We start from the raw sequence: 185,382 nt of genomic DNA on the forward strand, positions 1-185,382 counted from the left end.
CGACAGAAACCTCATCTGCACATGCCCCCCCATGTCAGAATACGAAGAAGCCGCAGAATAATACAACAAAACCCCGCCAAAATCGGCGGGGTTTTTCGCCAATCGGAAACCGATGTTCTGATTTGAACCCCTTTTGCGTGTCGTTTTTACCCAGCGAAGCGTCTTTTTCGCTTGCTGCAGGTGCGAGCGCCCCATACGCCTGTGCGTGGGACACCCCTCCCCAACGAGGGGCGTGTATCTGGAAGGGTAATACAGATGACTATCGAACAACCGGCGACGCGGCCGGCAAATCCGCGTTTTTCCTCGGGCCCCTGTGCCAAACCCCCCACATTTGATCTGTCGAAACTGGCCGATGCTGCATTGGGTCGTTCGCACCGCGCGGCTGTAGGCAAGGACAAGCTGAAAGCGGCCATCGAAGGCACGCGTGAGGTTCTGGGCATTCCGGCGGACTACAAGGTCGGCATCGTTCCCGCCTCGGACACTGGCGCGGTTGAGATGGCCCTGTGGTCGCTTCTGGGCGAACGCAAGGTTGAGATGCTGGCTTGGGAGAGTTTCGGATCCGGATGGGTCACTGACGTAGTCAAACAGTTGAAGATCGATGCCGAGGTGAAAACCGCAGATTACGGTCAGATCGTCGATCTGGCTTCGGTCGATTTCGCCAATGATGTGGTGTTTACGTGGAACGGCACGACCTCGGGCGTGCGGGTTCCCAATGGCGATTGGATCGCTGATGACCGTCAGGGGCTGACCATCTGCGATGCAACTTCGGCGGCCTTTGCGATGGATTTGCCTTGGGACAAGCTGGATGTGACAACTTTCAGCTGGCAGAAGGTGCTGGGTGGCGAAGCGGCCCACGGGATGCTGATCCTGAGCCCCCGCGCGGTTGAACGGCTTGAGAACTATACGCCCGCTTGGCCGCTGCCGAAGATCTTCCGCCTGACCAAAGGCGGCAAGTTGATTGATGGTATTTTCACCGGCGCGACGATCAACACGCCCTCGATGCTGGCAGTTGAGGACTACCTGTTCGCGCTGGACTGGGCGCGTTCGGTTGGTGGGCTGCAAGGGCTGATCGCGCGTGCTGATGCCAATGCCGGTGCGGTGCACGCGTTCTGCGACCAAAACGACTGGATTGCCAATCTGGCTGAAGATGCGGCGACTCAGTCGAATACTTCGGTCTGTCTGAAATTCACGGACGCACGCATTCAAGACGGTGCTGTATTCGCAAAAGCTGTGGCGAAACGACTGGAAACCGAGAACATCGCGCTGGATATCGGCGCCTATCGCGACGCGCCTGCGGGCCTGCGTATCTGGTGCGGTGGTACGGTTGAAACCTCGGATATCGAGGCGATGCTGCCCTGGTTGGCCTGGGCTTTTGAGGCCGAGATCGCAGCGCAGTCGGCAGCTGCCTGACAAGAATTTTCGACGAAAATTCTGGGCCCGCCTGTGGCCCGGACCTTCCATATAATTCAAGGACCAGAGAAATGGCCCCCAAAGTACTCGTATCTGACAAGCTCAGCGAAACGGCTGTGCAAATCTTCCGTGATCGCGGCATTGACGTGGATTTCATGCCCGATCTGGGCAAGGACAAGGATAAATTGGCCGAGGTGATCGGTCAGTATGACGGCCTTGCCATCCGTTCGGCTACCAAGGTTACACCAACCATTCTGGAGCAGGCCGAAAAACTGAAAGTCATCGGCCGTGCCGGGATCGGTACTGACAATATCGATAAAGAGGCTGCGTCGAAAAAAGGTGTGATCGTGATGAACACACCTTTCGGCAACATGATCACCACCGCCGAGCATGCGATTGCGATGATGTTTGCAGTGGCACGGCAAATCCCCGAGGCCAGCACTTCGACCCATGCTGGCAAGTGGGAGAAGTCTAAGTTCATGGGCATCGAGCTGACCAACAAGACTCTCGGTGTAATTGGAGCGGGCAATATTGGCGGAATCGTTTGCGAACGCGCCTTGGGTCTGAAGATGAAGGTCATCGCCTATGACCCCTATCTGGGCGAAGAGAAAGCCGCACAGATGGGCGTGGAGAAGGTCGATCTGGACGAGTTGCTGGCTCGGGCCGATTTCATCACCCTGCACGTGCCGCTGACCGATCAGACTCGCAACATCCTGAGCCGTGAGAACCTCGCAAAGACCAAGAAAGGTGTGCGCATCATCAACTGTGCGCGTGGTGGTCTGGTCGATGAGGATGCGCTGGCCGAGGCGTTGCAATCCGGTCATGTCGCCGGTGCGGCCTTTGACGTGTTCAGCGAAGAACCCGCGAAAGAAAACGCGTTGTTCAACTTGCCCAACGTGGTCTGCACACCGCATCTGGGTGCTGCGACGACCGAAGCGCAGGAGAACGTGGCGCTGCAGGTGGCCGAGCAGATTTCGAACTATCTGCTGACCGGTGCGGTGGAAAACGCGCTCAACATGCCCAGCGTGACGGCCGAAGAGGCCAAAGTCATGGGCCCCTGGATCAAGCTTGCCGGGCATCTGGGTAGTTTCATCGGTCAGATGACAGACGAACCGATCAAGGCGATCAACATACTCTACGACGGTGTGGCCGCCGAGATGAATCTGGCCGCGCTGAACTGCGCGGTCGTCGCGGGGATCATGAAAAAGTTCAACCCCGAGGTGAACATGGTTTCTGCCCCAGTCGTCGCAAAAGAGCGGGGTATCCAGATTTCGACCACAAATCAGGACAAATCCGGCGCGTTCGAGGGTTATATCAAGGTGACGGTCGTCACCGAGAAGCGAGAGCGCTCGATCGGCGGCACCGTGTTCAGTGATGGCAAGCCACGCTTCATCCAGATCAAGGGCATCAATATCGATGCCGAGATCGGGGCGCATATGCTGTACACCACTAACGAGGACGTGCCGGGTATCATCGGTGCGCTGGGTCAGACGATGGGCGAGAACGACGTGAACATTGCCAACTTTACTCTTGGCCGGTCCGAGGCTGGGGGCGAGGCCATTGCGCTCCTGTATGTGGATGAGCCCGTTCCGGCAGAGGCGCGTGCAAAATTGGCTGAGACCGGCCTGTTCACTCAGATCAAACCGTTGGAATTTGACGTCGTTTGATACCGGCGGCTCGTTTATGATAACTATGGACGCCCGTGCCGGTTCCGGCGCGGGCATCCTCTTTTCAACGCGCTGATTTTGCGGCAGAACGGCTGCAGCTGCACCGGCCTAAGGGGAAAGAGATGACCAACCCAATTTATGCTATCGGTGATCTTCACGGGCGTGTCGACGAATTCGAACGTGCGGTGTCTCTGATCGAGAGCGATGGTGGCCCGGAGGCGGAGGTTGTTTTTCTGGGCGATTATGTAGATCGGGGGCCGGACAGCCGGGGCGTTCTGGATCGGTTGATTGCAGGGCGTGATGCGGGCAAGCGCTGGATCACACTGCTTGGAAATCATGACCGGATGTTTGCCTGGTTCCTTGAGGATATCCCGCGCCACGATCCACATTTGCTGGTCGGCTACCACTGGCTCCATGATCGTTTGGGGGGGATTGAGACTCTGCGCAGCTACGACGTGGTCTTTGAGCTGCAAACGCGGCTAGAGGATGTGCACGCGATGGCGATGGGTGTCGTGCCGGACGCTCATCGACTTTTTCTGCGCGGTTTGGTGATGATGCACCAGACACCGGATCTGGCCTTCGTGCATGCCGGAATTCGGCCCGGTGTGCCGCTGAATGCCCAGCAAGAAAGCGATTTGGTCTGGATCAGGCAGGCATTCCATGCACATCCCGGACCGCATCCGAAACTGATCGTGCATGGACATACCCCGGTAGATCGGGTGACGCATTATGGCCATCGGATCAATCTGGACAGTGGTGCGGGCTATGGCCGCCCGGTTGGCGTCACTGTGTTTGAAGGCGACATGTGCTGGGAACTGACGGATAAGGGGCGTGTATTGCTGAAGCCTTAGGTGCCAGCTCTTCGCGCTTCCTGAGGCAGATATGACACGGCTTGGGGTCAGAATTGCGTGGTCATTCGATACCCGGCAGAAAAATACATCTTGGCAAAGGTGACGGGGTGACCCTGCAGCCATGTGATGCGCTCGGCGGTAAAGACCGGCTCTCCTTCCGGCACGTCGAGGAAACCGGCGATCGTAGGATCGGCGCGGCTGGCCAGAAAGGTCAGTTCGACATTTGTGAAGGGCACGGTTTGCACCAACCAGTCATTGGGTCCGATTTTGCTGAAATCGGCTTGTTCCACCTTCGGGACACTCTCGATCACGATCCAGCGGTCCTCGAACTGAAACGGGGTATTGCCGGAGTAATGCATGCAGCGGACATGCATCACGCTTTGTTTGGGTTGCAGCGCCAACCGGGCGCTCAGCCAATCGGGGGCCATTTGTGCCCCCGATGAGACCAGTGCATAGCGATAGGTGCCGCCCATCGCTTCGACCTCATCCCGGATCAGCGGAATGGTAAAGCGCGCCTGCCTCTGCGGTGCGCTCAGGACTCGGGTTCCAGCTTTGCGGCGACGTTCCAGATAGCCTTCGTCTGCCAGCTCGCGCAGCGCGCGGTTTACGGTCGTGCGAGTGCACGAAAATTCGATCGCAAGCGCCTGTTCATTGGGCAGCAACGTGTCCGGCTGCCATTCGCCCGAACGAATGCGGCGCAGGACGGTTTCCTTGATGTCCTTATAGCTGGTGGTGTCGCTGCTTTGAGTCATGTCTAATCTGGTTATCGGGATATGAATCAAATGTCAGCCAACAGATCGGTCATCGCGCTGTGATAGGCGCCCAGGATGGCGTCACGGGCGATATGTCGACCGGCGCGCACCTGATGACGCCCTGCAGACCACAGATCAGTTACGGTGCCATCGGGTGCCGCGAAACACAAGCCATCGAACAACTGGTCATCGCGCAAGGTACACAAGGTCGGGTGGGCCCGGTCGATCGCCACTATGTCGGCCAGCTTACCGACAGCGATCTCGCCTGCCTGGCGGCCAAGGGCCTGCGCACCACCGCGTGCCGCGCCAGTATAGAGCCCATGTCCCACTGAGCCTTCGCCTGGGACAAGCACAGTACGCGCCTTGTCGCGCAGCCGCTGAGAGTATTCCAATGTCCGAAGCTCCTCGGGGAGCGAAATGCGCACATTAGAGTCTGATCCGACACCAAACGCGCCGCCATTTTCGATATAGACCGCGCCGTTGAAAATGCCGTCACCCAGATTGGCCTCGGTAATCGGGCACAACCCGGCGACCGCCCCCGAGCGTGCGAGCGCGCTCGTCTCAGCATCAGTCATGTGGGTGGCGTGAATGAGGCACCAGCGTGCGTTGACCTCGACATTGTCCAACAACCATGCAACCGGGCGCTGGCCGAGCGCGGCCTCGACATCGGTAACCTCTTGCACCTGTTCCGAGATATGGATGTGAACCGGGCCCTGAGGTGTCTGTGCCAGCACATTTTTCAGATCATCCGGCGTTGTTGCCCGCAGGGAATGCGGCGCGATGCCAATGTGGCTGTCCATATGGGGCAGGGTGGATCGGCATTCATCCACCAGACGTAGAAACTGATTAACATCATTACCAAACCGCAGCTGGCCTCCGACCAATGCCTCCTGCCGGACCCCGCCATAGGTGTAGAGGACGGGCAGATGCGTCAGACCGATCCCGGTCTGGTCGGCGGCTGCGAATATACGCTGGCTCAGCTCGGTCAGCTGCGCATAGGGCGCGCCGCCCGGTTGATGATGGACATAGTGGAACTCTCCGACCGAGGCATAACCGGCCTCCTGCATCTCCATGAAGACGAGCGCAGCGATGGCTTCGATCTGCTTAGGCGTCAGACGATCCAGAAAGCGATACATCAGGGTGCGCCATGTCCAGAAGCTTTCACGCCCGGCAGCGCGTACTTCGGTCATTCCGGCCATGGCACGCTGAAATGCGTGGCTGTGCAGGTTTCCCAGCGCAGGCAGCAGAACGTCGACACGGGTGTCGTTGGGTTGTGCCACGCTCTGCGGTTCAAGCGAGGTTATCCGCCCGTCGGTGATTTCGACCCGCAGATCGCGCACCCAATCCGAGCCTAACAAGGCGGTCTTAGCATGAACCGTCATGGCATTTCCAGTTTGTGTAGACTTTACATTAATACACGTATACGAAAAAACCAAGCGCAGGGGGAGCCCAAAAGAATCGCCATGACGAAAAAAACCATTCTTCGCAGCAAGCACATTGCCACCATGCAAGCCGGGCATCCTTATGGATTGATCGAAGATGGTGCGGCGGTCGTTGAAGGGGATCGTATTGTCTGGGTTGGGTCGTGGTCCGAGCTCCCGCAATCTTACGCTGACCTGTCCTGCACCGATTTTGGTGACCGCCTGATCACACCGGCTTTGATCGATGCCCACACACACGTGGTCTTTGGTGGCAATCGCGCCGCTGAGTTCGAGATGCGTTTGAACGGTGCAACCTACGAAGAAGTCGCGCGTGCAGGGGGCGGTATTCTATCGACGGTCAACGCCACCCGCGCTGCGTCGGAAGGGGCCTTGCTCGCAGGCGCTCTGCCGCGTGTGGACGCCCTGCTGGCCGAGGGCGTGTCTTGTATCGAGGTCAAGTCCGGCTATGGGCTTGATACCGACACTGAACTGCGCATGCTGCGCGCTGCGCGAGGGATTGCGCAGGAACGGCCTGTTCGCGTTCAGACCAGCTTTCTCGGGGCGCATGCGATCCCGCCCGAATATGCCGGGCGTGGTGATGCCTATATCGAAGAGATCTGTATTCCGACCCTGCGCGCGGCCCATGCCGAAGGTTTGGTAGATGCGGTCGATGGGTTCTGTGAGGGCATTGCCTTTAACCCGGCACAGATCGAGCGCGTTTTCCAGGTCGCGAGAGAGCTGGGCTTGCCGGTCAAGCTGCATGCCGAGCAGTTGTCCAACCTGGGTGGTGCCAAGCTGGCGGCCTCATACGGTGCCATGTCTGCCGATCACATCGAATACCTCGATGCCGAAGGGGTTGCGGCCATGGCGCAGGCGGGCACGGCTGCGGTTCTGCTGCCCGGGGCCTTCTATACGCTGCATGAAACCCAACTGCCCCCGATCGAGGCGTTGCGCGAACAGGGTGTTCCGATGGTGCTGGCCACCGATTGCAACCCTGGCTCATCGCCGCTGACATCGCTGCTGTTGACGATGAACATGGGATGCACCCTGTTCCGCCTTACGCCACAAGAGGCACTTGCAGGCGTGACTTGCAACGCTGCGCGCGCCCTGGGTCTGAACGATACCGGTGTGATCACCGCCGGGCTGCGCCCCGATCTGGCGGTCTGGGATGTTACGCATCCTGCTGAACTGTCCTATCGTATCGGCTTCAATCCTCTGCACACTCGCATATTCGGAGGTCTGCAATGACGCCCTTATCCCTCGTTCCGGGTCAGGTTTCGCTGGCTCAGCTTGAGGAAATTTATTGGTCCGAGGTTCCGATCTTGCTGGATGCCTCATGCCGACCCAAAGCCGAGGCCGCAGCGGCGCGCATCGCGCAGGCGGCGCAAGGGTCTGACCCGGTTTACGGAGTGAACACCGGGTTCGGCAAGCTGGCCAGCCACAAGATCGCGGCCGAGGATACCTCGACCCTGCAGCGTAATCTGATCCTCAGCCATTGCTGCGGTGTTGGTCCGTCCGTACCGCGCCGGCTGGCGCGGCTCATGATGTCGCTCAAACTGCTCTCGTTTGGGCGCGGCGCATCTGGCGTACGCTGGGACTTGATCGAGCTGCTGCAGCAGATGCTGGCGCGCGGCGTCACGCCTGTGATTCCGGCACAGGGTTCGGTCGGGGCATCCGGCGATCTGGCCCCATTGGCGCACATGACGGCGGTCGTGATCGGTGAAGGTGAGGCCGAGGTGAACGGCGTGGTTCTGCAGGGGGCCGAAGCGCTCAAATCCGTTGGGTTAGAGTCGATTCAGTTAGGACCCAAGGAAGGGTTGGCCTTTATCAACGGCACCCAGTTTTCGACCGCTTATGCGCTGGCTGGCCTGTTCGAAGGCTGGCGCGCGGCGCAGAATGCTTTGGTGGTATCAGCGGCCTCAACCGATGCGATCATGGGGTCGACTGCGCCTTTGCAGCCGGAAATCCACGCCCTGCGCGGTCATCGGGGCCAGATTGAGGCCGCCGCTGCCATGCGCGCGGCGCTAGACGGGTCGGAAATCCGCGAAAGCCATCGTGACGGCGATACACGCGTGCAGGACCCATACTGCATCCGCTGCCAGCCGCAGGTGACGGGTGCGGCCATGGATGTGATCCGGCAGGCCGCGTCGACGCTGGTGATCGAGGCGAATGCGGCCACAGACAACCCATTGGTATTGACTGACCCCGAGGCGATTGTCTCGGGCGGGAATTTCCATGCCGAGCCGGTAGGGTTCGCCGCCGACATGATCGCGCTGGCCCTGTCCGAGATCGGAGCGATTGCCCAGCGTCGCATTGCCCTGATGGTAGACCCGGCGCTCAGCTTCGATCTGCCGCCGTTCCTTACCCCGCAACCGGGCCTGAACTCGGGCCTGATGATTGCCGAAGTCACCGCCGCCGCACTGATGAGCGAGAACAAACATCTGGCCAATCCGTGCGTGACCGACAGTACGCCCACCTCGGCCAATCAGGAGGACCACGTCTCGATGGCCGCCCATGGCGCGCGGCGATTGGCGCGGATGGTCGAGAACCTGAACTATATTCTTGGGATCGAGCTGCTCTGCGCTGCACAAGGCGTTGAATTCCGCGCACCTCTGCAAACCAGCGCGCCGCTGCAGCGTGTGATCAGCCGTTTGCGGGCCGATATCCCGTCGCTGGCCGAGGATCGCTATCTCGCGCCTGAACTGGAGCAGGTGCGTACCCTGATCGCCGATGGGGCCGTTCTGCAGGCGTCCGAAGTGTCGATGCCGGGATTGGTCTGATGCAGGTGTTTGAGGTTCAAAGGGGGGATGGCCCCATTGTTCTGGGCCAACCACATGGCGGAACCTATGTGCCACCAGAAGTTGCTGAGCGGCTGAATGCAAACGGGCTGTCCCTGAAAGATACGGATTGGCACATAAACAGGCTCTATGATGGGCTATTGCAGAATGCGACCGTGGTGCAATCGCATGTTCATCGCTATGTGATCGACTGCAACCGCGACCCGTTGGGCGTGTCCCTGTATCCCGGTCAAAATACAACAACTCTGGTGCCTTTGACCGACTTTGACGGGCAGCCGATCTGGAAAGATGGGCAAGAGCCATCTGCGGATGAGATCGAAGCGCGCCGCCAAGCCTATCATGCGCCATATCACGCGGCGTTGGAGGAAGAGTTGCAGCGGGTCAAAGCCAAGCATGGTTTTGCGATCCTGTTCGACTGCCATTCGATCCGCAGCCGAATTCCCTTTCTGTTCGAAGGCACCTTGCCCGATCTGAATATCGGCACGGATGGCGGCGTAACCTGCGCGCCTGAAATCGAGTCTATTACGAACGAATTTGCTGCGTCTTCACCCTTTAGCACGGTCTTGAATGGCCGCTTCCGAGGGGGGTGGACCACCCGCCATTATGGCCGCCCTGCCGAAGGGATGCATGCGATTCAGATGGAACTTGCCCAATCGACCTATCTGACCTCGGAAGCTGCACCTTGGGCCTTTGACGACAATAAGGCGACACGTCTGCGCCGCTGGCTATACGACATTCTGGACGCCATCCAAGACACTGCATTGGAGCTAACGCCATGACCGACCCTCGCAAGAACACCCGTGATGTTTTCCCCCCGACCGGCCCTGAGCTGAACGCCAAAAGCTGGGTGACCGAGGCACCGTTGCGGATGTTGATGAACAACCTGCACCCCGATGTAGCCGAAAACCCGCATGAGCTGGTGGTCTATGGCGGCATCGGACGCGCGGCGCGGACATGGAAGGATTTCGATACTATTGTGGCCGGTTTGAAGGATCTGGAGGAGGACGAAACCCTGATCGTTCAGTCCGGTAAGCCCATCGCCATCATCCGTACACATAAGGACGCGCCGCGTGTGCTGATTGCGAATTCCAACCTCGTGCCGCATTGGGCAACCTGGGATCATTTCAACGAGCTCGATAAGAAGGGCCTGATGATGTACGGCCAGATGACCGCTGGTTCGTGGATTTACATCGGCACGCAGGGCATCGTTCAGGGCACTTATGAAACCTTTGCCGAAGCTGGCCGTCAGCACTACGACGGCGATCTGACCGGTAAGTGGATTCTAACCGGGGGGCTCGGCGGCATGGGTGGCGCGCAGCCGCTGGCTGCAGTGTTTGCGGGGGCGTGCTGTCTGGCGGTCGAGTGCAACCCGGACAGTATCGATTTCCGTTTGCGCACCAAGTACCTCGACGAAAAAGCCGAAACGCTGGACGAAGCGCTTGAGATGATCGACCGCTGGACCAAGGCGGGTGAGGCGAAATCTGTTGGCCTGTTGGGGAATGCCGCTGAGGTCTTCCCTGAAATCTACCGTCGTATGTCCGAGGGCGGCATGCGCCCGGATATCGTCACCGATCAGACCAGCGCCCATGACCCGATCAACGGCTATCTGCCTTTAGGGTGGTCTATGGCGCAGTGGCGCGAGAAGCGCGAAACAAACCCTAAATCGGTGGAAAAAGCCGCGCGCGCTTCGATGAAGCAGCATGTGGCGGCGATGGTCGATTTCTGGAACGCGGGCGTTCCGACGCTGGATTACGGCAACAACATTCGCCAGGTGGCGCAGGACGAGGGGCTTGAGAATGCCTTCGCCTTCCCCGGTTTTGTCCCCGCCTATATCCGCCCGCTCTTTTGTAAAGGCATTGGCCCGTTCCGCTGGTGTGCGCTGTCAGGCGACCCCGAGGATATCTATAAAACCGACGCCAAGATGAAGGAGCTGTTTCCCGAAAATGAGCATCTGCATCGCTGGCTGGACATGGCGCAGGAACGCATCGCGTTTCAGGGTCTACCTGCGCGTATTTGCTGGATCGGGCTGGGGGATCGGCATCGTGCTGGGCTCGCTTTCAACGAAATGGTCGCCAATGGAGAGTTGAAAGCACCGGTTGTCATTGGGCGCGATCATCTGGATTCGGGTTCGGTCGCCAGCCCCAACCGTGAAACTGAGGCCATGCTTGATGGCTCGGATGCGGTGTCGGATTGGCCGTTGCTGAATGCTCTGATCAATACTGCCAGTGGCGCGACATGGGTGTCGCTGCACCATGGCGGCGGTGTGGGAATGGGCTTCAGCCAGCACGCCGGTGTGGTGATCTGCGCCGATGGTACTGACGATGCCGCGCGGCGGCTGGAGCGGGTACTGTGGAACGACCCCGCCTCAGGCGTGTGGCGGCACGCGGATGCAGGGTACGAGATCGCGAAAGATTGCGCACGGGAACATGGGCTGCGTCTGCCGGGTATTCTGGGTTAGGTCAAACTGTCTCTGGCGAAACATCGACCCCTGCGATATCTCGCAGGGGAACTTGCCGGAGATCGAATATGTACGTAGCCACCCTGCTGACCAATCCGAATGCGCCGACGCTCGAACAGGCTTTGGTCGAGTCTCTGCGCAATGCCTGGGGCGGGGGCGATGCTATCTGGCTGAGCCCCGATGAGGCGGCCGAGTTTTCCATGCCCGAGATGCCGGATAACCGATGGGATGTCTGGGCGGATCTTCAGCAGGTCGGCGTAGATCTGGTGGTTCAGCCATCAGAAGGGCGCCGCAAGAAAATGTTGCTGGCCGATATGGACAGCACGATGATCCAGCAAGAGTGCATCGACGAATTGGCCGATGAAGCAGGCGTCGGTGAACGGGTCAAGGACATCACGGCGCGCGCGATGAATGGTGAGCTGGACTTCGAAGGCGCGCTGACCGAGCGTGTGGGCTTGCTGAAAGGGCTGGACGAAAGCGTTATCTCCAAGGTGCTGAACGAACGGATCACGCTGATGCCCGGCGGCAAAGTGCTGTTGGCGACGATGCGGGTGAACGGGGCCTATGCCGCATTGGTATCGGGCGGATTTACGGCTTTCACCGCACGCGTTGCTGCGCAGTTGGGCTTTGATGAGAATCGGGCCAACACTTTGCTGGCCGAAGACGGCAAGCTGACCGGTGATGTACAACGACCCATTTTGGGACGGCAAGCCAAGATTGAGGCGTTAGAGCAGATCTCGACCCGTTTGGGCATTGCTGAAAGCGATGTGATTGCCGTGGGTGACGGGGCCAACGATTTGGGCATGCTGGGCCGGGCAGGGACCGGTGTGGCGCTGCATGCCAAGCCCTCGGTTGCGGCCGAATGCGATGTCAGGGTCAATCACGGCGATCTGACGGCGCTGCTTTATCTGCAAGGATACGGCCGTTCCGATTTCGCCGCAGCATAACAGGGTTTTCATTATTTAACATTTGTGTTAAATAATAGTCATGAGCACGCTTCTGACCAGTTTCTCCGCATTGTCTGATGCCACCCGGTTCTCGATTGTCGAGCAACTGATGGATCAGGGAGAGTTGCCTGCCGGTGATCTGATTGAGGGGCGCGGCATCTCCGGTGCCGCGATATCACGCCATCTGAAGGTACTGCGCGAAGCCGGGCTGGTGCAGCAGCGTGTGCAGGGCACGCAACGGATGTATTCCATCCGCCCCGAAGGCCTGCGGGCCATTGCTGACTGGACGATCTCAAAACGGCAATTCTGGGAGAGCAGCCTCGATCGCCTCGGTGAAATTATCGAAAGGGAGAATTCATGGCCGACCTGAAACTGGAACGGGAATTTCCCGTCAGCCCCGATGACCTGTTTGCATGGGTCAGCGATGGTGCAAAACTGTTGCAATGGTGGGGCCCTGAAGGGATCCACGTGACCGAGCACAATCTGGATTTTTCCCGCATCGGGCCGTGGTTTTCGGTCATGGAGAACAGCGAGGGTCGGACATATAAGGTTTCTGGTCATGTAACCCATGTTGATCCGCCAAAATCGGTTGGACTCACCTGGGCTTGGCATGACGATCAGGATCAACGCGGAGCTGAAAGCCACGTCACCTTTTCCGTGGCGGCCACGGAATCCGGGTCTCGATTGACTCTGGATCACCGGGAACTGGCGGATGCCGAAGCAGCTTCAAACCACAATCAGGGTTGGACATCGTCGCTGCGTAAGCTGGAAGCGCAAGCGAAGTAGGTTTTCATCAGGGAGGAGAGATATGCCCCAATATTTGTTTGTCTATCACGGGGGACATACCCCAACTGACCCCGCCGAGGTCGAAACCACCATGGCCGCATGGGGCGCGTGGTTTCAGAATATGGGTGAAGCGTTGGAAATTCCGGGCAACCCGGTGGGTCAGTCTTACACCGTGAGCAGCAGCGGCGTTGTCGACAATGGCGGCGCGAACCCGGCTTCGGGATTTACGGTCATCAAGGCCGACAGCATTGATGCCGCGACCGAGATGGCCAAGGGCTGTCCAATGGTGGTGAATGGTTCGGGCTCGGTCGAGGTGGCCGAGGTGCACGAGATCGAGATGTGAGCCTTAGCCGGGGAAACCCGGCGCTGGTTTGATCACACCACATTCCAGCCCGCGGCGGCTGTATTGCGCGGCGTTCATGAATTTGCAGGTGGCCGGGTGATCGGCCTCCAGCACGCCAAGGCTGACCAGAATGGCGGCAATGGCGCATTCGCTGGCGCGGGTAGTGCCATCGGTGATCTTAAGCGCGACGCCCATGCGTTTTTCGGGGATGATGGCTACAAAGACGGCCTCAGCCCCGGTTTTGATTGCGGCACGACCATTCATGGCGCGCATAAGCTCAGTGCAGGCGCGGTTTTCGCCTGCGACCAGTTCAGGGTGCTGCATCATAGCGGCCGTTAACTGCTGAGCGGCATCACTTGCCCGGTCCGACCGGTCGGCTGCGGATGCAAACCAGGCCATCGAGCGGGCCAGTCCCACCAGAGAGGTGGCGAAGTTCGGGGCCGAGCATCCGTCGATTCCATAACAAGGGCTGGTCTCGCTAGTGGTTTCTTCAAAAGCAGAGAGGCAGGCTTGCTGAACCGGATGGTCGATCTCAAGATATTCGGGGCCGGCCCCCATATGCTGCGCAACGGTCAGGAAGCCGCAGTGTTTGCCCGAGCAATTGTTATGAATCTGGCACGGCGTGTCATCGGCCAAAATCAGCCCGTCCCGCGCGGCCATGTCTTGCGGCTCTTGCGGACCGCAACGCAGGTCGGGCTCAGCCAGACCAAGATGATTCAACCATGCCGAGACGCGGTCCGTATGGATATGCGCACCACTATGTGAGGCACAGGACAGCGCCAGATGTTCGGAAGTCAGGCCGTATTTCGCTGCGGCACCCGAGGTGATCAGAGGCATTGCCTGTATCATCTTGGCTGAAGATCGGGGATAGATTACCGCCTGCGGATCGCCCCAGCTTTGCACGATCTGACCGGCATCGTTACAGATCACCGCGTGGCCCAGGTGCAGGCTTTCCAACAACGGTCCGCGCCATAGTTCTGTCATCGTTACCGGTTGTGTCATCGTGGTCTCCGATCCATGCGCAAAAAACTGCCAATCGCCCTTTCGCCTGTGGCGAAACCTGCGTTAGTGTGTGTATGTCGACAATCATCGGGATACGCAACTTATCAAGGACGAGCCGGGCAGAGCTCGCGAGCCGATTCCGATGGGTATGAGGTATAGGTCGGGCTAGGAGGCTGAAGAGATGGGATCAAAGCTCGTTCGCGTGATCGCGGGCCTGTGCATGGCAGGAATGGCGACAACGACGTTTGCGCAGCAGGCAACAAGCACAAATCGCGTTGCAGCAAAAACTGATTGGAGCGTATTCGTCGAAGAAGATCCAACCGAATGCTGGAGCGTTTCGGCGCCGAAGGAAACGGTGAACACGCGCGGTGGTCGTGTCGTGTCGGTACGGCGCAGCGATATCCTGCTGTTCGTCTTCTACCGCCCGAACGCTGAGGTTAAGGGCCAGGTTACCTTTACAGGCGGCTATCCATTTGCATCTGGTTCGACCGTCAATCTGGTTGTGGATGGCAGCGAGTTTGAACTTTTTACCGATGGCGAATGGGCATGGCCTGCAACGGCCTCGGACGATGCCAAGATCGTCACGGCGATGAAACGGGGCAGTGAAGCGGTATTGACCGCCCGCTCGGAACGCGGAACGCAGACCAAGGATACATTCTCGCTGCTGGGCTTCACCGCCGCCATCGAGGATGCCGAAAAGCGCTGCACGAACTAAGCGACTTACATGTCCAAGCTGTAAACCCCGCCACTCGGCGGGGTTTTTTGATTTTACCCTCTTTTCGTCAAAGGTTTACGCGACGTCCCCTCACATAAATTGATCCCGATCAAAGCCTGACGGCCCGGCTTCTGAACTAATTGGTTCAGACAGAACAGTGGGAGACACCAATGACTTTGAAACCCTACCTTGCCGCGCTCTTGATGGTATCCGCAGCGTTTCTGACGGCCTGTGAGAAGCAATCGGACACATATCCGATTACGGGTGAGCAATGCGCGCCGGAAGACCCGGTGCAAACTCTGGATGCCGGGGATTGTTACATCCCGCCGGCAGTGAACTGACCTGAAAGGGCCGCAGGCGAACCGTTCCTCTGCGGCTCTTTTGTTCTAATCCGCGCTCTGTGTTAGGCATTGGTGGAATATAGTCACCACCAGAGAGGTCGACCGATGCGTTGGATTCTGATCCTGTTTCCCTTTGCTGCGCTGGCAGATCCGACGATGGAATGTTCGGAAGCCGGTTCTCAGGTTGAAATCGGGGCTTGCGTCTCGGAAATGGAAGAGCGTGTGGAGGCCGCGATCGAGGCCAGCTATTCCCTCGCAATGCAGGCAGCGACGGAGTTGGATGACGTCACCGGTCGCGTTGTCGCCCAGCCAGCGCTGGAAGCGGCACAGGATGCATGGACCGACTACCGGGATACGCAGTGCGATGCGGTTGGCGCTTCGTTTGGTGGCGGGTCGGGTACGGGCATCGCCATTACCGCTTGTCGTGTTGATCTTGGCCGCGCCCGTGTAGATGAATTGCTGCAGTTTGCGAACTGAAGCACGATTCCTTTTGATCTTTGCGCGCGTTCCTATATAGAGGCGCATCCCAAGCCAGAATCCATTGAGATAGCCACATGTCGCCCAAAGCGCCGATCACTCAAGACGTCATGACCATCCCCCGCAAATTGCCTGAGGGGAAGGTGAACCTTGTTGGCCTGACCCGTGATCAGTTGCGCGAGGTGCTGATTGAACATGGCACGCCTGAGAAGCAGGCAAAGATGCGCACCGGTCAGATCTGGCAATGGATCTATCAATGGGGTGTGCGCGATTTTAGCGAGATGACCAACCTCGCCAAAGCCTACCGTGCGCAACTGGCCGAGAATTTCGTGATCGAAATTCCCGAAGTGGTGACCCGTCAGGTGTCTGAGGACGGTACCCGAAAGTATCTGTGCCGCATCGCGGGTGGGCACGAGGTCGAGGTGGTGTATATCCCCGAAGAGGATCGCGGCACGCTGTGTATCTCGTCTCAGGTAGGCTGCACGCTGACCTGTTCCTTTTGCCACACCGGCACGCAGAAACTGGTGCGCAATCTGACAGCGGCTGAAATCGTTGGTCAGGTGATGATGGCCCGTGATGATCTTGAAGAATGGCCGACCCCGGGCGCGCCCAAGGATGAAACCCGCCTTCTGTCGAACATCGTTCTGATGGGCATGGGTGAGCCGCTGTACAATTTCGAAAATGTCCGCGACGCCATGAAGATCGCGATGGACCCCGAAGGGATATCCCTGTCGCGCCGCCGGATCACGCTTTCGACTTCGGGCGTTGTGCCGGAAATCGCGCGCACCGCCGAGGAAATCGGTTGTCTGCTGGCGATCTCGTTCCACGCCACCACGGATGAGACCCGCGACGTGCTGGTCCCGATCAACAAGCGTTGGAACATCGAGGAGCTGTTGCAGGCGCTGGCCAGCTATCCCAATGTCTCGAATTCGGAACGGATCACGTTTGAATATGTGATGCTGGACGGTGTGAATGACAGCGACGAGGACGCGCACCGGCTGATCGCGCATATCAAGCGCCACAACATCCCGGCCAAGATCAATCTGATCCCGTTCAACGAATGGCCCGGCGCGCCGTACAAACGCAGCTCGAACAATCGTATTCGGGCTTTTGCGAACATCATTTATCAGGCGGGCTATGCCTCACCTATCCGCAAGACGCGGGGCGAGGATATCATGGCTGCCTGTGGTCAGCTGAAATCAGCGACCGAGCGCGCCCGGAAATCGCGTAAGCAAATTGAATCCGAGGCCGGATTGGGCTGAATTGTCAGAATTAATGTGAACATTGTGCTTTAATTTGATATGATTGTTCACGTATTGGCGGGGATGGAAGCTCACCACTACACACAAGGCGGTGAGTCTGCGATCCGGCTCATGGCAAGTTATTGTAAGCGCGCTATCCTCTATTTTGAGGCTTAACGCGGCGTTCAGGCAAAACCGTTTATCGGATGGGCCAGGTAAAATGTTTGAAAACCAAAGGTATCTTGTCGGCACGACATTATTATTATCTGTGCTGACAACCGGCGCATTAGCGCAGAGTACGGATCAAGAAGCGCATTTGGCGATCGAGAATCCGGCTGATTTGTCGAAAGATGAAGCACGAGATCACTATCGTTCTCTCACAAAGCGCATGTCGCGTGGCTATGCGGCGGCGCAGCTTGGTCTGATCCTAAACTATCAAAGCTGGCCTCTGTTCAACGATGCGCCCTATATCTCGGCCACCCATGGGCAGCGCTATGTGAACAGCTATGCCAACCGGATGGCGCATAACTACGGGACCTTGACCGAGGGCGAGGTGCTGCCCGTCGGCTCCGTACTGGCCAAGGACAGCATGACCGTGACAGATGAGGGCAATGTTCATCCCGGTGCTTTGTTCGTGATGGAGAAGCTGGCTGCAGGAGCAAACCCTGAAACTGCCGATTGGCGCTATATCATGGTGATGCCGGACGGATCGTTGTTCGGCGATACGATGGGATTTCGCGCAGCGTCGGTGGCCTATTGCCATGACTGCCACGAAGCCGTTGCGGACCGCGACTATACATTCTACGTCCCCGAAGAGTACCGCACCGAATAACCTTCAGATCGCCCGGTCTTGTAACTTCAGGTCGCTCGCTTCCTGACGGCTGAGCTGTTCGCCCTGCTTGCGTTTGGACAGAACCTCGCGGGCCAGTGCATATTTCTCATCCTGCCAGAAGATCAGGCAGCCATTGCAGCCCTTACCGCAGCAGCCCTCGGTCCCGATGCGGTTGGTCTTGAAGCGGCGTTCATTGCCGTCCTCGCCGATCTTCTCGACCAGTTCATCGCGGCGGCGCGCATAGGCGGTGGGATTGTCGCGCCCGGATGTTTCCAGCCCCTGTACCAGCTTGTCAAAGCGGATGCGGCTCCAGTGTTCGTCGGTCAGTGCGCGCTCTTTTCGCAGGACGGAATAGACCGGGAATCGTGCGCGCAGGTCGTCGATGTCTTCGTGATCGAACAGGGCGAAGGGTATGCGGATGATGGTTTTCGAGCTGCCATGCACCACGTCCAGCCGTGTGCCATCCGATGCGCGTTCAAAGTCATAGACCCGCAGCAGCACCGTCTCGCGTGAGATGGGCGAGACGAAATCCAGCACATCGCCCGGTTCCAGCTTGTTTTTAACCTCGACCAGAAAGGCATCCTCGGTCACGTCGGTGACGATCCCGGCATATTCCCATTGCGCGATCGAGGCCGTGTGTTCGTAGTCATGCGAGTAGTTGGTCAGGCGGCCTTCGTGGAAAGCCAGCGTATAGCCGCGGTTTCCGACAGTTTCGAGCTCGCGCATATAGGGCTTCGGGTCCCAGTTCTCGGGATTCGCGTGATAATCGTCGACGGCCATGCGATAAGCCCGCGCGACGATGGCAGCGTAATATTCAGACTTGCCGCGCCCTTCGACCTTGAGGCTGTCGACCCCGATCTTCAGGTACTCATCCAGCTTCGGCATGATGCAGAGATCGCGGGAGTTGAGGATGTATGAGCCGCGATCATCCTCTTCGATAGGCATCAGATCACCGGGGCGGCAGCCTTCTTCCAGCAGAAACTCGAACAGGTCGGCGTTTTCCTCGGTGATGCGCAGCTCCTGATGCGTGCCATCCTTGAGGCGCAGTTTCAGCCCATAGTTCCAGCGGCAGGAATTGGCGCAATTGCCCTGATTGGCCCCGCGTTCGGCCATGAAGTTCGACAGCAGGCAGCGGCCCGAATAGGTCATGCACATCGCGCCATGAACAAAGGCCTCAAGCTTGATATCGGGGCATTTCTCGCGGATTTCCACCAGTTCGGGGTAGGAAACCTCGCGCGCCAGAACCACCAACTCAGCCCCCTGATCCTGCCAGAACTTCACTGACAGCCACGAGCAGATATTGGCTTGAGTCGAAATATGCAGCGGCAATTCGGGAGCCCGTTCGCGGACGTATTGGAACACGCCCGGATCGGCGATGATCAGCCCGTCAGGTTTCACCTTGCGCACCGTGTCGATATATTCGTCCAGCTTCGGGATGTCTTTGTTGTGCGAAAACAGGTTCAGCGTCAGATAGGCGCGCCGTCCATGGCTATGACAGAACTCTACGCCCTCAATCACCTCTTCCAGCGAGAACTCGGACTTGGTGCGCAGCGACATATCCGGCGTGCCCAGATAGACAGCATCCGCGCCGTAGAGAATGGCGAGTTTCAGTTTGCGCAGATTGCCCGCAGGCATCAGCAATTCGGATCTGGACTGGGTCATGGGACTACCGGGCAAGAGGTCAAGGCGGCCTTCTACGCCATATCCTGTGCCACCAAAACCCCGTTACCTGCGACGGAACCGCGCTGTGCCTATGACCTCGATCAGCTGTTGGCGCACGGGTTCGGGCTGTGTCTCGACGGCATTCAGAACCTCGCGCAGTTCAGCCCGCAGCCCGTGCATCTGGTCGATCAGAGAGATCATCATCGACAGCGCGTCGGCCTCCATGTCGTATTGCTCGTGCAATTCGCAGGCCAGTTCCAGACGAGCAACATCGATACTGTGATACACCATGCCCTGGTCCGATTGCTCAGGGATCACGATCTCGGCCGCCAGATACTCTGTCAAACGGTCCGAGGTCAGGCGGGTGACGGTTTCGATCAGTTCCTTCTCAGTCAGGGTCATGACGGCATTCCTTTCCGCGGATCATAGCTGTGCGTCTCACGCCATGTCTCCATGAACTGCTTCAACTCATCATCGATCTTGTCCGGCATGGTGACGGTCAATTCGATCAGCTGATCCCCACGGTCCGAAGACCCACGTTTCTTGACCCCCTTGCCCCGCAGCCGCAGGGTTTTGCCGCTGCTGGTGCCCGCCGGGACGCTGACACTTACGCCGCCATCGATCGTGGGCGCAGGGACTTTGCCGCCCAGAATGGCTTCGTCGACCGTGATGGGCAGCGTGATGTGGATGTCGTCGCCCTGACGGTCAAACACCGGGTGCCCGGCGACAGACACTGTCACCAAAGCATCACCCGGCGGGCCTTCACCATACCCCGGTGCCCCTTTGCCCTTCAGCCGGATGGTCTGGCCATCGGTGATGCCGACGGGGATCTTAACTTCGATCCGGTCGCCATCCGGCAAGGTCAGTTTCTGGCTGGCCCCAAACACCGCATCCAGAAAACTGATCTGCAGTGAGTAGTTCAGATTGTGACCTGGCGCATGAAACTCTTGCGTGCGCTGACCTCCAAACCCGCCGCGCCCGCGCATGAATTCGGCGAAGATATCGGACATATCGTCGGGGTGCGCCTGACGGCCGCGATAAGGGTTGCCAGCAGCCTCGGCATAATCGCGATAATACTGTTGCTGGGGCCGCTCCTGCCCCGCAGCATCAATCTCGCCATTATCGTACTTAGCGCGCGTCTCGGGGTCTTTCAGCAGATCGTACGCGGCTGCGGCGGCTTTGAACTTTGCCTCTGCCTCGGCATCGCCGGGTTTCAGGTCCGGGTGGCACTCCTTCGCAATGCGCCGATAGGCTTTCTTGATCTCGGCAGCACTGGCATCTTTGGCGACACCGAGAACGGAATAGGGATCGTCGCTCATCTCACCTCTCGTGGGTTTGGGTGGGGCTGATCTTGATGAAGGTATTTTATCATGTGATTTCAACAGGTCAAAATGACAGAGGCTCTGAATTACCTCGCAAAATCCAATTGCCCTGCTAATATCTGCATGTTTCGAACTGTCATTTGCCGGAGGTCGCCCCATGTCGCGCAGAATAAAGTCCGCCCTCGCCTTGTTGGCCGGGAATGCCATCGGGTTGTTGCTGGCCTCGCTGCTGCTGGCGGGCTTTGCGGTCAAGCCGATCTCGTTCATCGTGGTGGTGATTGTGTTCACGCTGGTTCAGGTGGTGGCCGAGCCGCTGATCCTGAAGCTGGGCGAAAAGAAAGCCCCGGCGCTGAAAGGCGGGATCGCGCTGATCGTCACCTTTGTGGGATTGCTGGTAACCGATCTGATCACCGCTGGGCTGACAGTCGGCGGCATTTCCAACCTGCTGGCCGCGACTTTGCTGGTCTGGCTGGGAGCTTTGATCGCCAGCATCGTGCTGCCGATCTATGTGTTTACCGAGCTGCGTGAGCCCAAGAAGAAATCATAGCGCGTTCAGACTGGTCTCGATCGCCTGCCACAGCTCTTCCACTGGTTCGCATCCGACCGACAGCCGGACGAAAGCGGGGTCGACATCGTCACCCCAGCGCGCGCGACGTTCGGCCGAGCTGTGGACGCCGCCGAAAGAGGTCGCGGGGCGCAGCAGAGGGCAGCCATTGATAAAGGCCTCGGCCTTGTCTTCGCTGTCCAATGTCAGGGAGAGCAGAAAGCCGAACCGTGTGGTTTGGGCGTGCGCCAGCGTGTGCGAGGGATCATCAGTCAGACCGGGATAGCGTACTTGCTTCACCGACGGATGCTTGGCCAACCGCTTCGCCAACATCTGAGCCGAGGTACACATGCGGTCGAACCGTACATCCAACGTCTCCAAACCGCGATGCAGCAACCACGCCTCATGTGGTCCGGGGATCGCCCCGGAGACTTTGCGCCATTCCTCGACCCGTTCCATGATCTGATCGTTGCGGCTGGCCACATGGCCCATCAGCATGTCAGAATGACCACCCATCGCCTTGGTATCCGACGAGACGACAACGTCGATGCCAAGGTCCAACGGGCGCTGGCCCAGCGGTGTCATCGTTGTGTTGTCGGCAATCGTGATGCCGCCCGCAGAGCGTACCTGTTCTGACACCGCCCTAAGGTCGATCATGTCCAAACCGGGGTTCGAGGGGCTTTCGACGAACACCACGTCGAAGACGTCAAAACCACCTTCGGCAAACGCAGTGGTGGGGCGTTCCTCGACCACGACGCCGAGGCGTGACAAGAATCGATCTGCCAGAAGGCGGGTAACGTAGTAACCGTCTGACGGGATCAACAGGCGTGAACCAGCTTGTACGGTGGCAAAAAGCGCCGCCGAGATCGCCGCCATGCCCGACGGGAAGCTGAGGCAGGGTGCCGCTTCCAGATGCGACAGCACGTGCTCCAACTGCACCCATGTCGGGTTGTCGACTCGGCCATAGGTCGCGTGCCCATCAGGGGCGCCCGGCAGATGGTACATGCTGCTTTGCGTTAAAGGCAAAGCCACAGGCTCACCCTTGTTCAGAGCGTTTCCGCGCAAGTGCAACATCTCTCCGGTCTTGGGTGCCATAGTTCAGCGCCCCGGAATTTCGTCGCGGGGTGGGGCGGGCTTCCAGTTCTCGATGATGTCGACCGCCTCTTGCGCGGTGTCGACAAAGCGGAACAGGTCGAGGTCTTCATCCGAAATGGTGCCTGCGTCTGCGAGGGCTTCCCAGTTGATGACCTTCTCCCAGAACGCGCGCCCGAACAGCAGGAAGGGAACGCGGTCCATCCGGCCGGTCTGGATCAGGGTGAGGGATTCGAACAGCTCATCCATCGTGCCGAAGCCGCCCGGGAAGATTGTGATGGCGCGGGCGCGCATCAGGAAATGCATCTTGCGGATGGCGAAATAGTGGAAATTGAAGCTGAGGTCCGGCGTCACAAATTCGTTCGGCGCCTGTTCATGCGGCAACACGATGTTCAGTCCGATGGAACAGCCACCCGCATCCTGTGCGCCACGGTTTCCTGCCTCCATCACGCCGGGGCCGCCGCCCGTGACGATCACGTTCTCACGGCAGCCGGTCTGGTTCGACTTCTCCGTCATCAATCGGGCGAACTCGCGCGCTTCGTCATAATACTGCGACAGCCCCGCTAATGTTTCTGTCCGTGCAGTGTGCTTTTGCGATGGCTCGGGAATCCGCGCGCCACCAAACATGACGATGGTCGAGGTGATCTCGCGTTCGCTCATGATCATCTCGGGTTTCAGCAACTCCAGCTGCAGGCGTACGGGGCGCAGCTCGTCGCGACACAGGAATTCGTCATCGGCGAAGGCAAGGCGATAGGCCGGGGACCGCGTCTGGGGCGTGTCCGGAACCTCGCTCGCGGTTGAGCGGTCGGTTTGCGCGTCACGGAACGGGTTGTGGCGGTCTTCTCTCATCGGTGATCGATCCCTGCTTGCGTGTTCATGAAACAGCTATAGGGTTCGCGGGCAGAGTGCCAGTCACGGAAAGACAAGTAATGGATTGGAAGAGTGAAATATCCGCCGCGCGGGATCGCATCGCCGGTTACGCGCAGATTACGCCGGTGATGGAAAGCAACATGCTGGGCTATCCGGTCGAGATGAAGCTTGAGCATTTGCAGCACACCGGCAGCTTCAAGGCGCGCGGGGCGTTCAATACGTTGCTGAGTATGGATGTGCCAGACGCGGGCGTCGTTGCAGCCTCTGGCGGCAACCACGGTGCGGCAGCGGCTTATGCCGCGCAAACGCTGGGATATCCGGCCAAGATTTTCGTGCCCGAGTTGGCAGGGCCGTCAAAGATTGCGTTGATCGAACAGACAGGCGCGGACCTGAGCGTTGTGTTCGGTGAATACGCAAACGCGTTGATGGGTGCGCAGGCGCACGAGGCCGAATCCGGCGCGATGCAGATCCATGCTTATGATGCGCCCGCAACTGTGGCCGGGCAGGGCACTTGTTTTGCTGAGTGGGAAGCACAGGGACTGCAGGCTGACACCGTTCTGATCGCAGTAGGCGGCGGCGGTTTGATCGCGGGCGCACTTGCGTGGTTGCAGGGCGCACGCAAAGTTGTGGCGGTGGAGCCAGAAACCTCTTGCGCCTTGAACGCTGCGTTGCAGGCGGGTGAACCCGTGGATGTCTCGGTTTCGGGCATTGCTGCGAATGCGCTGGGCGCACGGCGGATCGGATCGATCTGTTTCGAACTGGCGCAGGGGATGGCTTCGGTTCTGGTCACGGACGAGGCCATCGCAGAGGCGCAGAAGCGGTTGTGGCAGGCACATCGTATTCTTGTCGAACCCGCGGGCGCGACGGCGTTGGCTGCACTAATGTCCGGCGCTTACAGGCCCGCACCGGATGAAAGTGTTGCCGTACTTATCTGCGGTGGCAACATTTCTCCGGACCCGTTGGGCGCCTAAGGGGGCAAGTCAGCCGCAAACCGCGCGTTCTGCGTCGCATTGCGGCCAGTTCCGCGCGCGCTTATACGCAAGACCAACGTGAATAGATTCTGCAGGGAGCCCTCACATGTCCAATGCGCAACTGGAAGCCGCCATCGAAACCGCCTGGGAGGCGCGCGACACCATCACCCCCGCCACCACAGGCGAAACGCGCGAAGCGATCGAGGATACGCTGAACGCGCTGGACAGCGGCTCTCTGCGTGTGGCTGAGAAGCGCGACAGCGGAGACTGGCACGTAAACCAATGGGCTAAGAAAGCGGTTCTGCTGGGCTTCCGCATCAAGGATATGGAAATTCAGGCCGGTGGTCCGCAAGCCGGTGGCTGGTGGGACAAGGTGGACAGCAAGTTCGCTGGATGGGGTGAAAACCAGTGGCGCTCGGCCGGGTTCCGCGCCGTGCCGAACTGTGTGGTCCGCAAATCGGCCTATGTTGCGCCGGGCGTGGTGTTGATGCCGTCGTTCGTGAACTTGGGCGCATACGTTGATGAAGGCACAATGGTTGATACCTGGGCCACCGTTGGTTCATGTGCGCAGATCGGCAAGAACGTGCACCTGTCGGGCGGCGTCGGCATCGGTGGCGTGCTAGAGCCGATGCAGGCTGGCCCGACCATCATCGAAGACAACTGCTTTATCGGCGCGCGCTCGGAAGTGGTCGAGGGTTGCATCGTCCGCGAAGGCTCGGTTCTGGGCATGGGCGTGTTCATCGGCAAATCGACCAAGATCGTCGACCGCGAAACCGGAGAGGTCATGTATGGCGAAGTGCCGCCCTACTCGGTTGTCGTAGCGGGCTCAATGCCGTCGAAGAACAACGTCAGCCTGTACTGCGCGGTTATCGTGAAGCGCGTCGACGAAAAGACCCGTTCGAAAACCGGGATTAACGAGCTGCTGCGCGACTGATCCCATAGATTCGGTTTGAGAAGGCCGCAGAGCGCACGCTCTGCGGCCTTTCTTATTTCGGCATGAATTCCAGAACTGTTTGCTGAAAGAAATCAATCGCCGCTTCACCTCCGGCCCCTTTGGCCAAAGGACCAACTTGATATCGTGGTGATTGAAGGGCGCGCTGCATCTTTTCGCAAACCCAAACATCCTCGGTCTGGAAATCTCCGGTTTCCAGCGGGTGTTGCGTCCAATGAGAGGATTTGATCCGGCCGGTTTCCTGGTCATATCCAGGTATGTCCGCCGCACGATGACTGTAGCTAAACCAGCCTCTGGGCGACCAGTTTCTGACCCGCAGCAGTGTTGTGTTGGCATCCACCGACTCCATCACCGAGATCGAAAATCCCCAGGGGTTTGGCGTCAGGATTGTGGTTGGAAACAGCATATAGACCCCGCCATAGCCGGGGGTGTCTGCATTCCGAACCGTTTTCAAACCTGACCCTTTCGCCGAGTTTTCCACAAATTGAGGAATACGATGTTTGACGCCTTCACGCTCGGTCGACCACCAGACCATGTTGTGTCCAAAGACTTCCCAGAGGTTCTTGTCGTGGGTCGGGCCGCCCAGCGTGTCCTTGTGCAGATAAGCCAGATGGTAGCCGTCGATTGCATTTTCAAAGAAGACCTTCCAGTTGCAGCTGATCTCATAGATCACATCGTCCGGATTCTCCTGCATCTCGGTTGACGCCAGATCATGAGGCCACGGGACCTGATCCAGATCGCCGAGCCATGTGTCAAAGCTCTGATCCGGTTCAGGATGAACAAATACAAGGTTGCGAAACACGCCGACCGAAGCGCCGAATAGCCCAGTAGCTTTCTTATCCAGATCCGGGAAGCATTCGCGCTGGGCCGGGACGCCACGCAAAGCGCCATCCAGGTTGTAGACCCAGTTGTGATAGGGGCAGACGATGGTTTTACCTGCGTTGCCGCAGCCTTCCAGCAATTCGGTTCCGCGATGACGGCACTGGTTATGGAAGGCGCGTAAGTCCCCGGCTGCATCCCGTATGACGATCAGAGCATAGTCTCCGGCCTGAATCGTTCTGAAATCGCCGGGTTCGGAAAAATCCATGGTCACCCCGGCGAAGGTCCAGCAATTGCTGAACAGAGCTTTCTGCTCGGCCTCAAACCACGTGTCTGAGATGTATGCCTCGCGCGGCAGGCGTTGTTGGGGTTGCTCTGGAAGTGCGGCAAGCAGCGGCATCGGTGAGTCCATTGATTGTCAAATATGATAATTATCAATATTGACAATCAATGACCGAATGTCCAGATTTGATCTGAAGATTTTTTTACGGCTGACATGGAGGCAGGATGAACTTCGCTCACACCCTGAAGCATCAGAAATGGATGACTGTATTGATACTGGCAGTGCTTCTTGTTTCTACTGTCGCTGGCTTCTATGGCCTGTGGGGGCTGTTATTCATCTTCTGGGGGGTGCTGTCGGTACGCTCGGGGCAGGCTTTTCTGATTGAGCCGATTGACCGGGCAAAGGATCCTGCCTTGTTCTGGTTGCTCACGGTTCTGTGGATTTCACTGGGGCTTCTCTACATTCTCACAGATGTCTTCCAGCTCTCTGCGAACGGGTTCTGATGCCACGCCCCAGCCTGAAAGACGCCAGATCCGAACAGATTCTGAACGCCTTTATGCGCTGCGTCGCGCGATATGGGTTGGACGGTTCGACCCTGGCTCGCATATCGGAGGAAGCGGGTGTCGGACGACCATTGCTGCGCCACTATCTGGGCAATCGGGATGAGATGGTGCGCAAACTACTGGAGCACGTCCTGAAGGTATTTGCAGATCAGACAGAGGCGCTTTTTGGTTCTCTGCCGCATTCAGGTCGGGTAGAGGCGATGATAGAGACGTTGTTTGGTCGCAGCGCCTATTCCTCAGAAAGCGCCGCAGTCTTCGCGGCATTGGTCGCTGCATCTGAGCGGCATGAGGATCTTCGAGAGCCCTTGCTTGGGTTCATCTATGATTTCGAAGCGAGGATTGCCGCTGAAATCACGCGCGAACACCCGGGTGCAGATGCGCGGGACGTTCAAGTCGTGGCTGCGGGGATGTCCGCAATCTATTTCAATACGGATGCGGTGATGCCGTTGAGCCCTCGGGGCGATTGGCGCGATACGCAGCGCGCAGCCGCAGAGATGTTGCTGGCCCACTTGGCAAGCGCTGCCAGCGATTGAGTTGACCGTTTTGCCAGGTCGGCGTATTGCGGGCGATATGGAAAAGCAGAAAAAACCTTCGCGCCAGCAGGTCTATACGTTGTTGGTTCAGATTGGCCGCAAGGATGGCGACGGCCTGCCCGAAGGGGCCACCGGCGCGGCACTGATGTGTTTTGCCAGCGGTGTGGATGAGGCCGAGGCCGTGCGCGAGACGGTTGCGATCCTGAAACAGGCTGATACTGCGCCGCTGGATGTCACGGGATATGGCACCTTGGCCGAGCGTGAGGCGCAGGGGCACGATATTGAACCGGATGAGCGGGCATTGATGCAGCGGGCTCTGGATGAAAACGCCGTTATCGTGGCGCAGATGACGCCGTTTTTCGGAGACGAGGAAACCGCTTAGTTCGGCGATCCGAACCACTTGCGGTAGATTTCATCATATGTGCCATCTTCGCGTAGTGACAGCAGCGCCTGGTTGACGTCTTCGACCAAAGGTGAACCCGTCGGGAATGCAATCCCATAGTTTTCGCGCAGGAAGACGCCGCCAGTCATCGTAGCGATGCGCCGCCCTTCGTGCGACGCGTAATAGGACAGGATCGGTGCGTCGAACACCACCGCGTTCAATTCGTCATTTTCGAATGCGGCCAGCATCTCTTGCAGGCCGGGATAGCCGGCAAACTCGATCTCGCGTCGGTTCAGGAAACTGGCCGCTGTCGATCCGTTGATGGTGCCGACCTCTTTGCCATAGAGGTCATTTACCGAATTCACGCTGCCCGTAATGGCATCTATGGTCATGACCGAGGTGATACGCGCGGTGAAGACTGACACGATGAACAGCGATGACACCACCAGAATCACACCCAAAAGACGACCAAACGGGGTGCGCGGCATCCGTTCTTCAAACCCGCCATTGACGACGAGGTTGAGGGCCCACCAGAACGAGGGAAACCAGGCTTCATTCAGTTCGCGGTCAAAGTAAGGTTGCGCGCGGCGTTCAAAACCCCACATCAGCATCCCGCCGCCCAGCAGGATCGCAAAGGCCAATCCTATAGCGATGAACAGTTCGCGCGATAGCAACGCCTGCAGCAGTGATGGCCTGCGTGTAGCTTCGGACGGCACCATGATCTGCAGGCCAGCCTCAAAGATCGGCTGGCTGAAGTCCATCTGCGTCTCGCGCATTGCCGTGATCGAGATGTTTGCAATCGCCAGATCGGCCGAACCGTCCTGAACCGCGCCTAGCATTTCGCTGAACCCTTCGACCCGGTTTACGGAATACTCCCAGTCCAGCGACTCGGCCAAAGCCGCCAGAAGATCCATCGAGAATCCGGTCTGGGCGCCATCCTCGACAAATGAGAAAGGGGCGCGGGTCACTGTTGTAACCGTAAGGGTCTGGGCCTGGCTCTGCTGCGCGAAGACGGCGAAAGTCAGGCAGATCAATACGAAGAGGGCACGCTTCATGGTCAATTCACCTGTTTCGCGGCCCTCTACCTCAAATTGTTGCAGCGCGGCAAGGTCGCCGCTAGGTCAAGGCCCATGTTTTGTTGGGGTATCAAACCGAGAGTGCCTGCGGATCAATCGGGAATTTTAGCTCTTCAGGGTTGGCATTCCGGTCAATTCGTTGAATCTGTGCAGGAACACAGGCACCCGCAGCGATGAAAGGCCCATTATGACCGACCCCGTTCAGCTGACCGCAGATTTAATCCGTTGCCCATCGGTCACACCCGAGGAAGGCGGAGCGTTGGTTTTGTTGGAACAGGTCCTGTCGAAAGCTGGCTTTGACTGCATCCGCGTGGACCGGGGTGGCGTCAGTAACCTGTTTGCGCGGTGGGGAAGCAAAGCGCATGCGAGTAGCTTTGGCTTCAACGGTCACACGGATGTTGTTCCGGTGGGCGATGAAGCGGCATGGACCAAACCTCCGTTCGGGGCTGAAGTACATGATGGGGTGATATTTGGCCGCGGGGCAACCGATATGAAATCGGGTGTGGCGGCCTTTGCTGCAGCGGCAGTGGATTTCGTCCGTGATACGCCTCCGGACGGGGCAATCATTCTGGCCATCACCGGCGATGAAGAGGGGGACGCGCTGGATGGCACCACCGCGCTGCTCGATCATATGGATGCGACTGGTGAGCAAATGTCGGTGTGCCTAGTGGGCGAGCCCACTTGCCCGAACCGGATGGGCGAGATGATCAAGATCGGTCGGCGCGGATCGATGACGGCTTGGTTCACAGCGACCGGCGTTCAGGGCCATTCAGCTTATCCACACCGGGCCAAAAACCCCTTGCCCGCGATGGCGCGTCTGATGGATCGGCTGGCCAGTCATGAACTGGATCAAGGCAGCGACCATTTCGACGCCTCGACGCTGGCCATTGTCACCATCGATACCGGGAATCCAGCGACCAATGTGATCCCGGCCCAGTGTCGTGCGGCCGTCAACATTCGGTTCAATGATCTGCATTCGGGGTCCAGCCTCAGCGATTGGCTACTCGAAGCGGCGGATCAAGTGGCCCGGGAGTATGGCGTACAGATTGATACGAAAATCAAGATCTCGGGCGAAAGCTTCCTGACCCCACCCGGCGCATTGTCGGATCTGGTGTCTCGGGCGGTAGCGGCAGAGACGGGCCTCACACCCGAACTGTCGACAACCGGTGGTACTTCGGATGCGCGGTTTATCAAGAACCACTGCCCGGTGGTCGAATTTGGCCTCGTTGGCCGGACGATGCATCAGGTGGATGAATGCGTCGAGGTCGCCCAAATCGAACAGCTTAAGGCGATCTATACCCGAATCCTGGCGGACTATTTCGCCTGATCCATGCAGCGCACTTTGGTGATCATGGTAAAGGAACCCCGCCCGGGGCGCGTCAAAACGCGGCTGGGTCGCGACATCGGCATGGTCGGTGCGGCGTGGTGGTTTCGTCATCAGACCCGGTCTTTGATCCGGCGTTTGCGCGATTCGCGCTGGCAGATCGTGCTGGCCGTCGCTCCGGATCAGGAGGGGCTGATCAGTCGAATCTGGCCCGCTGACCTGCCCCGCGCAGCGCAGGGGTGGGGTGATCTGGGCGACCGAATGGGCCGGATGCTGCGCGGGATGCCCAAAGGCCCGGTCTGCCTGATCGGTGCGGATATTCCGGGGGTCACGCGCAGGCATATCGCGCAGGCGTTTGATGCATTGGGGCGCACGCAGATGGTGTTTGGCCCCGCGCCAGACGGGGGATACTGGTTGGTCGGTGCTCAGCGCTATGCGGCCTTGCCCCGCAGTCTGTTTCGCAATGTACGCTGGTCGACCGAGCACGCCTTGGCCGACACTCTGGCTTCAATCCCCGGCTCTCGTGTTGCATTGCTCGACCAGCTCCGTGATGTGGATACTGTGACTGATCTGAAACCCTAGGTTTTTTGGTCATGACGCGGTCGCAAACGCATGATAGGCCGAAAGTATGACTCGCATTCCCTCCAAGCAGGAGGTCCTGGACTGGATCTCGGCGAACCCTACCCTGACCTCGAAGCGCGATATCGCCAAGGCTTTTGGCATCAAGGGCGCAGATCGGATTGATCTGAAGCGTATCCTCAAGGAACTTGAGGCCGAGGGGCACCTGGAAAAGCGCAAGCGCAGCTACCGTGACCCGGATCGTTTGCCACCCGTGAGTGTCCTGCAGGTCAAGGCCTCGAACGCCGACGGGGACTTGTTTGCCCGTCCGCTGGAATGGCATGGCGAGGGAGTCGAACCCATCGTGCTGATCATCGCCCGCGCCAGTGACCCGGCGCTGGGTGAGGGCGACCGGATTCTGGCCCGCCTGACGGTGGTGCATGAGGAAGACCACAATTATGAGGCGCGCCTGATACGTCGCATCGGAACCAACCCGCGCAAGATCGTCGGTATCTTTCGCAAGGGGGCCGAAGGCGGTCGGATCGTGCCCATCGACAAGGCTGGTCAGACCGAATGGCTGGTTGCAGACGGTGCCGTTCTGGGGGCCAAGGACGGAGAGCTGGTCGAGGCCGAACAGGCCGGGCCGAAGAACCGCATGGGGCTGCCCCGCGCACGGATCGTGGAACGGCTGGGGGACCCCACTGCTCCCAAGGCAGTCTCGCTGATCGCCATTCACCAACACGGCATTCCAGACGATTTCCCTGACAAGGTGATTGAGGAAGCCGACAAGGCCAAACCTGTCGGCCTTAAGGCGCGTGAGGACCTGCGGGATATGCCGCTGCTGACCATCGACCCCTCGGATGCGCGCGATCATGACGACGCTTGCTATGCCCATGCGGACGATGATCCCAAGAACCCCGGCGGCCATGTGATCTGGGTCGCCATCGCCGATGTCGCCGCCTATGTGCAGCCCGGTACTGCGCTGGATCGCGAGGCGCGTAAACGAGGCAACTCCAGTTATTTCCCCGACCGCGTGGTGCCGATGCTGCCGGATCGTCTGTCGGGTGATCTGTGCTCGCTACACGAAGGTGTACCGCGCGCCTGTATCGCCGTGCGCATGCAGATCGACGCGGACGGCAACAAGATCGGGCACCGGTTCGTGCGGGGTCTGATGCGTTCTGCTGCCTCGCTGAACTACGCCGAAGTGCAGGAGGCCATTGACGGCACTCCCAATGACCGCACCGGACCTCTGTTAGAGACGGTTCTGAAGCCGCTCTATGCCGCTTATACGGCGCTAAAGAAGGCACGTGCTGCACGGCAGCCATTGGAATTGGACCTGCCCGAACGCAAGATTGTGCTGAGCGACACAGGCGAGGTGACCAGCGTAGCGTTCCGCGACCGTCTGGATGCGCATAAGCTGATCGAGGAATTCATGATCCTCGCCAATGTCGCCGCTGCCGAGACCTTGATCGCCAAACGCCGCCCGCTGCTGTTTCGCGTGCACGAAGAACCTGCGCCCGAGAAGCTGGAAAGCCTCAGGGAAACCGCTCAGGCGGCAGGTTTGAACCTTGCCAAAGGTCAGGTGCTGCAGACCAGACACTTGAACGCGTTGCTAAACGCCGCCGCCGGGACTGAGGACGCGGAACTGATCAACCTGACGACCCTGCGGTCGATGGCACAGGCCTATTACAATCCTGAGAATTTCGGCCATTTCGGGCTGGCGCTGCGGAACTATGCGCATTTCACCTCGCCCATCCGGCGCTATGCTGATCTGATCGTGCACCGCGCGCTGATCTCGGCCCATGGCTGGGGCAAGGACGGGCTGACCGAGGACGAAATTGCGCGGCTGGACGAAACGGCCACCCATATCTCGGACACCGAGCGCCGCTCGATGATGGCCGAGCGGGATACGACCGATCGCTATCTGGCGGCCTATCTCAGTGAACGGGTGGGCAACGAGTTCACCGGTCGCATCAGCGGCATCGCCCGGTTCGGGGCCTTCGTGAAGATGGATGAAACCGGTGCGGATGGGCTGGTGCCCGTGCGCTCGCTGGGGCGTGAGTTCTTCCACTTTGACCGAGAGGCCGGAACCTTGATGGGTTCGGATACCGGTCTGATCATCGCCATCGGCCAGCGTGTCACAGTGCGGCTGACCGAAGCGACCCCGGTGACGGGCGGGCTGGAGCTGGAGTTGCTGTCGATCGACGACCAGGCTCTTCCGCGCGGGCGTGGTCCGGCCAAACGCGGCGCGCGGCGCAAGGCAGTCAGCACCAAGCGCAAGAAGGACAAGATTAAGCGCAAGGTCGAACGCAAACGCCGTCAGAGGTGATAAGTCAGCGCCCGTGCAATCAGCCAGCCATGGCGTGTCGGGTCGATTTGGTCCGGGTTGTCGAACAAGATGGCCCGGTTGCCGTCGATCCGATCCTCGCCCGGAAAGGCTGACGTAAAATCGCCCATCAACCTGCTCTGGCAATGTACGAACAAGGCAAACGATGCCGATTTGTGCCCGCCCAGCCGGATCGTTGATCCTTTTGGTGCCAGATAGGCGGGCTGGCCCCAGCGCAGTGCCTCTTGCAGCGGCTGGGCGCCCGATAGGGACGCGGCAGTTTCGAAGATAAGCGTGCGCAGAGCCAACGCACCCGCGCGGGTGTCCTCTGGTAGCGCATCAAAAGCGGCGGCCACTTTGGGGTCTTCAAACGGCGTCATAAGGGGATCGCCTGTTCCATCCGGTCCACATAACTGTTCAGCAGCTTATCCTGTTTGATCCTGCGGGTCAGCGGTGTATCGGCAGGCGTGGCCCGCATTGCCGCGAGCATGGGGCCGAGGCTCATGTCCGCCGAGGTCGGCGTGTCGCTCACCAGATAAGGTGACTGCCACAGATAGGTCGAGATCGCCTCGAGATCACGCTCCAGCCTGTCTTGCTGCTCAGCCGGTGAAAAGCGGGACACGCCTTGAAAGGACAACCCCTTGAGGACCGACTTGCGGATCGAATTTGACACGGGCTTGCGGATCAGTGCCGGGATCGTGGCAAAAAACGTATTGCGCAGGATCGGCCAGACCTGATCGTTGGCCCAGCGATCCTGTACGATGTGAAAATACAGATGCTCTTCCGCCAGCCGGATCAATGCGCGGGACTGAGCCTTTTGCATGCCGCTAAGGCCGGTGTCGAAATCGGCCCCCTGTGCCTCAAGCCAGTCACGGATCAGATCGCTGTCGGGCACCAGACGCTCGGGCGTGCGCAGTACCGGCAGTTTCTGATGCGGCATCTTGCGGGGGTCCAGCATGTCGGACCGCCTCCAGCGCAGGCCCGAGCGTTGCAACATCAGCGCGGTTTTCACGCAGAACGGACTGGCGCTAAACTGGCCAAAGGCAGAGGGGAAGGTAAGCAGGGTCAGCATCGTGATCTCCATCTTGCGGGTTGAGTGATGGATACGCTGCCCTAATGACAGATATTGTCATTAGGGTTAGATTAACTTTCAACATGTCTCGTACCGCTCGCCTGTTCCAATTGATGCAAGCCTTACGTTCTGGCCCATCGCCCAGAACATCCGTCCAGTTGGCGCAGGATCTGGGCGTCTCCGCGCGCACTATCCATCGCGATATCGACGCTTTGCGCGCCTTGGGCGCGGTGATTGACGGAGAGGCCGGGTTCGGATTCACCCTGATCGAAGATGCCACTCTACCACCGCTGGGGTTCACCAATGATGAGCTTGAAGCGCTTGTTCTGGGACTGCGCGAGGTACAGTTGATCGGTGACCCGGCGCTGTCGGATGCGGCCAGCGAGGCGCTGCGCAAGTTACAGGGGCGCCTGCCACCGCGGCAGTCGCATCGGTTAAGCCATGCCGTTCTGACCGCCACGCGGTTTGACCGGCCTGCAGCGCCCACGATCGAAGTTGCCGCCCTGCGTCAGGCCGCATGGGATGAGCGCGCGGTCGAATTTGCCTATACCGATGCCAAGGGTGATGACACCCGTCGCCGGGTCAATCCGCTGAGCATCGTGTACATGGATCGCGCCAGTGTTCTGCTCAGCTGGTGCCATTTGCGGCAGGATTTTCGGGTCTTTCGGTTGGACCGGATGCAAGAGATGACCGTGACCGAAGAAAGCTTTCGGCCCAATCGTGTGCCTCTGTTGCGCGAGGCTATTGCGCGCATCCGCGCCCAACACGAGGCACAAGAGCGCGAGCCAGGGTCCTGAGCGCTTTGTGAAACGCCTCTTTTGCGCTATCATCTTCCGCGAGCAGTAATCAGGAAAAACGGAATGCATAAATGCATAGGTGGCGTCATGACCGCCGCATTATGGGCATCCATCGTGCAGGCGGATATATCAGACAAATCAATACGGCCTTTGGCCCGACCTCAGGTCGAAAACGTGCAGCTGGCCTCGGCGGATGTGACGATTTCCATCCGTCCCGTGGTGCGGCCAGAGGCGAAGGCATATCCCGTGTCGGCTGAAGGCAACGCGCGGTTTCAGGCATGGTTGGGTGCGTTTCGCGAACGAGCGATGGCGCAAGGTATTTCAGCCGCAACGCTGGATCGGGCGTTGGCAGGGCTCAGCTATGACAAGGATGTCATACGGCGCGATCGCAATCAGGCCGAGTTTTCCAAGCCGATCTGGGAATATCTGGATACTGCCGTCTCGGACACGCGAGTTGCGAATGGTCGCGCAGGGCTGGAACGGCACCGGGACGCTCTGACCCGGATTGAGGCACGATATGGCGTTGAAAAAGAGGTCGTGACCGCAATCTGGGGTCTGGAAACCTCGTTCGGGTCCTATCGCGGCAGCAATCAGACCATCCAGTCACTGGCGACACTGGCTTTCGATGCGCGGCGCGCGAAGTTCTTTGAAACACAGCTGATCGCGGCCCTGCAGATCGTACAAGCTGGAGATGTTCATCCGAGAATTATGGTTGGCAGCTGGGCCGGGGCGATGGGGCATACGCAGTTCATGCCGACATCATTTTTGGACTATGCGGTTGATTTCGACGCAGATGGTCGACGCGACATCTGGTCGGATGATCCGACCGATGCGCTGGCCTCGACCGCTGCCTATCTTGCGCGGCATGGTTGGATCAAGGGGCAGCCCTGGGGCGTCGAGGTTCGGCTGCCGGAGGGTTTCGACTACCAGCTTGCCCGACGCGATCATAAATTGATGCCATCAGAATGGGCCGAATTGGGTGTCTTGTCCCGGAACGGCAGCGCTGTGCCGGATCATGGCCCAGCATCAATCCTACTGCCTGCTGGGGGGCGTGGGGTCGCCTTGATGATCTTCGACAATTTCAAAGTGATCGAGGCCTACAATGGGGCCGACGCCTATGTGATCGGCATAGGCCATCTGTCCGACAGGCTGGCGGGCAGCACGCCGTTTCAAGCCGGTTGGCCACGCGGTGACAGGGTGCTGAGCTTTACCGAGCGCAAAGAGCTGCAACAGCGCCTGACTCAGGCCGGGTTTGACACGAAGGGCGTTGACGGTCGCACGGGGCCGAACACGATCAATGCCGTCCGCGCCTTCCAACTGGCGCAGGGATTGGTGCCGGATGGCTATCCGTCGCTCAGTTTGTTGGAACGGATGCGTTGAAGGATCGGGTGGCCTGTCCGGGGCCGCCCGATCGCTCAGGATACGATAGTCAGACGGGGCTAGTTTTGCGACGCTACAGAAGCGCGACTTCCAAATCATATCCTGCTTGGTAGTCCGGGGCTCCATTCTCAACCCGCCAAAGGCAGTAGGTTGCCATGCGCCAAGCATACCATGGTCGCAGTGCCTCGTAGCGTTGAGTGATATCCGGATCTCCGTATGCAATAAGAAAGCGGTTTGTTTCAGCTTCTGTCAAAGTTTGTCCACGATAAATCTGCTGCATCGCGGGGGACAGAAACATTGCCAGATCCTCGCTAGGGTCACCCAACGCGGGACACTGCCAGTCGATCAGGGTCAACCCGTTTTTGGTCTGCAAGATGTTACCAGCGACCGGATCGCCGTGAATCAGGCATCTGCTTGATAGCGGTGGGACTTGGCGCTGAGGTCGCCGATGAAGCAAACGGTTTGCATTCTCAGTCTTGCACAGAGCCAATATCGCTTGCGTGTGCTTGTCCAGATCATCACTGCCATTGCAGCCCAAGGGAACATCCAGCTCGACGGGCCGTAAATGCACCTGCCGCAATAACTGCGCGACGTTTTCGACCCCGTCAGACCACGGCGCGCCCGGGGCATGGTCATAGTAGACCCAGTTTGATCGCCCAAACGAGCCGGTTGCGCGCAGTTTTGGCACGAAGCCGGTGTCACTTAGCGCTTGCAGACAGGCCGCTTCGAGCTTCGCGTCATTGCGAAACAGCGGGTTCTTTTCGTTTGCCCGGTAGAGCTTCAAGACCGTGCCACCGTCATCGGTTCGCACTTTCCAAACCTGATTGGTTCGGCCACCATAAAGGACCTCGTACCGGACATCCGGTTCGACCAGTTTCCGGGCGTGTAGCTGTTCCACAAGATCGGGCGGTGGTTGAATGTGATTGGACAGGAGCTTTACCAGTTCTTCGGGCGAGTCGTACTTCGCCAAGCTTTGGCGCGCTCTGATGATCAGATCAAGCGCCTGTGCGGATTTGTCGGACCGTTTCAACCGCTACTTTGGCCCCACTATTCAGAGTCAGCATGATGGCCCCATCGCCAATCTGCGCCTCAACCACGCGGCTGAATACCGAGGCGGACACGCTGCTCAATCTCTTGCCATCCTTGAAGCTTTCGAGCGTGGCCGAGTACGCACCAGCGGGCAGGGGGCTGCCGGTGTCATCGACACCAGACCAGTCGAATTCTGTCGCGTCGATTGGCACCGTGATGCGGTCGACAATCTCGCCCTGATCGTTCCGTATGACCAGCTCGGCAGCGTCGGCCGTGGCTTCGGCCTGCGCGAATATGGTGATCGGCTGGTTCTCAAACCGAAATGGGGCGGGGACCTGAACATCCATCCCGACCCAACTGCCAAGCTGTTCGAGATTGACGACCCCCAGCGCTTGGGTCAATGCCGACAAAAGTTCATTGGCTTTGACCTGCTGTTCAACCATGGAAAACTGTGCCAGTTGCGATGCGTATTCCGAGGAATCCAGAGGTTCCAGCGGGTCCTGATTGCGCGCCTGCACTGTCAGCAAGCGAAGAAATGTCTCAAAGTCTGAGGTCAACGCCGAGCTTTGCGCGCTATTGGTCGTAACTGAAGTTGGTGTGGTCGCTGAGTTTGTGGGATTGATCATGGTCAGAGTCTCATATCAAGGCCCCGATCGGGGTCGATCCGTATAGGGCGTACCGTGGTTTCTACACCGCCGGTCGCTTCACTGGTGTTTGAAGTCTGCTCAAATTCTGGTCGTGCACGCTCAGGCGGTGCGTCGCCGGAGGTTCCGAGATCCAGCGACAGGCCACCATATCCCAACCTTTCGAATTCAGCAGATAAAATCGCGACGTGGCGGCGCATGAGATCGAGCGTCTCGGGCCTTTCGGCCAGAATTACCAGATGCATTCCGTCATCACGTCCGTTGAGCGTGATTGATACACGTCCAAGTTCTTCGGGGTTGAGAGCGATTTCTACTGCGCCTGAGCCGGGTTTCGCGGAAATGACAGCCGCCATCTGACCAGCAATCAACCGTGCCGTTTCGGGCCGTGCAGGCAAAGATGACAAGTAAGAAATGCCGTCACGCTGGATTTGTCCTGCTGCGGTTTCTCTCAAGGCGGACAAATCCTGCGGTTCGGTTTCAATCTCAGGACCAGTCTTATCCGTGACACCGATCAACGTGGGGATGGCGATCTGGGGCGCAGCAATCGTAGCGGATTTAGAAGCCTGCGCCAGCTGCCTGTCGACCAGATCCGGAGCCGCGAGGTTATGCGCCCCGTGCAGAGGATCATGCTTAAGATTTCTGGCAAGCGCCTCCATGACCGATACGACGTTTTTGGGTTGCGGCGCGGTACTTTGTTCGACTTTCACCTCAATTTCGTTGGTAGGCATCAAACGCGGCTCAACGGCCTGTACGCTGACGACAGGCGATGTCTCTGTTGCTGGTTTGGATTGTAATGCTGTGACTTCATTTACTGAATTTGGAGCAACTGAGGTTAACTCAACCTGTGTCTGGTCGCTGATCGCATCAGTTTCGACCTTTGGTTCTATCGATGTCACGTCACTCTCAACGGGCAATGTATACGATTGGGCCAATTCTTCTATCGAGTGATCCTCTGAGGGCGCATTTCCGACCTGAGGCTCTAATACGGGTGCCGAATATTCGGTTTCCGGAAGTTCAGCTGGCGTAGTCTGATCATCTGTTGCGGCGACCATCGCCTCTTGATCTGCAACCGGGTGCTCGGCCTCTTCATTCATCGCGGCTTCAAAGTCGAGGCCGCTTTTGGGATCTCGATCGCTACTTTGCGAGGTGTCCGGTCCGGTTCCACCACGGGGTGTCACTGTCATCAGTGTCAGCGGGTTGGGCATATTGCTGCGACTCCGTTTGTCTGCGCTGCAGCTTGCCTTCAGGAAGTTACGTTTATTTTAACTGCTTTCGCTTCTGATTGCGAAAGTTCGAAGCAATTTTCGGAGAAACCGATGGCGAATCCAATAGCTGCGCCCGGCGCGGGAAATTTAGCTCTGCCGCAAAAGCTCAAGGCGGCGTCTGTCGAGCTTGAGGCCGCTTTCCTGGCTGAGATGCTGAAATCGGCGGGCCTGGGCGAGGCGCGGAGAAGCTTTGGTGGCGGTGCTGGCGAGGACCAGTTCGCCTCGTTCCTCGTGCAACAACAAGCGCAACAGATGGCACGAGCCGGAGGCATCGGCCTGTCTGAAATCCTGTTCAATGCAATGAGGGAGAAATCAGATGGATAATAATCCGATCAGAGCACTTGAAGAGTTGTTGGATACCGAGCGTGCAGCGCTTGTTCAGGGCAATTTGGAGGCTCTGGACCAGTTGACAACTCAAAAAGAAGACCTGATTGGCGCGATCAACGATCTGCGGGTTTTTGAAACCGAAGATCTGGTCCGTATCCAGAATAAGGTTGAGCGGAATCAAGCTCTGCTGAACAGCGCGGCCGAAGGGATTCGTGCGGTGGCCGACCGGATGTCGGAACTGCGTCGGGTACGACAGGAGTTCAGCACTTATGATGCCTCGGGTCAGCGCAATGGCTATGCCGTTCGCGCATGCGCGAAGCTTGAGAAACGGGCTTAGAAGCTGTTTGATTCAAATCCTTGGTTTTGCAAATGCACATCTTAGCACTCCGTTAGTGGATAGCGGTCAAAGGTTGCGGTGCACCTGATCAGCAGGTGGCGCGCAAGCCACAGGGCACGACGCACAGGTCAGAACGACAGAATGCCTACCGCTTGAGGTGGGAAAGCAGCGGCGCGAAACGCGCCCGAACGTAAAGAGGATGACAAACATGTCCAGCATTCTGACGAACAATGGCGCGATGGTCGCGCTGCAAACCCTGAAATCAGTCAACAAGAACCTGGAAATGACCCAGAACGCGATCTCGACCGGTAAGGATGTCGCGACCGCCAAGGACAATTCGGCCGTCTGGGCGATTTCTAAGGTCATGGAGTCGGATGTAAAGGGTTTCAAGGCGATTAAAGACAGCCTTGCTTTGGGTGAATCGACGGTCGCGGTTGCGCGAAACGCGTCGGAAACCGTGACCGACCTGCTGACGCAAATGAAAGAAAAAATCGTCGCGGCGCAGGAAGACAACGTTGATCGTTCCAAGATCAATGATGATGTTGCCGCACTTCGTGGTCAAATCGCATCTGTTGTGGGGGCCGCGCAGTTCAATGGCCTGAACTTGGTTGACGGCACTGCCGGTACCGTCTCCGTCCTGTCGTCGCTGGATCGTGATAACAGCGGCGCGGTGAATGCGTCTTCGATCTCGGTTGCCAGCCAGGACTTGTCTATCGGTGGCTATACCGCGAAGGGTGTCCTTGCCGGTTCGGACAACGCCACGACAGACAATGACGTCGCCGGTTTCACGCTGAACCGCGCAACGGGCACTGGTGACATCGTCATCGACAGTTCCACTGACAACTTTGAAGTTGGCGACAGCGTATCGATCCGGGTCGGTGATCAAGAGGTGTCTTACACCATTCAAACCAGTGATCTGGATCCGTCCGGTACATATGACGAAAACTATACCGATGCGCTGGTTGCTGTTGGCCTCAAGAACCAGATTGATGCGCTTGGCATCACAGGTCTCGCGGCGGATTATGATTCTTCCGGTGCGCCGAACACCATTTCCTTTGCAACCGGTGCTGCTGCTGCGGGTGCTGACGCCGATCAGGATATTTCCATCTCGGCACAATTTACCAACGCGGGTTCGGGCGGGCTCGGCGCGCTGAGCTCGATCGACGTGTCCACGGATGCGGGTGCAGCCTCTGCGCTGGGCACCATTGAATCGCTGATCGATACCTCGATTGACGCGGCCGCAGCATTTGGTTCTGTGCAAGGTCGTATCGAAACTCAGCAGGATTTTGTGTCCAAGCTGACCGACTCGTTTAAATCGGGCATCGGTTCGTTGGTCGACGCTGATATGGAAGAGACTTCGGCCCGTTTGCAAGCGCTGCAGGTTCAGCAACAGCTGGCGACACAGTCGCTGTCGATCGCGAACCAGGCACCACAGTCCATTCTGTCGCTGTTCCGTTAAACCAGAGCTAACCCGGGGCGCGTATGACGCGCCCCGGATCTGATCGCCCCCGAAGGACAATTGGAAGGATTTCAAGTGACCCCGCAAACGCTGGCCCAACGCGCTTATGGACAATCGACTGCACCAACGCGCACCCCTCGGGATACGGAATACGAGGCGATTTCAAGAATTACTCACCGTCTGAAGGCGGCAGCATCCCGCAAGGCAACAGATTTTGGCGGCTTTGTGCATGCCCTACATGAAAACCGACGGTTGTGGAGCGTACTGGCAACGGAAGTTTCGGATACCGATAATGCGTTGCCGAATGAACTCCGCGCCAGGATATTCTATCTGGCCGAGTTTACGGAACACCACAGCAGCCAAGTTCTGGGCAACAAGGCCGAGGTTGAACCCTTGCTTGAGATCAACATGGCCGTCCTGCGCGGGCTGCGTCAAATGAGGGGCAACTGATGGGCGGGCTGGTTCTGAAACTCGCCCCAAAGGAACGTGTTCTAATCAATGGGGTCGTGATCGAAAACGGGGATCGTCGCAGCCGGTTCTCGATCGTGACGCCAGAAGCCAACGTCTTGCGCTTGCGTGACGCGATTCACCCGGAAGAAGCCAATACTCCGGTGCGTCGGGTCTGCTATGCCGCGCAGCTTGTTCTGTCCGGCGACAGCGAACCGGATCAGGCGCGCCAGCAATTGCTGCGTAGAGTCGAAGAGCTGAGTCAGGTCTTTACCGACGCTGATAGCCGGCGCGTGCTGACGGACGCAACCGAGGCCTTGGTGGCCGAGCAATACTACAGATGTCTCAAGTCGCTCCGGTCTTTGCTGCCACGCGAAGAACGTTTGATGGCCTATCAGCAATGACGTTCCAGCCGGTCATACCGACGGGTGGGCTGGTAGGCTGGCGTTTCCTGCAGCGGACCTATGACGCGCAGTTTCAAAGCTATTCGGCGTCCACCGTGAATGAGAGGGAAACGAATTACTTCCTCGACAATGTTAGCAAGGCGCGTTCAGCCGAAGATCTGGTTTCAGATCGACGGTTGTTACAAGTGGCGCTTGGAGCCTTTGGGCTGGAGCAGGATCTGAACAATCGGTTCTTCATTCAGAAAGTCCTGTCTGATGGTACGCAGGCGGATGATGCGCTTTCCAACCGGTTGGCGGACAACCGGTACCGTGAGCTTGCCAACGCGTTCGGTTTCGGTCCGGGGGATGTGCCAAAGACCAATCTGGTCAATGCAATGCGAAAGGTTGCTGACGATAATCTGATAACTCGTTTCGAGGTCTCGGTTGGTGAGCAGGACGAGACCATGCGCATTGCGTTGTATACTCAGCACGCCTTATCTGACATCGCGGAACGAAGCGGAAGTGAAGATAGAAAGTGGTTTGACCTGATGGGTTTGCCACCATTGCGCAAGATGATGGAGACAGCCCTTGGGTTGCCTTCTGCCTTTGCGCAGCTTGATATCGACAAGCAGCTTGAGGTTTTCAAAGACCGATTGCAGCGCATCACAGGCTCTTCTGATTTGTCTCAATTCACTGATGTGCAGGCAGTTGAAAAGTTGACGGATACCTATCTGGCCCGCAGCCAGATTGCCCAGTTACAGAACACGATCTCGCCCGCGCAGACAGCGTTGATATTGCTGGATGGAGGATGATCAGGCGAAGTTGACCTTTATGCATCCAATATGTCGTCTGCAGGGGTACGCATCGCAAAGGACTTGACGGGTTTGGATACATTATGCAATTTCACGGCCCCCAAAGTGACGGCGTGCTGACAACTCGGTTCTATATCTTGTGACACAACGATTCTGTGGCCGATGGATTTCCCATATTCGCCAAGGCGCGCGGCCACATTGGCGGCTTGCCCGATCACCGTGAAATCCAACCGCTCACGTGACCCAACATTGCCATAGGTCACGCGCCCGTAGGCAACGCCGATCGAACAATCGCAGTAATGATCGCTCTCTTCTTTGCGCAGCTCGGCCAGTTTCTCGACGATTTCGACCGCCGATTGCTGTGCATTTGAACGGGCTTGGGCCGGCTTGTCCCCGGCAGGGAACACGGCCAACACAGCATCGCCGATGAATTTCAGAACTTCTCCGTCATGATCGTGCACGATGCCCGACACGGTTTCGAAAAACGAGTTCAGGATCGTAATATAGTCGCTCCGGCCCAGCGTTTCCTCCAGTGTGGTGGAGTTGCGAAGGTCACAGAACATGATCGCGGCATCGATGTCATCACCGTCACCGCGGCGGATTTCGCCACCCAGCACGCGCGCACCCGTGCGCTTGCCCACATAAGTCTCAAGTAGAACCTGTGCGTTTTCGCGTTGCATGAAGACCTCGTAAAAGCGAGCGATAACTGACGAACATTCGAAAACCAGCCCAAGGTTTTCAGTTGTGAATCCGTTGGGGTGATCGCAGGTCATGGTCAGGACATTCGTCCGCCCATCCGAAAAGGGCAGCGGCATGGCAACGTAATCGGTCGCACCTTTGGCGCGCAAATCTTCGATGATCGGAAAGCTGTTATGCGGATTGTCATCATTCAAGCGCTGACGCACCCCGCCCAGCCCATTCGAGACATGGCGCAAGGGGCTGTTGGTAAAGGCCGGGTGGTCGTGGATCTCATAGCTTGGGGTATGCGTCGAAATTTCGGCCGCGTCTTTTTCCCAGATATAGTGTTTGCCCGCGATCAGCGGGTGCAGCGACCAGACCAGAATGCTGAGGCGCTGAATAGCGATGCCGTGTTCCAGCATCTTCTCGGCCAGCGCTTTGGTAAAGCCGTCGGGGGTGTCGACCTCGGACGCACCGCGCATTAGCCAGTCGATCAAAGGCCCGCTGATATTGCCGTCATCGGGTTGCCGCAGCGTATTGTCGCCAAGGTCGATCCGCGTTGCGGTGTTGGGCATGAAACCGATATGGCCCTGAATAGCCTTGCTTTCGGGCAGGGCGTCCTCATAGGCCCAGATTGAGTTGGTCAGCCGTTCTTCGGGCAGGCTGATGTCGTGATAGGTCGCGGTGCCCTTGAAGGGGCAGAAGGTCTGCAGCTCGGTTTCGGGGCCCAGCTCCACACACAGATCTTCGCGTGGCACATAGATTGCCGGCGGCAGCCGCGTTTCATACATGACCTTGGCGTTGCGGCTTTCGGCCAGAAGGGTTTCACCGCGATAGATTGCAATCCGCCCGCGCAGGGGTTCGACGGAAATCCCATAGCCTTTGGTATTCGGAGTGGCGTGGACGTTCATCTGTAACCTCCCTTGACCAGCCCTTATAGGATGGGTCCTAACAGGCACATTGCCAAGGGGAGGGCGAGAGTTTTTCCGGAGGGTCGCGGCCTAGACCATCTGAATGACGTCTTTTTCAATCGACAGCATGTAGCCTTTCTTGGCGATATTTTTCACCAGAAGCTCACTTACCATTTGATTGCCCAGGGCATCCCGCAGGCGTTTGATCCTGGTGGCGCCTGCCGCTTCATCGCAATCGGAGGCATCCTTGCCCGAGATCATCGCCTCGATCTGCACACCGGACAGAACCTCGTCATCCAACCGGGATTCGGCCAGCACCGACAGGGTTTCCATCGCGGCTGGCGTCAGTTTGAAATCCATGTTGTTGAGGTAGACCGTATTTTCCTCGCGGCTGATCAGGAGTGAGGTCACCTGAATCCCGGTACGCTCGATCTGCGCCATGCGGCGATTGAACAGGACCAGCATTACCAAAAAGACCAATGCCGCGATCAGCATGGCGCTGGCAAAGACCAGCAGTACGAAGATCACCATGCGATAACTGGACAGCGTGTCCGCAAAAGCAGTGCCGGACTGTGCCAGAATTTCAAGCAGTCGGATTTCTGATTGCGAGGTAAGGTCGGCCTCGACAAACAAACGCTCAACCCTTGCGTTGAAGGCATTCGCGTCGGGCAGCGTCCAGAACAGGAATACCGCAGCCGTTACGAGGATCGCAACGATCGCTGCAATCCCCAGCCCAACCAACCGAACCCCCGAACGACGCGCTTCAGTAACGGAGATAGAATTTTCCGGCATTGGCCTTCCTTTGATCCAACCCATCCGCCTCGAACACGGACATGACGTTTAGCAGGGTCCAGCCATTCGACTTCAGCCGTTTTGCGACTTCTTTCTGGGCCGATCCCTTTTTGCAGCTTGAGACCTGCATAACGCCATAGTGCAGCCGCAAGGGATCATCCTGCTTGGCTTTGTAATCGGCATAACAATCTGCCGCTGTGGCCTGCGACCCAACCGATATCAGAGCCGTCAGAACCAAAGAAGAGAGGATCTGTTTCATGGGCTGCATCCTGCGCACGAGTTGTGCGGATATTCAATAACTCAAGGGGTTTGGAGGCCTGATATTGGATAACAACTTGCCGTTATTGCTTGTCTGGACGGGGCGGTCGCAGTGTCGATGCATCAAATACGCGGTCCGATATGGGCCTGCCCCAATATCCGAAAGGACATGAAACATGCACCGGAAGTTTATCGCTCTGATTATTGCCACAGCCATCGCCATTACAGGAGTCTCTGTTTCACAGGCGCGCGCTGCTGATACTCGGGATATCCTCGGCGGGTTGGCGGCGCTCGCCATTCTGGGTGCGGCAGTGAATTACTATCAGGATGAAAAGCGCGAGGAAGAAGAGCGCCGCAAGAAACATAAGCGCAAGAAGGCTTCCAAGAAGAAAAAGCCCCATGTGCGCCCGCTGCCTGATCGTGTCGCGCGCTATAATCTGCCACAGCGCTGCCTGCGCACGTTCAATGCCTATTCGAAAAAACATCCGTTGCTTGGGCCGAACTGCCTCAAGAAACACTACAAATATGCAGATAGCCTGCCCCACCAGTGCAAGGTTGGTTTCTGGAATGGTAAAAAGGTAAAACGGGCATACGAACCCGCTTGCCTGCGCCAGAAAGGATACCGCGTCTTTTACTAGTAACCGGTTTCGAGCAGGAGTGGCGCCAAAGAAGCGTCACGCTGGGAGAGGGTGGCGCAAGCTGCCCTCTTCTTTTTTCTTGCGTCTGCCTTTGAAACGCGATTTGCCACAGGCATGTCGACACCTGATTTTGCACTTGAACAAGCCTTGCTGGCACACGGCTATCTCAGAATTGCCGGTGTGGACGAGGTTGGACGCGGGCCATTAGCTGGCCCTGTCGTTGCCGCTGCGGTGGTTTTGAACCCGGAGGATATTCCCGCAGGGCTGAACGACTCTAAAAAGCTGACTGCCAAGCGCCGCGGCGCACTTGAGGTTGTGCTGCGCGAACGGGCGGATGTGGCCATTGCCGAAGCCTCAGTCGCTGAGATCGACGCGCACAACATCCTACGCGCCTCGCATCTGGCGATGGAGCGCGCGGTGGCGCAGCTGGATCCGGCGCCGGATTTCCTGCTGATTGATGGAAATCTGATTCCGCTCGGATTGGAAATTCCGTCTGAGGCGGTGGTGAAGGGGGATGCACGGTCGGTGTCGATTGCGGCGGCCTCGATCCTTGCCAAGAACTGGCGCGATCGGTTGATGGTGGATTTGGCGCAACAGCACCCGGGCTATGGCTGGGAGGCAAATGCCGGATATCCGACAAAACAGCACCGCGAGGCGCTGCGAAATCTCGGCGTGACCCCACACCATAGACGTTCCTTCAAACCTGTCCACAATATCTTGTATCAAGAGTAAATCGTAAGTCGCTGATTCAAAAAAGAAATTGACGGCGAATCATCTTTGACTCATCCTTGTCTCAACCAAATGAGCGCAAAAGCGCCGTGGAACTGAGGCAGTGATATGACCACAATCAAGACGAAGGGCGCAACCGCGCTCCCTTTAAACACGATCCTATCCGGGGACTGCATCGAGATGATGAACAGTCTGCCCGAGGCGTCGGTTGACCTGATTTTTGCGGACCCGCCGTATAATCTGCAGCTGAAAGGTCAGCTGCATCGGCCCGATAACTCTCAGGTGGATGCGGTCGATGATCACTGGGATCAATTCTCCAGTTTTGGAGCCTATGACCAGTTCACGCGCGAATGGTTGAAGGCAGCGCATCGTCTGCTGAAACCCAACGGTGCGATCTGGGTGATCGGGTCTTATCACAACATCTTCCGCGTCGGATCGGCTTTGCAGGATGCCGGGTACTGGATTCTGAACGACGTGGTGTGGCGCAAGTCGAATCCGATGCCGAACTTCCGCGGCAAGCGATTCACCAACGCGCATGAGACGATGATCTGGGCCTCCAAGCGGGAAGGCGCGAAATACACCTTCAACTATGAGGCGCTGAAAGCGCTGAACGAAGGCGTGCAGATGCGCAGTGACTGGGTTCTGCCGATCTGCACCGGGCATGAACGCCTGAAGGACGAAAACGGAGACAAGGCACATCCGACGCAGAAACCGGAATCCCTGCTGCATCGCGTGCTGATTGGTTCGACCAATCCGGGTGACGTGGTGCTGGACCCATTCTTCGGCACTGGTACCACCGGAGCTGTCGCCAAGATGCTGGGACGTGAATTCATCGGAATAGAGCGTGAGGAAAGCTATCGCAAGGTGGCCGAGAAGCGTATCGCCAAGGTCCGTAAATTTGACCGCGAGGCGTTGGAGGTCAGCGCCAGCAAACGCGCCGAGCCGCGCGTGCCCTTCGGCCAGTTGGTTGAACGCGGCATGCTGCGCCCGGGTGAAGAGCTCTATTCCATGAACCAGCGACATAAGGCCAAGGTTCGGGCTGACGGTACGCTGGTGGGCGACAACGTCAAAGGTTCGATCCACCAGGTCGGGGCGCATCTGGAAAATGCGCCGTCTTGCAACGGCTGGACCTATTGGTGTTTCAAACGTGATGGCAAGACGGTTCCGATTGATGTTCTGCGTCAGCAGATCCGGGCCGAGATGCACAACTGATATTGCAAATACCGCCGGTGCCTGTGGCCTGACACAAGGCACTAAGCCTTGCCCCGCCGAAGCTACGGCGGGGTCTTTTGTTTTCTCATAAACAGTGGTTGCATGGGGCAGCCTCTATACGTCGCAAGAAAGATCACGGCCATGACCGAGACCACCGTGCGCAGACCTCGCAGCCTGTTTTTCACGCAACCCGACACGTTCGATCTGAACAACAAATACACCGAAGCCACCCTCGAACGACACAAGCGCGAGGGACTGGAACTGGCCGTGCGTGCCCGCTGGGTGGCGATGGGGCTTACGGGGCTGCTGCTGATCTACCTCAATCCGCAATGGGAGGTGATGTGGTATCATTTCATCCTGCTGCTGATCTGCGCCAATGGCTGGCTGATCCAGCGCGCAGGTCGGGTCGGGCAATCCCGGACCGAGTTGCTTTTGATCTTCGTGGACCTGCTGATCATGACGCTGGGCATGATCATTCCCAACCCGTTCAGCGATGATGTGCGGCCTTTGGCGATGCAGTACCGGTTCGATAATTTTCAGTATTTCTTCATCATCCTGGCCGCAGGCACGTTGGCCTATTCCTGGCGCACGGTGATCGCCATTGGAACCTGGACCGCGGGAATGTGGACGGCGGGCTGGATCATCGCCTGGTGGGTGGCAACGCCAATTCCGGGAATCAGCGAGAGGGTGGCAGAAGCGTTGTCGGGCTATCCGGATGTGGCCGAGTTCATGGACCCGAACAGTTTCATGCCGACCATGCGCATCCAGCAGGTAATCGTGTTCGTCATGGTTGCCGTCACGCTCGGTATCTCGATGCGTCGCCTCAATCGCTTATTGATGAGCAATGCCGGGTTAGAGCGTGAGCGGGCCAATCTGTCGCGTTATTTCTCGCCCAATGTTGTGGATGAGCTGAGCCAGAACGATGAGCCTTTGAAACAGATCCGCAAGGAAGATGTGGCGGTTCTGTTCATCGATATCGTCGGATTTACCAAATACGCGGCGGGGCGTGATCCTTACGAGGTGATCGAGGTCTTGCGCGGCTTTCACGCACGGATGGAGACTGAGGTGTTCCGCCATCACGGAACGCTGGACAAGTATCTGGGGGACGGGTTGATGGCGACTTTTGGCACGCCGGTGCCAACGCCCTTGGATGCGAGCAACGCGCTGGGCTGTGCGCGTGCGATGGTTGGGGTGATCGACCGCTGGAACATGGATCGCCGTCGGGCCGGAGAACCGGAAATCCATGTTGGGATCGGAGTGCACTTTGGCTCTGTGGTTTTAGGGGACATTGGCGCAAACCGTCTGGAATTTGCGGTGATCGGAGATGCGGTGAATGTCGCCGCCAAGCTTGAGGCGCTGACCCGCGATTTCCATGCCCGTATCATTGTGAGTGATGCCGTGCGGGCACGGGTTGCGGAAGAAAATCCCTCCGCTCTGGACGCCATGGCCGGCTTTGAAGCCAAGCCACGGCAAGCCGTACGCGGGGTTGAGGCGCCGATGGATATCTGGGTGATGGCAGACTGAGGTCCTCCCGCCCATCAGCGCAGCATCGCAGATGCAGCTCTGACGGTTGGGTCGGGCAGCGCGCGGGCGCGCGCTGTGGTCACGCCCCGGGTCTGGGGTTTTGAGCTTTGTTGTAGGGCAGCCAGTTGGTGATCTCGGGATAGTATTGCCGTCGCCATGCTCGCACGCGGGGGTTCATAACCCGACGCCAGAGGGGCGGGATCATCGCGGTCACGGTCATTACCGGATAGCCATAGGGCAATTGTGGTGCGGTATCCTGTGAATGGTGCTGCAGCAGCGGGAACCGACGATTGGGCTTGTAGTGGTGATCCGAGTGGCGCTGCAGATTGATCAGCAGCCAGTTCGATGCCTTCTGCGAGGCATTCCAGGAATGGCAGGGCCGGACGTGTTCGTATTTACCATCGCCGAGGTATTTGCGGGTCAGGCCGTAGTGCTCGACATAGTTGACCAGTTCGAGTTGCCAGATTGCGGTTCCGGCCTGCAGCAGGAACAAGGCCACGCCGGACCAGCCTCCGACCAACAGGGCCAGAAACAGCATCGCGCCCTGCAACACCCAGTAGCGCCAGAACGGGTTGGCGCGATCACTCCACGGGCGGTCCTTGCGGGCCAGCTTTTCGCGCTCGGTGCGGAAGGCTGAGATCAAGCTTTGACGCAGCACGCGAGGGTAGAAGCGGTGGAACCCTTCGTTATAGAGGGCTGTTACCGGGTCACGTGGGGTGGCGACATAGCGGTGATGGACCAGAAGGTGTTCGGACCTGAAATGGGAATAAAGCACCATGGCCAGAAGGATATCGCCCAGCCAGCGTTCAAGGCGGCCTTTCTGATGCATCAGCTCATGGCTGTAGTTGATCCCGATCGTGCCTGAAATCACGCCCATACCAAAGAAAACGCCGATCTTTTCCAGCGTCGACAGGTCCGCGCGGGTCACGTACCAGATCAGGCCAAACAACGTCAGGAACTGTATCGGAGCCCAAAGCTTGGTCAGCAGGATGTACCAGCGTAACCCGGTTTCGGGCGTGTCAGGGTCGGCGTTTTCGAGGTTCAGCCCGGTCAACTGATCGAGCACGGCAAAGGCCCACCAAGTTGAGAGCGGGACCAGAAGAACCCACCAGCCTCCCGCCAGTGTCGTGGCCCAGATCAGCGGGATCAACAGGATCGAGATCCAGTAGGGAAGGGCGGATTGCCAGCGGGACAGGGTGTCTGGTGCGATCATTTTGGCGCTCGGGTCTGTTGCCTTCACCTAGCCATGTTTGCGTTAGATTCACAACGCGCTATTGGCCGCGCCAGAGCGCATGGGCCTTGCGCATCACCGTTGGTAGATCACTGGGGCGGAAGGCGTGCTTGTCGATCAGGATCAGATCGCCGGTTGGCGCGCCTTCGGGCAAATCAGCGATCCAGACGCGCAGGATCAGGTGAAAATGGGTAAAGGTGTGGCGCACTTCGCCCGGCAGGACTTGCCAGTCGGCGGGGAACGGAGGGGCCTCGGGCGGGGCCTCCGACCATTCCGATCCGGGCCAGCCGAGCATGCCGCCCAGCAGGCCTTTGTCGGGGCGCCGCTCCAGTAGGAGGGCTTGGCTCGCGTCTTGCGCGATATAGATATGCCCGTGGCGCGTGGGTTTGGGCTGTTTTGGTGTCTTGCGCGGAAGCTCGGCCTGAGTACCAGCGATCCGCGCCTGGCAGGGATTACGCAAAGGACAGATGCCGCAAGCGGGTGATTTGGGTCTGCAGATGGTGGCCCCCAAATCCATCACCGCCTGGGCGTAGTCTCCTGGGCGGAGGGTTGGGGTCAGCGCTGTGGCTTTCTCTTTCAGCACAAGTTTGGACCCCGGCAATGGGTCGTGAATATCGAAAAATCGCGCCATGACCCGTTCGACGTTGCCGTCCAGCACTGTCTCGGGCTGATCAAAGGCAATGGCCGAGATCGCGGCAGCGGTATAGGGGCCGATACCGGGCAGTTTCAGCAGAGCCTCATAAGTGTCGGGGAACCGCCCCCCATGATCCTGCGCCACGACGCGCGCGCATTTCAGCAGGTTGCGGGCGCGGGCGTAATAGCCCAGCCCAGCCCATTCCGCCATCACCTGATCATCCGGGGCCGCAGCCAGGGCCTGCACGTTTGGCCAGCGCGTGGTGAACCGCATGAAATAGTCACGCACCGCAGCGACCGTCGTTTGCTGCAGCATCACTTCGGACAGCCAGACTTGGTAAGGATCGGGCTGCACGCCGTCAGCGCGCTGAGCAGGACCCACACGCCAGGGCATTTCGCGGGCATGGCGGTCATACCAGTCCAACAACGCGGCGCTCACGGTGAATTCAGTGGAATCACGCAAGTTTTATTCATCTCCCTGTCGGGTTTTGCTGGCACCCGGTTTCCTGCCCATTACAATAGCGGCACAGGAGTTGGAAACCAGATGCAGCGCAAACGGTCCACGACCCGCGGGTTCAAACGCACCGCGACTTTGCTGAACGACCAGATCAGGCGCGCCGGTGAGAGCCGGGGCTTTGCTGTGTCGCGTCTGTTGACCCACTGGGCCGAGATTGTCGGGCAGGATATCGCCTCGATCGCTCAGCCGGTGAAGGTGGGATATGCCAAAGGTGGGTTCGGAGCTACTTTGACGGTCCTGACCACCGGGCCACAGGCTGCGATGCTGGACATGCAGCGCGAACAGCTGCGCGACAAGGTGAACGCGGTCTATGGCTTCAACGCGATCAGCCGCGTGCGCATCACCCAGACCGCTCCGACCGGATTTGCTGAGGGGCAGGCCAGTTTCGATCACAAACCGAAGGTGGTAAAACCCACGATTTCTAAGGAGATTGCCGCCGAGGCGGACAAAGTGTCACGCGATGTAAATGATGAAGATTTGCGTGCGGCCCTTGAACGTCTCGGTCGCAACGTTTTATCCAGACAGAAACACTAAGAAAGGGCTTAGCATGAGCCGTATTGCAACCGTAATCTGTGCGGCCGTCGCCGTCGCCGCTGGCGGCTATTGGCTGTCGCTCTCGAATTCATCGACCCCAGCTTATCCTTTGGTCAGCGCGGCCGAGGCGCAGGAGGCTGATCTGGATACATCGACCGTCGTCGAGATGGTGCAGGGCGCCGAAGATGCGCCGGTCGAGATCATCGAATATGCCTCCTATACCTGCCCGCATTGCGCGAACTTCCACCAAGGTGCCTATAAGCAGCTCAAGAAGGATTTCATCGATACCGGCAAGGTGAAGTTCATCTATCGCGAGGTTTACTTTGACCGCTATGGTCTCTGGGCCTCGATGGTTGCGCGCTGCGCGGGGCCCGAGAAATTCTTTGGCATCACCGATCTGATCTATGAAGGTCAGTCCGAATGGACCCGTGCCGGTGGTCCGGCCGAGATTGTGGACGAACTGCGCAAGATTGGTCGTCTGGCCGGTATCGACAATGACCAGCTTGAGGCCTGCCTGCAGGATGGCACCCGCGCCCAGACCCTTGTGGCTTGGTATCAGGAGAACGCCGAACGCGACGGCATTCAGGCGACCCCGTCTTTCGTGGTGAACGGCAAGCAGGTCGACAACCAGTCTTACGACGAATTCAAAAAGCTGATCGAAGACGAACTCGGCAGCTAAATCTCAACAGGCCAGCTCGCTAGGGGCTGGCCTGTCATTCAGGGTGACGGGGCGACCTGCGCCAACATCTCTTTGATCTTTTCATCCTCATCAATCTGTAATCGCACCGGCAGCGTTAGTACCTTGTTGCGGAACGAGGCTGGAAGGCGAACAGCGTCTTTTTCAGTGGTCACCAGCTGGGCGCCCAGAGCGCGGGATTCATTTTCGAGCCGTGTCATCAGGGCAGCGGTCAGTGGCTGGTGGTCATCCAGCGCTTCAGTTCGCAACAGCCGGGCACCTTGCTGGCGTAAGGTGGCAAAGAACTTCTCCGGATGGCCGATGCCAGCGAAGGCCAGAACAGGTGTTTCTGCCCAATCCATCCCGGTTTGCAGCGGGCACACCTCACCTCTGGCATGAGGAACGGTCAACGCCGGACCCCAGCGCTTGGAAAACGAGGCCTGCGCATCGTCAGCACCCAGAGACAATACGAGATCGGCGCGTTTCAGGCCGACGGCGACGGGCTCTCGCAGTGGGCCAGCAGGCAAGCATAGACCGTTGCCGAAGCCCCGCTCGGCATCGACGACAATGACCGAGAAATCCTTGGCGACTGCAGGATTCTGAAACCCGTCATCCAACACAATGGCCGTCGCGCCGTCCTCTGCGGCGGCCTGTGCCCCAGCGGCGCGATCCTTGGCGACCCAGACATCGGCGAAGGCGGCCAGCAGCAGGGGTTCATCCCCGACCTGCGCAGCGCTGTGCTTGCGTGGTTCAACTTTGACCGGCCCTTCCAAAGATCCGCCATGGCCACGTGTGACCACATGCGGCTGGTGCCATTTGTCGCGCAGACGTTCGAGCATCCAGATTACCGTCGGGGTCTTGCCGGTACCGCCCGCGTTGAGATTGCCGATACAGATGACTGGAACGCCGGGCTTGAAGCCGGGTTCCTTTGCAACTCTTCGAGCAGTAGTTGCGGCGTAGAGATGACCGAGCGGGGCCAGCAGCCGGGCACGCACGTCAAGCTGATCGGGGGAAGTGTTCCAGAATTCAGGAGCGCGCATCTTCAGCCCTCCGTCGATCCAGCGTGTCCTGAACCAGATCAATCAGATGGTCAGCCTGCGGCGCCCCTTCGGTTACCATCTGCCATCCCGCCAGCGCCATGTCGGCGGTGCGGTCCGGGGCCAGCAGCTCCACGACACCATCCCCCAGTTCGGTTGCGGATTTGATCGTCATCGCTGCACCGACCTGGTCGAGCCGATCATAGATATTACGATGCTTGCTCACATGGGGACCATGGATAACGGCCGATCCCAATGCAACAGCGATCAACGGGTCGCATCCGCCTGCACTGCGTTCCAGCGAGTTTCCCATGAATGTGACGGCCGAGACGCGGTGCCATAGCCCAAGATCTTCGGGCGCGGCAGAAAGAATGACTTGCGTTGTATCCTCGATCGGATGGCCCTCATCCCAATTGGCGCAGCGCAAATCCATCGCTTCAAGCCGTTTATACAGCGGAGTTGCCTCGAACATGTCGGCCACATGCAGCACAAGCGCCAATCGCGGCAGCATACGCAACGCCTGCCGGTGGGCGCTCAGGACCGATATGAATTCTTTGTCCTGAACCCATGCAGCCAGCCAGACGGGTCGTCCGGCCAATGCATGGTTGGTTTCGATCAACTCATCTTCGGGCCAAGGATGCGGGTTCGGGCTGATATGCAAGGATGGAGCGACAGAGATTTTGGTCGAGTCGATGCCAAGGCGACGGATTTGGCGGGCGATCTCATCGCTTGGGGCAAGGATCGAATCGAAGCAATCCAAGGTGTAACGCTTGATATCCGGCAGCCATCGCCCACCCCGCGCAGTTTTTACGTCAACTGACGCTTCAAGCAGGATCAGGGGTGTGGCCTGTTCTTGCGCGCGGCTGATGAGATTGGGTAATAGCCCACCCCCGAACCACAAGGCCATGTCCGGTTGCCAGTGATCGAGAAAAGTCCGCGCGGCCCCAGCCTGGTCGGGGGGCAAACAGACGATCGGAAAGCTGCAGCCTTTCCACTCGGACAGGTCAGCCTCGGCGGGGGCGGTCATCAGTATCGACAATCCTGGCCGTGCAGACAGCAGGCGACGGCACAGGTCATCGACGGCGCGCAACCGGTCGGGTGTGCTGACATGGACCCAAAGCAACTCACCTTCGGGGCGGGGCGTGTCAGCGTACCCGCCGCTTTGTGGAACGCCCCAGGACAGTACCCGATAGGCTGCAAGGCTGAGAGATCCGGGCTTGCTCATGGAGCGATCCCGGTGCCGCTGGGATCAAGCCGGTCATGAAGTCCTGCATGCAAAGCGGGTCCGGCGGCGACTACACCGTTAAGGCGCGGATGAGCATTGTTAAAGCGCAGAGGCTGGCCAATGCGATCAGTACATAACCCACCCGCTTCGCGCAGGATCAGGTCTCCTGCAGCTATGTCCCATTCCCAACTGGGGCGAAGTGTCAGCATCCCGTCGAACCGCCCTTGTGCCACCAGCGCCATGCGATAGGCCAGTGAGGGGCGATAGACACGTTTGAACGCGGGGGCCGAGCCTGACAACCAGTGGCGCGCGTCTAGATTGGGTTTTGCAGCCAGAATCTCGGCCTCAGGCAGGCGGGTCCGGCCTGAGACGCGGATCGTTGCACCATTCAGCGTTGCCCCCTGCCCACGCGATGCCGCATAAAGCAGGTCGCGCATAGGAAGGTAGATGACAGCTGCAATCACGTCTCCTTGCTCTGCAATGGCCAGAGAATGCGCCCAGGTGCGCGAACCTTCGGCAAAGCTGCGGGTGCCATCGATCGGGTCGATGATGAACGCACGATCACGACTCAGGCGGTCGGCGGAGTCTTCGGTCTCTTCGCTGAGCCAGCCATAATCGGGCCGGGCGGCCTGCAAATCACGCTCGAGCATGGCGTTGACGGCAAGATCGGCCTCGGTCACCGGACCCGCGCCGTCGGGTTTGTCCCAACGCTGTGCCTGCGGCCCGGTAAAACGGGTGGCGATCTTTCCAGCTTCAAGAGCGGCATCAATCAACAAAGACAGGTCAGTTGCCGGCAAGTGTCATCCCTTCGATCAGCAACGACGGTACCACGCGCGACAGGTAAGGCCGCGCGTCATTGGCCGGAACGATCCGCATCAGCATGTCCCGCAGGTTGCCCGCGATGGTGCATTCGTTGACCGGGTGCGTGATCTCACCGTTTTCCACCCAAAAGCCTGAGGCCCCACGTGAATAGTCGCCGGTATTGGGGTTGATGGTCGACCCGATCATCGAGGTTACCAGCAATCCCGTCCCCATGTCGCGCAGCAGATCAGTGCGGCTGCGCTCGCCTTGCGTCAGGCTGAGGTTCCAGTTGCTGGGAGACGGAGGGCCCGACACGCCGCGCGCAGCGTTCCCGGTTGAGGTCATGTCCAGTTTGCGGGCGCTGGCCAGGTCCAGCGTCCAGCCGGTCAAAACACCATCTTCCACGATGGCCCGGCGTTGTGTCGCCAAACCTTCGGCATCAAACGGGCGCGAGCCCGAGATGCGCGGGCGATGTGGGTCTTCGATCAGGGACAGATGCTCGGGCAGAACCTGCTCGCCAAGGCTTTCTTTCAGCCACGAGGCTCCGCGCGCGATGGCTGCGCCGTTGCTGGCGGCCAGCAAGTGACCGATCAGTGAGGACGAGATACGTTCATCAAACAGAACCGGAAAGCTGCCGGTCTGCGGTTTGCGCGCGCCCATAAGGGAAACGGCACGTTCACCGGCCATGCGGCCAATCTCGGACGGGCTGCGAAGGTCAGACTGAAAGCTTCGGCTATCACCGTCATAGTCACGCTCCATCCCGGTGCCTTCACCGGAAATCGCAACGCAGGAGGTTGAGCGGCTACTGCGTGCATAGCCGCCGGAAAACCCATTGGTCGCGGCAAGGTGGACACGATGGGTGCCATAAGCCGCTGCCGCATCCGAAACTTGTGTGACCCCATCCACCTCAAGCGCCGCAGCCTCGGCGGCCAGTGCATCCTGCATCAGCGAATCGGCGCTGGGTTCGGGCGTCGGGTCGAACAGCTCAAACGCGTCCATGTTCCAATCGCTGATCAACTGATCCGGATCAGCGAGGCCGGTAAACGGGTCCTCGGGCGCTTCGCGAGCCATGGCGACCGCACGTTCGGCCATCGCGGTCAGCGTGTCGGGGCGACTGTCAGAGCTGGAGACAATTGCCTGGCGCTTGCCTAGGAAGACGCGCAGCCCCAGATCCGTGGCCTCGGACCTCTCTGCATGTTCCAGCGCACCGCTGCGGACCTCGACCGATACGGATGAGCCATCGATAACAATGGCATCCGCCGCCTCGGCCCCCGCTTTGCGCGCCGCATCCAGCAAATCGTGGCTGATGTCTTGAGGTGTTCTGTTCATGAAGCCTCCGGGGTCTTGATGTCTTGGACCTAGCCTCGGAGCGTGCGTCCCGCAAGGCCTGCGATCCATTTGCGCCGCCTGCCTTGGGTGGGACAGGCCGCCCTTGCGGCTTGTCCCGAAGTTTCTGCTACTTGATCCTCTGGCCGTTCGCCAGGATCTGGCCGTCCTCGGTAAACTCGATTGTCGAGTTCAGCGTATCGGGTTCCTCACCCGGAACCGCCATCAGACCCATCATCATCCGCGCGCCGAGTGCATCGTTTTCGGACACAAAACCCATACCGATCAGCGTATCGAGCAGCGCATTGGCTCCGACGAGTTTCAGATTGGCGACACCCGACGGGGCAGGCATGCCATCAAAAGCCTCAGTGTTCGAGTTGTCGAACTTGAAGTCGCCATCGCCCGTAAGCTCGGCACCGACCAGTGAGACCAGCAATTCGTTGATCTTCAGCGAATGCAGTTCACCCGGTGCTACTTCCGAGGTCTCAAGCGCTTCGACTGCTTCCGGGTCCATGAAATCGACGAGCACTTTGGCGGTGCCGGTCGTATCCAGCGCAATCGTGGCCGGGTCACGGGGCAGGGCGCCTGCGGGGTCGAAGAGGCTCCACAACACGTCGGACATTGTGAAATCGGTCAGGTTCAGGCCAAACCCAAAGGGCTGGATTTCTTCCGAGGCCGCAACCGGAATCTCAAGCTTCAGCCCGGCATTGGCCATCGCGATCTCGATCGGGAAGGGCAGATCAGCCGTGGTTACCGCCAGTTTGGTGCTGTTTTGCACAAGGTCGTACACCAGGCGCTGGGCATCAATGCTGCCGGTGAATTCGCCGCCCTCGGAACTGCTGCTCAGCGAAAATGCTTCACCCTCGGCGGTTCCGGCCATTTCGGTGCTGCCTGAGCCATAGGTAAATGTACCGGATGCCGCAAATCCGGCTCCATACAGATCCTGCACGTTGGTCACATCAAACCCCGCCGGGATTGTTGTATCACCTTCAAATGCCAGATCGTCCAGCTTGCCGCTGATCCGACCGTCGTCGTCACTGTCAGGTTCGTCGAAGGCCACGTCATAAGACATGGTGCTTGCGGTGAACTTCTGCGCGATATCGCGCATTTCGCCGATTTTCATCAGCGAAGAGCCCGCAACCTCGTTCATCGTAAAGTTCAGGCCCAGCACGTCTTGCGATACGGCTTCCTCGCCGAATTTCATCGAATCCAGTGCCAGCGTCAGGCTGTTTGCCGTGTAGTCATAGGTCATCTCTTCCGGGGTGCCAGAGACGACCATATTCAGCGCGTCCTGCGTATAAAGCAGATCGGCTGAAAATGCTTCTCCGTCGGATTCGCCCGAGATCGACACTGGGAAGCTGTCGGGGAAATCGATATTGACGGTTCCATCGCCGTTTTCGATCAGGGTCATTTCAGGGATGACCATGTTGAACTGCCCATCGGTCTCAGGCAGGGCCATGGCCATGGTCATGTTTGCGATCGTGGTGACGTCGCCAGATGTGCTCTGGTCGCCTGTCACTTCATAGCCCATGCCGCCCAGATAGGCCTGCCAGTCGGCCCAGACATCATTGGCGGTGATTTCTGCAAACGCGCCCTGAGTTGCAACGGCATAAGCCAGCGCTGCGCCGCAGCTCCGGCGAAGGAAAACAGTCATAAGAGAACCCTTCTTGATCAATTTTGCCGGCATCGTCGTGCCTGTCGCGGTCAGCGTCAAGGGGCAAGGGGTGGACCAGTTCCCCATTTCCGCTGTACGACTTTACACAATTTCAAATGCAGGGATTTAAACGATGCAAATGCAAGGGAAAACCGTACTGATAACGGGGGCCAGCCGAGGTATCGGTGCCGAAGCCGGGCGCGTTTTTGCCGCAGCCGGGGCCAATGTGGTGCTGGTGGCGCGCAGCCGTGATCAGATTGAGGCACTGGCTGCCGCACTTGGCGATAACGTGATCGCGTTGGCCTGCGATGTCAGTGACTTTGCGCAGGTTGAACAGGTGGTGGCCGATTGCGTGGATCGGTTTGGATCGCTGGATGTTCTGGTCGGGAATGCCGGGGTGATCGATCCGATCTTTCATATGTCCAACGCAGATGTTTCCGCTTGGAGCTCGGCAATCGATATCAATCTCAAAGGTGTTTTCTACGGCATGCGCGCCGCCCTGCCCATCATGCGCGCCGCGGGTGGGGGCACGGTGCTGACGGTCTCGTCCGGTGCTGCGTCGAACCCGGTTGAGGCCTGGAGCCACTACTGCGCATCGAAAGCCGGTGCGAAGATGCTGACCGAGTGTTTGCATCTGGAGGAGGCGCATCATGGTATCCGTGCCATGGGTTTGTCGCCGGGCACCGTGGCCACCGACATGCAGCGGGTGATCAAGGCCAGTGGTATCAACCCGGTCAGCCAGCTGGATTGGGACGATCATATCCCGGCTGACTGGCCCGCGCGGGCGATGCTGTGGATGTGCTCATCGGATGCGGATGAATTCCGGGGCACCGAGATTTCGCTGCGCAATGAAGATATCCGCAAAAGGATCGGCCTCACGTGATTGATCTGACCAAGGAAGACGGCCTCTGGGCGGTTACCCTGAATAACCCGGACAAGGCCAACGCTTTGACTGCGGCGATGCTGGGCGAATTGGTCCAGATCGCCGAGGCTGCCACCGAAGCCCGGGCCTTGATCCTGACCGGTGCCGGGCGTGTCTTCAGCGCTGGTGCAGATCTGGACGAAGCGAGGGCGGGACTTGCCACCTCTGACCTATGGGAGAGATTATCGGGCGCTATAGCAGCGCTGCCCTGCCTGACAGTGGCTGCGCTGAATGGCACGCTGGCCGGTGGGGCGAATGGGATGGTTATGGCCTGTGATCTGCGCATCGCGGTGCCGTCGGCAAAATTCTTCTATCCGGTTATGAAGCTGGGCTTTCTGCCGCAGCCATCGGACCCGAAACGCATGGCGGCTTTGATTGGTCCGGCGCGCACCAAGCTGATCCTGATGGCTGGGCAGAAGATCACCGCAGATGAGGCCTATGCGTTCGGACTGGTCGACCGTGTGGTCGAGCCGGATCTGCTGATGCCAACTGCACGGGAACTGGTGGCAGATTCTGTAACCGCCGATCCCACGATTGCCACCGGGATCGCTCGGTTATGCCCATGAGGCTCGCCGCGTTGCGACAGCGGGTTGCTGATCCGGACCGCCTGGCCGCATTCTATCGCGACGCGCTCGGTATGACTGTTCAGATCGAAGGGCCCAACCGTCGTCTCAGCTATTCCGGACAAGGGACCGATCTGCTTCTGATGCCGGGCGGGGGTGGATACACACATGATCAGGGGCAGCGGTACTGGAAGATCGGTATCACATTGCCCGATGTCGATCTGGCCGCCGATTTCCTGCGTCGGAAGGGCATAGCCGTCAGTACACCGCATCAGTTCATAGACATCGGCTATATGTGCCACCTAAGCGACCCCGAAGGTTTCGTGATCGAGCTTCTGCAACATGATTTCGAGGGCAACCGGCCAGACGGAATTGCAAATGCGGAGGCCCCGTTTGCCGGGGCCTGTATCGGTCAGATCACCCTGAGAACGGGCGATATCGTCGCCGAAGATGCCTTTTGCCGCAAACTGGGGATGTGCTTGCTGTCGATGCAGGAAGTTGCGCCCTACGGGTTCGATCTGCATTTCTACGCGTTCACCGATGAGACACCACCCAACCCCGATCTGTGGGCCGTAGAGAACCGCGAATGGCTGTGGAAACGACCGTATACGACGCTTGAGTTTCAGCACATCGCGGGGGCACAGTTCGCCCCGGTGCCCGATTATCTCGGGATCGAAATCGAAGGGCTGGAGGCCGAGCGGCAAGACGCATTCGGCGATCCGATCCTGCCCGCCTGATCAGCGTCCTCGCCGCTTGCCCGGCACTTTGGAGCGAAACCCGGGGGGGCGTTTGCGGACCCAGATCAGGAATTTCTCAAGCCTCGGATGCGCGCGCAAGGCCTCAATCGAGTTGAAATTGCGCGCCAGTTCGGCCTCGGTCAGGGTCGCGTGCACCTCTTTATGGCAGATCTGATGTAGCAAGACAGTCGGCCCGCCCTTGCCTCCTTTGAGTTTTGGGATCAGATGGTGCAGGCTGCCGCCCCCATCGGGGATCGGGCGGTCGCAGAGCGGGCAGATCGGATCGGTGTTCGCCATAAGAGTAATCTCGCGTCGATGCGCGAGCAGGGCAAGAGGGGCGCGATGGCGCAAGCAGTGGTGATCGGTGCAGGCCCCGCAGGGCTGATGGCGGCTGAGCAACTGGCCATCGCCGGTCATCAGGTGCTGGTGGCAGAGGCAAAACCTTCGGTCGCGCGCAAATTCCTGATGGCAGGCAAGTCAGGGCTGAACCTGACCAAGGATGAGCCGTTCGAAACCCTGATGACCGCTTATGGCGAGGCTGGGACGTGGCTGCAGCCGATGATCCATGCGTTTGACGCACAAGCTGTGAGGGGGTGGGCGCAGGATCTGGGGCAGGAGATGTTTACCGGCTCAACCGGACGCGTGTTTCCCAAGGTCATGAAAGCCTCGCCCTTGTTGCGTGCCTGGCTGGCGCGGCTGGATGAGGCGGGTGTGCAGATTCGGACCCGTTGGCGCTGGATCGGGTGGCGAGAGGGGGTGCTGGTGTTCGAAACGCCGGACGGTGAACAACGCCTCAACCCTGATGTAACGGTACTGGCGCTGGGAGGGGCCAGTTGGGCGCGACTGGGCTCTGACGGGGCCTGGGCCTCGGGTCTATCGGAAAAGGGCGTTGAACTGGCCCCCTTCGCTCCGTCGAATTCGGCGCTCTCGGTGGAATGGAGTCCTTACATGCAGCCGCATTTTGGGGCTGCCCTGAAATCCGTTCGTTGGGTAGTCGGTGACCTGACCAGCCGGGGCGAAGCTGCCATTTCAGCCAAGGGGTTGGAAGGAGGCGGTCTTTATTCTCTGACGCCAGCGTTGCGTGAAGGCGCGCCGCTCTATATCGATCTGGTGCCCGATGTCACGGCCCAGACATTGCAGGCGCGCTTGGCAGCCAAGAAACTCAAAGCAACGCTATCGCACTGGCTGAAAAACACATTGCGCCTGCCGCCACAAAAGATTGCCCTGTTTCATGAGATGACCAAGGGCCATCCGTTGACGCAATCAGATTGGATCGCGACGCTGAAGCATTTGCCTGTTCGACATTCTGGCCTGCGCCCGATGGACGAGGCGATCTCAACCGCCGGAGGTGTAGCGCGCAGCGCCTTGGATGAGGGCTTAATGCTGAAAGCCCTGCCCGGAATATTCTGCGCCGGAGAAATGCTGGACTGGGAAGCACCGACAGGCGGCTATCTGCTGACCGCCTGCCTTGCCACAGGCCGTTGGGCGGGGCGTGCCGCCGCTGAGTATCTCACTGCACGCCCGCTCGGCTAAGCGGTCGCCGCCATCTCGGCCATTTTCAGATAGGCCGGACGTTGGCGCATGTCTTTGCCGTAGGCGCTTAGAACTTCGGAATTCAGCGGGAAACCTGCATTTTTTGCCCAGCTCATGCAGTGGATCAGAAGGATGTCCGCGATGGTCATCTTGTCCCCCATCAGGAACGGTCCCTTGAAGCGTTTTTCGAGCCGCTGAAAGTTGTGATCGAATTCCCACGTGATCGAGTCGCGGATTGCCGGAACACGCTTGTCTTCGGGCAGGATGAACTTGTGCCGCGTCGCGACCCACAAAACTGCATCTATCTCGTCCAGAATTGTGTGGAATAACGCATCTTGTTCGGCCCGCTCGATGGTTCCGGCAGGGTATGTCAGAACCCCATGCTTGTCTGCCAGATAGGTCATGATGGCCGAGCTGTCGTTGATTGCGCGGTCCTCATCGACCAACACCGGAACCTTGCCGGAAGGGTTCAGCGCCAAAATCTCGGGCGAGCGTGGGGCGACCGGGTCCAGTTCATAGGGTTCCCCCATTTCTTCCAACATCCAAACCACCCGTGACGTGCGGGTCATAACGGGGCCGTAAAGCTTGTACATGCTTATATCCTGCTGGTTCACAATCTTTGGGCAGTGTGCCCGCCATCGGAAACGGGTCAAGCGAAACCCGCGGTCAACGAGACCGCGCCAGCATGGCCAAACGGATCATAGCACGTTCAACCAGCGCCATTGCGGGCGCAGTTTGACCGGCCGAGCGCAGGGACAGATCGGTATCGGTCAGCACTGTCAGCGCCGTCTGCAGCTTGGCGGCACCCCAACCTTGTGCCTGACGCAGGATACGATCGCGGCGTTTGCCGTAGACCGGCGGACGCAGCTTGCCGATGCCCTGCGCCGCACCACCGGGGTCTGCGGCGCAAGTATAGAGTGTTCGAAAATGCCGGGTCGCCCCAATGCAAAGCGTGACCCCATTGGTGCCCTGTGCTTGCAACCGCCGGATCAGCGGCCCGATCTCGCCCGTGCGGCCCTCGGCGACAACGTTCAGCACGTCATCCAGAGCGGCCTCGGTCGAGCGCGGGGCGCAGGCCTCGATATCCTCGATGCTCAGCTCAGACGCATCGCCCTGTTTGTAAAGCGACAATTTATCAACGGTTTGCGTGAAATCACCGGGGCTGAGCGCCAAGGCCAATTCGCTGAGCGCCGACATCGAGTCGCGCGGGATGTTCTGCAGCCCGGCCCGTGAGACAATGCGTTCAACTTCGGCTCGTGAGGGCGGATCGTCATAGATGCCGACAGCATAAGTGGCCGGATGCGCCTCAAACGCTTTACGGATTTTCGAGCTTGGTTTGAGTTGGCCTGCGGTCACGATGATTTGGGCATCGCCTGCCGCCCAATCTTCGAGCGCAGCGAGGATCGAAGGTGCGGCGGTCTCGGTTGCATCCTCGACAAACACCGCGCGCGGGCCGGGGAAAAAGCCAACTGCTTTGACTGCATCAAGCAACAATGCGGGGTCGCCGCGCAGATCGGCTCCGGGGATGCGGCTCAGGCGCATCTCTTCTTCTGCACCGGGTCCGAGAAGGGCTGCCAGAGCCTGTTGCCGTTTCAGCGCGACGCGCATTGCGTCGGCCCCATAGATCAACAGACCGGTTTTGTCCGCGTCAGGCTTGGCGAAATAGCCCTCGGCCTCACGCGGGCTAAGCTTCATGTGGTCAGGCCCGGTGTGGCGTAAAGGCGGGTAACGATCTGATCTGACAGGATCACCATCAGCCGTTCCTTGGCGTCACGCTCATCCGCCAGCGTCGAAACGGTCGATCCAGCGGCAGAGTACCCGACAAACTCTGTGACCGTGCCCGAGGCAAGGATCTGACCGGTATTGTAGGATTTCAGCGCATAGGTGGCCCGCCCGTCGATGGTGTAACGCGTGGTTTCATTCGACGTGGTGATCGACGCGGCGCGGGTGACCGTTGAAACCTGCACGTCCAACGCATAATCGCTGCCGGATGTAGCACTTCGGCCCAGTTTACGTTCCAGATTCTGAACCAGCAGGAAACTGTCGACGTTATTCGGGGCCGAGACGGCCACTTTCCCGTCCAAAGCTGTCCCCGATCCGCCGGGTGCATAGACCGGTTCAAAGCCGCAGGCCGCTAAGGCCAACGGCATCAAGATCAGGGTTCTGCGGTCAAACGACGACATTCACGATCCGTCCGGGAACTACGATGACTTTCTTTGGCGCGGCACCATCCAGCGCCCTTTGCACAGCTTCGGTGCTGAGCGCGATTTTTTCAACCTCGTCCTTGGCCATATCCTTGGGAACGCTGATTTCCGCGCGGCGCTTGCCGTTGATCTGGATGGGCAGGGTGACGGTGTCATCGACCAGCATCGCCTCATCCGCGACGGGCCATGCAGCGGTCGCCACCAGACCTTCGCCGCCCAGCATTTGCCACAGCTCTTCGGACAGGTGCGGGGTCATGGGCGACATCAGCTGCGCCAGCGTCTTGGCGGCTTGGCGCTTGGCGTCGGTACCTGCCTTGGATTTCGCCAAAGTGTTGGTGAAGGCATAAAGCTTGGCGATCGAAGCGTTGAAGCCAAAGGATTCGACGCCCCCGGACACATCGTGGATCGCTTTGTGCATCTCGCGCAGCAGGATTTCGTCTTCGCCATTGGCGGGTACGTCTGATTCTACGATCTCGGACGCGATGCGATGCACGCGGCTGAGATGCTTGAACGCGGCCTCGGCCCCAGAGGCTGTCCATTCCACGTCACGTTCGGGTGGCGAATCGGACAGCACGAACCAGCGCGCTGTGTCTGCGCCGAAGGCAGAAATGATGCTGACTGGATCGACCACATTCTTCTTGGATTTCGACATCTTGGCCGAAGGGATAATTTCGACCTCGGTGCCGTCGGCCAGTTTGCCGTCGGTCACATCCTCGGGCAGGTGATAGACCGGGCGGCCATTGGCATCGCGAGTTTGGTAAATCTCGTGCGTTACCATGCCTTGGGTGAACAGCGCGTCGAAAGGCTCGATGGCTTTCTTGGGCAGGTGGCCGGTGATCTGCATCGCCCGCGCGAAAAAGCGGGAATAAAGCAGGTGCAGAATCGCGTGCTCGATGCCGCCGATGTACTGGTCGACATTCATCCAGTATTCAGCTTCTGCCAGATTGGTCGGCGTTTCGGCGCGTGGGGCGGTGAAACGGGCGAAATACCATGACGAATCGACGAATGTGTCCATCGTGTCGGTCTCGCGCTTGGCCGGGGCACCACATTTCGGGCAGGCACAGTCACGCCAGGTCGGGTGGCGGTCCAGCGGATTGCCCGGTTTGTCGAAGGTGACATCGTCGGGCAGGCGGACCGGAAGGTTTTCTTTCTTTTCGGGCACCACACCGCAGCTTTCGCAATGCACCACGGGAATCGGGCAGCCCCAATAGCGTTGGCGGCTGAGGCCCCAATCGCGCAGGCGGTACTTGGTAACACCTTCGCCCCAGCCCGCCTTTTCTGCGAAATCAACGGTTGCGTTGATCGCCTCATCCCCGGTGGCTTCGGTCAGGCCCGCAAAGTGATTCACCCAGCGTACTTTTTCCGTCTTAGGTGGAACAAAGGCGATCTTGTCGACCGGCGTATCATCATCCAGCGCAAAGAATGTATCGACTACGGGCAAGCCGTATTTGCGGCAGAAGTCGAGGTCGCGCTGGTCATGTGCCGGGCAGGCAAAGATCGCGCCGGTGCCGTAATCCATCAGGATGAAGTTCGCGATCCAAACCGGCAGTTCCCAATTCGGGTCCAGCGGGTGTTTGACCTTGATGCCGGTGTCGTAACCAAGCTTTTCAGCTGTCTCGATGGCCTCTTCCGTGGTGCCACCCTTACGGCATTCTGCAACGAACTCAGCAACTTCTGAGTTCTCGGCCTCAAGCTGTTTGGCAATCGGATGGTCCGGTGAAATACCGACGAAAGACGCGCCCAGCAGCGTGTCGGGGCGAGTCGTATAGACAGTAATGGGCTCGCCGCCATCGGTGCGTTCAAAGCCAAATTGCAGACCGCGCGACTTGCCGATCCAGTTCTCCTGCATCAGGCGCACCTTGGCGGGCCAGTTGTCGAGCGTGTCTAGCGCGTCGAGCAGTTCTTCGGAGTAATCCGAGATTTTGAAGAACCATTGAGTCAGTTCACGCCGTTCCACCAGCGCGCCCGAGCGCCAGCCGCGCCCGTTCTCCACCTGTTCATTGGCCAGAACGGTCATATCGACCGGATCCCAGTTCACCACGGCGTTCTTGCGGTAGACCAGCCCGGCCTCGAGCATATCCAGAAACAGCGCTTGCTGCTGGCCATAATATTCGGGGTCACAGGTAGCGAACTCGCGCGACCAGTCGATCGACAGGCCCAGCGGCTTCATTTGCCCGCGCATGTCAGCGATATTGCCATAGGTCCAGTCTTTGGGGTGCCCGCCAATAGCCATCGCCGCGTTTTCTGCGGGCATCCCGAACGCATCCCACCCCATCGGATGCAGCACGTTGTGGCCGGTCGCCAGTTTATGACGCGCGATCACGTCGCCCATCGTATAGTTGCGCACATGCCCCATATGGATTCGGCCGGACGGGTAGGGGAACATCTCAAGCACGTAGTATTTCGGCTTGTCCGCCTTGTGGTTGGCGGCGAAGATTCCGGCCTTGTCCCAGGCCTCTTGCCATTTTGCTTCGATTTCGGTGGCCGAATAGCGCGACATCGTGCGGTCCTTCGTGAATGAAAACGCCGGGTAGGAACCCGGCGTGGTAATATTGTGATTTTCTGCGGGTTTCTAGAGCTTGTTGTCCGCAATCCGTAGCTGTCGCGCCCGAGAGAGGATCGCATCTTCGACCGCACGGTTGGTTGCTGCGCTGACCGGAGAGCCTCCGCTTGTTTGCAGGGACACGGACAGAGAGCGGGCTGCAAGCGCCGGATCGCTGATATGCACCGTCGCACGATATTGCCGTCCTCCGCCCGGAGGGGTGCCATAACCGGTTACGATCACACCAGTAAAGGGATCAACCTCTTGAATCGGCAGGAAATTCAGAACATCAAGCGAGGCCGACCACAAATAGCGGTTCACATTGGTGATCTGCTCAGAATTGTCGGGACCAAAAACATCAAAGATGGTTGATCGATTCGGATCATTCAGTTCACGCTCCTCTGACGAACTCCCATCCGCGGTGAGGATGCGAGCATTTCCCGGAGGCGGCTTTCCTCCGCAGGCCGAGACGGTGGCCATCCCTATGGTCAAACCCAGAATCGTCAGCATGCGCATCGTCAAAAGGTCCCGTATCACTTGTTTTGCACTGTCGGGTGATACTCCTAGACAAGGACCCGTGCAGCAACAAGCCTATTCTTTACATATGGGCGTGAGCGGGTGACGTGATTTGCCGGAATTTTGACTGTGGCATCCTTGCACCAATTTGGGCCGAATGACAGCAAGACGTTTATGCCAAGCTTGCGCAAAGGGGGCAAAAAAAGCGAAACGGTGACCGTGCTGAGACGCGTGCTTTGCATGTGTCGAGTAGAAAAATCTTTGAAACCGAGGGAAACAAGATGAAAAAAGTTCTCTTTGCAACGACCGCGCTGATCGCGACGGCAAGCGTTGCAGCAGCTGACGTTAAATTCAGCGGCTACGGTCGTTTTGGTATCGGCTACCTGGAAGATCGTTCGACCACCAACGACAACATCGACGACACCATCCTGGTTTCGCGCTTCCGTCTGAACATCGACGGTACCGCAGAAACCGACGGCGGCGTTGAGTTCTCGGCTCGTGTTCGTCTGCAGGCTGACGAAGACGCGGGTACCGGTGAGGCAGGTTCTGCTTCGCTGAGCGGCGCACGTTTCTCGGCGATCTATGGCGGTCTGCGCGTTGACGCAGGCAACGTTTCGGGCGCAATCGACAACCTGGCCAACTACTACGGTAACGAGCCTGGCTTGGAATTCTTCATCGGTCAGTACGCCGGTGTTGACTATGAATTCCTGTCGTTCTCGTCGACCGGCGCAGGTGCAAACGCTGTATTCTTCCAGTACGCCGTTGGTGACTTCGCCTTTGGCGCGTCTTATGACCAGAACTCGACCCTGAACGGCAACGCCGCTCTGGGCGGTGCAGATTCCTGGGATCTGAGCGCGACCTACACCTTCAACAACATCACAGCTGCTCTGGCCTACGGTCAGACCGACGCTGCTGGTGGCGGTTCTGACCCGAGCCTGCTGGTCCTGACTCTGGGCGCAGACTTCGGCGACTTCAACGGTACCCTGTTTGTAGCCGACGATTCGGACACACCGCTCAACGACGCAGGTGAAGAAACCGACGGCACCGCATGGGGCTTCTCGCTGGCCTACAACCTGGGCGCAGCAACCACCCTGCTGGCTGCTTACGGCGACGGTTCGGCTGATGGCGACACCCAGCAGTACGGTCTTGGTTTCATCCACGATCTGGGTGGCGGCGTATCGCTGAAAGGTGGCCTGGGCCGCACCAAAGTTGGTGACGCAGACGGTCAAACCCGCGCAGACTTCGGTGTTAACTTCAACTTCTAAGTTGATTTAAATCACCAGAGTTTAAGGGCAGGTCTTAGGACCTGCCCTTTTCTTTTGTGCTCACATGGTGTTTCTCTGCGGCTACCATGAAAACGAGAGGCCCCATGTCGCTGCAAGAAATCTCCGACCGCATCGCCAAAGCTGAAGCTGCCGCCGGACGTGCCCAGGGGTCGGTTCGACTGATCGCAGTGTCCAAGGTGCAGCCCAATGAGCGGGTCGAGGCGGTTCTGACTCAGGGTCATCGTTGCTTTGGCGAAAATCGAGTACAGGAAGCGGCAGGAAAGTGGCCTGCATTTCGCGAAAAGTTCACAGGTATTGAACTCCATCTGATTGGCCCACTGCAGACCAACAAGGCGCGACAAGCGATGGAGCTTTGTGACGCCATCCATTCGGTCGATCGTCCAAAACTGGCGAAAACTCTGGCCCGGCTGGCGCAAGAGATCGGCGCTTGCCCAGAACTGTTCATTCAGGTCAATACTGGAGAAGAGGAGCAGAAGGCCGGAATCCTGCCCGCCGATGCCGATGCGTTTGTGTCAGAGTGCCGTGCGTTGGACCTGCCGGTACGCGGGCTAATGTGCTTGCCTCCGGTTGACGAGGAGCCGGCGTTGCACTTTGCGCTATTGGCAAAGATTGCTGAACGCAACGGTTTGGAAGGCCTCTCGATGGGCATGAGTGGCGATTTTGAATCCGCCATCGCACTGGGTGCGACTCACGTGCGAGTTGGTTCGGCCATCTTTGGTGAACGGATCAAACCTCAGGAATGATCAGGCGCGTTCCGGGCGCGATTTGTCGTGCAATCCATCTTAGGTGATCGCGGCGAAAGGCAATGCAACCTTCAGTCGGAAAGCGCGGGCGACGCCATTGATGCAGGAATATGGCCGAGCCATGCCCGGGAATTGCATTCGGCCAGTTCCAGTCGGTGATCAGAACCAGATCATAGAGCGGATCGGCACGGCGCAGCTTTTCATGGCTAAATGGGTAGGGTGCCCGGACAAGATGGTTGTAGGAGCTGTCCTTGCTATCGTCCGACCACAGATCACGCGGCCCAATCGGTCGCGCCCATGAAGCGGGGCGGGTGATACGGTCGGCGCGGTAGAGCAATCCGACAATACGATGCGTGCCAACGGGGGTCGCCCCGTCGCCTTCGCGTTTGGCAGCGCTTAACCCGCCCTTGCCAATGGCGCAGGGAAAGACACGCCCCGCAAACCGGATACCGCGCGGGGTCAGGACAAGATCATCGGGCGTCACAGCAGATGGCCCGATTTGGCCGCTTTGGTTGCCAGATATCCGCGATTATGATCAGTTTCGCCCACTTTCAGAGGTACGCGTTCGGTGACAGCGATGCCCGTCCGTTCCATCATCGCGATCTTGGCCGGGTTATTGGTCAGCAGGCGAACGGAGTTGAAACCAAGCGATTTCAGGATGTCAGAGCCCAAACGGAAGTCTCTCTCATCATCTTCAAAGCCCAGCCGATGGTTGGCCTCGACCGTGTCAAAGCCTTGATCCTGAAGGAAATAGGCGCGCATTTTGTTGGCTAGTCCGATCCCGCGGCCTTCTTGATTGAGATAGAGCAAAACGCCGGAGCCTTCGGCCCCCATCTGGGCCAGCGCACCACGCAATTGCGGACCGCAATCACATTTCAAGCTGCCCATCAGATCACCGGTGAAGCAGGCAGAGTGCAGTCGGGCCAGAACCGGCTTGTCGCGATCGGGGCGGCCGATTTCGACGGCATAATGCTCCTCTCCGCCATCTTCGGGGCGGAAGACGTGAAGACGACCGGCCTCTGACACTTCCATGGGCAGGCGCGCAGCCACAACGGCGTGCAGGGCGCTGCGATCAGCAAGGTGGGGTGCTGCGCGCGTGTGATCGATGCAGGTCAGGCCGTGGGTCACGGCAAATGCGCGTCCATCATCAATGGACAAAACGACGGCAGCGGGCAGCAAATGTGCCGACTTAGCCAACGCGATGGCGATGCGGTGCAGGTTTGCATTGCCGTGCCGCTCGGTCATCAGCGGACCTTTCATCGGTGCGTTCAGATCGTCCGAAGGGTCGGCCACCGCTTGCACCCAGTTCAGGTCGACATCAGCCGGAATCAATACCCTGGCGAGATCCCCGTCATAGGCTCGCGCTTTCAACGTTTCAGCCCGCCGCACGGTAATGGCAATGACAGGCTCTCCTCCCAAACCACGCAGGTCGGCCAGGCGCTGCGGGCTAAGAGTCTCTGTTGCCAGGGCCAGAACGCTATATCCGCTATCATCCGTCAGCACGACGGGCACGCCCATGCGCAGATCGGCCCGCGCACGTGCGAGCAGTTCGGTAATGTCAGGAAAGAGACTCATGTATGTTACCCTGTAACGATCTGGCTTTTTTCCTACCCTGATCACCGGGGAATGTGAAACATTTCCTCCGCGTCAGACACGAGGGCGTGAAACGATTGCAGCAAATCTTGCTGATTGCATCTTCTATGCGCAAGTGGTGGAAAAGGCTTAGGAGGACCGGAAATGGCACAGCTTAAGAAAATCCTGCTGGTGGATGACGATGAAGACCTGCGCGAGGCGCTGAGTGAACAGCTTGTGATGACCGAAGACTTTGATGTGTTCGAGGCATCCGATGGCGCATCCGCGATGGAGCGTGCACGCGAGGCGATTTACGATCTGGTCATCCTGGACGTGGGCCTGCCTGATACCGATGGGCGCGAGCTGTGCCGTCTGATGCGCAAACAGGGCGTCAAAAGCCCGATCCTTATGCTGACCGGTCATGACAGCGATGCCGACACTATCCTGGGCCTGGATGCCGGTGCGAATGACTACGTCCCTAAGCCGTTCAAATTCCCGGTTCTTCTGGCCCGCATCCGTGCCCAACTGCGCCAGCATGAGCAATCTGAAGATGCGGTCTTCGTCCTCGGCCCCTACACGTTCAAACCGGCCATGAAGATGCTGATGACCGAGAATGATCGCAAAATCCGCCTGACCGAGAAAGAGACGAACATCCTCAAGTTCCTCTATCGTTCGACCGATGGCGTTGTGGCGCGCGATGTATTGCTGCACGAGGTCTGGGGTTACAACGCGGGTGTCACGACCCATACGCTGGAAACCCACATTTATCGCCTGCGTCAGAAGATCGAGCCCGATCCGTCAAATGCGCGCCTTTTGGTCACAGAATCGGGTGGATATCGTCTGGTCTCTTGATCTTTGTGGATTGACTTGGATCAAAGTGATACTCTTGAGGCATAATTAGGTTACTCCCAACCCGTGCATGTCCGGGTTATGACATGTACCTCCCTGTTGGACTGCCGGGCCTGATGGCCCGGCTTTTTTTTAGTGCACAGCTGTTTGATTGCCTGAATTCAGGAATGCGATCACGATCAGAGTCTAAGATGAAGATAACCTTCACACGCCTGTCCGAGGTTGATCCGGAAGACATACATTCGCACATGTCTGACCCTCGGTTGGCTGAACATTTGCCCTTGTTAAAGGGCACCTGGAACCGGGCGGCTGTGGATCATTTCGTCCAGATCAAGGAAGAGTGCTGGGCGCGTGACGGCCTTGGACACTGGGCAATATTGCAAAACGGAAACTATGTTGGCTGGGGTGGATTTCAAAAGGAAGGCGACGAATGGGACTATGGGCTGGTTCTAAAACCCGAGTCATTTGGACTTGGCGCGCGGATCACGCGTCTGGCAATTGAATATGCGGTGTCGGATCCGCGTATTCCATTTGTGACGTTTCTTCTACCGCTATCGCGGCAACACTTGGGTGCCCTGGCACGGTTGGGCGCGCAGTTTGTTGGTGAATTTGAGTATGATGGGGCGACCTTCAAAAAATTCCGAATGGATACCGAGTAAGAACTCGCATCCCACCCGTACGATGATTCAGCAGACATAACTCACTTTTTCCGATGGCACCCTACTCAGTCGCGCGCTAACCTGCGCAAATCGAGATAAAGGAACCCCTTGATATGCCCTTCACTCTTGCCACCTGGAACATCAACTCTGTCCGTCTGCGTGAACCTATCGTGCTGAAATTGTTGGAAGAAGAGGCCCCGGATGTGCTGTGCCTGCAAGAGTGTAAGTCGCCCGTAGACAAGATCCCGACCGAAGGGTTCGCCAAGCTTGGCTACACCCACATGATTGCGCGGGGGCAGAAAGGTTATAATGGGGTCGCCATTCTTTCGCGTCTGCCGATGGAAGAGGTTGGCGACAAGGACTTCGCCGGTCTCGGCCATGCGCGTCACATTGCGGGGCGGCTGGAGAATGGTGTGACGATTCACAATTTCTATGTCCCTGCGGGTGGGGATGTTCCCGACCGCGAAGTGAACGAAAAATTCGGCCAGAAGCTGGATTACCTCACCGACATGCGGGATTGGTTCAACGCCGAAAAGCCGCAGAAATCCATTCTGGTCGGCGATCTGAACATCGCCCCGCGCGAAGACGATGTGTGGTCGCATAAACAACTGCTCAAGGTGGTGTCGCACACGCCGATTGAAGTTGAAACGCTGGCTGAGACACAAGATGCGGGCGGATGGGTCGATATCACCCGGCAGGATATCCCCGAAGGTCAGCTTTACAGCTGGTGGTCCTATCGCGCGCGTGATTGGGATGCGGCGGACAAAGGGCGCAGGCTGGATCACGTCTGGGCCACGCCCGATATCTCGAACGCGGGCCACTCCAGCCGGATTCTGCGCGATGCGCGCGGATGGGAGAAACCCAGCGATCACGCGCCGGTTTTTGCGACATTCGACGTCTGATTGATGCAAAAACGCCCGACTCAGCCCTTGGTTTCTGACCCGCGCGGCTGCATATAGGGCGCAAATACGAACCAGAGAGTAATTGCCATGGACCTTCTGAACGGCGCAGCCAGCTCTGATGCCACCGATCTGATCAAGGACGGGACCGAGGCCACCTTCATGGCCGATGTGGTCGAAGCCTCGCAAGAGATGCCGATCATCGTTGATTTCTGGGCCCCCTGGTGCGGCCCCTGCAAAACGCTGGGTCCCGCGCTGGAGGAGGCTGTGACGGCCGCCAAAGGCGCGGTCAAGATGGTCAAGATCAACGTGGATGAGGCGCAGATGATCGCCGGCCAACTGCGTATCCAATCGATCCCGACTGTCTATGCGTTCTACAAGGGCCAGCCGGTCGACGGGTTTCAGGGTGCTTTGCCCGGGTCCGAGATCAAGGCTTTCATCGATCGCGTAATCGAAGCTGCAGGTGGCGAAAGCCCCGGTGGTCAGTTGGATGATGCGGTTCAGGCCGCCGAAGAGATGCTGACCGAAGGGGCCGCAGTGGATGCGGCGCAAACCTTCGCGGCAATTCTGGGCGAAGACCCCAACCACGCTGCAGCCTATGGCGGGCTGGTGCGTGCTCATATCGCGCTGGGCGATCTGGATCAGGCCGAGGCGATCCTCAATGGTGCTCCGGCCGAGATTTCGACCTCGCCCGAAGTTGAGGCGGCGCATGCGCAGCTGGAATTGGCCAAGCAGGCCGCAGATGCGGGTCCGGTGGGCGAACTGACGGCAATGGTTGAGGCGGAACCCGACAACCATCAAGCCCGGTTCGATCTGGCGCAGGCCCTGCACGCCAATGGTGATGTTGAAGACGCGGTCGCCCAACTGCTCGAATTGTTCCGCCGTGATCGCGAGTGGAATGAGGGTGCGGCCAAGGCCCAACTCTTCACGATCTTCGATGCGCTCAAGCCCAACGATCCGATTGTGCTGAACGGGCGGCGTAAGCTCAGCTCGATGATATTTGCCTAAAATCTGATCAGGGCTACACTCGACTGTATGATGCATCCCGCTGATCTGCCGGAAACCATATCTGTGTTTCCTCTGCCCGGAGCGTTGCTGTTGCCACGCTCCCGTCTGCCGCTGCATGTTTTCGAGCCGCGTTATCTGCAGATGCTGGATGACGCGCTGAAGACGCCTGAGCGGTTGATCGGGATGGTGCAGCCGAACACCTGTCAGGGGGATGAAACCAAGCTGCATCAGATCGGCTGCGCCGGTCGCGTCACGCAGTTCTCAGAGACTGAAGATGGCAGGTATCTGATCACGTTAACCGGTATATCGCGGTTTCGGGTCAGGGCGGAGCTAGATAGTTTCACCCCTTATCGTCGCGCTTCGGTATCATGGGATGGATTTGACCGTGACCTGGGCAAGGCCGAAGTGGATGACCGCTTTGATCGAAACCGGTTCCTGAGGCTGTTGGAGCGATTCTTCTCGTCCCGTCAGTTGTCGACCGATTGGGACACGATGAAGGACGCCGATGATGAGCTTCTGGTCAATTCTCTGTCGATGATGCTGGAATTCGACCCCGAGGAGAAACAGGCCCTGCTTGAGGCGCCTTGTTTGCGCACGCGGCGCGAGACCTTGGTGACATTGATTGAATTCGCCATGCGCGGCGGATCGAATGAGGAAAAACTGCAATGAGCGCACCCGAACACGCCTTTGACCGCCACATGTTAGAGGCGCTGATTTGCCCGCAGACCCATACGACCCTGCACTACGACGCCGAGCGGCAGGAACTCGTGTCCAAAGCCGCCGGTCTGGCCTTCCCTATCCGCAACGGCATCCCGGTGATGCTGGCGGATGAGGCGAGAGAGCTGGATTAAATCGGACGCCCTTGCAGCAGCTTGGGCAGATCACCGGTCAGGCCCGCAGCCTCGCGCACGAAACCACGGCGCAACCCGGGCAGAGAGCCGACGATGCCCATACCGATATCCCGACCGATCCGAAGCAGCGGATTGTCGTTCGAAAATAGCTTGTTGAACACATCTGTCGCCATCGCAAGCGCGGCAGTGTCAAAGCGGCGCCACTCCTGATAGCGCTCCAGCACCAGCGTTGATCCGATATCCTCGCCACGTCGGCCTGCAAGGGTCAGAACCTCGGCCAGGGCACCCACATCACGCAGACCGGCATTCAGACCCTGCCCGGCGATCGGGTGCATGCCGTGGGCGGCGTCTCCGACCAAGGCCAGCCGGTCCGAGATGAAGGAATTGGCGATAGTCAGGTTCAGCGGATAGGTGAACCGGTCGCCCTGCAGGCGGATATCGCCAAGGAAATCACCGAAGCGCGGGCGCAGGACCTGCAGGTAGTCTGCTTCGGACAACGCGTTGATCTGCTCGGCCGTCTCAGTGCGTTCGCTCCACACGATGGAGCTGCGGTTGCCGGTCAACGGTAAAATCGCCAATGGCCCGGGGGGCATGAAGAGCTGATGGGCTATACCGTGATGCGGCAGCTCGTGCTCAATGGCGCAAACCAGAGCGGTCTGGCCATAATCCCAGCCGGTTCGCTTGATCCCGGCGCGCATAGCGGTGCCGCTGCGGCGGCCATCGCAGCCGACCAGAATACTACCCGACAGCGTGGACCCGTCGTCCAGCGTCAGCGTTGCCCCATTCGCCGAGATATCCTGGGACACGACCGTTTTGCCGCTGATCTCGGTGATTCCGTCTTGTACGGCCATGGCCTCCAGAAAAGCCCGCCGCAAGTGGCGATCTTCGACCATATAGCCCATAGGGCCTTCTTCGATCTCGGCATGATCGAAATGCATGAAGAACGGGGAAGGACCAGCACCGGCATGACCGTCGGTGACCTTGATCTCCAGCATCGGCTGGGCGTGCTCTTCCACTTTTTCCCATACGCCTATCGCGTCGAGCAGACGTTGCGAGGCCAGCGCCAGCGCATATGCGCGCCCGTCAAAGGTCGCGTTCTTGCGCACTTTTTCGGCCAGAGCATCAACAACAGTGACTGAATGCCCGGTCTGGGCCAGCGCCAGCGCAAGGGCGGGGCCGTTCAGGCCGCCGCCAACGATCAGGATGTCGGATCTGTGTTCCATGTGCTGCAATATGCGCGCCCTTTCGGGATTGTCCATGTGCGGTCCTGTCGCTACCGTCCGGACACGGGCAAACTCGGGAGGGGCAGGATGCAAGACTGGCTGACCATGACGGCATGTGATTTGGGCCGTGGCATCGGAATGGGGCAGATCGATCCGGTTGAACTGACCGAGACCTATCTGAGCGCCATCGATACCCATCCACATCGCGATCGCATTTATGCCCGCGTCACACATGACCGCGCTCGCGCCGAGGCCCAAGCAGCGCAAGAGCGGACCAAACTCGGCCTGCGTCGGTCTCTGCTGGATGGTGTTCCGATCAGTTGGAAAGACCTGTTTGACACCGCCGGTGCAGGAACTGAGGCCGGTTCGGCCTTGCTGAAAGGCCGTGTGCCCGAGGCGGATGCGCAGGTGCTGCGCAATGCGACCGCGATGGGCACGGTTTGTCTGGGCAAAACGCATATGAGTGAGCTGGCCTTCTCGGGCCTGGGTCTCAATCCAGTGACGGCCACACCGCCTTGCGTGAATGACGAAGATGCGGTGCCGGGCGGATCGTCTTCGGGGGCAGGGGCCTCGGTCGCGTGGGGGCTTGCGGCCTGTGGTATTGGGTCTGACACCGGTGGATCTGTGCGGATCCCTTCAGCGTGGAATGACCTGGTAGGGCTTAAAACCACAGCCGGGCGCGTGAGCCTTGAAGGCGTTGTACCGCTGTGCTTGAAGTTCGATACGGTCGGACCTTTGACGCGATCGGTTGAGGACGCCGCACATATGCTTGCCGCACTTGAGGGGACCGTACCGGCAGACCTGCGCGGTGCGTCTCTGAAAGGCCGCCGCTTTGCCGACCTACAGAACGTGGCGAAGGACGATCTGCGCGAGGCCCCGGCCAAGGCTTACGATGAGGCTCTGGCACGCCTGAAAGAAGCGGGGGCTGAGATTGTCCCGCTTGAGGTGCCAGAGCTGAACAACGCAATGAGCTTGTCAGGTGTGCTCTATACGACCGAAGCCTATGGCCTGTGGTGCGATGTGATCGAAGCGAACCCCGATGCGATGTATCCCGAAATCCTTGAACGGTTCCGCATGGGCAAAGCCTATACCGGCCCCGATTACGTGGCCGCCTGGTCGAAACTAACCGCCTGCCGACAAGCTTGGGACATGGCAACTGCCGGATTTGACGCCGTACTCGCCCCGACGGCACCGATCCTGCCGCCCAATCTGGATCGGCTGATGAATGATCATGACTACTATGTCACCGAGAATCTATTGGCCTTGCGCAACACAAGGATCGGCAATCTGATGGGGCTCGCGGCGCTGACCCTGCCCACGGGAACACCCGGTTGCGGGTTGATGATGCTGGGCTATCCGGGGTCGGAAGAGGCCTTGCTGCGGCTCGGATCAGCGGCTGAAAGCGCTTTGACCTGAATGCCACAATCCCCTGATTCGGAACCTCTTTGTCTGGACGAGGGGTGCCCCGATCTGTAATCTGCCAGGAAACGGGGCGCAAAATGACCCCGAAATTGAGGCAGTATTATGAATTTCCCCGAGCGGTTTTCGAACCTACCGGAATATGCATTCCCGCGTCTGCGCGCTCTGTTGGATCACCATCAGCCGGGCGGTGACGTCGTTCACATGACCATTGGCGAGCCCAAGCACGATTTCCCGTCCTGGGTGACCGATGTGATCATGGAAAATGCCGCGGGGTTTCAGGGCTATCCCCCGAACGAAGGCTCGCCCGCGCTGCGCGCTGCAATCGCGGGCTGGGTCAACCGCCGCTATGGCGTGTCGATGGATGCAGATGCCAATGTGATGGCACTGAACGGCACGCGCGAGGGTCTGTACAATGCCGCAATGGCGTTGTGCCCCGAGCAGAAGAACGGACAGCAGCCAATCATCCTGTGCCCGAACCCGTTTTATCAGGTTTACATGGTCGCCTCGATTTCGGTCGGCGCGCAGCCCTATTTTGTACCTGCAACCGCTGCGACCGGCCATTTGCCTGACTATGCAGGCCTGCCCGAAGAGGTGCTGAACCGCACCGCCGTTGCCTACATCTGTTCACCCGCGAACCCTCAGGGGGCGGTCGCCTCGCGCGATTATTGGGCTGAGTTGATCCAATTGGCCGAGAAGTACGATTTCCGCATCTTTGCGGATGAATGTTACTCCGAGATTTACCGCGACACCGCCCCGGTGGGCGCGCTGACCGTTGCGCAGGAACTGGACGCTGATCCCGAGCGGGTTACGCTGTTCAACTCACTGTCCAAGCGATCAAATCTGGCCGGATTGCGGTCCGGCCTTATCGCGGGCGGGCCTGAGACGATCAGCCGTGTCAAACTGTTGCGCAGCTATGCGGGTGCCCCCTTGCCCGCACCGTTGCAGGCCGCTGCCGCCAAGGTTTGGGCGGACGAGGTACATGTGCAGGAAAACCGCGCGCTCTATCAGGAAAAATACGCCATTGCAGATGAAGTCTTTGCAGGCGTGCAAGGCTATATGCCGCCCGAGGCAGGGTTCTTCCTGTGGCTACCCGTCGAAAACGGCGAAGAAACTGCATTGAAGCTCTGGCAGGAAACCGGTGTCAGGGTTCTGCCGGGTGCATATCTTTCTCAAGGTGATCCGGTGCAAAACCCGGGCGAGCAATTTATCCGGGTCGCCATGGTGGCCCCAAAAACAGAGATGAAGCGCGGGCTGATCACGCTCCGCGACTGCATCTATTCGTGAGGTACGAGGGCAAAATGGCATCATTGAACGCGCGCAACCGCGACCCGTTACTGGACAGCACCACGCAAGCCGCCATCGAGCGGCGCAGTAAGGAACTGATCGGGATCGCTCTGATCCTGCTCGGCATGGCTGCTGCTGCGATGGTCTGGTCCTATACGCCGGATGATCCAAACTGGATGGTGTCGACCGATGCGCCGGTGCAGAACTGGATGGGACGTGTGGGCGCCTCGATCGCCGCACCTTTGTTCATGATTGTGGGCTGGGGCAGCTTTGGCGTGGCGCTGGTACTGGCTACATGGGGCGTGCGCTTTGCCGGTCATTTCGGGGAAGAGCGTGCGATTGCCCGCCTGATATTCGCTCCGATCTGGATCGCCGTTCTGGCGGTCTATGCCGCCACGCTGGTCCCGGGTGCTGAATGGCGTGCGACGCACAGCTACGGGCTAGGTGGTCTGTTTGGTGACACGGTGATGGGTGCTTTGCTGACGCTGCTGCCGATCTCGTCGCATTTTCTGGTCAAGTTGATGTCGCTTGCCATGGCGGTGGGCATGTTGGCGCTGGGTGTGTTTGTGCTGGGCTTTACCAAAGCGGATGTGCGCAAGGGCTTCCGTGCTTTCTTGCTGGGTCTTGTCATGGCCTATGACCTGTTGATGAACGCTTTGGGGCGTGGGGCCTCGGTCACGGCGCAGGCGGCGCGTGATCGTCGCGCGCAATGGGCTGAGCGTCGGGCGGAACGTGCCGTGCCGGTGCAGGCAGAGTTTGACGATGATCTGGCCTATGCCGACCCGATTTTTGAAGAGCCCGAACTGGAGACACCCGAGCCTGAAGCAAAGTTGGGTCTGCTAGCGCGGATGCCGTCGCTGATCCGTCGTCCCGATCCGATGCCCGAGCCCGAACTGATCGATCCCGTCGCGGTTGAGGGCTACTACGATATGCCTAAAGAGGACCGCATCCGGTCAAAGATCTCTGCCGCTGTGCGCAACCGTAAAGTGGCCGCAGGGCAGATGGCACCTGAGCCTGATCCGAGCCTACCGCTGACCAAGGGGCGCGGGCGTGGGCCCGATCCGCTGATCCTGAATGCCGGACCCGTGGATGAGCTTCCGCCGGAACCACCCATAACCTCAGCAGCATTGCCGGTCGAGCCGCCGTTGAGCGCGGCGGATGAGACCGATTGGCAAGCGCAGCAGGCTTATGTGGACGAGCCGGATTATGACGACGAGGCCGTGTTTGAAGAGCCCGCGCCGCAGTCGCGTCAGACAGTAAAAATCCCTGTTGCTGAACCGCGCAAGCCGGTTGTGGCACAGCCAGTGCGCCGCGCACCCCCGCCATCGCGCCGGGCACAGGCCGAGGCGCAGCCGACCTTGTCATTTGAGGAAAAGCACAGCGATTTTGAGCTACCCCCACTGGGTCTGCTGTCCAACCCGGCCAGCATTCAGCGCCATCACCTGAGTGATGAGGCGCTGGAGGAAAATGCCCGGATGCTGGAAAACGTGTTGGACGACTACGGCGTCAAGGGCGAGATCGTCAGCGTTCGTCCCGGTCCCGTTGTTACCATGTATGAACTGGAGCCTGCTCCGGGTCTGAAAGCCAGCCGTGTGATCGGTCTGGCCGATGATATCGCACGCTCGATGTCGGCGCTGTCGGCGCGGGTTTCGACCCTGCCGGGCCGCTCGGTCATCGGTATCGAATTGCCGAATGAGAACCGCGAGATGGTGGTGCTGCGCGAAATCCTCGCCAGCCGCGATTTCGGCGATGGCAATCATGCGCTGCCTCTGGCGCTGGGCAAGGATATCGGCGGTGAGTCCGTTGTGGCGAACCTGGCCAAGATGCCTCACCTGCTGATTGCCGGTACGACTGGTTCGGGTAAATCTGTTGCGATCAACACGATGATCCTGTCGCTGCTGTATAAGTTGACGCCAGATGAATGCCGCCTGATCATGATCGATCCCAAGATGCTGGAGCTGTCTGTTTATGACGGCATTCCGCATTTGCTGTCGCCTGTTGTGACCGACCCGAAAAAGGCGGTTGTCGCCTTGAAATGGGTGGTCGGCGAGATGGAGGATCGCTATCGCAAGATGTCCAAAATGGGCGTGCGTAATATCGCAGGCTACAACGGTCGCGTGAAGGACGCGCTGGCCAAGGGCGAGATGTTCAGCCGCACGGTCCAGACCGGGTTCGACGATGAAACCGGTGAGCCGATGTTCGAGACAGAAGAATTTGCACCCGAGTCGATGCCCTATATCGTTGTCATCGTCGATGAGATGGCTGACCTGATGATGGTCGCCGGCAAAGAAATCGAAGCCTGCATCCAACGTCTGGCGCAGATGGCGCGGGCCTCGGGTATTCACCTGATCATGGCCACACAGCGCCCCTCGGTCGATGTGATCACCGGAACGATCAAGGCAAACTTCCCCACCCGGATCTCGTTCCAGGTGACCTCGAAGGTCGACAGCCGCACCATTCTGGGTGAGATGGGTGCCGAGCAACTGCTGGGGCAGGGCGATATGCTTTACATGGCGGGTGGTGCCAAGATCACCCGTTGCCACGGGCCCTTTGTCTCGGATGAAGAGGTCGAGGAAATCGTCAACCATCTGAAACAGTTCGGCCCGCCGGATTACATGAGCGGCGTGGTCGATGGCCCTGCCGAGGAAAAAGCTGACAATATCGACGCCGTTCTGGGCCTGAATACGGGCGGCAATACCAACGGAGAAGACGCCCTGTATGATCAGGCGGTGGCGATTGTGATCAAGGATCGCAAATGCTCCACCTCTTACATTCAGCGGAAACTCGCCATTGGCTACAACAAAGCCGCGCGGCTTGTTGAGCAAATGGAAGACGAAGGTGTTGTTTCTGGGGCAAATCACGTGGGCAAACGCGAAATCCTCGTTCCTGAGCAGTAGGATATTTAATAACAAGGGCAGAACGCTTATCTGGGTCTCATGAAACAGATTGCTTTTGCCCTTGCTCTGACACTGGCTGCGCCCGCCGCTTGGGCGGCTGAAAAGCTGCCGCTGTCACAGATATCCAACTATCTGAACCAGATGAAAACGGTTCAGACCACGTTCACGCAGGTGAATGATGACGGTTCACTTAGCACCGGTAAGCTGTGGCTGCAGCGCCCGGGCAAGATGCGCTTCGAATATGATCCGCCCAACAGCGCGGTGGTGCTGGCGCGAGCCGGAACGGTGCAGATATTCGACCCGAAATCGAACCAACCGCCCGAGCAATACCCGCTGAAACGCACGCCCCTGTCCTTGGTGCTGGCGCGGAATGTGAACCTGTCGCAGGCCAATATGGTCGTCGGTCACGACTTTGACGGCACCGCTACGGTCGTGACTGCGCAGGATCCGAAGAACCCGGACAGCGGTCGGATCGAGCTGATGTTTACCTCAGACCCGGTTGAGCTGCGGAAATGGGTGATTCATGACAATGCAGGCAGCCAAACGACTGTCCTGCTGGGGCCATTGACCGAGGGTGGAACCCTCGATCAGAGCGTGTTCTCCAAGAAAACCCGTATCGGGTCAGGCGATCGCTGACCCGACAGGTTCAATAGCGGCAATTGGCCAGTTGCGCCTGATACAGTTGCGCGCGGGCATCAACATCGTTCGCCACATTCAGCAGCCACGACTTGCTGTTATAGCTGCCGCGCGCAAATCCGGTATGACCTTCGTGATAGGCCAGATACTGGTTGCGCGTATCGCTGGGATGGATGCCGTTGCGTTCATAGCTTTTGTTCATATACCAGCCGATGAAATCCGACGCATCGCGTATGCGATCCCGCTTGGCTCGGCGCTTGCCGGTTTCGCGTTGGTATTGCTCCCAAGTGCCATCTAGCGCCTGACCATAGCCGTAAGCGCTGCTTTGACGGCCCATCGGGATCACGCCCAGTACATATTTGTGCGGCGTGCGCGCATCGTGACGATAGCGGCTTTCCTGATAAATCGTGGCCATCTGAACGTGAACGGGAACACCCCATTTGCGTTCGGTGCTTTTGAAGGCCTTGATATAGTCGGGCTTTTCGCGCGCAATGCTGCACGCGTCATTCAGTCTGCTTGGCGGTTGCTTCGACCCGCCGCCACAGGATGCCAAAAGCAGCACCCCGAAGAGTACGAAAAGAATTCTGCTCATGTGCCTCGTGCCTTTTTTCTTTATTCTAGCGCAGATTGAGCCCTGAGGAAATCACATTCGCTACAGAATAATAGCAAGAATTATTGGCAGTGCTGCGACGGACAACACGGTAGAGACCATGACCATGCCTGCAACCGCGTCGGAGTCTGCCTCAAACCGTTCGGCCAGCAGGTATGAGGTCACTGCGACGGGCGTACACATTTGCAAAACCAGCACGCCGAAGGCCACCGGTCCCAGATCGAAACCGACGGCGATGATCCAACCAAGTCCGAAACAGACCGCCAGTTTGAGCAGCGAGAGCCAGATCGCCTGCGCCAGTTTCTGTGTCGTCAGCCGCGCGATGGCGACGCCCACGGTGATCAGCATCATCGGGATTGCCATTTGTCCCAGCAGATCCAGTGTGTTGGTCAGGAATAGCGGCGTTTCCCACCCACGCCACAAGAACAGAGCGCCAAGCAGCGTGGCCCAGACCATGGGCTCGCGCAGGACCTTGCCAAAAGCGCCGCGTCCGGCGACCAGATAGATGCCATAGGTGAAGGAAAACAACGCGGTAACGGCGAGAAAGATCACCGCATAGCCCAGCCCGGCCTGACCAAAGGCAAAGATGCAGAGGGGTAAGCCAAGATTGCCGGTATTGCCGAAGATGAGTGGGGCCAGATAGGTCCGCTGCTCCATTCCCGTGACCCGGACGAAGATCCAAAACACAACTGCCAAAGCCACATGCGAGGCGATAGCCGCGAGCGTAAAGAGTGTCAGTTCGCCCCCTGGGATGTCGGTTTGCATGAGGGCCACGAAGATCAGACTGGGTACTGCCAGTGTCACGGCGAGGCGCGTGACGAATTGCAGCCGATACTCAAAACCCAGCTTTACCCAGGTGAATCCAATGCCCGACAATAAGAACACCGGGGCCACGATTTCGAACACTGTTAGTAGAAGGTTCACAAACTGTTTCCCCGAATTTCAGTTCAATGATTGGCATTTCCGCCGGAAAAGATGTACTAACCTCTTTGGGGGCTGAAACAATGCTAAAGACACACGCCAAGTACCGCCTGGGACAGGTGGTCCGACACCGTAGACACCCTTTTCGAGGGGTGATTTTTGATGTCGATCCGGAGTTTTCCAACTCTGAGGAATGGTATCAGGCCATCCCGGAAGACAGCCGTCCGTTGAAGGATCAGCCGTTCTACCATCTGCTGGCTGAGAACGACCAATCCTTCTATGTGGCTTATGTTTCAGAACAAAATTTGGTTGAGGACCAATCCGGGGAGCCCGTGGACCACCCCGATATCCCCAATATGTTCGGACCGTTTCAGGACGGATCATATCCACTGCATTTCCAGTTGAACTGATTTTCGCAACAAAGCTGCCTGGCCTAGTAGCCAAGCGCGCATCCGTCTTTGCGCGGGTCGCTGGCCCCCTCCAGAACTCCGGTCTCTGAGACTCGAATGGCTTGCGCCCCACCAAGCGGGGTTTCCGGAGTTTCGATAATGTGGCCAAGATCGGCCAATTGTTGCCTTACTTCGTCTGAATAACCGCGTTCAAGTTTCAGGACGCCGCCGTCCGCAAAGGCGCGTGGCATGTCTATGGCGGCCTGAAGTTCCAGATCATAATCCAGCAGGTTCGACACCAATCTCGCGTGACCGGTCGGTTGATAGGCGCCGCCCATCACACCGAAAGGCATGAGGATCTGATCGTTCTTCCGCAACATGCCCGGGATAATCGTGTGCATGGGGCGTTTTCCGCCGCCCAGTTCATTGGGGTGACCGGGGGTGAGCGTAAAGCCCGCGCCGCGGTTTTGCAGCAGAATACCGAACTTCTCAGACGCGATGCCCGAGCCGAAGCCATGGTAAATCGAGTAGATTAGCGAAACCGCCATGCGGTCGCGGTCGACCACGGTGATATAGACAGTGTCCTTGTGCACATTTTCCGTCAGCGGTGCAGCGGCGGGCATTGCGCTGTCCAACTTGATCAGCGCTGCAAGTTTTGCTGCCGTTTCCGGGGCCAGAAAATGTTCCATCCGGGCCGTATGATCGGGATCGGCGATAAATCGGTTGCGCGCATCATAAGCCAGTTTGCTCGCCTCGGCTTCGATATGAATACGCGCGGCGCTACCAGGATCGAGGGCCGATAGATCGAAATGCTTCAGAATGTTCAGCAACAAGATCGCTGTCGCGCCCTGTCCATTCGGCGGATGCTCAAAGAGTTCGAGATCACCATATGTGCCGCTGACCGGTGTCGCGTCTTCGCTTTGAACCGCTTCGAAATCCTGAGCGGTGTGAACACCACCGAGGTTGGTCAGGGCGGTCAACATGTCATCTGCGACCTCGCCAGAATAGAAGGCCTCACGCCCGTGCGCGGCAACGCGGCGCAGCACTTCCGCCTGGCCCGACGCACGAAATATTTGCCCAATCTTCAACGGTTTACCGTCTGCCAGATAGTGCTGACGCGCCACACCCTGCAAAGTTGTAGCCGCGTTCTTCCAGTCAAACGCCACGCGTGGGGCCACCGGTACGCCGATTTCGGCGTAGTGAATTGCAGGTTGCAGGATCGCATCAAGTCCCAGGCGCCCCTCGGTCTGGGCCAGCCGACAAAAAGCATCGACCGCGCAGGGCAGTGTCACCGCATCCGGGCTATCCAGCGGGACCGTATCCAGGCCCTGATCACGCAGGCCTTGTGCGTCCGCCTGGGCGGGCGCACGGCCTGATCCGTTCATTGCCCGAACAGTGTTTTCACCGGCTCTGTTGTACAAGACAAAGCAATCGCCCCCTAAACCCGTCATCTGGGGTTCGCAAATCCCCAGCAGTACCGCTCCGGCCATGGCGGCATCCATGGCGTTTCCGCCCCTCTGCAGAACGTCCAAGGCGGTTTTGGCTGCCAGCGGATGGGATGTTGCGCACATTCCTTCGGTCGCCAGAACTTCCGAGCGGCCAGCCTTGTGAAAATCGTGCATGGTTCTTTCCTTCTGCAAACGTGCAGAGACTAGAGCACTTCATGCCCGATCTGAATCAAAAATGCGTTGACCCACATTTCGACGGAACGCGCTGCGAAATACCGGCACCATCATAGGAACATTGCACGACACTTGGTCGAAAACTGTCCATTGCTGTTGGAGGGAGGAGGTCCTCGGCGCCGTTCACTGGGTGGGGGCTGTGACGCTAGGCGCCGAGGGAAGCTATCTGAGCTACCCTTTGTGTATGTCCTTTGTTTGCGGCGCAACAATGGTTCGATCACGGCGTTATTGTGACCATTTGGCGCTTATTATGGCGCATCGGCGAAATCGAAACGCAAGAGCAGCACGTTGCTGCCATCTGTCCGCTCATAGTGAATTTCGCTGGCAAGTTGGTGAATCAGGAACCAACCAAACCCCCCTTCGGGCAGGTCTTGCAGCGAAGTTTTGACTGAGGCCGGTGTTGCCTCAGGCGGCTGCAGATCGGGCAAGGGTTTGCCGGTATCTCGAATTCGAATAACCAGCTGCTTTTTACAAAGACGGCAATCAACCTGAATATCGGCAGGGGCAATTCCGGCATAGGCATGCTCGACTACGTTGTTGATCGCCTCGGCCAACGCGATTTTGACGTCATCCGCTTTGTTGGCAGGAAGCCCATATGCGGCCAGCTGTTTGCTGAGCATAGCGATACCCCTGCTAGCCTGTATCTCGGTTGCCGGAAAACTCAGGTCCAGACAGTCCTGTTCGCGCTCAGAGGCCACGCTGTCCCCTCCTACCGGTCAGTCGGCGCCAGTGGCGATTGCGTCTTCCAATGATGCAAATAGGCGAAAGACGGTGTCCATGCGGGTCAGTCGGAATACTTTTTCGACAATCGGATGCAGGCCCGCCAGATCCAGCCGCCGCCCATGGCCAAGCTGTTTCATCGAGGCCACGATTGCCCCCAGACCACTGGAATCGATGAATTCGACCGAGGACAGATCCAACACAACCCGCGATGCGCCTGTCTGGGTCTGCGCACGCATGTCTTCCTTGAACTGAATTGCCATTGCTGCGTCAATCCGGTCGCAATGAACTGATATTACCTGTGTATTGCCGGTCGTGCTGCTGCTCAGCCCCATGGTCAACCGCCCTTCGCATTGCAATTAGATCGTAGAAATACGCTAGACGGGAATTCTTACCATTCGGTATCCAAGGGCGGGAAAGCATGAGGAGGCGTCAAATGAGGGAAGTAGTGATCGCAGGGGCCGCGCGTACGCCGATGGGCGGGTTTCAGGGCATGTTCGATGGCGTCCCGGCTGCGGATTTGGGCGGCGCCGCAATCAAGGCTGCTTTGCAAGGGGCAGGCGCCGATACGGTGGACGAGGTCCTGATGGGTTGCGTTCTGCCTGCGGGTCAGGGTCAAGCGCCCGCACGCCAGGCAGGATTTGCAGCCGGTTTGGGCGAAGAGGTGCCTGCCACGACTTTGAACAAGATGTGCGGCTCAGGGATGAAGGCCGCAATGATGGCGTTCGATCAGATCGCGCTGGGCCATGCCGATACGATGGTTGCGGGCGGGATGGAGAGCATGACGAACGCCCCCTACCTGCTGCCGAAAATGCGCAGCGGCGCACGCATCGGGCATGGGCAGGTCGTTGATCACATGTTCCTCGACGGGCTTGAGGACGCCTATGACAAAGGTCGCCTGATGGGCACTTTCGCCGAAGATTGTGCTGAATCCTATCAGTTCACCCGCGAGGCACAGGATGAATACGCGCTGCAATCGCTGTCGAATGCCCTGACAGCGCAGGACACCAACGCCTTCGATGGTGAGATCACTTCGGTCACGATCCAGACCCGCAAGGGCGCAGTTACGCTGGATGCGGATGAACAGCCGAAATCGGCGCGGCCCGAGAAGATTCCCACGCTCAAACCTGCATTTCGTAAGGACGGTACGGTGACGGCCGCCAATTCCTCGTCAATTTCTGACGGGGCGGCCGCGCTGGTGCTGGCGTCTGCCGATGTGGCAGAGGCGCAGGGCCTGACGGTCCGCGCGCGCATTCTCGGCCATGCCAGCCACGCGCAGGCTCCGGGTCTGTTCACCACCGCTCCGGTTCCTGCTACGCAAAAGTTGCTGGAACGGATCGGCTGGGCCAAGGACGATGTGGATCTGTGGGAGGTTAACGAAGCCTTTGCTGTCGTCCCCATGGCTTTCATGCACGAAATGGGCCTGCCCCGAGACAAGGTGAATGTGAACGGGGGCGCTTGTGCGCTGGGTCACCCCATCGGTGCTTCAGGTGCCCGGATCATGGTCACGCTGCTGAATGCGCTGGAAAAGCGGAACCTGAAACGCGGGGTTGCGGCCATCTGCATTGGCGGCGGCGAGGGTACGGCTATCGCGATAGAACGTGTTTGACCCTTTGTCCGTTTGGAAATACCTCACGAGGGGGCATTGCCCCCTCAAACTTAAACCCGCAAAGCAAGACCTATGACCGCAGACTACGACACGCTCGCCAAAACCATCGCCGCACTGACCGAAGGTGAGACCGATCAGGTCGCGCTGATGGCGACAGTGGCTTGCGAGGTGCATCATTCCGATGACCGCTTTGACTGGACCGGATTCTACCGTGTAACTGAGCCGGAGTTGCTGAAAATCGGACCCTATCAGGGAGGCCACGGCTGCCTTGTGATTCCGTTTGCACGCGGAGTTTGCGGTGCAGCCGCGCGGACCGGAGAGGTACAGCTGGTGCCGGATGTCGATGCTTTTCCCGGGCATATCGCCTGTGCTTCAACAACCCGGTCAGAGTTGGTTTTGCCGGTGCGCGATGTCACGGGGCATGTGATCGCGGTGTTTGACATCGACAGCGACCAGCCGGATGCGTTCCGAGATGAAGACGCCGCGGCGCTGTCTTCCATTCTGGATTCGGTTTTTGCGCGTTAATGCGATTGCAGCATCCCGATCAAGTCGTATGAGAGGAGCAGGTAGCCCAACGCCACCTGAACCCCGACAATCGCGTAAAGCCAGATCGAGAATCGCCGTTTGCGGGTTTTGTGACTGAATATCCAGCGCCCCAATAAAGCGCCGGGGCTGCCTCCGAGCGTGGCAAGCCATAACAGGCGCTTTTCCGGGACGCGCTTTTTTCGCCGTCGCGCATTCAGCTTATCCCAGCCAAAAGCCAGCAAAGTCAGAGCGTTGATCGCCCATAGATACAGCATTGCTATCCACATGAACCGTGCATAGCCAATCGCGCCTGTGACCCCAAGTGAAAAAATGCTTGGAAATTTCACCGATTCGGCGCATCGTGAAAATACGAGAGAAAATTTCACCAACAGCGAGAGCGTCCTTTGAACAGTCAGGCCTCACATAGCGCCACACTTGGCGCTGATCTGCGTGCCCTCCGCAAGGCGCGCGGCTGGACCCTGACTGACATAGCGACGCGTCTGGACCGTTCTGTCGGATGGCTCAGTCAGGTCGAGCGGGACTTGTCCGAGCCGACAATCTCGGACCTGAGGCAGATTGCGGATTGTCTCAACGTCCCCATGTCGATGCTGTTTGGCCAATCTGCTGCCCCTGCTGACGAACAGGGCCTCATCGTTCGCGCGGGGTCCCGTCGGAAGATGGGATCCGGTGAGGAAGGTCTGATCGAGGAACTGCTCTCACCCGATCTGACCGATGACTTTGAAGTCGTCCATTCAACGTTCCAACCCGGATCCCGTCTGAAAACACCTACCCTGCGTCCGACGCAAGAGGTGGGCTATATCCTGTCCGGAAAACTGGACCTGACGATTGGTGATCGTTCGTTCACGGTCGGTCCCGGGGACAGCTTCCGCATCCGCAATGAACGCCATCTTTGGTCCAACCCCTATGACGAGCCAGCCGTAGCCGTCTGGGTTATCGCCCCGCCGGTGTACTGATGAGTTTCGAGGCATGGACCATATTCGCGCTGTTCTGGGTGGTGTTCGTGACCACACCAGGACCGAATGCGGTGAACTGCATCTCGAACGGGATGAGCCTGCCCTTTCCGAAAGCCATACTGGGCGTTCTGGCGATTCTGACCCAAGCGAGCGTGTTTCTGATCCTGTCGGCACTGGGCATCACTGCCCTGATTGCCGCGTCGCCGACCGGCTTCTTCGTCGCCAAACTGATCGGTGCCGGGTTTCTGATCTGGATGGGGATACGCGGGTGGATGAATGCCTCCAAGCCGGCCCCGGCCTCGGAACGACCCGCCCGGCATGTCTATCTGCACGCTCTGGCCGTGGCCACGATCAATCCCAAAAGCGTGGCCGGATACCTCGCCGCCTTTTCGCAATTCGTGCAGCCCGAGGTGCCGATCTGGCAGCAAATGTCGATCATCATGCCAACCGCTCTGGTTATCACGACGCTCAGCTACACCGGTTTTACCTTGCTGGGCGCTCTGATAGGGAGGGCGGCTCTGGGGGCTGTGTTCAATATCTGGGTCCGCCGCGTGATGGCGACCTGTTTCATCATCTACGGCGTGTTGCTGGGGACCAGCACAACGCCCGCAGCTAGGGGGTAATGGTATGCACAAAGGATCCTGCCTCTGCGGCAAGGTTGCGTTCACGATTGACAGCGACCTCACCCCGCCCAACGCGTGTCATTGCGGACAATGCCGCAAGCAGTCGGGGCATCTGTGGGCCTCGACCGTGACGCATCAGGATAATCTTAGCTTTACCAGCAGCGAGACATTGGGCTGGTATCGCGCTTCTGACATCGCCAAGCGCGGCTTTTGCAGCGCGTGCGGCTCGTTCCTCTTCTGGCAGCACAACGATGAGGACACGATCGCGATCTCCGTGGGCTCGTTGGACGAACCCACCGGCTTGAAGCTCGCCCAGCACATCTTCGTCGCCGACAAGGGCGATTACTACGACATTCAGGACGATTTGCCCCAGCGGGCACACTAACAGGGAACCAAGCGCATGAGTGATTTTCCAACCAAGGCCCGTGTGGTCATCATCGGCGGCGGCGTTGTCGGCTGTTCATCCCTTTATCATCTGGCCAAGAAGGGCTGGACCGATTGCGTTCTGCTGGAAAAGAACGAACTGACGGCCGGGTCCACATGGCACGCAGCGGGTAACGTGCCGACTTTCTCGACCTCATGGGCGATCATGAACATGCAGCGCTATTCGACCGAGCTGTATTCGCGTCTGGCGGATGAGGTCGATTATCCGATGAACTACCACGTCTCGGGTTCGATCCGCCTGGCGCATAGCAAAGAGCGGATGCAGGAATTCGAGCGCGCCATGTCCATGGGCCGCTACCAGGGTATCCCGATGGAGATGTGGACACCCGAAGAAGCCAAGGAGCGGTACCCCTTCCTTGAAACCCATGATCTTGAAGGCGTTCTGTACGATCCGACCGATGGCGACATTGATCCGGCACAGTTGACGCAGGCTCTGGCTAAGGGTGCGCGCGACATGGGGCAAAAGATCATCCGCTTCTGCCCGGCGACAGACGTGACCCAGCACGACGATGGCACATGGACCGTTCACACCGAGAAGGGCGATATCGCCTGTGAATATGTGGTCAATGCCGCAGGTTATTATGCGCAGCGCGTCGGTGAATGGTTCAAGCCCTATGGCGGGCGCACTGTGCCTGCGATGGTGATGAGCCACCAGTACCTGCTGACCGACGAGGTCCCCGAGATCGAGGCGTGGTCCAAGGAAAATGGTGGCAAGCTGCCTCTGCTGCGTGATGTGGATATCTCCTACTACCTGCGGCAGGAGAAGAACGGTTTCAACCTCGGCCCCTATGAGCCCAACTGCAAGGGCCACTGGATGACCGAGGACGACCCGATGCCCGAGGATTTCAGCTTCCAGCTTTGGAATGACGATCTGGACCGGATCGAGGACATCGTTACCGACGCGATGGAACGGGTACCTCTGATGGCAACTTCAGGCGTTGGCCGCGTGATCAACGGCCCGATTCCCTACGCGCCGGACGGCCTGCCTCTGATCGGCCCGATGCCCGGTGTGAAGAATGCGTTCGAGGCGCACACCTTCACCTTTGGCATCGCGCAAGGCGGTGGCGCGGGCAAGGTGCTTGCTGAATGGATCGTCGATGGCGCAACCGAGTGGGATATGTGGGCCGTCGATCCGCGTCGCTATACCGACTACACCGATCAGGATTACTGCAACCAAAAAGGCATGGAGGTTTATGGCAACGAATATGCCATGCACTTCCCGCATCACGAATGGCCTGCGGCACGCGACAAGAAACTCTCGCCCGTTCATGAGAAGGTCAAGGAACTGGGCGGCGTGATGGGTGCCTATAACGGTTGGGAACGGGCCAACTGGTTCGCGAAACCGGGCGATGATACGTCGCTGGACGCGACGCATACATGGGGTCGCTCCGGACCATGGGAACAGCGGATCAAGGAGGAATGCGAGGCCGTACGTGACCATTGCGGCGTGCTGGACTTGCCGGGATTCTCGCGTTTCATGGTTAAAGGTGAAGGTGCGGCCGAGGCGCTGCGTGGCCTTGTCACCGGTGGCCTGCCCAAGGTTGGGCGCATCAATCTGGTCTATATCTCCGACGACCGGGGCCGCATCCTGACCGAGATGTCCTGCCTGCGACTGGACGAGGACGCGTTCGTCATGATCACCGCCGCCACCGCCCAATGGCATGACCGTGATATTCTGATGGCAGCGATGCCCGCCGGTGTCAGCGTCGAGGACGTCACCACGACCCGTGACACGCTGATCGTCACCGGCCCCAATGCGCGTGAGATTCTGTCGGGTCTGACCGATGCCGATCTCTCGTTGGGGTGGTTGACCCATCAGGCGGCAACCGTGGCCGGGCGACCCGCCCATCTGATCCGCGTCTCCTTCGCCGGAGAGCTGGGTTGGGAAGTCCATGCTCTGAACGAAGATATGCCTGCGATCTATGACGCGATCATTGATGCTGGTGCCAAGCCGTTCGGCATGTACGCCTTGAACTCCCTGCGTATCGAAAAGGGATACCGGGCTTGGAAGGGCGATCTGTCGACCGACTATTCGTTGCTGGAAGGCGGATTGGAGCGCTTCGTCAAGCTGGACAAACCGCAAGACTTCCCTGGCAAGGCCGCGATCCAGAATGAAAAGCAGCAGGGCGTGAAGAAATCCTTCGTGACCCTGACCGTTGACGCGGGTGTCTGCGACGCGCCCTACATGTCCTGCATCTGGCACAATGGCGAGATCGTGGGCGAAACGACCTCGGGCGCGTGGGGTTATCGCGTTGGCAAGTCTATCGCGCTGGGCATGATCAAGACCGACCTGGCGAACCCGGGTACAGCGTTGGAGGTCGAAATCTACGGCCAGAAATACCCCGCTGTTGTGCAAGAGGATCAACCCCTCTGGGATCCGGCCAACGAACGGCTGCGGGCCTGACCTGTGGGTGTCCCCAGCGTCATGCAAGGTGTCTATCTGACCCGCCACGGCGGGCCAGAGGCGCTGGAATGGCGCGAGGATATCCCCGTGCCAACGCCCGGACCCGGGCAGGTGCTGGTCCGGGTTGCGGCTGCTGGGGTAAACAACACGGATATCAACACACGCATTGGCTGGTATTCCTCGGACGTGACCGGCGCAACCGACGCGGTCGATCAGAATGTCGAGGCCGGGGGCTGGGGCGGAGCTTTGCAGTTCCCCCGCATTCAGGGCGGTGATCTTTGCGGCATTGTCGAACTGGCGGATCCAGAGACCGGGTTTCAATCCGGCCAACGCGTCACCTGCCCCATCAATCTGCCACGCCCCAGCCCCGGCAATCCAACCGGGTTCATCGCGCTCGGCTCCGAAGTTGACGGAGCCTTTGCGCAATATTGTTTGGTCGAGGCGGCCGATCTTTATGACGTCACGCCCTCGCCGCTGACTGACGTCGAAATTGCGGCCATCCCGTGTGCCTTTGGCACGGCGGAAAACCTGCTGACCCGCGCGGGTGTGGCAGCGGGCCATAAGGTTTTGATCACAGGCGCGTCAGGCGGTGTTGGTCTTGCCGCTGTGCAACTGGCCGCGATCAGAGGCGCGAGTGTCTATGGCTTGACCAGTCTCATGAAAGCAGATGTTGTCAAAGAGCAAGGAGCCGTGGGCACGTTCGACCGGCAAGCACCCCTGCCCAAAGACACCTTCGATGTGGTGATCGATGTCGTGGGCGGCCCTGCATGGCCCGGTCTGATCCTGGCGCTGAAACCCGGTGGCCACTATGCTGTGTCGGGTGCCATCGCCGGACCCATCGTTGAGGCCGATCTCCGCGACATCTACCTGCGCGACATAACGATCCACGGCTGCACCCATCAGGCGTTCGAGGTCTTTGGTCGTCTGGTTGATTTGATGAATGCGGGCCGGATCAAGCCGCTGATCTCAAAGACATACGCGCTGAAAGACATCGCCCGGGCGCAAGAGGATTTTCAGTCGAAAACACTGCCGGGAAAACTGGTGCTTATCCCATGAGGACAACGGAATATGGCTGACATCACACTTCTGGATGGCTCAATCGGGCAGGAACTGGTCAAGCGCAGTGGCGACAGACCCACGCCGCTTTGGTCGACGCGGGTGATGATCGACAAGCCCGAGATTCTGGCTGAAGTGCACGACGCGTATTTTCGCGCCGGTGCCACGGTCGCGACCACCAATACATATGCCATTCATCGCTCGCGCCTTGTGCGCGAAGGGATCGAGGATCAACTGCAGGCCCTGATCGATGCCGCCCTATCCGAAGCCGAACAGGCGCGCGCCAGAAACGGTGGGCGTATCGCCGGTTCTCTGGGCCCGCTCTTGGCCACCTATCGCCCCGATCTGAACCCGGACCCCGAAGATGCGGCAGAGAAGTTCGGAGAACTGGCTGCGATGATGGCCGACCGCGTCGATCTGTTTCTGATCGAGACCGTATCGTCGGTTCAGGAAGCCGAAGGCGCATTGCGAGGCGTCGAAGGTCACGGAAAACCCATCTGGATCGCCTTCTCAGTCAAGGATGACGATGGCACGCGCTTGCGTTCGGGTGAGGCGCTTGAGGACGTCGCGCCCCTGCTTACCCGGTTCCGACCCGAAGCGGTGTTGATCAACTGCTCGCGCCCCGAAGCCATCCCCGCCGCGCTGGACATACTCGCCCCGATGGGACTGCCGTTTGGCGCTTACGCCAACGGGTTCACCGGTATAACGGACGGTTTTCTCGAAGAGGCCCCCACAGTAGACGCGCTGGAGCAGCGCACCGATCTGGGGCCTGCGGCCTATGCAAAACACGCAATGGGCTGGGTCGGTCAAGGCGCCACGATCATAGGCGGTTGCTGTGAAGTTGGCCCCGATCACATCGCCGCCCTCGCGCAACAGCTTAACGACGCCGGTCACCGGATCGTCTGACACGTAACTTTGAAAGACAGGAAAAGGCACCCAAATGGTTGATCTTCCCAACAAGGCCCGCGTGGTCATTATCGGCGGCGGCGTCATTGGATGTTCGGTCGCGCATCACCTGACCAAGAAAGGTTGGAAAGACGTCGTTCTGCTTGAACGCAAACAGCTGACCAGCGGTACCACCTGGCACGCAGCTGGCCTGATCGCGCAGCTGCGAGCAACAGCGAACATGACCAAATTGGCCAAGTACAGCCAGGAACTCTACGGATCGCTGGAAGAGGAAACCGGTGTCGCCACTGGGTTCAAACGCTGCGGCTCGATTACCGTCGCCCTGACCGAAGAACGCAAGGAAGAAATCTATCGCCAGGCCGCCATGGCCCGCGCCTTCGGGGTCGAGGTTGAGGAGATTTCGAACGAACGCGTCAAAGAGATGTATCCGCATCTGAATGTCGAGGACGTCAAAGGCGCCGTCTACCTGCCGTTGGACGGGCAGGGTGACCCGGCCAACATCGCGCTGGCATTGGCAAAGGGCGCGCGCCAGCGCGGCGGCATCGTCAAGGAACGCGTGAAGGTTACTGATATCGTCAAGCAAGGCCGCTCGGTTACGGGTGTGGACTGGGTCGCTGATGACGGCAGCGCGTCGGGGCATATCGAATGCGACATGGTGGTGAACTGTGCGGGTATGTGGGGCCACGAGGTTGGCCGCATGGCGGGCGTGAATGTCCCGCTTCATGCCTGCGAACATTTCTACATCGTCACCGAGGGCATTGACGGGCTGACCCAATTGCCGGTCCTGCGTGTGCCGGACGAGTGCGCCTATTACAAGGAAGATGCGGGGAAAATTCTGCTGGGCGCATTTGAACCAAATGCCAAACCCTGGGCGATGAATGGCATCCCCGACAGCTTCGAATTCGATCAGCTGCCCGAGGATTTTGATCATTTCGAACCCATCCTCGAAGCAGCTGTCAACCGGATGCCAATGTTAGCAGAGGCCGGGATTCATACCTTCTTCAACGGCCCTGAATCCTTCACGCCGGACGACGCCTATCATCTGGGGCTTGCGCCCGAGATGGATAATTACTGGGTCGCGGCGGGGTTCAACTCAATCGGCATTCAGTCCGCGGGCGGCGCAGGTATGGCGCTGGCCGAATGGATGGATAGCGGCGAGAAACCGTTTGATCTGGGCGATGTTGACATCAGCCGTATGCAGCCGTTCCAGGGCAATAAGCAGTACCTCTTTGAGCGCTCGAAAGAAACGCTGGGTCTGCTTTATGCCGACCACTACCCCTATCGCCAGAAGGCCACCGCGCGTGGTGTGCGACGTACCCCGTTCCATCATCACCTCAAAGAACAATGTGCGGTTTTTGGTGAATTGGCGGGATGGGAACGTGCCAATTGGTTCGCGAATGAAGGGCAGGAGCGCGAATACCAATACAGCTGGAAACGCCAGAACTGGTTCGAGAACTCCGCCGCCGAGCACAAGGCCGTGCGCGAGAATGTGGGCATGTATGACATGTCCTCCTTCGGCAAGATCCGCGTCGAAGGCCCCGATGCCGAGAAGTTCATGAACTATATCGGTGGTGGGGATTATTCGGTTCCAGCTGGCAAGATCGTCTACACTCAGTTCCTGAACCGCAATGGTGGGATCGAGGCCGACGTAACAGTCACCCGCCTGACCGAAACAGCGTATCTGGTTGTCACACCGGCCGCCACCCGATTGGCTGATCAAATCTGGATGCAGCGTCATGCCGGTGGTTTCAACGTGGTGATCACGGATGTGACCGCGGGCGAGGGTGTTCTGGCCGTCATGGGTCCGAATGCGCGCGCTTTGCTTCAGAAAGTCTCGCCAAACGATTTCTCAAACGCGACGAACCCGTTTGGCACTGCCCAGGAGATTGAGATCGGCATGGGCCTCGCTCGTGCGCACCGGGTGACCTATGTGGGTGAGCTCGGGTGGGAGATCTATGTTTCTTCGGACATGGCGGGTCATGTGTTTGAAACCTTGCATGAAGCGGGGCAGGACATGGGTCTGAAGCTTTGTGGCATGCACATGATGGACAGCTGCCGGATCGAGAAAGGTTTCCGCCATTTCGGTCACGACATCACCTGCGAGGACCATGTCGTCGATGCAGGGTTAGGTTTCGCGGTCAAGGTGGACAAGGGCAGCGATTTCATCGGTCGCGAAGCCGTAATCACACGCAAGGAAAGCGGGCCAAAGAACCGATTGGTGCAGTTCCGTCTGACCGATCCGGCGCCTTTGTTGTTCCACAATGAACCCATCGTCAGAGATGGTGAATATGTCGGTTATCTGAGCTCGGGGAATTACGGTCATACGCTGGGTGGCGCAGTTGGCATGGGCTATGTCCCATGCGATGGTGAAAGCGCGGCAGATGTTCTTGCATCGACATACGAAATCGATGTCTGCGGTGTAAAAGTTCAAGCTGAGGTTTCGTTGAAGCCGATGTACGACCCCAAGTCAGAACGGGTGAAAGTCTGATACAGGGCAGGGGGCTCTGCCCCCGCCGCGGCAAGCCGCGACTCCCACGAGATATTTTTAGCCAGATGAAGCAGGCGATCCCAACTTCATCTGGCCCCAAATATCTCGGAGCGCGAGGCAGAGCCTCGCAAAAATCCTTGAAACTCGAAATCCCGGGAGTTGTCGAACCATCAGAAACCGTGATGGCGCGCCCAACAGAATAGAGTGTTTTCTGAAACGCTGGCTTGTTCTAGACAAGGTTGTTGCCTCTCGGAGAACCAAATGACTTCGCGTGACGTTTCTGGTCGGAATGCGGACACACCCAAGGGTTTGATCCTTGCTGTAACCGCGTATGTCTTGTGGGGATTTCTTCCTCTGTACATGAAGGCCATGGCGCATGTCGGGCCCGTGGAAATTGTGGCGCATCGGATCATCTGGTCGGTGCCGGTGGCAGGCTTGTTGCTCGTTGTCTTGGGCCGGACAGCTGACCTGAAGGCCGCGCTGCGCAATCCACAGATGTTGGGCATGGCGGCACTGACCGCAGCGTTGATTTCTGTGAACTGGGCAATTTACGTGTGGGCGATTTCCTCGGGGAACGCTTTGGATGCGGCCTTGGGGTATTACATCAACCCGCTGTTCAGCATCGCGTTGGGGGCCGTTCTGCTGCGTGAGCCGCTGAACAAGACGCAGATGCTGGCCGTTGGTCTGGCCGCGTTGGGCGTACTGGTGCTGGTGGTTCAGGCCGGAACTCTTCCTTGGGCCGCGTTGGGGCTGATGGTGAGCTGGGGATTTTATGCTTTTTTCAAGCGTTCGCTCCCAATCGGGCCCAATCAGGGATTTCTGCTGGAGGTCTTGATCCTGCTGATTCCGGCCTTGGCCTATGTGACCTGGCTGGGCGCAACGGGTACGGGGCATTTCGGCACAGCGGTGTCCGACACGATGATGCTGGCGGGGGCGGGCATTGTGACCGCAGTACCCTTGCTGGTCTACGCCAACGGGGCCAAGCTGGTGCGTCTGTCCACGATGGGCGTCTTGCAATACATTGCGCCCACGATGATCTTTATCACTGCCGTCACCCTGTTTGGAGAACAGATCGACAGCGCCCGGATGATCGCCTTCCCGCTGATCTGGGCCGGGCTGGTTGTGTATTCGATTCCGATGATCCGACAGATACGATCTCAGGCCTGAGTGATCAGACGCGTCGCCTCTGCGGCCCATAATGTATAGGCCTTCGGGCTGGGATGATAACCGTCCGGGGCGGCGAGCGCCGGGTCGTCTGGCAGGTCCAACGTCAGATGCCGCACTTGGGGGAACCGAGAGGCCACCCGCTGCAACCCCTGGTCCAAGCGTTTGGCCTGCTGCCCCAGAACCCATGACAGAGGTTGGGGCAGAGCGGGAAAGCGGTTCATCTGAGGTACTGCCGTCATGATCACTGTTCGCGCGCCCAGCCCATTTGTGAGAAGGCTCATTAGATCCGTTTGCCGCGATTCGAATTGCCCAAGCGAGACAGCGCGCGTGACATCGTTCACGCCAAGGGCGGTGACCACCACATCAAACTGCTGGTCGAGTTTGCTGAGACGATGAATGGTGTCTTGTGTGGTATGCCCAGTCGTCGCCTCCAGCTGCCATTCGACCGAGTAGTGCCGCGCCAGACGGCTGGCCAACTGACCCGAGAGCGCCTGATGTTGTGTGCCCGCGCCCACACCGGCGGCCGAGCTGTCACCGGTAATGAGCAGACGCACGCGAGGGCCTCGTCCTTCGCGCCCTTCGCGTGGTCCACTGGGTTCGGGCAGCAATTGCGCGTTGCGTCGAACCGAAAGCCCCTGCAGAGCCAGAACAGGCAGCAGAGGTACGCGCAGAAACTGATCGGCAGCCAATGGCATGGTCAGCTCAGGGCGTTCTTGAATTCCAGGAATCGGACGTCCTTCATTACGCGTGCCATCATCGCCTCACGTAGGGCGCCGATGGTTTTGTATGGGCGCATGACGACTTCGAACTCCTGAATCAAGCCGTCATCATTCAGGGTGATCAGATCGACGCCAACAGCGTCAAGTTCACCCACTTTGCATTGGAACTCCAGCGCCCAGTCCTTACCATCGCCCATAATCCGGCGATAGCGGAAGTTTGAGAACACCTGACCCACGTGACCTAATACGGCGGCAACCGGTGCGCGACCGGTCCAGGTGCTGTAATAGGTTGGCGGAGAAAACCGCACATCTTCGGCCAGCAATTCATGGATCAGGTTCTCATCGCCTTTCGCGACAACCTCTTGCATGCGTTCGATCGTGGGGTGCATGGGGCCTCCTCTCGGTTGGTGCAAGAGTGACTGAACCATGCCGCACCACGCAAGGGCGACGTTGCGGGAGGTCGCATGCTGGGATAGGCAGGCGCGCATGAGCGAGACCTATGATCCCCCGCAGACGCCTCTGGACGTGCTGTATGAAGATGCGCAGTTGATTGTCGTGAACAAGCCCTCGGGCCTGCTGTCAGTGCCGGGCCGTGGGGCGCATTTGGCCGATTGTCTACTGACGCGTGTGCAGGCGGCGTTTCCGCAGGCCTTGCTGGTGCATCGGCTGGATCGGGATACATCGGGTGTGATGGTTTTTGCCCAGACGCCGAACGCGCAACGGCACCTGGGGTTGCAATTCGAAAACCGCCAGACTCGTAAAACCTACGTCGCGCGGGTCTGGGGGCGGGTAGAGCCCAAGACTGGCACCGTTGATCTGCCACTGATCGTTGATTGGCCCAATCGCCCACGTCAGATGGTATGTCACGAGACCGGAAAACCCGCGGTCACCGACTGGCGCGTAATCAAGTATGAAGGCGGGACAACACGCGTGCGACTGTTTCCGAAAACCGGGCGCTCGCATCAGCTGCGCGTACATATGTTGGCGCTGGGTCATCCGATATTGGGTGATCCTTTCTATGCCGAAGGTCCGGCGCGGGACTTCCCGCGCCTGATGCTGCATTCGGAGGAGCTGCGCCTGAAAAACCCCGAAGGCGGGGTGGCGATGAAGTTCCGCGCCAAGGCGGACTTCTAGGCCGTACGGGTCCAGAACACCTTGAGATTACCCAGGGAAAATCGCCGTGCGCGTTGCCTGGGCGCGCAGCGCTGGCGGGTGGCCATGATCTCGCGTTCGATTTCGAACCCGCGCAGAGTATGGTCTTGTGTCCAGCGGTCCAGTTTCAGGGTCATCAGGACGTGATGGTCTCGGCTTGGCATGATGGGTCTCCTTTCCTTTGACCTCACCGTTGCCGATCACTCCTGACACCACCTTGTCAGGGGGCTGTGCTAGGATGTCAGCAGATCGAACCGGAGACACCGATGCGCCGTTCCACACGACTGTTTGAAATTATCCAGATTCTACGCGCTGCCAATGCCCCCGTTACGGCGGAGGCGCTGGCGGAAAAGCTCGAAGTCTCAGTACGGACGGTCTATCGCGATATCGCCGCGCTTCAGGCTCAGCGCACGCCGATTGAGGGTGAGGCGGGCGTCGGCTATCTGATGCGGCGTGGCTATGATCTGCCGCCATTGAACTTCGACGCCGAAGAGGTCGAGGCGCTGTGGGTCGGCCTGTCGATGCTCGCCCGTACCGGGGACAGCACCTTGCAGCAGGCTGCTGACAGGGTATGCCGCAAGATCGAAGCCCTGCGTGCGCCTGCCGACTGGTTGCAGGTTGCACCTTGGGGGGCACCCGCTGACGACCCGGCGAAAGGTTGCGTTCCGGTCGTGAATTATCGCGAGGCAATCCGGGCCGAGCGCAAGATTCGCATCACCTATGTCAATTCCGACGGCGAGCGGACCGAACGCACGGTGCGACCCGTTGCGCTGATCTATCACATCGAATGCACTATGCTGGCCGCCTGGTGCGAGCTGCGAAACGGGTTCCGCCATTTTCGAACGGATCGCATCTGGGCCTGCGATCTGACTGAGGATCATTTTTGCGGACAAGGCCAGCCTTTGCGCGCGATCTGGCAGGAACAGAACCATTGGGATGATCCTGTGCAAACCCACTGAACGGCGGGGAACTGCCGAATTCACCCGATTGTTGCTTGAGCCCGGAGCCAACCGGAGCGATACAGTAGGGCAAAGAACGTGGCCCCCGGCAGAAAAACGGGAGCCAGAGCAGAAGGTTGAATCCATGACGATTTCCAAGTTTTTTGTTGCAGCCGGGCTGAGTTCGGTTTTGGTACTAGGAGCCTGCACGGACCCCGGCACGCTGAACCTGCCCGCCGATCCCAACCAGAACGCCAAGCAAGGTGCGATTATAGGTGGTCTGATCGGGGCCGGGGTAGGCGCGATTGCGAACGATTCCGATCCGCTGCTCGGCGCATTGGCTGGCGGCGCCATCGGGGCTGCTGGTGGCGGTGTCATCGGCAATCAGCTGGACCGGCAGGCGGCAGAACTGCGTCAGCAGCTGGCCAATGACGGGATAACCATCACAAATGCCGGGGATCGTTTGATCGTCACCGTGCCGAATGACATCACTTTTGCCACCGACAGCTCGACCGTGAACCCGGCGCTGCGGGCGGATCTGGTGCGGGTCGGGCAGAACCTCGTGCGCTATCCCAACTCAAACGTGCAGGTCATCGGGCATACCGACAGCGACGGAGAGGCATCGTACAATCAGGGCCTGTCTGAACGGCGTGCGCGTTCGGTTGCGGATATCCTGCAAGCCAATGGCGTGAATGGTTCACGCATTACCACGATTGGTCTGGGCGAAAGCCGACCCGCAGCCTCAAATCTGACGCCGGAAGGCAAGGCCCGGAACCGCCGGGTCGATATCGAAATCATCCCCAGCGGAAACACGTAATATTCAGGGGCACCTATGGGTGCCCCTTTTTCCTGCACAGTGACTGCGCGTCACCGGGGCTTTGGTCTGGTGCGATCTCGGGCTAACAATTGGGGATACAACGTAACGGAGTTCCCCCATGCCCGACCCGATCCTTGTTGGCCTCTCTGGTTCGCTGCGGCAGGGCGCGACCAATCGCAAGCTGCTGCGCGAGGCCGCGCGCCTGTTCGAGCCCGGCACATTTATCGAAGCGGATCTGAACTTGCCTCTCTATGATGGTGACGTTGAGGCGGAACAAGGTATCCCCGAAGCGGTGCAGATACTGGCGAATCAGATTGCACAGGCTGATGCCGTGATCATCTCGACCCCTGAGTACAACAAGGGGCCGTCGGGCGTGTTGAAGAACGCGCTGGACTGGGTCAGCCGGACAAGTGGCAAGCCGTGGATGGATAAACCCGTGGCTGTGATGTCTGCCGCTGCGGGCCGTGCCGGAGGGGAGCGTGCGCAGATGATCCTGCGGTCCTTCATGGTGCCATTCCAACCTCGGATTCTTCAGGGTCCTGAGTTTCATCTGGCAGACAGTTCCAACGAATTCGATGACGAAGGGCGGTTGATCAGCGACCGATACGAGCACTCCCTTCAGACACTGATGAGAAAATTGCGGGCCGAGGCCGGGTTCTGATCCGCGGGGATGGAATGGAAGCAGAGATCGTCACAGACCTGATCGACCCGACGCGGGCCAATGCGTTACAGGTGTCGCTGGGACAACAGCCGTCGATTGACGCCGGCTCGCCCCTGCCACCGTTTTTCCACCAGCTCTATTTCTGGTCACCCTTGCCGTCGACCGATATGGGGCGGGATGGGCACCCGAAGGTTGGTCTTGGTCTTATCCCGGATATGGGTCTTCCTCGTCGGATGTGGGCTGGTGGTCGGCTGGAGTTTCATGCGCCTTTGATCGCGGGCACTCAAGCCGAACGTCGTTCCGTTCGGGAGAGCGCCAAGAAGAAGACAGGGCGCAGCGGACCGTTGGCTTTTGTCACGCTACGCCACGAGATCTGGCAGCAAGGTGCGCATTGTCTGACCGAATGGCAGGATCTGGTCTATCGCGAGGACCCGTCGCCTGACGCAGCGGCCCCTCAGCGCCCGGAGGCCCGAAAGGATGAGACCGACTTTCGGGAGGTCCGGTTCGATACAACGCTGTTGTTTCGCTATTCGGCACTGACCTTTAACGGGCATCGCATCCACTATGATCTGGATTATGCACGGGACGTTGAAGGGTATACCGGGTTGGTTGTACACGGCCCCCTGCTGGCACAGCTTCTGATGCTCTACGCGATCGAGTTGATGGGTCCACTAACCCGTTTTTCGTTCCGTGCCACGGCCCCGCTGATGCACTTTGAGGCAGTCAGCCTTTGCCGAAACGGACGGGAATTCTGGGTGCGCGGACCCGACGGGCGGGAATGCATGCGGGCCGAAGCCTCAATCTAGGTGTTTTTGCATCGTGATTGAGGTGGTGCGGTCATAACCGGGATGGGCCACTTCTCCGGTTTTTACAAATCCCATACGGGCAAAGGCGGCGTGGTTCTCGACAAGCTCGACCCGTGTCTGCAGCTCCAACACTTTCAGCCCCAGTGCTTCCGCACGCGTCTCGGCCTGCGTCACCAGACGGTGGGCGAGGCCGCGCCCGCGTTGGTTCTGATCGACAGCGAGTTTGCTCAGATACAAACGCCCTGGCTTAGGCGTCAGAAAGACCACGGCATCCGGGCGATCCCCGATGACCCAGACCTCACCATCTTGCATCTGATCCCGTAATGCGTCCAGCGACAGACGATGCATCGATGAGGGCGGATCAATGCGCCCCTCCATATAGGCAAAGCTGGTGCGGATCAGGTTCAGGACACCGGGCAGTCTCGGATCTTTTTGGGGCAGGCGTTCAGGTGTTCCGCCAAGGTTGCTCATAAGGAAGCCTCGGGCCGGAAATCCTCGGGGATTTGATCTTTCCCTTCCAACATCAGATCAGCCATCACCTCGGCCACTTTTGGGGCCATGCCGAAGCCGATCTTGAAACCTCCGTTCGCGATGAATTGTCCGTCATGCAAAGGATGCGCGCCCAACATCGGTGCGCGGCTTTTGCTGCGAGGGCGCACTCCGGCCCATCGCTCGATCACCTCAGCCCCGTGCAGTAAGGGCAGGGCGCGCGCGGCACGGTCCAGAACGTCGTCCAATGTAGCATCGGTGCTGTTTGGGTCATCATAGTCCCGCTCTGACGTCGAGCCGATGGCCAGCGTGCCATCCGCGTGCGGGACGATATGGATGGCATCCGCAAACAGCTGCGGAACCTCGCCTGCATCAAAGCGCAGCAAAGCGGCCTGCCCCTTCACGCCATTGCCGACGGTCTTGCCAAAAGCGCGGCTGAGCTCTTCCAAACCGGCCAGACCCGTGGCGTGAATGACTTGACCTTTGTCGGGGGCCTCTGCCACCACGTCGACCCCCATTACACCCAAGGCGGCAACCAGCGCGGCACAGGCGCGTCTGGGGTGCATACGGGCACTCAGCGTATCATGGATGACAAAGCCCGTGGGGCTTGGTGGACACCAGGATCCGACCTTTGCCACCGGAACCACGTTCCAACTGGCGCGCCCCTGCCAGAGTGTCTCGGCCGTTGTCGCGCGTGCATGCGCAAGGTCCAGATTGCGCTGATCCGCGACGGGTTGCAGCCGACCTAGGCGTGCATAGCCGGGGGAAACGCCCCCCGTCGCCTCAACCTGCTGCCAGAACGGTTTGGCCATGATCAGACTGTCGAACTGAAAGGCTTTCTTGGCGTTCCAGTTTTCGGGCACATGCGGGGCAAGCGCACCCACCAGACCGCCGCTTGATCCCGCGCCGGGACCAAAGGGGTCAACCACCTGCACCCTGGCACCGCGCCGGGCGCAGATCCAGGCGATGGATAGGCCAAAGACGCCTGCGCCGCGCACCGTCACATCGACCATTGCCAATCCCCTTTTCCTTGTTCAGTGTCGCGCAGCCTAGCTACAGGATAACCCGATGGCAGACCAGCGTGCCGAACTGACATGGACCGAGGATCATATCCCGGTTTCTAACCGTTTCGACGATCCCTATTACTCGTTGCAAAACGGGCTGGAAGAGACGCGCCATGTGTTCCTTGCAGGCAACGACCTGCCTGCGCGGTTCACCCCCGGGTTTCGTATTGCGGAGCTGGGGTTTGGCACCGGCCTGAACATGCTGACGGTCTGGTCCGCGTGGGAAGGCGCGGGGCAGACGACCCCGCTACGCTTTACCAGTTTCGAAGCCTTTCCCATGTCCGCCGACGATATGGCACGGGCGTTAGCGGCGTTTCCTGAATTGTCGCTGTGGGCTGAGCGATTTCTGGCTGTCTGGACCGGTCAGGCCTGCACGCTGGACACTTTGCATCTTGAGGTTATCCATGGCGATGCACGCCAGACTTTGCCGCAATGGTCTGGCGCAGCGGACGCATGGTTTCTGGATGGTTTCTCGCCCGCGAAGAACCCTGAATTGTGGGGGGCTGACCTGATGCAGCAGGTGGCGGACCACACGGCCCGTGGTGGCACTGCGGCGACATACACCGCTGCTGGCTTCGTGCGTCGGGGGTTGTCCGATGCGGGGTTCGACGTAACCCGCAGCCCTGGCTTTGGCCGCAAGCGGCACATGACCCGGGCGGCAAAGCCATGAGCCAGAAGAACAACGTCAACGCGGGCATTGCCCTGATGATCGGTGCGACGATCGTATTTGCGTTGCAGGACGGCATCTCACGCCATCTGGCGGGCACCTACAACACCTATATGGTCGTGATGATCCGGTACTGGTTCTTTGCCGCCTTCGTGATTGCCGTGGCGGCGAGATCACCCGGAGGGCTGAGAGCAGCGGCGCAAACCAGCCAGCTAGGGCTGCAGATATTTCGGGGTTTGTTGCTGGCCGGTGAAATTTGTGTGGCAGTCTTCAGCTTTACCATCCTCGGGCTGATCGAAAGCCAGGCGGTGTTCATTTGCTATCCGCTGCTGATCGCCGCGCTCAGCGGTCCGGTTCTGGGCGAGAAAGTCGGCTGGCGGCGCTGGGCCGCCATCGGGGTCGGCTGTATCGGCGTGTTGATCATCCTTCAGCCCGGCGCGGGCGTGTTCAACCCCTGGGCCGTGGTCCCTCTGATCTCGGCCCTTATGTTCGCCGTCTATGGTCTTTTGACCCGATATGCAGCACGCCGCGACAGCACCGCAACCAGCTTTTTCTGGACCGGCGTCGCCGGGGCGGTGGCAATGACCAGCGTCGGCGTATGGTTCTGGGAACCGATGATCGGCAGCGACTGGCTGTGGATGGGTTTGCTGTGCATCACAGGCGTGCTGGGGCATTGGCTGCTGATCAAATGTTATGAGATGGCCGAGGCAAGCGCAGTGCAGCCCTTCGCCTATTTCCATCTGATGTGGAGCGCAATTCTGGGCATCACCATCTTTGATGAGACGCTGCGCTCTGCGGTCGTGCTGGGCGCAACTCTGGTCATCGCGGCGGGTCTGTTCACATTATGGCGCGAAAGACGCAAGGGTTGAGCCGACAAGCTCCTGCGAGAACGGCACCGGCAGCGGTGATTGTCCGAGACGCGCGCGATACACAGGCAGGCTTTCGGCCACCCGCATGACATAGTTGCGGGTTTCCTTGAAAGGGATCGTCTCGATCCAGTCGATCACATCCACCTCGCCCCGGCGCGGGTCGCCATAACGTTCCATCCACGATATCGGCCTGCGCGGCCCGGCGTTGTAACCGGCTGCCATCATGACCACATTGCCGTTAAAATCCTCGGCGAGGCTGGACAGGTAGTTCGCGCCCAGCTTGGCATTGTATTGCCAGTCCGAGGTCAGCCGTCCGGTCTTGTGCCCAGCGAGAATGCCCAGATCCTGCGCGACCAGTTTTGCCGTCGCGGGCATCACCTGCATCAATCCACGCGCGCCTGCGCCGCTGATGACAACCGGATCGAACTCGCTTTCGCGCCGGGCAATGGCCAGCGTCATTTCTTTCGCCATGGGCAGGCCCATATCGGCAACCGGATGCACGGGATAATAGGCCGCAGGCAGCACTGTGCCCATGGTCGCTGCGCGTTTGGCGATCATGACGGCCAGATGCGGCTCATTCAGCTCGATCACCAGATCACCCAGCTGAGCGGCCTGCGTCTGATCAAGGCTTTCCACCAGATGGGTCAGGAACCGTTCCGACAGATTGCCTTCACCTGCGCGCAACAGCAGCAGACCGGCCTCCAGCACACTGGAATCAGCAAACGCGGCCTGTTTCCAATGCGGCGCTCGGCGCGGATTGGCCAGTTCGCCGTCAAACGGACGACCGATCCTCTCGGCGGCCAGCAATCCGTAGAACGAGGTTTGATAGTCCGCCCCCGCTGAGTAAGCCTCATGCGCTTTGTCCGCATCGCCCAATGCCGCGTATGCGCGACCTAGCCAATACCCGCCACGCCCTTTCGAAATCGGAGATTGCACGGCCCCCGAAAAGTTCTGGAAATGCCGCACTGCCGTAGCCGGATCATTTAGCCTGCGCAAAGCCAGGAACCCCGCCAACCACTCCAGATCGGCATAGCCATAGCCCATGTCCGGCGTCATGTGGTGATTGGCGGCAATTGCATAGGCGCGCTCGGCGCTGCCCGTGCGCATCTCAAGGCGCGCCAACCTGCGTCGCCCTTCGGCCCATTTGTCAGGCTCTCCCAGAGTCTTCGGGTCGGTCGACCGCGCCAGCATCAGATCGATGGCACTGTCATCCAGCTCTTTCCGATCGCGCCAGACAAACCGGTCAAAGGCCAGACCTGGCGCGTCGGTCAGGGATTTCGGAACCGCAGCTACCTTGCCATCCACACTATTCTGGCGCTTTTGCAAGGCGATCCGCGCTTCGGCCAGCTTGCGATAATCCGCACTGACCAGAGGCAACATTTGCTCTGCACTGACCAGGTTGCCGTCCCACAGCATCCGATCCAGACGTGCTTCGTGATGCGGTTTCAGCAGCTTGCTGAAATTCTCCATATAGGTCTTCTGCAGACCAGCCCCCATAGGCATGGTCCGCCACGCCGTCACGATGTCGGCCTCCGCTTCACCGTGGCGGCCCTTGCTCATCAGTGCGACCGCATAGTTCAATGCGCCTTCGGCAGTTTGCGGCGACATGCCGTCATAGAATTTCAGTACCCGATCCGGGCTTGCGTTGGTGAAAGAAGGTTCGCTCTTTCGGCGTAACCAAGCCAATCCCGGCCAATCCGGGCGCCGCTCCAGGAACACAAGCACATCGCCAGAGCTGCCAAAGCCTTCACGCAGCCAGTGCCAGACAATGATGTCACGCGATACCGATCCCCGTTGACCGGACACACGCAACGCGGCGTTCCAGTCGCCCTTGCGCATCTCGATGAGCCCTGCACGCAGATCACCTACGGCCTCGGCCCGCGCCTGCCCCCAAGATCCCAGAATCACCGCCACCAAAAGCGCCAGAACGCGTGTCATGCCTTGCATTTCCCAACCAACCAAGGATAGAGCCATTCAGGATAAACCTTGCGCCGCCGGGATCAACTCACATCGCGATGATTGTGATCTGCGCGGGCGCAAAAATTGCTAACTGCACCTTAAGGAGCGTGTCATGTTTAAAGGCTCGATGCCAGCCCTCGTCACCCCGTTTTCAAACGGAGCGTTGGACCTGGATACGCTCAAACGCTTGGTGGAATGGCAAATCAAGGAAGGCTCGACCGGTCTGGTGCCAGTGGGAACAACCGGCGAAAGCCCGACGCTCAGCCATGATGAGCATGAAACGGTTGTGGCCGAGGTGGTCAAGGCCGCTGCTGGTCGCGTTCCGGTAATCGCCGGGGCCGGTTCGAACAACACCGTCGAAGCGATCCGATTCGTCCAGTTCGCCAAGAATGTGGGTGCGGATGCCGCTTTGGTGGTCACGCCCTACTATAACAAGCCGACGCAAAAGGGCCTGCTGGAACATTTCCGTGCGCTGCATGAATGTGCCGACATCCCGATCGTCATCTACAACATCCCGGGCCGTTCGGTCATCGACATGACGCCTGAGACAATGGGTGAACTGGCCAAGCTGCGGCGTATCGTCGGCGTCAAGGATGCCACGGGTGATCTGGCGCGTGTCAGCCAGCAACGTGCCTCCTGCGGGGCCGATTTCTGCCAGCTGTCGGGTGAGGACGCGACCGCGCTGGGCTTTAACGCCCATGGCGGCGTCGGCTGCATTTCGGTAACGGCCAACGTGGCCCCGAAACTTTGCGCCGAATTCCAGCAGGCAACACTTGCGGGTGACTATACCAAAGCACTGCAATATCAGGACCGCCTGATGCCCCTGCACGAGGCGATCTTTATCGAACCCGGTCTGGTCGGTGCCAAATACGCCCTCAGCAAACTCGGCCTCTGCAGCACTGAGGTCCGCTGCCCCCTGACCGAACTGGAAGACAGCACAAAAGCCGCCATCGACGCAGCGATGGCCCATGCGGGCCTGATCTAAACCAACCCGATATAGCAAAGGGCGGCCTCGAACCCCGAGCGCCGCCCTTTACTTTTGCCAGATCCAGACTTCATCTGGCCAAAAATATCCCGGGGGAGTCGCGACCCGCCGCGGCGGGGGCAGAGCCCCCTCTACCGTTTCCCGTAGTACAATCCTACGACATGCTCGGCCTGCGCAAAGAACAGCCAACGAGAAACAACGACACCGGCCAGATGCGACAATACGGCGAGAAGCGCAAAGAGATGTTTGATCGCTACGCCTGAGACAGGGATCAGGATCAGCGCCAAAGGCAGCACAAAAGCGAGACCGAAGGCAATCATGCGCAATTTTTGCGCGTGCTTGCGACCGACAACGTGGACGAACTCGCGCAGCAGATAGTTGGTTCCGGTGTGCGGCGGCTCGAATGCGCGTACCGAGCCCCGGCTTCCCAATCCTGTCGCGGTGCCCAGAGTTGTTCCCGAACGCTCCAGCGCGCCATCCCCTTTAGCCCAGTAGGCAAGCTGCACTGCTCCGGCGATGGCCAGCAGCCAGGGTGCGAGCGTCTCAGCTCCGGCCAATAGTGCACCACCTGCCAGACTGAAGGACAGGAACATTAAGGGCGTCAGGTTCATGTTCCAACGCGGGATCGTTTTGAGCTGAGTGTAGATCATTGAGGTGGTGAACACGGTCGTCAGGCTGAGTATCGCTCCGAGCCAACCCAATACGATCCAGTGACTTTGCCAAAAAACGGCGCCAAGCGCGTAAAGCCCCATGACGACAAGCGCCGCCACGGCGCAAACGCCTTCCCGGCTGAGCCAGCTGGATCGCCATTGGCTAAAGGCTTTCCAGGCGCGCTCGGGGTGGCCCAGATGGAAGGTTGAGGCCAGCAATCCGCCCACCGCCAGCGCATAGGCAATGAGGTAGAAAACAAACGCGACAAACCCTGTTACTCCGGGCTGACCGAGCCCCAGAAAGAACAGCAGGCCAAAACCCAGACCGGACAATGTGGTGAAGAGGATAACGGAAGGGGCTGGATGCATCAGAGTTTCTCCAGCGTCTTGTCGAGCCAGCCAAGGAAGCCCTTGGGTTCTTCGGCCACGGGGGCCAGTAGTGGGGCGAGAATGTCGATCTGGTCTTCCACCTGATCCTTGGGGCGCGGTGGCAGGTATTTGTTGACCGGTTTGGTGCCCATCTCGGGCATCAGGTCCATACCTTTGCGTTCGGCAACCAGCTTGCTGACATCACTGTCCGGATCGCCCAGATCACCGAAATGCCGCGCGCCGGCCGGGCAGGTGCGAACACAGGACGGGACCCGGTCCACCTCGGGCAGGTTCTCGTTGTATATGCGATCGACGCAGAGGGTGCATTTCTTCATCACACCTTCGGCTATGTCCAACTCGCGTGCGCCATAGGGGCAAGACCAGGCGCAGAGGCCACAGCCGATGCAATCGCTTTCGTTGACCAAAACGATGCCATCTTCGGCGCGTTTATAGCTGGCCCCGGTGGGGCAGACGGTGACGCAAGGTGCATCCTCGCAATGCAGGCAGGATTTTGGGAAATGAATCAGCTGAGCGGGCCCCTGATCCGGTTGCACCTCATAGGAATGCACCCGATTCAGGAAGGTGCCGGACGGGTTGCCGCCATAGGCGTCCTGATCCGACAGCGGTGCGCCGTAGTTTTCGGTGTTCCAACCTTTGCAGGAGATCACGCAGGCGTGGCAGCCGACGCAGGTGTCGAGGTCGATGACCAGACCCATCTTGCGCTCGGTGGATTGGGGGAGCTGGGTCATGTCAGCGAACCTCCGCTGGTGAGGTGGGGGCAGGGGGCCAGCCCCCTCTTGAGCCTGCGGCTCAATTCACCCCCGGGATATTTTTGGCCAGATGAAGTGCGGATCCGGATCATTTGCCAACCTTCCATGCCAAGTCCTTTGGTCCGGTGCCAACGGGCGACTTGATCGGGGCAAATTCGGGCTGGCTTTCGGCATCTGTCGGAGGATCGGCTTTTTCGATTTTGACCTTCAGATCGAACCACGCGGCCTGACCGGTGACCGGATCGGAATTGGCCCAGCGCAGGCCATCGCCCTTCGGTGGAAGAAGCTCATGGATCAGGTGGTTCAGCAGGAAACCCTTGGTAGCTTCGGGTGCATCCTCCTGCAGGGCCCAGGCGCCTTTGCGTTTGCCGATGGCGTTCCACGTCCAGACGGTGTTCTCGTTCAGCGCGGCCATTTCCATCACGGGCACAGTGATTTCCCCGTGTGGAGAGCTGACTTTCGCCCAATCGCCGTCCCGCAAGCCGTGCTCACGCATCAGTTTGGTGGGCACGTAGAGCGGATTGCGCCCGTGCAACTGCCGCAGCCACGCGTTCTGTGTGCCCCAGCTGTGATACATCGCCATCGGGCGTTGGGTCAGGGCGTTGACGGTGAAGCCCTCGTTGCCGTGCTGATCGGTTTCGTACCAGATTGGCAGCGGGTCCATGGTGTCCTTGATGCGCTGACGCAGGTGTTCAGGCGGCTGACGGTCGCCATGCCCTTCGGCTGCCAGTTGGAACTTGCGCATCGGTTCGGAATAGAGCTGGAACAGATAGGGTTGAGGGCTGTCATAGATACCCATGCCCACGGCCCAGTCCTGATAAGCCGTGTTCCAAGGCTTGTAGTAGTCTGCACCTTCGGGAATATGCGCGACGTAGAAGCCGCCGTTTTCGATATAGCGGTTCAACTGCTCGGGATTGACCTCGCCACGCCCTTCCTTGTCGCCGTTTTCGCCCCGGAACCCGGCGAGCGGGCCGATGCCCGGCTTGCGCTGGTGGTTGACGATGTAGTCAGCGTAGTCTTTCCACTTGGGTGTACCATCCTCGTTGGTGAAACCCGGCAGGCTCATGCGGTTGGCGAGTTCGATCAGGACCGACTGAAAGCCGCGTACGTCGCGGTCAGGCTCGATCACCGGCCAGCGGATCGCGTCGGCGGCGGCATCAGCCTCGCAGATTGGGCGGTCGAGCAGCGAGATGCAGTCGTGCCGTTCCAGATAAGTGGTGTCGGGCAGGATCAGGTCGGCATAGGCGACCATCTCCGAGGAATAGGCATCTGAATAGATGATCCTGGGGATGACGTATTTGCCGTCTTCGTTCTTTGCCGACAGCATCTCCATCACACCTTTGGTGTTCATGGATGAGTTCCATGACATGTTCGCCATATACATGAACAGCGTGTCGATCTTGTAAGGATCGCCCGCGGCGGCGTTCGAGATCACCATATGCATGAGCCCGTGGGCCGACATCGGGTTTTCCCAGGTGAACGCCTTGTCAATTCGTTGCGGCGTGCCGCAATCGTCGATCAGAAGATCTTCGGGGCCGCGTGGGAAGCCCAAATGCGGGCCTTCCAGCGGGCGGCCGGGGCGACGGTCGCCATGCGGGGTGGGGTGCGCCTCGACCGGTTTGGGGTAAGGTGGCTTGAAGCGGAAGCCGCCGGGTACTTCGACCGTGCCCAACAGGATTTGCAGTACATGGAGTGACCGGCAGGTTTGGAACCCGTTGGCATGGGCCGAAATCCCGCGCATGGCATGAAAACTGACCGGACGGCCGACCATTTTCGAGTGCGTCTCGCCCCGGAAATCGGTCCATTCGTGATCCAGCTCGATGGCTTCGTCAAAGGCGACACGGGCGATCTCGGCGGCGATGGCGCGGATACGTTTGGCAGGGATACCACAGCGTTCGGCGACGGCCTCGGGGGCATGGTCGTCTGAGAGGTATTTCTCGGCCATGAGGTGGAAGACCGGGCGGTGAGTGACGCCGTCTTTTTCATAGGTAGCCGACAGGTCCGGACGGACGCCGGGTTTGTCGAAGGCGGTCGGTTCACCGGTGATGCGGTCGATCACCAGAGGTTTGCCATCCGCATCGCGCAGGAACAGACCTTTTTCAGGACCTTCAGCAGCGTTCACCAGAACCGGCGCATTGGTGTAACGGCTGAGATAGTCGAGGTCGATCTTACCCGCTTTCATCAGCACATGGATCAACGACAGGATGAACAAGCCGTCGGTGCCCGGCGTAATCCCGACCCAATCGTCTGCCACAGCGTTATAGCCCGAGCGGATCGGGTTTACCCCGATCACGCGTGCGCCACGCTTCTTGATCTTGCCGATGCCCATCTTGATCGGGTTGCTGTCATGATCCTCGGCCACACCAAACAACATGAACAGTTTGGTATGGTCCCAATCGGGCTGGCCGAACTCCCAGAACGCGCCGCCCATGGTATAGATGCCGCCCGCAGCCATGTTGACCGAACAGAATCCGCCATGGGCCGCGTAGTTGGGCGTGCCGAAGTTCTGGGCCCAGAACGATGTGAAGCTTTGGCTCTGATCGCGACCCGTGAAGAAGGCCAGCTTCTGCGGCGCGGTCTCATGTAGCTCGTTCAGCCAGCCGACGGCTGTGCTGATTGCTTCGTCCCATTCAATCTCGCGGAACTCACCAGATCCGCGTGGCCCAACCCTGCGCAGCGGTTTGCGCAGGCGCGACGGCGCGTTGACCTGCATGATCCCGGCGCTGCCTTTGGCGCACAGAACGCCCTTGTTCACAGGATGGTCACGGTTGCCTTCGATATAGGCGACCTTGCCATCTTTCATATGCACGTTGATGCCGCAGCGGCAGGCACACATGTAGCATGTTGTGCGCCGAACCTCGTCTGAAACCTTGGGCGACAGGTCGATCTTGGGCTGCTGCATTTCGTAAATTCTCTCCCTGCGGCCGATCGCCTTATTGCCCGAGCCTTGTTGCCATTCTTGAGAGTTCTGGCGCCAGGCTCAAGCTTTTCGTTACTTTTCCGGAGGTTTTCCGGTTTTTAGAAACAAACATATGAGGGCCGGACCCATCGGACCCGGCCCACACATCACATTATTGAGGACGCATGTCGCCTGCGTCGATGCCCGCCACTTCGACCGGCTTCTTCATGGCGTCACGGCGGAAGGGCTCGCCCAGTTCCTGATTGATCATGGCTTCGATCAGGGTGGTGATGCCGTTTTTCTGATCTTCAACGGCTTGCGCCAGCGCTGCGGTCAGCTCATCCATGGTGCGGGCTATGACACCTTTCAAACCACAGGCTTGCGCGATACCGGCGTAAGACACCTTGGTGTCCAGTTCGGTGCCGACGAAGTTGTCGTCATACCACAGGGTCGAGTTCCGCTTTTCCGCGCCCCATTGGTAGTTGCGGAATACCACCTGAGTGATTGCGGGCCATTCCTCGCGACCGATTGCTGTCAACTCGGTTACCGCGATGCCGAACGCACCGTCGCCTGAGAAGCCAACCACGGGCGTATCCGGGCAGCCGATCTTGGCGCCGATCACCGATGGCAGGCCATAGCCGCAAGGACCGAACAGGCCGGGGGCCAGATACTTGCGGCCTTCTTCGAAGGACGGATAAGCGTTGCCGATGGCGCAGTTGTTGCCGATATCGGACGAGATGATAGCCTCTTTCGGCAGAGCGGACTGAATCGCACGCCATGCCATCCGGGGGCTCATCCAATCGGGTTTGGCCGAACGGGCGCGTTCGTTCCAGGTGGTGCCGGGGTCGTCGTTTTCGTGGTCCATCGACGACAGCTCCTGCGCCCAGGCCGATTTGGTCGTGGCGATCAGGTCCTTGCGCGCCTGGCGTCCTTCGTCGCCTGCGGTCCCGGACAGTTTTTCCAGCAGGGTTTCGGCAACCTTCTTCGCGTCGCCTACGATACCGACGGTGACGGGTTTGGTCAGACCGATACGCTCGGGTTTGACGTCAACCTGAATGATCTTCGCCTCGGTCGGCCAATAGTCGATGCCGTAGCCGGGCAAGGTCGAGAACGGGTTCAGTCGGGTGCCCAGTGCCAGAACAACATCCGCCTTCGAGATCAGCTGCATCCCGGCTTTCGAGCCATTGTAGCCCAAGGGGCCAGCGTGCAGCGGGTGCGAGCCGGGGAAGGCGTCGTTATGCTGATAGCCGCAGCAGACCGGCGCATCTAGACGTTCAGCTAGCGCAGCGGTTGACGGAATGGCACCGGCCAGTACCACGCCCGCGCCGTTCAGGATCACGGGGAAACGTGCGTTCGACAGCAGTTCAGCAGCCTGATCCAGCGCCGCTTCACCGCCCGAGGGCAATTCGAAATCGACGATGCGGGGCAGTTCGATATCGACGACCTGCGTGAAGTAATCGCGCGGCACGTTGATCTGTGCCGGGGCGCTATAGCGCTTGGCGTTCTGGATCACGCGGCTCAGCACCTCGGCCATGCGCGAGGGGTCGCGAACTTCTTCCTGATAGCAGACGCAGTCGGCAAACATGTTCATCTGCTCGATTTCCTGGAAACCGCCCTGGCCAACGGTCTTGTTCGCGGCCTGCGGGGTCACCAGCAGCAGCGGCGTGTGGTTCCAGTAGGCGGTCTTTACGGCCGTCACGAAGTTCGAGATGCCGGGGCCGTTCTGCGCGATCATCATCGACATCTTGCCGGTGGCACGGGTGTAGCCATCTGCCATCATTCCGCCCGAGCCTTCGTGGGCGCAGTCCCAGAAGGTGATACCGGCTTTGGGGAAGATATCGGAAATCGGCATGAAGGCCGAACCGATGATGCCGAACGCATGTTCAATCCCATGCATCTGCAGCGTTTTTACAAAGGCTTCTTCGGTGGTCATTTTCATCTGCGTGTTCTCCGATCATGGATGGCTGTAACGGGATCTCTCGCCCCTGTTTTCCGCTCGGTTTTGACCCAAGGGTGACTGTGGCGTTAGGGCCAGAACCAACAGCGGGATAGGTCCAGTAGTATTATGCCTGACGAATGGTCTCTGCGATTTGCGCGATCCCCGGTCCGATCCGATCGGGCGTGATCGAGGAATAGCCGAGGCGATAGTAGTTCTTTGGACGGTCGGGGCCCGAGAAGAAGGGCTCGCCCGGTTCGATATGAACGCTCTTGTACTGCAACTGATGTGCAAGCTGCGTGGTATCTATATGTGTCGGTGCCTGCATCCAGATTGATGATCCGCCCAGCATTCCCCGGCCCGCGACCGTGAGGCCGGATTGACGGATCGCGTCATCGATGGCCACGCGTCTTTGTTGCAGAGCTTTGGACATCCGCCGGATCTGCGCATCGTAATGTCCGAGAGACAGGAAGTAGGCCGCCGTGCGCTGCACGTGCCCGGGGGGATGGCGCAACACCAGCGAACGCAAAGCACGCGCCTCGCGGATGAAGCTTTCGGACCCAACCATGTAGCCCAGCCGCAACCCCGGAAACAGCGATTTCGAGAAGCTGCCGACGTAGATCACGCGGCCCTCCGTATCCAGCGAGCGCAGTGCAGGTGAGGGCGCCCCCAGAAAGGACATCTCGAACTCGTAATCATCCTCGACGATCATCGCGTTCAGCTCTTTGGCGCGTTTCAAAAGGGCGTGTCGGCGCGCGATGGGCATCGTGGCCGTGGTGGGGCATTGATGGCTTGGTGTGGTGAAGATGACATCGGTATCATCAGGTATCGCATCTGGCGGCAAGCCATCTCGGTCGACGCGCAATGGTGCCAGTTTGCATTCGGAATGCACCAGCAAATCACGCAGGGCGTAGTAGCAAGGGTCTTCGATGGCCGCTTTGCGATCACGGTTGAGCAACACGCGCGAGGCCAGCCACAAGGCGTTTTGGGCACCGAGAGTGATCAGTATCTCTTCTGGGCGCGCGGCAATACCGCGCCGGGGCAGAGTGTGGCGGGCGATGAACTCGATCAGCATCGGGTCGTCGCGATCCACATAATCCCCCGTCAGCGTATCGAAATCCTTGTGCCCCAATGCGCGCACAGCACAGAGACGCCAGTTGGCATGATCGAACAGCCCCCTGTCGGCCTGACCGTAGATGAAAGGATAGCGGTATTCGCGCCAGTTGCTGGGTTTCGGCAGTATGTCCCCGCCCGAGAACCGGCGCGCAAAGGCGCGATCCCAGTCTACCGTTTCGGTCTCGCGCCTCATCGGCGAATAGGTCGGCGGCACCGGGGCATTTTCCGAGACGTAATAGCCCGAGCGCCCTCTGGACGTGAGATAGTCATTGGCCAGCAGCTCGGTATAGGCCAGCGTGACCGTGATCCGGCTGACACCCAGATGCGCAGCCAGTTTTCGGGACGAGGGCAATTTCTCTCCCATGTGAAAGCGACCGGACAGGATGCCTTCGGCAATCAGCTGCTGGATCTGGGCCTGAAGCGTGCCCTGTGCGTTTCGTTCCAGAAAGAAGGTGTCGACCGAGATACTCATGGATCGCTTATATGCTGGACTTAAGGCGGGGGCAATCTGGACTTACTGTCAGAAGATGATTGACACGTGGTGGCGAAAAAACTAAATAACTAGAAATCTAGTTTAATGGAGTTGAAAATGTGGGAATCAGCTGCTGCCGGGTTCTCGGCCATGGGGTCCGAAGCCCGGCTGAAAGTTCTCAAGACCTTGGTACGGGCAGGGCAGACCGGTTTGACTGTCGGAGAGATTCAGAATCGCACAGGCATCGCGCCGTCGACTCTGGCACATCACCTGCGGTTTCTGGCCGCCGGTGGCGTTGTTGAGCAGGAGAAGATCGGGCGCAGCACGATCAACCGGGCGTGCTTTGATGAACTTAGAAACCTCGCGCAATTCATCCTCAGCGAATGTTGCGCGGACGAAGTAGGAAAGGCCGCAAACGATGGCTGAGCTGACACAAAACCCCAAGCCGCTGGCGCGCAACTTAGTTGATCTCATCAAGACGCCATGGGCCTTGATCATAGCCTTGTTGATCGCCGTCGCGTTGCTCGATCCCGGCAACTGGACCGCGGTCGTGACATTTGCGGCCAAAGCGCTGGCCCATACCGGGCAATATATCCTGTTTGCGGTGCTGCTGCTGTCCTATCTCAAGGCGACGGGGGCCGAGGTGATGGTTGCCCGCGCCTTTGAAGGGCGCGAAACAAGGATGATCTTTCTGGCCGCGGTGTTTGGCGGTCTTGCACCATTCTGTTCCTGTGAGGTGATCCCGTTTATCGCCGGGCTTCTGGCGTTGGGTGCACCCTTGTCGGCGGTCATGGCCTTCTGGCTGAGCTCTCCTCTGATCGATCCGCCAACCCTTTTGATCACCGCAGGTGCGCTGGGTTGGCCCTTTGCCATCGGCAAGGCAGTTGCCGCCGTCGCGCTCGGCCTGTTCGGAGGTTTCGCGGTCCGGGCTTTGATGCGTGGCGGTGCCTTCACCCAGCCCCTGCGTGAGTACAAACCTGCGGGCTGCTGTGGGTGTGGCCCAAAGAAAGATGACAAACCGGTCTGGAAATTCTGGCAGGTGCCCGAGCGTCGGGTCCGCTTCCGGTCCGAGTTCGTTCATAACGGCCTGTTCCTGTTGAAATGGCTGGCGCTGGCATACGTCCTTGAGGCGCTGTTGGTCAGCTATGTGCCAGCGGACCTGATCGCGCGTGTCGTCGGGGGCGAAGGTGTGGTGCCCATTATTACCGCTGCTCTGGTCGGTATGCCTGCCTATCTGAACTCATATGTCGCACCGCCGCTGCTGGCGGGGCTGATGGAGCAGGGGATGACGGCAGGCGCTGCCATGGCGTTCATGATCGCGGGCGCTGTCAGCTCGATCCCGGCAATGGCCGCGGTCTGGTCTCTGGTCAAGCCGCGTGTCTTCGCCACCTATCTGGTGCTGGGGGTCAGCGGAGCCGTCATCTCGGGCGTTCTGTTCCAGATGATCTGAAGGAAAAACCGCCCGGTGATGTCACCGGGCGGTTTTGCTCGTTAGCTTGCCTCGCAATAGCGAGGCAGTTTGAACCGGTATCTCGGTTCTCCACTCTCAACAAAGATGCGTTTTTCCACGCAGGCGCTGGTACCAACGCTTTGCGAGACCGGGGCCTCGGTCGACGTGATCGACGTCGCCGATCCATCTGGCAGACGCACCGACGCGATAACACCGTTTTTAAGGTCTCCGTTGATCGGTGTCGCCGACAGCACGGGAACCGTCATGAACGAGTGGTGCTCGTGCTCGCCACTGTCGTTCAGCAACAGCAATGCGGCAGCAACCGCGATCACCCCAACCCCACCCAGGATGGCAAGGCCTTTGGTTTTGATGAACGCATAGATTGAGACGGCGCGGTGCGGGCCGAAAATTGCGGATAGAAAGCTCAGCATTTCATTCCCCAAAAGAAAACGGCCCCAACCGGTCGGGTCGGGGCCATCTGCGCATCAGGGGCGCAGGTCGTCCTCGTCTTCGTCGCTGCCGTCACCTTTGGGCAGGTTGAAGAAGCTGTCGGCGTCGACGATGACATCATCGTCTTCCTTGTCCTCAGGCTCATCAGACAACGAGAAGGTTTCCAGACCTTCAATCGCGGTCGGAATCTTCGGTGCCGAATCCATTTCGAGCGACTGCTCGGTCGAGACCAGTTTGCGACGCTCATCATCGCTCATCACGCCGCCTTCGGCAGCTTTCTTCGCGGCAGCTTTCTGCACGATCGCATCCAGTTCGGACTGCTTACACAGGCCCAGTGCAACCGGATCGATCGGTTGCATGTTGGCGATGTTCCAGTGCGTGCGCTCGCGGATCGACTGGATGGTTGGCTTGGTGGTGCCAACCAGCTTGGCGATCTGACCATCGCTGAGTTCGGGGTGGAACTTGACCAGCCACAGGATCGAGTTTGGACGGTCCTGACGCTTGGACAGCGGGGTGTAACGCGGGCCACGGCGCTTTTCCTCGCCCGAGGCAGCCGGGTTGAACTTGAGCTTCAGCTTGTGCAGAGGGTTGTTCTGCGCCGCGTCAATCTCTTCCTGAGTCAGCTGGTTGTTGGCGATGGGATCGAACCCTTTGACACCTGCGGCCACGTCGCCGTCTGCGATGCCCTGCACTTCCAGTTCGTGCATGCCCACGAAATCCGCGATCTGCTTGAAGCTGATCGTGGTGTTGTCCACCAGCCATACGGCTGTTGCTTTGGCCATAAGCGGTTTTGCCATCAGCCCGTCTCCTATAAATACACCTGTCCCGTCGCCGGAATTCGGCGGCCCCGTGGTCTTGGGGCAGGTTTCCGTTGTCGGGGAACTTGGGGCCTATATAGTCGCGTCACGTTAAGAAGGGAAGAGGCGAATGCGCTGGGTGATTTTGTGGATGCTGAGTGCCGTGACTGCGTTGGCCGAAGGTGAAAAGGCGGGCGAGTTTGACTATTACGTCCTGTCGCTCAGCTGGTCGCCCAACTGGTGCGCCCGTGAAGGGGATGCGCGTGGCTCGGATCAGTGTGATGCGCGCCATGACCACGGGTGGATATTGCACGGCCTCTGGCCGCAGTTTCATCAGGGTTGGCCTTCATACTGCCGCACACCTGAGGCGCCACCCACGCGCCTCATGACGCGGGAAATGGAGGATATTCAGGGCTCATCCGGGTTGGCCTGGCACCAATGGAAAAAGCACGGCACCTGTTCGGGCCTCAGTGCATCCGACTATTTCGCCCTATCGCGGCAGGCTTATGCAGGTGTTGCGCGCCCCGAAGTGTTCCGCAAGCTGGACGCCACGGTCAAACTGCCCGCCTCAGTAGTGGAAGAGGCCTTTCTCAAGGACAATCCGACGCTTGAGCCCGACATGATCACCATCACCTGCAAGCAAGGCTATATCGAAGAGGTCCGCCTGTGCGTGTCCCGCGATCTTGACCCGGTGCCCTGTGGCCGCGACGTGATCCGTGATTGCACCGCCAAAGACGCGGTGTTTGATCCGATTCGTTAGAGCTTTTTGTTCTGGCAGTCGCGGGCATAGTCCAGCGCTTTTGCAGTGCCTTTGAGATCAATCGCCATGACAGTCTGACCTTCCGGATTATAGACAGTCATGGTCTTGTTCTGCGCAATCGATGTGACGAAACTCCGGTCCGTAAAGAACACCGTCGCGCCGGGCACGCGATCCTGATTGAACCCGATGGCGGTGGCATTAAAGCTCTTGCCGTCCAGATCAAACCGGATCGGGTATTTTTCCCCCGGTTTAATGTCGCCCCAAGCCTTGTTGTAGACGGTGAAGTATCCGCGATCGTCCAGCGCATCATAGCCCAGCCGCACCACCGAGAGGTCCTGATACACCGTCTGGATTAGGCACCCATTGCCGAGGTTGGGGTCCATCATGATGTTCCAGCCTTCGACGAAGCCTTTGTCGATGAGTGCCTGCGACAGGGCAGCAGTGGCGGTGAATGCGGCAAAGGTTATGGCGAGAAAGCGGGGCATTTGTTTTGTTCCTCAGAAGCGTATAAGCACGTTTTGGTTATTGATTGCTAAAGATTATCTAAACGAAATCAGGTAGCCAAATAAGTACTATCTGCAGCTACCTGAAGTGAGTACCCCCGGTTCATCGTTTAGTACTGCAGCGACCTCCCGAGCATAACATGCGAGCGACAGATAGCCCGTACTGCTGAGAGAGTAGAACAAGAACCTTATTTCCCTGCCATTTTGTCTACTGGCCACGAACATTTGGCTAACTGCATCAGGGCGGTTCGCTCTAACTTTGTCGAAAATTTCCGATAACTCCTTTGCGCCTGGAGCGTAGTCGACATCTTGCCAACGATCTAAGAAGAAGACTAGGGCGTCGGTGTCATCCAATCCTGATGGTCGTACATCAGGGTTAATGTCAGGATTTGCGAGAGCAAGCGCATGATAAAAAGCGTCAAGGGTAGGGTCATCCATCTTGGAGAAGATAGCAACTCGGAGTTTTTCGTGACCGTCGGCCTTTAGTGAAGTCGTCGAAACGAGAAGCAATAGTACAGTTGCGAATATGCTTAAGAAAACTCTGAGCATTTGTGGTAAGATTCCAACATCTTCACTTTGTTTACATTGCGAATACTTGTTGGTCTACAATTCCTTCCGCGCCCTAAGCGCCGCAGTAATCGTCCCATCATCCAGATAGTCCAACTCGCCCCCAATCGGCACACCCTGCGCCAGCGAGGTCAGGCGTACCTGCCCCTCTAACTGATCGGCGATGTAATGAGCGGTGGTCTGACCGTCGACGGTGGCGTTTAGGGCAAGGATGATCTCGGTGATACCCTCGGCCACAACTCGATCCTTCAACCGCGGGATACGCAATTCATCCGGGCCGACCCCGTCCAGAGCAGACAAAGTCCCGCCCAGAACGTGATAGCGACCCTTGAAGACCCCGGCGCGCTCCATTGCCCAAAGGTCGGCGACGTCCTCGACCACGCACAGCTCTCCGGTCGCGCGAGCCTCGGCGTCGCAGATGTCACAGATGTCGGTGGTGCCCACATTGCCGCAATTCAGGCACTCGCGGGCGGTGATGGCTACTTGTTGCATCGCGTCCGATAGCGGCGTCAGCAACAAGGCGCGTTTGCGGATCAGGTGCAGCACCGCGCGGCGGGCCGAGCGGGGGCCGAGGCCCGGCAGCTTGGCCATCAGGTCGATCAGATTGTCGATGTCACTGTTCGAACTCACTGCGCGTTCTCCTGCAAATGGGCCGGACTTGGGTGCCCGGCCTCGACTCCGTCAGGAGTGCCTATCAGAACGGCAGCTTGATGTCGGCGGGCAGGCCCATGCTTTCGGTAAGCTTGGCCATCTCTTCCTGCGAACGCTCGGCGGCTTTGGTTTGCGCATCCTTGATCGCAGCCAGGATCAGATCCTCGACCACTTCCTTGTCGTCGCCGTTGAAGATCGATGGGTCAATATCGAGCCCTTTGAGCTCACCCTTGGCCGTGGCTGTGGCTTTGACAAGACCGGCACCGGATTCGCCAACAACCATCAGATTGTTCAGCTCTTCCTGCATCTCGGTCATCTTGGTCTGCAGGTCCTGTGCGGATTTCATCATCTTGGCCATGTCGCCCAGACCGCCGAGTCCTTTGAGCATCGATATTCTCCTGTAAATCGCGTTGCCGTCTAAATACGGGTGGCGCGGACCCGGCACAAGGGGCGAGGCGCGTCCCGTCCGTCGCCAAAGTCTTTGGGAAGGCCCTTCCGCCGGTTGAGCCTCACAGGTATCGCCTCGACCTCAATCCTCCTCGAACGGGTCCCATTCGTCTTCGACCTCAGGCAGGGCTTCGGTTTCGACCTGCGCCGCGCGTTGCTCAGGGGTTTCGATCTTGGTGATTTTGGCCTTCGGGAATTGCGCCAGCACCGCCTGAACCAAGGGGTGTTCGGTGGCCACCTGCTTCAGCGCCAATTCTGCCTCATCGCGAATTTCAGCAATCGTTGCTGCATCGCCATCGGATACAATCGTCACGGCCCATCGATTACCAGTCCAGCGCTGCAAAGCTGATCCGAGCCGAGGGGCAAGGTCCGCGGGCGCATGGGGGGCGGGAGTAAACTCGATCCGACCCGGCTGATAGGAGACCAGACGTACACCGTTTTCAACTTCGACCAGAAGCTTGACGTCCCGATTGATCCGGATCAGTTCGACCACATGGTCGAAAGTAGGGTAGCGGGCCAGAGCGTTCGCCACGTCCTGGGCCAACGCTGCCGAGGGCGCGCCAGCTGGGTTGCGCGTTGCCGCATAGGTCGTTTGCGTCGCAACGGGGGTTGAGACGTTGCTCTGCGTGGCTGCCGGCAAGCCGCCTCCCGGCCCTCCGTTTGGAGGAGGCATGGGCGCATCCTGAAGGCGTTTTATCAACTCCTCAGGGCTGGGCAGGTCGGCCACATGAGTGAGGCGGATCACGGCCATTTCGGCGGCCATCATCGCGTTGGGCGCGGCGGCAACCTCTTCGAGTGCCTTCAGCAGCATCTGCCACATGCGGGTCAACACGCGCATCGGCAGGGCATCTGCCATCTGCTGGCCCCGGGCGCGCTCATCGGGCGAGACGGTAGGGTCTTCGGCGGCGTCTGGCGTGATCTTCACCACCGAGACCCAATGGGTAATCTCGGCAAGATCACGCAGAACGGCCAGCGGGTCTGCCCCTTCGGCATATTGGGCGCTGAGCTCGGTCAGGGCACCGGCAGCGTCGCCGCGCAGGATCATATCTATCAGGTCGAGCACCCTGCCGCGATCCGCCAGGCCCAGCATCGCGCGCACCTGATCGGCGCTGGTTTCGCCCGCGCCATGGCTGATCGCCTGATCCAGCAACGAGGTCGCGTCGCGGGCAGAGCCCTCGGCGGCGCGTGTGATCAGCGCCAGCGCATCCTCGGCAATCTGCGCGCTTTCGGCATCTGCGATCTTGCGCAGCAGGCCGATCATGTCTTCGGGCTCGATCCGGCGCAGATCGAAGCGCTGACAGCGAGAAAGCACCGTGACCGGAACCTTGCGGATCTCGGTGGTGGCAAAGATGAACTTTACATGTTCGGGCGGTTCCTCAAGCGTCTTGAGCAGCGCGTTGAAGGCGCTGGTCGATAGCATGTGGACCTCGTCGATGATGTAGATCTTGTAGCGGGCCGAGGCGGCGCGATAGCGGACGCTGTCAATGATCTCGCGAATATCATTCACGCCAGTACGGCTGGCGGCATCCATCTCCATCACGTCGACATGGCGGCCTTCCATGATGGCCACGCAGTGTTCACACTGGCCGCAAGGTTCGGTGGTGGGTTTGCCTTCGCCATCCGGGCCGATGCAATTCATGCCCTTGGCGATAATCCGGGCGGTGGTGGTTTTACCGGTGCCGCGGATGCCGGTCATGATGAAGGCCTGCGCGATGCGGTCGGCCTCGAACGCGTTCTTCAGCGTGCGGACCATGGCGTCCTGGCCAACCAGATCGGCAAAGGTTTCTGGGCGATATTTGCGGGCAAGCACCTGATAGGCGGGGCTGGGCGTGTCGGTCATGTCTGCTTTCGCGGATTCGAGTTCTGCCGCAGCGTAGAGGCCGCCGCCGTCCGCGTCCACCGCCCGACCGGATGATTTTCGTTTTGGAATGCGGGACGGGGCGGTTAAGATCAGACACTTGAAGACCCGTAGAAAGATCTTCTGATTAACGTTTCGGGGGGAACGTATAATGTCTCAGATGGTTATCCATGCACTTCAGGTTGGCGGAGGAACGCTCGCGCTGACATCGATGCCGGGTCGGGGTGGCGATTATCAAGGCGATCTGGATGCCGTCGCCGATTGGAAGCCCGGCCTGATCCTTTCAATGGCAACCGAGGTCGAGATGATACTCGATGGCGCCAGAGATTTCGGTATCGACGTTCGGAACCGCGCCTGCCGATGGGTTCATCTGCCGGTCGAGGACTATGGCACGCCATCACCCGAGGTGGACGAGCGTTGGGTAGAAGCCAGTGCCGCAGTGCGTCATGCGCTGTCCGGTGGCGGGCGCATTTTGGTTCACTGCAAGGGCGGATGTGGTCGATCTGGCATGGCTGTACTGCGTTTGATGATAGAATGCGGCGAGCATCCGGATGCAGCGTTGCAAAGGCTGCGCGCGTTGCGCCCCTGCGCTGTTGAAACCGACGAGCAGATGGAATGGGCGATCGCGCCCGCCGGTATTCTGGCTGTGGGCTGACTTGTCAGGCAGACGGTCGGTATTCGGGTTGCACCGACGTAGTCTGGGCAAGCGTCAACACTTCGAGCATCGCGCATGGCGGGTTCGACAAGATACTTGTCGACAGTGCTGCGGTCTCGGTGCCGAACAAAAGGTCTGCGTAGCTGTCCAGATGCTCAATCGCGTCGTCTGATCCAGCACCGCAGAACACTCTGACTTCGTCGGCGCGCGCGCGAAAACGGGCGGTGCACCCATCCGTACAATGCGCCAGTTCGCTACTGCCCTGAATCTCGAATTCTGTAGTTGCCGCAGGGGCTGATTCCGCCATCGAGGTGGCCAGCGCCCGTGCGATTCGCGCCAAAGCCGGACAGGTTTTCCCCGTCCTTTGGCAAATTGTTGCCGAGAACTGGTGGGTTCCGGTTTTCCATATCATGATGCGCCCTCCGCGCGTGGGCTGAGGGTGTGAAACAGGTGGGACAGCACAGTGCAGTCTGGACCTGCCCGGACACCCCGCCCGAGTTTCAGTTTCGGTTCCGATGGCAGGTCTCCTGACTTGCGGGTCATCGCTTTGCCGACCTTCCCAGCCTTCAAGGCCAGTGGCGCTACGGCATTGCTCTCCGCTTACAGTTGCGGGGGCAGTCGCGGATTTGGTCCGTTCCGGATATTACCGGGCAGGGCCGCACCGTGTTCCCTTTTCATCCCGGCCTCGAACGAGGGAGCGGGAACCATCACCACATCGCTAGCGGTTGCGCACTTCCCGAGTCAAGCGGATTGAATGCCACAAGCTTACCTTTGGTCCAGCCACGTCAACCTTGACTCGAACGCGATCGAGTGAACTGATCGGTTCAGATAACGCATGAGGATCAGATGTTGGACGCTCAGCAAACCGTGATGACCGAGGAGTTCCGGTTCCCCGCCGGGCCCGCGATGCTGTCCGCCCGCTTGTATCGGCCTGCGACCGATCCGGAAACGGTTGTGGTCATTAACAATGCCACAGGTGTACCACGAGATTACTATCAGCATTTTGCGCGTTGGCTGGCAGCTGAGCGCGGAATAGCCTGCCTGACCTACGACTACCGGGATTTTGGTCACTCGCTGACCGGGTCGCAGAAGGCCTCGACCGTGACAATGGCAGACTGGGCGCTGGTCGATATCCCTGCCGCACGGGCCGAGATGCGGCTTCGGTTTCCGGGTGCCAAGCTGTGGAGTATTGGCCACTCGCTTGGTGCGATGCTTGGGCCGGTGCAGTCGGATATCGAACAGATAGATCGGATGATCTGCGTCTGTTCAGGACTGGTGACGCTCAAAGATCACCCGTGGCCTTACCGCGCGCTGGCTGCGTTGTTCTGGTATGGCCATGTGCCGTTATTGGTCCGTGCTCTGGGATATTTGCCAGGCAAGGTGGTCGGTTTTGGTGAAGACCTGCCCGCGCCTGTCTATTGGCAGTGGCGCAAGTGGTGCACGGCTCCCGACAGCTATCTGCCCGAGATCGGAGAGACGCTGCCTCAGGCTCGCTGGTCCACTGCAGGCGGGCGTGTTGATCTGTTCGCCTTTGAAGATGATGAGATGGTACCACCCGCCGCCGTGTGGCGGCTGGCTGATCTTTACGGCTCAAATGCCCGTCGTCACCTGTTGTCGCCGCAGGAATTTGGTTTGCCAAAAGTTGGACATATCGGAGCGTTCGCCCGACGCAACGCAGCGGTCTGGCCCCGCCTGATCGACTGACCAGACGGGGCGTTGCCTCACAGCTTCTTGCGTGACTTTTTCTGCTGCGTGACGCTGCGCACCATCTTGCCGAACGCTTTGTCCCGCGCCCGGGATTGAGCGATGGTTTCCGAGTTGCGCTGATCCTCGCGCCGCAACTTACGCCAACGCTCCAACCGGGACGGATCAAGCGCGCCGCTTTGGACCGCGGCCTGAACCGCACAGCCGGGCTCGGTTTCGTGCTGGCAATCCGAGAAACGGCAATTCAGGCTCAGCTCCGTGAGGTCCGAGAAGACCTCATCAACTCCGTCCTGTGCATCCAGCAAACGCAGCGCCCGCATGCCGGGCGTGTCGATCAGCCAGCCGCCATTGCGCATCTGATGTAACGCGCGCGCGGTCGTGGTGTGCCGGCCCCGTGCGTCATCCTCGCGAATGCCCGCCGTGGCTTTTTCCTGCCCGGTCATGCCATTGGCTAGTGTGGTTTTACCCACTCCGGACGAGCCCACCAGCGCACCGGTCTGACCCTTTGGGCACCACGAAAGAACCTGTTCGATCTCTGCTGGATCCAGTGCATTGATCGCCGACACAGTCAGAAACGGATCGATGGCTTGCGCCTTTTTCACAAAGGTCTCGGGTGCATCGGAATTGTCGGCCTTGGTCAGCACGATCACCGGATAACACCCGGCCTGATGCGCAAGCGCCAGATATCGTTCCAGCCGAGGCAGGCTGAAATCGGCATTGCATGCACTGACGATGAACAACACATCGACATTCGCGGCGATCAATTGCGCCGAAGCGCCTGTGCCCGCAGCACGACGCTGCAGCAGGCTGCGCCGGTCCAGCAGGTGGTGCACGCGTCTATCATTGTCTGCCAACACCCAGTCCCCAACCGCATAGTCGCCGGTGGGGTGGTCGAGGGTCAGCAACGGGATCTCGCCGTTTGGGCCAAGTCCGATCAACCGATCCCGATGAACGGCTGTGATGCGAAAGGGATTGCAGGTTGGGTCAGCCACGTGTTGCGCGGCAAAATGTGAGGACCATCCGAGGTCCGATAAAGAAAGAGACATTGGTCTGCCTGTTGTCAGAAACAGCGTGTCCGACGGATGGCGATCGCGCATCCGCTGGTCATGTGTTCAGGCAGTCAGAAGATCGTGTCGGATCAGAACCCGGCTGCCCGAAGGGTCATTGCTACAATCATAAAGCCCTCCTGTGGCTCAGGGGTTGATAAAGTGAGAGGCTGGACATCGACCCAAGCGGGACTCGTTGTGGCTGCTTCCTTCCGGACCTGACCAGGTTGGCGAGGCGCTCGCCCGCGCCAACCTCTCGACCCCTCATATAGGCCCGCTGCGCCACATTGGCAACCCGTCAGAGGGTCAGTTGGATAGGCAGGAACCCGTCTTCGTCCAAAGGCAGAACGCAGGGGTCATACTCGGCCAATTCATGCAGATAGGCACGGGCGGACGGGCCGGTGGTCAGAATTGCTCTGGCTCCGTTTGTCGGCCTCAGAATGAACGGGCGCGGCGCTTGCTCCAGCGGGTCATATGACAGTTTGCCCGCCAGATAATCACGCAGCACATCATGAATGAGCCGCGCAGGCAGCGTGATCGGATGGGCATGTGGAATCGAAGGGAAATGCCCGCCGCCATTGGCGCGGTAATTGTTCGTTGCGACAATGAATTTCTGATCTGGAATGATCGGATTGCCGCCCACCTTCAGCGAACGGATTCGGGAATGGGCCGGATTCGTCAGACGGCCAGCAGCGTCGAATCGTGCCGGTTGCGAGAGGTCGATCTCATAAGTTGCGCCGCGCAGAACGTCGAAATTGAACCCTGCGCGCTTCGGGTTGATCAGGTGCGAGGGCTGATCGATCGAAAGCTGATTGAACACCCCAGCAGACATTTCGAGCCAGTCGCGCAGTTGCTCTCCTGTCACCTGCACCGCACGCAGCTCATTGGGAAAGACATGCAGATCGGCCACATGGCGGACCGAGATCTCGCCTGCGGGAACGTCGGTAAAATACTCTGGGCCTCCACGGCCTCCGGATTTGGCGGGTGCCGCGGCCGAGAGGATCGGAAGGCTCTCCCACTCGGTACTGGCCAGATGGAACCGTACGGCAGCAGCCTGAGCTGCCGCCAGCAAAGCAAGCCCCCGGTCTAAGGCACAATAGGTGAAATAGCTGTGCAACGCCTTGGGCACTGACCCTACGGGTTCAGAGACGCGTTTGCGCGTTTCCGCATGGCCTATGGCAAAAAGCTGTTTCAATTCAGGATCTTCCGGAGTCGATCCGGTTGCCGTTTTGATCGGCGTTGCACAGACCTGGCTTTCAACAATGCGCCAGCGGTGCTCAGCATCCTGTTTCAACTCAAGATCGATCACACCCAGATGCGAGCCCCCCCATCCCGGCATCACAACCGGTTTTCCATGAACCAGCCCTTGTTCGTGATCCACATGAGGCAAACCTTCATGCGCCTTGCCGGGCAGCGTCAGATGAGTGTGCCCGGTAATGATCGCATCAATCCCCTCTATTGCGGCCAGAGGGATTACTGCATTTTCCATCCCGGCTTCGGCTTCCGCCTGATCCAACCCCGAATGGGCCAACGCCAGTACAAGATCACAGCCCTGACCGCGGAGGTAAGATGCCGTCTGCTCTGCCGTAGTCAAAATATCGGTGACCTCTGCCTGCACCTGCAACACATGCGCCTCCCACCGAATGGTCTGCGGCGGCAGAACGGACAAAACACCAATACGGAGCGGAACGTCTTCGTCATTTACGGAAACCATCCGCTGCAGGATCGCGTGAGGGACCCAGCCCTGAGGCGTGTGTGTTGTGCGCATATTGCTGCAAATCATCGGACAGGTGATCTGAGCAGCAATACGATTTACCAGATCCAGCCCGAATCCGAAATCGTGATTGCCCAACCCGATCGCGTCATATCCCAGAGCGTCGAATGCCTGTGAGAGCGGATGTATCTGGGTTGCGACGTCCGAGGCCCATTCTCCAAGCGGAGTGCCCTGCAGCGAGTCACCATTGTCGAACAGTAATACCAGCGCGCCGTCGCACCGGGCCTGATCTCGGGCCGTTCGGATCAGGCTGGCGGTGCGGGTCAGACCCCGGCTCGTCTCGGGAATGTCGGAATAATAGTCAAATGACGTCAAATGCATATGCAGGTCGGACGTGGCCAATATCCGAACCTTTGCGCAGGAATTACGCGTCTGCATTTGACGCGCCGAATTATCGTGTTTCAAAATTTCAACTTCTGACTGTCATCGTAACAGATTTTTCACCATGAGGTGGACTTAGTGCAAATTCCGGGGCAATGCTGCGGTCTTTCGGCGGCAGATCAAAAATATTTTGTTTGCTCAAATTCCGTTGCACCGACAGCACAGACATGGCAGCCCTTGGCGCGGCAGGCGAGGACAATAGGCATGAAACGCGCAGAACAGGTTACTTTTGGCGGCTCGGGCTTGAACCGGGCGGGATTGTTGCGGAGCGACCCAGAGAAGCTGGCGCAGGCCTATGATGATCCCAAGGCGTGTTGTTTGCTGCTGTGGCGTGGCAAGGTGCTGGTGCAGGGTGAAGCCCTGGACAAGCTGGCGCTGATCGCGATGGACCACGAGATTTTGCAAAATGGTCCGGATGGAGTGATCGAAAAGCCTATTCTGTTGGGCCTTTCAGACGATGCCATACCTTTGTTCGCTATGGATATTTCCGGCTGGACGGCCAAAGGATTGGATTTGGCCGGTGTCGGAGAATTCGTGGATCGCAGTGAACAGCAGCACCCCGATCTGCCTGAGGGTCATGTCTTTGCCGAACTGCGTCGCATCATGACGCGCCTCAGCCCACGCGATGCAGAGCTGGCGGCGACGGCCAAGGCGGTGATCGGATGGCATGAGACGCATCGGTTCTGCGCTCGATGCGGCGCCGCCAGCGAGATCTCTCAGGGCGGATGGCAACGCAGTTGCCCTGCTTGCGGTAGCCAGCATTTCCCGCGCACCGACCCCGTGGTGATCATGCTGATTACGCATGGCAATTCGGTTCTGATGGGGCGTTCTCCGGGTTGGCCGGAAGGGATGTATTCTCTGCTGGCCGGATTTGTTGAGCCCGGTGAAACGCTTGAGGCGGCAGTGCGGCGCGAGGTGATGGAAGAGGCCGGAGTTCCCGTCGGTGCAGTGCGTTATCTGGCCAGTCAACCCTGGCCGTTTCCCGCGTCCCTGATGTTTGGCTGCGCGGGTGAAGCTTTGTCGCCAGATATCCAGATTGACCCGGTTGAGATCGAAGACGCGATCTGGGTCAGCCGGACTGAAATGATGCAGGCTTTCGCGGGGGATCACCCGACCCTGTTACCGGCCCGCAAGGGCGCGATTGCGCATTTTTTGCTGCAACACTGGCTTGCAGACACGCTGGACTAACGAGAGACTGGCGGCGACGCGAGACAGAGAAGAACCGAGATGCAGTTTTCAGCACAGGAAGATATCGAAGTCCCGATCGACACGGTGTTTGCCATGGTGGCGGATTTTGAGCGTTTTGAGCGCATGGCCATACGCCGCGGGATCGACGTTCGGCGTACTTCCGGGTTTGCATCGCCGCATGCAGGTACGTCATGGGAGACGGTGCTGAATATCCGCGGTAAGCCACGCCAGATTTCAATCGTGCTGAGCGAATGTGAAACGCCGTCGTTGATGCGATTTCAGGCCAGTAGCAAGGGTATGAACGGAGATACTCTTATTGAACTGCTGGCTCTGTCGCAGCGCCGGACACGGCTGAGCGTGATGACGTCGCTGAAAGCAAAGACACTGCCTTCCCGGCTACTGCTGCAATCCCTGAAACTGGGCCAGTCCCGGTTTCGCCGCCAGTTCCAGACACGTCTCAGCGACTTCGCGCGCGAGATGGAAGAACGTCACCTGCACGGGGTTTGATTGAGCAAGAACCTGACCGGTCAACTACCAATGAACAGGTGCTAGCGAATGCGGATAGCCCAAAGATCACAGATCATTCTCCTGCATGGCGCGTCAAGCAGTGGCAAAACGACGATCGCACAGGCGCTACAGAACAGAGCCGATGTGCCATTCTGGCATATCTCTATCGACCATCTGAGAGACGCAGGCATTTTGCCCATGCATCGATTTCGAACCGGTGAATTTGACTGGGCAGACAGCAGGCGAGAGATATTCGACGGCTTCCACTGGTCGCTGGTGGCTTATGCGGATGCGGGCAACAATCTGATTGTCGAGCATATTTTTGACAGTCCGGGCTGGATCGAAACACTCAAACCCGATTTTGGTCGTCATGACGTCTTGTTCGTGGCGGTACACTGTCCGGTCGATGTTTTGGAACAACGAGAGAGGGCTCGTGGCGACCGTAGGATAGGCAGCGCAGTTCAGGATCAGCAAACCATACATCTCGGGCGCGTGTATGACCTTGAAATCGACTCAACGGATGATACCGGTGCGAACGCCGTTAGAATTCTGAACGCTTTGAAGTCAGGGGTGCGCCGGTCCGAGTTCCGAGCGTCGACCTAATCTCGAGTTACCCACGCGGTTGCGCCGCCGGGTATACGCCCAGCAGTTCGACATTGGTCGTGAAATGTTCCAATTCGTCCATCGCGAGTTTGACGTTATGGTCATCCGGATGACCTACGATATCGGCGTAAAACTGCGTTGCTGTGAAAGAACCATCGACCATGTAGCTTTCGAGCTTGGTCATGTTGACGCCATTCGTCGCGAACCCACCCATCGCTTTGTAGAGTGCTGCCGGGATGTTGCGGACTTGGAACACAAAGCTCGTGATCATCCCGTGATCACCCCGGCGCGCAAGATCGACCTCGCGTGACATCACCAGGAACCGGGTTGTGTTGTCGCCATGATCCTCGATGTGGCGTGCCAGCACATTCAGGCCATAGATCTCGCCTGCCAGTTCGCTGGCCAGCGCGGCTGAGTGAAGCTCACCTGCCTCTGCCACCTCGCGGGCAGCGCGGGCGTTGTCAGGGCTGACACGGCCTCGGATGTTGTGCTGTTTGAGGAACCCGGCGCATTGAGGCAGCAGAACCAGATGGGAATGGGCCTCGGTTATGTCGTCGAGCTTTGCGCCCGGAACCCCCAGCAGGTTGATATGCACCCGCACAAAGGCCTCGTCGATGATATGCAACCCGCTATGGGGTAGCAGCCGGTGGATGTCCGCGACCCGGCCATAAGTGGTGTTTTCGACCGGCAGCATCGCCAGATCGGCCTCGCCCGAGCGCACTGATTCGATCACATCTTCGAAAGTTCGGCAGGGCAGGGCGTCCATATCAGGGCGCGCGTTACGGCACGCCTCGTGGCTATAGGCGCCGGGTTCTCCCTGAAATGCAATGCGTTTGGTCATTTGGTCGTTTCCGTGCAACAAGTTCGCGAATTGGGCGTTTAGTCGCGGTGTCTATACCTTGCCTCTTCTCAGGGGAAGCCTTAGACACCCCCAAGACAGCTGAAATGGACACGCGATCAAAATGTTCGACACGATGACAGTTACCAAGGCCGCAGCAGGCCTGTTTGGCACCTTCTTGGTGCTTCTTCTGGCAAAATGGGGGGCGGACGTCCTCTATAGCTCTGATAGCCATTCTGCCGAAGCAGCTTACATTATCGAAACAGAAAGCGCGGGTGAGAGCGCTGACGGTGAAGAGGTCGTATTCGAAGACATGCTCGCCGCAGCCGATCCTGAGAAGGGCGCACGTGTGTTCCGCAAATGCACCGCCTGCCACAAGCTTGAGGACGGTGCCAACGGCACAGGTCCATACCTCTATGGTATCGTAGACCGCCCGGTCGCAACGGCCGAAGGCTTCACCGGCTATTCAGCTTCGATGCAGGCCCATGGCGGCAACTGGACGCCGGAAGCTCTGGACGCGTTCCTCGAGCGTCCCAGCGCCTATATCTCGGGCACTTCGATGAGCTTTGCTGGTCTGAAAAAACCGCAAGAGCGCGCCGATCTGATTGCGTATCTGCAAACCATCGGAAATTGATCGACCGGTCAGAATTGAAGATTTCAAAGCCGCTGCCTGGTGCAGCGGCTTTAATTTTTTGTCTGACAAGAACTTCACAAAGCGTTCACGCATTCTAAACTTGCAACAGTAAGTGTTGGTCTTTTAGCTGGCCTGCACGACATTGAAGATCACAAATGACCCAGAGGACGAGCATCATGAAATCCCTTCTGACCGTACCGCGACCGCCAAAGTTTCAATCTTGGGCTGCGGTGCTTGGGATTTCGGCTACGGTCTTTTTGTCTGGCGGAAATATTGCCGCTGCCAACGAAGAAGCAATAACGCGCAGTCATGGCTATTCTTACTTTGGTAATCTGGATTATCCGGTCGATTATCCGCACCTGAACTATGTAAATCCGGATGCGCCCAAAGGTGGTGAGCTGTCGCTTGCCGGTTCGGGGACGTTCGATTCGCTGAACCCCTTCTCACGCAAGGGGCGCGCGGGCGCGCTGACGACGATCCAATATGACTCGCTGATCGACAGCACTTCTGACAGTGTCGGGCAATACTATGGTCTTCTGGCCAACAGCATCGAGTATGATGAAGGCCGCAACTATGTGATCTTCCACATGCGGCCCGAGGCGACCTTCTGGGATGGAACTCCGGTTACGGCCGAGGATGTCGTCTATAGCCACCGTTTGTTCATCGAGCAGGGCCTGCCATCTTATGCCCAAGCCGTGGGGCGCATGGTCGAGAATGCCGAGGCGCTGGATGATCACACGGTGAAATTCACTTTCAACCCCGAAGTGACACGGCGCGGTCTAATCGAAACGGTGGGCTCAACGCCGATCTTCTCAAAAGCGTGGTTCGAAGCGGATGAGAGCCGCCGTCTGGATGAGCCCCGGCTGGAAGTGGCCGTGGGATCGGGCCCCTACAAGCTGGACAACTACGATATCAATCGCCGGATCGTGTACAAACGGCGTGATGACTACTGGGGTAAGGACCTGCCGATCAACGTGGGTCGGAACAACTACGATACCATCCGGATTGAATATTTTGCGGACCAGACCGCTGCGTTCGAAGGCTTCAAAGCGGGCGAATACACCATGCGCATCGAGAGCGATCCGAAGCTTTGGGCCTCCAGCTATGATTTTCCGAAGTTGAGCGAAGGCTCTGTCGTGCAGGATGAAATCGCTGACGGCAGCCCTCCGACGCCGTCGGGCTTTGTGTTCAATCTGGGCAAGCCGCAATTCGCTAACAAGAATGTGCGCAAGGCTATCGCGCTGGCATTCAACTTCGAGTGGGCCAATGAATCGCTGATGTTTGGCCTGAACTCCCCGCGCAGTTCCTTTGTGCAGGACACCCATCTTGAAGCAAAAGATGTGCCTACAGGCGCAGAGCGTGCGTTCCTCGAAACTCTGGGCGATGTGGTGCCCGCCGCCGTTATGAACGAGCCTGCGCTGGTGGTACACGAATCCAATGCAGCCCGCCTGAATGATCGCCGTAACCTGCGCCAGGCGTCAAAGCTGCTGGATGAGGCCGGTTGGCCCGTGGGTGATGGCAATCTGCGCCGCAACGCAGAGGGGCAGACGCTGAAGGTTAATATCCCCTACGCCTCCAGCATTCCCACATCGACCGCAACGATGATTGAGACCTTTGTCCAGAACCTGCAATCCATTGGCATAGATGCGACGGCGGAAAAGGTAGACCCATCGCAGTTCACCCTGCGTCGGCGCGAGCGCGACTATGACATGGTGTATTCGACCCGTTACGGATCTTTCCTGTCCACGGGCGGCGGGCTGAGCCAGATGTATGGCTCGGAAGAGGCGGCGTTCAGCCTGTTTAACCCGGCGGGTCTTGCCAGCCCGCTTGTGGATGCCGTGATCGAAGCGTCATTCGACACCACAAATCAAGCCGAACAGGACGCGGCGCTTATGGCGCTGGACCGTGTGCTGCGCTATGAGTTCTTCATCATCCCTGATGGGTATGTGGCGGATTATTGGACAGCTTACTACGACATGTATGAATACCCGGAAAACCTGCCTCCGTTCACGCTGGGCTATCTCGACCTGTGGTGGGTCAACCCCGAGAAAGAGGCGGCACTGAAGGCGAAAGGCGCGCTGCGGTAACATGGGCGCCTATATTCTAAGACGTCTGTTGCTGGTCATACCGACCCTTCTGGGCATCATGATCGTCAACTTCACGCTGGTGCAGTTCGTCCCCGGCGGACCGATCGAACAGATCATCGCACAGATCGAAGGTCAGGGTGATGTCTTTGCCGGCTTTGCAGGCGGCGGCGACGCCGGGGCAGGGGCCGAGCCCGCAGGCGGTGTCTTTGACGACAAATACGTCGGTGCCCGCGGTCTGCCGCCCGAATTCATTGCAGAGCTTGAGAAAGAGTTCGGCTTCGACAAACCGCCACTCGAACGTTTTCTGGGCATGATGGGCAATTACCTGACGCTGGATTTTGGCGAGAGCTATTTCCGCTCGATCAGTGTGATCGATCTGGTGCTGGAAAAGATGCCCGTGTCGATCTCGCTGGGACTTTGGTCAACGTTGATCGCCTATCTGGTCTCGATCCCGCTGGGTATTCGCAAGGCAATCAAGGACGGGTCGAGTTTCGACACCTGGACCAGCGGAGCCATCATTGTGGCCTATGCCATCCCCGGGTTCCTGTTTGCCATCCTTCTGCTGGTGCTCTTCGCGGGGGGCTCGTATTGGCAGATCTTCCCGCTGCGGGGGCTGACTTCGGACAATTGGGACAGCCTCAGCCTGTTCGGCAAGATCACTGACTATTTCTGGCATATCGCGCTGCCGATTATCGCGCTGACCATCTCGGCTTTTGCGACGCTAACGTTGCTGACCAAGAACTCATTTCTGGATGAGATCAAGAAGCAATACGTCATGACCGCCCGCGCCAAGGGCCTGAGCGAGCGCAAGGTCCTCTACGGCCATGTTTTCCGCAACGCGATGCTGATTGTGATTGCCGGTTTCCCGGCCGTCTTCATCGGTGTGTTTTTTGGCGGTTCGATCATCATCGAGACGATCTTCTCGCTGGATGGTCTGGGCCGACTGGGGTTTGAGGCCGCAGTGGCGCGCGATTATCCGGTGATCTTCGGCACGCTTTTCATCTTTGGCCTGATGGGGCTGGTTGTCGGCATCATCAGCGATCTGATGTATGTGCTGGTCGACCCTCGCATCGATTTCGAAAAGCGGGAGGGGTAAATGGCGCTTTCCCCCCTTAACCAGCGCCGCTGGCGCAATTTCCGACGCAATGGACGGGCGTTCTGGTCGCTGATCATCTTCTCGGTCCTGTTCGGCCTGTCGCTATTTGCCGAGTTCATCGCCAACGACAAACCGATCCTTGTGAAGTATCGCGGTGAATTCTACACGCCCGTTTTCAACTTCTACGCCGAAACGGAATTCGGAGGCGATTTCCAGACCGAGGCGATCTATCGCGACCCCGAGGTCATGTGCCTGATCGATAGTGGCGGGCTGGAGCAGTGTTTCGACGATCCCGAAGGCATTATCGACGAGATCAAGGCGGGTACGTTTGAAGCCGATGGGTTCGAACGCGGCTGGGCCATATGGCCGTTGATCCCTTATTCCTTCAACACCAGTGTGGATCGCCCCGGAGCGGCACCCTTGCCGCCCAACAGTCAGAACCTGCTGGGCACCGATGACACCAAGCGCGACGTGCTGGCGCGTGTTATCTATGGCTTCCGCCTGTCGATCCTGTTCACGCTGATCGTCACCGGGGCCGCCAGTCTGATCGGCATCTTTGCAGGGGCCATCCAGGGCTTTTTCGGCGGCTGGCTGGATCTGATCTTCCAACGCATCATCGAGATCTGGTCCTCCACCCCTTCGCTCTACGTTATCATCATCATGTTCGCCATTCTGGGTCGAAGTTTCTGGCTGTTGGTGATCTTGATGATCCTGTTCAGTTGGACCGGATTGGTGGGCGTCGTGCGCGCTGAATTCCTGCGGGCACGCAACCTTGAATATGTCCGCGCCGCGCGCGCGCTGGGGGTTGGCAACATGACGATCATGTTCCGCCACATGCTGCCCAACGCGATGGTCGCCACGCTGACCTTCATGCCGTTCATCGTGACCGGAACCATTGGTGGGCTGGCCTCGCTGGACTTCCTCGGCTTCGGTTTGCCGTCCTCGGCCCCGTCGCTTGGGGAACTGACCTTGCAGGCGAAACAGAACCTGCAGGCTCCGTGGCTGGCCTTCACCGCCTTCTTCACCTTTGCCATCATGCTGTCGCTGCTGGTCTTCATTTTTGAAGGCGTGCGCGATGCGTTTGATCCCAGAAAGACCTTCTCATGAGCCTTTTGGATGTGAACAACCTCAAGGTCTCGTTCCGGCAGGACGGGCAGGTTTCGGCGGCGGTCAAGGGCGTGTCCTTTACGGTCGACCGAGGAGAAACCGTGGCGCTGGTGGGCGAATCCGGTTCGGGCAAATCCGTGACCGCGCTCAGCACTGTGTCGTTGTTGGGCGATAGCGCAATAGTCGAAGGCTCAGTCACCTATGACGGGCAAGAGATGATCGGTGCGTCCGAAGACAGATTGATGGACGTGCGCGGCAATGACATTAGTTTTATATTTCAAGAACCGATGACCTCGCTCAACCCGCTGCATACGATCCAGAAGCAGATGGCGGAATCTCTGGCGCTGCATCAGGGCGTTACGGGCGATGCGGCGCGCACGCGGATTGTGGAACTTTTGAACAAAGTTGGCATCCGCGACCCCGAAGAGCGGTTGGACAGTTATCCGCATCAATTGTCCGGTGGACAGCGTCAGCGCGTGATGATCGCGATGGCCTTGGCCAACAAGCCGGACATTCTGATCGCGGATGAACCGACGACCGCGCTGGACGTGACGATTCAGGCGCAGATTCTCGAATTGCTGGCCGAACTGCAAAAGTCAGAGAACATGGGGATGTTGTTCATCACCCATGACCTTGGCATTGTGCGCCGCATCGCCAACCGGGTCTGTGTGATGAAGGATGGCGAGATTGTCGAAACCGGCGTGACAACGGAGATTTTCGACAACCCGCAACACCCCTATACTCGTAAGCTTCTGGCGGCCGAGCCGTCCGGGCACCCCGACCCGGTGGCCCCGGATGCCGAAGAGGTGGCCCGCACTGATCACCTGAAAGTCTGGTTCCCGATTCAGCGCGGGTTTCTCAAACGGACCGTGGGCTATGTGAAAGCTGTCAATGATGCGACGCTTAGCGTGCGCGCAGGAGAAACATTGGGGATCGTAGGCGAAAGTGGATCGGGCAAGACAACGCTGGCGCTGGCCATCATGCGTTTGATCGCGTCCGAGGGCGGGATCACTTTCCGCGACCAGAATGTGCGCCGCTGGTCAACGCGTGAACTCAGGCGGTTGCGCAAAGACATGCAGATCGTATTTCAGGATCCGTTCGGCAGCCTCAGCCCCCGTATGACCTGTATGCAGATCATCGCCGAAGGGTTGGCCATACATAAGGTCGATCCCCATCGTGCCCCGCGCGAATTGGTGGCCGAAGTGATGACCGAGGTTGGGCTGGACCCAGCCGCGATGGACCGTTACCCGCATGAGTTTTCGGGTGGGCAACGCCAGCGGATCGCCATTGCCCGCGCCATGGTATTGAGGCCCAAGCTGCTGGTGCTGGACGAACCAACCAGCGCGCTAGACATGACCGTGCAGGTGCAGATTGTTGATCTGTTGCGGGACCTGCAAAGGAAATACGGGCTGGCCTATCTGTTCATCAGCCATGACCTGAAGGTCGTGCGCGCGATGTCTCACAACGTCATCGTCATGCGCAACGGCGATGTGGTTGAAATGGGCGCTGCCGAGGATTTGTTCGAACACGCCCAAACCGATTACACCCGCGAACTGATTGCGGCGGCGGGCTGACGGGCAGCCCGCGCGTTTGGCCTCAGGCGATTTCCTTGTTCTTGGCTGACGCGGGAACGGGGCCGCGCAGCTCTTCATAGTGATCGAATTGCAGTTTCACCCAGCCGGTGCCACGGGTGGCGCTGGCGAGGGTGCGGTGCAGCTCATCCTCGGCAACAGCCGGAAGCTGCGCGTTGAAGATTTCCCAGCCCGACGCGTTCGGATTGCCCTCGAAGCCCAGCACCTGACCTTGCAGCGAACTGATCGTCGGGACCAGATCGCCGACGAAGGCCGATGGCAGATGAATCTCGGCGTTCAGGATCGGTTGCAGGACAACCGGTTTGGCCTCGGGCAGCGCTTCACGTACGGCGTTCTTACCTGCCGTGCGGAAGGCGTAGTCCGAGCTGTCTACGTTATGGTGTTTGCCGTCACTCAGCGTCACCTTGACGTCCACGACAGGGAACCCCTCGGGGCCTTCGACCAGAGCATCCTTGGCCCCATGCTCCACCGAGGGAATGTAATTCCGCGGTACCGCTCCGCCTTTAACCACTTCTTCGAACTGGAACCCAGATCCGCGTGGCAGCGGTGCGATGGATATAACGACATCGGCAAATTGCCCCGCACCACCGGATTGCTTGCGATGGCGATGGCGATGATCGACCTTCGTGCGGATGGTTTCGCGATAGGCAGTTCCGGCGGCCTCGGCCTCGATCTCGATACCGAAATCTTCAGCCAGCTTGGCGCTCACGCGCCGCATATGCTGCGGACCTTGCGAGCCCAGAATGGAATGACCGCTCAACTCGTCCTGTTCCAGATGCAGGCCGGGATCGATCTCGACCAACCGGGTCAGCGCGTTCGACAGGCGTACATCGTCACGCTCATGCGCGGGCGAAACGACCTGACGGTGCGCAGCAGGGTGTGAAGATGCCCATTCCGGCAGCGGCGTTGCCGCCGCACTATCATAGATGAAACCGGGGTTGAGATGGTCGGACTTCACCGCCAACCCGATCTGTCCGGCCTCAAGGGCGCTGATCTGGGTCTTGGCATCTAAGGTGGTCAGGTTCCCGACGGTTTCGCCACCCAGAGATTCGTGTGCTTTCACCCCGTCACCCAGACCGCGCAACACGGTGATCTTGCCGATATGCTTTTTCACATCTGCAAAGCCAGCGATGGCACGTGCGTTCTCTTCAGCCTCATCCCTATCTGCCGCGATGCTGAATTCCGGCGCCTCATGCCGCAGCGCTTTCATCAGCCGGGTCAGGCCATTGCCATGACTCGCGGCACCCAGGCATGCCGGGATCAGCTGGTGGTTCTGCAAGACCTGCGCGGCCAGTTCATAGACCTCTTCGCTGGGCGGCTGTTTGTCCTCGATCAGCTGCTCCAGAAGGTTGTCGTCAAAATCCGATAGGGTCTCCAGCAGTTCGGTGCGTGCTTCCTGTTCGCGGTCTTCTACCGATTGCGGCAGCTCGATCAGGGCCGAGGGCTGGCCTTCCTGATACTTCCACGCGCGTTCCGAGATCAGGTCGACGGCACCGATGATGGTGTCCCCGTCGCGGATCGGAACCTGTCGCAGAGCGATGTGATGAGTGCAATAGGTCTGTAGTGCCGCAACGATGTCGCGGATGCGGCCATTGGGGCTGTCCATGCGGTTGATGAACAGGAAACAGGGGATACCCGCTTCTTCCACCAGCCTGAGATACGGGGCACACAGGACGGCGGCATCCGGATCAGGCGGCACGACGACCACGGCCGCGTCCGAGATGGCCATTGCGGGGCCGACATAGGCCAGCGCATCGCCGCCTCCGTCCACGTCCACCGCGCACCAGGGTTCGTCCAAATAAGAAAAACCGTGCAGATGCACGGTTCCGGCGATATCGAATGTTGTGGGCCGCCCGTCGAGGCGGCTGATCGCTTCGACCAAGGTGGTTTTGCCCGATTGGCTGGGGCCGAGGACGGTGAAAACGCGCATGGGTGCTGTCCCTCTTTCAGTTGCAACTTGGCTGCACGAAAAGAGTTGCCCGACGCGTATGCGTCGGTACGGGTCTGTCTGATACTCGGCCTGCCTCAGGCGGCGGAGAGGAGTGGCTCTCCACCCCTTAAGTGTGGAGAAAACCAGAGGCGGGCGTCAAGCCCCTCATGCAGCTTCGAAAGGAACCGATCAGTCGGCTGACCGGTCCAAAAGGGTCAAATCGCCGAGCTATGACCCGCCTTGCTCAGGTCATAGGCGTCAAAATTCCGCGCGATCATGCGAGTCAACGCGCGTGCCTCCTCTGGGATGAACAGGCCCTTGTCGGTGATCTGCAACAGGTTTTCAAAGGCCGCGTTGGCCGATTGGTACATCTGATGCAGCTCACTGGCCGAGATATCGTGGTTGCGCAGGATCTCGGCGGTGTCGATCTGGAAATCGCACATCAAGGCTTCGATCAGACGAGAGCGCAGCACATCCTGCCCCTTGAAAAGATGTCCGCGCGCAGTCGAAAACTGACCATCACAAATGGCTTTGGTATGGGCCGACGTGGCTGAGGCATTCTGGGCGTAACCTTGCGGGAAGCGCGAGATTGAGCTTGCACCGACGCCAACCAGAACCTCGGCCTGATCATCGGTATAGCCTTGGAAGTTGCGCTTCAGCCGACCGGCGTTCAGCGCCTTTGTCAGGCCATCATCCTGCGTGGCGAAATGGTCGATGCCGATCTCTGCATAATTGTCCCACAGGAACAGGCGACGGGCGGTTTCGAACAATTCCAGCCGTTGTTCGGGTGTTGGCAGCGCGTCAGAAGGGATCATCTGTTGCCGCTTGGCCATCCACGGAACATGCGCATACCCGTAGAGCGCAACACGGTCAGGTGACAACGACAACAGCTTCTGCACGCTTTCTGTCATCCGTGCTTTGGTCTGGTGCGGCAGGCCATAGAGGATATCGGCGTTCAGGCTGGTGATGCCGCGCGCGCGGATCATGTCGACGGCATTGCGGGTCACGTCATAGCCCTGAATGCGCCCGATGGTTTTCTGGATTTCGTCGTCGAAATCCTGCACCCCAATCGAAGCGCGGTTCATGCCCGCCTCGGCCAGTGCGTCCAGACGCGCCTCATCAATCTCGTTTGGATCGATCTCGACCGAGAACTCGGCGTCCGGGCCCAAAGGAACCACGTCGAGAATACGTGCCGCTAGGTCACGCATCAGGTCGGGGTTCAGCAGGGTCGGCGTACCGCCCCCCCAATGCAGGCGCGACAGTGTCACGCCTTCGGGAAGGCGTGCGGCCAGCAGATCAAGCTCGGCCTTCAACACATCCACATAGGCAATGACCGGATTATCGGTTTGGGTGCCTTGCGTGCGGCAGGCGCAAAACCAGCACAGCCTGCGGCAGAAGGGGACGTGGATATATAGCGAAATGGAGCTACCCGGAGCGATCCCGGAAATCCATTCACCGTATAGGTCGGACCCCACGTCATTATTGAAATGGGGGGCGGTTGGATAGCTTGTATAACGCGGTACCTTCGCGTCAAAAAGTCCAAGCCGTGCCAATTGAGCTTTGATTGTCATGACGCTACGGGTATAACGGGGAGGGCTTGCATACTTTGACCGAGATCAAGTGGACGCGCGAATGAACGTAAAAGCCATGTTTGAACACGGAAGCTGCGAGGATTGCCCGATCAGGCATCGCGCAGTATGCGCCCATTGCGAAGCTGATGAGCTCGAAGAGCTTGAAAGCATTAAATATTATCGCAGCTTTGAGGCTGGCCAGAATGTAATCTGGTCCGGCGACCCGATGAATTTCGTGGGGTCGGTCGTTTCCGGAATCGCTTCGTTGACGCAAACGATGGAAGACGGTCGCACGCAGATGGTCGGGCTGTTGCTGCCCAGCGATTTTGTTGGCCGTCCGGGGCGCGAATCTGCGCCATATGACGTGATTGCAACCACCGATCTGGTCATGTGTTGCTTCCGCAAGAAGCCATTCGAAGAAATGATGACGACCACGCCGCATATCGCGCAGCGCTTGCTTGAGATGACGCTGGACGAACTGGATGCGGCGCGCGAATGGATGCTGGTACTGGGGCGCAAGACCGCGCGAGAGAAGATCGCCAGCCTACTTTCGATCATTGCCCGCCGGGATGCGTCGATCCACAAGTCCGGCATGACGGGGCCGATCGTGTTCGATCTGCCGCTGACTCGTGAGGCGATGGCGGATTATCTGGGTCTGACGCTGGAAACGGTGAGCCGCCAGATGTCTGCGCTGAAAAAGGATCAGGTGATCTTGCTGGAAGGCAAGCGCCACGTCACCATCCCCGATATGGGGCGCCTTATGGAAGAGGCCGGCGACGATACGGATGGCGGTTTTCTGGTCTGACGCCAGACCCTGTCGGCGCGACCCTCACAATATCAGGAGTGAGCTATGGTATTCAGTAGCCTGTTGGCGATGTTGTTCATCGGTGCGATTGCCGGTTGGCTATCCGGCAAGATCATGGAAGGTCGCGGCTTTGGTCTGATCGGGAATATTATCGTCGGGGTTGTCGGTGCGTTTCTGGCAGGAACGATCTTTCCCGCGCTGGGCTTTGGGGTCGGTGGCGGCCTGTTCTCTTCGATCTTCTTTGCGACTGTGGGGGCGGTGATCCTGCTGTTCCTCATAGGGTTGATCCGAAAAGCGTAAAACGCTCAAAGCCGCCCGGATCAGGGGCGGCTTTGCATCTTGTTTCGCAAGCGGATCAATGGGCCAGGAAGACCGGCACGTTTGATTGCTCGAGCATATTGCGGGTTGCTCCGCCCAGAATTGCCTCGCGGAAGCGGGAATGCCCATAGGCCCCCATCACGATCATGTCCGCCTCGGTATCCGCTGCGTGGCGGTTGAGGATGTCCGAGACGCGGGTCATGGTCTTGCTCAGCACATCGATCTCACATCTCACCCCGTGCCGTGCCAGCATCTGCGACAGTAGTCCGCCGGGGTCGGACCGGTCGGGCCCATGCCGGGGCGGATCAATGACGACAATACGCGTCAACTCGGCCTGTTTCAGGAAGGGCAGGGCGCAGCGGATTGCCCGCATGGCCTCGATGCTCTCATTCCAGCCGATCATCACGGTTCCCGGCGAAGCAAGTGGTTTTGAATCGTCCGGCACCAGCAGAACCGGGGCGTGGCCTTCGAACATGGCAGCCTCCACAATCGGTTCGGCCTCGGCGTCCCGGTCTTTGCCGTAGGGTCGTGGCAAAATCACCAGATCCGAGAAACGCGCACGTCGCGCAACATGGCGTCCGATATCGGCGATCTGCGCAACGCCATTCTCGGCAGACCAGCGGATGCCGGACTTGCCCAGATAGTCCTGAGCATAGGCGAGTATTTCATCGGCCTCGGCATTGGCGCGGCTCAGGGTTTCCTGCAAAATCAGCGCGTTGGCACCTGCGTAATAATAACCCGTCTGACTGCGGTCGACCCCAAGACACAGCGCCTCGGCATGGGCGTCCTGTGCCTCAGCCAGTGCTACCATCTGCGCCAGAGCAGATTGTGACAGCTTGGTTTCCGTCATGACCGTCAATAGGGATTTATATGCCATGTCGCCCTCGTGATTTCGGCGCGACCATTGTGCGGTCCGCGCATCGGTTTCTTGAGGAAAACCTGTCACATTAAACAGGGGCTTGTCTTGACACAGATCAAAGCGGAAAACATGGCCTCGCTGCATTACAGCATGCAGTCAAAAAGGTTTCGCGCGGCATGAAGAATCGCGCGGGGCATGGCAAAGGGACGCAATATGTCAAATTACATCAAGCTGATCGTGCTTGGGCTGGTTGTGGTGTTCGCCGCGATCGGGTCCAACTATGCACGCGATTTGGCGTATCAGGTGCATGCGATTCTGGTGATGTTGATCGCCGGTGGTTTGTTCATCTGGACGCTTAGAAAAACGGACGAGCCAGATATTCTCGTAGACCGCTCGGGCGAATACATGGATGACGTGATCCGCTATGGCGTGATCGCGACCGCCTTTTGGGGTGTGGTCGGGTTTCTGGCGGGAACCTTCATTGCATTCCAGCTGGCCTTTCCGGCGCTGAACTTCGAATGGGCGCAGGGTTACGCCAACTTCGGCCGGTTGCGTCCATTGCATACTTCGGCGGTGATCTTCGCCTTTGGCGGCAACGCGCTGATTGCAACTTCGTTCTATGTCGTACAGCGCACCAGCGCCGCGCGTCTCTGGGGCGGTAATCTGGCCTGGTTCGTGTTCTGGGGCTATCAGCTGTTCATCGTGCTGGCCGCAACCGGCTATCTGCTGGGCGGAACCCAGTCGAAAGAATATGCTGAGCCTGAATGGTACGTAGACCTGTGGCTGACCGTTGTCTGGGTCGCTTATCTGGCCGTCTACCTAGGCACGATCATCAAGCGGAAAGAGCCCCACATCTACGTGGCCAACTGGTTCTACCTCGCGTTTATCGTCACCGTCGCCATGCTGCACCTGGTCAACAACATGACCATCCCCGTCAGCATCTGGGGCTCGAAATCGGTTATCGTCTGGTCGGGCGTTCAGGACGCCATGATCCAGTGGTGGTACGGCCACAACGCCGTGGGCTTCTTCCTGACCGCGGGCTTCCTGGGCATGATGTACTACTTCATCCCGAAGCAGGCCGAGCGTCCGGTATTTTCGTACAAGCTGTCGATCATCCACTTCTGGGCGCTGATCTTCCTGTATATCTGGGCGGGTCCGCACCACCTGCACTATACCGCGCTGCCTGACTGGGCGTCGACGCTGGGCATGGTGTTCTCGATCATCCTGTGGATGCCTTCGTGGGGCGGTATGATCAACGGTCTGATGACGCTTTCCGGCGCTTGGGACAAGCTGCGCACCGACCCGATCATCCGTATGATGGTCATCTCGGTCGGCTTCTACGGCATGTCCACTTTCGAAGGACCGATGATGTCGATCCGCGCTGTGAACTCGCTCAGCCACTATACTGACTGGACCATTGGTCACGTGCACTCGGGCGCGCTGGGCTGGAATGGCATGATCACCTTTGGTGCGCTGTACTTCCTGGTGCCTGTCCTGTGGAAGCGCGAGCGTCTGTACTCGCTGCAGATGGTCAGCTGGCACTTCTGGCTCGCCACCATTGGCATCGTGCTCTACGCCGCGTCGATGTGGGTCACCGGTATCATGGAAGGCCTGATGTGGCGCGAAGTGGATGCCAACGGCTTCCTGGTGAACTCGTTCGCTGACACCGTGGCCGCCAAGTTCCCGATGTACGTGGTGCGTGGTCTGGGTGGGGTTCTGTTCCTCGCTGGCGCAGTGATCATGTGCTACAACCTGTGGATGACTGTGCGGAAAGCGCCGGCCAAAGAGGCCAGCCTGACCGTCGCGGTCCCGGCTGAATAAGGAGGGCCGGAGCAATGGCAATTCTCGACAAACATAAGATCCTCGAGACCAACGCGACCCTCCTGCTGATCTTCAGCTTCCTGGTCGTGACCATCGGTGGCATCGTTCAGATCACCCCGCTGTTCTATCTTGAGAACACAATCGAGAAGGTGGAGGGCATGCGCCCTTACACCCCTCTCGAAATGGCGGGGCGTGAGATCTACATCCGCGAAGGCTGCTATGTCTGCCACAGCCAGATGATCCGCCCGATGCGGGACGAGGTCGAACGCTACGGCCACTACTCGCTGGCGGCTGAATCGATGTATGACCACCCCTTCCAGTGGGGCTCCAAGCGCACGGGGCCTGATCTGGCGCGTGTTGGTGGCCGCTACTCGGATCAGTGGCAGGTCGATCACCTGCGGGACCCGCAGTCTGTGGTGCCTGAATCGGTGATGCCCAAATATGGCTTCCTCGAACACCGCAAGATCGACGGCAAGTATATCGGTGACATCATGGCGGCCAACGCTCTGGTCGGCACCCCATATACCGAAGAGATGCTGGAGAACGCGCAAGCCGACTTCCGCGCTCAGGCCGATCCGGACAGCGACTATGACGGTCTGCTGGAACGCTATGGCGACAAGGTCAACGTGCGCAACTTCGACGGCCAGCCCGAGCTGACCGAAGCGGACGCGCTGGTTGCCTATCTGCAAATGCTGGGCACGTTGGTCGACTTCTCGACCTTCACGCCTGACGCAAACCGCTAAGGAGGGTGTGATGGAAGAATACACAATCCTCAGACAGTTTGCGGATAGCTGGATGTTGCTGCTGTTGTTCGCCTTTTTCCTGGGCATCGTGATCTGGGTTTTCCGCCCCGGTGCCAGCAAGGAATACAAGGACACGGCCAATATTCCGTTCCGGCATGAAGATAAACCCGCCACATCCAAGGAGGCGCGGCAATGAGCAAGACACCTGAAAAACAGCCGGGTGATCCGAATACAACCGGTCACAGCTGGGACGGTATCGAAGAGTTCGACAACCCGATGCCGCGCTGGTGGCTGTGGACCTTCTACGCCACCATCTTCTGGGGTGTGATCTATACGATCATGTATCCCGCATGGCCTCTGGTTCAATCGGCAACCGCCGGTGTGTTGGGCTGGTCTTCGCGCGAGCTGGTGCAGCAGGAAATGGTTGCCTTCGAAGAAGCGAATGCGCCGTGGAATGCGAAGCTGGTTGAAACTCCGCTCGAGGAGATCTCGGCCGATGCAGAGCTGCAGCAATACGCCGTGAATTCGGGCGGTGCCGTATTCCGCACATGGTGTGCGCAATGCCACGGCTCGGGTGCGCAAGGTGCGCCGGGTTTCCCGAACCTGCTGGACGATGCCTGGCTTTGGGGCGGTACGCTTGAGGATATCGAGTACACCATCGCCTATGGTATCCGGAATGAGGAAAGTGACGATGCGCGCTATTCCGAAATGCCGGCCTTTGGCGAGATCCTCGAGCATGACGAGATCACGCAGGTGGTTCAGTATGTCATGTCGCTGACCAACGCTCAGACCGACGATGCAGCAGCGCAGGCGGGCAAGGTTGTCTTTGAAGATAACTGCGCGGCTTGCCATGGCGAAGATGGCAAAGGCGATGTCTTCCAGGGCGCGCCGAACCTGACGGATGCGATCTGGCTTTACGGTGGTAGCGAAGAAGCGCTGACCGAGACGGTCACCAACAGCCGGTTCGGCGTCATGCCATCCTGGGAAAACCGCCTGACTGACGCGCAGATCCGTGCTGTATCGGCTTATGTCCACCAGCTGGGTGGCGGTCAGTAAGAGCTAAAAGAACACCTCCGGGCGGTTTCCCGCCCGAAGGCTGAGGCACCGGCTGTTCCATCTGTTCGCGCGTTTCCAGAACAGCCGGTGCCGAATTTTCCAAGAATAAGCCCTTGTTGTGTCTCGGTCCAGAACCGGGATTCAGGCTGGTTCAGCGATCGTCCAGATCTGTTGCGCGCGGATGTTCCTTCCACCAATGATGTTCGGGCAACCAACGCGCCTTGCGGCGGCTTGGTTTTGGTGTGTCCTGAATATGGGGCGTGTCGACCCGTGTCGCAGTCATGAAAGATCGGGCAAAAACGTTCAGCATGGCGTTTCTCCTAAGCGATAAAGTTCCTGCCTAAAAGATTGACCTTTGGGGCGCCAAATGCGACTCAATAACCATTACTCTGTGTAAGTGTGGTTTACATATGGACTGGCTGAACCTTCCGCCGCTTGCTGCGCTCAGGGCCTTTGCAGCCTTTGCTGAGAAGCGTAATGTAGTCGATGCCGGTCTGGCGCTTAATGTCAGCCACGCTGCCATCAGCCAGCAGTTGCGTGCGCTGGAAAAGCACTTGGGCGTTGCGCTGCTCGACCGTTCCGGCAAGTCACTGACCCTGACCGGGGACGGAGAGCATCTGGCGCGTGCCTTGCATCTGGGCTTTGGCGCGATTGAGGTGGCCGTTGGCGATTTGGCCCGTTCGGGTCAGGACCGGCCGGTTCATGTCTCGCTGACTTCGTCCTTTGCCGCATCGTGGCTGATGCCGCGTCTGCCAAGTTTTCGCGCCACCCACCCGGAGGTCAATCTGATCCTCGATCCAACCTTCGAGGTGGTCGAATTGCGCCCAGGCGGAGTCGATGTCGCCATCCGCTATGGTGCCGGAGGTTGGCCGGGGGTGGATTGTGAGATGTTGCTGCAAACACCGATGGTTATCGTGGCCTCACCCACTCTGTTGGGGGGCAAAACGGACTGGTCGCCAGCCGAGCTTGCGCAACTGCCGTGGCTGGAAGAAATCGGCACGACAGAAGCTACAACATGGCTGACCGAACGCGGCGTTGGCCCCGAACGCGGTGCGGGGCGCACGCAACTCCCAGGTAATCTGCTGCTGGATGGCCTGAGGTCCGGACAAGGGGTCACGGTCACCGTGCGACAATTCGTCGAGACTGATATCGAGGCGGGCCGTATCGTCGAGCTTTATGCCGAACCCGATGCGCGCGGATATCATATTTTGACGCAAAAATCAGCACTTAGACCTTCGGTGAAGACGTTTATCAGCTGGCTGAAACGCGAGGCACGCAACGCGCGGTAACATTGGCGCGAAAAGATGTCTGTACGATGCGCGTTTTGACCCATGTCAAAGTCTCTCGTCCCGTGATCTGGAACAAGACACACTCAGAAAAGCCAGTTGTGGAGCCAGCCTGTGAGCGATTCCAACCCCACCCCCAGTCTCTATGCCGCCAGAGAGCCGATTTTCCCAAGGCGGGTGTCCGGCCCGTTCCGCAATCTCAAGTGGATCATCATGGCGGTGACGCTGGGCATCTACTATGTGACGCCGTGGATCAGATGGGACCGGGGTCCAAGCCTGCCGGATCAGGCGGTGCTGCTGGATCTGGCCAACCGGCGCTTTTACTTCTTCTGGATCGAAATCTGGCCGCATGAGTTCTACTTCGTCGCAGGCCTTCTGATCATGGCCGGGCTGGGACTGTTCCTGTTCACCTCGGCTCTGGGACGGGTCTGGTGCGGCTATGCCTGCCCGCAGACTGTATGGACCGATCTCTATATCTTGGTCGAGCGCTGGATCGAGGGGGATCGCAACGCGCGTCTGCGTCTGCATCGACAGAAGAAGCTGGATTTTCGCAAGGCACGATTGCGTCTGACGAAATGGGCGGTCTGGTTCCTGATCGGCCTCGCCACGGGCGGGGCTTGGGTGTTCTATTTCGCGGATGCGCCGACGTTGGCCCGCGATCTGGTGACCGGCAACGCACATCCTGTGGCTTACACGACCATGCTGATCCTTACCGCCACTACCTTCTTCTTCGGTGGCTTCGCGCGTGAGCAGATCTGTATCTATGCCTGCCCCTGGCCGCGGATTCAGGCGGCGATGATGGATGAGGATACTCTGGTCGTCGGATATCGCGAATGGCGGGGTGAGCCGCGTGGAAAGGGCAAACGCACTGCCGATTCTGATCTGGGTGATTGCATTGACTGCATGGCCTGCGTCAATGTCTGCCCTGTGGGGATCGATATACGGGACGGGCAGCAGCTGGAGTGTATCACCTGCGCTTTGTGTATCGATGCCTGTGATGACATGATGGCCAAGATAGGCAAACCACGCGGCCTGATCGACTATATGGCACTCAGCGATGAGGTGCACGAGCGAGAAGGTCAGCCGCCCAAGAACATCTGGAAACACATCCTGCGGCCCCGCACGATCCTTTATACGACCTTGTGGTCGCTGGTCGGCTTTGCCCTGCTCTTTGCGCTGTTTATCCGTTCGGATATCGACCTGACCGTTGCGCCGGTGCGGAACCCGACCTTCGTCACCTTGTCGGATGGCACGATCCGCAACACCTATGACGTGCGCCTGCGCAACAAGCATGGGGAAGAGAGGTCCTTCCAACTGACGCTGGCGGGCGATCCGTCGCTGCAGGTCGAAATTGAGGGCATCGAAGGGAATGCTGTCAATGTCGCAGCAGATACGGCACAATTGACGCGGGTCTACATTACTGCGGCTCAGGGCACCGGTCCGGCCGCTGTGGACAGCACTTCGGTCCGCATCTGGGTGGAAGATCTTGGAAGTGGCGAGCGGGCCTATAAAGACACCACGTTCAACGGACGAGGAAACTGAGAATGGCAAAGCGTCAATTTACCGGAAAGCATGCGCTTGCCGTGTTTGTTGCAGCCTTTGGTGTGATCATCGCGGTGAATCTTGTGCTGGCCTACAGTGCGGTGAAGACGTTTCCGGGACTTGAGGTCAAGAACTCCTATGTCGCCAGCCAGGAGTTCAACGAACGTCTCAAAGAACAGCAGGCGCTGGGCTGGGAGATCAAGGCCGAGGTGACCGGCGGATTGCTTGTGCTGCGCATCACCGATCAGACGGGTGCCCCCGTCGAGGTGGCTGAGCTGCAGGCGGTTGTTGGTCGTGCGACCCACGTGAAAGACGACTTCTCGCCGGATTTCACCTTTGATGGTCTGGCCTACGCGGCTCCCGCCGCACTGGGCAAGGGGAACTGGAATATCCGTCTGGTCGCCAAGGCCAAGGACGGTGCCGAATTCGCGCAGCGCGTGCCGCTGTATGTGAAAGGGTGATGGGATGACCGCACAGGCCCCAACCGGTACAGCGGCTTGTCCGGGCTGCCTCGCAGCCCCGGCCGAGCCAGCGCGTGCGGCGCCCAAGGACGCGCAGATCGCGCTGTCGCTACCGGGGATTCACTGCTCGGCCTGTATTGCGACGGTTGAGCGGGAATTGAACGCCCATCCCGGCGTCTTGGACGCGCGGGTCAACCTGACGCTCAAACGCGCCATGATCAAAGCCGCTCCGGACATGCGTGCCGTCGACCTGATCCCGGTGCTGGAACGCGCGGGCTATGAAGCGCATGAGCTTGACCCCGGAGCGTTGTCGGCCACGCAATCTGACAAGGCAGGTCGTGATCTGCTGATGCGGCTGGCCGTGGCCGGGTTTGCGTCGATGAACGTGATGCTGCTGTCGGTGTCGGTTTGGTCCGGCGCAAGTGATGCGACTCGGGACATGTTCCACTGGATTTCGGCGGCCATTGCGTTGCCTGCGATTGCATTCTCGGCCCAGCCATTCTTTGCCAACGCCTGGAGCGCCCTGCGTGTGCGTCGCCTGAACATGGACGTGCCGATCGTGCTGGCCATCCTGCTGGCGCTGGTCACTTCGCTCTGGGAAACCGCGCTTAGCGGCAAGCACGCCTATTTTGACGCCGCCCTGACGCTGACCTTCTTTCTGCTCGCCGGGCGGTATCTGGATTACCGCACCCGCGCCGTTGCCCGCTCCGCGGCTGAAGAACTGACCGCGTTGGAGGTGCCACGCGCCACCCGTCTGGTGGATGGCGCTGAGGAAGAGATCGCAGTTTCCTCTCTGAATGTCGGCGACCTGATCCTTGTCCGGCCCGGCGGTCGGATGCCAGTGGATGGAGAGATTGTCTCGGGTCAGTCCGAACTCGACCGCTCCCTGCTGACCGGGGAAACCCTCCCTGTATTCGCGCAGGAAGGGCTGGCGGTCAGCGCTGGTGAGGTCAACCTGACCGGACCTCTGACCATCCGTGCGACGGCGGTGGGTGAGGATACTTCGCTGCATCGGATGGCCGATCTGGTGGCCATCGCTGAATCGGGTCGGTCGCGGTACACATCGCTGGCCGACAAGGCGGCCAAGCTATACGCGCCGGGTGTGCACATCCTGTCGGCGCTCAGCTTTCTGGGCTGGTACATCTATTCCGGCGATGTCCGTACGGCGCTGAACATCGCCGCAGCGGTTCTGATCATCACCTGCCCCTGTGCGCTTGGCCTTGCGGTTCCGGCGGTGACAACTGCCGCCTCCGGTCGGCTGTTCCGCAGCGGGATGCTGATCAAACATGCCACGGCGCTGGAGCGTTTGGCCGAGGTTGATACGGTTGTGTTTGACAAAACCGGCACGCTGACCTCGGGTACACCCGAGCTGACCAATCTGGGCGACCATTCCCGCGCCGATCTGGAAGTGGCTCTGGCACTGGCCGAGGCCTCCTCGCATCCCTTGTCGCTTGCGCTCACTAAAGCAGCACGTGAGGCCGGGATCAAACCCGCTACCCTGCGCGATGTGGTCGAAGTGCCGGGCTATGGCACCGAGGGCCTCTATCGGGATCAGCGCGTCCGGTTGGGCCGCGCCGCCTGGGTCGGTGGCGAGGACGGGGCGCAGACCTCTGCATGGCTGGCCATCGGATCGCACACGCCCCAGCGTTTTACGTTCACGGACAGCCTACGCGCCGGTGCGGCCGAGGCCGTCGCCGCCTTCCGCAAAGCGGGCAAAGAGGTCATTCTGATCTCGGGCGACACCAAAGGGGCTGTTGAGGCACTCGCAGATAAACTGAGCATCGAAACCTGGATCGCCCAAGCCTTGCCCGAGGACAAAGCCGCCAAGGTGCAAGCGTTGAGCGATCAGGGCCATCGCGTCCTGATGGTGGGCGATGGGTTGAACGATACGGCAGCGCTGGCGGCGGCACATGTCTCGATCTCTCCCGCCTCAGCACTGGACGCGGCGCGGGTGGCGTCGGATATCGTGCTGCTGGGCAATGACCTGTCACCGATCTCGGATGCCTGCGATACGGCCATCAAGGCGACCAAACGGATTCGCGAGAACTTCCGCATCGCTACCGTCTACAATGTGATCGCGGTGCCTCTGGCCGTTGTGGGCCTCGCAACACCGCTGATCGCGGCGCTGGCGATGTCGACCTCGTCGATCACTGTGTCCCTGAATGCATTGCGGCTAAGGTAATACGATGGAAGTTCTGGCCTATCTCATTCCGATTTCACTGCTTTTGGGCGGTGTTGGGCTGGTTGCGTTCATCTATACGGTCCGGTCCAACCAGTATGACGACCCCGAGGGCGACTCGCGCCGCATCCTAAGCGACGAATGGGACGACAAGCCCAAGCCCTGACCGCCCTTGAAATTGCCGCAATGCCCGGTTATGTCCGGCCCATCCGCTAGCAGAGAGATACGCCTCATGGCCACCACAAACCCGATCCAGTTCATTCAGCAGGTCCGTGCCGAAGTCGCAAAGGTCGTCTGGCCTACGCGCCGCGAGGTTCTGTTGACCACGGTCATGGTGTTCATCATGGCGGCGCTGACGGCTGTGTTCTTTGCATTGGTCGATCTGGGCATTCGCGGCGGGTTGCAACTGATCCTGGGCGCCTTCGGCTAAGCCGGTTAGGTAGGCGGAAACGCCACTGCCCCCTTGCACAGCACGGCGTGTCAGAGTAGGTGACATGACTATTCGGAATGGGCGTGCGGCGAATCGGGCTGCGCGCCGCTTTTTATTCCGGGTGACGCAATTGGATTTTAACGAGGGGTGCGCTTAGCCGCGGCCCGAAGGCAAACAAGGACGACAGGTTCATGGCGAAACGGTGGTACTCGGTCAGCGTTCTTTCGAATTTCGAAAAGAAGATCGCAGAACAGATCCGCACGTCGGTGGCTGAACAGGGCCTTGAGGACGATATCGACGAGGTTCTGGTGCCCACCGAAGAGGTGATCGAAGTGCGCCGGGGCAAGAAAGTCACCACCGAGCGCCGCTTCATGCCGGGCTACGTGCTGGTGCATATGGAAATGTCGGATCAGGGCTATCACCTGATCAACTCGATCAACCGCGTAACCGGCTTCCTGGGCCCGCAGGGCCGCCCGATGCCGATGCGTGACGCCGAAGTGAACCAGATCCTCAACCGCGTTCAGGAAGGTGAAGAAGCGCCGAAGCTGATGATCACCTTTGAGGTCGGCGAGAAGGTCAAGGTCAACGACGGCCCGTTCGAAGATTTCGACGGTATGGTCGAAGGCGTGGACGACGAGAACCAGAAGCTGAAGGTCTCGGTCTCGATCTTCGGTAGGGAAACACCGGTCGAGTTGGACTTCACGCAGGTGACCAAACAGAGCTGATCAAGCTTTGCTGCAAAAAACTACAACGCCGCGATGCAACATGCGCCGCGGCGTTTCTGATTCCGATATGAAGACGGCGATACTGTTTCGCTTACCGCCTTATTGCGACTGCGTCATCGCCGCGCGCAAGAGCTGCGGACGGTCGGTCTGGGATGGCAGGAAGACAGCTTGCGATCCGGCGTCCAGTGCGGACAGGCTCGCATCATACCACTGCATCGCAAGGTCGCGGCGTTCCTGCACACCAAAACCTTCGCGCAGGTGGTGCCCAATCAGTTCTCCGTAGGCCGGTTCCCCCATAGCAACAAGCATCAGCGCAGAGCCAACGGCGGTGTCCATGTTGTCCTGTCGGTATCCCATCGCCAGGCAGACCTTGCTTGTCGCGGCAAGATCAGTGGGGCTCAGCCCTGAATCCAATGCCAGTTTGCGAACCTGAGTTTCAGCCTCAGATTTTGAACTGATGGACAGGGCATCAACTTGTGGTGCCAACATCTCACCGTAAGAGGCGCACTGGGCGCTCACCTGATCCGGCGTCAGCCCCTGGATGTCCTGCATCAGATCTTCGCCGCGCGCCATCGCATAGCTGCGGGCAAGGCAAAACTGTTCGCTGAGCGCAAAGTCAGGATCGGACATGTTCGACAACGTCGTATAGCCGCCATTGGTCGAGGTTTGCAGCATGACCCCGCTACAGCGATTGGCCAGCGACGGACCCCCGGCACCACCAGAAAACAGGCTTGGCAGACTTGCAGACGTTGTTTCGGCAGTGCTCGCTTCCGGCTCAGCCGTCTGGGGCTTGATAACCGGTATCGCTTGTGCCGGAGCCTGAGGCACCGCGGCCAGTGAAGACCCTGATTGTACCTGTCGGCGGTATTCCATCAAAAGCGGCTGGCCCGAAAGCTGGGTGGCTGCCTGTCCACCGCTTGTTGCCCAGTAATATGCCTGCTGCAGGAAGTCATACTGATAAGGCTGGAAATCATAGCCATTCACAGGATAGCCCATGGATGCCTGATACCGCTCGATTGCCGAGCGGGTTCCGCGACCGACCTGCCCGTCGACACGACCGGCATTGTATCCAAAGTAATTGAGCGCCGTCTGTGTCTGGGCTCCTTGGGTGGTGGACGGGATGCCTGACCGGTAGGTTCGTGTGGTTGTCGTCCGAGCCTGCTGTTTCTTGCCTTGCTCTTTACCAATGGCATAACCGATGACGCCACCAACAACTGCGCCGCCCAGGATTTCGCCTGCGTCTGCACGTGCGGTCTGAGGTGTGGATGTTGCAAAAGAAATCACGATGCCCAGTGTTATCAATATACGAATGATCATAGTTAACCTCCACTAACCAATCCATTTCCAAAGACTATAGCACAGCCACAAGTGTTAATGTGAGACAAAGGCCAAGAGTTGCCCAACTCACCGACTTATCCAGGTATTTCTGGGCCTTGTTGGTTTGTCCGTAGCTTGTATTTCCTTGTCTATTGCGCTCTGCAGTTGGTGAGTTGAATGAAATCCGCGAGGGCTCGATTCGATTGCGCGGCATTCGAGCGGGCCAGCCCCTTGCCAACCCTCGCATTCCCCTTTAAATGCCGCCTCTATCGTCTTCGGGCGAGATTCTCTCGTGGGAGGTTGCTGGGATCGCGATCCCGGATCGGACCACGCAACATAATCTGGGTGGGACGCGTCCTGCCTAAGTTGAAAGGAAAACCAAATGGCCAAGAAGCTTGCTGGTACAATGAAGCTGCAGGTTCCTGCAGGTCAGGCGAACCCCTCGCCGCCAGTTGGTCCGGCGCTGGGTCAGCGCGGCATCAACATCATGGAATTCTGCAAAGCGTTCAACGCCAAGACCGCAGACATGGAGCAAGGCGCACCTTGCCCGACCGTGATCACCTATTATCAGGACAAGTCCTTCACCATGGACATCAAGACGCCGCCCGCGTCTTACTACCTGAAAAAAGCGGCAGGCCTGAAGCCGGTTGGCAAGCGTAACCGTCCCCGTGGCGCGGAAAACCCTGGTCGTGAGACCGTGGCAACCGTGACTTCGAAGCAGGTTCGTGAAATCGCCGAAGCCAAAATGAAAGATCTGAACGCCAACGACGTCGAAGGCGCAATGCAGATCATCCTGGGCTCGGCCCGCTCCATGGGCATCGAGGTGAAGTAAGATGGCAAAACTCGGTAAACGTACCCGCGCTGCGCGCGAAGCTGTCGCTGGCAAGGAAAACCTGTCGGTAGACGAAGCAGTTGCCCTGGTCAAAGCCAATGCAACCTCGAAATTCGACGAGACCATCGAGATCGCTCTGAACCTGGGCGTTGACACCCGTCACGCAGACCAGATGGTTCGCGGCGTTGTCGGCCTGCCGAACGGCACCGGCAAAGCGATGCGCGTTGCTGTATTTGCTCGTGGCCCCAAAGCTGATGAAGCGAAAGAAGCAGGCGCAGATATCGTTGGCGCAGAGGATCTGATGGAGACCATTCAGGGCGGCACCATCGAATTCGATCGCTGCATTGCCACCCCGGACATGATGCCGATCGTTGGCCGTCTGGGTAAAGTTCTGGGCCCCCGCAACCTGATGCCGAACCCCAAAGTTGGCACCGTGACCATGGACGTGAAAGCGGCCGTGGAAGCAGCCAAGGGCGGTGAAGTTCAGTTCAAGGCGGAAAAAGGCGGCGTCGTGCACGCAGGTGTTGGCAAAGCGTCGTTTGACGAAGCCAAGCTGGCCGAAAACGTCCGCGCTTTCGTCTCGGCTGTGGCCAAGGCCAAGCCCTCGGGCGCCAAAGGCACCTATATGAAGAAGATCGCGCTGAGCTCGACCATGGGCCCTGGCGTGACCGTCGATGTTGCGGAAGCATCCGGCGAATAAGCCCGAGCGCAGAACTACAAAGAATTGGTCCCGAGTGGTGTGAACTGCCCGGGACTTTTTCTTATCTTCGATCGAAAGTCATCATCGCTCGGACCAACTCGTCGAAACAACACTGGGTCTCGTTAATTGCCATTAGACAAACAAGCTAACTGAACCCATGTCGTCAGTAATCCGATCGCTAATCCCAGATTGGCTATTCAACGGATTCCCACTTCATCTCGTTCATCAGCACCTTTGGATGTGAGACCAGCATATGCCAGACCACGGCCTGAAAGCTCTCTACCTGAGCGGTGACATCCCCTAAACTCGGGATTACCAGAACGGCATCACCCACCTCGGCTGCATACCCGCCGTCTCGACCGACAACGCCCATGACCGAAGCGCCAACGTCCTTGGCAAGTTGCATGGCTTCAACAAGGTTCATAGAGATATTCTTTTCCTTGCTACCGCCGCCTACGGAGAACACAAAAACAGCGTCCTCTTTGCGAATTCGGCTGACTTTGAGCCAGTTGGCGTAAGAACTGTCCCAGCCGTCATCGTTAATCCGTGCCGTTAGCTCGGAAACATTATCGGTTGGCGTATAGCATTCGATTCCAGCAATCTTTCGGAAATCGTTGACCGCGTGACTGGCATGACCTGCGCCACCACCCGATCCGACAAAAAACAACCGCCCGCCTCGCGCACGCACCTGCACAATCAGATCGACCATGTCAGCGCAGGTCTTTCGATCAAGCGTTGCGATGATGTCAGAAGCATTCTTAAAAAATTCGTCAATTGCGTCCATGAAACAGTCCTTTCTGCTATGTGATCGTGTCGAGGGCGATATCTACGGCCCCCAACAATGTGTCCGCGTGGTGGTCAGCCTCGACCCCGTTGTTGTAAGAGGTATGAATCAGAATAGTGGTCATTCCGGCGGCGGTTCCTGCCAGCATATCCTTGGCGGTATCACCGATCAAAACACTGCGACCCAGGTCGATCTGCCATTTGTCTGCTAGGGCAAGAAAAGCACCGGCTTTCGGCTTTCGGCAATTGCAATTGTCCGCGTCATCATGGGTACAGCAATATATCTGATCGGGGCCAAGCACGGCCTCGATCCTTGCGTTCATCTCGCCCAAGGTATCTTCAGTCAGTTTTCCGCGGGCAACATCGGGTTGATTGCTGACAACGAGCACTGGGAATTCACGTGAATGCAACCGGTCTGCGACCTCAGACAACCCATCGGAAAGCCGAAAGTCGTCTAGGGTGCGCGGCGAATACCAACCACCATCACGCGAGACGACTTCGTTCAGAACGCCATCGCGATCGAAGAACAGCGCCGGTCGTTTCACGAAACCTTCTCCAGCTGTACCGGAATGTCTGTCTCGGACGACTCATATATCGCTTTCAAAGTTCGCATGACGCCGACACCTTCAGCGAAATCCCCCCAGATTGGATTTCCCGTTTGGATTCCCGACAGGAAATCCTGCCATTCCAAATCCCAACTTTCGTCAGCACCTTCATACGAGAGGGTTTCCATATCCGGTACACCGCCTTCAGGCCTGCGGATCGCTTGAGTCAGCGTCTCAGTCCCATAGCTGCGCCCCAACCCTTCGATCACAAGGGAGCCCAAGGTGCCAAAAACCTCGAAAGAGAACAGGTTCTTCCATTGCGTCCAGGCGGTGTGAAAACTGGCAATCCGCCCGTCCTGCCATCGCAAAAGGGCAAAACCATTGTCTTCGAGGTCGCCCAAAGGCCAAACTGCGGTCTGAAGGCATCCGTAGGCCGAGTTTGGCTCTGCCTTCATGAACCAGTGAATCAAGTCGATGATATGGACGCCTTGATCCGTCAACTCTCCGCCACCGGCCATTTCACGATTTCCGCGCCATTCCTTTTCGTAGCCTGGACGCCCACCATGGCCATAGCGGGCGCGAATATGGATAATGTCGCCGATCACTCCGTCAGTCATCCTGCGATGTGCCTCGGTCAGGGCAGGGTGATAGCGATGGTTGAACCCGATCTTCAGTCGCCGTCCAGTGGCCTCAGCCGCTTTCTGCATTGCAAGCGCCTCGGACAGGTTTCTGCCCATCGGCTTTTCCACCAGCACATGACACCCAGCTTCCAGCGCTACCACGGAAATCTCGGACAGCCCCGCATTGGGTGTTGCCACGCAAACAATATCTACGCCTTGCGCTGCGATCGCGTCGCGCCAATTCGTGAAAGCCTCGGCGTGGTGTTCGGCGGCCAGTTCCTGAGCGGTCGTTTCGAAAACATCCGCAACGGCCACAAGTCGCGTTTTAGGATGTCGCGCGGCCACGTCCGCCCGACGTTTGCCGATCAGACCACATCCGATGACTGCTACGCCTAAGGTTCCATCCAGTTCCGCCATGTCCGCACCTTAACGACCGCGTATATTTGCGACTGTCGTCGAGCCGTCGAAATCGATGCCGTATTGGATGCGTGGCATTCCACGCGCGGCCATATACGCCTCGAGCTTTGCGGGATTTTTGGCGCAATAAAGCATCAAAAAGCCACCACCTCCTGCCCCGATGATCTTGCCCCCCAAGACATTGTAGTCGGCGCGCACTTCGTCGTAGAGCTGGTCCCAGCCATCAGAGGAAATCTTTGAAGACATCCGCCGTTTGTTCATCCAATGCTCGTGCAGCGACAAGCCGAATTCGTCGAATTCCTGCGATTTGATCTGATCCAGAATTCGATAGCCAAGATCCTTGATCGCATCGAGACTGTTCTGAACCTGATTTGATCCACCACCCCCGCTCGCCTTGGGGGCAACTTTTTTCATTGCTTCGTCTTGATCTTTCAGCACCGCTTCGGCACCGCGTCGTGTGCCGGTATAGTAGATATGCGTATTGCCCGTCAGGTCGGCGAGCGCGGATTCACCGAGATCAACTTCTGTAACCTTGACGGTGCCGTCTTTTGCGATGTCGAGTTGTGTTAGACCACCAAAGGCAGCCATATACTGGTCCTGCTTCCCAATACCCTTGTTGAGAACATTGAGTTCGATATCGCAGGCCTCTTCCGCAACCTCCTGGATCGATACAAAGTCGCGTTTTTGAGCGCGCAGCGCTGTCAGGAGCCCGACAAGATAGCAGCTGGACGATCCCACACCGGTGCCTGCCGGGATGTCGGCGAGCGACGAAATCTCAATCCGCTCATCGAAGCCATGGCGCAAGAGGGCTTCGCGCGCCAGTTCATGTTTCAAATCTCGTGCGTTATCGACCTCTTCGGCCTGCGTGTAGTTTATTCTGACCTTGGTATCTACGACTTGCCGGTTCACACAGACATACATGTACTTATTCAGGCACATGGCAAAGATGAAGCCGCCATCCTTCTCATAATATGATGGCAGATCTGTACCGCCGCCGCCCAAAGTGACTCGAAACGGTGTACGCGTGATTATCATGACAAAATGACCTTTCCAGATTGAACAAGATCTTCGGCAGTGGAAAAAGACTCGGGCGTATCAATGCCCAGGCAATAGCCGGAAACTGGCGCTGCATAGACAGATTGATTTTCTGCCAACAGCGCTGGAAATACATCTTTCCCGAAATCAAAAAAGCTTGCAGACGGAATTGTTTCGAGCACGCACGGTTCCAACACGTAGATACCTGCGTTGACGAGCGAAGAAATTTCATCGCCGGCGCCTTCGACGAATTCCACTATTCGGCCTGCATCATCCACCGCGACTCTACCTCCGGCAATGCCGGTATGAGGGTGGACGTTGCGGTCAAAGACCGCAACTGTAGCGATCGCACCAGTTGCTTCGTGTTTTTCCAGCAGCGCCTTCAGGTCGGTATTAAGCAGGTTGTCGCCGTAGACCACCAGAAAGCGACCGCCGAATTTATCGCCAATCTGCTTTGCGGCGCCCGCTGTACCCCGTATTTCAGGCTCATGCGAATATGAGACCGAGAGGCTGAATTGCTGTCCGTCACCGACAAAGGCAGTTATGTCTTCGGGGCGATGGTGAAGATTGATGAATACCTCTTTCACGCCTTCACGTGCGAGCCAGCGCAAGTTACGTGCCAAAATCGCGTCGCCGCCAATTTGCAACAACGGTTTTGGACGCCCACCCGAGATCGGTTCGATCCGCGTGCTCTTCCCGGCGGCCAGGACAAGGGCTTTGGGCATCAGGGTCACAGACGGATCAACCCTTCTTTGGCCAGATAGTCGATCATGGTCTTGAGGCCAGCATCAAGCCCTATCTGCGGCCTCCAACCAAGCCCGCGTGCGCGGGAGATATCGGCAAGCGTCTCTTCAGCCTCACCCGGCAGATCAGGCTTGTGTTCGGGCGGATAATCCTTGCCCATCAAAGCGGCAACGTGATCGTATATATCGCGCACGGAATAGTTTTCGCCGGCGCCCAGATTGTAGACTTGGCCATTGGTTCGCTGATCTGTAATGCACAGCTCGTGAAAGCGATTTACGTCGTCCACGTGAATGAAATCCCGGCGCTTTCCACCTGTTCCAAATATTGTTGGTGCCTTCCCCTCGGCCAACCGCATAATAAAGGCACTCATAACCGGTGGGATCGACCGTCTATAGTCCTGCTTCGGGCCATAAACGCAAAAATAGCGGAGCGCGGTCGTCGCAACGCCATGATATTCCGAATAGGCGTCAGCGAATGCCATCGAGGCCGCCTTTGAAATGGCATAGAAACTTTTGGGATGCAGTTCTTCCTCGGGCGTCGGCAGTACCTGCGATCCTTCATACAAGGCTGAGCTTTCAGCGTAGATTACCTTCGCCGCTTTCTTCCGCCGCGCCGCTTCAAAAACATTGACCGAGCCGGCCACGTTGATTGATGCCGTCTCCACCGGGTCGTCCTGGCAATCCGCGATACAATTTTTGGCAGCAAGGTGGAAAATCACATCGCCTGTCTGTATCACGTCAATCAACTGCGGATCACGTATATCGATCTCGTGAAACGTACAATCGTCCGGTATCTGGCTCTTCAGGCCATAGGCAAGATTGTCGATTCCGACGACATGATATCCTCTGCCCAGCAGGTAATCCGCCAGATTGCTGCCGACAAAGCCGGCAACGCCTGTAATAACAATACGTGGTTTGTTCACAATGTGTATCCGGCCGCAGTCGCGTCGTCATAGAACATCTGCACAGTCTCAAGCGAGTATTCAGCCAGATCCTTGCCGAAAGTTCCGGTCGCCTTAATCAAATCCGGAGTGATGGTGATGATATGACACCCAGTCTCCTGCGCCTGGATAATGTTCAGCGCTTCCCGTGGGCTTGCCCAAAGAACCTCGGCGGCTGGATAGCGAGCAGCCATAGCAACAGCAGCTTTCATTACCGGCATCGGGTCAATGCCCGCGTTGGCAATACGCCCGGCAAAGATCGAGATCACGCTGGGGGTCTCGGGGCTCAACGATTGCAGCACGTCATTGACTTGCTCAAGGGTAAAAATTGCGGTGACGTTCAGCTTCACCCCATCAGCGCTGAGGCTTTTGAGAATTGGGCCGGTGAATTCACCCTTTGTGTTTGTCACCGGAATCTTGACATAGACATTGTCGCCCCAACTGTCGATCAGGCGCGCTTGACGCTCCATCTCGGGCAGATCATCTGAAAACACTTCGAACGAAATGGGCGCGTCTGTGATCTTGTTTAATACGTCTTTGGCGAAAGAGGCGTAGTCCGTAATCCCAGCCTTCTTCATAAGTGTCGGGTTGGTCGTAAATCCCGAAACCTTCCCGCTTGCCTTGGCTTCAAGCATATCATTGATATCTGCACCATCGGCATAGAGTTTAATCGTCAATTCCATAGTAAAATCCCAAATGGTTAACCGTTACACATCAATTCACTGACCGGGAAACCAACTCTTATTACAACTGAATAACAAAAAGTCGTCACCCGAGAGGCTCTAGACAGGTTAAAGAACTAGCTTATCACTTCTTGTAAAGATAGCTCTTTATAGAGAATTTTAGCAGGTCTTTGACTAACCGGAGGGGCAAATGTCACGGAGTGTAGTGGTTTTTGGAGGTGCACGTGGCATCGGTGCGACGGTAGCCAAAAGCTTCGCAGAAATTGGGGATAATGTTGTAATTTCTGCCCGAAATCCAGAAGAGGTCGCAACCACCGCCAGAGCAATCGGAGCCAAAGGGCAGGTGTGCGATATTACTGATACGGCGGCTGTTCGGGCAGTACTGGCCACCGCGGGACAACCGGACATTGTAATCAACACGGCGGCAATTCAGGGCGGTCGTGGCGCAATTGGCCCCATTTGGGAAACAGACCCGGAAGCGGTTGCAGCGACGATCAGAATCAATCTGATCGGTGCCGTCAATGTCATTCGCGAATCGCTGCGGGTCATGCGGCCAGTCGACAACGGAGTCCTGATACAGTTTTCAGGCGGCGGCTCTACCGCGCCCCGTGCGGGTTTTGCGGCATACGGTGTCAGTAAGACCGGGGTACTCCGTTTGGTCGAGACCGCCCAAATGGAGCTGGAGGCGGAGGGGTCGAAAATTCGCTTATTTGCCCTTGCGCCGGGCGCAGTTGCAACGGCAATGACCCGTGAAGTTCTGGAAAATGAAGATCGGGTTCCCGAAGAGGCCAAAGAGGCGGGTGACATCGCGGGCGGTCGCGCCGGAGTGTCCCCTGATCTTGCCGCCGAGCTTTGCCAGTTTCTGGCCAGCGACCAGGCAACGCCACTATGCGGTCGGTTGATCCACGTGCTTGAGAAGTATCGAGACTATGTTGGATTCGATCTTGGGCCCAATGACGGAAGACTGAGGCGTGTGGATTATACCTCTGCTTGATTCTTAATTCGTCGATCGCTAGCCTCGCCCGCGTGCAACGCTATTTCTTCGGGTAATTTTATGTCTTCAAGACGATTTGGTGTGTTTTCTAATGTGTTAGCGATCAAGCGCGCCAACGGAAAATTTGTTCTCGCGGGTCGTCAGATCAGCGGCATGGAGGCACATGGGAGGCACTGGAGCGGCCCGCTGACCTGCGTCTGTGAGCCCGCTCCGGAAGCCCGTTTGCACGAAGATGTCGATCGATTGCTGGGCGGTGATAACGTTGAAGTCGATCAAGCCGATTTGCCCTTTGATCTGGTTGTTGCGGATTTTGAAAGCGACGAAGCGCGACAAGCGCTTTCAAGCATGACCGCTGCAGTTGCGGGTATCGGTTACCGCGCCACTCATCTTTCACGCTGGGGGCAAGAATTGGGCGTGCCCGTTGTTTATGGCAGCGAGTATTCCCTACGCACCAGATTGCAGATTGTTCATGCGGAAACCAGCAACCCAATTAAAAGATTGCGGCGCACGATCTGGGAACGAAACCTTGAGAGACGACAGCAAGCCGCCATACGCATCGCGGCCGGAGTACAATGCAATGGAACTCCAACTTTTGACGCCTATAGGCGGATTAATGACCATGCCATGCTGTTTTTTGATGGTCGTTTGGGCGATGAAATGCTGGTTGGCGAAGACAAGCAAGACGCACGTCATGCTCGTCTGACATCAGAAGAGCCACTTAGGCTTGCCTGGTCAGGGCGGATCAATAGAATGAAAGGTGCCCACCATATTCCCAAAATTGCACAAGAAATTCGAAAAACGGGTGTCCCGTTTACATTTGATGTATTTGGCGACGGTGTCCTGCTCGACGACCTAAGGGCGGAAACTGCTGCCATGGGTCTTGACGACATTCTTACGTTCCACGGATTTGTGGATTACTATAAAGAGCTTACTCCATTCATGCAGCGCGAAGTCGATATCTGGGTCTGCCCGCACGTGCAGGGAGACCCGGCAGGCGCCTACATGGAAGCGTTAGGCAACGGCACCCCGATATTGGGTTTTGACAACGAGGCACTGAATGGGCTGCTGGCGAGAGTGGACGCTGGTTGCATCGTCCCCATTGGGGATGCCACAGCGCTTGCGCAAGAAGTGGCGCTTGCTCATAGAAACCGAGACCGCATCAAGTCTTGGTCGGACACGGGAAGAAGTTACGCTGCTGAACACACATTCGAAAAGAGCTTTGCCCGGCGAATGGAACACATTGATAGCTTGCTTATCCAAAACTCAGCGCGCCCGGCAGCATCGCGATAACAGTCTTTTGGGTGGGGCTCTTTTCTTTTCGAGGAGCCCAGAGAGTTCGCAAAATAAGGACGGTCGACCGAAACATTTGTTTGGGTGAAACCAGTTAGCATCGAGTATTGTTCCTCTGCCGAGAGCACACATCATTGCTGCCACATTCACATTAGAACCTAATGAGCAATTGACCGTCAAACTTCATGCAATCAATCGGTTCTCACTGGGCAATTAACCTACGGCTTATCGACCTGCACCATCAGTTTTTCGCCTAATTTAGCGAAATCCGGAGTGGTCACTGTATCTTGGCGTAGCATCCGGTTCAAACCGCGAATGTCGCTGTGAGGTGCCGCATGTATGTGTATTCGGATAACCCGTTATCAGCTAGGCGGGTGTGGTAAATTGCAAGCTGTTCAAAAGTAGAGCATGAGTGGCTGATCGCACCATTTTACCCCTTGGAAATCCCGCACATCTGTCCTAAGTAAAGCCACGGAATAAAGCGTGCGATTCGTCGTGCGCTTTATTTTGTTTCGTCCAAGACGGTGGGTGGTGCCATCCGGCCCCTTAATTTCCTGCCTGAGACGGGTAAGACCAAAGAATTCTGAGGGTCACGATCCTCGGGCGCATTTTGGCCAATCCCGTAACAACGGACCTGAACGCCGGAGGCTTGCCTTCGGCAAATATGAGCCGGGGTGAGTGATCGCCCCAAACTTGGAGAGAACTGTGGATAGAGCCCAGAAAGAGAAAGTGGTCGAGGAACTCGGCCAAATCTTCGAAAGCTCTGGCGTCGTAGTGGTATCGCACTACGCCGGTCTGACAGTTGCCGAGATGCAGGACCTTCGCGCACGTGCTCGTGACGCGGGTGGTGCCGTGCGTGTTGCCAAGAACAGGCTCGCCAAAATCGCCCTTGAGGGTAAGCCGTGTGAAAGCATGGCCGACCTGCTGACAGGGATGACCGTTCTGACCTATTCCGAGGACCCCGTGGCAGCAGCCAAGGTGGCCGAGGACTTCGCCAAGGATAACAAGAATTTTGAGATCCTCGGCGGTGCAATGGGCGAGAACGCTCTGGACCGCAAAGGCGTCGAAACAGTTTCGAAAATGCCGTCTCGTGAAGAGCTTATTGCTTCGATCGTGGGCTGCATTGGCGCACCTGCTTCGAACATCGCCGGCGCGATTGGCGCACCTGCAAGCAACATCGCAAGCATCCTTTCCACCATCGAAGAGAAGGCGGAAGCTGCGTAAGCGGTTGGCACTGAATGATCTGCGTAGGGGAAATCCCCTGACGTTGGAACACACACTGTAAACGGAAAGAGCTGATAAAATGGCTGATCTGAAAGCACTCGCAGAAAGCATCGTGGGTCTGACCCTGCTGGAAGCACAAGAACTGAAAACCATCCTCAAAGACGAATACGGCATCGAGCCCGCAGCTGGCGGCGCCGTAATGGTTGCAGCTGGTGGCGACGCCGGTGGCGCAGCTGAGGAAGAAAAAACCGAATTCGACGTCGTTCTGAAGAACGCCGGCGCATCGAAAATCAACGTCATCAAAGAAGTTCGCGGCATCACCGGCCTGGGCCTGAAAGAAGCCAAGGAACTGGTCGAAGCCGGCGGCAAGATCAAAGAAGGCGTGGACAAAGCAGAAGCAGAAGACATCAAAGGCAAGCTGGAAGCAGCTGGCGCCGAAGTCGAGCTGGCCTAAGCTTAGTCTCTGGTGCATCGCTGATGCGCCGAAAAATTTGGCTGGGTCCGGAGAAATCCGGGTCCAGCCGAACCTGTCTTAGAAAGGGTCTCAATATCTGGGGCGTTTTCTAAGACACGGTTTTCGGATCGGGAGGCTGCCTTCGGGACGGTGGCCATGAATTGATCCGGACGTGTTGTCTCGATTGTGCAAGATGCCGGGGCCCGACGGTGTCTTTGCCCGCTGAGAACATCGAAAGGTGACATCTGACATGGCTCAAACGTTCCTTGGCCAGAAACGTCTTCGTAAATATTACGGCAAAATCCGCGAAGTGCTGGAGATGCCGAACCTCATTGAGGTGCAGAAATCTTCTTATGATCTTTTCCTGCGCTCCGGCGATGCAGAGCAGCCCACAGACGGCGAAGGCATCAAAGGTGTGTTCCAGTCGGTTTTCCCGATCAAGGATTTCAACGAAACCTCCGTTTTGGAGTTCGTGAAATACGATCTGGAAAAACCCAAATACGACGTCGAAGAGTGTATGCAGCGCGATATGACCTACAGCGCGCCGCTCAAGGTCACTCTGCGTCTGATCGTGTTTGATGTCGATGAGGACACCGGCGCGAAATCGGTCAAAGACATCAAAGAACAGGACGTGTTCATGGGCGACATGCCCCTGATGACGCCGAACGGTACGTTCATCGTGAACGGCACCGAGCGTGTGATCGTCAGCCAGATGCACCGCTCGCCCGGTGTGTTCTTTGACCACGACAAGGGCAAAACCCATTCCTCGGGCAAGCTGCTGTTTGCCTGCCGCATCATCCCGTATCGCGGCAGCTGGCTGGACTTTGAGTTCGACGCCAAGGACATCGTGTTCGCCCGTATCGACCGTCGCCGCAAGCTGCCTGTGACGACCCTGCTCTATGCGCTGGGTTTGGATCAGGAAGCGATCATGGACGCGTATTACAACACCGTGTCCTACAAGCTGGACAAGAAGAAAGGCTGGGTCACGCCCTTCTTCCCCGAGCGTGTGCGCGGCACCCGTCCGACTTACGATCTGATCGACGCGAAATCCGGTGAAGTGATTGCCGAAGCGGGCAAGAAAGTTACCCCGCGCGCGGTCAAGAAGCTGATCGACGAAGGCAACGTCACCGACCTGCTGGTTCCGTTCGACAACATCGTCGGCAAGTACGTTGCCAAGGACATCATCAACGAGGAAAACGGCGCGATCTATGTCGAAGCCGGTGATGAGCTGACCTTGGAATATGACAAAGACGGCGACCTGATTGGTGGCACCGTCAAGGACCTGATGGATGCGGGCATCACCGATATTCCGGTTCTGGACATCGACAACGTCAATGTCGGCCCCTACATGCGCAACACCATGGCTCAGGACAAAAACCTGAACCGTGAAAGCGCGCTGATGGACATCTACCGCGTCATGCGCCCAGGCGAGCCGCCCACCGTCGAGGCTGCGTCGGCTCTGTTCGACACTCTGTTCTTCGACAGCGAGCGCTATGACCTGTCCGCCGTTGGCCGCGTGAAGATGAACATGCGTCTGGCTCTGGACGCGCCGGACACCCTGCGCACCCTGCGCCGCGAAGACATCGTGGCCTGCATCAAGGCGCTGGTGGAACTGCGTGACGGTAAAGGCGACGTGGACGATATCGACCACCTTGGCAACCGTCGTGTGCGTTCGGTTGGCGAGTTGATGGAAAACCAGTACCGCGTCGGCCTGCTGCGCATGGAACGCGCGATCAAAGAGCGTATGTCGTCGGTCGAGATCGACACCGTCATGCCGCAAGATCTGATCAACGCGAAACCGGCAGCCGCTGCTGTCCGCGAATTCTTCGGCAGCTCGCAGCTGTCGCAGTTCATGGACCAGACCAACCCGCTGTCCGAAGTCACCCACAAACGCCGTCTCTCGGCGCTTGGCCCCGGTGGTTTGACGCGTGAGCGTGCGGGCTTTGAGGTGCGCGACGTACACCCGACCCACTATGGCCGGATGTGCCCGATTGAAACGCCGGAAGGTCCGAACATCGGTCTGATCAACTCGCTGGCCACCTTTGCCCGCGTGAACAAGTATGGCTTCATCGAAACACCCTACCGCGTCGTCAAAGACGCCGAGGTGACCGATGAGGTTCACTACATGTCCGCGACCGAGGAAATGCGTCACACCGTGGCGCAGGCGAACGCGACGCTGGACGCCGATGGCAAGTTCATCAACGATCTGGTGTCGACCCGTCAGGCCGGTGACTACACGCTCGCCCCGCGCGAGAATGTGGACCTGATCGACGTGTCGCCGAAACAGCTGGTCTCGGTTGCTGCATCGCTGATCCCGTTCCTTGAAAATGACGACGCCAACCGTGCTCTGATGGGCTCGAACATGCAACGTCAGGCGGTTCCGCTGCTGCGCGCCGAAGCGCCGCTGGTCGGTACCGGTATCGAGGAAAAGGTTGCGATCGACTCAGGCGCTGCGATTCAGGCGAAACGCGCCGGTATCATCGACCAGGTCGATGCCCAGCGTATCGTTATCCGCGCAACCGAAGATCTTGAACTGGGCGACGCTGGCGTTGACATCTATCGTCTGCGCAAGTTCCAGCGTTCGAACCAGAACACCTGCATCAACCAGCGTCCGCTGATCAAGGTGGGTGACACCGTCCAGAAGGGCGAAGTCATTGCCGATGGTCCGTCGACCGATATGGGTGAACTGGCCCTGGGTAAGAACGTGGTCGTCGCGTTCATGCCGTGGAACGGTTACAACTACGAAGACTCGATCCTGATCTCGGAACGTATCGCGCGTGATGACGTCTTTACCTCGGTCCATATCGAGGAATTCGAAGTCGCCGCCCGTGACACCAAGCTGGGTCCGGAAGAGATCACCCGCGACATCCCGAACGTCGGTGAAGAAGCGCTGCGCAACCTCGACGAGGCGGGCATCGTTTACATCGGTGCGGATGTTGAGCCGGGCGATATTCTGGTCGGCAAGATCACACCGAAGGGCGAAAGCCCGATGACCCCGGAAGAAAAGCTGCTGCGCGCCATCTTTGGCGAAAAAGCATCTGACGTGCGCGACACCTCGCTGCGCGTGAAGCCGGGTGATTATGGTACGGTCGTTGAGGTTCGTGTTTTCAACCGTCACGGCGTCGAGAAAGATGAGCGTGCGCTGCAGATCGAGCGTGAGGAAGTCGAACGTCTGGCCCGTGACCGGGACGACGAGTTGGCGATCCTCGACCGCAACATCTATGCGCGTCTGCAAGGTCTGATCCTGGGTAAAACCGCTGTCAAAGGCCCGAAAGGCGTCAAGCCGGGCTCGGTTATCACCGAGGAGCTGCTGGAAACCCTGACCCGTGGTCAGTGGTGGCAGCTGGCACTGGAAGGTGAGCAGGACGCACAGATCGTCGAAGCTCTGAACGAACAGTACGAAGTGCAAAAGCGCGCTCTGGATGCCCGTTTCGAGGACAAGGTCGAGAAAGTCCGCCGTGGCGACGACCTGCCGCCGGGTGTGATGAAGATGGTCAAAGTCTTCATCGCCGTGAAGCGTAAGCTGCAGCCGGGTGATAAGATGGCCGGTCGTCACGGGAACAAAGGTGTGATCTCCAAGGTTGTTCCGATGGAAGACATGCCGTTCCTGGCCGATGGTACGCCGGTTGACTTCTGTCTGAACCCGCTGGGTGTGCCTTCGCGTATGAACGTTGGTCAGATCCTTGAAACACACATGGGTTGGGCCGCACGCGGTCTGGGTCTAAACATCGACGACGCTCTGGGTGAATACCGCCGGTCCGGCGATCTGACCCCGGTGCGCGAAGCGATGAAGCTGGCCTATGGCGAGAATGTCTACGAAGAAGGCATCACCGGTCTAGACGAGGATGGCCTGATCGAGGCTGCGGGCAACGTGACCCGTGGTGTTCCGATCGCAACCCCGGTCTTCGACGGTGCCAAAGAGGCGGATGTCAACGACGCGCTAGTGCGTGCGGGCTTCTCGGAAAGCGGTCAGTCGGTTCTGTTCGACGGTCGCACCGGTGAGCAATTTGCACGTCCGGTGACCGTGGGCATCAAGTACCTGCTGAAACTGCACCACCTAGTGGATGACAAGATCCACGCGCGTTCGACCGGGCCATACAGCCTGGTGACCCAGCAGCCGCTGGGTGGTAAGGCGCAGTTCGGTGGTCAGCGCTTTGGTGAGATGGAAGTCTGGGCTCTGGAAGCTTACGGCGCCGCCTACACCCTGCAGGAGATGCTCACCGTGAAATCGGATGACGTCGCCGGCCGGACCAAGGTCTATGAGTCGATCGTCAAGGGCGAGGATAACTTTGAAGCGGGCGTACCGGAATCGTTCAACGTTCTGGTTAAAGAAGTCCGTGGCCTCGGCCTGAATATGGAACTCCTGGATGCGGAGGTTGAGGAGTGAGGGCGCAGCCCTTTCTCCCGTCCCCCCTTCCGCAAGATTTGAGGTAACAAATGAACCAGGAAATCACCAACAACCCGTTCAACCCGCTGACGCCCCCGAAGGTCTTTGACGAGATCAAGGTTTCGCTGGCGTCGCCCGAGCGGATCCTGTCTTGGTCCTATGGCGAGATCAAGAAACCCGAAACCATCAACTACCGGACGTTCAAGCCTGAACGTGACGGTCTGTTCTGTGCGCGTATCTTTGGCCCGATCAAGGATTACGAGTGTCTGTGCGGCAAATATAAGCGGATGAAATATCGCGGCGTTGTCTGCGAGAAATGCGGTGTGGAAGTCACCCTGCAGAAAGTCCGCCGCGAGCGTATGGGCCACATCGAACTGGCCGCGCCTGTTGCACACATCTGGTTCCTGAAGTCGCTGCCGTCCCGCATCGGCCTGATGCTGGACATGACGCTGCGCGATCTGGAACGTGTTCTGTACTTTGAAAACTACGTCGTCATCGAGCCCGGTCTGACTGACCTGACCTACGGCCAGATGCTGACTGAAGAAGAGTACATGGACGCTCAGGATGCCTACGGCATGGACGCGTTCACCGCGAATATTGGTGCCGAAGCCATCCGTGAGATGCTGGCCCAGATCGATCTGGAAGCCGAAGCCGAGCAGCTGCGCGCTGATCTGGCCGAAGCGACCGGTGAACTGAAGCCCAAGAAGATCATCAAGCGTCTGAAGGTTGTTGAATCCTTCCTCGAGTCGGGCAACCGGCCCGAGTGGATGGTGATGACCGTAATCCCGGTTATTCCGCCGGAACTGCGTCCGTTGGTTCCGCTGGATGGTGGCCGTTTTGCGACTTCGGATCTGAACGATCTGTATCGCCGCGTCATCAACCGGAACAACCGTCTGAAGCGTCTGATTGAGCTGCGCGCGCCTGACATCATCGTCCGTAACGAAAAGCGGATGCTGCAGGAATCCGTTGACGCTCTGTTCGACAACGGCCGTCGTGGCCGCGTGATCACTGGCGCCAACAAGCGTCCGCTGAAATCGCTGTCGGACATGCTGAAAGGTAAGCAGGGTCGCTTCCGTCAGAACCTTTTGGGTAAGCGGGTCGACTTCTCGGGCCGCTCGGTCATCGTGACCGGTCCGGAACTCAAGCTGCATCAGTGTGGTCTACCCAAGAAGATGGCGCTGGAGCTGTTCAAGCCGTTCATCTACTCGCGCCTTGAAGCCAAGGGTCTGTCTTCGACCGTGAAGCAGGCGAAGAAACTAGTCGAAAAAGAGCGTCCCGAAGTTTGGGATATCCTCGACGAGGTGATCCGCGAACACCCTGTCATGCTGAACCGCGCGCCGACGCTGCACCGTCTTGGCATTCAGGCGTTCGAACCGGTTCTGATCGAAGGTAAAGCCATCCAGCTGCACCCGCTGGTTTGTTCGGCCTTTAACGCCGACTTCGACGGTGACCAGATGGCCGTTCACGTCCCGCTGAGCCTTGAGGCGCAGCTGGAAGCGCGTGTTCTGATGATGTCGACGAACAACGTTCTGTCGCCTGCAAACGGCGCGCCCATTATTGTTCCGTCGCAGGATATGATCCTGGGTCTGTACTATGTGACCCTGGAACGCGAAGGCATGCCCGGCGAAGGCAAGGTCTTTGGGTCTATCGACGAAGTTCAGCACGCGCTGGACGCCGGTGAAGTGCATCTGCACACCAAGATCACCGCGCGGATCACCCAGATCGACGACGAAGGCAACGAAGTTCAGAAGCGCTATGAAACCACCCCGGGCCGTCTGCGTCTGGGTGCTCTGCTGCCGATGAACAACAAGGCGCCGTTCGAGCTGGTCAACCGCCTGCTGCGGAAGAAAGAAGTGCAGCAGGTGATCGACACCGTCTACCGTTACTGCGGTCAGAAAGAGTCGGTCATCTTCTGTGACCAGATCATGTCGATGGGCTTCAAAGAAGCGTTCAAGGCAGGCATCTCGTTCGGTAAGGACGACATGGTCATTCCGGACGACAAGTGGGGCATCGTTGATGACACCCGCGGTCAGGTGAAGGACTTTGAACAGCAGTACATGGACGGCCTGATCACTCAGGGCGAAAAGTACAACAAGGTTGTCGATGCCTGGTCGAAGTGTAACGACCGCGTCACCGAGGCCATGATGTCGACGATCTCTTCGTCGGATCGGGCAGAGGACGGCTCCGAGCAGGAACCGAACTCGGTCTACATGATGGCCCACTCCGGTGCGCGTGGCTCGGTCACTCAGATGAAACAGCTGGGCGGTATGCGCGGCCTGATGGCTAAGCCGAACGGTGACATCATCGAAACGCCGATCATCTCGAACTTTAAAGAAGGTCTGACCGTTCTCGAGTACTTCAACTCGACCCACGGTGCCCGTAAGGGTCTGTCGGATACCGCTCTGAAGACGGCGAACTCGGGTTACCTGACCCGTCGTCTGGTCGACGTCGCACAGGACTGTATCGTTCGTGAGATCGACTGTGGCACCGAGCGTGCGATCACTGCCGAAGCAGCCGTGAACGACGGTGAGGTTGTCGCCTCGCTGGCGGAACGTGTGCTGGGCCGTGTGGCCGCAGACGATGTTCTGCGTCCGGGTACGGATGAGGTGATCGTGGCTGCAGGTCAGCTGATCGACGAACGTATGGCGGACACCATCGACGAAGCCGGTGTTGCCTCGATGCGCATCCGCTCGCCTCTGACCTGTGAGTCCGAGGAAGGCGTCTGCGCCACCTGCTACGGTCGTGACCTTGCACGGGGTACCATGGTGAACACAGGTGAGGCTGTCGGCATCATCGCCGCTCAGTCCATCGGTGAACCCGGTACGCAGCTGACGATGCGGACTTTCCACATCGGTGGTGTTGCGCAAGGTGGTCAACAGTCGTTCCAGGAAGCCAGCCAGGAAGGTGTCGTTTCCTTCGAGAACCCGCAGATTCTGGTCAATGCCGCAGGCGAAAGCCTCGTTATGGGCCGGAACATGAAGCTGGTGATCAGCGACGAACACGGCGAAGAGCGTGCCAGCCACAAGCTGGGCTACGGCTCCAAGCTGTTCGTCAAGGACGGCACCAAGGTGGCCCGTGGCGACAAGCTGTTCGAATGGGATCCCTACACCCTGCCGATCATCGCCGAGAAAGCCGGTACCGCGAAATATGTCGACCTTGTTTCGGGCCTCGCTGTCCGTGACGAGACCGACGATGCAACCGGCATGACCCAGAAGATCGTGATCGACTGGCGCGCCGCCCCCAAAGGCAGCGACCTCAAGCCCGAGATCATTCTGGTCGGCGAAGATGGCGAGCCGGTCCGCAACGATGCGGGCAACCCGGTTCACTATCCGATGTCGGTGGATGCGATCCTGTCGGTTGAAGATGGCCAGACCATCGAAGCCGGTGACGTCGTTGCGCGTATCCCGCGTGAAGGTGCCAAGACCAAGGACATCACCGGTGGTCTGCCGCGTGTGGCCGAACTGTTCGAAGCCCGCCGTCCGAAAGATCACGCGATCATCGCAGAAGCCGATGGTTACGTGCGCTTTGGCCGCGACTACAAGAACAAGCGCCGCATCAGCATCGAACCGGCTGACGAGTCCATGGAGACCATCGAGTACATGGTGCCCAAGGGCAAGCACATCCCGGTCGCCGAAGGGGACTTCATCCAGAAGGGTGAATACCTGATGGACGGTAACCCGGCTCCGCATGACATCCTGTCCATCATGGGTGTCGAAGCGCTGGCGGATTACATGATCGACGAGGTGCAGGACGTCTATCGTCTGCAGGGCGTGAAGATCAACGACAAGCACATCGAGGTTATCGTGCGCCAGATGCTGCAGAAGTGGGAGATCCTGGATTCAGGCGACACCACCCTGCTGAAAGGCGAACATGTCGACAAGCAGGAGTTCGACGCAGCCAACGAGAAGACCATCTCGCGCGGCGGTCGTCCGGCTCAGGGCGAACCGATCCTTCTGGGGATCACCAAAGCCTCGCTGCAGACGCGTTCGTTCATCTCGGCGGCCTCGTTCCAGGAAACCACGCGCGTTCTGACCGAGGCTTCGGTTCAGGGCAAAAAGGACAAGCTGGTTGGCCTGAAAGAGAACGTCATCGTTGGTCGCCTGATCCCTGCCGGTACAGGTGGTGCAACTCAGGCTGTCCGCCACATCGCGCAGTCGCGTGACAACGTGGTCATCGAAGCCCGCCGGGAAGAGGCCGAAGCCGCCGCTGCTCTGGCTGCGCCGATGATCGACGACGATATGGTCGGTGACGAGCTGGATGTACTGGTGGAAACGCCGGAAAGCCGCGAGTAAGCGCACCGAAAAGCTAAAAAAAGGCCCTGCAGCATCGCGGGGCCTTTTTCTTTGGTCGATCCGCCTCATACGCGGCCAGACCACCACTGATTTCAACCTTCGGCGTACCGTATCAAGCGCTCTTGCAGCGTGCCACTGTGCAGTTCAAACATATGGTTGTCGTGGTCATAGAAATAGATCGACTGACTTTCCCCTGGAACCCGCGCCCGGCCTTCCCGCAGTTCGAGGCCAAGCGATCGGATGCGCTGCAGCCTGTCCTCGTACTCATCCGCACCCATTTTGAAGGCGACGTGGTTATAGGTTTTCTGGGTTAACGGGTCGCCTTCCATTGCCGCGACCCAGACACCGCCGATGTCGAAGAAACGCTCTTTCGAGAGTGAGAAAGTCTTGTCGCCGCTGTCATAGACCTTACGCGCATCCAGAACTGTCGTCAGGATTTCTTCCATCTTGTCGAGGTCGGCTGTGATGAATGTTATGTGGCTCAGACCTTCGATCACGGTGCACCTTTTTGCTATCGTTGGGTTTTAGCATAACAGGGCGCGGGTCAAAGTCAGCGGGTTCTGTGAGCGCGGTCAATGATGAGTTGACATTGCAGCAGGCTGTCCGGCCAATGGTCGCAATAATTTAGGACCGGACCAAACCAGAATGACCCCAAATGTCAAAGGCGCGTTGTTGATGATGGGCAGCATGGCCGCCTTCACCGTAAATGACACGCTGGTCAAAGTCGCATTGCAGGATTTGCCGTTGTTTCAGATGATTGCGATCCGGGGCGCGGTGGCGACTGCTCTGGTCTATCTGCTCGCGCGCCATCTGGGGGCGTTAAATCTGGATTTTCCGCGCCACGATAAATGGCTGGTCGCGCTGCGGTGCGTCAGCGAGTTAAGCGCCACGTTTTTCTTTCTGACAGCGCTGAAGCATATGCCGCTGGCGAACGTGACGGCAGTGCTTCAGGCCTTGCCTTTGACGGTGACGCTTGGGGCGGCGCTGATCTTTGGTGAGCGGATCGGCTGGCGGCGCATCGTGGCAATCGCACTTGGGTTTTCCGGTATGCTGCTGATCGTCCGACCCGGCCCCGATGGGTTCAGCCTCTATGCATTCTATGCTCTGGTTGCAGTGGTATCGGTGACCGCGCGGGACCTGATCACCCGGCGCATGTCGGCCGAGGTCCCCTCGATGGTGGTTACGCTGGCCACCTCGCTGACGATCACGGTGACCGCAGCGGTGGTTTCGGTCTTTGAAGGCTGGGTGCCGATACCTCTGGCAGCAGGCACCCTGACCGTTTCTGCGGCGGTGTTCGTGCTCGGGGGTTACCTGTTCAGCGTGATGGTCATGCGCGTGGGCGAGGTCGGCTTTGTCGCGCCGTTCCGCTATTCCAGCCTGATCTGGGCTTTGGTGCTGGGCTGGCTGGTTTTCGGCGACTGGCCCGATCCAGTGACGATGCTGGGTGCCACACTTGTGGTTGGCGCAGGGCTGTTCACGCTGTTCCGTGAAAGGTCCACTCAAGCTGCCGAGTGAACCTGTCGGACCAGGTTCTGGTCGATCGCAAACCGCGCGATGAACTCACCTTCAAGCTCTGGTGTCAGTTCCGATAACTCATCCTTGTTGTTGCGCGCGCGTTTGGAATCGTTGAAGCCATTGAGCGTGCGCACCCACATCGGTGAATCCGAATAGCTGAGTACCGGCATGAAGCGTCCGACGCGGTGGTGAGTGAAATTCATGATCGAATGGCTACAGCCACCCGCGATATACATGCCCAGCCCGACCCCCAGCAGAGGTTTATAGACCTCCGAGGCCCGCACACCACCCGGGCCAAATCGGGCGAGGAACCCGAGGCTATAGTCAATTCCGACCATTTGGTTGCTCGCCATCAGCCCGGCCCCTTCCTGCGCCGCGATGCGTAGACGTTCAACGAAATCAACGGACACCGCGTCATCGTCGTCATGTCGGAACTGGATGCAGGGTTGCTCGGGGTTGGCGCGGGCCGCGTTCAGGATCTCTTTCATGATCTGCCGGGGGCCGATCTGCGTGTCGGCAGATTTCTGAATGATCCGCACCTGACGCATCCCGGCAGTCAGGTCGTGCAGCCGGTCAAAGGCCGGTTTAGGCAGGCAATCCCCGATTACGATCAGGAATTCGAAATCCTCATCGGTCTGTTCGCGAAAACAGGGCAGGGTGGTGGCCTCGAATAGGCGAAAACGCTCTTCCAGACGGGCAGGGTTATAAAGATAGCGGCGGCGTTCTTCGACGGTTTCATGTTCGATCTGAAACCCGCCGAGGGCGGGGTAGGAAAAGCGGCACAAGCCGATGATTTGCATGATTCACCCGTCAGGAATGGCTTGGTCAAACTATGCCTTTGCGCTTTCCGGCCTGCAACCGGGCCAAAGGGCTGGAATGGCGCAAGATACGCTGATAAATCAGCGCAATCCGGCGTCAGGGGCGTCCAGACCCGCGCGCTGTTGACACTTGGCTCGACTCCCCCTATTACGCGCGTCATCTCGGTACCGGGGGCCGCCCCATAACCGATTTCAGTAATGAACTGGTCAAGGCCCGGACACTTTTATCGTTCGCGCCCTCTGATAACAAACCGCGACGTTCACCTCGGAATGGGAACGCTCGCGGGTTTTGCGCTTGTGGACGCATGAGTGCAGCGAATTTAACCGCACGCAGCCGCGTGCATGTCATGTGTGTTGCAAAACGGGGAAGAAACCGGAATGCCAACTATTCAACAGCTGATCCGCAAGCCGCGGCAGCCGAAAGTAAAACGCTCGAAGTCCATGCACCTGGAGCAGTGCCCGCAGAAACGCGGCGTCTGCACCCGCGTGTACACCACCACACCGAAGAAGCCGAACTCGGCTATGCGTAAGGTTGCCAAGGTGCGCCTGACCAACGGGTTCGAGGTCATCTCGTACATCCCCGGTGAAAGCCACAACCTGCAGGAACACTCGGTTGTTCTGATCCGTGGCGGCCGTGTAAAAGACCTTCCCGGTGTGCGTTACCACATCCTGCGCGGTGTTCTGGATACTCAGGGCGTCAAAGACCGTAAGCAGCGTCGTTCGAAATACGGCGCGAAGCGTCCCAAGTAAGAAGGAGAGGCTGATATGTCACGTCGTCACGCCGCCGAAAAACGCGAAGTCCTGCCTGACGCCAAATTTGGCGATAAGGTTCTGACCAAATTCATGAACAACCTGATGATCGACGGCAAGAAGTCGGTCGCAGAGCGTATCGTCTACAACGCGTTTGACCGCGTTGAGACCAAGATCAAGCGCGCACCGGTCGAAGTGTTCCACGAAGCGCTCGACAACATCAAACCGTCGGTCGAGGTTCGCTCGCGCCGGGTTGGTGGTGCAACCTATCAGGTTCCGGTTGAAGTCCGCCCCGAGCGCCGCGAAGCGCTGGCCATCCGCTGGCTGATCACCGCTGCGCGCGGCCGCAATGAAAACACCATGGAAGAGCGCCTTGCAGGCGAGCTGCTGGACGCCGTTCAGTCCCGCGGCACTGCCGTCAAGAAACGCGAAGACACCCACAAGATGGCCGAGGCGAACAAAGCCTTCAGCCATTATCGTTGGTAATCCGAGAGGCTTAGACCAATGGCACGCGAATATCCGCTCGAACTGTACCGTAACTTCGGTATCATGGCGCACATCGACGCAGGTAAGACCACCTGCTCGGAGCGTATCCTGTATTACACTGGTAAATCCCACAACATCGGTGAGGTGCACGATGGTGCAGCCACCATGGACTGGATGGAGCAGGAGCAGGAACGCGGCATCACCATCACTTCGGCTGCGACCACCACCTTCTGGGAGCGCACCGAGGACGGTCAGACCGCTGATACCCCCAAGCACCGCCTGAACATCATCGACACCCCCGGCCACGTTGACTTCACCATCGAAGTTGAACGCTCGCTGGCGGTTCTCGACGGTGCCGTCTGCGTTCTGGACGCAAACGCCGGTGTTGAGCCCCAGACCGAAACCGTGTGGCGTCAGGCTGACCGCTACAAGGTTCCGCGTATGGTTTTCGTCAACAAAATGGACAAGATCGGCGCAGACTTCTTCAACTGCGTTCGCATGATCGAAGACCGCACCGGCGCACGCGCTGTTCCGGTTGGTATTCCGATCGGCGCCGAGTCCGAGCTGGAAGGCCTGATCGACCTGGTCACCATGGAAGAATGGCTGTGGCAGGGCGAAGATCTGGGCGCAAGCTGGATCAAAGCTCCGATCCGCGACAGCCTGAAAGACATGGCTGACGAATGGCGCGGCAAGATGATCGAAGCGGCCGTCGAAATGGACGACGACGCGATGATGGAATACTTGGAAGGCAATGAGCCCGACGTTGAGACCCTGCGCGCCCTGCTGCGCAAAGGTACTCTGGACATCGCGTTTGTTCCGGTTCTGGGTGGTTCTGCGTTCAAGAACAAAGGCGTTCAGCCGTTGCTCAACGCTGTGATCGACTATCTGCCCAGCCCGCTGGACGTTGTTGATTACATGGGCTTCAAACCCGGCGACGAGGAAGAAGTTCGTGACATCGCCCGTCGTGCAGACGACGACATGGCCTTCTCGGGTCTGGCGTTCAAAATCATGAACGACCCCTTCGTTGGCTCGCTGACCTTCACCCGGATCTACTCGGGCACCATGCAGAAGGGCGACTCGATCCTGAACTCGACCAAAGGCAAAAAAGAGCGCATCGGTCGTATGATGATGATGCACTCGAACAACCGGGAAGAGATCGAAGAAGCGTTTGCAGGCGACATCATCGCGCTGGCGGGTCTGAAAGACACCACCACCGGTGACACTCTGTGTGACGCAAAGGATCCGGTGGTTCTGGAAACCATGACCTTCCCCGATCCGGTTATCGAGATCGCGGTTGAGCCCAAAACCAAGGGCGACCAAGAGAAGATGTCCCAGGGTCTGGCCCGTCTGGCCGCCGAAGACCCGTCCTTCCGTGTGGAAACTGACCTGGAATCCGGTCAGACCATCATGAAAGGCATGGGCGAACTTCACCTGGACATCCTGGTTGACCGTCTGAAGCGCGAGTTCAAGGTTGAAGCGAACATTGGTGCACCGCAGGTGGCCTATCGCGAAACCATCTCGATGCCGGTTGAGCATACCTACACCCACAAGAAACAGTCGGGTGGTTCGGGTCAGTTCGGCGAAGTTAAGCTGGAAATCCAGCCGACAGAGCCGGGCGAAGGTTACTCGTTCGAAAGCCGCATCGTTGGTGGTGCTGTTCCGAAGGAATACATCCCGGGTGTCGAAAAAGGCATCAACTCGGTCATGGACAGCGGCCCGCTGGCTGGCTTCCCTGTGATCGACTTCAAGGTTGCCCTGCTGGACGGTAAGTTCCACGACGTTGACTCGAGCGTTCTGGCGTTCGAAATCGCGGCCCGTATGTGTATGCGTGAAGGCATGCGCAAAGCTGGCGCGAAACTGCTGGAACCGATCATGAAGGTCGAAGTGATCACCCCGGAAGAATATACCGGCGGTATCATCGGCGATCTGACCTCGCGTCGTGGCCAGGTTTCTGGCCAGGAACCGCGCGGCAACGCAATCGCGATCGACGCGTTTGTGCCGCTAGCGAACATGTTCGGCTACATCAACACCCTGCGTTCGATGTCGTCGGGCCGTGCCCAGTTCACCATGCAGTTCGACCACTACGATCCGGTTCCGCAGAACATCTCGGACGAGATCCAGGCGAAATACGCATAAGCGAAGATTTGAGGGAGCTCCGGTCCGGGGCTCCCTTCATTACCGAAAAAGGAGGCCATCATGGCAAAGGAAAAGTTTGAGCGTACAAAACCGCACGTCAACATCGGCACGATTGGCCACGTTGACCACGGCAAGACGACGCTGACCGCAG

General features: G+C 58.6%; 188 protein-coding genes, 1 other RNA gene and 1 riboswitch. Of the genes, 113 read left to right on the forward strand and 76 right to left on the reverse strand.

The annotated features are described in order from the left end of the window. Nucleotides 1–255 precede the first annotated feature (255 nt). The 3 genes from ACR0AZ_RS15415 to ACR0AZ_RS15425 all read left to right on the forward strand — a co-directional run bounded on the left by ACR0AZ_RS15415 (nucleotide 256) and on the right by ACR0AZ_RS15425 (nucleotide 3,928). A complete protein-coding gene (locus tag ACR0AZ_RS15415) occupies nucleotides 256–1,410 on the forward strand; it encodes a phosphoserine transaminase (RefSeq protein WP_480471650.1) in 1,155 nt (384 codons plus the stop codon). Between the two features lie 71 nt (nucleotides 1,411–1,481). Next, a complete protein-coding gene (gene serA, locus ACR0AZ_RS15420) occupies nucleotides 1,482–3,077 on the forward strand; it encodes a phosphoglycerate dehydrogenase (RefSeq protein WP_480471651.1) in 1,596 nt (531 codons plus the stop codon). Nucleotides 3,078–3,199: 122 nt separating this feature from the next. Beyond that, the gene (locus tag ACR0AZ_RS15425; RefSeq protein WP_480667810.1) at nucleotides 3,200–3,928 is read left to right on the forward strand and encodes a metallophosphoesterase; all 729 of its coding nucleotides are present in this window, start codon (nucleotides 3,200–3,202) and stop codon (nucleotides 3,926–3,928) included. 47 nt (nucleotides 3,929–3,975) lie between these two features. On the opposite strand, the gene ACR0AZ_RS15430 is transcribed toward ACR0AZ_RS15425, so the two are convergent. Together ACR0AZ_RS15430 and ACR0AZ_RS15435 are read right to left on the reverse strand one after the other, a co-directional pair. Beyond that, entirely contained in the window at nucleotides 3,976–4,680 is a 705-nt protein-coding gene (locus tag ACR0AZ_RS15430) for a GntR family transcriptional regulator (RefSeq protein ID WP_480667811.1), read from the reverse strand. A gap of 26 nt (nucleotides 4,681–4,706) precedes the next feature. Next, entirely contained in the window at nucleotides 4,707–6,062 is a 1,356-nt protein-coding gene (locus ACR0AZ_RS15435; protein ID WP_480667812.1) for a formimidoylglutamate deiminase, read from the reverse strand. Nucleotides 6,063–6,143: 81 nt separating this feature from the next. Here ACR0AZ_RS15435 and hutI point away from each other — a divergent pair, with 81 nt between their 5' ends. The 8 genes from hutI (at nucleotide 6,144) to ACR0AZ_RS15475 (ending at nucleotide 13,433) form a co-directional block, all read left to right on the forward strand. After that, a complete protein-coding gene (gene hutI / locus ACR0AZ_RS15440) occupies nucleotides 6,144–7,349 on the forward strand; it encodes an imidazolonepropionase (RefSeq protein WP_480471655.1) in 1,206 nt (401 codons plus the stop codon). Then, complete coding sequence (gene hutH, locus ACR0AZ_RS15445; protein ID WP_480471656.1) at nucleotides 7,346–8,881, forward strand: histidine ammonia-lyase; 1,536 nt, start codon at nucleotides 7,346–7,348, stop codon at nucleotides 8,879–8,881. The genes hutI and hutH overlap by 4 nt, the downstream gene beginning before the upstream one ends. Next, nucleotides 8,881–9,678, forward strand: coding sequence for an N-formylglutamate deformylase (hutG, locus tag ACR0AZ_RS15450; RefSeq protein WP_480471657.1), 798 nt, complete (start codon nucleotides 8,881–8,883; stop codon nucleotides 9,676–9,678). Before hutH ends, hutG begins: the two co-directional genes overlap by 1 nt. Continuing rightward, complete coding sequence (gene hutU / locus ACR0AZ_RS15455; protein WP_480667813.1) at nucleotides 9,675–11,357, forward strand: urocanate hydratase; 1,683 nt, start codon at nucleotides 9,675–9,677, stop codon at nucleotides 11,355–11,357. Before hutG ends, hutU begins: the two co-directional genes overlap by 4 nt. A 68-nt stretch (nucleotides 11,358–11,425) precedes the next feature. Further along, on the forward strand, nucleotides 11,426–12,304 hold the full coding sequence (gene serB, locus ACR0AZ_RS15460) for a phosphoserine phosphatase SerB (protein ID WP_480471659.1): 879 nt from the start codon (nucleotides 11,426–11,428) through the stop codon (nucleotides 12,302–12,304). Nucleotides 12,305–12,344: 40 nt separating this feature from the next. Further along, entirely contained in the window at nucleotides 12,345–12,674 is a 330-nt protein-coding gene (locus ACR0AZ_RS15465) for an ArsR/SmtB family transcription factor (RefSeq protein WP_480471660.1), read from the forward strand. Continuing rightward, entirely contained in the window at nucleotides 12,662–13,090 is a 429-nt protein-coding gene (locus ACR0AZ_RS15470) for an SRPBCC family protein (protein WP_480667814.1), read from the forward strand. The genes ACR0AZ_RS15465 and ACR0AZ_RS15470 overlap by 13 nt, the downstream gene beginning before the upstream one ends. Before the next feature lie 22 nt (nucleotides 13,091–13,112). Further along, nucleotides 13,113–13,433 (forward strand): YciI family protein, encoded by a 321-nt coding sequence (locus ACR0AZ_RS15475; RefSeq protein WP_480667815.1) that lies wholly within the window; start codon nucleotides 13,113–13,115, stop codon nucleotides 13,431–13,433. Nucleotides 13,434–13,436: 3 nt separating this feature from the next. Here ACR0AZ_RS15475 and ACR0AZ_RS15480 read toward each other — a convergent pair whose 3' ends face one another. Continuing rightward, on the reverse strand, nucleotides 13,437–14,435 hold the full coding sequence (locus tag ACR0AZ_RS15480; RefSeq protein ID WP_480667816.1) for an asparaginase: 999 nt from the start codon (nucleotides 14,433–14,435) through the stop codon (nucleotides 13,437–13,439). 181 nt (nucleotides 14,436–14,616) lie between these two features. Here ACR0AZ_RS15480 and ACR0AZ_RS15485 point away from each other — a divergent pair, with 181 nt between their 5' ends. The 5 genes from ACR0AZ_RS15485 to ACR0AZ_RS15505 all read left to right on the forward strand — a co-directional run bounded on the left by ACR0AZ_RS15485 (nucleotide 14,617) and on the right by ACR0AZ_RS15505 (nucleotide 18,041). Continuing rightward, on the forward strand, nucleotides 14,617–15,150 hold the full coding sequence (locus ACR0AZ_RS15485; RefSeq protein WP_480667817.1) for an invasion associated locus B family protein: 534 nt from the start codon (nucleotides 14,617–14,619) through the stop codon (nucleotides 15,148–15,150). A gap of 170 nt (nucleotides 15,151–15,320) precedes the next feature. Continuing rightward, nucleotides 15,321–15,491 carry a hypothetical protein gene (locus tag ACR0AZ_RS15490; protein ID WP_480667818.1) on the forward strand — a complete coding sequence of 57 codons (171 nt, stop codon included), beginning with the start codon at nucleotides 15,321–15,323 and terminating at the stop codon, nucleotides 15,489–15,491. Between the two features lie 105 nt (nucleotides 15,492–15,596). Further along, complete coding sequence (locus tag ACR0AZ_RS15495) at nucleotides 15,597–15,968, forward strand: lysozyme inhibitor LprI family protein (RefSeq protein WP_480667819.1); 372 nt, start codon at nucleotides 15,597–15,599, stop codon at nucleotides 15,966–15,968. Between the two features lie 77 nt (nucleotides 15,969–16,045). Further along, nucleotides 16,046–17,230: a dual-specificity RNA methyltransferase RlmN gene (gene rlmN / locus ACR0AZ_RS15500; protein ID WP_480471667.1), complete on the forward strand. Its 1,185-nt coding sequence runs from the start codon at nucleotides 16,046–16,048 to the stop codon at nucleotides 17,228–17,230. 367 nt (nucleotides 17,231–17,597) lie between these two features. Continuing rightward, nucleotides 17,598–18,041, forward strand: a complete 444-nt coding sequence (locus ACR0AZ_RS15505; RefSeq protein WP_480667820.1) for a cytochrome P460 family protein — start codon at nucleotides 17,598–17,600, stop codon at nucleotides 18,039–18,041. Nucleotides 18,042–18,044: 3 nt separating this feature from the next. Here ACR0AZ_RS15505 and ACR0AZ_RS15510 read toward each other — a convergent pair whose 3' ends face one another. The 3 genes from ACR0AZ_RS15510 to ACR0AZ_RS15520 form a co-directional block, all read right to left on the reverse strand. Further along, the gene (locus ACR0AZ_RS15510; protein WP_480667821.1) at nucleotides 18,045–19,703 is read right to left on the reverse strand and encodes a U32 family peptidase; all 1,659 of its coding nucleotides are present in this window, start codon (nucleotides 19,701–19,703) and stop codon (nucleotides 18,045–18,047) included. Nucleotides 19,704–19,766: 63 nt separating this feature from the next. After that, complete coding sequence (locus ACR0AZ_RS15515; RefSeq protein ID WP_480471670.1) at nucleotides 19,767–20,105, reverse strand: hypothetical protein; 339 nt, start codon at nucleotides 20,103–20,105, stop codon at nucleotides 19,767–19,769. Beyond that, nucleotides 20,102–21,022 carry a DnaJ C-terminal domain-containing protein gene (locus tag ACR0AZ_RS15520; RefSeq protein WP_480667822.1) on the reverse strand — a complete coding sequence of 307 codons (921 nt, stop codon included), beginning with the start codon at nucleotides 21,020–21,022 and terminating at the stop codon, nucleotides 20,102–20,104. Before ACR0AZ_RS15520 ends, ACR0AZ_RS15515 begins: the two co-directional genes overlap by 4 nt. Nucleotides 21,023–21,182: 160 nt before the next feature. Between ACR0AZ_RS15520 and ACR0AZ_RS15525 the strand changes: the two genes are divergently transcribed. Continuing rightward, nucleotides 21,183–21,572 (forward strand): hypothetical protein, encoded by a 390-nt coding sequence (locus ACR0AZ_RS15525; RefSeq protein ID WP_480667823.1) that lies wholly within the window; start codon nucleotides 21,183–21,185, stop codon nucleotides 21,570–21,572. Here ACR0AZ_RS15525 and ACR0AZ_RS15530 read toward each other — a convergent pair. Further along, nucleotides 21,567–22,664 (reverse strand): cystathionine gamma-lyase, encoded by a 1,098-nt coding sequence (locus ACR0AZ_RS15530; protein WP_480667824.1) that lies wholly within the window; start codon nucleotides 22,662–22,664, stop codon nucleotides 21,567–21,569. The genes ACR0AZ_RS15525 and ACR0AZ_RS15530 overlap by 6 nt on opposite strands. A 3-nt stretch (nucleotides 22,665–22,667) precedes the next feature. Then, a complete protein-coding gene (locus ACR0AZ_RS15535; protein WP_480667825.1) occupies nucleotides 22,668–23,510 on the reverse strand; it encodes an LOG family protein in 843 nt (280 codons plus the stop codon). 80 nt (nucleotides 23,511–23,590) lie between these two features. Here ACR0AZ_RS15535 and ACR0AZ_RS15540 point away from each other — a divergent pair, with 80 nt between their 5' ends. Beyond that, the gene (locus ACR0AZ_RS15540) at nucleotides 23,591–24,502 is read left to right on the forward strand and encodes a threonine/serine dehydratase (RefSeq protein WP_480667826.1); all 912 of its coding nucleotides are present in this window, start codon (nucleotides 23,591–23,593) and stop codon (nucleotides 24,500–24,502) included. Nucleotides 24,503–24,608: 106 nt separating this feature from the next. Continuing rightward, entirely contained in the window at nucleotides 24,609–25,436 is an 828-nt protein-coding gene (dapD, locus tag ACR0AZ_RS15545; protein WP_480667827.1) for a 2,3,4,5-tetrahydropyridine-2,6-dicarboxylate N-succinyltransferase, read from the forward strand. Nucleotides 25,437–25,488: 52 nt separating this feature from the next. Here dapD and ACR0AZ_RS15550 read toward each other — a convergent pair whose 3' ends face one another. Continuing rightward, nucleotides 25,489–26,685, reverse strand: coding sequence for an aromatic ring-hydroxylating oxygenase subunit alpha (locus ACR0AZ_RS15550; protein WP_480667828.1), 1,197 nt, complete (start codon nucleotides 26,683–26,685; stop codon nucleotides 25,489–25,491). 95 nt (nucleotides 26,686–26,780) lie between these two features. Here ACR0AZ_RS15550 and ACR0AZ_RS15555 point away from each other — a divergent pair, with 95 nt between their 5' ends. From ACR0AZ_RS15555 to ACR0AZ_RS15565, 3 genes are read left to right on the forward strand one after another with little or no spacing between them, the layout of a single operon-like run. Continuing rightward, nucleotides 26,781–27,059: a hypothetical protein gene (locus ACR0AZ_RS15555; protein WP_480667829.1), complete on the forward strand. Its 279-nt coding sequence runs from the start codon at nucleotides 26,781–26,783 to the stop codon at nucleotides 27,057–27,059. After that, complete coding sequence (locus ACR0AZ_RS15560; protein WP_480667830.1) at nucleotides 27,059–27,652, forward strand: TetR/AcrR family transcriptional regulator; 594 nt, start codon at nucleotides 27,059–27,061, stop codon at nucleotides 27,650–27,652. The genes ACR0AZ_RS15555 and ACR0AZ_RS15560 overlap by 1 nt, the downstream gene beginning before the upstream one ends. Before the next feature lie 37 nt (nucleotides 27,653–27,689). Further along, entirely contained in the window at nucleotides 27,690–28,034 is a 345-nt protein-coding gene (locus ACR0AZ_RS15565) for a hypothetical protein (protein WP_170763491.1), read from the forward strand. Here ACR0AZ_RS15565 and ACR0AZ_RS15570 read toward each other — a convergent pair. After that, entirely contained in the window at nucleotides 28,031–29,089 is a 1,059-nt protein-coding gene (locus ACR0AZ_RS15570; RefSeq protein WP_480471680.1) for a transporter substrate-binding domain-containing protein, read from the reverse strand. The genes ACR0AZ_RS15565 and ACR0AZ_RS15570 overlap by 4 nt on opposite strands. A 208-nt stretch (nucleotides 29,090–29,297) precedes the next feature. Between ACR0AZ_RS15570 and dapE the strand changes: the two genes are divergently transcribed. The 3 genes from dapE to rnr are packed head-to-tail and all read left to right on the forward strand — an operon-like array spanning nucleotide 29,298 to nucleotide 33,321. Further along, nucleotides 29,298–30,437, forward strand: a complete 1,140-nt coding sequence (gene dapE / locus ACR0AZ_RS15575) for a succinyl-diaminopimelate desuccinylase (RefSeq protein ID WP_480471681.1) — start codon at nucleotides 29,298–29,300, stop codon at nucleotides 30,435–30,437. Nucleotides 30,438–30,440: 3 nt separating this feature from the next. Next, nucleotides 30,441–31,016, forward strand: a complete 576-nt coding sequence (locus ACR0AZ_RS15580) for a TIGR04282 family arsenosugar biosynthesis glycosyltransferase (protein ID WP_480471682.1) — start codon at nucleotides 30,441–30,443, stop codon at nucleotides 31,014–31,016. Between the two features lie 46 nt (nucleotides 31,017–31,062). Then, on the forward strand, nucleotides 31,063–33,321 hold the full coding sequence (gene rnr / locus ACR0AZ_RS15585) for a ribonuclease R (protein WP_480667831.1): 2,259 nt from the start codon (nucleotides 31,063–31,065) through the stop codon (nucleotides 33,319–33,321). On the opposite strand, the gene ACR0AZ_RS15590 is transcribed toward rnr, so the two are convergent. Both ACR0AZ_RS15590 and ACR0AZ_RS15595 read right to left on the reverse strand, forming a co-directional pair. Beyond that, entirely contained in the window at nucleotides 33,312–33,698 is a 387-nt protein-coding gene (locus tag ACR0AZ_RS15590) for a DUF1801 domain-containing protein (RefSeq protein ID WP_480667832.1), read from the reverse strand. The genes rnr and ACR0AZ_RS15590 overlap by 10 nt on opposite strands. Further along, nucleotides 33,695–34,390: a glutathione S-transferase family protein gene (locus ACR0AZ_RS15595; RefSeq protein WP_480667833.1), complete on the reverse strand. Its 696-nt coding sequence runs from the start codon at nucleotides 34,388–34,390 to the stop codon at nucleotides 33,695–33,697. Before ACR0AZ_RS15595 ends, ACR0AZ_RS15590 begins: the two co-directional genes overlap by 4 nt. A gap of 83 nt (nucleotides 34,391–34,473) precedes the next feature. On the opposite strand from ACR0AZ_RS15595, the gene ACR0AZ_RS15600 reads away from it, so the two are divergent. Together ACR0AZ_RS15600 and ACR0AZ_RS15605 are read left to right on the forward strand one after the other, a co-directional pair. After that, nucleotides 34,474–35,187, forward strand: a complete 714-nt coding sequence (locus ACR0AZ_RS15600; protein ID WP_480667834.1) for a helix-turn-helix transcriptional regulator — start codon at nucleotides 34,474–34,476, stop codon at nucleotides 35,185–35,187. Nucleotides 35,188–35,250: 63 nt separating this feature from the next. After that, nucleotides 35,251–36,567, forward strand: coding sequence for a lytic murein transglycosylase (locus tag ACR0AZ_RS15605; RefSeq protein ID WP_480471687.1), 1,317 nt, complete (start codon nucleotides 35,251–35,253; stop codon nucleotides 36,565–36,567). 73 nt (nucleotides 36,568–36,640) lie between these two features. Here ACR0AZ_RS15605 and ACR0AZ_RS15610 read toward each other — a convergent pair whose 3' ends face one another. The 3 genes from ACR0AZ_RS15610 to fliK are packed head-to-tail and all read right to left on the reverse strand — an operon-like array spanning nucleotide 36,641 to nucleotide 39,445. Further along, complete coding sequence (locus tag ACR0AZ_RS15610; protein ID WP_480667835.1) at nucleotides 36,641–37,597, reverse strand: phosphotransferase; 957 nt, start codon at nucleotides 37,595–37,597, stop codon at nucleotides 36,641–36,643. Then, entirely contained in the window at nucleotides 37,563–38,222 is a 660-nt protein-coding gene (locus tag ACR0AZ_RS15615) for a flagellar hook capping FlgD N-terminal domain-containing protein (RefSeq protein WP_480471689.1), read from the reverse strand. The genes ACR0AZ_RS15610 and ACR0AZ_RS15615 overlap by 35 nt, the downstream gene beginning before the upstream one ends. A gap of 2 nt (nucleotides 38,223–38,224) precedes the next feature. Beyond that, the gene (gene fliK, locus ACR0AZ_RS15620; protein ID WP_480667836.1) at nucleotides 38,225–39,445 is read right to left on the reverse strand and encodes a flagellar hook-length control protein FliK; all 1,221 of its coding nucleotides are present in this window, start codon (nucleotides 39,443–39,445) and stop codon (nucleotides 38,225–38,227) included. Between the two features lie 111 nt (nucleotides 39,446–39,556). Here fliK and ACR0AZ_RS15625 point away from each other — a divergent pair, with 111 nt between their 5' ends. The 6 genes from ACR0AZ_RS15625 to ACR0AZ_RS15650 all read left to right on the forward strand — a co-directional run bounded on the left by ACR0AZ_RS15625 (nucleotide 39,557) and on the right by ACR0AZ_RS15650 (nucleotide 43,270). After that, entirely contained in the window at nucleotides 39,557–39,829 is a 273-nt protein-coding gene (locus ACR0AZ_RS15625) for a rod-binding protein (RefSeq protein WP_480471691.1), read from the forward strand. After that, nucleotides 39,822–40,169, forward strand: a complete 348-nt coding sequence (locus tag ACR0AZ_RS15630) for a flagellar biosynthesis protein FlgN (protein ID WP_480471692.1) — start codon at nucleotides 39,822–39,824, stop codon at nucleotides 40,167–40,169. Before ACR0AZ_RS15625 ends, ACR0AZ_RS15630 begins: the two co-directional genes overlap by 8 nt. A gap of 208 nt (nucleotides 40,170–40,377) precedes the next feature. Beyond that, the gene (locus ACR0AZ_RS15635) at nucleotides 40,378–41,628 is read left to right on the forward strand and encodes a flagellin N-terminal helical domain-containing protein (RefSeq protein WP_480667837.1); all 1,251 of its coding nucleotides are present in this window, start codon (nucleotides 40,378–40,380) and stop codon (nucleotides 41,626–41,628) included. A 75-nt stretch (nucleotides 41,629–41,703) separates the two neighbouring features. Further along, entirely contained in the window at nucleotides 41,704–42,078 is a 375-nt protein-coding gene (gene flaF, locus ACR0AZ_RS15640) for a flagellar biosynthesis regulator FlaF (protein WP_480471694.1), read from the forward strand. Further along, entirely contained in the window at nucleotides 42,078–42,479 is a 402-nt protein-coding gene (gene flbT / locus ACR0AZ_RS15645; RefSeq protein ID WP_480471695.1) for a flagellar biosynthesis repressor FlbT, read from the forward strand. The genes flaF and flbT overlap by 1 nt, the downstream gene beginning before the upstream one ends. Next, nucleotides 42,476–43,270 carry a DUF1217 domain-containing protein gene (locus tag ACR0AZ_RS15650; RefSeq protein ID WP_480667838.1) on the forward strand — a complete coding sequence of 265 codons (795 nt, stop codon included), beginning with the start codon at nucleotides 42,476–42,478 and terminating at the stop codon, nucleotides 43,268–43,270. The genes flbT and ACR0AZ_RS15650 overlap by 4 nt, the downstream gene beginning before the upstream one ends. 17 nt (nucleotides 43,271–43,287) lie before the next feature. Here ACR0AZ_RS15650 and ACR0AZ_RS15655 read toward each other — a convergent pair whose 3' ends face one another. From ACR0AZ_RS15655 to ACR0AZ_RS15665, 3 genes are all read right to left on the reverse strand, one after another. Next, entirely contained in the window at nucleotides 43,288–44,859 is a 1,572-nt protein-coding gene (locus ACR0AZ_RS15655) for a DUF427 domain-containing protein (protein ID WP_480667839.1), read from the reverse strand. A 90-nt stretch (nucleotides 44,860–44,949) separates the two neighbouring features. Further along, nucleotides 44,950–45,651: a winged helix-turn-helix domain-containing protein gene (locus ACR0AZ_RS15660; RefSeq protein ID WP_480471698.1), complete on the reverse strand. Its 702-nt coding sequence runs from the start codon at nucleotides 45,649–45,651 to the stop codon at nucleotides 44,950–44,952. Continuing rightward, nucleotides 45,623–45,910, reverse strand: a complete 288-nt coding sequence (locus ACR0AZ_RS15665) for a hypothetical protein (protein WP_480471699.1) — start codon at nucleotides 45,908–45,910, stop codon at nucleotides 45,623–45,625. Before ACR0AZ_RS15665 ends, ACR0AZ_RS15660 begins: the two co-directional genes overlap by 29 nt. A gap of 175 nt (nucleotides 45,911–46,085) precedes the next feature. On the opposite strand from ACR0AZ_RS15665, the gene ACR0AZ_RS15670 reads away from it, so the two are divergent. The 4 genes from ACR0AZ_RS15670 to ACR0AZ_RS15685 all read left to right on the forward strand — a co-directional run bounded on the left by ACR0AZ_RS15670 (nucleotide 46,086) and on the right by ACR0AZ_RS15685 (nucleotide 50,012). After that, complete coding sequence (locus ACR0AZ_RS15670; RefSeq protein WP_480471700.1) at nucleotides 46,086–46,547, forward strand: hypothetical protein; 462 nt, start codon at nucleotides 46,086–46,088, stop codon at nucleotides 46,545–46,547. Between the two features lie 114 nt (nucleotides 46,548–46,661). Continuing rightward, nucleotides 46,662–47,279 carry a ribonuclease HII gene (locus tag ACR0AZ_RS15675; RefSeq protein WP_480667840.1) on the forward strand — a complete coding sequence of 206 codons (618 nt, stop codon included), beginning with the start codon at nucleotides 46,662–46,664 and terminating at the stop codon, nucleotides 47,277–47,279. A 105-nt stretch (nucleotides 47,280–47,384) separates the two neighbouring features. Beyond that, nucleotides 47,385–48,488 carry a DNA methyltransferase gene (locus ACR0AZ_RS15680; protein WP_480471702.1) on the forward strand — a complete coding sequence of 368 codons (1,104 nt, stop codon included), beginning with the start codon at nucleotides 47,385–47,387 and terminating at the stop codon, nucleotides 48,486–48,488. Between the two features lie 141 nt (nucleotides 48,489–48,629). After that, nucleotides 48,630–50,012, forward strand: coding sequence for an adenylate/guanylate cyclase domain-containing protein (locus ACR0AZ_RS15685; protein ID WP_480471703.1), 1,383 nt, complete (start codon nucleotides 48,630–48,632; stop codon nucleotides 50,010–50,012). 79 nt (nucleotides 50,013–50,091) lie between these two features. Here ACR0AZ_RS15685 and ACR0AZ_RS15690 read toward each other — a convergent pair whose 3' ends face one another. Further along, nucleotides 50,092–51,225, reverse strand: coding sequence for an alkane 1-monooxygenase (locus ACR0AZ_RS15690; protein WP_480471704.1), 1,134 nt, complete (start codon nucleotides 51,223–51,225; stop codon nucleotides 50,092–50,094). Nucleotides 51,226–51,283: 58 nt separating this feature from the next. Then, the gene (gene mutY, locus ACR0AZ_RS15695; RefSeq protein WP_480471705.1) at nucleotides 51,284–52,339 is read right to left on the reverse strand and encodes an A/G-specific adenine glycosylase; all 1,056 of its coding nucleotides are present in this window, start codon (nucleotides 52,337–52,339) and stop codon (nucleotides 51,284–51,286) included. A gap of 81 nt (nucleotides 52,340–52,420) precedes the next feature. Between mutY and ACR0AZ_RS15700 the strand changes: the two genes are divergently transcribed. Continuing rightward, nucleotides 52,421–52,927 carry a DUF721 domain-containing protein gene (locus ACR0AZ_RS15700; protein ID WP_480667841.1) on the forward strand — a complete coding sequence of 169 codons (507 nt, stop codon included), beginning with the start codon at nucleotides 52,421–52,423 and terminating at the stop codon, nucleotides 52,925–52,927. 13 nt (nucleotides 52,928–52,940) lie between these two features. Then, a complete protein-coding gene (locus ACR0AZ_RS15705; protein WP_480471707.1) occupies nucleotides 52,941–53,606 on the forward strand; it encodes a DsbA family protein in 666 nt (221 codons plus the stop codon). 38 nt (nucleotides 53,607–53,644) lie between these two features. Here the strand turns inward: ACR0AZ_RS15705 and lpxK are convergent, their stop codons facing one another. The 5 genes from lpxK to ACR0AZ_RS15730 all read right to left on the reverse strand — a co-directional run bounded on the left by lpxK (nucleotide 53,645) and on the right by ACR0AZ_RS15730 (nucleotide 59,646). Beyond that, nucleotides 53,645–54,643: a tetraacyldisaccharide 4'-kinase gene (gene lpxK, locus ACR0AZ_RS15710; RefSeq protein WP_480667842.1), complete on the reverse strand. Its 999-nt coding sequence runs from the start codon at nucleotides 54,641–54,643 to the stop codon at nucleotides 53,645–53,647. After that, nucleotides 54,630–55,865 carry a 3-deoxy-D-manno-octulosonic acid transferase gene (locus tag ACR0AZ_RS15715; RefSeq protein WP_480659813.1) on the reverse strand — a complete coding sequence of 412 codons (1,236 nt, stop codon included), beginning with the start codon at nucleotides 55,863–55,865 and terminating at the stop codon, nucleotides 54,630–54,632. The genes lpxK and ACR0AZ_RS15715 overlap by 14 nt, the downstream gene beginning before the upstream one ends. After that, entirely contained in the window at nucleotides 55,862–56,662 is an 801-nt protein-coding gene (locus ACR0AZ_RS15720) for an inositol monophosphatase family protein (RefSeq protein ID WP_480667843.1), read from the reverse strand. The genes ACR0AZ_RS15715 and ACR0AZ_RS15720 overlap by 4 nt, the downstream gene beginning before the upstream one ends. Next, nucleotides 56,649–57,995 carry a TldD/PmbA family protein gene (locus ACR0AZ_RS15725; RefSeq protein WP_480667844.1) on the reverse strand — a complete coding sequence of 449 codons (1,347 nt, stop codon included), beginning with the start codon at nucleotides 57,993–57,995 and terminating at the stop codon, nucleotides 56,649–56,651. Before ACR0AZ_RS15725 ends, ACR0AZ_RS15720 begins: the two co-directional genes overlap by 14 nt. A 127-nt stretch (nucleotides 57,996–58,122) precedes the next feature. After that, a complete protein-coding gene (locus ACR0AZ_RS15730; protein WP_480667845.1) occupies nucleotides 58,123–59,646 on the reverse strand; it encodes a DUF2125 domain-containing protein in 1,524 nt (507 codons plus the stop codon). 133 nt (nucleotides 59,647–59,779) lie between these two features. On the opposite strand from ACR0AZ_RS15730, the gene ACR0AZ_RS15735 reads away from it, so the two are divergent. Genes ACR0AZ_RS15735 through ACR0AZ_RS15745 form a run of 3 tightly spaced genes read left to right on the forward strand, consistent with a single transcriptional unit; the run spans nucleotide 59,780 to nucleotide 61,868 of the window. Next, the gene (locus ACR0AZ_RS15735) at nucleotides 59,780–60,529 is read left to right on the forward strand and encodes an SDR family oxidoreductase (RefSeq protein WP_480667846.1); all 750 of its coding nucleotides are present in this window, start codon (nucleotides 59,780–59,782) and stop codon (nucleotides 60,527–60,529) included. Then, entirely contained in the window at nucleotides 60,526–61,134 is a 609-nt protein-coding gene (locus tag ACR0AZ_RS15740) for an enoyl-CoA hydratase/isomerase family protein (protein ID WP_480667847.1), read from the forward strand. The genes ACR0AZ_RS15735 and ACR0AZ_RS15740 overlap by 4 nt, the downstream gene beginning before the upstream one ends. Continuing rightward, a complete protein-coding gene (locus ACR0AZ_RS15745) occupies nucleotides 61,125–61,868 on the forward strand; it encodes a VOC family protein (protein WP_480667848.1) in 744 nt (247 codons plus the stop codon). The genes ACR0AZ_RS15740 and ACR0AZ_RS15745 overlap by 10 nt, the downstream gene beginning before the upstream one ends. Here the strand turns inward: ACR0AZ_RS15745 and ACR0AZ_RS15750 are convergent, their stop codons facing one another. Next, entirely contained in the window at nucleotides 61,869–62,165 is a 297-nt protein-coding gene (locus ACR0AZ_RS15750; protein WP_480659806.1) for an HNH endonuclease, read from the reverse strand. 45 nt (nucleotides 62,166–62,210) lie between these two features. On the opposite strand from ACR0AZ_RS15750, the gene ACR0AZ_RS15755 reads away from it, so the two are divergent. Beyond that, nucleotides 62,211–63,401, forward strand: a complete 1,191-nt coding sequence (locus tag ACR0AZ_RS15755) for a TIGR03862 family flavoprotein (RefSeq protein WP_480667849.1) — start codon at nucleotides 62,211–62,213, stop codon at nucleotides 63,399–63,401. Here the strand turns inward: ACR0AZ_RS15755 and ACR0AZ_RS15760 are convergent. From ACR0AZ_RS15760 to ACR0AZ_RS15780, 5 genes are all read right to left on the reverse strand, one after another. Beyond that, entirely contained in the window at nucleotides 63,398–63,994 is a 597-nt protein-coding gene (locus tag ACR0AZ_RS15760) for a glutathione S-transferase family protein (protein ID WP_480471718.1), read from the reverse strand. The genes ACR0AZ_RS15755 and ACR0AZ_RS15760 overlap by 4 nt on opposite strands. A 73-nt stretch (nucleotides 63,995–64,067) precedes the next feature. Then, the gene (gene holA / locus ACR0AZ_RS15765; RefSeq protein WP_480667850.1) at nucleotides 64,068–65,096 is read right to left on the reverse strand and encodes a DNA polymerase III subunit delta; all 1,029 of its coding nucleotides are present in this window, start codon (nucleotides 65,094–65,096) and stop codon (nucleotides 64,068–64,070) included. Then, the gene (lptE, locus tag ACR0AZ_RS15770; protein WP_480667851.1) at nucleotides 65,093–65,584 is read right to left on the reverse strand and encodes an LPS assembly lipoprotein LptE; all 492 of its coding nucleotides are present in this window, start codon (nucleotides 65,582–65,584) and stop codon (nucleotides 65,093–65,095) included. Before lptE ends, holA begins: the two co-directional genes overlap by 4 nt. Then, nucleotides 65,571–68,105 (reverse strand): leucine--tRNA ligase, encoded by a 2,535-nt coding sequence (gene leuS / locus ACR0AZ_RS15775; RefSeq protein WP_480471721.1) that lies wholly within the window; start codon nucleotides 68,103–68,105, stop codon nucleotides 65,571–65,573. The genes lptE and leuS overlap by 14 nt, the downstream gene beginning before the upstream one ends. A 72-nt stretch (nucleotides 68,106–68,177) precedes the next feature. Continuing rightward, entirely contained in the window at nucleotides 68,178–68,663 is a 486-nt protein-coding gene (locus ACR0AZ_RS15780; protein WP_480471722.1) for a DUF3576 domain-containing protein, read from the reverse strand. A gap of 281 nt (nucleotides 68,664–68,944) precedes the next feature. Here ACR0AZ_RS15780 and ACR0AZ_RS15785 point away from each other — a divergent pair, with 281 nt between their 5' ends. Both ACR0AZ_RS15785 and ACR0AZ_RS15790 read left to right on the forward strand, forming a co-directional pair. Beyond that, nucleotides 68,945–69,928 carry a porin gene (locus ACR0AZ_RS15785; RefSeq protein ID WP_480471723.1) on the forward strand — a complete coding sequence of 328 codons (984 nt, stop codon included), beginning with the start codon at nucleotides 68,945–68,947 and terminating at the stop codon, nucleotides 69,926–69,928. Nucleotides 69,929–70,032: 104 nt separating this feature from the next. Further along, nucleotides 70,033–70,692 carry a YggS family pyridoxal phosphate-dependent enzyme gene (locus tag ACR0AZ_RS15790; protein ID WP_480471724.1) on the forward strand — a complete coding sequence of 220 codons (660 nt, stop codon included), beginning with the start codon at nucleotides 70,033–70,035 and terminating at the stop codon, nucleotides 70,690–70,692. Here ACR0AZ_RS15790 and ACR0AZ_RS15795 read toward each other — a convergent pair. Further along, nucleotides 70,676–71,176 carry a L,D-transpeptidase family protein gene (locus ACR0AZ_RS15795; RefSeq protein ID WP_480471725.1) on the reverse strand — a complete coding sequence of 167 codons (501 nt, stop codon included), beginning with the start codon at nucleotides 71,174–71,176 and terminating at the stop codon, nucleotides 70,676–70,678. The two genes, ACR0AZ_RS15790 and ACR0AZ_RS15795, sit on opposite strands and share 17 nt — an antisense overlap. Beyond that, nucleotides 71,173–72,267 (reverse strand): GTP cyclohydrolase II, encoded by a 1,095-nt coding sequence (gene ribA, locus ACR0AZ_RS15800; RefSeq protein WP_480471726.1) that lies wholly within the window; start codon nucleotides 72,265–72,267, stop codon nucleotides 71,173–71,175. The genes ACR0AZ_RS15795 and ribA overlap by 4 nt, the downstream gene beginning before the upstream one ends. A 162-nt stretch (nucleotides 72,268–72,429) precedes the next feature. Between ribA and ACR0AZ_RS15805 the strand changes: the two genes are divergently transcribed. The 6 genes from ACR0AZ_RS15805 (at nucleotide 72,430) to ACR0AZ_RS15830 (ending at nucleotide 76,530) form a co-directional block, all read left to right on the forward strand. Continuing rightward, nucleotides 72,430–73,116, forward strand: a complete 687-nt coding sequence (locus ACR0AZ_RS15805; RefSeq protein ID WP_480471727.1) for a response regulator transcription factor — start codon at nucleotides 72,430–72,432, stop codon at nucleotides 73,114–73,116. Nucleotides 73,117–73,304: 188 nt separating this feature from the next. Next, on the forward strand, nucleotides 73,305–73,772 hold the full coding sequence (locus ACR0AZ_RS15810) for a GNAT family N-acetyltransferase (RefSeq protein WP_480667852.1): 468 nt from the start codon (nucleotides 73,305–73,307) through the stop codon (nucleotides 73,770–73,772). A 113-nt stretch (nucleotides 73,773–73,885) separates the two neighbouring features. Continuing rightward, on the forward strand, nucleotides 73,886–74,674 hold the full coding sequence (locus ACR0AZ_RS15815; RefSeq protein ID WP_480659791.1) for an exodeoxyribonuclease III: 789 nt from the start codon (nucleotides 73,886–73,888) through the stop codon (nucleotides 74,672–74,674). 87 nt (nucleotides 74,675–74,761) lie between these two features. Next, a complete protein-coding gene (locus tag ACR0AZ_RS15820) occupies nucleotides 74,762–75,679 on the forward strand; it encodes a tetratricopeptide repeat protein (protein WP_480471730.1) in 918 nt (305 codons plus the stop codon). Nucleotides 75,680–75,706: 27 nt separating this feature from the next. After that, complete coding sequence (locus ACR0AZ_RS15825) at nucleotides 75,707–76,348, forward strand: LON peptidase substrate-binding domain-containing protein (RefSeq protein WP_480471731.1); 642 nt, start codon at nucleotides 75,707–75,709, stop codon at nucleotides 76,346–76,348. Beyond that, a complete protein-coding gene (locus ACR0AZ_RS15830; protein ID WP_480471732.1) occupies nucleotides 76,345–76,530 on the forward strand; it encodes a Trm112 family protein in 186 nt (61 codons plus the stop codon). The genes ACR0AZ_RS15825 and ACR0AZ_RS15830 overlap by 4 nt, the downstream gene beginning before the upstream one ends. On the opposite strand, the gene ACR0AZ_RS15835 is transcribed toward ACR0AZ_RS15830, so the two are convergent. Then, on the reverse strand, nucleotides 76,527–77,753 hold the full coding sequence (locus ACR0AZ_RS15835; RefSeq protein WP_480471733.1) for an FAD-dependent monooxygenase: 1,227 nt from the start codon (nucleotides 77,751–77,753) through the stop codon (nucleotides 76,527–76,529). The two genes, ACR0AZ_RS15830 and ACR0AZ_RS15835, sit on opposite strands and share 4 nt — an antisense overlap. 87 nt (nucleotides 77,754–77,840) lie before the next feature. Here ACR0AZ_RS15835 and ACR0AZ_RS15840 point away from each other — a divergent pair, with 87 nt between their 5' ends. From ACR0AZ_RS15840 to ACR0AZ_RS15855, 4 genes are all read left to right on the forward strand, one after another. Beyond that, the gene (locus ACR0AZ_RS15840; protein ID WP_480667853.1) at nucleotides 77,841–79,169 is read left to right on the forward strand and encodes an amidase; all 1,329 of its coding nucleotides are present in this window, start codon (nucleotides 77,841–77,843) and stop codon (nucleotides 79,167–79,169) included. A gap of 108 nt (nucleotides 79,170–79,277) precedes the next feature. Further along, nucleotides 79,278–80,459, forward strand: coding sequence for an aminotransferase class I/II-fold pyridoxal phosphate-dependent enzyme (locus ACR0AZ_RS15845; RefSeq protein WP_480471735.1), 1,182 nt, complete (start codon nucleotides 79,278–79,280; stop codon nucleotides 80,457–80,459). Nucleotides 80,460–80,473: 14 nt separating this feature from the next. Then, entirely contained in the window at nucleotides 80,474–83,356 is a 2,883-nt protein-coding gene (locus ACR0AZ_RS15850; RefSeq protein ID WP_480471736.1) for a DNA translocase FtsK, read from the forward strand. Between the two features lie 39 nt (nucleotides 83,357–83,395). Then, nucleotides 83,396–83,992, forward strand: a complete 597-nt coding sequence (locus ACR0AZ_RS15855; RefSeq protein ID WP_480471737.1) for a LolA family protein — start codon at nucleotides 83,396–83,398, stop codon at nucleotides 83,990–83,992. Nucleotides 83,993–84,002: 10 nt separating this feature from the next. Here ACR0AZ_RS15855 and ACR0AZ_RS15860 read toward each other — a convergent pair whose 3' ends face one another. Next, a complete protein-coding gene (locus ACR0AZ_RS15860; RefSeq protein ID WP_480471738.1) occupies nucleotides 84,003–84,584 on the reverse strand; it encodes a transglycosylase SLT domain-containing protein in 582 nt (193 codons plus the stop codon). Between the two features lie 60 nt (nucleotides 84,585–84,644). After that, nucleotides 84,645–85,526, reverse strand: a complete 882-nt coding sequence (locus tag ACR0AZ_RS15865) for an AEC family transporter (RefSeq protein ID WP_480471739.1) — start codon at nucleotides 85,524–85,526, stop codon at nucleotides 84,645–84,647. An 80-nt stretch (nucleotides 85,527–85,606) separates the two neighbouring features. On the opposite strand from ACR0AZ_RS15865, the gene hspQ reads away from it, so the two are divergent. After that, the gene (gene hspQ / locus ACR0AZ_RS15870) at nucleotides 85,607–85,933 is read left to right on the forward strand and encodes a heat shock protein HspQ (protein ID WP_480471740.1); all 327 of its coding nucleotides are present in this window, start codon (nucleotides 85,607–85,609) and stop codon (nucleotides 85,931–85,933) included. A gap of 23 nt (nucleotides 85,934–85,956) precedes the next feature. On the opposite strand, the gene ACR0AZ_RS15875 is transcribed toward hspQ, so the two are convergent. From ACR0AZ_RS15875 to ACR0AZ_RS15885, 3 genes are all read right to left on the reverse strand, one after another. Further along, complete coding sequence (locus tag ACR0AZ_RS15875) at nucleotides 85,957–87,534, reverse strand: gamma-glutamyltransferase family protein (RefSeq protein ID WP_480667854.1); 1,578 nt, start codon at nucleotides 87,532–87,534, stop codon at nucleotides 85,957–85,959. Between the two features lie 308 nt (nucleotides 87,535–87,842). After that, entirely contained in the window at nucleotides 87,843–88,292 is a 450-nt protein-coding gene (locus ACR0AZ_RS15880; protein ID WP_480667855.1) for an ATP-binding protein, read from the reverse strand. An 18-nt stretch (nucleotides 88,293–88,310) separates the two neighbouring features. Next, the gene (locus tag ACR0AZ_RS15885; protein ID WP_480471743.1) at nucleotides 88,311–88,649 is read right to left on the reverse strand and encodes an STAS domain-containing protein; all 339 of its coding nucleotides are present in this window, start codon (nucleotides 88,647–88,649) and stop codon (nucleotides 88,311–88,313) included. Nucleotides 88,650–88,750: 101 nt separating this feature from the next. Between ACR0AZ_RS15885 and ACR0AZ_RS15890 the strand changes: the two genes are divergently transcribed. Together ACR0AZ_RS15890 and ACR0AZ_RS15895 are read left to right on the forward strand one after the other, a co-directional pair. Continuing rightward, entirely contained in the window at nucleotides 88,751–89,923 is a 1,173-nt protein-coding gene (locus tag ACR0AZ_RS15890; protein WP_480471744.1) for a thiolase family protein, read from the forward strand. 72 nt (nucleotides 89,924–89,995) lie between these two features. Then, complete coding sequence (locus tag ACR0AZ_RS15895; protein WP_480471745.1) at nucleotides 89,996–90,448, forward strand: GAF domain-containing protein; 453 nt, start codon at nucleotides 89,996–89,998, stop codon at nucleotides 90,446–90,448. Here the strand turns inward: ACR0AZ_RS15895 and ACR0AZ_RS15900 are convergent. Further along, entirely contained in the window at nucleotides 90,445–90,735 is a 291-nt protein-coding gene (locus ACR0AZ_RS15900) for a DUF1294 domain-containing protein (protein WP_480667856.1), read from the reverse strand. The two genes, ACR0AZ_RS15895 and ACR0AZ_RS15900, sit on opposite strands and share 4 nt — an antisense overlap. A 117-nt stretch (nucleotides 90,736–90,852) precedes the next feature. Between ACR0AZ_RS15900 and ACR0AZ_RS15905 the strand changes: the two genes are divergently transcribed. From ACR0AZ_RS15905 to rarD, 8 genes are all read left to right on the forward strand, one after another. Further along, nucleotides 90,853–91,422, forward strand: a complete 570-nt coding sequence (locus tag ACR0AZ_RS15905) for a helix-turn-helix domain-containing protein (protein ID WP_480471747.1) — start codon at nucleotides 90,853–90,855, stop codon at nucleotides 91,420–91,422. Continuing rightward, nucleotides 91,422–92,045 (forward strand): LysE family translocator, encoded by a 624-nt coding sequence (locus ACR0AZ_RS15910; RefSeq protein ID WP_480667857.1) that lies wholly within the window; start codon nucleotides 91,422–91,424, stop codon nucleotides 92,043–92,045. Before ACR0AZ_RS15905 ends, ACR0AZ_RS15910 begins: the two co-directional genes overlap by 1 nt. Nucleotides 92,046–92,049: 4 nt before the next feature. Next, nucleotides 92,050–92,430 (forward strand): GFA family protein, encoded by a 381-nt coding sequence (locus tag ACR0AZ_RS15915; RefSeq protein ID WP_480471749.1) that lies wholly within the window; start codon nucleotides 92,050–92,052, stop codon nucleotides 92,428–92,430. A gap of 15 nt (nucleotides 92,431–92,445) precedes the next feature. Next, complete coding sequence (locus ACR0AZ_RS15920; protein WP_480667858.1) at nucleotides 92,446–94,893, forward strand: GcvT family protein; 2,448 nt, start codon at nucleotides 92,446–92,448, stop codon at nucleotides 94,891–94,893. Nucleotides 94,894–94,914: 21 nt separating this feature from the next. After that, complete coding sequence (locus tag ACR0AZ_RS15925; RefSeq protein WP_480471751.1) at nucleotides 94,915–95,949, forward strand: alcohol dehydrogenase family protein; 1,035 nt, start codon at nucleotides 94,915–94,917, stop codon at nucleotides 95,947–95,949. 12 nt (nucleotides 95,950–95,961) lie between these two features. Beyond that, nucleotides 95,962–96,855 carry a homocysteine S-methyltransferase family protein gene (locus ACR0AZ_RS15930; protein ID WP_480471752.1) on the forward strand — a complete coding sequence of 298 codons (894 nt, stop codon included), beginning with the start codon at nucleotides 95,962–95,964 and terminating at the stop codon, nucleotides 96,853–96,855. 34 nt (nucleotides 96,856–96,889) lie between these two features. Further along, nucleotides 96,890–99,343: a GcvT family protein gene (locus ACR0AZ_RS15935; protein WP_480667859.1), complete on the forward strand. Its 2,454-nt coding sequence runs from the start codon at nucleotides 96,890–96,892 to the stop codon at nucleotides 99,341–99,343. Between the two features lie 261 nt (nucleotides 99,344–99,604). After that, on the forward strand, nucleotides 99,605–100,510 hold the full coding sequence (gene rarD, locus ACR0AZ_RS15940) for an EamA family transporter RarD (RefSeq protein WP_480471754.1): 906 nt from the start codon (nucleotides 99,605–99,607) through the stop codon (nucleotides 100,508–100,510). Here the strand turns inward: rarD and ACR0AZ_RS15945 are convergent. Together ACR0AZ_RS15945 and ACR0AZ_RS15950 are read right to left on the reverse strand one after the other, a co-directional pair. Next, nucleotides 100,501–101,205 carry an SGNH/GDSL hydrolase family protein gene (locus ACR0AZ_RS15945; protein ID WP_480667860.1) on the reverse strand — a complete coding sequence of 235 codons (705 nt, stop codon included), beginning with the start codon at nucleotides 101,203–101,205 and terminating at the stop codon, nucleotides 100,501–100,503. The two genes, rarD and ACR0AZ_RS15945, sit on opposite strands and share 10 nt — an antisense overlap. A 2-nt stretch (nucleotides 101,206–101,207) precedes the next feature. Continuing rightward, entirely contained in the window at nucleotides 101,208–101,618 is a 411-nt protein-coding gene (locus ACR0AZ_RS15950) for a nuclear transport factor 2 family protein (RefSeq protein WP_480471756.1), read from the reverse strand. A gap of 97 nt (nucleotides 101,619–101,715) precedes the next feature. Between ACR0AZ_RS15950 and ACR0AZ_RS15955 the strand changes: the two genes are divergently transcribed. Continuing rightward, entirely contained in the window at nucleotides 101,716–102,363 is a 648-nt protein-coding gene (locus tag ACR0AZ_RS15955; RefSeq protein ID WP_480667861.1) for an RluA family pseudouridine synthase, read from the forward strand. Here ACR0AZ_RS15955 and ACR0AZ_RS15960 read toward each other — a convergent pair. Beyond that, nucleotides 102,360–102,545 carry a hypothetical protein gene (locus ACR0AZ_RS15960; RefSeq protein WP_480667862.1) on the reverse strand — a complete coding sequence of 62 codons (186 nt, stop codon included), beginning with the start codon at nucleotides 102,543–102,545 and terminating at the stop codon, nucleotides 102,360–102,362. The genes ACR0AZ_RS15955 and ACR0AZ_RS15960 overlap by 4 nt on opposite strands. Nucleotides 102,546–102,647: 102 nt before the next feature. Here ACR0AZ_RS15960 and ACR0AZ_RS15965 point away from each other — a divergent pair, with 102 nt between their 5' ends. From ACR0AZ_RS15965 to ACR0AZ_RS15980, 4 genes are all read left to right on the forward strand, one after another. Further along, nucleotides 102,648–103,340, forward strand: coding sequence for a helix-turn-helix transcriptional regulator (locus ACR0AZ_RS15965; RefSeq protein ID WP_480667863.1), 693 nt, complete (start codon nucleotides 102,648–102,650; stop codon nucleotides 103,338–103,340). Between the two features lie 124 nt (nucleotides 103,341–103,464). Beyond that, nucleotides 103,465–104,136, forward strand: a complete 672-nt coding sequence (locus ACR0AZ_RS15970) for a YiaD family glycine zipper/OmpA-like lipoprotein (RefSeq protein WP_480471760.1) — start codon at nucleotides 103,465–103,467, stop codon at nucleotides 104,134–104,136. A gap of 118 nt (nucleotides 104,137–104,254) precedes the next feature. After that, nucleotides 104,255–104,797 (forward strand): NADPH-dependent FMN reductase, encoded by a 543-nt coding sequence (locus tag ACR0AZ_RS15975; protein WP_480667864.1) that lies wholly within the window; start codon nucleotides 104,255–104,257, stop codon nucleotides 104,795–104,797. A gap of 14 nt (nucleotides 104,798–104,811) precedes the next feature. Continuing rightward, on the forward strand, nucleotides 104,812–105,603 hold the full coding sequence (locus ACR0AZ_RS15980) for an HTD2 family dehydratase (RefSeq protein ID WP_480667865.1): 792 nt from the start codon (nucleotides 104,812–104,814) through the stop codon (nucleotides 105,601–105,603). On the opposite strand, the gene ACR0AZ_RS15985 is transcribed toward ACR0AZ_RS15980, so the two are convergent. Both ACR0AZ_RS15985 and ACR0AZ_RS15990 read right to left on the reverse strand, forming a co-directional pair. Further along, entirely contained in the window at nucleotides 105,595–106,074 is a 480-nt protein-coding gene (locus ACR0AZ_RS15985; RefSeq protein ID WP_480667866.1) for a GNAT family N-acetyltransferase, read from the reverse strand. The genes ACR0AZ_RS15980 and ACR0AZ_RS15985 overlap by 9 nt on opposite strands. Continuing rightward, complete coding sequence (locus ACR0AZ_RS15990; RefSeq protein WP_480667867.1) at nucleotides 106,071–107,105, reverse strand: NAD(P)/FAD-dependent oxidoreductase; 1,035 nt, start codon at nucleotides 107,103–107,105, stop codon at nucleotides 106,071–106,073. The genes ACR0AZ_RS15985 and ACR0AZ_RS15990 overlap by 4 nt, the downstream gene beginning before the upstream one ends. A gap of 55 nt (nucleotides 107,106–107,160) precedes the next feature. On the opposite strand from ACR0AZ_RS15990, the gene mnmC2 reads away from it, so the two are divergent. Both mnmC2 and ACR0AZ_RS16000 read left to right on the forward strand, forming a co-directional pair. Beyond that, nucleotides 107,161–107,826: a tRNA (5-methylaminomethyl-2-thiouridine)(34)-methyltransferase MnmC2 gene (gene mnmC2, locus ACR0AZ_RS15995; RefSeq protein WP_480659761.1), complete on the forward strand. Its 666-nt coding sequence runs from the start codon at nucleotides 107,161–107,163 to the stop codon at nucleotides 107,824–107,826. Continuing rightward, the gene (locus ACR0AZ_RS16000; protein ID WP_480667868.1) at nucleotides 107,823–108,692 is read left to right on the forward strand and encodes a DMT family transporter; all 870 of its coding nucleotides are present in this window, start codon (nucleotides 107,823–107,825) and stop codon (nucleotides 108,690–108,692) included. Before mnmC2 ends, ACR0AZ_RS16000 begins: the two co-directional genes overlap by 4 nt. Here the strand turns inward: ACR0AZ_RS16000 and ACR0AZ_RS16005 are convergent. Next, nucleotides 108,666–110,630 (reverse strand): lytic transglycosylase domain-containing protein, encoded by a 1,965-nt coding sequence (locus tag ACR0AZ_RS16005; RefSeq protein ID WP_480471767.1) that lies wholly within the window; start codon nucleotides 110,628–110,630, stop codon nucleotides 108,666–108,668. The two genes, ACR0AZ_RS16000 and ACR0AZ_RS16005, sit on opposite strands and share 27 nt — an antisense overlap. Nucleotides 110,631–110,763: 133 nt before the next feature. Between ACR0AZ_RS16005 and dapA the strand changes: the two genes are divergently transcribed. After that, nucleotides 110,764–111,636 (forward strand): 4-hydroxy-tetrahydrodipicolinate synthase, encoded by an 873-nt coding sequence (gene dapA / locus ACR0AZ_RS16010; RefSeq protein WP_480471768.1) that lies wholly within the window; start codon nucleotides 110,764–110,766, stop codon nucleotides 111,634–111,636. Between the two features lie 131 nt (nucleotides 111,637–111,767). Here dapA and ACR0AZ_RS16015 read toward each other — a convergent pair whose 3' ends face one another. The 5 genes from ACR0AZ_RS16015 to pdxR all read right to left on the reverse strand — a co-directional run bounded on the left by ACR0AZ_RS16015 (nucleotide 111,768) and on the right by pdxR (nucleotide 119,848). Further along, a complete protein-coding gene (locus ACR0AZ_RS16015) occupies nucleotides 111,768–112,655 on the reverse strand; it encodes a dimethyl sulfoxide reductase anchor subunit family protein (protein ID WP_480471769.1) in 888 nt (295 codons plus the stop codon). After that, a complete protein-coding gene (locus ACR0AZ_RS16020; RefSeq protein ID WP_480667869.1) occupies nucleotides 112,655–113,404 on the reverse strand; it encodes a 4Fe-4S dicluster domain-containing protein in 750 nt (249 codons plus the stop codon). The genes ACR0AZ_RS16015 and ACR0AZ_RS16020 overlap by 1 nt, the downstream gene beginning before the upstream one ends. A gap of 109 nt (nucleotides 113,405–113,513) precedes the next feature. After that, nucleotides 113,514–116,327, reverse strand: a complete 2,814-nt coding sequence (locus ACR0AZ_RS16025; RefSeq protein ID WP_480667870.1) for a molybdopterin oxidoreductase family protein — start codon at nucleotides 116,325–116,327, stop codon at nucleotides 113,514–113,516. A gap of 169 nt (nucleotides 116,328–116,496) precedes the next feature. Continuing rightward, the gene (xsc, locus tag ACR0AZ_RS16030) at nucleotides 116,497–118,263 is read right to left on the reverse strand and encodes a sulfoacetaldehyde acetyltransferase (RefSeq protein WP_480471772.1); all 1,767 of its coding nucleotides are present in this window, start codon (nucleotides 118,261–118,263) and stop codon (nucleotides 116,497–116,499) included. 124 nt (nucleotides 118,264–118,387) lie between these two features. Continuing rightward, nucleotides 118,388–119,848 (reverse strand): MocR-like pyridoxine biosynthesis transcription factor PdxR, encoded by a 1,461-nt coding sequence (pdxR, locus tag ACR0AZ_RS16035; RefSeq protein ID WP_480667871.1) that lies wholly within the window; start codon nucleotides 119,846–119,848, stop codon nucleotides 118,388–118,390. A 117-nt stretch (nucleotides 119,849–119,965) separates the two neighbouring features. Here pdxR and ACR0AZ_RS16040 point away from each other — a divergent pair, with 117 nt between their 5' ends. Together ACR0AZ_RS16040 and ACR0AZ_RS16045 are read left to right on the forward strand one after the other, a co-directional pair. Beyond that, nucleotides 119,966–120,274, forward strand: a complete 309-nt coding sequence (locus ACR0AZ_RS16040) for an ArsR/SmtB family transcription factor (RefSeq protein ID WP_480471948.1) — start codon at nucleotides 119,966–119,968, stop codon at nucleotides 120,272–120,274. Then, nucleotides 120,267–121,298 (forward strand): permease, encoded by a 1,032-nt coding sequence (locus ACR0AZ_RS16045; protein ID WP_480471774.1) that lies wholly within the window; start codon nucleotides 120,267–120,269, stop codon nucleotides 121,296–121,298. Before ACR0AZ_RS16040 ends, ACR0AZ_RS16045 begins: the two co-directional genes overlap by 8 nt. A 41-nt stretch (nucleotides 121,299–121,339) precedes the next feature. On the opposite strand, the gene ACR0AZ_RS16050 is transcribed toward ACR0AZ_RS16045, so the two are convergent. Then, nucleotides 121,340–121,729, reverse strand: a complete 390-nt coding sequence (locus tag ACR0AZ_RS16050) for a hypothetical protein (RefSeq protein WP_480471775.1) — start codon at nucleotides 121,727–121,729, stop codon at nucleotides 121,340–121,342. A gap of 54 nt (nucleotides 121,730–121,783) precedes the next feature. Further along, a complete protein-coding gene (locus ACR0AZ_RS16055) occupies nucleotides 121,784–122,545 on the reverse strand; it encodes a DUF1013 domain-containing protein (protein WP_480471776.1) in 762 nt (253 codons plus the stop codon). Between the two features lie 130 nt (nucleotides 122,546–122,675). Here ACR0AZ_RS16055 and ACR0AZ_RS16060 point away from each other — a divergent pair, with 130 nt between their 5' ends. After that, nucleotides 122,676–123,305 (forward strand): ribonuclease T2 family protein, encoded by a 630-nt coding sequence (locus ACR0AZ_RS16060; protein WP_480471777.1) that lies wholly within the window; start codon nucleotides 122,676–122,678, stop codon nucleotides 123,303–123,305. Here the strand turns inward: ACR0AZ_RS16060 and ACR0AZ_RS16065 are convergent. The 4 genes from ACR0AZ_RS16065 to ACR0AZ_RS16080 all read right to left on the reverse strand — a co-directional run bounded on the left by ACR0AZ_RS16065 (nucleotide 123,302) and on the right by ACR0AZ_RS16080 (nucleotide 127,313). Next, complete coding sequence (locus tag ACR0AZ_RS16065; RefSeq protein ID WP_480471778.1) at nucleotides 123,302–123,790, reverse strand: hypothetical protein; 489 nt, start codon at nucleotides 123,788–123,790, stop codon at nucleotides 123,302–123,304. The genes ACR0AZ_RS16060 and ACR0AZ_RS16065 overlap by 4 nt on opposite strands. Nucleotides 123,791–124,411: 621 nt before the next feature. Beyond that, nucleotides 124,412–125,005, reverse strand: coding sequence for a recombination mediator RecR (gene recR / locus ACR0AZ_RS16070; RefSeq protein ID WP_480471779.1), 594 nt, complete (start codon nucleotides 125,003–125,005; stop codon nucleotides 124,412–124,414). 64 nt (nucleotides 125,006–125,069) lie between these two features. Continuing rightward, the gene (locus ACR0AZ_RS16075) at nucleotides 125,070–125,414 is read right to left on the reverse strand and encodes a YbaB/EbfC family nucleoid-associated protein (protein ID WP_480471780.1); all 345 of its coding nucleotides are present in this window, start codon (nucleotides 125,412–125,414) and stop codon (nucleotides 125,070–125,072) included. Nucleotides 125,415–125,555: 141 nt separating this feature from the next. Then, nucleotides 125,556–127,313: a DNA polymerase III subunit gamma/tau gene (locus ACR0AZ_RS16080; RefSeq protein ID WP_480667888.1), complete on the reverse strand. Its 1,758-nt coding sequence runs from the start codon at nucleotides 127,311–127,313 to the stop codon at nucleotides 125,556–125,558. Between the two features lie 169 nt (nucleotides 127,314–127,482). On the opposite strand from ACR0AZ_RS16080, the gene ACR0AZ_RS16085 reads away from it, so the two are divergent. Further along, on the forward strand, nucleotides 127,483–127,986 hold the full coding sequence (locus tag ACR0AZ_RS16085; RefSeq protein WP_480667872.1) for a protein-tyrosine phosphatase family protein: 504 nt from the start codon (nucleotides 127,483–127,485) through the stop codon (nucleotides 127,984–127,986). 4 nt (nucleotides 127,987–127,990) lie between these two features. On the opposite strand, the gene ACR0AZ_RS16090 is transcribed toward ACR0AZ_RS16085, so the two are convergent. Further along, on the reverse strand, nucleotides 127,991–128,398 hold the full coding sequence (locus ACR0AZ_RS16090) for a hypothetical protein (RefSeq protein WP_480659744.1): 408 nt from the start codon (nucleotides 128,396–128,398) through the stop codon (nucleotides 127,991–127,993). 88 nt (nucleotides 128,399–128,486) lie between these two features. Continuing rightward, a riboswitch (cobalamin riboswitch) is annotated at nucleotides 128,487–128,710 on the reverse strand. Between the two features lie 122 nt (nucleotides 128,711–128,832). On the opposite strand from ACR0AZ_RS16090, the gene ACR0AZ_RS16095 reads away from it, so the two are divergent. Beyond that, nucleotides 128,833–129,690, forward strand: coding sequence for an alpha/beta hydrolase family protein (locus tag ACR0AZ_RS16095; protein WP_480667873.1), 858 nt, complete (start codon nucleotides 128,833–128,835; stop codon nucleotides 129,688–129,690). Nucleotides 129,691–129,707: 17 nt separating this feature from the next. Here the strand turns inward: ACR0AZ_RS16095 and rsgA are convergent, their stop codons facing one another. The 3 genes from rsgA to ACR0AZ_RS16110 form a co-directional block, all read right to left on the reverse strand. Further along, entirely contained in the window at nucleotides 129,708–130,787 is a 1,080-nt protein-coding gene (rsgA, locus tag ACR0AZ_RS16100; protein WP_480667874.1) for a ribosome small subunit-dependent GTPase A, read from the reverse strand. Nucleotides 130,788–130,896: 109 nt separating this feature from the next. After that, nucleotides 130,897–130,995, reverse strand: an RNA gene (gene ffs / locus ACR0AZ_RS16105) — signal recognition particle sRNA small type. 39 nt (nucleotides 130,996–131,034) lie between these two features. Then, nucleotides 131,035–132,888: a bifunctional 2',3'-cyclic-nucleotide 2'-phosphodiesterase/3'-nucleotidase gene (locus ACR0AZ_RS16110; protein ID WP_480667875.1), complete on the reverse strand. Its 1,854-nt coding sequence runs from the start codon at nucleotides 132,886–132,888 to the stop codon at nucleotides 131,035–131,037. A 207-nt stretch (nucleotides 132,889–133,095) separates the two neighbouring features. Here ACR0AZ_RS16110 and nudC point away from each other — a divergent pair, with 207 nt between their 5' ends. Genes nudC through ACR0AZ_RS16125 form a run of 3 tightly spaced genes read left to right on the forward strand, consistent with a single transcriptional unit; the run spans nucleotide 133,096 to nucleotide 135,189 of the window. Continuing rightward, complete coding sequence (nudC, locus tag ACR0AZ_RS16115) at nucleotides 133,096–134,079, forward strand: NAD(+) diphosphatase (protein ID WP_480471786.1); 984 nt, start codon at nucleotides 133,096–133,098, stop codon at nucleotides 134,077–134,079. 39 nt (nucleotides 134,080–134,118) lie between these two features. After that, nucleotides 134,119–134,586, forward strand: coding sequence for an SRPBCC family protein (locus ACR0AZ_RS16120; protein WP_480471787.1), 468 nt, complete (start codon nucleotides 134,119–134,121; stop codon nucleotides 134,584–134,586). A gap of 48 nt (nucleotides 134,587–134,634) precedes the next feature. After that, nucleotides 134,635–135,189 (forward strand): chloramphenicol phosphotransferase CPT family protein, encoded by a 555-nt coding sequence (locus ACR0AZ_RS16125; protein WP_480471788.1) that lies wholly within the window; start codon nucleotides 134,635–134,637, stop codon nucleotides 135,187–135,189. Nucleotides 135,190–135,196: 7 nt separating this feature from the next. Here ACR0AZ_RS16125 and ACR0AZ_RS16130 read toward each other — a convergent pair whose 3' ends face one another. Further along, on the reverse strand, nucleotides 135,197–136,030 hold the full coding sequence (locus ACR0AZ_RS16130) for a prephenate dehydratase (protein WP_480471789.1): 834 nt from the start codon (nucleotides 136,028–136,030) through the stop codon (nucleotides 135,197–135,199). A gap of 121 nt (nucleotides 136,031–136,151) precedes the next feature. On the opposite strand from ACR0AZ_RS16130, the gene ACR0AZ_RS16135 reads away from it, so the two are divergent. The 5 genes from ACR0AZ_RS16135 (at nucleotide 136,152) to ACR0AZ_RS16155 (ending at nucleotide 142,525) form a co-directional block, all read left to right on the forward strand. After that, nucleotides 136,152–136,661 (forward strand): c-type cytochrome, encoded by a 510-nt coding sequence (locus tag ACR0AZ_RS16135; RefSeq protein ID WP_480471790.1) that lies wholly within the window; start codon nucleotides 136,152–136,154, stop codon nucleotides 136,659–136,661. Between the two features lie 176 nt (nucleotides 136,662–136,837). After that, nucleotides 136,838–138,748 carry an extracellular solute-binding protein gene (locus tag ACR0AZ_RS16140; RefSeq protein WP_480667876.1) on the forward strand — a complete coding sequence of 637 codons (1,911 nt, stop codon included), beginning with the start codon at nucleotides 136,838–136,840 and terminating at the stop codon, nucleotides 138,746–138,748. 1 nt (nucleotide 138,749) lies between these two features. Next, nucleotides 138,750–139,844: a microcin C ABC transporter permease YejB gene (locus ACR0AZ_RS16145; protein WP_480667877.1), complete on the forward strand. Its 1,095-nt coding sequence runs from the start codon at nucleotides 138,750–138,752 to the stop codon at nucleotides 139,842–139,844. Further along, nucleotides 139,845–140,951, forward strand: a complete 1,107-nt coding sequence (locus tag ACR0AZ_RS16150) for an ABC transporter permease (protein WP_480667878.1) — start codon at nucleotides 139,845–139,847, stop codon at nucleotides 140,949–140,951. It abuts the gene before it with no gap. Then, nucleotides 140,948–142,525, forward strand: a complete 1,578-nt coding sequence (locus ACR0AZ_RS16155) for an ABC transporter ATP-binding protein (protein WP_480471794.1) — start codon at nucleotides 140,948–140,950, stop codon at nucleotides 142,523–142,525. The genes ACR0AZ_RS16150 and ACR0AZ_RS16155 overlap by 4 nt, the downstream gene beginning before the upstream one ends. Nucleotides 142,526–142,547: 22 nt before the next feature. Here the strand turns inward: ACR0AZ_RS16155 and ACR0AZ_RS16160 are convergent, their stop codons facing one another. Both ACR0AZ_RS16160 and hemN read right to left on the reverse strand, forming a co-directional pair. Then, nucleotides 142,548–144,473: an elongation factor G gene (locus ACR0AZ_RS16160; RefSeq protein ID WP_480471795.1), complete on the reverse strand. Its 1,926-nt coding sequence runs from the start codon at nucleotides 144,471–144,473 to the stop codon at nucleotides 142,548–142,550. Nucleotides 144,474–144,688: 215 nt separating this feature from the next. Continuing rightward, a complete protein-coding gene (hemN, locus tag ACR0AZ_RS16165; RefSeq protein WP_480667879.1) occupies nucleotides 144,689–146,044 on the reverse strand; it encodes an oxygen-independent coproporphyrinogen III oxidase in 1,356 nt (451 codons plus the stop codon). A 61-nt stretch (nucleotides 146,045–146,105) separates the two neighbouring features. Between hemN and fnrL the strand changes: the two genes are divergently transcribed. Beyond that, nucleotides 146,106–146,849: a transcriptional regulator FnrL gene (fnrL, locus tag ACR0AZ_RS16170; protein WP_480471797.1), complete on the forward strand. Its 744-nt coding sequence runs from the start codon at nucleotides 146,106–146,108 to the stop codon at nucleotides 146,847–146,849. A 45-nt stretch (nucleotides 146,850–146,894) separates the two neighbouring features. Further along, complete coding sequence (locus ACR0AZ_RS16175; protein ID WP_480471798.1) at nucleotides 146,895–147,149, forward strand: GlsB/YeaQ/YmgE family stress response membrane protein; 255 nt, start codon at nucleotides 146,895–146,897, stop codon at nucleotides 147,147–147,149. Between the two features lie 55 nt (nucleotides 147,150–147,204). Here ACR0AZ_RS16175 and ACR0AZ_RS16180 read toward each other — a convergent pair whose 3' ends face one another. Next, nucleotides 147,205–148,044, reverse strand: coding sequence for a universal stress protein (locus ACR0AZ_RS16180; RefSeq protein ID WP_480471799.1), 840 nt, complete (start codon nucleotides 148,042–148,044; stop codon nucleotides 147,205–147,207). A gap of 195 nt (nucleotides 148,045–148,239) precedes the next feature. On the opposite strand from ACR0AZ_RS16180, the gene ccoN reads away from it, so the two are divergent. The 4 genes from ccoN to ccoP are packed head-to-tail and all read left to right on the forward strand — an operon-like array spanning nucleotide 148,240 to nucleotide 151,646. After that, a complete protein-coding gene (ccoN, locus tag ACR0AZ_RS16185; protein WP_480659865.1) occupies nucleotides 148,240–149,847 on the forward strand; it encodes a cytochrome-c oxidase, cbb3-type subunit I in 1,608 nt (535 codons plus the stop codon). 14 nt (nucleotides 149,848–149,861) lie between these two features. Then, nucleotides 149,862–150,590, forward strand: a complete 729-nt coding sequence (gene ccoO, locus ACR0AZ_RS16190) for a cytochrome-c oxidase, cbb3-type subunit II (protein ID WP_480471801.1) — start codon at nucleotides 149,862–149,864, stop codon at nucleotides 150,588–150,590. A gap of 10 nt (nucleotides 150,591–150,600) precedes the next feature. Continuing rightward, nucleotides 150,601–150,786: a cbb3-type cytochrome c oxidase subunit 3 gene (locus ACR0AZ_RS16195; RefSeq protein WP_480471802.1), complete on the forward strand. Its 186-nt coding sequence runs from the start codon at nucleotides 150,601–150,603 to the stop codon at nucleotides 150,784–150,786. Next, complete coding sequence (gene ccoP / locus ACR0AZ_RS16200; RefSeq protein WP_480471803.1) at nucleotides 150,783–151,646, forward strand: cytochrome-c oxidase, cbb3-type subunit III; 864 nt, start codon at nucleotides 150,783–150,785, stop codon at nucleotides 151,644–151,646. The genes ACR0AZ_RS16195 and ccoP overlap by 4 nt, the downstream gene beginning before the upstream one ends. 151 nt (nucleotides 151,647–151,797) lie before the next feature. Here ccoP and ACR0AZ_RS16205 read toward each other — a convergent pair whose 3' ends face one another. After that, nucleotides 151,798–151,956, reverse strand: coding sequence for a hypothetical protein (locus ACR0AZ_RS16205; protein ID WP_480471804.1), 159 nt, complete (start codon nucleotides 151,954–151,956; stop codon nucleotides 151,798–151,800). Nucleotides 151,957–152,056: 100 nt separating this feature from the next. Here ACR0AZ_RS16205 and ACR0AZ_RS16210 point away from each other — a divergent pair, with 100 nt between their 5' ends. From ACR0AZ_RS16210 to nusG, 7 genes are all read left to right on the forward strand, one after another. After that, nucleotides 152,057–152,935, forward strand: a complete 879-nt coding sequence (locus tag ACR0AZ_RS16210; RefSeq protein ID WP_480471805.1) for a LysR family transcriptional regulator — start codon at nucleotides 152,057–152,059, stop codon at nucleotides 152,933–152,935. A gap of 111 nt (nucleotides 152,936–153,046) precedes the next feature. Further along, nucleotides 153,047–154,474, forward strand: a complete 1,428-nt coding sequence (gene ccoG / locus ACR0AZ_RS16215) for a cytochrome c oxidase accessory protein CcoG (protein ID WP_480471806.1) — start codon at nucleotides 153,047–153,049, stop codon at nucleotides 154,472–154,474. A gap of 2 nt (nucleotides 154,475–154,476) precedes the next feature. Beyond that, on the forward strand, nucleotides 154,477–154,935 hold the full coding sequence (locus ACR0AZ_RS16220) for a FixH family protein (protein WP_480471807.1): 459 nt from the start codon (nucleotides 154,477–154,479) through the stop codon (nucleotides 154,933–154,935). Between the two features lie 4 nt (nucleotides 154,936–154,939). Continuing rightward, complete coding sequence (locus ACR0AZ_RS16225) at nucleotides 154,940–157,117, forward strand: heavy metal translocating P-type ATPase (RefSeq protein ID WP_480667880.1); 2,178 nt, start codon at nucleotides 154,940–154,942, stop codon at nucleotides 157,115–157,117. Between the two features lie 4 nt (nucleotides 157,118–157,121). After that, a complete protein-coding gene (gene ccoS, locus ACR0AZ_RS16230) occupies nucleotides 157,122–157,280 on the forward strand; it encodes a cbb3-type cytochrome oxidase assembly protein CcoS (RefSeq protein WP_424831576.1) in 159 nt (52 codons plus the stop codon). A 66-nt stretch (nucleotides 157,281–157,346) separates the two neighbouring features. After that, nucleotides 157,347–157,544, forward strand: a complete 198-nt coding sequence (gene secE, locus ACR0AZ_RS16235) for a preprotein translocase subunit SecE (RefSeq protein ID WP_171124314.1) — start codon at nucleotides 157,347–157,349, stop codon at nucleotides 157,542–157,544. A 191-nt stretch (nucleotides 157,545–157,735) separates the two neighbouring features. Next, nucleotides 157,736–158,269 carry a transcription termination/antitermination protein NusG gene (gene nusG, locus ACR0AZ_RS16240; RefSeq protein WP_039539910.1) on the forward strand — a complete coding sequence of 178 codons (534 nt, stop codon included), beginning with the start codon at nucleotides 157,736–157,738 and terminating at the stop codon, nucleotides 158,267–158,269. A 99-nt stretch (nucleotides 158,270–158,368) separates the two neighbouring features. Here the strand turns inward: nusG and ACR0AZ_RS16245 are convergent, their stop codons facing one another. Continuing rightward, nucleotides 158,369–159,586: a peptidoglycan-binding domain-containing protein gene (locus ACR0AZ_RS16245; protein WP_480667881.1), complete on the reverse strand. Its 1,218-nt coding sequence runs from the start codon at nucleotides 159,584–159,586 to the stop codon at nucleotides 158,369–158,371. Nucleotides 159,587–159,968: 382 nt separating this feature from the next. Here ACR0AZ_RS16245 and rplK point away from each other — a divergent pair, with 382 nt between their 5' ends. Beyond that, complete coding sequence (gene rplK, locus ACR0AZ_RS16250) at nucleotides 159,969–160,418, forward strand: 50S ribosomal protein L11 (RefSeq protein ID WP_037314971.1); 450 nt, start codon at nucleotides 159,969–159,971, stop codon at nucleotides 160,416–160,418. Nucleotide 160,419: 1 nt separating this feature from the next. Continuing rightward, the gene (gene rplA / locus ACR0AZ_RS16255; RefSeq protein WP_171119843.1) at nucleotides 160,420–161,118 is read left to right on the forward strand and encodes a 50S ribosomal protein L1; all 699 of its coding nucleotides are present in this window, start codon (nucleotides 160,420–160,422) and stop codon (nucleotides 161,116–161,118) included. A 193-nt stretch (nucleotides 161,119–161,311) separates the two neighbouring features. On the opposite strand, the gene ACR0AZ_RS16260 is transcribed toward rplA, so the two are convergent. The 7 genes from ACR0AZ_RS16260 to ACR0AZ_RS16290 are packed head-to-tail and all read right to left on the reverse strand — an operon-like array spanning nucleotide 161,312 to nucleotide 166,885. Further along, on the reverse strand, nucleotides 161,312–161,902 hold the full coding sequence (locus ACR0AZ_RS16260; protein WP_480471811.1) for an SIS domain-containing protein: 591 nt from the start codon (nucleotides 161,900–161,902) through the stop codon (nucleotides 161,312–161,314). Between the two features lie 16 nt (nucleotides 161,903–161,918). Beyond that, nucleotides 161,919–162,446 (reverse strand): D-glycero-alpha-D-manno-heptose-1,7-bisphosphate 7-phosphatase, encoded by a 528-nt coding sequence (locus ACR0AZ_RS16265; protein WP_480471812.1) that lies wholly within the window; start codon nucleotides 162,444–162,446, stop codon nucleotides 161,919–161,921. Beyond that, complete coding sequence (locus tag ACR0AZ_RS16270) at nucleotides 162,443–163,483, reverse strand: Gfo/Idh/MocA family protein (protein ID WP_480471813.1); 1,041 nt, start codon at nucleotides 163,481–163,483, stop codon at nucleotides 162,443–162,445. Before ACR0AZ_RS16270 ends, ACR0AZ_RS16265 begins: the two co-directional genes overlap by 4 nt. A 9-nt stretch (nucleotides 163,484–163,492) precedes the next feature. Further along, nucleotides 163,493–164,518 (reverse strand): GHMP family kinase ATP-binding protein, encoded by a 1,026-nt coding sequence (locus tag ACR0AZ_RS16275; RefSeq protein WP_480471814.1) that lies wholly within the window; start codon nucleotides 164,516–164,518, stop codon nucleotides 163,493–163,495. Beyond that, nucleotides 164,515–165,243: a nucleotidyltransferase family protein gene (locus ACR0AZ_RS16280; protein ID WP_480471815.1), complete on the reverse strand. Its 729-nt coding sequence runs from the start codon at nucleotides 165,241–165,243 to the stop codon at nucleotides 164,515–164,517. The genes ACR0AZ_RS16275 and ACR0AZ_RS16280 overlap by 4 nt, the downstream gene beginning before the upstream one ends. 5 nt (nucleotides 165,244–165,248) lie before the next feature. Continuing rightward, nucleotides 165,249–166,184, reverse strand: a complete 936-nt coding sequence (locus ACR0AZ_RS16285) for an NAD-dependent epimerase/dehydratase family protein (RefSeq protein WP_480471816.1) — start codon at nucleotides 166,182–166,184, stop codon at nucleotides 165,249–165,251. Continuing rightward, a complete protein-coding gene (locus ACR0AZ_RS16290; protein ID WP_480471817.1) occupies nucleotides 166,181–166,885 on the reverse strand; it encodes a transaldolase in 705 nt (234 codons plus the stop codon). The genes ACR0AZ_RS16285 and ACR0AZ_RS16290 overlap by 4 nt, the downstream gene beginning before the upstream one ends. A gap of 190 nt (nucleotides 166,886–167,075) precedes the next feature. Between ACR0AZ_RS16290 and ACR0AZ_RS16295 the strand changes: the two genes are divergently transcribed. The 6 genes from ACR0AZ_RS16295 to rpoC all read left to right on the forward strand — a co-directional run bounded on the left by ACR0AZ_RS16295 (nucleotide 167,076) and on the right by rpoC (nucleotide 179,526). After that, on the forward strand, nucleotides 167,076–167,879 hold the full coding sequence (locus tag ACR0AZ_RS16295; protein WP_480471818.1) for an SDR family NAD(P)-dependent oxidoreductase: 804 nt from the start codon (nucleotides 167,076–167,078) through the stop codon (nucleotides 167,877–167,879). Between the two features lie 60 nt (nucleotides 167,880–167,939). Next, nucleotides 167,940–169,169 carry a glycosyltransferase gene (locus ACR0AZ_RS16300; protein WP_480667882.1) on the forward strand — a complete coding sequence of 410 codons (1,230 nt, stop codon included), beginning with the start codon at nucleotides 167,940–167,942 and terminating at the stop codon, nucleotides 169,167–169,169. Between the two features lie 705 nt (nucleotides 169,170–169,874). Further along, nucleotides 169,875–170,393 carry a 50S ribosomal protein L10 gene (gene rplJ / locus ACR0AZ_RS16305; protein WP_010441181.1) on the forward strand — a complete coding sequence of 173 codons (519 nt, stop codon included), beginning with the start codon at nucleotides 169,875–169,877 and terminating at the stop codon, nucleotides 170,391–170,393. A gap of 79 nt (nucleotides 170,394–170,472) precedes the next feature. Beyond that, the gene (gene rplL / locus ACR0AZ_RS16310; RefSeq protein WP_155142436.1) at nucleotides 170,473–170,847 is read left to right on the forward strand and encodes a 50S ribosomal protein L7/L12; all 375 of its coding nucleotides are present in this window, start codon (nucleotides 170,473–170,475) and stop codon (nucleotides 170,845–170,847) included. Nucleotides 170,848–171,097: 250 nt separating this feature from the next. Beyond that, the gene (gene rpoB / locus ACR0AZ_RS16315; RefSeq protein ID WP_480667883.1) at nucleotides 171,098–175,234 is read left to right on the forward strand and encodes a DNA-directed RNA polymerase subunit beta; all 4,137 of its coding nucleotides are present in this window, start codon (nucleotides 171,098–171,100) and stop codon (nucleotides 175,232–175,234) included. A gap of 50 nt (nucleotides 175,235–175,284) precedes the next feature. Then, nucleotides 175,285–179,526 (forward strand): DNA-directed RNA polymerase subunit beta', encoded by a 4,242-nt coding sequence (gene rpoC / locus ACR0AZ_RS16320; RefSeq protein ID WP_480667884.1) that lies wholly within the window; start codon nucleotides 175,285–175,287, stop codon nucleotides 179,524–179,526. 92 nt (nucleotides 179,527–179,618) lie between these two features. Here the strand turns inward: rpoC and fosX are convergent, their stop codons facing one another. Further along, nucleotides 179,619–180,023 carry a FosX/FosE/FosI family fosfomycin resistance hydrolase gene (gene fosX, locus ACR0AZ_RS16325; protein ID WP_480667885.1) on the reverse strand — a complete coding sequence of 135 codons (405 nt, stop codon included), beginning with the start codon at nucleotides 180,021–180,023 and terminating at the stop codon, nucleotides 179,619–179,621. Nucleotides 180,024–180,171: 148 nt separating this feature from the next. Between fosX and ACR0AZ_RS16330 the strand changes: the two genes are divergently transcribed. Continuing rightward, on the forward strand, nucleotides 180,172–181,041 hold the full coding sequence (locus ACR0AZ_RS16330) for a DMT family transporter (protein ID WP_480471823.1): 870 nt from the start codon (nucleotides 180,172–180,174) through the stop codon (nucleotides 181,039–181,041). Here the strand turns inward: ACR0AZ_RS16330 and ACR0AZ_RS16335 are convergent. Beyond that, entirely contained in the window at nucleotides 181,026–181,841 is an 816-nt protein-coding gene (locus ACR0AZ_RS16335) for a putative rhamnosyl transferase (protein WP_480667886.1), read from the reverse strand. The two genes, ACR0AZ_RS16330 and ACR0AZ_RS16335, sit on opposite strands and share 16 nt — an antisense overlap. Before the next feature lie 396 nt (nucleotides 181,842–182,237). Between ACR0AZ_RS16335 and rpsL the strand changes: the two genes are divergently transcribed. From rpsL to ACR0AZ_RS16355, 4 genes are all read left to right on the forward strand, one after another. Further along, nucleotides 182,238–182,609 (forward strand): 30S ribosomal protein S12, encoded by a 372-nt coding sequence (gene rpsL / locus ACR0AZ_RS16340; RefSeq protein ID WP_005621086.1) that lies wholly within the window; start codon nucleotides 182,238–182,240, stop codon nucleotides 182,607–182,609. A 15-nt stretch (nucleotides 182,610–182,624) separates the two neighbouring features. After that, complete coding sequence (rpsG, locus tag ACR0AZ_RS16345) at nucleotides 182,625–183,095, forward strand: 30S ribosomal protein S7 (protein ID WP_170446863.1); 471 nt, start codon at nucleotides 182,625–182,627, stop codon at nucleotides 183,093–183,095. An 18-nt stretch (nucleotides 183,096–183,113) separates the two neighbouring features. Continuing rightward, nucleotides 183,114–185,231: an elongation factor G gene (gene fusA / locus ACR0AZ_RS16350; protein WP_480667887.1), complete on the forward strand. Its 2,118-nt coding sequence runs from the start codon at nucleotides 183,114–183,116 to the stop codon at nucleotides 185,229–185,231. A gap of 60 nt (nucleotides 185,232–185,291) precedes the next feature. After that, on the forward strand, nucleotides 185,292–185,382 hold a 91-nt coding region (locus ACR0AZ_RS16355), incomplete at its 3' end, for a GTP-binding protein (RefSeq protein WP_215675807.1).

This window comes from Ruegeria sp. BE3, assembly GCF_056538865.1.

Bases quoted from the DNA above. Each gene is read 5' to 3' on its own strand.
- ACR0AZ_RS15415 (WP_480471650.1), top strand. From the start codon at position 256: ATGACTATCGAACAACCGGCGACGCGGCCGGCAAATCCGCGTTTTTCC.
- serA (WP_480471651.1), top strand. From the start codon at position 1,482: ATGGCCCCCAAAGTACTCGTATCTGACAAGCTCAGCGAAACGGCTGTG.
- ACR0AZ_RS15425 (WP_480667810.1), top strand. From the start codon at position 3,200: ATGACCAACCCAATTTATGCTATCGGTGATCTTCACGGGCGTGTCGAC.
- ACR0AZ_RS15430 (WP_480667811.1), bottom strand. From the start codon at position 4,680: ATGACTCAAAGCAGCGACACCACCAGCTATAAGGACATCAAGGAAACC.
- ACR0AZ_RS15435 (WP_480667812.1), bottom strand. From the start codon at position 6,062: ATGACGGTTCATGCTAAGACCGCCTTGTTAGGCTCGGATTGGGTGCGC.
- hutI (WP_480471655.1), top strand. From the start codon at position 6,144: ATGACGAAAAAAACCATTCTTCGCAGCAAGCACATTGCCACCATGCAA.
- hutH (WP_480471656.1), top strand. From the start codon at position 7,346: ATGACGCCCTTATCCCTCGTTCCGGGTCAGGTTTCGCTGGCTCAGCTT.
- hutG (WP_480471657.1), top strand. From the start codon at position 8,881: ATGCAGGTGTTTGAGGTTCAAAGGGGGGATGGCCCCATTGTTCTGGGC.
- hutU (WP_480667813.1), top strand. From the start codon at position 9,675: ATGACCGACCCTCGCAAGAACACCCGTGATGTTTTCCCCCCGACCGGC.
- serB (WP_480471659.1), top strand. From the start codon at position 11,426: ATGTACGTAGCCACCCTGCTGACCAATCCGAATGCGCCGACGCTCGAA.
- ACR0AZ_RS15465 (WP_480471660.1), top strand. From the start codon at position 12,345: ATGAGCACGCTTCTGACCAGTTTCTCCGCATTGTCTGATGCCACCCGG.
- ACR0AZ_RS15470 (WP_480667814.1), top strand. From the start codon at position 12,662: ATGGCCGACCTGAAACTGGAACGGGAATTTCCCGTCAGCCCCGATGAC.
- ACR0AZ_RS15475 (WP_480667815.1), top strand. From the start codon at position 13,113: ATGCCCCAATATTTGTTTGTCTATCACGGGGGACATACCCCAACTGAC.
- ACR0AZ_RS15480 (WP_480667816.1), bottom strand. From the start codon at position 14,435: ATGACACAACCGGTAACGATGACAGAACTATGGCGCGGACCGTTGTTG.
- ACR0AZ_RS15485 (WP_480667817.1), top strand. From the start codon at position 14,617: ATGGGATCAAAGCTCGTTCGCGTGATCGCGGGCCTGTGCATGGCAGGA.
- ACR0AZ_RS15490 (WP_480667818.1), top strand. From the start codon at position 15,321: ATGACTTTGAAACCCTACCTTGCCGCGCTCTTGATGGTATCCGCAGCG.
- ACR0AZ_RS15495 (WP_480667819.1), top strand. From the start codon at position 15,597: ATGCGTTGGATTCTGATCCTGTTTCCCTTTGCTGCGCTGGCAGATCCG.
- rlmN (WP_480471667.1), top strand. From the start codon at position 16,046: ATGTCGCCCAAAGCGCCGATCACTCAAGACGTCATGACCATCCCCCGC.
- ACR0AZ_RS15505 (WP_480667820.1), top strand. From the start codon at position 17,598: ATGTCGCGTGGCTATGCGGCGGCGCAGCTTGGTCTGATCCTAAACTAT.
- ACR0AZ_RS15510 (WP_480667821.1), bottom strand. From the start codon at position 19,703: ATGACCCAGTCCAGATCCGAATTGCTGATGCCTGCGGGCAATCTGCGC.
- ACR0AZ_RS15515 (WP_480471670.1), bottom strand. From the start codon at position 20,105: ATGACCCTGACTGAGAAGGAACTGATCGAAACCGTCACCCGCCTGACC.
- ACR0AZ_RS15520 (WP_480667822.1), bottom strand. From the start codon at position 21,022: ATGAGCGACGATCCCTATTCCGTTCTCGGTGTCGCCAAAGATGCCAGT.
- ACR0AZ_RS15525 (WP_480667823.1), top strand. From the start codon at position 21,183: ATGTCGCGCAGAATAAAGTCCGCCCTCGCCTTGTTGGCCGGGAATGCC.
- ACR0AZ_RS15530 (WP_480667824.1), bottom strand. From the start codon at position 22,664: ATGGCACCCAAGACCGGAGAGATGTTGCACTTGCGCGGAAACGCTCTG.
- ACR0AZ_RS15535 (WP_480667825.1), bottom strand. From the start codon at position 23,510: ATGAGAGAAGACCGCCACAACCCGTTCCGTGACGCGCAAACCGACCGC.
- ACR0AZ_RS15540 (WP_480667826.1), top strand. From the start codon at position 23,591: ATGGATTGGAAGAGTGAAATATCCGCCGCGCGGGATCGCATCGCCGGT.
- dapD (WP_480667827.1), top strand. From the start codon at position 24,609: ATGTCCAATGCGCAACTGGAAGCCGCCATCGAAACCGCCTGGGAGGCG.
- ACR0AZ_RS15550 (WP_480667828.1), bottom strand. From the start codon at position 26,685: ATGGACTCACCGATGCCGCTGCTTGCCGCACTTCCAGAGCAACCCCAA.
- ACR0AZ_RS15555 (WP_480667829.1), top strand. From the start codon at position 26,781: ATGAACTTCGCTCACACCCTGAAGCATCAGAAATGGATGACTGTATTG.
- ACR0AZ_RS15560 (WP_480667830.1), top strand. From the start codon at position 27,059: ATGCCACGCCCCAGCCTGAAAGACGCCAGATCCGAACAGATTCTGAAC.
- ACR0AZ_RS15565 (WP_170763491.1), top strand. From the start codon at position 27,690: ATGGAAAAGCAGAAAAAACCTTCGCGCCAGCAGGTCTATACGTTGTTG.
- ACR0AZ_RS15570 (WP_480471680.1), bottom strand. From the start codon at position 29,089: ATGAAGCGTGCCCTCTTCGTATTGATCTGCCTGACTTTCGCCGTCTTC.
- dapE (WP_480471681.1), top strand. From the start codon at position 29,298: ATGACCGACCCCGTTCAGCTGACCGCAGATTTAATCCGTTGCCCATCG.
- ACR0AZ_RS15580 (WP_480471682.1), top strand. From the start codon at position 30,441: ATGCAGCGCACTTTGGTGATCATGGTAAAGGAACCCCGCCCGGGGCGC.
- rnr (WP_480667831.1), top strand. From the start codon at position 31,063: ATGACTCGCATTCCCTCCAAGCAGGAGGTCCTGGACTGGATCTCGGCG.
- ACR0AZ_RS15590 (WP_480667832.1), bottom strand. From the start codon at position 33,698: ATGACGCCGTTTGAAGACCCCAAAGTGGCCGCCGCTTTTGATGCGCTA.
- ACR0AZ_RS15595 (WP_480667833.1), bottom strand. From the start codon at position 34,390: ATGCTGACCCTGCTTACCTTCCCCTCTGCCTTTGGCCAGTTTAGCGCC.
- ACR0AZ_RS15600 (WP_480667834.1), top strand. From the start codon at position 34,474: ATGTCTCGTACCGCTCGCCTGTTCCAATTGATGCAAGCCTTACGTTCT.
- ACR0AZ_RS15605 (WP_480471687.1), top strand. From the start codon at position 35,251: ATGCATAAATGCATAGGTGGCGTCATGACCGCCGCATTATGGGCATCC.
- ACR0AZ_RS15615 (WP_480471689.1), bottom strand. From the start codon at position 38,222: ATGATCAATCCCACAAACTCAGCGACCACACCAACTTCAGTTACGACC.
- fliK (WP_480667836.1), bottom strand. From the start codon at position 39,445: ATGCCCAACCCGCTGACACTGATGACAGTGACACCCCGTGGTGGAACC.
- ACR0AZ_RS15625 (WP_480471691.1), top strand. From the start codon at position 39,557: ATGGCGAATCCAATAGCTGCGCCCGGCGCGGGAAATTTAGCTCTGCCG.
- ACR0AZ_RS15630 (WP_480471692.1), top strand. From the start codon at position 39,822: ATGGATAATAATCCGATCAGAGCACTTGAAGAGTTGTTGGATACCGAG.
- ACR0AZ_RS15635 (WP_480667837.1), top strand. From the start codon at position 40,378: ATGTCCAGCATTCTGACGAACAATGGCGCGATGGTCGCGCTGCAAACC.
- flbT (WP_480471695.1), top strand. From the start codon at position 42,078: ATGGGCGGGCTGGTTCTGAAACTCGCCCCAAAGGAACGTGTTCTAATC.
- ACR0AZ_RS15650 (WP_480667838.1), top strand. From the start codon at position 42,476: ATGACGTTCCAGCCGGTCATACCGACGGGTGGGCTGGTAGGCTGGCGT.
- ACR0AZ_RS15655 (WP_480667839.1), bottom strand. From the start codon at position 44,859: ATGAACGTCCACGCCACTCCGAATACCAAAGGCTATGGGATTTCCGTC.
- ACR0AZ_RS15660 (WP_480471698.1), bottom strand. From the start codon at position 45,651: ATGCCGGAAAATTCTATCTCCGTTACTGAAGCGCGTCGTTCGGGGGTT.
- ACR0AZ_RS15665 (WP_480471699.1), bottom strand. From the start codon at position 45,910: ATGAAACAGATCCTCTCTTCTTTGGTTCTGACGGCTCTGATATCGGTT.
- ACR0AZ_RS15670 (WP_480471700.1), top strand. From the start codon at position 46,086: ATGCACCGGAAGTTTATCGCTCTGATTATTGCCACAGCCATCGCCATT.
- ACR0AZ_RS15675 (WP_480667840.1), top strand. From the start codon at position 46,662: ATGTCGACACCTGATTTTGCACTTGAACAAGCCTTGCTGGCACACGGC.
- ACR0AZ_RS15680 (WP_480471702.1), top strand. From the start codon at position 47,385: ATGACCACAATCAAGACGAAGGGCGCAACCGCGCTCCCTTTAAACACG.
- ACR0AZ_RS15685 (WP_480471703.1), top strand. From the start codon at position 48,630: ATGACCGAGACCACCGTGCGCAGACCTCGCAGCCTGTTTTTCACGCAA.
- ACR0AZ_RS15690 (WP_480471704.1), bottom strand. From the start codon at position 51,225: ATGATCGCACCAGACACCCTGTCCCGCTGGCAATCCGCCCTTCCCTAC.
- ACR0AZ_RS15700 (WP_480667841.1), top strand. From the start codon at position 52,421: ATGCAGCGCAAACGGTCCACGACCCGCGGGTTCAAACGCACCGCGACT.
- ACR0AZ_RS15705 (WP_480471707.1), top strand. From the start codon at position 52,941: ATGAGCCGTATTGCAACCGTAATCTGTGCGGCCGTCGCCGTCGCCGCT.
- lpxK (WP_480667842.1), bottom strand. From the start codon at position 54,643: ATGCGCGCTCCTGAATTCTGGAACACTTCCCCCGATCAGCTTGACGTG.
- ACR0AZ_RS15715 (WP_480659813.1), bottom strand. From the start codon at position 55,865: ATGAGCAAGCCCGGATCTCTCAGCCTTGCAGCCTATCGGGTACTGTCC.
- ACR0AZ_RS15725 (WP_480667844.1), bottom strand. From the start codon at position 57,995: ATGAACAGAACACCTCAAGACATCAGCCACGATTTGCTGGATGCGGCG.
- ACR0AZ_RS15730 (WP_480667845.1), bottom strand. From the start codon at position 59,646: ATGACTGTTTTCCTTCGCCGGAGCTGCGGCGCAGCGCTGGCTTATGCC.
- ACR0AZ_RS15735 (WP_480667846.1), top strand. From the start codon at position 59,780: ATGCAAATGCAAGGGAAAACCGTACTGATAACGGGGGCCAGCCGAGGT.
- ACR0AZ_RS15745 (WP_480667848.1), top strand. From the start codon at position 61,125: ATGCCCATGAGGCTCGCCGCGTTGCGACAGCGGGTTGCTGATCCGGAC.
- ACR0AZ_RS15750 (WP_480659806.1), bottom strand. From the start codon at position 62,165: ATGGCGAACACCGATCCGATCTGCCCGCTCTGCGACCGCCCGATCCCC.
- ACR0AZ_RS15755 (WP_480667849.1), top strand. From the start codon at position 62,211: ATGGCGCAAGCAGTGGTGATCGGTGCAGGCCCCGCAGGGCTGATGGCG.
- ACR0AZ_RS15760 (WP_480471718.1), bottom strand. From the start codon at position 63,994: ATGTACAAGCTTTACGGCCCCGTTATGACCCGCACGTCACGGGTGGTT.
- holA (WP_480667850.1), bottom strand. From the start codon at position 65,096: ATGAAGCTTAGCCCGCGTGAGGCCGAGGGCTATTTCGCCAAGCCTGAC.
- lptE (WP_480667851.1), bottom strand. From the start codon at position 65,584: ATGTCGTCGTTTGACCGCAGAACCCTGATCTTGATGCCGTTGGCCTTA.
- leuS (WP_480471721.1), bottom strand. From the start codon at position 68,105: ATGTCGCGCTATTCGGCCACCGAAATCGAAGCAAAATGGCAAGAGGCC.
- ACR0AZ_RS15780 (WP_480471722.1), bottom strand. From the start codon at position 68,663: ATGCGCATGCTGACGATTCTGGGTTTGACCATAGGGATGGCCACCGTC.
- ACR0AZ_RS15785 (WP_480471723.1), top strand. From the start codon at position 68,945: ATGAAAAAAGTTCTCTTTGCAACGACCGCGCTGATCGCGACGGCAAGC.
- ACR0AZ_RS15790 (WP_480471724.1), top strand. From the start codon at position 70,033: ATGTCGCTGCAAGAAATCTCCGACCGCATCGCCAAAGCTGAAGCTGCC.
- ribA (WP_480471726.1), bottom strand. From the start codon at position 72,267: ATGAGTCTCTTTCCTGACATTACCGAACTGCTCGCACGTGCGCGGGCC.
- ACR0AZ_RS15805 (WP_480471727.1), top strand. From the start codon at position 72,430: ATGGCACAGCTTAAGAAAATCCTGCTGGTGGATGACGATGAAGACCTG.
- ACR0AZ_RS15810 (WP_480667852.1), top strand. From the start codon at position 73,305: ATGAAGATAACCTTCACACGCCTGTCCGAGGTTGATCCGGAAGACATA.
- ACR0AZ_RS15815 (WP_480659791.1), top strand. From the start codon at position 73,886: ATGCCCTTCACTCTTGCCACCTGGAACATCAACTCTGTCCGTCTGCGT.
- ACR0AZ_RS15820 (WP_480471730.1), top strand. From the start codon at position 74,762: ATGGACCTTCTGAACGGCGCAGCCAGCTCTGATGCCACCGATCTGATC.
- ACR0AZ_RS15825 (WP_480471731.1), top strand. From the start codon at position 75,707: ATGATGCATCCCGCTGATCTGCCGGAAACCATATCTGTGTTTCCTCTG.
- ACR0AZ_RS15830 (WP_480471732.1), top strand. From the start codon at position 76,345: ATGAGCGCACCCGAACACGCCTTTGACCGCCACATGTTAGAGGCGCTG.
- ACR0AZ_RS15835 (WP_480471733.1), bottom strand. From the start codon at position 77,753: ATGGAACACAGATCCGACATCCTGATCGTTGGCGGCGGCCTGAACGGC.
- ACR0AZ_RS15840 (WP_480667853.1), top strand. From the start codon at position 77,841: ATGCAAGACTGGCTGACCATGACGGCATGTGATTTGGGCCGTGGCATC.
- ACR0AZ_RS15845 (WP_480471735.1), top strand. From the start codon at position 79,278: ATGAATTTCCCCGAGCGGTTTTCGAACCTACCGGAATATGCATTCCCG.
- ACR0AZ_RS15850 (WP_480471736.1), top strand. From the start codon at position 80,474: ATGGCATCATTGAACGCGCGCAACCGCGACCCGTTACTGGACAGCACC.
- ACR0AZ_RS15855 (WP_480471737.1), top strand. From the start codon at position 83,396: ATGAAACAGATTGCTTTTGCCCTTGCTCTGACACTGGCTGCGCCCGCC.
- ACR0AZ_RS15860 (WP_480471738.1), bottom strand. From the start codon at position 84,584: ATGAGCAGAATTCTTTTCGTACTCTTCGGGGTGCTGCTTTTGGCATCC.
- hspQ (WP_480471740.1), top strand. From the start codon at position 85,607: ATGCTAAAGACACACGCCAAGTACCGCCTGGGACAGGTGGTCCGACAC.
- ACR0AZ_RS15875 (WP_480667854.1), bottom strand. From the start codon at position 87,534: ATGCACGATTTTCACAAGGCTGGCCGCTCGGAAGTTCTGGCGACCGAA.
- ACR0AZ_RS15885 (WP_480471743.1), bottom strand. From the start codon at position 88,649: ATGGGGCTGAGCAGCAGCACGACCGGCAATACACAGGTAATATCAGTT.
- ACR0AZ_RS15890 (WP_480471744.1), top strand. From the start codon at position 88,751: ATGAGGGAAGTAGTGATCGCAGGGGCCGCGCGTACGCCGATGGGCGGG.
- ACR0AZ_RS15895 (WP_480471745.1), top strand. From the start codon at position 89,996: ATGACCGCAGACTACGACACGCTCGCCAAAACCATCGCCGCACTGACC.
- ACR0AZ_RS15900 (WP_480667856.1), bottom strand. From the start codon at position 90,735: ATGTGGATAGCAATGCTGTATCTATGGGCGATCAACGCTCTGACTTTG.
- ACR0AZ_RS15910 (WP_480667857.1), top strand. From the start codon at position 91,422: ATGAGTTTCGAGGCATGGACCATATTCGCGCTGTTCTGGGTGGTGTTC.
- ACR0AZ_RS15915 (WP_480471749.1), top strand. From the start codon at position 92,050: ATGCACAAAGGATCCTGCCTCTGCGGCAAGGTTGCGTTCACGATTGAC.
- ACR0AZ_RS15920 (WP_480667858.1), top strand. From the start codon at position 92,446: ATGAGTGATTTTCCAACCAAGGCCCGTGTGGTCATCATCGGCGGCGGC.
- ACR0AZ_RS15925 (WP_480471751.1), top strand. From the start codon at position 94,915: ATGCAAGGTGTCTATCTGACCCGCCACGGCGGGCCAGAGGCGCTGGAA.
- ACR0AZ_RS15930 (WP_480471752.1), top strand. From the start codon at position 95,962: ATGGCTGACATCACACTTCTGGATGGCTCAATCGGGCAGGAACTGGTC.
- ACR0AZ_RS15935 (WP_480667859.1), top strand. From the start codon at position 96,890: ATGGTTGATCTTCCCAACAAGGCCCGCGTGGTCATTATCGGCGGCGGC.
- rarD (WP_480471754.1), top strand. From the start codon at position 99,605: ATGACTTCGCGTGACGTTTCTGGTCGGAATGCGGACACACCCAAGGGT.
- ACR0AZ_RS15945 (WP_480667860.1), bottom strand. From the start codon at position 101,205: ATGCCATTGGCTGCCGATCAGTTTCTGCGCGTACCTCTGCTGCCTGTT.
- ACR0AZ_RS15950 (WP_480471756.1), bottom strand. From the start codon at position 101,618: ATGCACCCCACGATCGAACGCATGCAAGAGGTTGTCGCGAAAGGCGAT.
- ACR0AZ_RS15955 (WP_480667861.1), top strand. From the start codon at position 101,716: ATGAGCGAGACCTATGATCCCCCGCAGACGCCTCTGGACGTGCTGTAT.
- ACR0AZ_RS15960 (WP_480667862.1), bottom strand. From the start codon at position 102,545: ATGCCAAGCCGAGACCATCACGTCCTGATGACCCTGAAACTGGACCGC.
- ACR0AZ_RS15965 (WP_480667863.1), top strand. From the start codon at position 102,648: ATGCGCCGTTCCACACGACTGTTTGAAATTATCCAGATTCTACGCGCT.
- ACR0AZ_RS15970 (WP_480471760.1), top strand. From the start codon at position 103,465: ATGACGATTTCCAAGTTTTTTGTTGCAGCCGGGCTGAGTTCGGTTTTG.
- ACR0AZ_RS15975 (WP_480667864.1), top strand. From the start codon at position 104,255: ATGCCCGACCCGATCCTTGTTGGCCTCTCTGGTTCGCTGCGGCAGGGC.
- ACR0AZ_RS15980 (WP_480667865.1), top strand. From the start codon at position 104,812: ATGGAAGCAGAGATCGTCACAGACCTGATCGACCCGACGCGGGCCAAT.
- ACR0AZ_RS15985 (WP_480667866.1), bottom strand. From the start codon at position 106,074: ATGAGCAACCTTGGCGGAACACCTGAACGCCTGCCCCAAAAAGATCCG.
- ACR0AZ_RS15990 (WP_480667867.1), bottom strand. From the start codon at position 107,105: ATGGTCGATGTGACGGTGCGCGGCGCAGGCGTCTTTGGCCTATCCATC.
- mnmC2 (WP_480659761.1), top strand. From the start codon at position 107,161: ATGGCAGACCAGCGTGCCGAACTGACATGGACCGAGGATCATATCCCG.
- ACR0AZ_RS16000 (WP_480667868.1), top strand. From the start codon at position 107,823: ATGAGCCAGAAGAACAACGTCAACGCGGGCATTGCCCTGATGATCGGT.
- ACR0AZ_RS16005 (WP_480471767.1), bottom strand. From the start codon at position 110,630: ATGACACGCGTTCTGGCGCTTTTGGTGGCGGTGATTCTGGGATCTTGG.
- dapA (WP_480471768.1), top strand. From the start codon at position 110,764: ATGTTTAAAGGCTCGATGCCAGCCCTCGTCACCCCGTTTTCAAACGGA.
- ACR0AZ_RS16015 (WP_480471769.1), bottom strand. From the start codon at position 112,655: ATGCATCCAGCCCCTTCCGTTATCCTCTTCACCACATTGTCCGGTCTG.
- ACR0AZ_RS16020 (WP_480667869.1), bottom strand. From the start codon at position 113,404: ATGACCCAGCTCCCCCAATCCACCGAGCGCAAGATGGGTCTGGTCATC.
- ACR0AZ_RS16025 (WP_480667870.1), bottom strand. From the start codon at position 116,327: ATGCAGCAGCCCAAGATCGACCTGTCGCCCAAGGTTTCAGACGAGGTT.
- xsc (WP_480471772.1), bottom strand. From the start codon at position 118,263: ATGAAAATGACCACCGAAGAAGCCTTTGTAAAAACGCTGCAGATGCAT.
- pdxR (WP_480667871.1), bottom strand. From the start codon at position 119,848: ATGAGTATCTCGGTCGACACCTTCTTTCTGGAACGAAACGCACAGGGC.
- ACR0AZ_RS16040 (WP_480471948.1), top strand. From the start codon at position 119,966: ATGTGGGAATCAGCTGCTGCCGGGTTCTCGGCCATGGGGTCCGAAGCC.
- ACR0AZ_RS16045 (WP_480471774.1), top strand. From the start codon at position 120,267: ATGGCTGAGCTGACACAAAACCCCAAGCCGCTGGCGCGCAACTTAGTT.
- ACR0AZ_RS16050 (WP_480471775.1), bottom strand. From the start codon at position 121,729: ATGCTGAGCTTTCTATCCGCAATTTTCGGCCCGCACCGCGCCGTCTCA.
- ACR0AZ_RS16055 (WP_480471776.1), bottom strand. From the start codon at position 122,545: ATGGCAAAACCGCTTATGGCCAAAGCAACAGCCGTATGGCTGGTGGAC.
- ACR0AZ_RS16060 (WP_480471777.1), top strand. From the start codon at position 122,676: ATGCGCTGGGTGATTTTGTGGATGCTGAGTGCCGTGACTGCGTTGGCC.
- ACR0AZ_RS16065 (WP_480471778.1), bottom strand. From the start codon at position 123,790: ATGCCCCGCTTTCTCGCCATAACCTTTGCCGCATTCACCGCCACTGCT.
- ACR0AZ_RS16075 (WP_480471780.1), bottom strand. From the start codon at position 125,414: ATGCTCAAAGGACTCGGCGGTCTGGGCGACATGGCCAAGATGATGAAA.
- ACR0AZ_RS16080 (WP_480667888.1), bottom strand. From the start codon at position 127,313: ATGACCGACACGCCCAGCCCCGCCTATCAGGTGCTTGCCCGCAAATAT.
- ACR0AZ_RS16085 (WP_480667872.1), top strand. From the start codon at position 127,483: ATGTCTCAGATGGTTATCCATGCACTTCAGGTTGGCGGAGGAACGCTC.
- ACR0AZ_RS16090 (WP_480659744.1), bottom strand. From the start codon at position 128,398: ATGATATGGAAAACCGGAACCCACCAGTTCTCGGCAACAATTTGCCAA.
- ACR0AZ_RS16095 (WP_480667873.1), top strand. From the start codon at position 128,833: ATGTTGGACGCTCAGCAAACCGTGATGACCGAGGAGTTCCGGTTCCCC.
- rsgA (WP_480667874.1), bottom strand. From the start codon at position 130,787: ATGCGCGATCGCCATCCGTCGGACACGCTGTTTCTGACAACAGGCAGA.
- ACR0AZ_RS16110 (WP_480667875.1), bottom strand. From the start codon at position 132,888: ATGCAGACGCGTAATTCCTGCGCAAAGGTTCGGATATTGGCCACGTCC.
- nudC (WP_480471786.1), top strand. From the start codon at position 133,096: ATGAAACGCGCAGAACAGGTTACTTTTGGCGGCTCGGGCTTGAACCGG.
- ACR0AZ_RS16120 (WP_480471787.1), top strand. From the start codon at position 134,119: ATGCAGTTTTCAGCACAGGAAGATATCGAAGTCCCGATCGACACGGTG.
- ACR0AZ_RS16125 (WP_480471788.1), top strand. From the start codon at position 134,635: ATGCGGATAGCCCAAAGATCACAGATCATTCTCCTGCATGGCGCGTCA.
- ACR0AZ_RS16130 (WP_480471789.1), bottom strand. From the start codon at position 136,030: ATGACCAAACGCATTGCATTTCAGGGAGAACCCGGCGCCTATAGCCAC.
- ACR0AZ_RS16135 (WP_480471790.1), top strand. From the start codon at position 136,152: ATGTTCGACACGATGACAGTTACCAAGGCCGCAGCAGGCCTGTTTGGC.
- ACR0AZ_RS16140 (WP_480667876.1), top strand. From the start codon at position 136,838: ATGAAATCCCTTCTGACCGTACCGCGACCGCCAAAGTTTCAATCTTGG.
- ACR0AZ_RS16145 (WP_480667877.1), top strand. From the start codon at position 138,750: ATGGGCGCCTATATTCTAAGACGTCTGTTGCTGGTCATACCGACCCTT.
- ACR0AZ_RS16150 (WP_480667878.1), top strand. From the start codon at position 139,845: ATGGCGCTTTCCCCCCTTAACCAGCGCCGCTGGCGCAATTTCCGACGC.
- ACR0AZ_RS16155 (WP_480471794.1), top strand. From the start codon at position 140,948: ATGAGCCTTTTGGATGTGAACAACCTCAAGGTCTCGTTCCGGCAGGAC.
- ACR0AZ_RS16160 (WP_480471795.1), bottom strand. From the start codon at position 144,473: ATGCGCGTTTTCACCGTCCTCGGCCCCAGCCAATCGGGCAAAACCACC.
- hemN (WP_480667879.1), bottom strand. From the start codon at position 146,044: ATGACAATCAAAGCTCAATTGGCACGGCTTGGACTTTTTGACGCGAAG.
- fnrL (WP_480471797.1), top strand. From the start codon at position 146,106: ATGAACGTAAAAGCCATGTTTGAACACGGAAGCTGCGAGGATTGCCCG.
- ACR0AZ_RS16175 (WP_480471798.1), top strand. From the start codon at position 146,895: ATGGTATTCAGTAGCCTGTTGGCGATGTTGTTCATCGGTGCGATTGCC.
- ACR0AZ_RS16180 (WP_480471799.1), bottom strand. From the start codon at position 148,044: ATGGCATATAAATCCCTATTGACGGTCATGACGGAAACCAAGCTGTCA.
- ccoN (WP_480659865.1), top strand. From the start codon at position 148,240: ATGTCAAATTACATCAAGCTGATCGTGCTTGGGCTGGTTGTGGTGTTC.
- ccoO (WP_480471801.1), top strand. From the start codon at position 149,862: ATGGCAATTCTCGACAAACATAAGATCCTCGAGACCAACGCGACCCTC.
- ACR0AZ_RS16195 (WP_480471802.1), top strand. From the start codon at position 150,601: ATGGAAGAATACACAATCCTCAGACAGTTTGCGGATAGCTGGATGTTG.
- ccoP (WP_480471803.1), top strand. From the start codon at position 150,783: ATGAGCAAGACACCTGAAAAACAGCCGGGTGATCCGAATACAACCGGT.
- ACR0AZ_RS16205 (WP_480471804.1), bottom strand. From the start codon at position 151,956: ATGCTGAACGTTTTTGCCCGATCTTTCATGACTGCGACACGGGTCGAC.
- ACR0AZ_RS16210 (WP_480471805.1), top strand. From the start codon at position 152,057: ATGGACTGGCTGAACCTTCCGCCGCTTGCTGCGCTCAGGGCCTTTGCA.
- ACR0AZ_RS16220 (WP_480471807.1), top strand. From the start codon at position 154,477: ATGGCAAAGCGTCAATTTACCGGAAAGCATGCGCTTGCCGTGTTTGTT.
- ACR0AZ_RS16225 (WP_480667880.1), top strand. From the start codon at position 154,940: ATGACCGCACAGGCCCCAACCGGTACAGCGGCTTGTCCGGGCTGCCTC.
- ccoS (WP_424831576.1), top strand. From the start codon at position 157,122: ATGGAAGTTCTGGCCTATCTCATTCCGATTTCACTGCTTTTGGGCGGT.
- secE (WP_171124314.1), top strand. From the start codon at position 157,347: ATGGCCACCACAAACCCGATCCAGTTCATTCAGCAGGTCCGTGCCGAA.
- nusG (WP_039539910.1), top strand. From the start codon at position 157,736: ATGGCGAAACGGTGGTACTCGGTCAGCGTTCTTTCGAATTTCGAAAAG.
- ACR0AZ_RS16245 (WP_480667881.1), bottom strand. From the start codon at position 159,586: ATGATCATTCGTATATTGATAACACTGGGCATCGTGATTTCTTTTGCA.
- rplK (WP_037314971.1), top strand. From the start codon at position 159,969: ATGGCCAAGAAGCTTGCTGGTACAATGAAGCTGCAGGTTCCTGCAGGT.
- rplA (WP_171119843.1), top strand. From the start codon at position 160,420: ATGGCAAAACTCGGTAAACGTACCCGCGCTGCGCGCGAAGCTGTCGCT.
- ACR0AZ_RS16260 (WP_480471811.1), bottom strand. From the start codon at position 161,902: ATGGACGCAATTGACGAATTTTTTAAGAATGCTTCTGACATCATCGCA.
- ACR0AZ_RS16270 (WP_480471813.1), bottom strand. From the start codon at position 163,483: ATGGCGGAACTGGATGGAACCTTAGGCGTAGCAGTCATCGGATGTGGT.
- ACR0AZ_RS16275 (WP_480471814.1), bottom strand. From the start codon at position 164,518: ATGATAATCACGCGTACACCGTTTCGAGTCACTTTGGGCGGCGGCGGT.
- ACR0AZ_RS16280 (WP_480471815.1), bottom strand. From the start codon at position 165,243: ATGCCCAAAGCCCTTGTCCTGGCCGCCGGGAAGAGCACGCGGATCGAA.
- ACR0AZ_RS16290 (WP_480471817.1), bottom strand. From the start codon at position 166,885: ATGGAATTGACGATTAAACTCTATGCCGATGGTGCAGATATCAATGAT.
- ACR0AZ_RS16295 (WP_480471818.1), top strand. From the start codon at position 167,076: ATGTCACGGAGTGTAGTGGTTTTTGGAGGTGCACGTGGCATCGGTGCG.
- ACR0AZ_RS16300 (WP_480667882.1), top strand. From the start codon at position 167,940: ATGTCTTCAAGACGATTTGGTGTGTTTTCTAATGTGTTAGCGATCAAG.
- rplL (WP_155142436.1), top strand. From the start codon at position 170,473: ATGGCTGATCTGAAAGCACTCGCAGAAAGCATCGTGGGTCTGACCCTG.
- rpoB (WP_480667883.1), top strand. From the start codon at position 171,098: ATGGCTCAAACGTTCCTTGGCCAGAAACGTCTTCGTAAATATTACGGC.
- rpoC (WP_480667884.1), top strand. From the start codon at position 175,285: ATGAACCAGGAAATCACCAACAACCCGTTCAACCCGCTGACGCCCCCG.
- ACR0AZ_RS16330 (WP_480471823.1), top strand. From the start codon at position 180,172: ATGACCCCAAATGTCAAAGGCGCGTTGTTGATGATGGGCAGCATGGCC.
- ACR0AZ_RS16335 (WP_480667886.1), bottom strand. From the start codon at position 181,841: ATGCAAATCATCGGCTTGTGCCGCTTTTCCTACCCCGCCCTCGGCGGG.
- rpsL (WP_005621086.1), top strand. From the start codon at position 182,238: ATGCCAACTATTCAACAGCTGATCCGCAAGCCGCGGCAGCCGAAAGTA.
- rpsG (WP_170446863.1), top strand. From the start codon at position 182,625: ATGTCACGTCGTCACGCCGCCGAAAAACGCGAAGTCCTGCCTGACGCC.
- fusA (WP_480667887.1), top strand. From the start codon at position 183,114: ATGGCACGCGAATATCCGCTCGAACTGTACCGTAACTTCGGTATCATG.